Below are 230,686 nucleotides of genomic sequence, written 5' to 3' on the forward strand. Positions count from 1 at the left end.
CCGCTCATTTACAACCTCATTGCTATGCAGGTAGTTTTAATAAGGGATGTCTTCTCCTTATCACTGACGATGCTGTGTGGGCTACTGAGATTCGCTATATTATACCTGAGTTACGGGATTACTTACGGAAAGAAGCCGGCCTTTATCAATTAATCAATATTAATGTACATGTCACACAATCTCAGGATGTGAAAAACACTAGAAAACCTTTAAAAGGTCAACCTATTTCTCCTAAAACGCGTCATACCATTCGAAATATAGGTGATCTATGTCACTATAGTCCGTTAAAAGAAGCGTTATATCGCTTAGCAGATGAGCCTTAGGCTTGTTTATTTAAACCTTAGATTGTTTAAGACTTTTTATTACAGTCACCTATAACTACTACGCTTCAACAGGAATAGTGCTAAATCCAAAAGCGGGCTGATAAATTTCAGCATCAAAATAAGTATATTCCCATGCATCTTGCCGAACCATTAACTCTCGCAATAAGCGATTATTTAATTCGTGCCCTGATTTATAGCCTTCAAAAGCACCAATTAAACCACAGCCAAGCAAGTATAAATCACCAATAGCATCTAATACTTTATGCGCTACAAACTCACTCTCAAAACGTAAACCGTCTTCATTTAAGATGCGATAATTATCTACGACAATAGCATTATCTAAACTACCGCCTTTTGCTAAATCACATTCACGTAATTTTTCATAATCTGAAAGAAATCCAAATGTTCTAGCGCGGCAAACTTCTTTTACATAAGACGTGGTAGAAAAATCAAAATTTGCCATTTGTGGTCTATCATTGAATACGGGATGATCGAAATCAATGGTAAACGAGATCTTATACCCATTATATGGCAAAAATTGCACATGCTTACCTTTGTCTTCTACACGAATGGGTTTTAAAATGCGGATAAACCGCTTAGCAGCACTTTGTTCCCGAATTCCCGCGGCCTGTATTAAAAATACAAAGGGCGCAGCACTTCCATCCATAATAGGAATCTCAGGGCCATTAATATCGATGTAGGCATTATCAATGCCTAAGCCTGCTAAGGCTGAGAGTAAATGCTCAACTGTAGCAACACGAACATTATTATAATGTAGTGACGTGCAAAGCATGGTATCGCTAACATTATCGTAACAGGCTGGGATTTCAACAACGGGATTTAAATCAACACGTCTAAAAACAATACCCGTATTAATTGGGGCAGGTCTTATTTTAAGCTCGGCAGTTTCACCTGAATGTAAACCAACGCCTGTCAGTTGAACCATTTTCTTAGGAGTTCTTTGTTTCATCATTCGGTGATCACCTTATTGATAACCTATTTTTAGGCAACAGACAGTTCCAGAATAGCAAAAATTTATTGGCTAGTCTAATTTCTTGATTGTTAAGAAGCAGCTTGACACTACTTCTTATTCATCAACCCGTTCCTCTTGTCGACGCAAGAAAGCTGGAATATCCAAATAATCGACATCTGGAACAGAGGATTCAGCAGGCTTCTTCGCAACGGGAGCCGCAACTGAGGCTTGTTTGCGCATGACAGCAGGCCTATCTAATTGATGGTAATCAAGCGAACCATCCAAACGCATTGAGTCTGTTATTCTTGCTTTAGAAGTACCTCCTTGTGCTCTTACGCGCTCACTTCCACCTAAGCCTGTAACAATGACTGTTACCCGCATCTCATCCGTCATGTCAGGATCAATCACAGTGCCTACTACAACTGTAGCGTCATCAGAAATAAATTCTTTAACGACATCACCTACTTCTTCAAACTCACCAATTGACATATTTAATCCAGCAGTAATATTGACCAATATGCCTTTTGCACCAGAAAAATTGACATCTTCTAACAGCGGCGAAGCAATTGCTGCTTCAGCAGCTTGGCGGGCGCGTTGTTCGCCTGTAGCGCTACCTGTGCCCATCATGGCCATACCCATTTCAGACATTACCGTTCTTACGTCAGCAAAGTCAACGTTAATTAAACCAGGTCTAGTGATTAGATCGGCAATCCCTTTCACAGCGCCAAGTAACACATTATTCGCTGCTTTAAATGCATTTAAAAGTGTAATATTTTTACCTAAAACACTTAACAGTTTATTATTAGGAATGGTAATTAAAGAATCAACATGCTCTGCTAAGCGCCGGATACCTTCATCTGCCGCTAAGGCACGTTGCTTGCCTTCAAATGAGAAAGGCTTGGTTACTACAGCGACTGTAAGGATATTTAATTCTTTAGCTACTTCAGCAAATACAGGTGCCGCGCCAGTACCTGTGCCTCCGCCCATACCTGCTGTAATAAATACCATGTCTGCGCCTTCAAGAACTTCCCGAATTCTTTCTTTATCCTCTTCCGCAGCTTCACGACCAATTTTAGGATTAGCGCCTGCGCCTAATCCTTTCGTTAATTCTTCACCCAATTGAATATGGATTTTAGCACTTGAATTTTTTAAAGCTTGTGCGTCAGTATTTGCACAAATAAATTCTACACCTTCAATATTTTCACTTACCATGTGCTCAAGAGCGTTACCGCCACCGCCGCCAACGCCTACTACTTTGATAATGGCACTGTTCTCCTGGCATTGCGTCAATTCAAACATTACTGCCTCTCCTCTAAATTCTGTCGATTCGTTAAACCTAATTCGCTAATTTTAGTCAGCATCTATCTTGTAATTTGATATCTAACTTGCGTTAACTAGGTTAGAAATTACCTTGAAACCATTCCCTCATTCGCGACCAAACGCTTTTGCTTGTATCATTTAAAATAGGTGCACTATATCCACCTTCATACTGCTGCTTATAACCATGTAATAACAGACCAACGCCAGTCGCAAGAGCAGGATTAGCTGTCGCTTCAGCTAAACCAGACACATGGTGTGCACAACCATGGCGGACAGGCATTTCAAATGTCATCTCTGCTAGCTCAATGCCTCCTTGTACACTTGCGCCACCCCCAGTCATCACCATACCTGCTGCAATTCTGTCCTCAAAACCACTACGTCGTAATTCATTTCTTACTAAATAAAATAATTCTTCATAACGAGCAGAAACAACATCCGCAAGCGCTTTAGCAGATATTTTACGCCCTGGCCGTTCGTTTACGCTCATTACCTCTATCATGTTATTATCACTTGCTAATTCCGGCATTGCACAAGCATGCCTCACTTTAATGGCTTCTGCAGCCTTTGTGGGGGTACGCAAAGCCATGGCAATATCATTGGTGACCTGATCACCTGCTATTGGAATAACCGCTGTATGTTGGATAGCGCCCGCTGCAAAAACAGCAATATCGGTCGTACCGCCACCAATATCAATTAGGCAAACACCAAGTTCCTTTTCATCATCAGTTAATACGGCATGACTTGAGGCCAGTTGCTCAAGAATAATATCGCTTACCTCTAAGCCACAACGACGCACACATTTTGCAATATTTTGCGCAGCACTCACAGCCCCAGTTACAATATGTACTCTTGCTTCTAAACGCACACCAGCCATGCCAGCTGGTTCACGTATACTGCCTTGGTTATCAATGATAAATTCTTGCGGCAGAATATGTAAAATTTTCTGATCAGCAGGAATAACAACCGCTTTTGCCGCTTCAATAACACGCTCTACGTCTGCCGGCGAAACCTCATGATCACGTATGGCAACAATCCCATGTGAATTGAGGCTACGTATATGACTTCCTGCAATACCCGCATAAACAGTACGTACCTCACAACCTGCCATAAGTTCAGCTTCTTGTACAGCCCGTTGAATTGAATTAACTGTTGCTTCAATATCAACAACAACGCCTCGCTTTAATCCTCGGGAGGGATGACGACCTATACCGATAATTTCAATAGCGCCATCTTGCGTCACTTCACCTATTAGAGCAACAACTTTTGAGGTACCTATATCCAAGCCGGTGATGATATTTCTTTCTGATTTTTTAGCCATTATCTTCCCGTTATTTTTTCCATTGCACCGCCATGCCACGCGGATAACGTAAATCAACGCTTGCCATTTGTTCTGGCTTATCTGATAAAACGCCTGCAAAAACGGCAGGATATGCCTTACAGAATCGATTTATTCTCATTTCAAGATCGCGTTTACCCAATCGCAACTGAATCCCATTAGAAAGTGTGAGGTCCCAAGCACCATTTTCACGCCATTCTAAAGCTGTTGCATATAAATCATAGTTATTTAATATCTTACTCATTTTTTTAAAAACTTGTAAGACTTGTTGATACTGATTCGCAGGTCCTTTTAATTGCGGCAATAATGGGTCAACTAGTTCAGTTCCGCCATCAAATATTTCGCCCTCGTCAGTAAGCATTGCATTATTCCAAATTGCAATGGGTTTTTTTTCTATTAATTTAATTTTTAAAGTATCTGGCCAAACCCGCTCTATTTGAACATGCTTAATCCAAGCTAAAGAGGAAAAGGCAGCATGTAGGCGATTAACTGATAATGAAAAAAAACTAGCGTCACCAAATTCTTCTAAAATAGATTCTAATTGCTTATGAGAAATATGATTATAAGCAGCTGCTATTTTAACTGTATTAATGGGAAAACGTTCTGCGTCAGCAATAAATAAATAAATTAATCGAGCAGCAAGGCAAAGTGCACAAAGAACTAAAAAAGTCAGCAAACTTGCATAGCGTAATTGGCCTTTATGCGCACTCATCTCTCTCTTGCCTATTTAATGATATGTATAAAATAATTAATTATATTAAACGAAAAACCACCTAATTATTGATAGCTTGTTACTAAGTTTTTTCGGCAATTTTGATGCACCAACGCTAGATTAATTAATTGATCTAAAAGTGCTGGGTATTCTAATCCACTTGCCTGCCATAACTTAGGATACATGCTAATTGAGGTAAATCCGGGTAACGTATTTATTTCATTGAAATAAATTTTACCTGATTCTTCATTTACAAAAAAATCAATTCGCGCCATGCCCTTACACTTTAAATGAATAAAAATATCAGCAGCTATTTTTTGTAATTGACTTAGCAAATCAGATGTTAAATTCGCTGGTATAAACAATTCTGTTTGGTGACTTTCTAAATATTTAGCAGTGTAAGAATAAAACCCATCTGGGTGATTAACTTTTATTTCACCTGCAATACTTACGTGAGGCGTACTATTTGGCTTTAAATTCTCAAGGGCCGCAAGTTCAATTTCACGTCCGTTAATATATTCCTCCACAAGGATGGTGTCATCATAACGAAATGCATCCTCTATTGCTAAGTACAAAGCGTCTAAATTAGTTACTTTATGAGTACCAACACTTGAGCCTAGAGAACATGGTTTAACAAATAAGGGCCAGCCCAACTCACTACTAACTTGCTGGCAGAATTGCTGCCTTTCAGCATGATTACTATGCCAAGATAAAACCCGGTATTGAGCACAATGGATATCACCATTTACACAGACTAAGCGTCTAGCCATGTCTTTATCCATACCAATTGCTGAAGATAAAACATCGCAACCAACATAGGCAACACCAGCTAATTTTAATAGCCCTTGTAAACAACCATCTTCATACAATGGCCCATGCACAACTGGAAAAACAACGTCAACATCAATGGCTGGATAACCATTTAAAAGAAAATTAGCAAGCGGTTTAGAGCGGGGAGTTACAACCGGTAAACGCTCTTTAAAGGCTAATAAGTCAGTATATTCATTTAAATAAAAACGACCTTCTTTATCCATGCCTATTGGAATAATATTATATTTAGTACTATCAAGTTCAGATAAAACAGATGCTGCAGAAATTAAAGAGATTTCATGCTCGCCTGACTTACCTCCGTATAAGAGGGCTAGGTTAATAAGTTTAGACATTAATGGTCTCCAATGATATGTACTTCACGGATAAGTTCGATTGAGGTTTGCTGGCTGACAGTATCGCGAACCAAAATAATTAGCGCCTCAATATCCTTTGCTGACGCCTGCCCTTCTTGATTAATAATGAAATTTGCATGCTTAGTAGAGACAGTGGCGCCTCCTAGTTGCTTGCCTTTAAGTCCACACGACTCAATAAGAATAGCTGCATAATTGGCAGGAGGGTTTCTAAAGACTGAACCACAATTATATTCATTTGTTGGCTGCGTATTAGCTCGGTGTGCTAACAATTCTTTAATCATTTGCAAGGATTTTTCTTTTTCTCCTTTAACAAGCTTACACGTTGCCGCCACAAACCATTCATCTTCGGCTAAACCGTCAACATGACGATACGCAATGGTAAATTCTTCTGGCTTACGAATACGTCGAATACCTTGGCGATTAATTGTTTCTACCTCAGCAATAAATTGCCAAGTTTCACTGCCAAAACAACCAGCATTCATACGTAAAGCCCCGCCCATGGTGCCTGGTATACCCGCCCAAAATTCACCACCTGAGAGTGAATTACGAGCGCAGAACCTAGCCATGGTTGCACAAGAAACGCCCGCTTCAACACGTATATAATTTTCATTCAAAATAGCTATTTCTTTTAAACACCCTTGAGTTAGGATAACTGTTCCGGCAAAACCGCCATCTCTAATTAGTGAATTACTGCCTAATCCTAACCATAAAATAGGCTCTCCCGGGGGAAGTTGCTTAAGAAATGATGCTAAATCATCAATATTAACTGGTTTATATAGCTGTCGTGCCTTGCCTCCTACACGCCACGTCGTATATGAAGCTAATGATTCATTAAACAGCAACTGGCCTTGATAACCCCTGTTATCTATTGAATTTAAATTATTATTCATGCTGTTTCTCGTAAAGTTTGCAATAGACTTACTGCTAATTGCCCTACATTACCTGCACCTTGCATTAAAATAACATCATTATCTGTCACTAATTCATCTAACGTCTGGCTAAGATTTTTCTCATTAACTAACTGCGCATTTGGACATTTTATGCGTATTTTTGCCAGCAGTGCTTGGCTAGATACCTCAGGAATTGCTGGTTCGCCAGCTGAATAAATATCCATTAATAATAATTGATCTGCTAAACCTAATGCATTAACAAATTGCTCAAACAGAGCCTGCGTTCGGCTATAACGATGGGGTTGGAAAACATGAATTAAGCGTTTATCAGGCCAAACTTGGCGAAATGCTTTAAGTGTTGAGATAATTTCTTTTGGGTGATGCCCGTAATCATCTACAATAATTGCCTTACCTTTTTCAAATTTTCTCTCTCCAAGTATTTGAAAACGGCGGCCGACCCCTTGAAATTTTGCCAAACCTTGGATGATTGAGTTGTCATCCACACCTAACTCAGTTGCTATTGTAATTGCAGCTAAAGCATTTAAAACATTATGCTGACCTGGCCAATGAAATTTAATGGTTAATGGTTGATGCGGGCTTGGCCTTTGTACTGTAAATTCACTTAATAGCCCATTTTGAGTCCAACTCACGGCGCGATAATGCGCTTCTTCACGAAAACCATAGGTCAATGTTGGTCGCTCGATTGCTGGCATGATACGCCTTACTTCTTCATCTTCAAGACATACCACAGCAAGCCCATAAAAAGGTAGGTGATGTAGAAACTCAATAAAAGTATTACGTAAATTATCAAAATTATTATTGTAAGTTCCCATATGATCAGCATCAATGTTAGTAACCACAGCCATCATAGGCTTTAAGTAAAGAAAAGATGCATCACTTTCATCGGCTTCTGCAACTAAATACGCCGACTTACCTAACTGTGCATTTGTACCAGAACTATTTAATTTACCACCAATAATAAAACTGGGATCATAGCCGCCTTCCGCTAGCAAGCTACTGACTAAGCTTGTTGTGGTTGTTTTTCCGTGCGTACCAGCAATCGCAATACCATGACGGAATCGCATTAATTCAGCAAGCATGACAGCGCGAGGAATAACAGGAATAAATTGCTCATGCGCTGCAATAATCTCTGGGTTATCAGTTAAAATTGCTGTAGAACGCACAACAACATCAGCGCCAACAATATTCTCGGCTCGATGACCTATGAAAACAGTAATCCCGAGCGCTTGCAAATGTTGCACAGCACGATTTTCACTGATATCAGAACCCGTAATTCGATAACCATCATTATGTAGAACTTCAGCAATGCCACACATACCGGCACCACCAATTCCTACAAAATGAATTTGTTCTACACGCCCCATCCTTGGCGGAAGAAAATGTCCTAAACTTTCCACAACATTCCCCTTTTATAAAGTCGGCGATCGCAATCCAAGTGATTGCCAACGATTCTCGTGATCAATGCGTAATAATAAAGCAATAACCACACAATTGACCACCACACTAGCACCACCATAACTTAACATTGGCAATGTTAAACCCTTTGTTGGTAGTAGCCCAGAATTTACGCCCATATTAATAGCTGCTTGTAACCCTAGCCAAAAGGTCAAACCATAAGCAGTAAAAGCAGAAAAGAAACGATCTTGGCTGTAGGCTGTGTAACCGATTGATAAGCCTCGCAGCACCAGTATACTATACAAAGCAAGAACTAATAGAACACCTAAAAGTCCTAATTCTTCCGCTAAAACTGCGAAGAGAAAATCTGTATGCGCTTCAGGTAAATAAAATAATTTTTGTACGCTATCACCTAATCCTACCCCAAGCCAACCTCCGCGTCCAAAAGCGATTAAAGATTGGGTTAATTGATACCCACTATTAAATTGATCAGCCCACGGATCAAGAAAAGCGGTTAAGCGAGCAACGCGATAGGGCGAAGAGACAGCGAGAATAGCTAAGCAACAGACGACACCTATAAGCAGACCTACATAATAACGTAATTTCACGCCTGCTAAAAATAGCATAGCCATCACTGTTCCAGCAATAACCACGGTCGCACCAAAATCCGGCTCCATTAAAAGTAACACAGCGATTAAGCTTAAAATAATCATAGGCTTAACGAAGCCAAAAATCGATTTTTCAATTGTTTTTTGCTGGCGAACTAAATAACCGGCAATGTAAAAAATCATAATTAATTTCGTTAATTCTGAAACTTGAATACCAATAGGGCCTAATGACAACCATCTGCGGCTGCCATTTACCGTATGACCAATGCCCGGGAGTAGAACGGCCATGAGCATAAGAAAACAAATTAAAAGCAGAGGCATGCTACTTTTTTCCCAAACACTACTGTCTATGCGCATTACAATTAAAGCAAGGAAAAGGCCAACAAAAAGATAGATAAATTGACGAATCAAAAAGTGAAAAGGATTATGATAATATTTTGTCGAAATCATCACAGAACTTGACGCAACCATCATCAGTCCAATAATAATTAATCCAAGTACAGCGCTCATTAACCATTTATCATACAAAGCCAACGGCTTATTTGTTGGTTTACCTCGTTGCGTATAATGACGTGGTTGCATAGTCACAAGTTACCTACTAGGTTCATAAATACTTCTCCACGATGATTAAAATCGCGAAACATATCTTGACTTGCGCAAGCAGGTGATAATAAGACAATATCGCCAGGTTTGGCTTGTAAAGAAGCTATATCAATGGCTTCTTCTAAGCTTGTAGCATGTAATGAAGAAACGCTGCCTTTAATCGCTTGTTCAATTTTATGCGCATCTGCTCCAATCAAAATAACTGCGCGAACAAACTGATTAAGCGCTGGTTTAAGCTCACTGAAATCCGCACCTTTCCCTAAGCCTCCTGCAATCAGAACTATTTTTCCTTGCATGGCACCGCCAATTCCTAAAACGGCGGAAATAGTTGCCCCTATGTTAGTGCCTTTTGAATCATTAATCCAATCAACCCCATTTAACGTTCTAACCCATTGGCAACGATGAGTAAGCCCTGAGAAAGATTTTAAAATGGCTACCATAGCGTCTATTTTTATACCTGCTGTCGATGCCAGTGCACAGGCCGCTAACGCATTCTGCCAATTATGCTTACCTTTTAAGCGCAGCAAATCAACAGCAAGAATAGGTTTATTACCTTGTGCTAAAAAATAAGTGCTATCTTTTTGTATAATACCCCAATTTTCTGCTTCTGGAGCATCTAAACCATAGCTAATTAACTTAGCATCCCTTGCAGCTTCAAGAGGATAAGTTTGCTTATCATCACGGTTATAAATATTTACTTTCGAGCGTAAATAGATACGTTGTTTAGCGGCAATATAAGCGTTAAGGGTAAAATGCCTATCTAGATGATCAGGGGAAATATTTAAAATAGTAGCCGCAACTGGCGCTAATGAGAAAAGTAAATCTAATTGAAAACTAGATAATTCTAACACCCATAAATCATATTGTTCATCATTATCCAATAAATCAAGAACCGGCAACCCAATATTGCCAGCTACGGCAACTTTTAGCCCTGCAGCGCGAGCCATTTCGCCAACCAAGGTCGTTACCGTAGATTTACCATTTGTCCCAGTAATTGCAATAACAGGCGCGCTAACTTCTCTAGCAAAGCATTCTATATCGCCAATAATAGGAATACCTAAACGTCGAGCTTCCATAAAAACAGGTATATCTAAGGCGACACCGGGGCTTGCAATAATTTCTTTTAATTGCGGGTAAACACTGGCAGGCAAATCTTCCAAAAAGACCTCAACCCCAGGAAAATGATGAATAAATTCATCTAAATTACCTACTTCCTTACGAGTATCATAAAAAATAAATGGTAATTGGCGTCTTTGCAAATAACTAGCAATTGAATGGCCTGTCTTGCCTAAACCTACGACTAAATAAATGGACTGACTCATGATTCACCTAACGTAATTTTAAAGTCGCTAAACCACATAAGACAAAAACAACAGTCATAATCCAAAAGCGCACAATCACTTTAGGCTCTGTCCAGCCTTTAAGTTCAAAGTGATGATGTAAGGGCGCCATACGAAATAATCGCTTACCACCTGTATATTTAAAATAACCAACTTGCAAAATCACAGATATGGTTTCAATTACAAATAAACCGCCCATAATCAATAAAACCAATTCTTGCCTGACCATAATCGCTGTCATTCCTAAAGCAGCACCTAAGGCGAGCGAGCCAACATCACCCATAAAAACTTGCGCAGGATAAGTATTATACCAAAGGAAACCTAAACCGGCGCCTACCATTGCTGAGCAAAAAATGGTTAATTCACCAATATTAGGTAAATAAGGAATACTTAAATAATGCGCATAAACAGCATTACTACTAGCATAAGCAAACACACCTAAGGCACCCGCCACCATAACAATAGGAACAATGGCTAAACCATCTAAGCCATCGGTTAAATTAACAGCATTACTGCTGCCAACAATTACAAAATAAGCTAATACAGGAAAAAATGGGCCGAGCGTGACTAACCAATTTTTAAAAAAAGGAATACTTAGCTCTGTTTGCAAAGGCATGCTGGGGCTAAAATATAGGAATAAAATCGCAATGATTGCAATAACTGATTGCCATAAATATTTCCACCGGCCAGGCAATCCTTTACTATTTTTACGCACTACTTTGCGATAATCATCAATCCATCCTACAACCCCAAACCCTAACGTCATTAATAATACTAGCCAAAGCGCAGGCTGCCGTAGATCGCCCCAAAAGAGACAACTTACGGTAATGGCCACCAAGATAAGCACACCGCCCATAGTCGGTGTACCCGCTTTAGATAAATGAGTTTGTGGGCCATCATGACGTACCACCTGCCCCAGTTGTAAATTTCTAAGCCATTTAATCATCACAGGGCCACAAAAAAGCCCTACTAATAACGCAGTTAAAGCAGCTAAAATAGACCGAAAAGTTAAATACTGAAAAACTCGAAACGCATGATACTGTCCTTGTATTAACTGCGTTAACCAATAAAGCATATTTTTTCCTCTTGTAGAATTTAAAGTATTAGTTCAGAGCACGTGTCTTTTTCGTATAAAAATTGGCAAGCATATCACATGCCTAAATTGTTAGCGCACTAATTCATGCACAATTTTTTCCATACCGGCTGAACGAGAGCCCTTTACTAGTACTGTTGTGGTTTTATCAAGCCAAGGAAGTAAATCTTTTGTTAGTTCTTCTTGAGTTGTATAGTGACGAGCTTTACTACCAAATGCTTTACTGGAAAAAACACTATGTTTACCACAAGTCATTAATAAATCTATTCCTTTTTGTTGGGCGGTATAGCCAATTTCTTCATGATGTTGCTCGGTCCAGGCGCCTAATTCGCCCAAATCACCTAAAACTAAAATACGACGTCCTGGCCGTTTAGCTAATACATCAATCGCAGTTAAAACAGAGCGTAAATTTGCATTATAGGTATCGTCAATAACTACCGCCTCATTCTTACCGTTTAAATAAGTAAGCCGTCCCGATACCCCTTGAAAACGCGCTAATCCTTCTGCTATTTCTTTTAAAGAAATGCCAACAGCATAACAACTAGATGCAGCAGCTAAGGCATTGCGTACCATATGCTCACCTGGCACTTGTAAAGTAATTGCCTGCTCGCCTCGTGGGGTTACCAAAGTAAATGAGGCAAATCCCGTATCATTAAATGACACATCTCGCGCGTAAACATCTGCTTTATTTGTTAATGAAAAACGAATAATACGCTTACCTACCAATAACTCATCCCAAAAATGAGCATAATCATCATCATCATTGATAATGGCCGTACCACCAGCGGTAAGCCCTGCATGGATTTCACCTTTAGCTCGCGCCACGCCATCAATTGATTCAAACCCTTCAATATGGGCCGGTGCGATATTATTAATTAAGGTAACTTGTGGCTCTACGATGGCTACGGTGTGTGCGATTTCACCTGGATGATTAGCACCTAATTCAAACACCGCATAACGATGCTCAGGCTTTAACTGCAACACACTTAAGGGGACGCCAATATGGTTGTTTAAATTGCCAGGGGTTGCGTGTGCGGGTTTAGGTAAAATAGAGGCAATCATCTCTTTTACCGATGTCTTGCCATTGCTACCTGTTAACGCGATAATCGGGCAAGTTATGGTGTTGCGATGCAATTTAGCCATCATAGTTAGCGCTTGCAGCGTATTAGCCACCACAAATTGGGGCATAGTACTACTAACTTTTTCTTCACATAACACAGCAATTGCGCCTTTAGCCTGTGCGTCAGCAATAAAGTGATGCCCATCAAATTTTTCGCCACGTAAGGCAATAAATAAATACCCAGGTAAAATTTTTCGGCTGTCAATGGAAACGCCTGTTATTGAGATAGGCTCGTTATATTGACATCCCAATTGTTGCATTATATTTGTAATATTCATCATAGTTTCAAGGAAGGAATTAAATTAAGTGTGGTAATATTCACCTTACACACCAACGTTAGCAAAATGCAATATAAATTCTTTAAACTGATTCATATGCCTTAACTTCTAAATTAGAGCTCTCTGTAATACCTAACAGCTGATGATAATGCGCAAGGCTTTTCTCAGTTAATGGCCTTTTGTAATCATCAAGCAATAAGGTGCCTAGTTCTTCGCTTAATTGTTTTGCTGTATCAAGCATAATATTAAATCTTTCTTTATCAATGGTAGAATTGCCTGAGGAATGCATAAATAAACATAACCCCCTTACTGAAAAACCACCAATATTTTGTAAATCAAACATTCCTGTTGGCGTTGCTGCTGCTAAGCTGCATAAAATTGGCCCCTGCCCATTAGAATATTGATGCCGATGAAACAAATGCCCTTCTCCAAACCTTAAGCCTGCTGCAAGTACTGTTTGCAACAATTCATAACCCGCAAGTTGGCGATTTTCTTTAGCCAGTAAAAACATCATGACTGACGGACCTGCTTCAGCAGAAGCTGCTAACTCTGCTTCCAAAGGCTCATCCTCAAGTACTGGCTTTTTACTTGTTTCCTCATTGGCACTAATTTTTTCATCAGTTAAGTCAGACTCTTCATTCAATAAATTAGAACTCACTTTACGCACAGCAATAATGTCATCAAATGATTTATTTTCTACTTTTCCCAAAGGCGGCTGGTAAGTCGCTAAATTATTCGTTTGTCGCTTTGATTTCATCAAACGCGCTATTGCAATGACAACGCCAATAAGTAATATTATATTGAGTATTAAACTTAAGTTTGCCTGCATATTGACTCCTCAATCATCCGTTGGGTTAATCACTAACCTTTTTTAACGCATTAAAATCAAAAGAAATTTCTTAAGCCTCAGTTATTGCTAAGGCATCTTCAACGTCAACTGTAACAATGCGGGATACACCAGGCTCACGCATTGTTACACCAATTAAATGATTCGCTAATTCCATCGTTACTTTGTTATGCGTGATAAATAAAAATTGCACTACTTGTGACATTTCTTTTACCAAATCACAAAAACGACTCACATTTACATCGTCCAAAGGTGCATCTACTTCATCTAACATGCAGAAAGGTGAAGGGTTTAGCTGAAAAATTGCAAATATCAAAGCAACGGCTGTCATTGCTTTTTCCCCACCAGAGAGCAAATGAATGGTATTATTACGCTTACCTGGCGGCTGAGCCATCACTAAAACACCCGCGTCTAACAAATTATCACCAGTTAACTCTAAATTAGCCCGCCCTCCACCAAATAGACGTGGAAAAAGTGATTGAAATGTCGCATTGATTTCATCAAAGGTCTGCTTAAAACGAGCCCTTGTTTCCTTATCTAATTTTTCAATCGCAGCCTCTAACATGGCTAAAGCATTAGTTAAATCCTCATATTGCCCATCTAAATAGCTTTTTCTTTGGGATTCATTTTCATATTCTTCAATGGCTGCAAGATTAATTGCACCTAGAGTATTTATTTTTTCAACAATTTCTTCAATGCGCTGTTCACGCTCTAAGATGGTTATCCCAGGTGCGATTTTACTAAGTAGTGTTTGCGCTTGAAAACCTTGTTCATTTAATATCTCTAATAGATTACCGATTTGCACTCGAAATGTCTGTAGTTGTAGCTGTAGTTGTTGAATTTTTTCTTGTAAAATTTTAATTTGCTTATCTTCTGCTTTAATTTTGGCTTCTTGTACATCACATTCTTTCTTTAAAACACTTAAGTTTTCCCGCATCATGATTAGATGCTGCTCAAGCTCTTTCTGGTTTGTTAATTTCTTTATTAAATTTTCTTCTAAAGCTGCATTAGGAACTGTAATGACTACTAATTGCTCGTCAATCTCTTTAAGGCGCTTATCTAAAGTACGTAATTTAAGTTCATCACTGAGAATAGTTGCTGCTGTTTGTTTCTGTATTAATTGCTTACGCTCTTTTTCTAATTCTAATTGATGCACTAAAGAGCGCGCTTCATCAAGCTCAATTTGAGCTGCATAAAACGCTGTGTCAAAGTGATGTTTATCGCTAGAAGATTGCTCTTGCTCTTGTTTAAATTGTTGTTTTAGTGATAAAGCCGCCGCAAGGGCTTGCTCCATGATAAAGTGTTGTTCGGCTAGATTAATTAAGTCGCTTTCTAATTGCTCACACTCAGCAAAAACATCCTCTTTTTTAAGAGAGAGTTGACTTAGCGACACCAACATCGCTTCTTCTTGTGCTTTAGCAGCCCGTTCTTCTTCCTGAATACTAGTTAACACATCTCTAGAACGAATAGCCTTATCTTCATACTCTTTTAAATTGACATAAAGCTCATCACGTTTTTGCTGCAACATTATTAGCGCTTCCTGAGCTTGTTTAAGCGCTTTTTCTAATTGACTTAACTCTTCATGCTTACTTATTAAACTAAACGAATCTTCCCGAGCCTTTCCTGCAATCCTTACCCACCCTTTAGCAATCCAACAACCATCGGGTGTAATTATGGATTCATCGTCATTAATATAAGGCAGCCACATGCAAGCCTCTGCCAGGGTCGCCGCCGTAAATATGTGATACAAGTTAGGTAGGAAATAAGGAATTTTACCAGTCATTTTTTCTGCTAAGCATGGATAGGACTTTTTCTTGGAAGAAGATATATCAGAGACTGCAAAACACTGGGGCATATCAAAAGATTGCAAACTAGCGCTTAAAACACTATCGACTGATTCTATAACAGTCGCATGTAGGTAGTCTTTTAAAACCATTTCGCAAGCATATTGCCATTCTTTGTCGACTACTAGCACTTCTAAAAGCCGTGGCTGCATTGTTGTGGAGGCAGGGTAATGTACTTCTAGCGCTGCTGTTAACATGGCTATTAGGGCAGCATGTGCGGTAGTTAATTGTTGCACTTCATCCTGCGCTTTATGTAAATTTGTTTCTGTTTGGGTTAACAATTGCCGTGCTTCATTTAAGTTTAAAAATAACGCTTGATACTCGTTTTCTTGCTGCTCTTTTTTACTTTCTAAAGCAGTTAAATTAGCCACTTGTTGCGATAAATCAATCACTGCCATGTCTTCGTCAAGGGCTATGAGGAGTCCTCTAGCTTTTTCAAGCCGCAATTGCAAGTCTTGCTGCTGACGATTTATATGTTGTTTGTGTACAAGTTGTACTTGTACTTCCTGCTCTGCTTGCGCTAATTTCTGCTGTATTTGAGCAAATTTTGTTTGCCAAAGTGACTTTTCTTGTTGCACCGTTTGATAAGCTTGCTGCTTTAGTAGCGCTTGGTTTTGAGATTTTGCTAAATCAGCCTGAATTTTGCTGACCGTGGACTCATAGTCTCTTAGTAATTCATTATCCTGTTTTAGTTGATTCTCTAGTTCCCACTGCTGGATTTGAATTTGCTGTTTTTCATCTAATAATCGTTGCTTTTCTTGATGTTGCCGTTGAATCTGTTCCTCTAGGCGGGCAATTTCGGCGGTTAATTGATAAAACTGCTCTTGCAATACTTGCAACGTATCTTGGGCTTGTTCCATATGGATGCGGGTCGATGTATTTTGACTAGAGGCCTCGGCGAGACTTGCTTGATGTTGCTCATACTCTAGTAATAAATGATTGAGATGCTGCTCTAATTGCAGCTGCTCTTGATTTAGATGTTGCCATCTAAGTGCCAAGATCTCTGCTTTATAGCTATGCTCTAAACTCTTAAGCTCTTGATAATGTATTGCTGCTTTTGCTTGCTTTTCCAGTCGCTGTAGCTGTTTGGAGAGTTCCTCTCTAATATCAGTTACCCGCACTAAGTTGTCGCGCGCATGATTAATACGCACCACAGTCTCACGCCTTCTTTCTTTATATTTAGAAATCCCTGCTGCTTCCTCTAAATAAGCGCGTAATTCCTCTGGCTGCGCTTCAACTAATTTAGAGACCGTCCCCTGGCCAATAATGGCATAACCACGGGCTCCTGCGCCTGTTCCTAAAAAAAGATCAGTAATATCACGTCGCCTACACCGGGTTCCATTTAAAAAATAAAAAGAATCGCCATCGCGGGTAACCAAACGTTTAATAGCAATTTCTTGATAATGACTATACTGCCCACCCAAACGACCCATTGAGTTATCAAACATTAACTCCACTGAGGCTTGCCCTACTGCTTTGCGGCTAGTTGAACCATTAAAAATAACATCAGTTAAGGATTCGCCACGTAAGTTTTTAGCAGAACTTTCTCCTAGTACCCATTTTACTGCATCAATGATATTTGATTTACCACAACCATTAGGCCCAACGACTGCAACTAATTGGCTAGGAAAAGAAATGGCCGTCGAATCAACAAATGATTTAAATCCAGTTAATTTTAATTGTTTTAAATGCATTAGACATGGAGTAAAAAAAGATTAGGAAATTGTACATTAAGCCTCTTAAGAGGAGAAGCCTAATTCGACGCAAGGCCAGAGGAGCCTTTAGGCCACTAAACAAGCCTTAGCTCATAAAATGCCTATTATTTATACGAAATATAGATTAAAAAAACTAGCTTTTTATAAAAATAAATGACTATTTTTTGTATCAAAATGACATTAGTTAACGAGAATTTGTCACCTACTTTAACTTAATTTGCATCTAAAAAAATAAGTCATGATCTTACCAATTAATTTAAATTATCCTAAATTTTGCTTATTTATTTTATCTAATAATTTTTCAATAAAATCGGTACTTTGCTGGTAGTCGCTAGCAAGATTATTATAGGCTTTTTCCAAGGCGTTATAATCTTTATTAGCTACGCTGCGCGTAGCACTTTGGGAGTGATTTAAATTAATTAGCTTGCGTTGCAATTCCTTTATTTCATTTTTAAGTTTAAATCGTTCTTGCCGTAACTGCCAAAAACGGTGTACTACGAATTGATAATATTTCTTAGCCAAGAAAAGAATGAGTAAGTTATTAACAATAAGCGGAAAAGCCCAAACAGGCCACACTTTAAAAAAGAAATAAAACCCCTTGCCTGAATGAATGACCGGCATACCTTGCTCATGAAATCCGCCCAAAAAATGATCAAGCAAATACTGTTCCCAAAAATAAAAACCACTGGCTAAAAGCATAACTACTACAATTAAAAGTAAATACCCTGTAATTTTATTACTTATTACTTTACGCAATTCTTTTTATCCCGGTGTGAGAAGTTACTTGCCAATGTACCTTAAAACGCGTGAGAATAAAAAGTATTCGTATTGCTTAGGAGATAGGATGACCAACGATACTGAATTAAGTCAACTAATGCAGTCTGTTGCTGAAAAAAGCATGCAACTAATCGCAAGCTTGCAAAATCAACCACCAAGGCTTCCGCTATGGATTAATCGGTTTATTGATCTTACCAGCGATTTTCAAGCGCTCGTTGCCACCATATTTAAAAACCCGGAAAAAATATGGCAAGCACAAATTGCTTATTGGCAAGATGCAGTAGGCCTTGCACAAGAGCAATTTTCATATTGGCTGGAAGGCAAGCCTATGCCAATTGAAGATAAACGATTTAGCAGTGATGAATGGGTTAATAATCCTTTCTTTAATTTATTAAGCCAGCAATATTTATTGGCAAGCGAGCACTTCAATGCTCTTCTTGAGCACCTTGATTATGGTGATAAACAATTAGCAAAACGGGTACAATTTTTTAGCAGGCAGTACTTAGATGCTATATCGCCAGCCAATTTTATTCATACAAATCCGCAATTAATGGCAGAAACATTGCAAAGTCACGGTAAAAACTTATTACGCGGTTTACAGAATTTGCTAACTGATTTGGAATCCGGTTCCTCGCGTTTAATTATTAAAATGACAGACACAGATGCTTTTAAAATCGGTAAAAATATAGCAACAACGCCAGGTAAGGTGATTTTTCGTAATGAAATGATGGAATTAATTCAATATACGCCCAGTACGGAAAAAACGTATACCGTTCCATTAATGATGATTCCACCCTGGATTAACAAATATTACATTCTTGACTTAAGTGAGCATAATTCGCTAATAGGCTGGCTAGTTAAACAAGGTATTACAGTATTTGTTATTTCTTGGGTTAATCCTGATGCAACTTATGCTGATAAAGGAATTTATAGCTATTTAAACGGCGGCCCAATGACGGCCATTGAAGTGATTAAGCAACAATTAAATGTAAAACGGGTTAATACGCTTGGTTTTTGTATAGGCGGTACCCTACTCGCGTGCTTACTTGCTTATTATAAGGCACATAATAAAAATTCTATACGTAGTGCAACATTTCTAGCTTCCATGATTGATTTTAGCGATCCAGGCGATATTTCGGTTTTTATTGATGAACACCAAATCAGGCATCTAGAAGAACAGATGAAATTGAAAGGTTATCTAGATGGCCGATTCATGGCTAACACGTTTAACTCACTACGAGCAAACGATTTAGTATGGTCATTCTTTATAAAAAACTATCTACAAGGTAAAGATCCGGTGCCTTTTGACATCCTTTATTGGAATGCCGATGCAACCAATATGCCGGCTAAAATGCATTCTCAATACTTACGTTGGATGTACTTGCATAATAATTTAATCAAACCTGGAAAAATTAAATTAAACCATACACCGCTAGATGTTAGACAAATTGATCTACCAACCTTTTTTATTTCGACTAAGAAAGATCATATTGCTCCTTGGAAAACCACTTATATTGGCTTTCAAGCGGTAAAAGGGGAAAAGCATTTTTTATTAGGAGGCTCAGGACATATTGCTGGTATCATTAACCCACCTAGTACCGGAAAATACAATTATTATTGGAATCCTAGTACTAATCAATCTGCTGAGGAATGGCTAAACCAGGCCGTTGAACACCCGGGCTCCTGGTGGCCCGTTTGGCTTAAGTGGCTAAAAAAGAAATCTGGCACTAAAAAACCTGTTCCTGCAATTAATAAGCTTCCCTTTAAACCGTTAATGGACGCGCCAGGTACGTATGTTTTTCAAACAACATCACGGCCAGATGTTGAGAAAGAAAAAAAATCTACTAGCAAGTAGCTTAAGAAATCTAAAAGCTCATACCTTAAGTATGAGCTGCAATTGAATCATCGAGGTTGAGCTATTACATTTATTGAATACCAAACCAACCGCCTGTATCGCCGCCAGCCCAACAAGAAGCATTTTGACAAGAGGCAATTTTATGATTGCATAAATCTTTAAAATACTGCTCAGCACTAATTTCTTTATTTAGATACCCATCAGGCTCGCACATTCGGCTATTATTGTTATAGCTACCTTTGACTCGAATTTGTCCCATAACCGAAATTGATGGTGAAACAGCGTAAACCCCGGGTTGGTGAGAATAACAGGCAAGATAGCATCCGGGTGAGCCAGTATAGCTATTATCAGTCGGAAGTAAAACTGCTTGTGCGCCAGGATAAGGGTGGTTAACAACACCGGCATTCGGTATAACATAGACAGGAAAAGGGGATGGCAATAAGTCTTTATCAGGATTAATTGGATTAATAATAGGGGGAGTTGTTGGCGTTTCCTGCCCACTATAAGCCAAGAAAGACCCGGCTAATAAACAACATAACGTGCTTACTATTAACTTTTTCATAACAATTTCCTTTAATAGTTTGCTATTTTTAGTATAGCCACATCCCTACGTACTGCGGGCAAGCCGCGGTACGTAGTATTTTAATTTTTTGAGGCTCTCCCAGGCATAAACTTGGGTACTTAGACGTCCAGAGCTTCTACATGAAGTATGGCTTAGAATTTTGGTTTGTTTTAAAACCAATTACTCTAATTTTTGTTATAATGCCAATTTTTACTTTAAACTGCCTATGCTCGATTCTAATCTAATTACTCAGCAAACCAAAAACTGGATTCTATCTTTTATTATTCCTTTACAAATTTGTCCGTTTGCTAGCTATGTTATTGACAATCAAACGATACAATTTAATGTGAGTAACGCATTAACTTTAGAGGATGCTTTAGCTGATTTAAATCGTGAAATAGATTATTTAAATCATCACCAAGCTATCGAAACCTCGTTGGTTATTTTTCCTAATTTATTTGCAGAATTTTTTACATATTTAGACTTTATTGATCTTGCTGAAGAACAAATCATAGCAGCTAATTATGAAGGAATTTATCAATTCGCTACCTTTCACCCTAATTACTGTTTTGCTGATGCTACAGGCCCAGAAGATGTTGCTAATTATACAAATCGTTCTCCTCACCCCATGGTACATATTTTACGTGAGGATAGTGTAGAAAAAGCCATTGCTTTTTATGGTAATACCGAACAGATACCAGCGAATAATATTGCCCTTTTACATAGTTTAGGTTTAGAAAAAATAAAAGCTCTTCTTTCTAAAGTAATGTGAGCCTAGCCTTTTTCTATTCCTTCCAAACCTCATTTATTCGCTGATCGCGGCCACAACGATAGCGATAAAATTTATAGCGTAAGGGATTATTTTTATAATAATTTTGGTGATATTCTTCGGCAGCATAGAATTGGGTTGAAGGAATAATTTCTGTATAAATAATGGGAAATTTTTTTTGTAGCCTTTGTTTGCTTGCTAATGCAATATTTTTTTGCTCTTCATTTAAATAAAAAATTGCGGTGCGATAGTGGTGCCCTTGATCGCAAAACTGCGCCTCTTTTACCGTTGGGTCAATATGGTGCCAGAAATAATCAACTAATTGCTGATAAGTTAATTTACGTGGGTCATAAATAATTCTTACCGATTCAGTATAGTTTGTTTTACCAGAAGCTACGCTCGCGTAAGTTGGATTAGGCGTTGTCCCACCATCATACCCAGAAATTGTTTCTAATACGCCATCTAATTTTTCAAAATCAGCTTCCATGCACCAAAAACAACCACCTGCAAAAATAGCTTCGGCTGTTTTAGCAAACAAAGGGTTACTATTAATAATTAATAATAAAAGAACAAGGCGCATTACATTAATTCCTTAAAGATTATTAGCTAACTATAAGGCAAATGAAATAAAAAGAATAACCTTATCTTTGAATTAACGCCTATGAGATTTTTGGCCTAAAAAATAATTATTATCTTTTAGGCCTCATTTGGATTATCTGTCGGTTCTATTGTCTGCTTTTTTTACTTCTTGAACGGCTGAAAGCATAGCTTTTTCAAAAATCTCAAATGATTTTTGCATGTAGTCTAAAGCTTTATGGCCATTAGCAACAGCAAGCCCTATTTGCTTTTCTAAAAACTCTTCAGGCTTTTTAATTTTTGCTAATTCTTCTGGCTTTAAATAGTTAATACTTTGTAGAGTCTTAACATTTAATTCAGTCATAGCTTGTATAGGTTCCTGAGCTTTTTTTGCTAACTCAGTCCATCGTTCAAAATATGCGTGGTTCATAAATCGACTCCTATGTTGCATTGCACAATATTAGATTAGCCTGAAGCAAGGTCGTTGTCAATCATTTGAAACTATTTTTTTTGCAGTGCAACATAATAATCCATCTCCTCAAACTTAGCTCATTTTAAGTGATTGAATTAGATGGAAATTATTTTTGCCTCTGTTTTAACTCTTATTTTTAAATAAAGACTGCCATTGATTAAATAACTCACCAAATTGGTGTTGCCACTGTTGTGCCGCTTGTTGATAATCTTGTAAATATGGATTCTTTTCTGAAGAATTTTCAAAAGAAACAAATAACTGCTCTAAAATTTTCTTATAAGCCTGGCTCATTGGATGACGCGCTAATATTATCAATTGCCTTAGCATATCAGCTGAAAGAAACTGGCTAGTAGTCGTTTCCATCTCAACAAGAATTTGTAATAAGGTTGCACTGGTTATATCATTATTTGTACTACTGTCTTCCACTCGAAAAGCAATTCCATTAACAACATAGCCTTGCAGCTCGTCAACGGTAATATATTGACTTTTTTCAGTATCATATAGACGCCGATTTTTGTATTTTTTTATTAATCTCACTATTTACCCTTAAACAGATTAACTGCTTTAGACTTTAATACATGTGTAATCCACCGTTAATACTTAAATTTGCTCCGGTAATGTAGCGACTTTTTTCATTAATTAAAAATTCTACTGCCCAAGCAACTTCTTCAGGCTCTGCTAAGCGTTTAGCAGGAATTAAATTAATAATGGTATCTAAAATATCAGGCCTAATCCCTTGCATTAATCGTGTATTAACATAGCCCGGTGAAATACTATTTACCGTAATATTGCATGCCATTAATTCTTGCGCCAAGCTTTTAGTAAACCCATAAATGCCCGCTTTTGATGCTGCATAATTAGCTTGTGAAAATTGCCCTTTTTGCGCATTTACTGAGGATATATTAACAATACGGCCACTTTTTTGCTCACGCATAGTTTCTACTACTTGCCGTGTTACATTAAACATACCGTCTAAATTAACCCGAAGGACTTCATCCCATTGTTGTTTAGTCATTTTATGGAAAACGGCATCACGCGTAATCCCAGCATTATTAATTAGTACATCTACTCGGCCAAATTCATTAATAATAGTCTTAATTACTTCTTCACATTCAGCAAAATTAGTTACGTCCATATGTTTAAAATGCAAATGGCTAAAACCCTGTTTATTTAATTCTTCCTGCCAAATTTCTCCTTTATTATCAGCAACGACATCAAGCGCAATGATGGAGCCATATAAAGGAGCTAGTTGTTTAGCAATCGCAGTCCCAATATCACCAGTTCCACCAGTAATTAATATAACTTGTTTATTTTGCATTTTGATAACCTTATACATAGCTTACGTAACTAATGCACAGCATTTATCCTAGATTTAGACCAAAACCGGTCACTACAAAAAATTGCGGCTATTTTTTGTATCGGACTGGTATTAACTAGTTTTACATATATTGGCCGCCATTTATATCTAAATTCGCGCCAGTAATAAAACTTGCTTCTGCTGCCGCAAAAAAGGCCACCGCATTCGCAACTTCACTTGGCTTACCTAAGCGGCCAATGGGAATATTCGCTATAATACTTTTTAAAACGTCGTCTTTCATACTCGTTAACATACTGGTTTCAATATAACCAGGTGAAATCGTGTTAACGGTAATGCCTTTGCTTGCAACTTCTAAAGCTAAGCTCTTACTAAATCCGAAGAGCGCTGCTTTTGTTGCTGCATAATTACACTGACCAAATTGCCCTTTACGCCCATTAATAGAAGAAATATTTATAACCCGACCATAATTTTGTTCAATCATATGCGGGATAATATTACGGGTCATATTAAAAACGCTGGTTAAATTTGCATCCACAACTTGTTGCCATTGCTCAGGCGACATTTTTTTAAGGCTGCAATCAACCGTTATCCCTGCATTGTTAACTAAAACATCAATATGCCCATAGCGTTCAATAACCAGAGCAGTTAATTTTTCACAATCTGAAAATTGACAGATATCACCATAAACAATATCGATATTAAACCCAGCTTCTTGCTGAGCTTTTTGCCATTGCTTAGCCTCATCATGCTTGCCATCTTTAAAGTAACAAGCAATGACTTGATAATCTTTTGCCAATCGTTGACAAATTGCTGAGCCAATACCACCTGTACCGCCTGTAACGACAGCTATCCTTCTGTCCATATTAACAAGACCTCTTACTAGTTTAGTGGATATTAATAAAGCAATTTATTAGAAAAAATTACTCTATGCCCAAATACAATATAGACCATCCCATACTGATATCTGATTTAAAGCAAAATAAACGCCAAGTTTATTTAGAATTTATAATAAAAGCGTTCATAGATCGAGTTAAAGCAAAGCTTAAATTAATCCGAAAACGAGTTGCGCAGGGTTTTAAAGTGATAGGTGGGTTGTTTTTATAAAAAAGCCTTAGCTTAAGCTAAGGCTTCATTAAGGGGTTAAACTTTTACAGGTTTTGGTACAAAATTTTTGATTTGCTGAGCAAATTGCTGTAAAACTTCCAAGCCAGATTCTTCAGCTTGTTTACACCATTGCTGTAAAGCGTCTACTAATTCTTTTTGTGAAGAGGCGGTCTTTAGCCAAATATTTTGTAAAGATTGCCTATAAGAGTAAACTACTCGTAAATGCTCTCGTTGTGACAGTAAAGTGTGTAATCTAGCCTTTGCACCTGGCGATAACAAACTATCTTGTAAACGTAGTAGGCGACCGGCGCGCTGAAATAATTTGCGCTTTGCCTTATCATCGGCAACTAATTTTTTCTCCATTTTTAACGTAGGCCGAACAACAAACTTGTAATAAAAAGACATCACCTGAAAGCGATTACTAATAACAGCTTTCACTGTATCTAAATCAACATGCAACTTCCCTTTATCAGTCGCTAATTTTGGTGGCAGTTTCTTAACTTTTGCTAACCCTAGCCAAGATAAGCAACGTATATATAGCCATCCTATATCAAGCTCCCACCATTTGATTGAAAATTTAGCAGATGAAGCAAAGGTGTGATGATTATTATGTAATTCCTCACCGCCTATCCAAAAACCCCATGGAAAAATATTAGTTGCAGCATCTGGGCATTCGAAATTTCGATAACCCCAATAGTGCCCTATCCCATTGACTACCCCCGCAGCATGAAGTGGAATCCACATCATTTGAATAGCCCAAATGGTAATCCCAGGTATACCAAAAAATAGCAAGTCTAACAGCAGCATTAGTAAAATACCTTTGGATGAGTAGCGACTATAAACACGACGCTCTATCCAATCATTTGGGGTACCATGCGCATATTTGGCAACCATTTCTTTATCATTAGCAGCTTGCCGATAAAGCTCAGCACCTTCCCAAAATACTTTTTTAATACCTAAGACTTTAGGACTATGGGGATCACCTTCAACATCCGTCGTAGCATGGTGCTTGCGGTGAATGGCTACCCACTCAGCTGTTACCATCCCAGTCGTTAGCCAGAGCCAAAAGCGAAAAAAATGGCTAACAATTGGATGCAGCGTTAAAGCCCTATGCGTTTGATGCCGGTGCAGATAAATGGTCACACCAGCAATAGTAATTTGGGTTAGTATTATTGTTGCAATAACATAACCCCAAAAGGAAAGATTTAATATTCCAAACATCATAAACTGCTCCTCGCAAAAATTTGATGCAAAATAGATTCAGTATTATGCTGTTAGATACAAATGGAAGCAACTACTGCTAAACTTTTAATATAGAATCTTTTTTTACAGTAAGCATTATTTTAGGATTGCTCTTATTATTATAATACCATAAAACTAGGTTTACTTAGGATCTTTACATGAATAACAGGTTAAATTACTTTTTCCAGACGTTAATTCCCTTTTTAATTATTGGGATAGCTATAGCAATGCTCGTTGGTTTACTTATTATGTTTTCTTATATTCTGGTGTGGGGTATCTTGATTGGCGGTATTCTTTGGCTTGCTTCCATCGTTAAAAACTTTCTTTTTCCCAAGAGAGTTATCTCAAAGACAGATGGAAGAATTATAGAACATAATGAAAAAAAATAATGCCTGAATTACCTGAAGTTGAAACAACAAGATTGGCAATTAGCCCTTATCTTATTGGCCAAACAATTAAAAATGTTACCATTAGACAGTCTAATTTACGTTTACCTGTGTCTCCTGAACTTAAGTATAAGTGTATAGGGCAAAAAATAGAAGCAGTGTCACGGCGCTCTAAATACTTAATCATTCAGCTTGCAACCGGTTACATACTCATTCATTTAGGCATGTCAGGCCACTTACGCTTGGCAAATTCAGAGGCAAATCCTGAAAAACATGATCATATTGATCTTAAGTTAGAAAATGGCCTATTAATGCGCTACTCTGATCCGCGTCGCTTTGGACTTTGGCTTTATTTAGCAGACGATCCTAATCAACATCGGTTATTAAATCATTTAGGTCCTGAACCTTTAACTGAAGCATTTAACGCAGACTATCTGTTTAAACGCGCTCGAGGTAAAAAGCAAAGCATCAAGTCATTTATAATGAATAATGACGTTGTAGTCGGTATCGGCAATATTTATGCAACTGAAAGCCTTTATCTAGCCGGCATTCATCCATTGCAGCCAGCAGGGGCTCTAACTATCAATCAATTAACAATGCTAGTGACATTTAGTAAAGAAGTATTACAGCAAGCGATTAGCTTAGGTGGAACGACGTTGCGTGATTTCTACTCTGTTGATGGCAAGCCAGGTTATTTTGTCAATCAATTACGGGTTTATGGCCGCACAAATCAACCTTGCTCGCGCTGTAATGAGAGAATTAAAGCGGTAAAAATTGCTGGTCGAACATCAACCTTTTGCCCAAAATGTCAACCTTTAGATGCATTGTTGCGTGAATAAATTAAAGCGTGCCTGGGTGCAGGTCCGCAGGACCGAAACCCGGGTTTCACTTCGGTACCCAGGCTACAAGGTTGTTTTGATCACTTATTTTATCCACGCAACAATGCCTTGCCAGTGAAGTAAAGTAGATAAAAGTAGCAGGTTAATTTGATTAGTAGTTAAAATTTAACGAAGATTTTAAATGATTCATAGCCAAAATTCGCGTCTTATAGGATAAAGCTTGCAAGACTAAAAACATGCAGTATTATCAGGTCATTATTTATTATAAGTGATTTCATAGTTATGAAAATTAGTAAATTACGTACTCAATGGATAGCACTGCTTTCGGCATTTTACACAGCTAAGATTTGCGGCCATGCAAGTTTGAAGCGCATGCTAGGTAAAATTAACCGTCCTTGGGTCGATGCTACTATTGATAATTGGGCGACCAAGCTACTTGGCTTTATTAAGGTTGATCTTAAAGTAGTTAACCCTTATGGGGTGGAACCTAAACCCGGAAAAGCAACAATTATCATGTGTAATCATACTAGTCTTTATGATATTCCCCTTAGCTTTAAAGCTTTTCCTAATCACTCAATGAGAATGCTCGCTAAAAAAGAGCTGTCCCGAGTCCCTATTATGGGTAAAGGGATGGCTGCCGCAGAATTTCCTTTTATTGATCGTAAAAATAAACACCAAGCCATCAAAGATTTAGCGTTTGCCCGCCAATTAATGGAAAGTGGTATTGTCATTTGGCTTGCTCCAGAAGGTACCCGTTCTAAAGATGGCATACTTAAAGCGTTTAAAAAAGGCGGTTTTGTAACCGCTATTGAAGCAAAAGCGACTATTATTCCCATTGGCATTCGTGGCGCTTATGACATTTTACCCGCAAAAACATTACGATTTAACTTACACCAAAAAGCCGAGATCCATATTGGAAAACCTATTGATGCATCGCAATATACATTAGAAAATAAAAATGAATTAATAGAAAAAGTACATCAAGCAATTAAAGAGCTAGTCGAAGGAAAAACACCTTCAAATTAGCTCTTGTATCATAGGCATATTTAATCTGGGTGAGCGGATAGGGTTAAACTGTTTTTAGCTTTAATTAAAAGTCTAAACCATAGCCGCCTTGCTTTGAGCTAGCAGCTACTGCTAAACCAATATTCCTAGGGTCGGAAGCAGCTGTTAGTATATTTAACTTTTTATCCCAAGTAATAGCTTGCATATCGCCGTAATATTGCTTTAAAGCCATTAAATGATAACCCATGCTTTTTAATTGATTTTGTAATTCAGGTGAAAACGTTTCTGGTTCAAATTGCAACCAATCGGGTAAGTATTGATGATGAAAGCGCATGCCAGAAACCATGGCAATTGCACCTTGATAGTCGTGGAAAAGCAAGGTACTTAATAAGATCATCGTGGGTATACGGCTACCGCCAGGTGTGCCTAAAATAGCTGCTCGGCCCGGCATTTCCAAAAAAGTGGGTGTCATATTAGACATAGGCCGCTTGCCAGGCTCAATACTATTTATGTCATTGCCAACGAGTCCAAAAACATTTTTTACTCCCTCTTTCGCAGAGAAATCATCCATTTCATCGTTTAATAAAACACCTGTGCCAGGCGCAATAACGCTTGAGCCAAAAATATAATTGATAGTTAATGTTGCTGAAACTCGATTTCCCTCTGCGTCAATGATACTAATATGAGTCGTATTAGCGTGATGATTAGCAGGATAGTTTTTATTTACTTGCAATTTTACACTAGGCAAAGCTTTGTCTTTAGGAATAAGCGTACGTAATTGTTTTGCATTTTCTAACGAAAGTAATTTATTAAGATCAATTTTAGTAAAGCCTGGATCGGCAATGGTTTGATTGCTTTGCCAATAAGCAAGACGCATTGTTTCTACTAAATAATGAATCCATTGCGCTTCGGATAAAGATTTTAATGATAGCCCTTCCAATATATTTAACATGGTTAACAGCATTACACCACCTGCTGAAGGTGGAGGCATCGTAATAATGAGCATGTTATGGTAAGCGCCTTGCAACGGTTCTCTTATCTTGATTTGATAGTTAGCTAAATCAGCTAGAGTCCATATGCCACCAGCTGCACGTACGCCATTTACAAGTTTTTTCGCAATCTCACCGCTGTAAAAACCTGCATGGCCTTTTTGGGCTAATAGTTTTAAGGTTTTAGCTAAATCTGGTTGCTTAAGCAGCTCACCGATTTTGTAAGGTTGATTGTTATGTAAAAATACGGCTGCTGTAGCTGGAAAACGTTGCATCATTTGGTATCGCTCAGTCATTTGCGAATAATGATGCAATTGGGCATCCACTTGAAACCCTTGCTCAGCAAATTTAATGGCTGAGGCTAATGTCTGCGCTAATGGCAAGCGGCCATAATGTTGTGCTATATAAACAAGAGCGGCAGGCTCACCAGGTATAGCAGCAGCTAACCCACCATTAAGTGACAACCCCGGTATAACCTGGCCATTTTGATCTAAAAACATCGTTTTATGTGCTGCTAAAGGCGCTACTTCACGACCATCAATGACTATATTTTTTTTTCTTTTAGCATCATAAAGTAACCAAAAACCGCCGCCACCTAAACCTGAATGGTAAGGCTCTACCACAGCAAGCGTTGCACTTACGGCCACGGCAGCATCGAACGCATTTCCACCAGCAGCCAGAATCTCAAGGCCTGCATTTGTGGCAAGTGGGTGAGCGCTAGCAACCGCATAGCCTGGTGGTGTTTCATTCATTAGGGCAGCTGCTTGCCCTGTAATACTATTTAGCCCAATAGTTAGGCCTAATAAAATATTTGCCTTATTCATTTTTTTTACTTTATTTTTTGGTTAAATGCCGTTACAACTCCTTCGGGTACAAATTGCGACACATCTCCTTTTAATCTCGCTATTTCTCTCACTAAAGTTGATGAAATAAACATGAGATGTTCTGAAGGAGTTAAAAATATTGTTTCAATGTCAGCGCATAGTTGACGATTCATGCCCGCAAGTTGAAATTCATATTCGAAATCATTTACAGCCCTTAAGCCTCGAAGAATAATATTACCTCGCTGTTCCTTTACAAAATCAATTAATAACGTATCAAAACCAACAACGCTTACCCCAGAAATATCTCCTAGTGCCTCTTGTGTTAATTGAATACGCGTTTGTAAAGAGAAAAAAGGGCTCTTTGCTTCATTGCTGGCTACACCAACTATAATTTCAGGGAAAATTTGAGCAGCTCTTTTTATAATATCGATATGCCCATTTGTAATGGGGTCAAAAGTACCAGGATAAATAGCTCGTTGTTTCATGAATGAAATAATTATTTATACATCAAATCAGTCTAGCGTATTGTTTTAAAAAAGACTATTATCATTTTTGACTTAAAAAGTAGATCTCGTATGTAGATGCCTATAGAACCGCGAAGGTACAGTTTTTCATTATTAGTTTTCCTCTACTAAGTTTTAAAACTCATAATCGATTTATTCTTGCTCGCTTTAAAATTTACAAGAAATAAAATCCAGTTATGAAAACCAATAATTACTGATTGCGTGGGTACAGTTTTTGTTATAATTGACGAAATAATATTTAAACTTATATAAATTTGTTTTGTGGTATGTTAATAAAGATCCGTTTGTATAATTCGTGCAAAGTAAGAAAAATTAGTCTATTAATAGCTAATAGCCAAAAAAATGATTGCTTTTAAAACTAACTAATGGATTTAAGTAAAATAAAGGAATAGTCATGAAAGCACTTAAATATTTTAATTTTCTAACACTTGCTCTCTTAACAGCTTGTACATCAACCCGGCCACCTGTAGGTTTTGAACCTATACAACCGCAATATAATGCACCTGCAATTGAAAATGATCAGACAATAACTAGTTCAGAGCCGCAATCTAAAAATTTAGCTCAACTCGATGAAACTAAGGTTATAGGTAAAAATAACGAACAAAATGCTACAGCAACCCTTGAAACAAAATCAACTTCAGGAAAAAAACAACTTGCTGAAAAGCAAATACCGCAAGCATCAAGATCAGCACCCTCTTCTTGGGATTTATCTGGCGCGATGGCTGTACGTAGCCGCAATAAATCGTCAACTGCCTCTGTTAATTGGTATCAACGTGGGCCAGGTTCCTACCAAATTCGCCTCTTTGGCCCTCTAGGCAGTGGTACTATTATGATTGCTAAACGTGGTGGCATTATAACATTAAAAGATGGGCCTAAAACTGCCAGCTCGTCTAATGCTGAACAACTATTGTTGCAACAAACCGGTATTCGCTTACCTGTAAATAATTTATATTACTGGGTAAGAGGCTTACCTGCACCAGGTGGCATACAATCAGCCAAACGTGATACCGGTAATCGTTTACTTTTACTTCGCCAAGGTGGCTATACCATTCAATATCTAGGCTACCGCACGGTCGGAAAAACAGTACTTCCTACCCATATACGATTACAAGGCAATGGTGTCTTTATTAAGCTAGTCATTAATCGTTGGAGTATTTAGCGGTTTAAATATTAGGCCTATCTGCGGTAACCTTACTGGATACCGCGGACAAGCCGCGATAATATGGTTTCTTCTTTTTCTTAAGCCTACCTCTATTTAGCTAAGCTCGAAATACTGTGACTTGCCCGTATCCATAACAATCTACAACAGCGTTGATTAGTTACTTTAGATATTAAACGAGTTAATAGTTTAATACTCAATCAATTTTACTAAAAACTAATTAATTTAAGCAGACAAAGCTAACTGCTTAAATATTTTCAAAGTTGAACGTTGACAATAAACTAATTTCTCTGCAAAATACCCACCGTATTGCAGCGTTTGATGTAATATTTTCAAGGAAGATAGAATCTACAGCTTTTGGGGTGTCGCCAAGCGGTAAGGCACAGGGTTTTGATCCCTGCATACCTAGGTTCGAATCCTAGCACCCCAGCCAATTTTTGTTGGAAACCTAACTCATCAATTTAAACTTTAAGTTAGGCTACATTGAGGCGTAATTTTAATAGCTTCAATTACCTTCAGCAAAAAAACATAATTGAAGGCGCAACATGTCGGTTCAAGTAAACAGACAGCAGAAGATATCTGGAAAGGATGCGTTGCTCAATCGCTCAAATAATAATTATATCTTTTTAGCTGTCTTCTGCTATGTGTTTAAGTGACTGATTAACTGAATCGAAGGCTTCACACATGTCCACAATGATGATCTTTACTGGTAATGCTAACTCAGAGCTTGCGTTTAAAATCGCAACTCACTTGGAAATACCTATGGGCCAAGCGTTAGTTGGAAAATTCAGCGATGGTGAAACCATGGTTGAAATATTGGAAAATGTTCGGGGCAAAGACGTTTTTATAGTGCAATCAACTTGTGCGCCAGCGAATGATAATTTAATGGAATTATTAACGATGTCAGACGCTTTACGGCGTTCTTCTGCTGGTCGGATTACAGCCGTCGTTCCTTATTTTGGTTATGCTAGACAAGATAGGCGTGTTCGCTCAGCACGTGTCCCAATTACTGCTAAAGTAGTTGCGGATATGATGGCTTCTGTAGGTATTTGTCGAGTATTAACGGTAGATTTACACGCCGATCAAATTCAAGGCTTTTTTTATATGCCTGTTGATAATGTATACTCTACTCCTATTCTACTTGAAGATATCAAGCAACAAAATTTATCCCAATTGATGGTCGTGTCGCCAGATGTTGGTGGCGTGGTACGAGCGCGTGCAATGGCTAAACGCCTAAATGATGCAGAACTTTCTATTATCGATAAACGGCGAACAGGTCCAAATAAATCTGAAGTGATGCATATTATCGGTGAACCAGCGGGCAGAAATTGTATTATTATCGATGATATCGTTGATACAGCTGGAACATTATGCTCTGCAGCGCATCAACTCAAACGCAATGGTGCAATGAGCGTACGTGCTTACATTACCCATCCTGTGCTTTCCGGTCCTGCGTTAAACAATATTATTCATTCTGATTTGGATGAGGTTGTTATTACCGATACAATTCCACTTTCCAGTGAAGCAAAACAATGTCGTAAAATTAGAGTTGTTAGCCTTGCCGAAATGCTTGCTCAAGCAATTAAGCGGGTTAATGTTGAAGAATCTGTCAGTTCAATGTTTGCTGAATAATTTGCAATAATACTTATATAGCGTTACCCACTAAGTTTTAGACGAGGCGCAAGTGAAGTGAGGCGAAGGAGTGTACATAAAGGTACATGACTAAGCCGAATGAGCTTGCAACGAAGTATAAAGCTTAGTGAGACATATAGCGTCATCCACTAGGCTTTAGACGAGGCGCAAGTGAAGTGAGGCGAAGGAGTGTACATAAAGGTACATGACTAAGCCGAATGAGCTTGCAACGAAGTATAAAGCTTAGTGGGTGGCGCTATCTAGTTTTGCTTACCAGCTAATTAAATTAATTAACTGATAAGCTGATCTTTATCGACTTAAGCTGAAAATTGAAAACTAGTTAACTCAGATTTGTACAAGCAAGATGAGCTGAGGAGCGAAGTTGAAATTTAACCACACCCCTGCAATGTAGACTTAAAGAAAGATTAGTCACGAGTACCGACATATTTATCATCAAAGTACCGTCGTAGTTTCGTCCTTAAAGTACCTCGGCTTATACCAAGCATAACAGCAGCCCGAGATTGATTATACTTACAATGCTCCATAACAGCACGAAATAAGGGGGTTTCAATCTCTTCTAAGACAAACTGATAAAGATCGACAGGATCAGTTCCCTTCAGCTCGGCGAAATATTTCTGCACAGATTGGGTTACACTAGCTGCTAACGATGATGCAGTATTATCTCCGACTTCATTACTGATTGTTGTCATTCTTCTTAACTCCTCCTTAAAATACAGCATCTTATCGAATTGGGCAATCTCTGACAAGTAAAAGGCCGCTAATTGTTTAAATCAATTAATGCCACTTAGACAGGCTCTGCCCAATTTCAATAACGCTGGTGTTAATAATTTAAAATTTAAGCATTGCAGGATTAAATGGCTTGCCATTTACCTGTAGCTGTCCCTGCTGTAAAGCTACTTCTATAACATAATAATTCCCATCTATATTCAGCATCCCTGACTGCACTAATGAATCTAATTGTGTATTAGTGAGGGCGGTTGCTTGTTGCACTGTATCACCGGTAGGCGCAGCTGCAGTTTGGGTTGTTGCATCATTTGGCTGGGTAGCCTGAGCTCCAGTAGTTGGCTGTGCTGTTTGATTGTTAGCATCACCAGCTTGGCCTGCTGCTGTAGATGTTGTATTAGCATTTTGCTGTGCTGCAGCTGTTTGCTGAGCTACTAGTTTCTGCCGATTTGCTTCATTTAGGACCCGCTTAACTATTTCTATCGGAACCCTTAAATTACCTTTACCTTGTACATTTTGCATAAGCGCTAAAGGATTATTATTTTCGCCTTGCGGTAAGGAAATTTGTAAATTGCCTTCGATTTTCCCTTCAGGCATTACGAAACTTAACTCTGATACTTCAAGCTCAGCTCCTCGGCTAAATAATTTTGGTATTTCAGGCAATATCGCAAATAAAGCTTGTTGTTTTTCTAAATCAGTAGTGCTTTGTTGTATATGATTAGCCTGTTGATTAATACGTCCTAGTGCATTTGCATCAAGGTTACGTATAGCCATTTCTATATTGCCTGGGCCAAACGTTTTACCGTTGGTAATAACTTTATCTAGGGAAGATTTTAAGTGTGAATTAAATAAGCCATTTTCAATATCACTACTGGTTTGCATATTAAAATTATCTAATTCAAATACACGTTGCCCTTGGCTATTTATAATAAACGATGGCAGAGTTACACTAGCATTACCTAGATATAATCCCAATTCAGTGTTATGTAAATTATATTCACTAGTCACTTCACTTAATACAGCAGTATTATTACCTTTTTTAAATTGCATGCCATTAAGGTTGAAATCACCATTTATTTTATCTGCTCTTGAAGTAACATTTACTCGCCCCTTCAATCCCATCCAATCAAATTCACTTTGATCCTGCCGAGTAATTAATTTAAAATTAGGCACAGCTACTTCGATTTGGCTACTATTTAAATAAGTGACAAACATGCTTAAATTTAATTTAGGCTGAGTAGAGCCATTAGTAAAATAGTCATTAAATTGCTGCTGGTATTGATCAGGTAGTAAAATGTCAGTACTGCCATAACCCATACCAAATCTAACAGTGTTGTTAGCAAAAATAATAGGCCCATGATAGATTTTTAAAGGCATATTGAGCGTAATATTTTGGGCAGGGACTGTCTGGACTTGACCATTTGCATCTTTAACTTGACGCTCTGGTATTTGAATTAACCAATGCAGTAGTGCGTTAGACTTAAACCACCCCCGATCATATTTTACTACTTGCGCATTAACACCATTAGTTCTATTAATGGTTGCAATGTTATGCTTTATAGTTCTTTCAGTGACAGCGCCCATCGCATAATAGCCTCCAAGGACTAATATGACTAGCACGACCACTAGTACCACTAATTTTCTCATTATTATCTCCGGGTTAAATTCTTTACTCTGTAACATTGGCAAGATGAGTTTAACAAGAAATATTATGCTAGTTAAAGTACGAGTACTTGGTACTAGCAAAATTTTACAATCTTATCTTTAGCTTAGTTAAATTAGTCTATGACTAATTATTTAAATTACCAAGTTTGTTGTGGTTTAAGCAAGTTAAATGTAATAACTTTACTTTAAGTTTTATTAATCGTTAAATCTGAGTTATAGCAAAATCTCATCATAAGTTTTAAACAAGCTTTTAAAACGTTAAGCAATAGCAAAAAATCCTACCGTTTTTAGAGCTCAAGGTATTAGTAGAGAAAAGATGAGATAACTCAAATATGACATGTATTTAAAAATTAAGCTATATTCAATTAAAAGCCTGCCGAGAAATTTATGCAAAATTTCATTGTCTTTGTATTAAGTAATTTTACTTTAACCTTTTTTATATTGAGCATAATTTCTGCGGCAATTTCATTATTTATAAAAAGAAAGCACCTTAATAAGGCCCTAACGATTGAAGTTATTTTTTCTCACTTCTTACTTTTTAATATTGGCTTTAGCCTTTTATATAATTTTGTGATGCATGTTTTTTTTGGCGATATTACCGCAAAATTTATTGGCTGGGCAGATAGCCCCTTTCAGATTGAATTAGGATTTGCAAGCTTAGGATTTGCTATTTTAGGAATTTTAAGTTTCTGGGCTAGCTCAGGATTTCGAGCTGCTACAATTATAGCACCAGCAATTTTTTTATGGGGCGCCGCAGGGGTACATATTTATAATATGGTAGCCACTCATAATTTTGCCCCAGGAAATGCAGGAGTAATCTTTTGGACAGATATTTTTATTCCTCTTCTTGGATTTATTCTTTTATACTTGCAATATAAAACACCAATTCGCAAAATACCTAAGCGCTAAAGAATTTTAATTGGTTAATGTGCATTTTAGTCGCATGAACACTATTATCTTTTTAGATCGAACTTAGTTTAATTAAGTTTCAGAACCATATCTTTATGTAATATACCGGCATCTAGATAGGCTTCACTGCAGGTACTAAATCCTAATTTTTCATAGAATGGAATTGCATAGCATTGCGAACTTAATTTAATAGCGTTAATTTTTTTATTTTGCTTAAGCTCAATTAATATTGCTTCCATAAGCTGCTTACCTAAGCCCTGCCCTTGATATTCATCTAAGATAGCAACGCGCTCAACTTTTGCTATACGGTCTAAATAACGAACTCGCGCAACACCTACTGCAATGTCGTCATTTACTATTAAAAGATAATGATCACTTGCATCATCTTTGCCATCTAGCTCTTCTGCTAGAGGCACTTGTTGACCCTCAACAAAGACCTTCTTGCGAATTGCTAAACATTTTTGGAAATCCTCTGTGGCAGATACTTTTTTAATAGAAAAACGCATTAAACGTCCTGTCCTAGTTAAGAAAAAGCTGTATTGATCTTCTTAAATAAACTAATTTGAGCTGCCTTGTAATTTAAGTAGAAATTATAAAGAGCAGCTTCAATTTAGTATGGGCTAAGCCTTAAACTTATATGTAGGCTTGCAGTAAGTCTCTTTAACTGTAAAAGCTAGGATTAAAGCGACAAGAGAGCATAAAGGTAAAATCTGTAATCCTGCTTGAAAATCAGAAAGAAGCAATTTTTCTACGTTATAAGCTCTAGCACCAGACACTAAGTCTACTAACCAACCTACTAAAGGTTGCATTAACGCCCCAACAAAAATAGAAATCATATTAGTAAAAGCAATTGAAGTTCCTACTACCGTTCGATCATGCAATTCAGTAGAAACAGCATAAGCAATTGCAACACCAGTGTTAGTTAACCCAAAAGCAAAAAATAAAATATAAGCGATGGGTGTATTAATATGAGGATAAAACACAAAAATGGTTGTTAAAATAACACCGCATACGGATGAAATAATCATTAATGGTTTGCGTCGTCCCATTCTATCTGATAGCCAGCCGGAAATTGGGCCGCTAATTCCCCAACCTATAAAAATTAAGCCCGTTGCAAATGCAGCAGAATGTGCAGCTAAACCACGTCCAAATTGCAAATAAGCAGGTCCTATTGCCTCACCTATTACAGCGGTAGGGCCAAAAAGAAAGCCAGCATACAAAGCATTTAACCAAGTTTGACGATGAGTTAGGATAATACGTAAGCTTTCTAGAATACTTAGACTTTTCTCTTGCCTAATTTCTCTTCTTTTTGTTCCAGGTTTATCTTGTACAAATTGATACAATAAACCAGCTAAAGCGATAAATAGAAAGGCTATAATCAACATGCTATGTCGCCAACCTACATTGGCAACTAGAAAAGAAACTGGCGCTTCTCCGGCAGCAGCACCAAGCATACCTAGCGCTTGCGTTAAGCCAGCTAATAAGCCAAGCATAGCAGGGGGAAACCACGATGTTGCTAAGCGCAAAGCACTGATAAAGGCAAAAGCGGCGCTAAAGCCAATTAACATTCTACCTACAGAAGCCATTAATAGACCATCAGCTAAGCCAAATACGCCACAGCCTAACGCAGTAATCAATGACATGACAGTTAAGATTCCGCGAATACTCAACCTATCTACTGTTAAACCCACAGGTATTTGCATAATAATGTAGGGTACATAAAAGGATGCGGTCAAAATACCAAAGCCAACCTCATTAATACCAAAATCAATTTGTAAGCTGCGGTGCATTACTCCCGGAGCCACCCGCGCCAGATAATCAGAAAAATAAAAGGCGGCTGCCAAACCCCAAACAATCCATGCAAATCCTAGCTGACCTGCGCGCTTTGTTTTTGTAACTTCAGACACTGCTATCCTATTCATAAGTTCACTGTATATTAATAATTATAAAGCCATAATATTAGAAAAGATCCAATACCCTAAATTTATAGATGTATTTAATTAGTTATAAAATGATTTTTACCTAGCATAAAATTTTTATCTTCTTAACACAAATATGCCTGTTGCAAATTTAAAAATATTCTTAAAACAGCATACTGCTCAAAAAAACAACAAGGTTTGAACTACATTATACTGCTCGTAGGCTATATTTCAACTATTCAACTAGCGATGTACACTAATTCCTAGGCAATTGCAAATTAAGTAGCTCATGAACTAGCAAGTTCAATCCTTTAAACACTAAGCACCATTTAATTTCAAGTGGAACTGCCATTTCAATACTGCTGTATAAACCTATCTTTAGGTAATGACATAAAGCTCGAAAAATAATTCATATATTGATGATAATTTTTGCTAAAAAAACTTCTCCTGATGCTAAAAGGCTGTCTCAAGCCAATACTGGTATAAATATTGCAATTATTTACAGGCCGGTAAATCGTAGTTTTGGACAATAAACCATTTAACTAAATTCAATTAAAACGCTTTTATAGCGTTTTAGTTATTTATTTTATTAAAATAAGGAGGTTACTGTGCATCAATTAAAATACATTGTTATTGCCTTTCTTCTCAGCTGCGCTTCATTTGCATTTGCCCAAACTTATCAAGGTGAACTAGAAGTACTTATTGTTGATGATTTTAACAATAATAAGTCAAAAACTATCTATCAACTTCATGAAGCTGGAGATATCTATATTTTAAATCTACCTAATTCCGTTGATAAAAATAAGCTTTTATCCGGCGAGCAAGTTATTATAGAAGGTCAGGAAATTGCAGGATTAAAAGAAAAAACACTTAAAGTTGACGCAGTAACAATACAGAAGAAAATAAGTCTCATAAACTCACCTAAAAACTTTGTTTCTGATAGAAGAAAGTTATTAACATTATTAGTGAATTTTACTAATTTGCAGTCTACCTCCACTGTATCTACAAATGATGTTACCTCTATGTTATATACAAGTCTGCAATCTACACAACGAAATTTTCTCCGAAGCTCTTTTAATCAAGTCAATTTTGTACCAGACACTAATGGTGATGGCAGGCAAGATATTTATGTAGTTAATTTAAACTATGCTGCTAATGACTGTAATTATAATAAATGGGCAACTGATGCTAGGAATGCAGCAGCGCAAGCTGGAATAAATTTATCTTTGTACCGACATCATATGTTCGTTGTCCCGCAAGATGTTAATTGTGGCTGGGGAGGACTAGGTGATTTAGGTTGTGGTGCTACTTGCAGTACCTGGGTAAGAGCCTATAATCCAACTCAAGTTTACTCACAGCTTATTTATACGCATGAGCTTGGCCATAATCTAGGCATGCATCATGCAGCCACAGACATTAATAATGATGGCGTAAATGATTCAGAGTATGGTGATGCAGCTTGTACTATGGGTGTAGGTGATTTTCAATACTATAAAGAAGTTAATGCACCACATCGAGATCAAATGCATTGGTTTGACGCATTACCTGACCGCATTACTACCGCTACCACAGGCAGTTATGTTCTCAACCCGCTTGAAGTAGGATTGAGTACGCCAGGATTAGTGGCAATAAAAGTAAAGAAAAATGCGACAGATACCTATTATGTTTCCTATCGTAGAAACCGAGGACTTTTTGGTCCGGGGGCGCCTTCTTATTTAGATAGAATTAGTATACATTGGACTCGTGCTGGTGATACGCATACTTATTTCGTCAAGACCTTAAATGCGGGCCAGACATTCGTCGATGAGGCTAATAATGTAAGGATTACAGCTGTCATAGTAGGCGGCGCTACGGCAATGGTCACAATTAATTAGTAAATGAACCTAGAAAGCCCTCGTTTAGCGGGCTTTCTACTTTTTAAATGATATTAAATAGCCAAAGATTTGGCATTTTTTATAGCAAACCTGCTATTTTTTATAAAGTTATTTATTTTTAATTATGTACTTTAGTCGTTAAAATAAAGTGTGATTTATAATTTAATGAGCCGTACCACATGAATAGTTTAGAAGAAGCAATTAAAAGAGCACTAGATTTATCTGGAAGCCCGCAAGAAGCAAATAAAGCCTATTTAGAATTTATAAAAGCTAATTTTATTATTCCAATTGATAAGCACTCCACGCCTGATAATCCAGAAGTTCTTTATCTTCAAGAAGACAATCATTATTTTTTGCCGGTATTTACTGATATGCAGTATTTAGATGTCTGGGCAAAAGATATAAGTGATGCGATTAGTATTCTTAAGCTATCTGGCGTTGATTTATTAAAGGGAGTGGGAGAGCAAACAACCGTTTGTCTTAATATTGGCAGCTCCATTTATAAAGAATTTAATCCTGCTGAGCTTGCAAGAATGCGCAGTATAATTTTAAAGCTATTTAAATAGTTAGCGTAAACGCTATAGAAAGATTAAATAAGTACAGCCTCTTTTAGAGGCTGAGCTATTCTCTATTTCCCGTATAAAACGTATTAGTTTATACGGGATTTAAAAATAAGTGGGATGTCAGGCAACTAGATCTAATACCTGATAGCCAACTACAGCCGTTGCCGCTAAGGCACCTGTTATCTTAAGTAGCGTAGATACAAAGCTGCTGTATAAAGGATGATAAGTTTGATCATTGGCTGCTTTTGACCCTGTAATCGCTGGTTTAGCGTCTTCTTGAGCGTTACCCTCACCTATACTTAAGCTAAAGAGCGGCTCTTCCCCGTAAAAACCAGCCCACCAGCCTTCTTGCCATTGCTCATGTGCAGCTGTGCCCTGAGGATACGGGTTTTCTGTTTCCGAAATTTCAGCAGTAGCACATTCATAGCCATAAGCATAGCATTCTTCTAAATCAGGATGATCAATATTAAAACGCAGCTTTATGTGTGGCAACAAAGAATTAATAGTTTCCATGTCAATACCCTCTAAGCGTTTAATTTTGTAAGCAATTAATTTATAAGTAAAATTTAGAACTTAGTGTTTAACTACTTACTTCTAAGTTCTATTTTACGCCTATTCTATTACAAGATTAGCTACAGATAATAACTTTACTAATTTTTCACAATTGCGGTAACTTAAAGACTTTAAGGGGCTAAACGTTGATGCAGCCACTCATTACTACTATCTTTATAATATTGTAGTCGATCATGCAACCTCTTATCACGTCCTTGCCAAAATTCTATTTCATTAGGAATTAAACAATAGCCACCCCAATAGTCAGGCCGCGTAACTTGCTGTTGTTGCTGATAGAGAGATTCGATACGCTTAAAACTTGCCTCAAGGGTCTGCCTGTCTTGAACAGGGCGGCTTTGTGGTGAAGCAATAGCACTTAACTGACTTTCTAATGGCCTAGTCACAAAATAAGCATCTGACTGTGTAGCTGTTGTCTTTTCTACAGCACCACGTATGCGAATTTGGCGAGCCATTTGTGGCCAATAAAAATTAAGAGCGGCATAGGGCATGTATTTTAGCTGCCGCGCTTTATTACTTTCATAATTGGTAAAGAAAATAAACGCACCATTTTCTATTCCTTTTAACAAAACTACCCTTGAATCAGGGTGCCCTTGTGTATCTACTGTAGACAGAACCATAGCAGTAGGATCGCTTTTTTCTACCTTAAGTATTTCCTCAAACCAACTTTTAAATAATATAAAGGGGTCTTGCTCTATGGAATTATCATCTAGATTTAAATTCCCATATTCTCTACGAATACCAGCTATTGTCGGCCAATCAGTCATGTCTTGAACAAGTAAAAAAATAGGCTTTCAGTATAAAGCGAAAGCTAAATGTGGAACAAGCAAATTTATAGTTATTTAGCATACCTTTAAGTCATGTAAAAATGATGAAATTACCTTACTAGCTCGTTTTTTTATAAAACTTAATTTTTTACAGCGGAAAAATGACTTGTATCGAGCTAGCGTATCGATTACACTCTTTCAACTATCAATTTGCTCTTTTTTAAAACAGGACAACCTGAGCTAGATGAAGCAAACGCAATTTGATTAACTAAAGGATATATAAGAAGGATATGCCCAAAGAATATTCTAAGTAATGAATAGGGTGCAACTTAAATTACAAGTAATTGATACAGACTTTAAGAGCTTATGCCATTTAATAATTAGAATTTAGGCCTGCCAATGCTAACTTATTATCTTCAGGTAATTGAATCATTTAAAGAACATCAGCTTTCTATTCTTCTTCGTGACATACGAGAAAAAGTGATAGGTTTCCTTGAAAGTGACTATTTCGACGTCGAAGCAAAAAAACTTTTTGAAGATATAGCCGGTTGCCGATTTTTTTTAATGTCACCGGTGCTTAAAATACCTGACTTTGATGCGTCTACTAAGGCAGCTTACGTCTTAACTACCGATAATAAGCTGTATTATTTTAATAGAGCGCTTGCAGAACCTTTCACCCAGATTAACCTCTCTGCAGAAAGTTATGATGCACTAATAAAAGAGCTTGCTGTATCGCCGCTAATTGAGGGACAAGTTTGTAAAAAAATTACGAATTACCTGACCAAAGCACAATTAGATACCATTAGTAAGCACTCTGGGCACGAGCATATCGCTAACTGTCGCCTTTTCTTCACATCATCTACACCAAAAGCAACTGATTTTGATGAGAATACAAAGAAAGCTTACATTTTAACACCAGATAATAAACTTTATTATTTTAATCGTGCACTGCAAATACCACTTACTGAAATTCCTATTAGTGAGGAAGAGTGCCTAGCTTTAAAAACTAATTTTGCCATAACGCCTCTAGATGAGGGACAAACTTATAAAAAAATTAATCATGCACTAACGCTTGCCCAGTTATCTCTTATTACCAAATACTCAGGACATCAGTATAAGGAAGACGATCAAGAACTTCCCTTTACTAATTTTGAATCTCAGCCAAAACAAATTGTTCAACTTAAAGAAACGATTAATGGCTTGCATCATGGAGAATTAGCTTTTCAGGATTTAGAAGCCGTTAATTTACGCGATGGTAAAAACCGCATACAAGATATTATTACTCTTTGCTTGCATACTATCAGGGAGGGCTATCTGGCAAGTTATCGTTTAACTCATCTTGATATAAATATTCAGCAAATATTTACCCGAGAAATTGGCTTAATATTAACATTACTCGCTAAAGTTCAAAATTACGCAGCGACTTATGAGGATAAAGCGACAAAATTAGCAGAAATGGTACAGTCTTATCCTATAAGCTATACCGCAGGTAATATAGCCGGTATTGCGGTCGATCAAATGCAGCCGTATACAGGGCATATTGATTACAATTTTCTAGCTCATTTTAGCGCCATACTGCCAAGATACATTCAGCAACTCACTGAATATATTCATAAATATACAAATGAACTAACAGAGTTAGAGCCTACTTTAGATAAAGCGAAAATTAATGAGCTAGAAGAGAACGCCATTAAGCTACTCCAGGCAATTAATAATCTCCAAGACAATACGTTTCTTTTTACATTTAAAGGGATTAATTACCTTCATATTATTCAGCATGTCACGATGCTTGCTATGTCGACTCTAGAGCAAATGGGCCACATGAGTGACACCACGCAAGATGCTATCCGTGATAAATTACGCTTATTAAAGTACACCTTACTTGTTCAACTCTTTGCCCTGACCGATAAGGTTGAAGATGAGGCATTATTAGCACCGGGTACTTTGTCAGATCCTCTAATGCAAGCTGTTGTGCCGCTTTACCAAGAAATCATTAGATATGCCTCTAAGCCTGTTGATTTTTCAAAAAAAGGCCAGGAATTATTAACGATAGAAGACCCTAAATTTATTCAGTTACGTATTAAAGAAACCCAGCAAAGAATTAATGCCGCAAAAAAACAACTCTTTAAAGCGCAGGAAATTCAAGATGCATTTAATTCATTTTTCACAATTCTAGAAAGCCAGCGTGGCTTTAACCGCATTATCGATTTGCCTGACTCAGTTAAAAAAGAACTAACAGCAAATTATATTTATATTCATGCTTACTTTGAAAAAATCGACGTAGAATTACATAATGAAATTCTACGCGGCCTACAAAATAGTGCTGGAACCCATCTTGATCAATTACGCAATATTTATTTTCAAGCGCGCGGCCATACAACTGATCATATTAAAAAGTTAGTTGCCTTAAAGCCTTCCTTAATTAGTGCATTAGCAAGTGATGTAGCCACACATAAATTCCACATAGAATCTAATCAGCGATTAATTGAAAGCATTTACAAGCGTGCTGATTTAACAGTATGTCCTATTGAATTTACAGATAATCAAGTTAAAGAAGTACCGCCTGTTGCTTTCCCTGTAGAGCAAGAATCAATTTTAGCTGAGGCTATTGACGCTCTAGCACAAGAATCATCTGAACACGCTGAAGCTAGCGCCCCTTCTCCTATTGTTGCTGCGGGAGAAGCAGTAAATACTACTAGCAAACTTCCTCCTTTATTGCAGATATTAAGCTTTAATGAACCAGCAATTCTTAAGCTAAGCACAGATAAACAAGCTACCTTAGCAACTATTACTAAAGGCAGCGGCACTGTCATTACCAACCCCGACCGCCTGACCACTGAACAAACAATAAATTTATTACAATTTTATCAAGAACAACATGCAAGTATCATTACCGCTAAAAACAAATTTGCCTTATTCTTAAGCGCATTAACTGGTAGTGAGCGCTTAGTTGATAAGAAAAATAAAGAAGAACTTAGACGTTGGTATACCGAATTTCAGCCCTATTTTTTAAGGGTATTTTTAACGAGCCAGGCTATTGATATAGGTTATTTTGATGACGTCATTTGCTCTAATTTAAAAAATAAATTACCTGATGACCCATCAACAACGATTGGTGTTACCAGAAAACATTTTAATCGCCTCAATAATATGTTTAATCAAAAAATGAATGAGGCCCTTACTTTTTGTGAACAAAGAATTGAAATTTACCAAACACTGGCGAAAAGTAAATTTAAAACGGAAACTGAACAAACAGCATTAAAGCCTAATTATACGTATGGTAATCGGGCGCACCACTTAATCAAGCATACTCATTACTCCAAAGCTGTTTCTGAGTTTAGAAAAGCAGTTATTAATTTAACTGGATTATTTTCTGACCCCTTGCAAGTGCGACTGAAAGCAGCAAAATCTGGCCTACCTTTTCCCGAAATAGAAGAACCTAATGGTGCATTAGCACAGAGTCAACAAGTACTCAGTATTAAACAAATTTATAACAGCCTATATCATCTCGAACAGATTTGTGTGCAATTAGAGGCATTAAATAATAAGAGCTCGCAAAGTATCTATGTCATGCATTTGATTAGAGCTTATAGTCATATTGATGAAATCGATAAGGCTGCTAGAGATCTTTATACTAATCCTTATCTAGCGCTGCTTGCGCAAGAATTAATTGCAAAAGCCAGTAAGATACAAGAGGTATTTCTCGCCCAAACTGATGCCTATAGTGTTGATCCCACATCAGTTACACAAGTCCCAGGGCAAGTTAAGCAAAACGCTATCTGGTATGCTTTACAAACATTCTTGTTAGTACCAGCCCATATTAAAGCTTTATCAGAAAAGCGTGACTTATCTGAATATGAGTTAACTCATATTCAAACCCGTACTAAAGACATTACGATTAAAATTGAGCGCATTATTGCAAAGTCTGATTCTCACTTTAAACTTTTACTTGAAGCACCGACAATGTATGAGTTGTTCACAAAGTTAAAGCAGAATTTAGCTGAATTTACCACCATTACGCACGATGCTGTCTTAGATAATATCAGAGAAATAAACACCGTTATTTTCACTGATATTTTAATAGAAACCGATAAGTGGGAAGATCAATTAGGCTTAAAGGCTGGCCTATTATCAGGCCCTATGAAAGAAATAGTAGATGAATTTTATAGAGGGCTTGTAGAGCCTTTAGGTTTTACTTCCGATAATTATTTTGAACTAATAACCGATATTTCTCCCTTTATTAAACGTAAAGAAGCTTGCGAAAAAGTAGCAGTTACTACTCGCCAAAAGCTAACCGATAATAATTTCCAGGCTAACTGCACAGCCCTAAAAGAATTAGATACACACATAGACCACTACATTAACTTTACGACAGGATTTATACCGCCTACCTACCCATTTGTTATTGATTACACGAAAGATCATATCTTACAAGCATGCGCGAAGCTGCAACCTTTTCTTAAAGAGCAACAGAATAATAGCGCTTTAGCAACAAAGCCCGCTATTTTAAGCAAACTAAATGACTGTATTGATATAACAAATGTTGTGCAGTTAATGAAGTTACTTAATGACTATAATACTTACCAAAACTCTAGCAGCGTGGCTACCTTAGATGATACCTTAGCCGACCAAGAAAATAGGAAGTCTATCCCCCTTGAGGATGATTCCATTGAACTAGTTAATTTATCTGCTGACGTAATAAGTACTTCTAATTCTTTAAATACCAATTTAAGCGATATTAATCTAGGTCGTCAGCAAATCATTGATCACTACCACGCAATGACTGCAAGGTTATCTGACAAAAACCAACTGGCTTATGATTTTCCCAAAGAACTCAATGATGAAGAAATCCTTAACCTTAATCCTAACAATCTTTGGCAAACGATAGTTAAACAATTTACAGCAGTAAAAACTATTAGTAGCTACTATCAAGGCATTTATTCTACTTATAAAGTCACTGAAGAAACAGCTGAAAAAAAGCAACAATACATAACAGCCTTACAAGTTGAACAAACACAAATTAATGAGCAACTCAAAGATGACTTTATTCATAATGAAATTAACAAACGCGTACAAACCATCATTAATCAGCAAACTGATTTAATTAATTTAAATAGCGAATACAATAATGCTTTAGAAAAATATTTACTAGATAAAGAATTTCAAGCCGATCTCATCAAAAAAATTTATAATGAAAGTGATATTAAACTGGCAATTAAAGAAAAATTACTTGAGCGTGCGCAACAATTCAAAAAAAATAATTTAGATAAGTATGCTCGATTAGATTACGTTTTGTCAGCTATTACTGACTTTCAAATTTATTTAAGGAAATCAAGTGAGGCTTATAAAAGAGGTTATTCAATATTTGAAGATAATAAGACCATCACTAATAAACAAGCCCAAATTAATATTTTACTCGATCTGACCAAGAAAAATAGCCCCGATGATAGCGTTGAACACCGCTTTAGAAAGGTTCAAAAATATGTAGATAATGATATTTCATTTGGCATTGCAATGGTAACCTATAGAACATTCGATAAACCAAGTTTTAATTGGCTTATCAATTGTATTCTTTCACTTTTAAAAGCGTTACATCTTTATAAACCAACATCCTTAAAATGTTTTGAGCAAGTTAAAGATGCAACCGCTGCTAAACCTAAACACATGCCTCGCTATGGCTTTTTTACTGAGCCAACACGTGAAGCACGTTACGATTTACCATTTAGACTTAATTTAGATGCGCCGGATACAGATATTGAACTTGATGATATGCGCCTTCCAGCACCGCTTACCGTCTAGATATTCCTACATCCCTAAAATTGCTTGGCTGTAAAAAATGGGTAGCAAGCTATTTAAATTAAGCTATAATTTGAATTTTTTTAACTAGTCTTATAATGAAGATTTTTGTTTATATTGCCTCTATTCTTTTAGGATTTACTATGTCACAACTTGCTTTTCCACTTAACATCATTACTGTCGAGCAAGAAGCTAATAAAAAAATACTAACAAGCCAAGCTCAAGATGTGCAATTTCCCCTAGCTCAAGAAGATTTAGAGCTAGTTAAAGCAATGAAGGAAAGATTACTTGCCCTTGAAGGTGTTGGACTCGCCGCTCCCCAGGTAAATCAGGCAAAACGGATTATAGCTATTTATATTCCTGAGAATGCAGCCTTGCTACGCAAGGAAGTAAGACCCTACCCTCTACATATCCTCTTTAATCCGCACTATGAGCCTATAAACGAGCATGAAAAAATAGCTGACTTTGAAGCTTGCTACTCAGTTAGCAGTAAAGCCGGAAAGGTGCCACGTTATAAACAAATTAAGTTAACTTATTTTGATGAATCAGGTGCCCAGCATCAAACAATTGAAGAGGGATTTTATGCGCGCGTATTACAGCATGAAATTGATCACCTTAATGGTACTCTAATTATTGATAGATTAACTGCAGATTGTGTACAAGGCACGCTTGCAGAGATGATGGAGTTACGCCGCAGTGAGTTGTCGGAAGAACAAAAGAAGTTATTCGACGAATTAATGCAAAAAAAAGCGCTAAAAAAGGACAGTTGAGAAAAGTAAATTACTGCACAAATGTCATCACTTACCCTTATAAGTAAAGGATAAGTGATGCATTAATACTTTAAAGTTAAGAAGTGTAAATCTTTGCGCCTGATTCTATTTCACAATTAAATGAAAAACTGTCTGCTACTGGCGTGTAGTTAACTGCATCTAACGCTTGAGTTGTTAAATTAACATAATTTTTATTAGTGATTGTATATCTTACAAATTCATAAATAGGCTTACCAGGGGCCTGTGGGTTATTTAACGTAAAATGGGTTAATGAGGTAGCCATGTAATCAGCAACTACAGCTATGGCATTAGGGGTAAAAACACCAACAATCATTGATTGCGTTAAATCTTTATTAGGCGTTGAACATTTTGAAAAGTCGATAGCTATGTGTATAGTCTTGCCAGTAATTACCGCCGCTTTGATTTCATCAAAATTATGTAATTCATCAGCAAAGCTATTTGCTGCGCTTAGTAATGCCGCAACTAAAATTAGTTTTTTCATAAATAGTCAATCCTTGGTTAAAAACACAACAATTAATGCATGCATTTGCCTGGAGTAAATGTAGCCTGGGTGCAGGCCTAAAGGCCTGCACCCAGGTTTCACACTGCATTTCGCCAGGCTATTTTACTTACAATTGAAGTAAAAACCTTCTTGCAAGTGAACAAAGTAAATTAATCTTACCAACCAGTTACTTCACCAATAGCATCACCCAACTCAGCAGGCGATCTTACAGTCACAACACCAGCTGCTTCAAGTGCTGCAAATTTCTCTGCCGCAGTCCCCTTGCCACCAGAAATAATTGCGCCCGCATGACCCATTCTTTTACCTGGAGGTGCAGTAACGCCTGCAATATAGGAAACGACTGGTTTAGTGACGTGTGATTTAATAAATTCTGCTGCTTCTTCCTCGGCAGAGCCGCCAATTTCACCAACCATAATAATCGCTTCGGTTTGTGGGTCTTTTTCGAATAAAGCTAATGCATCGATAAAACTTGTACCAGGAATAGGATCTCCACCAATACCAATACAAGTACTCTGGCCAAACCCTTTATCGGTTGTTTGTTTTACCGCTTCATAAGTTAGCGTTCCAGAACGGGAAACAATACCGACCTTACCTGGCAAATGAATGGAGCCTGGCATAATACCTATTTTACATTCACCAGGTGTAATAATTCCGGGACAATTAGGCCCAATTAGTCGTGAATGCGTATTATTTTCTAGATAAACTTTAACTTGTAGCATATCTAATACGGGCACGCCTTCGGTAATACAAACAATTAATTTTATACCCGCATCTGCAGCTTCTAAGATTGAATCTTTACAAAACGCAGCTGGAACATAAATAACTGATGCATCTGCACCAGTTTCCTCAACGGCTTCCCGCACTGTATTAAACACAGGTAAACCTAGGTGCTGTTGCCCGCCCTTACCAGGTGTAACCCCACCTACCATTTTGGTACCGTATTCTATCGCTTGTTCAGAATGAAATGTCCCTTGTTTACCTGTAAAGCCCTGACAAATTACTTTTGTATCTTTATTTACTAAAACACTCATTGCTTGCCTCAATTATTTAATAGGTTTGAACCTTTAGAACACTTGTTTAGTTACTGCTTGGCAACTGCTGCCACTATTTTGTTCGCTGCATCAGTTAAACTATTAGCAGCAATGACGTTTAAATCACTTTTATTTAGGATATCAGCCCCAAGTGCTGCATTATTACCTTCTAAACGCACAACCACTGGAATTTTTACATCGACTTCTTTTACCGCAGCAAGTATACCTTCAGCAATAAGATCACACCGGACAATCCCACCAAAAATGTTGACTAATATTCCTTTTACTTTTTCATCAGAGACAATAATTTTAAATGCTTCAGTAACACGCTCTTTAGTAGCACCGCCACCAACATCTAAGAAGTTTGCAGGTTCACCACCATGTAACTTGATGACATCCATAGTAGCCATAGCAAGACCTGCGCCATTTACCATGCAACCGATTTCCCCGTCTAAAGGAATATAATTTAATTCCCAATCAGTAGCCCTGTTTTCACGCTCATCCTCTTGCGAAGGATCACGCATATTTTTTAATTTAGGCTGTCTGTATAAAGCATTACTATCAACATTTATCTTGCCATCTAAGCAAATAAGCTGACCTGTCTTAGTGACCACAAGTGGATTAATTTCTAACAAACTTAAGTCACATTCCACAAACATTTTGCCAAGGCCTATCATTAACTGCGTAAATTGTTTAATTTGATCATTATCCAAACCAAGCTTAAACCCTAAGTCACGACATTGATAAGGCATTACACCAACTAAAGGATCAACTATAACCTTAAAAATCTTTTCAGGTGTTTCATGAGCTACTTTTTCAATCTCAACACCGCCTTCAGTAGACGCCATAATAACAACCCGCTGGCTCGCTCTATCGACTACAGCGCTTAAATACAATTCGCGGTCTATATCGCATGTTTCTTCAATTAAAACCGCATTAATTGGTTGACCTTTTGCATCTGTTTGGTAGGTTACTAAGCGATTGCCCAATAATGATTTAACATAAGCTGCTAACTCATCTTTAGTAGCTACTAGCTTTACGCCACCAGCTTTACCTCGACCACCCGCGTGAACTTGCGCTTTAGCTACCCATTTTGGCGTTGATAAGAGAGAGGCCGCTTGAATTGCATCTTCAACATTATAAGCAACATGACCGTTAGGTGTAGGTAAACCATAACTGGCAAACAATTGCTTCGCTTGATATTCATGTAAATTCATTATTACTACCCTAGTGTTTCTATCTGACTTAAATTAAGTGGCCGAATTTTAACATGGATTTAAGGATACGGACATAGGTGTCTAAAGCTAGCACTTAGTTAGCAATGATTGGGTAAAAACCAAGACATGCCTATGTTTGATCAAACATAGGCATATCGTTTTTATTAAACATCCAGCAATAAACGAGTAGGATCTTCTAACAACTCTTTGACATTGACAAGAAACTGAACTGATTCTCTACCATCTATTAAACGATGATCGTAAGATAAAGCGATATACATCATGGGGCGAATTACAATTTCGCCTTTTTCAACAATAGGCCTGTCTTCGATTTTATGCATACCTAAAATACCAGTCTGCGGCGGATTAATGATAGGGGTTGCTAATAAAGAACCAAAAACGCCACCATTAGTAATGGTAAACGTCCCACCTTGCATTTCTTCCATCGCTAATTTACCTTGGCGCGCTCGAGTTGCTGTATCAATGATGACTTGCTCAATCTCTGCCATGGATAATTGATCAGCATTTCTTATCACTGGTACCACAAGGCCTCTTTCGGTAGAAACAGCAACCCCAATGTCATAATAACCGTGATAAACAATATCTTGACCATCTATCGATGCATTAACGGCAGGAAAACGCTTTAATGCTTCAACGACCGCTTTAGTAAAGAAAGACATGAACCCTAAACGAACACCATGCTTTTTCTCAAAGGAATCTTTATATTGAGCACGTAAATCCATAACCGCTTTAAGATTAACTTCATTAAACGTAGTTAACATAGCAGCATTGTGCTGTGCCTGAACTAAGCGCTCGGCAATTTTAGCGCGTAATCTGGTCATAGGAACGCGACGTTCTTCACGATCACCCGCAGTTGTGCTTTGTTCTCTGGCAACATTAGTGCTTTTAGCAGCTGCTTGAGCCTTAGGTTGAGATGTTGGTTCAGATTTAGATTTTTCGCGATTGGCAGCAATAAATGCCTCCACATCTTCTTTAGTTAGTCGTCCATCTTTGCTAGAACTTGGTACCTCTGCTGCCTGTAAATTATTTTCAGATAAAAGTCTACGTACCGCAGGGCCGGCAACTTTTTCATCCGAACTAGATTGCTCTTCTGTTTTTTGCGTATCCGCGCTAGGAGTAGGTTGTGCTTTTGCATCAGCGCTTGCACCTTCCTCAATACGCGCTAGAAGCTCGCCTGATGTAACAGTATCCCCTTCTTTAAACAGAATTTCCTTAAGAACGCCATCTGCTGGAGCAGGAACTTCCAAGACAACTTTATCCGTTTCTAAATCAAGAAGATTTTCATCTCGGCTCACTTTATCGCCAATTTTTTTATGCCATGTGGCAATGGTTGCATCAGCAACCGACTCTGGCAAATTAGGTACTTTAACTTCAATAGACATGGTTAGACCTTTTTCGATTATATAGTTTAGACAGTTAATCTGCTAATGCTTGGTTTACTAACTCTTGCTGCTGCTCAGCATGTAAAACTGGACTACCAACTGCAGGAGCTGCCGCAAAACCTCGGCCAGCATAACGCAAATGCTGATCAATTTGTAAACAATCTTTAATATTATGTTGTGATGCAAACCACACACCTTGATTTTGTGGCTCTTCCTGACACCAAACAATATCTTTTGCCAAAGAGTACTTGGCTAATATATTAACCAATGACTTTTTAGGAAATGGATATAATTGTTCTATACGCACAATAGCAACATGGTTTAATTGATCATCACGGCGTTTTTGTAAAAGATCATAATATACTTTTCCACAGCATAATACGACTCTTGTCACTTTCATTGGATCTATATCATCAATTTCAGGGATAACATTGTGGAATTTACCCTGTGTCAGATCGATTACTGGCGAAACCGCTAACTTATGACGAAGTAAACTTTTTGGTGTCATCACAATTAAAGGCTTACGGAATTTACGTAAAACCTGTCGGCGCAGCATATGAAAAATTTGAGCAGGCGTTGTTGGTGTACACACTTGAATGTTATGTTGAGCGCATAATTGCATATAACGTTCTAAACGTGCAGACGAATGCTCTGGCCCCTGCCCTTCATAACCATGAGGTAGAAACATAACTAAGCCGCATAAACGCCCCCATTTCTGCTCGCCTGAACTGATAAACTGATCGACAACAACTTGCGCACCATTAGCAAAATCACCAAATTGCGCTTCCCAAATTACTAAGGAATTTGGCGCAGACGCAGCATAACCATATTCAAATGCAAGAACTGCTTCTTCTGATAAAACAGAATCGATGACAACAAAGTGCGTATCTGAGTTATTAACCGTTCTTTCTAAAGGAATATTCACTTCACCGGTCTGAATATCATGTAAAACGGCATGACGATGCGCAAAAGTTCCCCGACCTGAATCTTGTCCTGATAATCTAACACAATAACCTTCGTGTAAAAGGCTAGCATAAGCCATGGTTTCCGCATAACCCCAGTTCATTTGCACATCACCAGTTGTCATTTTTTCCCGCTCATTCAGTAATTTCTTAACTACAGGGTGTACTTCAAAACCTTTGGGTAAATTATGTAGTATTTGAGAGAGTTGATTTAATGTCTCTTCACTAATGGTTGTGTCTACTTTATCTGTCCATTTAGCATGGAGATAAGGTGACCAATCAATTGATATTTTGCCTTCGTAATTGTCATGAACAGTATTAACAACAGGCTGTCCCTTATCTAAGGTATTGCGATAGTTTTCGATGAGCTCATCAACTTTTTCTTTCGTAATTAAACCATCTTTAATCAAATGCTCAGCATACGTTTCTCGCAATGGGCGCATACTTTTAATCTTCTTATACATTGTAGGCTGTGTAATAGAAGGCTCATCTGCTTCATTATGACCATGACGTCGGTAACAAACTAAATCAATGACCACATCCCGTTTAAATTTCATACGAAAATCAAATGCGATTTGAGTTGCAAACACAACTGCCTCTGGATCATCACCATTAACGTGTATAACAGGAGCCTGAACCATTTTAGCAACATCAGTACAATAAAGGGTTGAGCGTGCATCTAAGGGATTACTGGTTGTAAAACCAATTTGGTTGTTGATGACGATGTGGACAGTTCCTCCAGTTGAGTAGCCGCGAGCCTGGGAGAAGTTAAATGTTTCCATGACCACACCCTGACCTGCAAAAGCAGCGTCCCCATGGATAACCACGGGAACCACCGTATTTTTCTGTGCTAAGTCATCACGGCGCTCAAGGCGTATCCTTGCAGAGCCCTCAACCACAGGACCTATAATTTCTAAGTGAGAAGGATTAAAAGCTAGGGCTAAATGCACAATATCGCCACTTTCTGTACGAATATCCGAAGAAAAGCCCAAGTGGTATTTTACATCGCCTGTTCTTTCTGAAACAATTTTGCCTTCAAATTCTTGGAAAAGTTGGTCAGGTGCTTTCCCTAAAACATTAACTAAAACATTTAAGCGGCCCCGATGCGCCATGCCAATAATAATTTCTTTTACTTGTTGTTGGCCACCTTGACGAATAATTTCTTTCATCATGGGAATAAAAGCATCTCCGCCTTCTAATGAAAAGCGCTTTTGTCCTACATAGCGAGTACCTAAATAACGCTCTAAACCATCTGCAGCAATTAAATCATTAAGTATTTCTTTTTTCTTTGCTGTATCAAAATTAGGCCGACCTCGGGCAGTTTCTAACTTTTGCTGCAACCATTGGGTTTCTTCTACATTGGAAATATGCATGTATTCGATACCTATGCTGCCACAATAAGTATCTCTTAATGCCTCTAAAATCTCTTTAAGCGACATATCCTTTGCTTGAAAATAATTTCCAGCAAAAAAATGATGATTTAAATCGTCCTGGGATAAGTTATGATAACTTAACTCAAGGCTTGGGACTTGTACCCGCTCAGTCATACCAAGTGGGTCAAGTTTAGCGACATGGTGCCCATAAGAACGATAGGCATTAATTAAATGAGCAACTTGAAACTGCTTGCTATCTGCAGAAGGCGCACTTACTTGATTAACAACTCTTTTATTTGCATTTTCTAAAAAATAATTGCGTATATCACGATGTGAAATTTCTTTTTTTATTGAGTCTACTTTAGGTAGCGCTTCAAAAGCTAAGCGCCAATCAGTAGGGACAGAATTAGGATCTGCTAAAAAGTCTTCATACAAAGCATCGACATAGGCCATATTGCCGCCTGACAAATAAGAAGAAGCCCATTGTTTTTGCAGATTACTACTCATATTTTTCTCCCAAGGGGTTTGCTGGACATGGCAGCAAACCAGAAAAATTATATTAGGTTTCCTGATTCAACATCTGCAGGCGAATATTACTAATCGCTTGCGCCGGATTGAGTCCCTTCGGGCAAACATTTGCACAATTCATAATTGTACGACAACGAAATACACTGAATGGATCTTTTAATTTATCCAACCGATGTATAGTAGCAGTATCACGGCTATCTGCTAAAAAGCGACGAGCTTGTAAAAGTCCAGCGGGACCAACGAATTTATCTGGATTCCACCAATAGGAGGGACAAGAGCTGGTACAACAAGCGCATAAGATACACTCATATAAACCATCCAGTAACGAACGCTCTGCAGGTGATTGGAGCCGTTCACGTGCTGGCGCCACACCATCATTTTGCAAGTAAGGCTCAATCCGTTCATATTGTTGATAGAATTGCGTCATATCAACAACCAAATCGCGAATGACAGGAAAACCAGGTAAAGGCCTGATCACTATCTTATCGGTGTTAAGTTGGGAGAGCGAAGTAATACAAGCCAGCCCATTGGTACCATTAATATTCATACCGTCAGAGCCACAAACACCTTCTCGGCAAGAGCGCCTATAGGCTAAAGTAACATCTTGCTCTGCTTTAATTTTTTCAAGCAAAGTCAATAGCATTGGATCACTTTTTGCTGGAATTTCTATCACATAATCCTGCATGTAAGGTTTTTCATTGCCTTCAGCTTCAGGGTTATAACGATAAATGGATAAGGTCAATTTTCTATTATCAGCCATAACATATCCTCTTAATAGACGCGTTCTTTGGGCGCCAATGGCTCGACATATCTAGGTGTTGTGTTAACAGGTCGATAATCAACCTGCTCACCCTCTTCAAAATAAAGCGTGTGCTTTATCCAGTTAGCGTCATCTCGCTTAGGGAAATCTTCCCGACTGTGAGCACCTCGGCTTTCTGTGCGAGCAAGTGCTGAGTGGGCCGTAGCATAAGCTGTAGCCATTAAATTATCTAATTCTAAAGCAGCAATACGTTCAGTATTAAAAATTTGGCTTTTGTCACTTAGTTTAGCATGCTTTAGACGTTCACGAAGCGATTGTAATCGATGCAAGCCTTCTTCCATCACTTTTCCAGTACGGAAAACGCCAAAATCTTCTTGCATCACACGCTGCATGGCATCTCGAATTTCAGCAGGACTCTCACCATCGGTTGAGCTTTCCCAACGAAGATACCGAGCTAGTGCTGGCATCAAATCATCATCAGAGACATAAGCCATCTCAGGAAGCTCATTGGCAAGCCATAATTCTTCAACATGAAGACCTGCAGCTCGCCCAAATACAACTAAATCTAAGAGAGAGTTACCGCCTAAACGATTAGCACCATGCACTGAGACACAAGCACATTCACCTACAGCATATAACCCTTCCACAATTTGATCGTCACCATTTTGGTGCGTTAATACTTGCCCATGTATATTAGTAGGAATACCGCCCATACTATAATGACAAGTAGGAACTACGGGTATTGGTTCAACAATGGGATCAACGCCCGCAAACTTTAAAGACAATTCGCGAATACCAGGTAGCCGCGACATAATTAAATCAGCCCCTAAATGATCAAGCTTTAATTTCACGTGATCAACGCCTGTAGGATCAAATCCTCTACCAGCACGAATTTCTAACGCCATCGAACGAGCAACAACGTCTCGCGATGCTAAATCTTTTACGCGAGGCGCATAACGCTCCATAAAACGCTCGCCATCCTTGTTAATCAGGTAACCACCTTCCCCACGGCAACCTTCAGTAACGAGCGTTCCTGCCCCAGCTATGCCTGTAGGGTGAAACTGCCACATTTCCATGTCTTGGAGTGGAATGCCTGCGCGCAATGCCATGCCGAAACCATCGCCTGTATTAATATAAGCATTCGTGGTAGATTGATAAATACGGCCAGCACCACCTGTTGCTAAAATACATACGCGAGTCTGATAAAAAACAATTTCGCCCGTTTCAATCGATAAAGCAGTCACACCAGCAATACGCCCATGCGCATCTTTTACGAAATCAAGCGCATACCATTCACTAAAAACATGCGTTTTTGCTTTTAAGTTTTGTTGATATAACGTATGTAATAAAGCATGTCCCGTTCTATCTGCAGCAGCACAGGTTCGTGCAGCTTGCTCGCCACCAAAATTCTTTGACTGACCACCAAACTGGCGTTGATAGATTCTACCATCATCCATGCGTGAAAAAGGCAATCCCATATGCTCTAATTCATAAACCGCTTCAGGACCCGTTTTACATAAATATTCAATACAATCCTGATCGCCAATGTAGTCTGCACCTTTTACGGTATCATACATATGCCAACGCCAGTCATCTGGGTGAGCATTTCCTAATGCAGATGTAATACCACCTTGTGCAGAAACGGTGTGCGAACGTGTCGGAAAAACTTTAGACAATAGCGCGACTTTTAAACCGGAATTTGCAAGCTGCAATGCAGCACGCATACCTGCGCCACCTGCCCCAATAATCACAGCATCAAATTTATTCCTTGCAATTGGCATACTCATATTATTGCCCCCATACAATCAATAAACCCCAAATAAATTGGGCACTAAGCCAAACTAGAACAACCATTTGCAAGAACAACCGCACAGCAGTAGATTTAACGTAATCAGTCGTCACTGTCCACACACCAATCCACGTATGTAAAGATAAAGCTACTAATGCCATGACTGTTGCGGCTTTAAAAAAAATATTATGAAATAATGCATGCCACTGCCCAAATTGCAATTGTGGATGCGCAAACAAAAAACCGAAGATAAAAAGACAGTAAAGCCCAAAATAAATGGCTGTAGCTCGCTGAATTAGCCAATCTTTTAAGCCGTTTCCTGTTAAACTGGTGACATTACTTACCATAGCCAAAATCCTAGAAGTAGAGTTAAAATAATTGAAGCTACAATGACTGCAATAGCACTCTGGCGCCCTGCACTTAAGTGCTCACCATAGCCTGCATCCATCATTAAATGCCGAATCCCTGCCAATAAGTGGTAAATTAAAGCAGCCCCAAATGCCCAAAGTATTAATTTTGCAGTAATGCCTGATAGGATATGGCGCACATTAATAAATGAATTTGCTGACCCTAGGGACAAATCAAGGTAGTAAAGAATAATTGGGAAAAGAAGAAATAGCGCTAATCCAGAAACGCGATGCAGAATGGATGCAATAGCCATAGGAGGAAATTTTATTGTAGTTAAATCAAGATTTACCGGTCTTTTTTTATTCACTTTTTAATGTATCCTTTTTAATAACAAACAAAATTGTCAATTCATATCTAATTATGATATAGAAAATCTACTTATAAGTATTTTTAATCTAGTTTTTAAAAATAATACTTATCGCTTACGTAACTGTAAGCCACAGCGTTTAATTACCGTAACAAACTATTAATAACTGCTAGTCTGGTGAGCATTTTACATCAAACATCATAAATTAGGCTAATTGCATTATTTTAAAACGAATCGTTGATGCTTGGGCCTCATGGGCATAGCAAGAATTGAAAGTATACCATTCTGTTTTTTTAGCGCAAAGTATATGTGCAAAGAGAAATAGCTAAGGACATTTTATGTTATTTAGATTTGCTTTAGCCACTATATATGATTTATTTATCATACTGGCCTTACTCATGTTAACAACTGCTCTTTGTATGATTGCCAGTCAGCAAACCTCCATTCCACCAGGAAGTAGATGGTATCAAATATTATTGCTGTTAACTATTTTTACCTATTATTTTATTTGTCTTAGGCTAAGCGGCCAAACGGTAGGGTTAAAGACATGGCGCTTACAAGTTATTTCTACTTATGGCCCTTTAACCATTTATAAACTATGTTATTGGCTAATCCTAATACCACTGGCAATTGGGTATGGAATCATTCGTTTTAAAAAGCCTCAATACTTTCTCGGCAAGTGGACAAGTATTAGGCTAATTTATTTAAATTGAAATCCTGTTAACGTGAAGATTTAGGTCCAGAGCTTGTATGCTGTTGGTAAGGTTGTCGGGGAGATTCGGGTGGGTAACCATACCCTTTATCAGCTATTGTTTTAATAACTTTCAAGTAGCGTTCGCCCCAAGCACCAGGATCAAAATTAGTCACAACCACATTATAGTTTAAATTAATAATTGACTCGAATGCCTTACGTTGCGCTTTTTCATGCCCACCGAAAGCAACTTGCACTTCTGTTTCAGAACTAACCCCACCTGATTTTAAACGCTCTATTAACAAGTAAATCATTTTTTCAATAGTAAAATATAACTTACACATAGACATGCCAGCAGTAAACATATCCTGTGCTTTAGACGTGCTTAAGCGGTTACCTCTATCTATAATAGGATAAACAAATTCATATTCACCATTTCCTAAAGGCTCAGGATTAATGATCAAAGGAGGGGAAATGGGATCAATGGTAGGATTAATAACAAAAAGCTCAAAATCAGCCCAATGCCACCACAGCTGATAAATTCGCTCAATTAGCACAATAGGATCATCGAAATTATCAACTACGATTTTTTGCCTAAGCTCTTCGATTTGTTGTGCATATTCCGGATCAGTGATGTCTATATCGACAGCCATTATCACTACCTGTTTTAACCTTAATTGTATCTTAGCCTAAAATTAGCAGCCAAGCATGGGGTTTAATGACTTATTAATAGAAAAAAAAGTGTAAATTACCTAGATTAAGTAGTTTTTTTGTAAAAAAATCCTAAGTTAATTAATTATTTTATAATACACCAAAGGCTGCTTACGACAACTTTTAAGGCAACCTCGCTGACATCTTAGCTCTTCTTGACAACAAGCAACAATCCCCCGTTTTACCCATACCTCTAGCATAGGTTCTAATGCTAGTAAATCTAAATCAAATTCTCGCGCTAATTGCTGGTTACTAGCTACTTTTTCGCGACGTAAATAATTAAGAATTTGTAAGAGCATGCTTAGTTCCTAAATGAAGAGCGCGATAGCGAAGACCAATTATAAATAGCCCAATACTTATTAACATAAGTATAATCCAAACGAGTGACTGCAAAGGGTGCAAATTAAACCGTGCAATCTGATAAAAAATAACAGCAGACGCATAAGCAATTAGAAATGACCAACTAACCGAAAACCACATTAACTTACGACTAGCTTCCTGCCTAATGGCAGCCATAGTAGAAACACAAGGTATGTAAAGTAAAACAAATAATAGATAAGCAAATGCGCCAGCCTGGCCATCAAAACGACGGCTCATTTCCCCATAAACAGATTGCGAAACCTCATTATCAGGCGCACTTGCTAAAATTGGATTTATCAATGCATGACCTAATTCGGATAAATTTTGCGGAATAGACCACAATGCATCGTGCAATGACTGCCATAAATTAAAAGCACCAGCAGCTTGATAGTGACCTAGATGACTTAGTTGCGCGTACAAAGAATTTAAAGAGCCAATGACTACTTCTTTCGCTAACATGCCGGTTAATAAGCCAACAGTCGCAGGCCAATTATTAGCTTCAATACCCATAGGTGAAAATAAAGGTGTAAGCCACTGCCCCAATAGAGATAACATGGATTGCGTGCTTGCCTCAGCAGCACTAAAACCGCCATCAATAGTCAAAGCATTTAAACCACTTAAAATGACACAAACAGGAATAATTAAACGTCCAGCCCGGGTTATAAAATAACGCAAACGCAAAGACATTTCTTTTAATAAGCGCCCTAAAGTTGGCCTATGGTAGGCAGGTAACTCAAGAATTAAAGGTGAAGAATAGCCGCGTAATGTTGTTTTGCGTAGAATAAAACCTGTAGTAACAGCCATCAAAATGCCTATCATATAAAGGCAGAAAACGATATTTTGCCCACCATATGGGAAAAACGCAGCAACAAAGACAGAGTAAATCGCTAAACGAGCGCTGCAAGACATAAAAGGACTCATTACGATAGTTAGCAGGCGCTCTCTATCTGAATCTAGTGTTCTTGCAGCCATAATTGCTGGCACATTACACCCAAAACCAACTATCATCGGTACAAATGCTTTACCAGGTAGACCGAGTAGGCGCATGATTTTATCAACGACAAAAGCAGCACGCGCCATGTAACCTGATACTTCCAGTAACGCTAAGAAAAAAAACATCGCCGCAATCACAGGAATAAATGTCAATGTCGTTGTAATTCCTACACCAACACCATAAGCAAGTAACGCAATTAACCACGGTGGCGTATGCATCGCTTCTAGCAAATACTTTGGCCCTTGCACAAACAAAGCATTAGATGTGATATCAAAAAAATCTTGCAAAGCACCGCCTATGTTAATTGCAAATAAAAACATTAAATACATAACCGCAAAAAAGATTGGCAATGCCAAATAACGATGTAATAGGACGCGATCTAATTTAGCTGTAAAATGCTCACTGGCATCGCTATGCTTTTTCTGTACTAAGCTTATTATCTGATGAATTTTTTGGTAGCGTGCATCGGCCAACAAAATATCATCATCGGAATTTTTTTTAATTAATTGAACGCTATCTTCTCCTACGTGCGTCGCTATTAAAAAATTATCACCCTCTAGACTGCGCATAGCATAATATTGGGCTAACGTGGCTGGTAATTGCCTTATTCTAATTAAATCTTGTTTAAGACTGTTAAGTCGTTTTTGTAAGTCTGAAGGAAATTGTAAATCAAGAGGACCCGGTGTCTTTGCTGTATGAAGAATGGCTTGCTGTAATTCGTTAAGGCCTACTTTCTTGTGTGCTTGAATAGCAATTACTGGACACTGCAATTGTTGCGCTAAACACGTTATATCAATGGCAATACCACGTTGTTTGGCAATATCAATCATATTAAGTGCCAAAATAACAGGCTTGCCTAATTCTAATAATTGGCTGGTTAAATATAAATGACGTTCTAAATGGCAAGCATCTACGACATTGATGATGACATCAGCAGGTACCGTCACTATGGCGTTAGCAGCAATTTGTTCATCCTGACTTGCCACACATGATGAATTTAAAGAGTAAATACCTGGTAAATCAGTAATACTTATTGATTGATTCGTAAGCGTAAAGGCTCCTGTCTTTTTTTCAACAGTAACCCCAGGCCAATTACCTACTTTCTGATTATCACCCGTTAGTGCATTAAATAATGTTGTCTTACCACAATTAGGATTTCCTATTAATAAAACATGGGTCATATAGGCTCCCATTCTAATTCAGCAGCCTCTTCTTTGCGCAAAGTAATTGAAGTTCCTCGTATATCAATCTGGAGTGGGCAGCCAAGTGGCGCTGCTCTAATTATTTCTATCTCAACGCCTCGAGTCACACCAAGCGATAATAGGCGCTGGCGATAGACTAATTTGGTGTTACCAAAGTCAATAAGACGTACGCGGTCACCTTTAACTAAATCAGTTATACGCATTTTTTTCATTATTTTTTAGCTAAGTTTAGGAAAATTGAAATTTCTGGCTTTATTCTAGCACAAATGATAGCGATAATCATTCTCATTATGAGTAAATAGTAGTTAATGTGCCTGGAATCTAATAGATAATGATTGGTTCTAGATAAGGCTGCTCTTTTTAATCTAGATTTCATACACATGTTATGAACTAGCTTTTATATTGAAGACAAATAAGACATGGCCCGCCTTGGATGACGCTTTATATAATCAATGGATTGCATTTCATGGAGACGACTTTGTGTTCTTTTAAATGCTTGGCTCATTTCACCTTGGGTATAAAGTTCATCAATGGGAACTGCGGCTGAAGCAATTAAACGTATACCTTGATCATACATCACATCAATAAAGTGAATAAGTAAGATAGCAAATACCGTGTCTTGTTCCCCTAATTTTGGAATATCGCTTACAAAAACGGTATCAAAACGTTCAGCAATCTCTAAGTAATCCAACTGACTACGAGGTAAATTACAAATCACTTTAAAATCAAACCAAATAGTGCGATTGCCTAACTTAATATAAGGAATCTCTCGCTTTTGTATCGTTACTATGCCATAAGTTTGTGCATTTGGTGCTAAAAAATCAAACTGTTTACTTAATAAATTGTTCGCTGCTTCTCCTAAAGGAGAAATATACGTTTCCAAATTAAGTTCTCGGCCTAGACGATAATCTCTGTTATCCCCTAGATGCACTACCTCGCAATGCTTCTTAATGGCTGCAATCGCTGGAAGAAAGCGGGCACGTTGAACCCCATTACGATATAAACCATCAGGGGCTACATTTGACGTAGCCACTAAGATTACCTTTCTAGCAAATAATGCTTGCATAAGCTCTGCTAAAATCATGGCATAAGCCACATCATCAACCATAAACTCATCAAAACAAAGCAGCTGCGCTTTTTTTGCAATATCATTGGCAATGCGCTGTAAGGGATTGGGTATGCCTTGCAATTGTCGCAATTGCGTATCTATTTGCTGCATAAAATGATGAAAATGAAAACGCAGCTTCTTTTCTACAGGAATTGATTCAAAAAAAAGATCCATAAGGAATGTTTTACCAACACCTACAGGGCCATAAATATAAACACCAAGAAAAGAATCGCGCTTAAGCCAATTAAACCAACTTTTTTTCTGCAATGCAAAATCGTTAATAAGCCTGTCTAAATGAAATAAAACTTGCCTCTGTAGCGGATTATCTTGAATATCGCCACTAGCAATCGTGGCATCATAGTTGGCAATTAAGCTCATGCCCCTAACACCTGGGCCTGAACAATATCCATAAGTTTAGATTTTAATAATAATAAATTTCCATGAAAGAAATGGCCGGTATCAGCAAAGCGAATAACAGGGATTTTAGGATTAGCTTGGTCAGCAAAATCTAAAACCATAGCCAATGGGGAAATGTCATCCTCATCGCCTTGCAAAATATACCAAGGCTTTGGGGCCGTAAATTCTAAATAATTATAATGATGAAAAGGTGGTGCAATAGTGACTAATAATTTTGCCTCACTTTGCGCGGCCGCGCGATAAGCAACAAAAGAACCAAAAGAAAAACCAGAAAATATAAGCTGAGTATTGGGATGATGCTGTTGCCAAAGCTTACTTAAAACTAACATATCCTCACTTTCACCTATACCCGCATCATACTGCCCCACTGACTGGCCTACGCCACGAAAATTAAATCGCACGGATGGTATTTCCAATTCTTTAAAAGCACGCGCCATCGTCGTTACGACTTTATTATTCATTGTGCCACCTTGCAGCGAATGCGGATGGCCTAATATTGCTACGTAATCTGTATTTATTTGGGCAGGTAAAGTTAATATAGCTTCCAGAGGGCCAGCTTTGCCTTGAAAGAAAAAAGCATGCTCACCTGGGTTATTTAAATTCTCTATAGGCAACATAAATTCTTTTACACGTTTTAAATTAAAGTATTAATAATAACCTATCTTGCAATTTGTTGCGCGTCCTTTAAACTTAATTTGCGCTGACGAACTCGCAGCGACTTAAACCGCTATGCTTCAAAAGCAAAAGGTTGCTTATTAACTTTTCTTGGAGGACTTGATCGATGAGACAGGTACCAATATTATTATCCCTATCTTCATTTTATTTCGCTTATGTCTTTAGGAGTGAAATAAATGAAAATTACTGATTTCATTAAGAAAAAGCAAGCAGGACAAAAAATATCCATGCTTACTTGTTATGATTACCCTTCCGCTAAAATTATTGCTGAGTCTAATCTAGACTGTGTTTTAGTAGGCGATAGTGTCGCCATGGTTGTTCATGGCCATAACAGCACCGTTATGGCAACAATAGAGATGATGGTTTTACACACTGCGGCTGTTGCTCGCGGGATAACGCAGCAATTGGTAATTAGTGATTTACCTTTTCTTTGCCATCGTGGATCACAAACCGAAACCGTAGCTCATGTTAGAAAGTTAATACAAGCAGGCGCACAAGCAATCAAAATTGAAGGCGGGGATGATGACACCTGTCGAACGATTGCCTATTTAGTGACTGCTGGGATTCCTATTCTTGGCCACATTGGACTTATGCCGCAATCAATTCATCAATATGGTGGTTACAAGGTTCAAGGAAAGAATGAAGATCAGGCTATACACTTAGTGCAACAAGCAAAAAATCTAGAAAATGCAGGCTGCTCTGCATTAGTTCTTGAATGTATTCCGCAACATTTAGCAAAAAAAATCACGGATAGCTTAGGCATTCCAACGATAGGCATAGGTGCTGGTGCTGTAACAGATGGGCAAGTTTTAGTTTGGCATGACATGTTAGGATTACAACAAGACTTTGTACCTAAATTTGTCAAGCAGTTTGCTGATGTGAAAAGCACGGTGTTAACAGCTATTAATCACTATGTAGAGGACATTCAACACGTTAAATTTCCCAATGACATATACGCCTATTAAAACTTAGTTTTCTATAGAGCTATCTTCTAAAATGGGATAGCTCAATGATTTGATTGGATACTTAGACGATGCAAATTTTTAATGACTTATGCGAGTGGCTGAGCTTTAGAGCAACTATTTCTCCTCATTTAACGCTTGGTTTTGTGCCAACTATGGGCAACTTACATGCAGGCCATGCTTCTTTAATGGAACGAAGTCGTCAGGAAAATGATTTAACCGTTGTTAGTCTCTTTATTAACCCAACTCAATTTAACCGACCTGACGATTACACTCATTATCCACGTACCTTAGAGGCTGATTTAGAATTATTACAAAAAATTGGCGTTGACTACTGCCTACTTCCTACTGAACAAGCCATGTATCTAGATGGCTATCGCTATAAAATTACCGAGAATAACTTGTCTCAGGTCATGGAAGGAACAAGTCGCCCTGGCCACTTTGATGGTGTTCTCACGGTCGTGATGAAACTTTTAAATATAGTGAGACCTAAGCAAGCTTATTTTGGTGAGAAAGATTATCAACAATATTGTTTAATTCGGGATATGGTTAATGCTTTTTTTATGCCTGTTACGATTAATGTTTGTCCCACCATTCGGGAAACGAGCCAATTAGCCTATAGTTCCCGCAATAATCGCTTAACGTTAAATGAACGGCAGTTAGCTGAACGCTTTGCGATGATTTTTCATCAAGATAAAAATTGTGATGATTTGCTACAAGAGCTAAAGGAAAACAAGATAAATGTCGAATACTTAGTAGAGCATGATAATCGGCGCTTCGTTGCAGTCACTATTGGCAGCGTTCGATTAATTGATAATTATGCTATGAAAAACAAAGAATAAGAAATAATTATGCAATCTCAAAATTTAAGACTATTCTTGTAATAGGATAACACTCATGAAAGGGACTATCATTATGTTAAAAAAATACATGCTAAATTCAGCCTTAGGATTAAGTAGCGTTCTTTTCTCATCTTTTCTTATGGCAGCTGCTGCAAGTGATACTACTAGTGGTAGTTCGACAACGTCTACTAGCCCAAGTTCTACCTCTAGCTCACCATCAACAAGCGGTTCACAAAGTCAAGATACGCGCTCTACTTCATCTCAGGAGTTAACCAAAGATGAGTGGTTAGGCAAATTAAGAGCTGCTGTACCTGATCTTATTTGTAAAGGCTTTTTACAAGATGACACCCTTAGCAAACGCTTAACAGAAGTTAACATTAACTATGATAAATGTGTTACTTTAATACCAGCAAGCGTTGATAAATGTGAAAAAGAACTTTACTCGCAAATTCCTGCTACCATTAACCAAGAAAGCGCAGGAAAATGGGGTCATTCTATAGGTGAATGTATTGGAAAAGACTTCGCACTAAAGCATTTATTTAATAACAATAGCAGCAGTAAACAACAATAAGTTTCTTTAAAATAATTAAAAGTCAGTTAGGGTAAAACTCTAACTGACTTTTCTTTTAGAATAGTTCATTTAAATTTCTACTTAAATCTCTGTCATTAATTCTTAGTTAATTATTTAACCTAACTTTAAAATACCACGTATAATTAAGTTATAGGGCGCGTTATTAACTTAACACTGACCTAAATCTAACTATTTAAATTAATGGATTTGATTACATCAGGCATGTAGGGATTGGCTATGAAAGAAAAACATTTTGCTTATAAAATAAAAAGTGATGCTGCAGGTTTAGTATGTACTTATGCTGAAATTGAGAAAAATAAAATGCTCGATCTTTTACAGCTAGTACAAAAGGACCACGAAATCGGGCTTTATTGGGTTTTTAAACAGTTAGATAATCAGCCTAAAGAACCATTATGTATTATAGATTGTAGCCAAAAAAGAGTATATTACCACTATTCGGGCGATGTAGAGGATTTAGACGATACTATAAAAAAATTATCCAAATAAAACCAATTTTTAAACTAGGTATCTATGCAGCATCAATTCAATAAATAGCGACACAACAGCGCTTATTTCAGGGCCTTTGTGTCGCGTCCATATTACGCTGTAATTTTTTTCTCACCAATTTGAGTAGTACGAGAAACAGGCAAACTAGTTGGGTAATTCTTAACAATAAAATCAACTAATTTTTCTCTAACTTCACAACGTAAATCCCAAGCCTCCCCAGGGGTGCGAGCACTTGATAAAACACGTAGCTCCATCACCCTATCTTGTAACTCACTGACTTGAATGCTACATACTTTCCCATCCCAAAGAGATGAAATTTGTAAAACTCGCTTTAATTCATCGCGCAGTTTATCAATAGGCAAAGTAAAGTCTACATACAAATAAACCGTACCAATTAAGTTATTAGTTTCCTCACGACTCCAGTTCTGAAAAGGATGCTCTAAAAAGTAATTAGTTGGCACAACTAAACGTCGCCAATCCCATAATTTAATAATGACATTACGAAAATTGATTTCTTCGATAACACCAAATTCATTTTCAATTACTACCGCATCGCCTATCTTAATAGGTTGTGTTAAGGCAATTTCTAATCCTGAAAATATGCTAGCTAAAGAACGTTGCGCCGTAAATGTTAAGACTAAACCAATTACCCCAGCTGTAGTTAAAACGCTCGCACCTAACGCTCGCACATTATCAAATAACATTAAAATAGCACCAGCTGTTAGGATAGCAATGATTGCCATGGCAATTCGTTTTAAAATCAACGTTTGGGTAAATACTTTTCTAGCTAAAACATCATTTTCAGATTTACTTGTATAATGCTGTAACAGTAATTGCTCAGCAATATGGATTAATTTAAATAAAATCCAAGAAATAGCGCCGATAATCAAACTACTACTCAATTTTTCTAAAAAATATGAAAATTGACTAGGTAGTCCTAAATAAGGAACTAACGCATTAAATACAATTAAGAAGACAATCGTTTTTAATACACTCGAAAAGAAAGGTAATAAAATACGTATTGTCTGATGTGCCGTTAATAACGATGTAGACAATAGATAATGAGTAACCTTATTTATTACTCTGGTAAACAACCAGTAAAAGCTTAAAGCTAAAGAAAAATAATAAGTAAATTGCTCAATAATATTAAGTGTAGGTAAATCAGTTTTATCAACAATAGAATAAATGTATTTTTGATAAAAATAATTACCTAAGGTAGCCAACACTATTATTAAAATAGGCGGTAAAACAACACTTCTAAATTGGGGCGACATCGGTTTGAAATTACCTCCAATAATAGTGGGTTTACTCATTACGCTAGACATATCTTTCTCCTAATTATTATTGACCCCATGTCATCCAATCTATGAAATTTAAAATTAACAATCTAAATGGTAATTATTTGCGTTAATTAATTATCCTGAATTAATTCATTCATAGTTAAAGTTTGCTCATTATTACCATCTCGTAAAGACGTTATAGCAATAGAATTATTGGGCAAAGATACCACATTTACAAAATCGGCACTTTGCTTATAGGTAAGCCATTCTGTATCGTGAGCTAGGATATACTTACAGGCTTCTTCAATGAAGAAGTCTCGCTTATTAATTCCTGCCCATTGACAATATTGTGTAACTTGATCATATATTTTTGCACTCATCCTAATACGAAATTGTGTTTTTTTCTGCGCAGTAGGCTCTCGATTTATAAGCATAATTACCCTCCTATAATCTATAAAATTTTGTGACAAAATAAATTACCTTTATTTTGCCAGATTTTTAAAAATCATACAACTCAATTTTTGTCATAGCCTATTTGACATTAATGTCACAAATTATTTGTTAAGGGTTGTTCAAATACCGGCTAATCTGTTAACCTTAGGTGTGGCGGCTAGGGCCACGCAACAACGCTTTAATCATAACTCATTTTGATTTCCTAATAGTCAAAAAGAATAAAAATTGATGTTACCTATAGTCATTTATTTTTTAGAGGTAAACCTATGGCATTATTAAGACCTACATTCGAGGGGTTAGGATCTGCAAGTGGGGTAGCTTGGCCCATTTTTGGTATGGTTAGCTCAGCTTTGAGCCTTGGTATAGGCGGAGCAGCTACTTTTTTACTAGGTGGCGTATGTGGCACAATATTTTTGTTAGCTAGTCTACCTATCATGTATTTATCCTATAAGAAGTCCAAACAGGAACAGGAGCAATTTAATAAGAAACAAGACCATTATGAAGCGCTCTTACTAAATAATTTAAGTGCACTTTTTGCTAAAACTAAGCAATATAAAGGCTTAGATTCTGCTGCCGACTTTTATGACTTCTTAAATAAGAAAATCAAAGAATTAAACGACGAAAATACAAAAGACAAAAAATTAATTGCTAACTTATTAAATTATTTAAAATTGCAATCAATATATGATTTTTATAAGCACTCAGACTCAGAAACATTTGATGCTGTTTTAAAGGCAAGAATTAATCAATTTTTACTTAATCAACTTAATGAACAAAGCCACCTAGTTAATAACTCTGATAAAGGACAAGCCGCTTTTTTAGGGTTTGTGGGGGCCTTTGGTACTATAGCTGGTGGCTCTGCGGGATTTACTGGACTATTAATAGGTTTAGGCCTCATGGCAAGTTTTAGCGTAATACCCTGGGCAGCGTTTGCAATTATTATTACTGCTGCAATAATTGGGACTTATGTCGCATTAGATGCTGTAGAGTTAACAGAATTCAATGCGGCTAAAATGTATTGGTATAAATCGACTAAGACTTTAGGTAATTTCCTACAAAAGTTAAATGCAGAGATTGAGGCTAAGCCAATTCTAGAAGAGCTGCCAGCTCCGGTAAATTCTATGAATACTGTCACTAACGCTAAATCTCATCCTCATAAAGACCCTAATTTATACTCTAACTCTTGGACTTCGCAAAAGCCTAATGAGGCAATTATCACCAAGGCCTATCCAAAACGATTTTTTAAAGAACAAGATAACTTTACTCAAGATGAGGCGAGCAATTTACCAACTGCGGTATTTACGTATAGTTAGCTCAATAAATTCCACAAAAGCTCATAATTGATTGCGCCACTAGTTAATTAATCTTGTGGGAATAATATTAGAAAAAATAGCCTTTAAGCGAGCTGGGCAAATGATTAAAGCCAACTTAAACACAGTTGGCTTTAATCTTGAGGGATTGTTCTCCAATTAGGAACAATTTAAGTTAACCAATTGCTCACCATTATTCATTAAGCTTAATTTTGAGCGTGCTTCTAATTCAAAATGAATTGTATCACCGAGATGTAGAACAACAGTCATTGCATTTCCTTCTGGAACAATCAACCCATTTATAATTGCTCTCTTTTTCAATGCTGTCATAATAATAGGATTTGCTTCATTGCCCTTAGCGCGTACTTTACAACTTAAGTTACGAGTACTAAACCAATTACCTTCTAAAGTATATTGATCATGAGGGAGCAGATCGTAGCCTTTAGAAAAACCGCTATTTATTGCGCCTTGGCTGGCAAATGTGTTCGCAGCAAATAAGACACTGGAGCCTAGTAAAAATGCACTTATTGTTCTTATTTTCATGATACAACTCCTATTTATATTTGTTCAATGTAGTTTATTTTCTTAAAAGATTGTAGAGGGCAAAACCTACTCCACCAGCAATCAGTAATGCACTTAAAGGCTTCTCTTTAACTTTATTTAGAATTTCATCAGAGTTAACTTGCAGATAATCTTTTGCCTCATTAACAATTTTCTTACTTTCGTTATAAAGCTCACCAGCTGATTCTTTGACCTGATTATAAAAATCTTGGGTTTTCTCCTCACCCTTTTCAACGGCTTCACTTACTTTTTTTTCCCCTTGGCGGTAAGCATCTTCCGCTTTCTGCTTACCTTCTTCATAAAAATGATTTACTTTTTCTTTTCCGTTCTCAAAAGCTACTCTATTATTGTTAGACATTTCATTTTTCCTTAGTTAAATCAAGTTAACGCAATTAAGATTTATGGTCGTTATCTTATTTTCTTACAATAAGATTATTTTGAACTACTCTAACTCCCTCTATTTGGCTAGCCATTTGACCTGCCTTAATTTTCTGCTGATATGTTTTAACAAAACCACTTAGAAGAACTGTACCTTTATCTGTTTCCACATGGATTCGTGAAGCAGGTAGGCCAGAATTATTTACCAGAGCTGCCTTTACTGAAGTAGTAATCGCTGCATCGGAGCTATACTGATTAACACTTCGTTCGCCGGACATAACTTGACAACCTGAAAGCATGAGCAATGAACAGCCTGCTAGTATACCGACAATGTTTTTCTTCATAGAATTACTCCTTTATTTACAACAATGTATTGAGTCAGGTTTATTTCTAAATAAAAGTGACAACTTTAAGTTACACGTTTGAGCAATATATGTCAAATAATTTAAGTCAGAAAGTTAAAATTATTGTTAGATATTTTTTTACATGATATAAGACACTTATTGTCTTTGCATTTGTCACATCAACCTAAGGTATAAATTATGCTTATTGTCCCAGAACCGGCTACACAAAAGAAAATTGCATTTCGTATTCGTATGAATGTCAAAACACATGAAGAAATAATGAAGTACTGCCAATGGGCGGGAATTACTTACCGTGATTTTTTTATTGAAGAAGCATGTAAATATATTTTAGCGAATGACAAAAAGTGGAATGCCTATAAGCAAAGTAAACAAAAAACAATCGAGGATCTAAATTAGCCAGCACAGACAAATCCCTTTGTCGCCACTTCTGTTTTCGATTAAATATATAGCGCAGTATTAATTGATGAATTCAATATAGGACTTAGCATGTCTTGCCATCAAAGCAATGCAATAATGAAAAGACTAGTTTGATATAGAAAATCATAGTTTTTATATCAAACTGAAGTTTAAGCTATTTAATTCATTGCTTTTAAATAAGCCTCGTTTGCTAAGGTTAACTGTTTTTGTAGTTGGCCTAATTCAGCCTGCAGCTTTAATTTTGACTCACCATTTAAATTTTGTGATTGAGCAAGTGTTGCGGCTAAAGCGTCTTTTTGCTGCGTTAATAAAGTAATTTGCTGTTCTAGATTTTGTAGCCATTGTTGGCGAGTTGTTAATCTATCAAGAGTAAAGTCGGCTACTTCTGAGGTCACTTTTTTCTTAGAATGTTGCTGACATACTGAAACTAAAACATTTATCTTCTGATTAATTTGTAACGCTAAATAATGTGCTACACGTAAGTTTGTTTGTTGACTTAGGGTATTGATATCTGTTTTAACTTCCTTACTATAAGCTTGGATGTCATCTTTAGGGTGACAGCGAAACAAACCATTGGGAAATACCCGAGAGTTGAATGATAATTCAAACTTACTTAGTTGCCATTCTAATTCAGGAAGGCGTGCTAAGAGCGTTGTTAATAATAAGTTAACTGACATCCGTTACTCCAATAGGTTTGCAAACGCTTTGAACCAATTGGAAAACCACAATCATAAAGTAGCATCTCAAACTTATAAAATTCATACATCCTACGCGGATATGATTGTCCTGTATCCATTGCGTCTTCTTAAGCAACTTCTAATTGTTTTTTAGAGTTAATTTTACTTTTTTGAAATCTAGTACTGATAAAGGGTGGTAAGCACATTACAACTAAACCAAATACTAAGGTTAATTCATAGCGAGTAATGCTACCAATATCAATAGTATCAGGAGGTATAAAACTAACGACTAAAGTAGCTAATACACCGATAATGCCTATCCCTGATACGATTAACATACCTAATAGCCCGCCCGGTATTTTAAAAAGCCGCGGTTTTTTTGGATGGCTTATCCTAAGCTTAATAGCTGCAACAAACATAATCAAATACATCAACATATATAATTGCGCAGCTAATGCCGTTAACAACCAATAGGAACTATTAACACTGGGCATAAAAAGAAAGAGGGCAGATAGCACGGTAACAATAATTGCTTGAATGATTAGAATAACGATAGGTGCACCATGCTTATTAGATCGTCGAAATATTTCTGGCAAATTTCCTTCCGAAGCTGCGACCATTAATCCTTTTGTTGGTGCGATTATCCAATTACTTACCCCACCTAAACCACCCATAATCAGCATTAACGCAATAATTGGCATCAGCCAAATTAGATGATAACGTCCAAAAAAAGCATTAAATGCCTGCATGATGCCAGCAACTAAGTTAATTTCTTTATTTGGTAAGACAATTGCAATTGCTAACGAGCCCAGAATTAACGTTACTAGAATAATTGCTACTGAAATAACTAAAGCCCGCGGAAATGCATATTGAGGGTTATGAACATCATTTGCATGCACCGTAGCAATTTCGATACCGCAAAAAGACATCATAATTGCTGTTAAGGAAACCCATAATGAGCTTTCATGCCCTTGTGGCAATATGCTATGCAAATTAAATTGAATTTGAGAAGGATTATTGCCTAATAACCATACTATACCTAAGGCAATAATTAATGTCATAGGCACAATTAACCCTGAAATCGCACAGATATTACTAAAAAGAGCTGCTGATTTCATACCACTAATATTAATCCAAGTGACAATCCAAAAAGACGCGGTAATAACTAACCACAGAAAGACAGGGTTGGTAACCAATGAAGGATTAATTAGATAGCCAATTGTACCCGCGACAAAAGATAGGATAGTGGGATACCAAATAACATTTTCAATCCATTGTAGCCAAATAGCTAAAAATCCAGCTTTTTTACCAAAAGCTTCTTTAACCCAAATATAAATTCCACCTTGCTCTGCCCATCCTGAGGCTAATTCTGCAGAAACTAATGCCGTAGGAATTAAGAAAAATAAAGCACCAAGCAGAAAGAAAAAAATCAGTTGGCTGCCAAATAAAGCGGTAGCAGGTAAATTACGGATACTATCAACTGATCCAACAGTAATCATAGTCAGGCTAAAAATACTCAATACATGCTTGTTACTCATTGCATTCCTTCTTGCTCTTGAAAACGCGCTAATACATGATTATACGTGGCTTAGCTTAAGAAAACATTATAATAGAATAAAAAATAGACAAATTTGCTAGTTTACTGCACTCTTATCTTTTTGTAAATTATGAAAACTGCCATAATAATTTATGGTTGTAAATTAATATGTTTCTAAAATTATCTTTTTCTACTGAATTCACTTTACAATAATGTGAATTCGACACAAAAACTATGCCATGGCTTTTGTGTCATTAAATGAATTTTTATCCCGTAAATGTATATTATTCATACGGATTTTAGAAAAAAGCTCAGTTCGATATAATCTAGTTACTATTTATCGAACTCACATTAACTAATAAACGGCGTATTGCTGATGAACAATAATTTATTAACCCATGTTTTTATTTTTCTAGCCGCAGCTGCAGTTATTGTTCCCATTGCTAGTCGTTTTAAATTAAGTTCAGTATTAGGTTATTTGATTATTGGAGTACTAATAGGACCTTTTGGATTTAAGCTATTAGGAAATGCTGAACAAATTATGAGCTTTGCTGAATTCGGTATCGTAATGATGCTTTTCTTAATTGGACTAGAACTTGAACCAAAAATGCTTTGGCGCTTAAGAAAAGCGATTGTGGGTTTAGGCAGTTTACAAGTTATTCTGACAACGACACTGCTTGCAATTCTAGGTATTTTGTTGGGTTATAAGTGGCAAGAAAGCTTAGCAGTAGGTATGGCACTTGCACTTTCCTCAACAGCGCTTGTTTTACAAATGCTTGAAGAAAAGAATTTATTACGCACCGCCGAAGGTGAAACATCATTCGCCGTTTTACTATTTCAAGATATTGCTGTTATTCCTATTTTAATTATCTTGCCCCTGCTTGCGCCTTATAATGTTTCTAACTTTTCTAATTTACCTCCAGAATTTATAGATTTTCCCAGATGGCTTCATGCCTTATTTGTCATTGGCATTATTAGCCTTATTATCTTGATGGGTCATTTTTTATCTCATCGTTTATTTTTTATTCTTGCTAAAACTAACCTGCGCGAGGTTTTTACAGCAGCATCTTTGGCTATTGTGATTGGCATTACCTTGCTCATGCAAATCGTTGGCGCCTCACCTGCGTTAGGCGCCTTTATTGCAGGCGTAGTACTCGCTAACTCTCAATATAAACATACGCTAGAAATGGATATAGAGCCTTTTAAGGGCCTGCTCTTAGGCTTATTTTTTATTTCAGTAGGCATGAGCATGGACTTTAATCTTTTTAGAGAGCAGCCCTTAACCATTATTACTACGGTTTTTACGGTTATTATTATCAAAGCAAGTGTATTAATTATTTTAGGGTATTTATTTAATTTAACTAGCGTCCAACGAATTGGCTTTGCCCTGGCATTATCACAAGCTGGAGAATTTGCTTTTGTCGTGTTTCAATTTGCAGACCATGTTAATGTTATTTCAAAATCAAATGCTCATTTTTTTAATTTTGTCGTAGCCCTTTCTATGGCACTTACACCTTTCTTGATGTTATTTTATCATCGCTTTATCGTTCCTCGATATCTCAGTACTATTCCTTTACGAAACTTCGATACAATTAGGGAAAGAAACTCGATTATCTTAGCTGGCTATGGTCGCTTTGGTCAGATTATCGGCCGTTTTTTGCGAGCCCAAGATGTTCATTTAACGGTCTTAGAGAAAGATCCAGAGCAAATTGAACTGTTACGTAAGTTTGGCTTTCAAGGTTATTTTGGCGATGCTACTCGCCTAGATTTATTACGCAATGCCGGTGCTAATGAAGCTAAAATACTTATTGTCGCCGTAGGAAGCAGCGAGACCTCACTTAAAATTGTTAAAATAGCTAAGCAATATTTTCCTAATTTGAAGATTTATGCACGCGCTCATAATCGGCGCCATGCCTATGAACTTCACAAAGAAGAAGTTAATTATTTTAGACGCGAAACATTTGACTCTTCACTTTTAATGGCACGTGAGGTGATGGTTGGGCTAGGTTATAGTGCTGATAGTATTCGACGCAAAGCAAAGATTTTTGCTGATTTTGACGAAAAATCATTACAAGAATCATTCGAATTTTTTGAGAAAGAGAGTGAGTTAATTCGATTTTTTCGTTATACCAATATCGAGTTAGAGCGAATTTTGCAAAATGATCAGCAAATTGAAAGCCTCTATAGGCGGCGTAAGACATATAAAGCCAAATAAAAAATACCTGAAATCGACACAAACACTATGCGAACGTTTGTGTCGCTAAATGAAGTATTTTTATCTTGAGCTCACATTAATTAAGCAATTTTTCCTGCAAAACGCTCAATACTGGCCATAATTTCTTTATGGGCTGCCTCTATACCATCCCACCCATCAACTTTGACCCACTTCCCTTCTTCTAGATCTTTATAATGCTGAAAGAAATGCTCTATAGAGAGTAACAAATGTTGGGGTAAATCATTATAGGTTTCAACATTAGAATAGATTTTAGTTAATTTATTAATAGGAACTGCGAGTAGTTTTGTGTCCTCACCTGCCTCATCAGTCATATTTAACATGCCAACGACTCGGCAAGCAATGGTTGCACCATTTAATAAGGGTACAGGCGCCACAACTAATACATCAACAGGATCGCCATCCTGGGATAATGTATTAGGAATATAACCATAATTTACTGGGTAAAACATGGCTGTAGACATGAAGCGATCGACACGTAAAGCGCCACTATCTTTATCAACCTCATACTTAACTGGAGCCCCATACATAGGAATCTCAATGATAACATTAATCTCGTTAGGGACATTACGACCACTAGTAATATTCATTAAGCTCACTTTAGTCCATCCAAATTTAAAAACAGCGTATTATGCGCAAAACTGCTTTAAAAGGCAAAATATCTTACTATAAATTTATTGCATCTTAGATAAGATTAGTTAATTTCTCTATCATTTAAACCCTTACACCATCTTAATCCAACGCTTATACGGTAATTTTTTAAATACTCTTTTTTCCTCGTGCTATAAGAGTATAATGCTAATTTAATTAATTGTTCATGGAAGCTTATGGATTGCTTATTTTGTAAAATTGCGCAAGGTGAAATTAAGCCAAATCTTGTTTATGAAGATGCAACGATGATTGCCTTTCATGACATTCACCCACAAGCACCGACACATGTATTAATTATTCCAAAAAAACACATTGCTACAATTAATGATCTAGCAAATGAAGATGAGCAATTAGTAGGTCAAATGATTTTAAAAGCTAAACATATTGCTAAGTCTGAACAACTGAATGAAGACGGTTATCGCTTAGTTTTTAATGTTAATCCCAGTGGTGGGCAAACTGTTTACCACATTCATTTACATTTACTGGGCGGCCGGCAAATGACCTGGCCTCCAGGGTAGGACATTGTTCATGCATGATTTATACAAACAAATTTTAGAGCAAATTGGTGAAGATCCCGAGCGCGAAGGGTTGCGAGACACCCCTCAGCGTGCAGCTACTGCAATGCACTATTTAACGAAAGGGTATAGTGAGAAACTAGAAGATATAATTAACAATGCGCTGTTTATTTCAGACATGAGTGAAATGGTCATTGTAAAAGATGTTGAGTTATATTCACTATGCGAACATCACTTATTACCCTTTATTGGAAAATGCCATATAGGATACATCCCACATGGCAAAGTTTTGGGCTTATCGAAACTTGCCAGGATTGTTGATTATTATGCCAGACGTTTGCAAATCCAAGAACGCTTAACTTCAGAAATTGCTCACTGCATTGAGGATATCACAGGCGCACGTGGCGTTGCTGTTGTTATTGAAGCAAAGCATTTATGCATGATGATGCGTGGTGTTGAAAAACAAAATTCATCGATGGTCACCTCAGTTATGCTAGGCGAAATGCGAGATCACTCCATTAGCCGTAGCGAATTTCTAAAATTAATTCGCTAACTTCTTTTATTATAAGTTAAGAGAAAAATAGAAATATAGGTGGGCTAAACGCCTAAGAGTCAAGGTAGAGGCAGGCAGAGGTAAATTTGCTCCCTTTTTGGACGCGCCGAAACCATCCATGCGGCTCGATGTCGCGCATCCAGGCACAACTTCGTTCCAAAAAGTGCCCAAACTTACCTCTGCTGCGAGACCGTAAGTACGCTAAACATCGTATTTTCTATGGTGCTAAGAGAACTATTTGCTTAGCCTGACGGCTATAGGGTACAGGCCCGAAGGACTAAAACCCCGGTACTTCATCCCCACCCCAGCTACTTTATAATGAGCCCGCTCTGCAAAACGCCTAACTACCTCCTCTATCAGACTAAAGATAAGTACGGATACCGTGGTCAAAGCACGGTATTTCGGACTACGGGATAGTGGTAGGCACAATAAGTAAAAGGAAAAACTGTATGACTGCGGCTTGACCGCGGTATCCAAGGATACAGGAAGATATAGAGCCCATACCAAGGCTTAAGCATTTTATGGGATAACATTCGGTTCGCTTAGCGACATAAACGCCTTCACAGCGTTTATGGTCGACTTAAGCAATGCAGTACCACTAATTTGGAAGTTTATTCCTCGTCTTTCGCGGCAAAAGTTTGTGGCTCAGTACTATTAGTTTGGCCATCTAAATTAGATGTTTTATCTTCCGGAGGATTAGACTCTGCAGCCTCTTTTACTTGGGCAGAATCTGTGCTTCCCTCTGAAGGACTAGGAGTTGCTGCTTGTGGCTTATCTTTCCATTCTAATTTAATTCGATTTTGCTTATCTATTCCAGCAACATAAACTTCAATTTCTTGCCCTTCGCTAAGAACTGACTCTACTTTTTGATTTCTATCACTACAAATTTGAGAAATATGCAGTAAACCATCCTTACCTGGTAATAAATTAATAAATGCACCAAAATCTACAATTTTACTAACCTTACCTTTGTAAGTTTGACCAACTTCAACTTCCGCAATGAGTGCTTTAATTTGACGTTGAGCATTCTCTAGTGCCTCAGCATCTGGTGAAAATAGTTGCACTGTGCCTGAATCATCTATATCGATAGAAACACCTGTTGTTTCTATTAATCCTTTAATAGTCGCACCCCCTTTGCCAATAATGGTACGAATTTTATCTTCTGCAACTTTCATTGTAGTAATACGAGGGGCGTGCTGAGAAAGCTCTTCTCGATGCTCAGAAAGCGAATTATTCATCACACCTAAAATATGAATTCGGCCCGCTAGTGCTTGTTCTAAGGCTTGCTGCATAATTTCTTTGGTAATACCTTTAATTTTTATATCCATTTGTAATGCGGTAACACCTTTTTCAGTACCAGCTACTTTAAAGTCCATATCACCTAGGTGATCCTCATCGCCTAAAATATCAGTAAGCACCGCAAATCGATCACCCTCTTTAATGAGTCCCATAGCAACCCCAGCCACAGGCGCTTTTAAAGGAACACCCGCATCCATTAAAGCTAAACTAGTACCACATACGGTTGCCATTGAACTTGAGCCATTAGATTCAGTTATTTCTGAAACCACACGTAGCACATAGGGAAATTCATTGATGTTCGGTAATACTGCCATGAGACTTCTTTTAGCAAGACGGCCATGACCAATTTCTCGGCGTTTAGGGCTACCGACCATGCCTGTTTCGCCTACAGAATAAGGAGGGAAATTGTAGTGCAGCATAAAGCGATCTTTACTTTCACCTATCAAACTATCTAGTATTTGCGCATCTCGCTCATTTCCTAATGTAGCGGCAACAATAGCCTGGGTTTCGCCACGCGTAAATATGACTGAACCATGAGCTCGCTCTAATAATTTAGTGCGAATTGCAATCGGACGAACCGTTTGATTATCTCTACCATCAATGCGTGGCTCACCATCTAAAATACGGTTTCTTACTACTTTTTTTTCTATTTCGCTTAATAAATCTGCAATAGCAGCTTGATCAATATCGGGCTGCTCAGTAACAAGGTTATTAATAATTTGCTGTTTTATCTCAGATAGCTGTTGGCGTCGCTCTTGCTTATCTTTAATTAAATAAGTCTCTGCAACTACGTCAGTAGCCAGTGCCTCTACACGCCCTTTTAGTTCATCATTACCAACAGGAGGCGTCCAATTCCAGGGCGTTTTATTAACTTCAGCAGCTAATTCTTTAATACCTTGAATGGTACCTTGCAGCATTTCATGGCCAAACAGGACTGCGCCAAGCATGATTTCTTCACTTAGTTCTCGTGCTTCAGACTCAACCATTAAAATAGCATCACTAGTCCCTGCAACGACTAAATCTAATTCAGATTGCTGAACCAACTTATGACTTGGATTAAATAAGTAAATGCCATCTTTATAACCTACCCGAGCAGCACCTATAGGACCTTGAAAAGGAATACCAGATATGGCTAAAGCAGCAGAAGCACCAATCATAGCAATAATATCTGCCGGCACATCTGGATTTAGGGACATGACTGTCGCAATGATTTGCACTTCATTATAAAATCCTTCAGGAAATAAAGGACGTAAGGGGCGATCCATTAGGCGAGAGATTAATGTTTCTGATTCAGATGGACGGCCTTCTCTTTTATTAAACCCACCTGGGATCTTACCTGCAGCATAAGTTTTTTCTTGATAAGTCACTGTTAAAGGCAGAAAATTACCACCACCAGCACTTTCTTTATTCCCTACTACAGTAACTAGAACTTGCGTGCCGCCCATACTTGCGAAGATAGCACCATCAGCTTGACGAGCAATTTCACCTGTTTCTAAGGTCAAAATATGCTCGCCAAATCTTATCTCTTTAACAATTTTATTACTCACGTAACTTACCTCATAAATATTAAAAAAAAGGCGCAGAATACTGCGCCTTTTTAATTAAACAGCAAGGGTCTTGTCCTTAAGTCTCAAGATTAACTTTTAATAAGAATCACGCAGTCCAAGACTTTGAATTAAATCTTGATACCGTGCCTGATCTTTGCTTTTTAAATATTTTAAAAGCTTACGTCTTTTATTAACAAGGGCTTGTAAGCCGCGACGTGAATGAAAATCTTTGCGATTTACTTTAAAGTGTTCAGTTAAATATTTAATACGCTCAGACATTAGCGCAACTTGAACTTCTGGTGATCCGGTATCTTTTTCAGCGCGTTGGTACTGTTGTACAATTTCTGCTTTTTGTCCGCTAGCTAGCGACATAGGCTTACTCCCAAATATAAGCTAAGTATATTTCAATAAAGTCGTGTATTCTAGCAAGGCCTCTGCCAGGACACAAGTACTAGCTGTTAATTATAGTTAATATTTGTTCAATATTAAGATTAGATTTATTCCAATTGCATCTGATAGATTTAAATAACTTAAAATTTAGCAAGTTATTATTGATCAAGCACCTAAAATTGATTGTAAAATTAACTAGCCCCACTATTATTGCTTATATTTGCAACTAAGAGCCGTTTAACCTTAAGCTGTTTCAGCTCCGTAATTTCGCCTAAACCTATAAATTGTTGATTCAGTGTATGCAACCTAACATACTCCTTGCCTATATCTATATCCTGCTTATTGATCACTTTTCCTTGACGTAATTGCTGTTCTTCTTGCTCATTAAGTGTGATTATGGGTAAATAATTAACTGCATACTCACAAGGAATAAGGTAAGACTCTAGAGAAGTTAATTCATTTAATTCAGCAAGTTCATACATGGGCTTATCTTTAAAATGATTGACATATACCCTATGTAATTGGGTCATATGCGCATGCACACCTAACTGCTCACCTATATCCTCCACTAAATTACGTATGTAGGTCCCTTTGCCACAATGGACTTTCACAGTAAATTGCTGGCCATCGAAAGAAAGCAGCTCTATTGAATGGATATTGATTGGCCGGGCCGCACGTTCAATAGTTATACCTGCCCGTGCAAGTTTATAAAGAGGCTGGCCTTTAAATTTTAATGCAGAAAACATGGTAGGTACTTGCATTGTTTGGCCAATAAAATGGCTTATCACTTCCTGCAATGCGTACTTTTCAACCTGAAACTTATCCACTTTAGCAATGATGTTACCTAATACATCGCCTGTATCAGTTTTTACACCTAACATGCCTGTTGCTACATAGGATTTATCATCATTGAGTAAATAATGACAAAATTTGGTCGCTTCACCAAAGCAGATTGGTAGCATACCAGTAGCTAAAGGATCTAAGCTACCCGTGTGTCCAGCCTTTTTAGCCTTAAAAAGGCGCTTTACTTTTTGCAAAGCGCCATTAGAGGTAATTCCTTGCGGCTTATTTAAAAGTAAGATTCCATTTACGTTTGCTTTATGTTCAGTCAGACTCATGATTTTGATCAGGTGATGGATTCACATCATCAATGAGTTTACTTAATCGGCGGCCATACTCTAATGATTCATCATAAACAAAGTGTAACTGAGGGACTGTACGTAAAGTTATTGTCCGTGCTAAAGCTGTTCTTAAATAACTTGCGGCTGTATTTAGAATTTGTGCAGTTTGCTCGATATCACTGTTTAAAACAGTAAAATAAACCTTCGCATGCCCTAAGTCTGCAGAAACTTTTACTGCAGAAATAGTTACAAAAGCAGGCATACGCGGATCTTTAATTTCTTGTTGAATAATTTGTGATAGCTTGCGTTGGATCATTTCTGCTATTCGATCCGTACGCTTGAAATTATTACTCATAAATCTCGCTTAATTTCTACTGTTTCAAATACTTCGATTAAATCGCCAGCTTTAACATCGTTATAGTTTTTAACACCAATACCACATTCAAATCCTTGTTTAACTTCAACCACATCATCTTTAAAACGACGTAAAGATTCTAAGGTGCCCTCATAGATAACTACGTTATTACGTAAAACACGAATAGGATTATTGCGCTTAATTGCTCCTTCAATAACCATACAACCTGCAATAGCACCTAATTTTGGCGAGCGGAACACATCTCTTACTTCTGCAATACCAATAATCTCTTCTTTAAATTGTGGTGCTAACATGCCGGATAGAGCACTTTTAACTTGGTCAACGATATCATAAATAACACTAAAATAGTGTAATGCAACTGATTCTTGCTCAGCTAAACGTTTAGCGCCACCGTCGGCTCGTACATTAAAGCCGACTAAAATTGCATTTGAAGCAATAGCCAGATGCACGTCAGACTCTGTAATTCCACCAACACCGCTTGCGATAATTTGTACCTTTACTTCATCAGTTGATAATTTCACTAAGGCATCAGCAATCGCTTCAACAGAACCCTGTACGTCTGCTTTAAGTACAATGCCCAGGACTTTGGCTTCAGCTAACGCCATATTTTCAAAGATGCCTTCAATACTAGATTTTTGGCGGCGTGCTAACTTCACATCACGGAATTTTCCTTGACGGAATAAAGCGACTTCCCGAGCCTTCTTTTCATCAGCTACAACCACTGCTTCATCACCTGCATGTGGAATCGCAGATAAGCCGAGTACTTCAACGGGAATAGATGGTCCAGCACTTTCAATTTGAGAACCGTTATCACTAACCAATGCTTTAACACGACCGTATTGAAAGCCAGCTAATAGGATATCTCCTTTATGTAAGGTACCATTTTGTACTAATACAGTAGCCACTGGCCCACGACCTTTATCAAGCCTCGATTCAATCACCACACCTCGAGCAGCGCCATCAGTATGAGCTTTTAATTCTAAAACTTCTGCTTGTAATAAAACAGAATCTAGTAACTCATCAACACCCATTCCTGTTTTAGCAGAAATATTGACAAACATGGTGTCACCACCCCAAGGCTCAGGGATAACTTCATAACTAGACAGCTCATTCATGACGCGCTCAGGATCTACGTCAGCTTTATCCATTTTATTAATAGCAACAATGATAGGAACCTTAGCAGCCTTAGCGTGTTGTACTGCTTCAATTGTTTGTGGCTTAACGCCATCGTCGCCAGCTACTATTAAAATTACGATATCAGTTGCCTGTGCTCCCCGAGCTCGCATTGCTGTAAATGCCGCATGCCCAGGTGTATCTAAAAACGTAATATTGCCTTTAGGAGTACTAACATGGTATGCACCTATATGCTGCGTAATACCGCCTGCTTCACCCGCCGCGACCTTGGTTCGTCGAATGTAATCAAGTAATGAGGTTTTACCGTGGTCAACATGGCCCATGATTGTAACAACAGGCGCACGTGGTTCTTGCTTACTGCCTTGCAATAAAGCATTACCTAAATCTTGCTCAATTGCATCCTCTTTAAGAACTTTTGGCCGATGCCCCATTTCTTCTACAACAATGACAGCCGTATCTTGATCAATAACTTGGTTAATGGTTGCCATTGCTCCAAGTCCCATCATAATCTTGATTACTTCCGCAGCTTTAACAGACATACGTTTTGCAAGTTCAGCAACAGTAATTGTTTCCGGTATAACAACATCACGAATTACAGGTGAAGTTGGCATTGCAAACCCATGTGTTAATGCCTCTTCTGCTTCGCGATATTTTTCAGATTTTTCATGACCTTTGCGTTTTTTCGCTTTATTACGCTTAAAGCGAACTTGCATATTTTCATCATCTTCGATTTGAGGAGGTTGATATTTATTTTTCTTTTTAACTTTTTTATCAGGCTTATCACCTTCTTCAAAATCAAAACCTTTCTTCTTAGTAGGTTTCTCTACCACTTCGTCTTTTGTATTACTTAGCGCTGAATCTTTCACAAATAATTTAAGATTCGCATCTTCTTCAACGCCTAATTCATTAGCAGCGATAACTTCGCTAGTTTCATTAGTCATGTCAGGTTCCTGCACCTCTTCACTTATTGGCGTCTTTTCTTCAGTAATAGGTACTTCAGCTACTTGATCACCATCAGTTACGGCAGCTTCTTCATCTGCTTGATTAAGATTAGCTACTTCTGCATCCTCTAAAACCTCTTCCGTAACAGGAGTAACTAAATCACTGTCGGCCGCCAATTCGGTTTCTTTAAGCTGTTGTATATTATCTTCCTCAAGAAAAGGTTGCTCTTGTGGGGCTTGTTCCTGCAATGTAGAGCGTTTTACATAGGTTCTTTTTTTCCTAAATTCAACGTTTACTGTTTTAGCTTTATGAATATCACCAACTGTTACTTGAGTTAGACTTTTACGCTGTAATGTAAACCGCTCAGGAGTAGCACGGGCATCGCGCTTCCCACTATTTTTTAAATGATTTAGCAAGATTCGCTTTTGGTCTTCATTTACTGTTTGGACAGCAGTAGTAAAAGATAGCCCCGCTTCCTGCAACTGGTTCAATAAACGCTCAACTGGAATTCCCACAACTTGCGCCAATTGTTTAACCGTTACATCCGCCATATTCATAATCCTCGTTCAGCAATTATTACATCGCCTTTGTTCATACTCTTTGCATTTTATTATGGCATAAGCCTATAACTTGCTTAAAAAAATAATTTAATCATTCAATTAATGTTTAAAGATAAATCCTTAATCTGTTTATTGTTAGTTTACTTTTAACCTCTAATTAACTATTACTGCTATACAGTAATAATACAACGTTAAGACTGCTAGCCATACTACTTAAATTTGATGACCGTTAAGATTCTTAACTGATAACAAAATGAGGTACCATGCTCATTTAGCTTAAAATTAACTTTGCCTTCATAAACTATATAAGCATAGTTTTTATTTATGTTAGTACATCTTTTAATATTTTAAAGGAACCAAGGTTCACGTGCTTTCATAATTAATGCACCTGCTTTTTCTTCTGACATGTCAGGAATATCTAGCAACTCATCTACAGAAAGCTCAGCTAATTCTTCAATCGTATTAATCCCTTTGCCAGCTAAACTAGCTGCAATTGCATCTGTCATCCCCTCTAAGGTTAATAAATCACTTTCAGTAGACAGATTGCTTTCTGAAGTCAGCGCTTGAGTCAATAAGGTATCATTAGCTCGATTCCTTAATTCTTCAACAATTTCCTCATCAAATTCCTCAATAGCCAACAATTCTTCTTTTGGAACATAAGCAATTTCTTCAAGTGAAGAGAAGCCATTGGCTATTAATAGCATACCTAATTCTTCATCAATATCTAAAGACGAAGTAAATAAATTAACAATTCTAGATGTTTCTTCTTGGCTCTTATTATTAAACTCTTCAATTGTCATAACATTTAGTGTCCAGCCGGTAAGTTGGCTTGCTAGCCTTACATTTTGGCCATTTCGACCAATTGCTTGTGACAATTGTTCTTTTTGTACCGCTAAATCCATAGCATGAGTATCTTCATCTACTACAATTGATGAAATTTCAGCAGGAGCCATTGCATTAATGACCAATTGCGCAGGATTATCATCCCAAAGGATAATATCAACACGCTCACCGCCTAGCTCACTTGAAACAGCTTGTACACGAGCACCACGCATACCAACACAGGCACCTACAGGATCAATGCGACCATCATTGGTCTTAACAGCAATCTTGGCACGAACGCCCGGCTCACGCGCAGCGGCTTTAACTTCAATAATATTTTCACCAATCTCAGGTACTTCAATACGAAATAGCTCAATAAGCATTTCATTACGTACCCGACTTACATAAAGCTGCGGTCCACGAACTTGAGGCGTAATTTCATACAAATAAGCGCGAACCCTATCATTAGGTCTAAACATTTCATTTGGCAACATTTCTTGCCGTGGTAAAAAGGCTTCTGCTTTGCCGCCTAGATCAATGATAATGTTGTCACGTGTAACTTTTTTAACAGTACCATAAATTAGTTGTCCAAGCTTACTATTGAATTGATCAACAACTTGTTGTCTTTCAGCTTCACGAACCTTTTGCGAAATAACTTGGCGTGCAGTTTGCGCAGCAATCCTACCAAACTCAATAGAAGGCATAGGTTCTTCAATTTTATCACCCACTTGAATTGATGGAGAACGTTCTTTAGCATTACTTAATGAGATTTGATTATCAGTCGATTCAACTTCATCATCAGGGACAACATCCCAGTAACGAAATGTTTCATAATCGCCAGTACGCGGATCTAACTTAACCCGAACACCTATATCAGCTGCTGATAATTTTCGGGTTGCGGATTCTAGCGCGGACTGAATAGCTTGTAATACTACCTCTTCGCTTACCCCTTTTTCATTGGATAATGCCTTAGCAATTAATAGCATTTCTTTACTCATTCTTGGCCTCACTCGCCTATCAAATTTGCTTTTACAATCTGGGAAAATTGCACTTCGTATTGCTCATCATTAACCTTTAGGGTAAACGCATCATTAGTTACAGATTGGATAATTCCTTTAATTTTACGCTTACCATTGATAGGCTTATGGAGTTTTAACATCACATCGCTACCTATATATTGTCGATAATGTTCTCTATCAAATAAAGGCCGTGGAATACCAGGCGATGAAATCTCTAAGCTATAATGCCCTTGGATCGGATCTTCAACATCTAAAAGTGCACTTACCTGTCTGCTGACACGCTCACAATCAGTTATGTTAACCCCATTTTCCTTATCAATATAGATTCTTAATAATGAATGCTTACCCTGCAATAAATATTCACAACCCCATAAAACGTAACCCAACTGGTTTACTAAAGGCTCTATCAGCTCCTGAATATCCTTTCTAATCATAACGTACTCAATTTACAAAGTATTTATTGGATAATTTATCCAAAAGTTAAAACTTCGATTAATTCTAAAAATTCAAGGAAGATGGCCTATTGGCTAATTATCAATTATAGAATAGAACTTTTTCTAAACTTTAATTCTTAAGTTGCAATTACCCTAGCAAAGCACTGCTTAAATTAATACTTAAGCAAAGCTAAAAAAGAACTAACTTTTACCCGATGCATCTATCTAACTTATGCATAATAAAAAACCCCATAAATGGGGCTTTCAATAGTGGTAGCGGGGGCAGGATTTGAACCTACGACCTTCGGGTTATGAGCCCGACGAGCTACCAGGCTGCTCCACCCCGCATCAACTGAGGCAATTATAAGCATGCCTCTGAAATATAGCAAGTATTTTTTTATTATTTCCTAACTAGTGAATGCATTAACACAAGCATTAATCAATCCTGATGGAAATATGCCTAAAAATAAGAGAGATAAGCAGTTTGCAGAGTAAAGTAAAGTAGACGACATGGGTAAGGTTACTTCTGAAAACTCAGCTGCATCATCAAAATACATGATTTTAACGATTCGAATATAATAGTAAGCTCCTACCACCGCAAAAATTAATCCTAGTACGGCAACCCATGTCATACCAACATCGATGAGCGCTTTCAAAACTAATAGTTTCGTAAAAAAGCCGACCGTTGGAGGAACGCCAGCCATAGAAAACATGACAATTAACATCATAAAAGCTAACCACGGGTTACGCTTATTTAAGCCCCTTAAATCATTAACTTCCTCAATTTCATAGCCATTTCTGGAAAGTAAAACAATAAAGCCAAATGCCGCAACTGTCATTAATGAATAAACAAGAATATAATAAGTTGCAGCAGCGTACCCTGCCGCGCTACCAGCCAAAATTCCAAATAAAGCATAGCCAACATGCGCAACTGCTGAATAGGCAAGAAGCCGCTTAATATTGGTTTGGTTCACAGCAACAAAATTACCTATCGCTGTTGATAATAACGTCATAGCTAAGAGCAATTGCTGCCACTGCGGCGCAAATTTGATTAAGCCAATCGTCAAAAGCCTTAGCGCCATACCTAGTGCCGCTATTTTAGGTGCCGAACTAATAAATAAAGTTACTGAAGATGGCGCGCCTTGATACACGTCTGGAGCCCACATATGGAAGGGTACCGCGGCGAGTTTAAAGCCAACGCCAACTAAAACAAACACTAAAGCGAAGGATATAAGCATATTTTGCTTATCCCAATTGACTGCAATAGCATTAGCCATATCTGTTAGGTCTAATTTACCTGTAGCTCCATAAAGTAGAGAGAATCCATAAAGCAACATACCAGATGCAATTGCGCCCATGATAAAGTATTTCAATGCCGCCTCTGCAGCATCACTATTAGTTCGTCTTATCGCAGTCATGGCATAAAGAGGCAAGGACAATAATTCTAGGCCTAAATAAATCGTTAACAAAGAATGCGCCGAAACGAGTATCATCATTCCTAAAGTTGAAGATAACCCTAAAATATAATAATCGCCAGAAGGCATTTGACGCTCATCAATATATTCACTTGAGTAAGCAAAGCAGATAAAGGCACTGAGGGTAATAAAAATCTTCATCAATTGCGCAATATCATCACTAATAAATAAACCATTTAAAATAAGGACTTTAAAATTCCCAAGTAACATAAAACTTGTCAGCCCTGCTAGAGCAAGCCCAATTAAGCTTATAGATAAAGTTATGTTTTTATAGTGATGCCTAAAAAATAAATCCGCGAGCAAAGCAATAGTTAATGTAACTAAAAGGATTATTTCTGGAAGAGCAAAACTAAGGTTATCAAGTAATGGGATCATGTAATTAACCTGTTATTATAATTTAGATTTATCAGCTTGCGCTAGCGTATAGCTAACAGATTGATGCACGTAGTCAAGCATTGGTTTTGGGTAGATACCCATCGCCAGAACCATTAATGCCAATAGAACATACGCACTTAATTCAAAACCTGATATATCTTTAAGAGAGGCGACTTTATCATTCGCAATTTTACCAAAGATCACACGTTTATACATCCATAGCGTATAAGCGGCCCCGATAATTAAGGTGGTTGCTGCCCAAAAAGCCACCCAAAAATTAGCCTTCATACTACCAAGAATAATCATAAACTCGCCAACAAAGCCCGAGGTTCCAGGCAAGCCAGCATTTGCCATAGCAAACAGCATAAAGAAGGAGGCAAAGATTGGCATGGTATTAATAATGCCACCAAAATCTTTTAATTGTCGGGTATGCATGCGATCGTAAATATAACCAACACCAGCAAACATAGCGCTTGAAACAAAGGCATGTGAAATCATGACAATGATTGCACCCTCAAGAATTAAACCAGCGTTCGTTAGACCTGAATGATCAGCAATAGCATAAATCGCAAAACATCCTAAGGTTACAAAACCCATATGAGAGATTGAAGAATACGCAATTAAACGCTTCATATCTTGCTGTATAATAGCAACCAGCCCAATATAAACCACCGCGATTAAAGATAAGGCAATCATTAATGGGGCAAAATAACGGCATGCGTCAGGCACTATAGGCAGCGCAAAACGGATAAAACCGTAACCACCTAATTTTAGTAAAATTGCAGCTAAGACAATTGAACCACCCGCAGGTGCTTCAGTATGAGCATCAGGCAGCCAAGTATGGACGGGAAACATAGGAATTTTAATTGCAAAGCCAAAGAAAAAAGCAATAAAAATTAATGTCTGAGCTGTCATAGTTAATTTAGCAGCGTATAACATTTCAATTTTAAACGAGCCTACTTGGAATCCTAAGTAAAGAAACGAGGCTAGCATTAAAACAGAACCTAAAAAGGTATAGAGAAAGAATTTTATTGCAGCATAAACTCGATTATCTGAGCCCCAAATACCAATAATTAGATACATCGGTATCAATGTTGCTTCAAAAAAGATATAAAACACAATGGCATCAGTTGCTGAAAATATTCCAACTAATAAGCCTTGCATAATTAGAAAAGACGCCATGTATTGGCCAATGCGTTTATGGATACTATCCCATGTTGCTAAAACAACTATTAAATTGGTAAAAACACTAAGTACAATTAATAATAAAGATAAGCCATCAATACCTAGACTATAATTAATACCTAATGCCGGCATCCACGCTAGCTCCTCAACATATTGCATACCAGCCAGATTAGGATTAAATCCTAAAACTAAAGGAACACAAATTATTAAAGTTAGCAAAATAGTAAATAGCGCTAAAAAGCGAGAGTTATTTGGGTTTTTATCATCACCAGTCAGAAATACAAATATTCCGCCAATAATAGGTAACCAGATTAATAAATTAAGCAAATGATGCATTTCCCCACCTTCTATTAGCCGAGCAATAACCAGCATAAAAAGACAAACAGACCCAATACCATTACGGTAGCATAATGATAAAGATACCCACTTTGTAACATGCGTCCTTTTCCAGCAACCCAGCGAACCATACGACCAGTTCCGTTAACAAAAAACCCATCAATTAATGCTTGATCGCCTCGACGATAAAGTAGACGTCCTAAGGCCTTAGATCCGCGCACAAAAACTTTATCATTAAAGGTATCAAACCCATATTTATTTAATAAAAGCTTATAAATTCCTGAAAACTTTGTTGCTAGAATGGCAGGAACTTGAGGGAATGCCATATAGCATAGCCAGGCTAAGAAAATACCAGCTAGTGTTACCCAAAAAGTAAGTGATAAAGGCGAATGAAGCGCACTCATGAAGGGTGATGACACTTCATGGGCTAACTCTGCTAATACATTATGCTCAGGTAAAACAAATAATGATTTCGCTAACAGTGAAGGATTTCCAAACAACATAGGCATATATAATATATACCCAATGATAACTGACGGAATAGCTAAGATAACTAAGGGTAGCCAAACAACCGCAGGTGATTCATGTACGTGTGACCAAGTATGCTCATCCATGCGCGGCTTACCATGGAATGTCATAAATAAGGCACGGAAAGTATAGAGAGCGGTGACCATTGCGCCTAAAGCAACACAAAAATAAGCATAGCGCGCGCCTGGAATAGTAGCTAGTTTTGCCGCTTCAATAATTGTGTCCTTAGAATAGAAGCCAGCAAAAGGTGGCACAGCACACAAAGCAAGGCTACCAATAATAAAAGTAACATAAGTGATTGGCATTTTACGCCATAAGCCACCCATTTTACGCATATCTTGCTCATGATGCATGCCAATAATGACAGAGCCTGCACCTAAAAATAATAATGCTTTGAAACAAGCATGAGTTAATAGGTGGAATATGCCAGCACTGTAGGCTGAAGCACCCATAGCCACCATCATATAGCCTAGCTGTGACAAAGTAGAGTAAGCGACAACTCGCTTAATATCATTCATAACTAACGCCAGAATTCCAGTAAACAATGCGCCAGTAGCCCCAATAACTAGAACAAAACTTAGCGCTGTATTCGAGAATTCAATCATTGGTGAAATACGAGCAACCATAAATACCCCTGCTGTCACCATAGTAGCCGCATGGATCAAAGCAGAGATTGGCGTAGGACCTTCCATTGATTCTGGTAACCAAACATGTAAGGGCACCTGTGCTGACTTACCCATAGCACCAATAAATAATAAAATACATATTACGGTTAATAACGACCAACTGTAACCGCTATAAAGCTGAATGGATTGACCTGCTAGAAACTGTGCGCTTCTAAAAACAGTGTCATAATCAAGGCTACCTGTATAAGCAAGAATTAAACCTATTCCTAAAATAAACCCAAAATCGCCTACACGATTGACTAAGAAAGCTTTTAAATTACCTTCAAGTGCTGATTCTTTGGTATACCAAAAACCAATAAGCAAATAAGACACAAGGCCTACGCCCTCCCAACCAAAAAAGAGCTGTAGAAAATTATTAGCTGTCACTAACATTAGCATCATGAAAGTGAAAAGAGAAATGTAGCTAAAAAAACGTTGATACCCATCATCATCAGCCATATAGCCAATACTATAAATATGCACAAGCAACGAAACAAAGGTTACAACAACTAGCATTACCGCGGTTAAGGGGTCAATAAGAAAGCCAATATGAAACGAATAAGGAAAAAGTGTACCTCCACTTGCCCAGGTATATAAATTAACATTTAAATCAGCTGCGTCACCTGTAAAAATGTCTGTCGCTACAATAACCGATAAAACAAAAGACAGCCCTACTAGGGCAATAGTTACACTATGAGCCCCAACCCGACCAATTTGATTACGAAAAAATCCAGAAATAATCGAGCCAATAAGCGGAGCAAGAACAAGTAAAAGACATAGCTGTTGAATATGCACGTTATTAACCTTTTAAATGATTCATTTTATCAACATCAATGTTGCCGCGATTTCGATAGAGCAACACCACAATAGCTAAACCAATTGCAGCCTCAGCAGCAGCAACCGTTAAAATAAAGAAAACAAACACTTGTCCAGTGACTTCACCATAGTAATGTGAAAAAGCGATGAAATTTGTATTAACTGCTAAAAGCATAAGCTCAACACAGACAAGTAATAAAATAATATTCTTTCGATTTAGCATAATGCCGACTAAACTTAGACCGAATAAAAGGGCAGCTAAGATTAGATAGTGATTAACTGGTATCATGAATTTTCCTGGTACTTATTTTTCAGATTTTAGCGAAATAAGACTAACTCTATCTTCACGCCGAGTCATAATTTGTTTTTTAATATCCTGCCTTTTTGAACGTACAATGCCACGGTGTGCCAAAGTAATGGCTGAAATAATGGCGACCAATAACAGTACTGCCGCTAATTCAAAAGCCAAAATATAATCTGTATAAAGAACCATACCTATTTGTTCTGTATTTGAAGGCCGCTTTTCCAATGCTGATACATCCGCTGCATCATGTAAATCAATAACTTGTGGCGTAGCAAGTGCTTGCTCAACGCCTCTCGTAAACCAATTATCAGGTACAGCAACTAACAATAAGCCAACAAGTAACGCCACTAAAATCATGCCAAATGGTAAATACCGAGCAAAATGCGATTTTAAAGACTCTGTATCAATATTCAACATCATAACCACAAATAAAAATAAGGTCATGACAGCACCAACATAAACTAGCACCAAGATTAAAGCTAGAAACTCTGCTCTAAGTAAAATCCAAAGCACAGAGCTTGCGAAAAAAGTAGCTACTAAAAACAAAACACAACGAACCGGGTTGTTTTGCGTAATAACCATAATCGCTGAGAGTAATGCTAACCCCGCAAAAATGTAAAAAATGACCTGAATTAATAAATTACTCATCACAACCCCATTATCGCCAATCTTTATCAGCTTCACGATCAGCTGCTAATCGTTTTTCCATTAAATCGCCCACTGCTAAAAGCTTTTCTTTTGTCATAATATTTTGCCCACGCTCACTAATGTGATAATGCTGTATAGGCGTTAAGACGATTGAATCTACTGGGCAAGATTCTTCACATAAACCACAATAGATACATTTGAAGGCATCTATATCATAGCGAGTTGTACGCCGAGAGCCATCAGCACGCTCTTCAGATTCAATAGTAATAGCAAGTGCTGGGCAAACTGCCTCACATAACTTGCACGCTATACAGCGCTCTTCCCCATTAGGGTAACGTCGCAACGCTAGCATATGACCACGAAAACGAGGCGATACTGGGGTTGCTTCTTCCGGAAATTGAACAGTAACTTTTTTCTTTAAAAAGTGCCTTCCTGTTAATTTTAAGCCTGCCAAAATATCTATTAGGAGAAAGCTTCGCAAATAGTGTCTTATAGTTCGGTATATATTTTTCATTAATTTACTCAGTTACTAATTAAACCACGGTTTTAGCTGTGCCAATACCATTAAAGCAGTAACAATAACCCAAACGATAGTTACCGGAATTAAAACTTTCCAGCCCAAACGCATTAATTGATCATATCGATAGCGAGGAAGCGTGGCACGTATCCATAAATAGGCAAATAAGAAGAAAGAAATTTTTAGTAATAGCCACACAAACCCAGGCACAACAAAGAAAATATCACCCAACACAGGAATACCTTCAAAAGGCGATAACCAACCACCTAAAAATAACAGCGAAATCACAGTTGAAATTAAAACCATGCTTGCATATTCTGATAAGAAAAAGAGCATAAAGCCAATACCAGAATACTCAACATGGAATCCAGCCACAATTTCTGATTCCCCTTCCGCTAAATCGAAAGGTGCACGATTAGTTTCTGCGAGCGCTGCTATCCAAAATATAACAAAAAGAGGAAATAAAGGCACAAACCACCAATGCCAAATGCCTCCCCGCTGCGAGAGGACAATATCCGATAAATTCATACTGCCTGCGGCAAGCAATACACCTACGAATGCGAAACCCATCGCGATTTCATAAGACACTGTTTGGGCGGCACTTCGTAATGAACCAAACATAGCATACTTAGAATTCGATGCCCAACCTGCAATCAATACGCCATAAACAGCCAAAGAACTTAAAGTAAAAATAAGTAAAACACCAGCATTGATATTAGATAAAACAATACCTTGACTAAAAGGTATTACAGCCCATCCAGCAAGTGCGGGTGCCAATGCAAATAAGGGAGCAACAATAAATAAGTATTTATTAGACTTATTTGGGACAATAATTTCTTTATGAAGCAGTTTAATTAAATCCGCAAAGGGTTGTAATAAACCTTTGAAACCAACTCGATTAGGCCCAACTCGCGCTTGGATATAACCAATAACTTTTCGCTCTGCATAAGTTAAATAAGCCACAACAATCAATAGTGGTATTACAATAACTAGGATTTTAATAATAATCCAAAGCAAAATGCTAATATCATGAAGCATAGTTTATTCTTACCTATTTAGCGCTTAATAGTGATTGCTGCAAATGAATGACCTAAATCTGCTGTCTCAGGCATTGCATTTGTGACCCATACTACTTCTAAAGCTATTCGTTCATCGCGTTTAAGTGGCAATGTTATCTCAATATTTCCTTGAGAAACAGTAGCAACATCATCTAATTTCAAACGATTTGCTGTATCGGGGTGCATTCTTATACAAGCAACGTCTGCTGCAGCACATACTTGTAACTCCTCTGCATGACGTACAATAGAATCAATACGGTAAAGTGGCCATTCTCCAACCCTAACTAATTGTTGATTTAACACTGGTAAGGATTCAGGATAATAAGGCTGATACTTTATTTCACTCATCATATTAAATGCTGACTTCACTTCTGTAAGTACTTCCTCAGACGATGTGTATTCAAACTCATCGCAATGCAGTAAATTGCCTAAAACCCGCAATACCTTCCAAGCAGGTCTTGCTTCGGCAAAAGGCTTATAGGAACCTTGCACTGACTGCCATGTGTTATCAATATTGATGTAGGTACCTGATGTTTCGGTATAGGGCGCCACAGGCAGTATAACATTTGCGTAATCTCGCATCGATTCATTATTAAATGCTGACAACATCACAACAAATTCAGCTCCGAGCATAGACTGACGAGCGCCGTAGGAATTTTCAAAATCAAAACTAGGCTCAAGGCCAAGTAAAAAGTACCCCTTAAGCTTATTATCTAAAGCAGACTGAATATCTAGACCAGGATGCTCTATTGACTTACCAGCTGCGCCCCGATGTGGCAACATGCCTGCTAGATGAGCGCCTTTTGCATTGGCACCTGTTGTGAATTGTATGACTTTAACCCCAGTTAATTGCTCTAAATTATAAATTAATGTCCTTATTAATGCTGCATGGGGGTGATTTTCTGCAAGCGCGCCTAATACAATCACTGATTTAGGTTGCTTTAAAGCATCTGCAAGAATCTGTGAACTTTCATCAGGCTCAAGACCTATCAATAAGCGCTTTAACTCATTAGAATGAGACGAAGCCTTAGGTGATACTGCAAGTATTAATTTAGCGATTTGCTGTGGTATTTCTAAAGGTGAAATAACCTCTTTAACTTCAGTATCAAAAGGAAAATCATAATCCACTGGATTAATCGAGTAAACTTTCGCACCATCCTGTTGAGCTTTGTAAATACGAGTTAATGCTAGCGGTACTTCACGATTAACATTGCAGCCTATTAATAATATATGTGCTTGCTTTTCAAGCTCAGCATAGGGCAATGTATTGTTCATCAACACGGGTAATTGCTCTTGGTCGCGAAAATCAGTTTGATGAATTCTGTGATCTAAATTATTAACCCCTAATGCTCGCATTAACTTTTGTAGAAGATAAGCTTCTTCTAAGGTAGCAGAAGGTGATGCAAATGCGGCAAATTGCTCAGCGCCATGTTGCTTTATAATGCGACTAATACCATCGGCGGTAAATTTTAAGGCAGTTGGCCAATCAACCTCTTCCCATTGGCCATTTCTTTTGATTAAAGGCCGAGCTGCGCGATTGGGACTCAGTAATCCTAAATAGCTAAATCGATCCCTATCCGAAATCCACATTTCATTAATTTGCTCATTTTCTTTAGGGACAACCCGCATTAAATGATTATTTCTTACATGTACGTGTACGTTTGAACCTAGACAGTCATGTGGCGCGACACTATCATGTTGAGTTAACTCCCAAGGACGAGCTGTAAAGCGATAGGGTTTAGAAGTTAGAGCACCTACGGGGCACAAATCAATGACATTTCCCGATACTTCAGACGTCATACTATGGTTAATGTAAGTGCCAATTTGCATTTTTTCGCCGCGCCCTAAGGCACCAAGCTCACGAACACCAGCTATCTCAGTACCAAAACGCACACAACGCGTACAATGAATACAACGCGTCATTTCAGTTGCAATTAAAGTACCTAAGTCATCATCAACCACAGCACGTTTACTTTCTTCATACTCTGAATTCGAATAACCAAAGCCTAGTGAAATATCTTGTAGCTCACATTCACCGCCTTGATCGCAAATAGGGCAATCAAGTGGATGATTAATTAACAAAAACTCCATCACCGCCTGCTGCGAACGAACTGCTTCAGGTGATTTAGTAAATACCTTCATGCCATTGGTAATAGGTGTAGCACAAGCCGGAACTGGCTTGCGGCCATTTTCTACTTCAACTAAACACATCCGACAGTTTGCAGCTACTGACAATTTTTTATGGTAGCAAAAACGAGGAATATAAATGCCTGCATCATCGGCAACCTCAATAATCATTTTACCGTTTTCCGCTTCTAGCGTTTTTCCGTCAATTTCAATAGTAGCCATTCTTAAACCTTATCAATTATGCTGCAATGATTGAGCGTTTATGCTTAATGAAGTAATCAAACTCTTGATAAAAATGCTTCACAAAGCTTTGTACAGGCCAAGCCGCTGCTTCACCTAATGCACAAATCGTACGACCTTCAATCTTATCAGCAACATTAACTAATTTCTCGATATCCCCAGGCTCACCATGGCCATGTCGAATCCGATGAATTAAACGAACCATCCAACCAGTCCCTTCTCGACAAGGAGTACACTGGCCACATGATTCATCCATATAAAATTCAGAAATGCGATAGAGGGCATCAACCATGCACGTGGTTTCATCCATAATAATAACAGCGCCTGAACCTAGCCCTGAGCCTGCTTTCTGGATTGAGTCGTAATCCATGTCAAGCCCCATCATAACATCCCCTGGTAATACTTTCATGGATGTGCCGCCAGGAATGACTGCTTTAATGCGATTACCATTAAGCATACCACCTGCTAGCTCTAACAATGTTTGAAAAGGTGTACCTAGTGGAATTTCAAAGTTTCCAGGCTTATTAACATGCCCGCTCACACTAAAGCATTTAGTGCCACCATTATTTGGTTTGCCTAATTTTAAAAACCACTCGCCACCCTTTTCTAAGATAACGGGAACCGAAGCAAATGTTTCGGTATTGTTGATTGTGGTCGGTTTACCATACAAACCATAATTAGCAGGAAAAGGTGGTTTAAAGCGTGGAAAGCCTTTACGGCCTTCAAGCGAATTTAGCAAGGCCGTCTCTTCACCACATATATAAGCGCCAGCACCCAAATGATTATACAAATCAAAATCAACGCCGCTGCCTAGGATATTTTTGCCTAGCAAACCAGCCTCATAGGCTTCTTTTAAAGCAAGCTCACAGTGTTGAAAAGGCAACCAAAATTCGCCGCGAATGTAATTATAACCAACTGTGGCTCCCATGACATAACCTGCAATAGCCATACCTTCGATTAATTGATGCGGGTTATAAAGAAGAATATCTCTATCTTTACAGGTACCTGGCTCACCTTCGTCAGAATTACAAACCACATACTTTTGTATAGGCGCATTGCGGTTCATAAAGCTCCACTTAAGCCCTGTAGGGAATCCTGCACCACCTCGACCTCGCAACGCCGATGTTTTTAATTCATCAATAATTTGTTGAGGCGGAGTTTGCTCAGCTAAGATACGCCTCCAAGCGCTATATCCACCTAAGCTTTCATAGGATTTTAGCGTCCATGGCTCTTTAAGATGAAGCGTTCGGTAACACACTTGATTTAGTTGAATCATAGCTACGACCTCATTCACGAATATTGTTCTAAAACTTGATCAATTTTATCGTTGGTCAAGTTTTCGTGATAATCTTTATTAATTTGCATCATGGGCGCATTTATACAAGCACCTAAGCATTCCACGGAGCGAATAGTAAAGCGTTTATCTGGCGTCACTTGGCCTAAGTTTATGCCAAGCTTTTTTTGCAAATAATCTACAACATCAGCAGAACCCCTTAACTGACAAGAGATATTAGTGCAGACATTAACTATATTGCGTGCAGTAGGCTTATGTTCATACATTGTATAAAACGTAGCAACTTCATAAACTGCAATAGCAGGCATATCTAAATAATCAGCAACAGCATCCATTAACTCCGGCGTCAAATAGCCATGCTGATCTTGCACAATATGTAACGCACTCATCACGGCAGATTGCTTTTCATCAGGAGGATACTTAGCGATCCAACTATCAATTTCTGCTATTCGCTCAGGAGTTAAAAGCTGACAAAGTAATTTTGCTGAATTCTGAGACATACTTTAACCTTAAAAATAGTTAACTTAGTGGTTGGCTACTTAAGCCAATATTAAACACTACAGTTAATTTCCAATTTTTTGTATAAAAAGCTCTTGGCAATTTTCTTATTAAATTCCTTAGTACATAGCTCATATTTAAAAATCAAAATGACTTAACTTATCGAGCTAGCTCGAATCATTTGAGCTGAACACAAACATTAACTATTTAAATGCAAATGCCTTTACTAGAAATTAGTTTTACCTTTCTACTTTTATACTATTAAAACTTAAACTTACAGACTTTAATTATCGATCTATCTCACCAAATACAATATCTTGGCTTGCTAAAATTGCTACGCCGTCTGCTAATAGGTGACCTCTTACCATTTCGTCATAAGCCGACAAATGGGTAAATCCAGGCGCTCGAATTTTTATACGGTAAGGCTTATTAGCCCCATCTGATACTAAATAAACCCCAAACTCGCCCTTAGGTGCTTCCACTGCTGCATAAACTTCGCCCTGAGGCAAACAAAAACCCTCGGTAAAGAGTTTAAAATGGTGAATTAAGGCCTCCATATCATGCTTCATTTCAGCTCGTTTTGGCGGCGTTATCTTGTGATCGTTCACTCGCACAGGGCCTGGGTTTGCTTTTAACCATTCTATGCATTGCCGTATAATACGATTTGATTGGCGAAGCTCTTCAATTCGCACTAAATAACGATCGTAGCAATCGCCCGTTTTACCTATAGGAATATCAAAGTCTACTTTATCATAAGCAGCATACGGTTGTTTTTTACGTAAATCCCAAGCAACGCCTGAACCTCTTAACATTGGGCCAGTAAAACCCCATTGTTTTGCATCCTCAGGAGAAACAATACCTATATCAACTGTGCGTTGCTTCCAAATTCGATTGTCAGTTAATAGTGCTTCATACTCATCTACACGCTTAGGAAAGCGTTCAGTAAAAGCCCATAGGAAGTCTAATAAACTACCTTCCCGTTCCTCATTCATTTTGTCTACTTCTCGTTCACTATGCCAACGAGAAGGCTTATATTTTGGCATTGAATCCGGTAAATCACGAGCAACCCCACCAGGTCGATAGTATTTGGCATGCATACGTGCACCTGATACAGCTTCATAACAATCAAATAAATCTTCTCTTTCACGGAAACAATATAAAAAGACCGACATAGCGCCGATATCTAGTGCATTTGCACCAACCCATAACAAGTGATTTAATATTCTTGTTACCTCGTCATACATAGTGCGAATATATTGTGCCCGTATAGGAGGCTCGACCCCTAGCAATTTTTCAATCGCCAGAATATAACCATGTTCATTACACATCATTGAGACGTAATCTAATCTGTCCATGTAACCAATATTCTGTAAATATGGTTTAGTCTCAGCAAGTTTTTCTGTAGCGCGATGCAATAGACCAATATGCGGGTCAGCACGTACGATAGTTTCACCTTCTAACTCTAAAACCAAACGTAAAACGCCATGCGCAGCAGGATGTTGTGGCCCAAAATTGAGCGTATAATTTTTAAGTTCAATCATTAACCACCCCTTTTACATCATAATAGCGATTATCATTACGTATTACCTTAGGAACAAGAACACGTGGCTCAAGGTCAACAGGCTCATAAATCACTTTTTGCGTATGGGCATCATAACGCATTTGTACATGACCGCTAAGTGGAAAATCTTTTCTAAATGGGTGACCAATAAAACCATAATCAGTAAGGATGCGCCTTAAGTCGGGATGATTTTCAAATAAAATACCATATAAATCATAGGCTTCACGCTCAAACCAATTTGCCCCTTTCCATATATCATGTACTGAAGGAACAACTAAATACTGCTCATCTACAAAAACTTTTAAGCGAACACGATGATTGAGTGATGTTGAAAGTAAATGATAAACCACGGCAAATCTAGGTTTATCCATAATGTATGCTCTTGATTCAAATCGCTCTACACCTCGAGAAAAACCATATTCGGTTGCTTCGTGAGTTTCCCAGTCATATAAGCCATAATGCAGATAGTCCACAGCGCATAGATCCATAAGCTCATCAAATGCAAATAATTCATTTGTTTTTAAGCTGCTTAGGACAAATTTAAGGTTAGCTACATCTGCTTCTAGCGTAATTTCACCAAATTCTAGGGAAATTGAAGCTATTTTATCCTCTAATTCCCTTTTAATATTTTCCGCCAACGTTGCTAATTTTGTCATCTGATTTTACTATCCTAATCTAAACTTCAATTACAGATTTATGCCTAATTTTGTTTTGAAGCTGGATTATGCCATATAAAAGTGCTTCTGCTGTAGGCGGGCATCCGGGTACATAAACATCTACAGGTACAATTCTGTCACAGCCGCGGACAACTGAATAAGAGTAGTGATAGTAACCACCACCATTCGCACAGGAACCCATAGAAATAACCCATCTAGGCTCAGGCATTTGATCATAAACCCTACGCAAAGCTGGCGCCATCTTATTACATAATGTACCAGCAACAATCATTACGTCTGATTGGCGCGGACTAGGTCTGAAAATTATACCAAAACGGTCTAAATCATAGCGAGAAGCACCAACATGCATCATTTCCACAGCACAACAGGCCAGACCAAATGTCATTGGCCACATTGAACCACTACGTGCCCACCCTACTACTTGATCAATCGAAGTAGTGATAAAGCCTTTTTTTTGCAATTCTGCAGCTGCCATAGAAGCCTCTAGAAAAATCTTATTTCGTAATTATGCTCACTCTAAATATGGGTTTCGAAGCCAGTTAATTTAGGTTTAAACTATGCCTCATTTGCATAAATACTGCAATTTATAAGCAGATAAAAGAGGATGCAAATACAATTAACTTAGTATAAAGCCAAAGAAAGGTTTCGAAAGGTGTCTATTCCCACTCAAGAGCACCCCGCTTCCATTCATATATAAAGCCTATTACTAATAAGCCAAGAAAAATCATCATTGCCGAAAAACCAAACCAGCCAATCTTTCTTAAAACTAATGCCCATGGAAAGAAAAAGGCTGTTTCTAAGTCGAATATAATAAATAGTATAGCAACTAAATAAAATCTCACATCAAAAGGTATATGCGAACTTTCAAATGCGTTAAATCCACATTCATAAGGGGCATTTTTAGCTGAGTCTGGGTTGTGCTTAGAAAGCAGCGCACCAACAGAAAATAAGGCCACGCCTAAACCTATTGCAATAACAATAAAAATAAGTATTGGTAAATATTGTGATAGCATAGTTTCATTTCGCTTAAGATTGGTGCCGAAGGCCGGACTCGAACCGGCACAGCTTTACGCCACCGCCCCCTCAAGACGGCGTGTCTACCAATTCCACCACTTCGGCATGTAATTATTGTTTTCCTTTGCTGCTATCAACCGGCACAGGAATTTTAGTTTCCGGTACACTGGTTTGTTGAGGTATTGCTTGTTGCGCCGCTTTTTGATACTGCGTTGAAACAAGGTAAGATAAAGTTAAGCTTGTTATAAAAAAGGTTAGAGCTAATCCACCTGTTAATTTAAATAAAAAGCTTCCTGTGCCTTGGCTTCCAAACACAGTGTTTGAAGCACCAGACCCAAAGGCTGCGCCTATATCGGCACCTTTGCCATGCTGTATTAGTACAAGGCCAATTAGAACAAGTGACACTAATACGTGAATCATTAAGATTAGTTGATACATTTAATAATTTCCACAAACTGCCGTGCATTCAGTGATGCACCGCCAATCAACCCCCCATCAACATCAGGCATAGCGAATAATGCTTCTGCGTTTTTTTCATTCACGCTCCCACCATAAAGAAGCGGGACTGTAGCCGCATCCGCATTGCTAAATTTAGCAATGATAGACCTAATTGTTGTATGTGCCAACTGAGCTTGCTCAGGAGAAGCGGTATGCCCTGTACCAATTGCCCAAACCGGCTCATAAGCGACAACGCAATGACTAAAAGCACGTGCATCTCTTTCTGCTATAGCGCATAATTGCTTAGCTAAGACATGCTCTGTTTCACCTTCTTCACGCTCTTTTAGCGTCTCCCCCACGCATAAGACCGGTATCATACCATGATCTTTTACATGGTGGAATTTATCTGCAACAAATTTTTCATCTTCGTTAAATAGGGTTCGGCGTTCCGAGTGACCAACTAGAATATAATTACATCCATAATCTTTTAACATTGGGCCAGACAACTCACCTGTGTAAGCACCAAAATCTTTGGGATATACATTCTGAGCGCCCCAATGAATAGCACTTTTACTTAAATGAGTGCTGACCAAAGGTAAATAAATAGCCGGTGGCATAATAATACATTCTGCAGTCATTGAGCTTGGCCATAGTTGGAGCAGCTCATTTAGCAGCGCCTCAATCGACGTTAATTGGCCATTCATTTTCCAATTACCAGCTATAATTTTCTGCCTCATTTACACCCCATAATAAACGGCCGCCAATATACCTTAAAGATTAAGCACACGTCAATCATCTGCTTTAATAGATGGAATAAATTTATCTAACTATCCTTTTGAAAGTTAATGAATAAGGTTATTCAGCAATAAGAAACGATTTAAGAAGATGTTAGTCACGTTAACTAAACAATTAAATTAATAATTTAAGTCTATTTGCATAATCTCATCTTTTAATTGCTCAGCATAACGCGTAACCATTTCCTTATCTTCACCTTCAACCATAACGCGTAATAGAGGTTCCGTGCCGGAAGGACGTAACAATACTCTGCCTGTTTGATCTAGCTCTTTTGTTAAGTTATCTACTAAATCAGTGACTTGTTTATTTTTAACTAATGTAATTGCGTTTGGTGTTTTAATATTTAATAAAACCTGCGGAAATAGCTCAACTCCATGCGCTAACTCTTCTAAGGTCTTTCCATGCATGATCATACAAGCTAAGACTTGTAAGGCAGCAATAATACCATCACCCGTGGTTGTTTTGTCTAAACAAACGATATGCCCTGATGTTTCACCACCAATTTGCCAATTCATTGCTTTAAGCGATTCAAGCACATAGCGATCACCTACTTTTGCTCTTTTAAAAGGGATATCTAAAGCAGCCAGCGCCTTTTCAAGCCCATAATTACTCATTAACGTACCAACAATACCGCCTTGCAATATTTGACGCTGCTGTCTGTCTTTGGCAAGAATATAAAGTATTTGATCGCCATCAACTACATTACCGGCAGCATCGACTAAAATAACTCTATCGCCGTCCCCATCTAGTGCAACACCTAAATCAGCGCCGTACCGTAAAACGTGTTGCCTAAGATTTTCAGGAGATGTTGAACCACATTGCTTATTAATATTAAAGCCGTCAGGCTCATCAAAAATAGCAATTACTTCTGCGCCTAATTCGTTAAACACATTAGGTGCAATATGATAAGTAGCGCCATTAGCGCAATCAACCACCAATTTAATGCCTGTTAGGCGGGTTAAAGAGGAGATAGATGATTTGCAAAACTCTATATACCGCCCAGGAGCATCACTAATCCGTTTTGCTTTACCTAAATTTCCAGAAGAAACAATTTTTAGCGGTTTTTCTATTTCATCTTCAATGGCTTGCTCAATATGATCAGGTAATTTGCTACCATCAGAAGAAAAAAACTTAATACCATTGTCTTCAAAAAGATTATGTGAGGCACTGATAACAATACCAGCACTAGCACGTAATGTTTGCGTTAAATAAGCCACAGCCGGCGTAGGCATAGGGCCTAATAAGTTAACATCTACGCCCGCAGCGGATAGGCCTGCTTCTAGTGCTGACTCTAGCATGTATCCTGAAATCCGGGTATCTTTTCCAATGATAACTTTATTTCGATATCCATCAGCAAGTATACGGCCTACCGCCCAACCTAGCTTTAAGACAAATTCAGGATTAATAGTTGATATCCCTACTTGCCCACGAATACCGTCAGTACCAAAATATTTACGTTGGCTCATTCCATAACTACCTTTTTAAAATTATTATTAACTTGCATAATCGCTTTTAGCATAAGTAATGCTTGCTTTGTTTCCTCTACATCGTGGGTTCTGATTATATCGACCCCTTTTAAACTGGCAACTATATTTATTGCAATGCCGCCAATCATTCGCTCATTTACCTCTTTATTTAAGATAGCCCCGATTGTACTTTTTCTTGAGACCCCTAACATTAAGGGTAATTGATGTTGCTTAAACTGCCCTAAATTATTAACAATTTGTAAATTATGCTCAATAGATTTGCCAAAACCAAAACCCGGATCAAGGATAATATGTTCTTTTTTTATTCCTACTTTTAAGCAGCGGGCAATTTGACTTTGAAAAAATTCATTAATTTCTCTAGTTATATCATCATAGCTAATTGGCGCCACTTGCATTGTTTCTGGAATACCTTTCATATGCATCAGGCATACAGGTGTTTGTAACTTAGCAGCAACATGAAGCGCTGCCTCATCTCGTAAGCCACTAATATCATTAATGATATCAGCGCCTGCGTCTATTGCAGCTTCCATAACTGCTGCTTTTGTTGTATCTATGGAGATACAACAATCTGTTTCTTGGCGTAACTGCTCAATTAAAGGGATAACTCTGGCTATCTCCTCATCACTGCTTATAGGCTTTGCGCCGGGCCTAGAGGATTCTCCCCCAATATCAAGAATATCAGCTCCTGCAACAATTAATTGGCGAGCATAAGCTAAGGCCTGCTCACAATTAAGATAACATCCACCATCTGAGAAAGAATCAGGCGTAACATTAATAATTCCCATGATTAAGGGCGAGTGATATAGCACCGATTTTGAATTGATTTGTTGACACCAATTTTTAAACTGTTGACTATTCATGCCCAACCTTATATGTGCGCCTGCGGTATTAGAGTCTGTTGACATTCGGGTTATTCTCTCTATGCCCCGCTCATAAAGCGCGGAGTATAGAGAGCGTTTGGGGTTAATTGTCAAAATACATATTTAATAAAAAATGGTTTAACTAATAGAGCGATAAAATCTGCTCCATTTGCGCAGACAAAGCCTTTTGAGAAAATACTTAATGTTCCTCAGCAGGCCTATCTACAGGTTTACCATTGATTACTTTAGTAGTAGGTTTAGAGTTATTATCTGAATCTAACGATTTAAGGGATTCCCAATCATCTGGAGGAGATGGTGGTTTACCTGACATAATTTCATTGATTTGCTTAGTATCAATTGTCTCATATTTAATTAGTGCTTCTGCCATTAAGTGTAAGATATCCATTTTAGCCACCAAAATATCTTTAGCACGTTGATAATTTCTAGTAATAATTTCATTTACTTCCTCATCAATGAGCTGAGCAGTCTTATCCGAAATTTCTTTATTATGGCTGACGCTGCGACCAAGGAATACTTCGCCTTCCTCTTCGCCAAAGGTCAACGGGCCTAAACCTGATAAGCCCCAGCTTGTTACCATCTTACGCGCAATTTCTGTAGAGCGCATAATATCGTTTGACGCGCCTGTGGTCACATTTTCAGCGCCAAAAATCAACTCCTCAGCAATACGACCACCAAATAGACTTGATAACTGACTTTCTAAACGACGCTTACTATGGCTATAACGATCTTGCTCAGGCAAAAACATAGTCACCCCAAGTGCGCGCCCTCGAGGAATAATAGTCACTTTATATACCGGGTCATGCTCTGGAACAGATAAACCTACAATAGCATGGCCTGCTTCATGATAGGCTGTTAATTTTTTCTCATTTTCATCCATAACCATAGAACGACGCTCAGCGCCCATCATGATTTTATCTTTAGCTTTATCAAGTTCAACTAGGCTAACCTTTCGCTTGTTAGCACGCGCTGCAAATAGGGCAGCTTCATTAACTAAGTTTGCTAAATCTGCTCCTGAGAAACCAGGCGTACCCCGTGCAATAGGCAGTACTTCAACTTGTTTATCAACAGGAACTTTACTTAAATGAACTTTAAGGATCTGCTCTCGGCCGCGAATGTCTGGCAAAGGGACCACTACTTGTCTATCAAAACGTCCTGGGCGCAATAAAGCAGGATCAAGGACATCCGGTCTATTCGTAGCAGCCACTACAATGACGCCGTCATTACCTTCAAAACCATCCATTTCGACTAGCAATTGATTAAGCGTTTGCTCCCGCTCATCATGCCCACCACCAAGGCCGGCACCACGATGTCGCCCTACAGCATCTATTTCATCGATAAAAATAATACAAGGCGCTTGTTTTTTTGCCTGCTCAAACATATCACGCACACGCGAAGCGCCCACGCCAACAAACATTTCCACAAAGTCTGAGCCTGAGATAGTAAAGAAGGGTACTTTCGCTTCACCAGCAACCGCTTTAGCTAATAATGTTTTACCTGTACCTGGAGGCCCTACTAACAATACCCCTCGCGGAATTCTACCGCCTAGGTTTTGGAATTTACTTGGATCGCGTAAGAAATCAACCAGCTCTTTCACTTCCTCTTTTGCTTCATCAACACCCGCCACATCAGCAAACGTTACTTTAACTTGATCTTCACCTAATAATCGTGCTCGTGAACGACCAAATGACATAGCGCCGCGGCCACCGCCACCTTGCATTTGCCGCATAAAGAATATCCAAACGCCGATGAGCAACAGCATTGGGAACCAATTAATAAATAAATGCAGTAAGAAACTTTCTTGGGGTTTTTCCTGCCCGCTCACTTCTACTTTATTTTGCAGTAACTGACCTAGCAAGGCTGTATCCTGCATTGGCATGTAGGTAACAAAGCGCTGATTATTCTTTGTTGTTCCTCTGATAACTTTATTATCTTCAATAGTTACAGAGTTAATCATGCCCTGATCAATTTCTGTTAAAAACTGGCTATAAGGAATTTTTTCTGTAGTACCATGCCGAGGTCCAAAATTACTAAATACAGACACCAGCACGATAGCTATAACAAGCCATAGAAATAAATTTTTTACCATGTCGTTCAAAGCATTAACCTCGATATGTGCGAATTTATACGCTAAGCAATAAAGTTACTATAAATTATAGCCCTTCGCCAGCATATAGGTTTCATGCGAGCGTGAGCGAGATGCCATAGGTTTACGAATTACCACCTTATCAAATCTCTGCCGTGCTAATTTAATAAGGTTATCAAACCCAACACCATGAAAAATCTTTATCAGCATAGCACCTCCTGTTTTAAGCATTGTATCGCCAAAATCGAAAGCTAACTCAGCTAAATACATTGCTTTCGGAATATCAACTATTCTCGATCCACTCATATTTGGGGCCATATCTGATAAAAGCAAGTCTAATCCTCTCTTTGGTATCAAATTTATTAACTGCTGTAGTACATCTTCTTCTCGAAAATCACCTTGTATAAAGTTGACACCTGGTAATTCATCCATTGGCAATAAATCTAAAGCAACAATTGTTCCATTTCCTCTTACTTTTTGCACAACAAATTGAGCCCAGCCGCCAGGCGCGGCTCCTAGATCCACAATTGTCATCCCTGGCTTAATAAGATGCTCTTTTTCATCAATTTCTTTTAACTTGTAAACCGCGCGGCTACGATAACCCTCTGCCTGCGCTTTTTTGACAAAAACATCATCAAAATGTTCCTTTAACCAACGATTACTACTTTTAGAACGAGGCATACCATGTAATAAATATAAACTTATTAATATAATACTCAAATTTACTATCGTTTCCCAGCAAAACGTGCAATAATTTAACATTTAAATGAGATTTTGCTGTGGATAGCACATTTAAACAAGCACTCAAAGCGAGAGCACATCACTTAAAGCCTGTTGTCTTATTAGGCGCTAAAGGCTTAACACCGGCCATTACTGAAGAAACAAACGTTGCCTTAAATGCGCATGAATTAATTAAAGTTAAAATTAATGGCGCAGAAAAAGAAGACCGGCAAAAAATGGCTGCTGACCTTTGCCAGCAAGTAGGCGCTGAGCTTATTCAAATGATTGGTAATACCGTCGTTCTCTATCGCGAAAAAGCTGATTAACCAGCTTTTTCAACCGCGCCACTATTTATCCTAAATTAACTAATTTATTTTCTCTCTTAAATCCTACAAAACCCTCTTTTAATCTAGCCTTACCTATAATTTATATATCTTTACTATTTTTAATATTTTTCTCTTGCAAATGATAATCATTATCATTTATATTGAATATCACTAATTAAGAATGATTATCATTTACTAATTATTTCTATGCGGAGAAGACTATGGCCTTAGCCTACAATCAATTCGAGGAATTAAGTCATCAATTGCGCTTTCTTCTTTTTGAAATTGGCATTGGCTTGCCGTCACATGCAGTCAATAACGTCATCGATAAGGCTCATCAAGATTGTCTGGTACGATTACAACAGGCTGCTTTAAGAGAAAAGTTAATTGAAAAACCCCTTTATAGTTATCATATATCTGATTTTATAGACCAACTCCAATTACGATTAAAAATACTTAAATCAGAGAGCCGATTTTATCGTTGGGATTTACTGCGACAAGAATTAAATGAATCCATTGCTAATGAAGCAATGGCTTTAATTTATCGGCAGCGCTGGCAGAAAGAATTAGCCATGCAATTACAAGGTACCTCTTCTTTCTGGGCCTGGCTTAAACAACAAGATTCAAAAAGCACCCTTCCCTTTCTTGAGCAATGGAGCTGTGTAGGGCATCCTTATCATCCTAATTTTCGGGCTAAGATGGGGCTAAGCCGACGAGAAGTTTTGCAGTATTCACCTGAATTTAATGCCCAAGTGAGTTTACACTGGTGTGCATTACATCAAGAAAAAATACAGGTTAACTCTATTAATCAAACTTATTTAGAATTAATGTCTTGTCTCTTTCCTGCAGAGTATGTGACTTGGCAACATAAGTTACAACTTCAGCAGCTAAATCCTAACGATTTTTACCCTATTCCTGTACATCCTTGGCAATGGCGTAATCAGCTACAGATTCCTTTAGCATCATTGATTGACAGAAAACAATTAATTTTAATTCCACATCATCAACTAACTCAGCCTTCAATGTCCTTAAGGACCATGATACCGATTACGCAACATTTAAATCATTTAAAACTTGCGATGGCAGTACATACCACCTCAGCGACTCGAACAGTTTCACCGGCTTCAGCTCAAAATGGACCTGCTATATCTGCATGGCTCACCCAAATACTAAAGACCCATCAGCATTATAACGACACGCTTTTCTTAGCGCGTGACTTAGCTGGAGCGCATTTACAGGAACCTACGTTAGCATCAGGTTTACATAAACAATTAGCCTTTATTTTACGAGAAAGCCCACTTCAATATGTGCAAGATAACCAGCAACTTATTCCTTTGGCTGGATTATTTGTTAATTCGCCTCTGTCTAATGAACCGCTTTTATTAGACATTATTAGAGCCAGTGGTATTAACCCAGAGCAATACTTTAAGCATTATTGCCACTGTGTCATTAAGGGACAATTACACCTACTCCTTCACTATGGTGTAGCTCTAGAGGCACATCAACAAAATACGCTTATTGTTTTTGAAAATAACCTACCAAAATCGCTTATTATTCGTGATTTGGGTGGGATTTATCTTTGTAATCATGCCGATTTTCAAGATAAAGCACGGCCAAGTTTACACCCTGAATCAACCATCATTACCTCTAATTTGGCAGACACTTGCAATAAATTTATTCATGGAAATTTACAGAGTAATTTAGCTTATTGGATTAATAGCTTAAGTCAATTTAAGGATCTTACACCCGCTAGCCTTTGGCACATTGTGTTTAATACTATTCAAGCAGAATTAAGCAACCTTGCGCCTGCAATTAAACCTTCTGTTTTAGATTGGTATCAACAGCATCTATTGCAAAAGCCTTGGCAACATAAAAGTTTGCTCCTAATGCGACTTGTGCCTAGCAAAAAGCATAATCATTTGACTTTAACTGCTAATCCTTTGAGCTCATTTGATGTCTAAATCATTACAAAGAACGCTTTTATTTAGTCAGTTTCTGATGCTTCTTGCTTTAGAAATGAGCAACCCTTTTTTACCTTTATTTATTGCTAGTCATGGGTTTTCTGGCCATACAGCTATATTGTACAGCGCCTTAGCATTTATCCTACCTATGATTACTAATATTATCATGGCCCCATTATGGGGAATGGCAGCTGACCGCTTTGGCTATAAACCAATGCTGATGCGGGCTGCTTGGACATTAGTTCTTACCCAAGGATTAATGATGATGGCTAATGATATTACCGCTGTTTTAATCATTAGGGTTATTCAGGGTGGGTTTGCTGGATTTATTGCGGCCATGCAAATGTATGTATTATCAATGGATTTAAATGACAATAAGGCAGAGCAATTAGCAAGCTTGCAATTTAGTAAAGCACTAGCTACAAGTACGGCAGGCATAACAGGCGGGGCTTTATTAGGTTGCCTTAACTTTGCCGGTTTATTTTTTATTGCTATGGCGTTATGCTTAATTGCTACATTAATTTTGCAAAAAAAATTACCTGCTACTAAGAAGCCAGCGACTCAAAGCAAGAAAAAGCCTTTAACTGCCAATTCCTTTTTTCACCTAAGCGGCCTAGGTTTATTAATTATATTAACTCAATGTATAAAATTTTTGCCTGAGCCAATTTTTGTACTTTCTGTTAATAGTTTTATGACTGATAATGCTATCTTAATTGGATTACTTTATTCAATGCCAGCTATCGGGCTCTTTCTAAGCTCTAATTATTGTGGTAAACAATTCGACAGGTGCCGTAAAGAGCCCGCTCAAATTAAATCTTATTTATTCTTTTATAGCTTTCTAGGCTGTTTAATGATGCTTGGCCATGCCTTTTTTACAACACATTTTATAGTGCTAGCAAGCATTCGTTTGCTTTGGGGCATTGTTCTAGCAGCATTATTGCCTGCTTTATTTTGCTTAATAAGTGATCGCTATCATCATCAAGGCCTAGCGATAGGGTGGGCTAATGCGTTTGCTAAGATTGGTAATCTTATAGGCATTATCCTTGGAGGATGGTTAGGAAGTTATCTTTCTATACAGAGTTTATTTTGCTGTCTTGCCTGCATTTATGCGGTAATCGCTTTAATATGCCTATGCGGTAATTTTTTTACTGGAAAAAATAGCGAGAATTTAAGAAAAACCTTAAAACCGAGGCAAGCATGTGCTTAATAAGGAATTTTAGATAAACTGCATGATTGATATTAAAAAATATATTTTAATGAAGAAATCGCAGTTTTCGTAAGCCCTAATTTGTCTTTCTGCGCAGGCGGAGATCCATGCTCAGCATTAGCATTATGCCAGTGTTAGGCATGGATTCCCGTCTACACGGGAATGACAGTATTTGTTGAGCAACTAATAGTTAGAATTAAATAGAATTAGCTTAAATAAAACCAGCTTGTCATCTCCGCGCAGGCGGAGATCCATGCTCAACATTAGCATTATGCCGATGTTAGGTATGGATTCCCGTCTACACAGGAATGACAGTATTTAATGGTTATTGAGTAAATAATAATTATCTTTAAATAAATTAATTATGAATAAACGTTCTTATGTCATTATCCTGTTAGCTTGGACATTAGGTAATTTTAGTATTAACTTAATTACGCCTGCTTTGCCTAAATTAGCAGCTGATTTTCATGTTAGTGCACGCATAGCTCAACTTACTATTAGTATTTTTTTGTTAGGTAAAGCACTAAGTATCATTCCCTGGGGTAATATTTCTGAATACATAGGAAGAAAGCCTGTTTTTATCTTAGGCTTGTTGATTTATTCTCTAGCCAATCTATTTACAGCGCTAAGTAGTACAATTTATTTATTCTTAATGGGGCGCTTTTTACAAGGAATAGGTGTAGGGGCCACCGTGCTTATCGGTAGAGCAATGATTAATGATAGCCAAAACGAGCAGCAGGCAACAAAACAATTTGCTTTTTTCTTTTCATTAAGCGGCCTATTTATTTGTTTTCTACCTTTACTTGGTAGTTTTATTAATACTTATTATAATTGGACTGTTGCTTTTTTCGCCATGGCGGGCTATAGCTTCCTATTATTTCTTTGTTGCCATGGTATTACTGAAACTAAACCTAAGGCACACTATCAAAGTAATTTGTTAGACAGCATGTTACTTGTTTTTAAAAATAGACTTTTCGTAAGTTACCTTTTAATTTCTTCACTAATGATGGCGGGAGAATCAGCATTTAACACCAGTGCGCCCTTTATTTTAATTAAAAATGCTCATTACAGTATTACCGCGTTTGGCCACATAAAAACGCTCATGTCTATTTTATACGTGGTAGGCACCTTAATTTGCGGCGTCATGGTAAAATATTGGCGTAGTGATTTTCTTGTCAGTATAGGTATTCGCTTTTTTATAACGACTGCCTGCCTGATGTGGATTCTTTATTATTTTAACGCCACTGTCGAACTGGCTTTTATTTTTCCAATGATGGTTTATTATTTTGGTACAGGCTTCATAGTTGCCTCAGCGACAGCGGCCTCAGTTCGTCCCTTTCCTAAGCAAATGGCTATTGCCTTAGCTTTCTCACTCTTCTGCCAATTTAATATCTCTGCTTTATTTAGTTTGTTAAGCAGTTTATTGGCAATTGAACACATAAAGCCGTTTATGATTTTACTGTCAAGCATCAGCTTTTTAACTTTATTAGTTTGGCATTATCGGCCTATACAATTACAAACTGCTACAAGTACTTAGTTCAATAAGGTGACAGCTTCGATAGTATTGTATACACTTAAATGATTTCTACCGAGTATTGCTTAATACATACGCTAGATAAAGCATTCAAGCTCGCCTTACGCAATTTAAAATACATAATAACTATCGTTATTATATGAGGTGAAATGTTAAATAAATGTACCCAGAAACATGATGCTAAAATATATACCTAATGCACTTACCATTTTTCGCCTACTATTAATAGTACCCTTTTTAACGTTTCTCTATACTCACGATTACGCCATTGCCTTTTATTTATATATAATTGCTGGTGTTACTGATAATTTAGATGGTTGGCTAGCTAGGCATTATAATTGGCAAAGCCTTTTAGGCTCATTTATGGATCCTTTAGCGGATAAACTGTTAATTGCCAGCAGTTTTATTTCACTCGCTTTAATTGGCTCGTTGCCTTGGTGGCTAGTTCTTTTAGTCTTTTTTCGAGATTTAACTATTTCTTTTGGTGTGATAGCGTGGTATTTGTTTATGCCCAAAAAAATTTATTTTCAACCGACTATTCTAAGTAAATTTAATACAATGTTACAACTGATGGTAGTTACGCTGTGTTTGTTTGAATTAGCCTTTCTTAAATTTATACCCACCTATATTTTTGATGGCTTAATTATTTTAACTGCAGTCACCACGGCGATAACTTACTTTGATTACGTTTGGACATGGGGCAGAAAAGCATACTCAATATGCAAATAAACTCTCAATTAGCGCTTGCTATTCAATTAAATCACCAAGCAACCCTCAATAATTTTTGCTGGGATAATAACTTATTTTTACAACAGCAAATCAATTATCTTCTACAAGATAATGGCGAGCGCTTCCTTTATCTATGGGGTGAGAGTGGTTGTGGAAAATCACACCTTCTACAAGCGTGTTGTCATGCCATTAAGCATGATTCGGTTTACCTTCCTTTAAATTTATTAAAAGAGTGGGGGCCAAATAGCATTGAAGGCATGGAAGAACAAAATTTAATTGCGCTTGATGATATCGATGCGGTAATCGCTGATAGAGCCTGGGAGGAAGCTATTTTTCATCTATATAATCGCATCCGTGAAAATGGTAAAACCATTCTCATTGCTGGAAGACAAACACCGACAGCCCTAGGTATTCAATTACCTGATCTACGCTCTCGTCTTGGTTGGGGCTTAGTTATTCAAATTCATGAATTAACTGACGAGTTAAAAATAACAGCGTTAAAACAACATGCCCAACAACGAGGAATCCATTTATCTGATAGCGTTGCCCTTTTCTTGATAAACCGCTGTACCCGTAATATGCATTCTCTTTATAAAATATTGGATCAACTTGATGAAGCATCCCTTGCTGCTCAGCGAAAAATTACTGTTCCTTTTGTTAAATCAGTATTAGAGCTTTAGCTATTATTTAAATGTTAGATACTAACTGCAATATCATCACTAGCTGGCACTTTTTGACTTATCTTTAAACTTTGAGATTTACATCCAGTGGCTGATAAATTATTTAAATTAAAGAATCCGTAACGCTCAACGCCTGATCGGCCACCTTGCACTTGCTCATCCTGTTGCGTACCTTGCAGGTTAAATTCATGGGTATCTTGTTTTTTAACAGTTAAATCTTCATAAGAGTCTGGGCTGAAATGAAATATTTCAGGGGAATCCAAAGGACTTTCTAGCGCAGTGATATAAGAATCATCATCAGACAAGCTAGATGTATTTGTAGCATTTGGCAAAGATTCTCTATCTGTACGCTGGTCAAGTTGAGCTTGCAACTCCTGGCATTGAGTCCTCAGTTCAGTAAGCTCTTGTTGGATTTTCTGTTTTTCTACCAACTCTCCTCGCCTAGCTAAAAGCATTTGTTCAATACTGTTTAATTTTTCATTCTCTTTTTTAATTGCCTCATCATCGCAAAGCTCATCAATTTTTTCTTTATCTAAACCAAACCATTTACCAACTAAGTTCTCAACGCCCGGGCGCTCTACAAACCAATAAACGCTGAAAGCCATAATACCCACAAACACGCTAGCAGCGATAATAGGCCAAAAAGTAGGAACAACAGAGGCACCTATTAAACCTGCTATGGCTAAAGCCACTGTTTGCCCTGCAAAAAAGCCACCACTAAAAAAGATAGAGCCGGTAATGCCCGCTGCAATTACTTTAGCCGCTTTAAGAAATAGGTTATTTTGCGAAGCTTTAAGTTTTTGCCGCTCACCATTTAAATCTTGATACATTTTTTGTAATAGTTGCAGCAGACTGATTTCTTCATCAAGTTCAGCAAGATTTGTTTTCTGCAGCACATCATTTCGTAGGGTTTTAGTAATTGATTTTATGTACTCAGTTTTTTGAAGATAAGCGTCAACTAATTTAGGGGCACTTTTATAATTGACACCAAGGTTTTTTGAAACTTCTAATAAATCAAAGGCATAGAAAACTGCTACCGAAATTAAAGAAAAAGCGACACCAATGGCAAAGGTCGCTATAGCAGGCAAAGACGTCGCACCTAATATAGCAGTAACACCATCAAACCCCTCACAACCAAAGAAAATAGTACCCGCAATAGCTAATAAAATAAATTTTGCTTTTGCAGTCCACGGCGTCTTTTTCTTCGAGTCGTCATCTTTCTTCGCGCCCAATTCCTTATCTAGATCTTTAAGAATTGCAACATAGAGAGATTCTAATAAAAATCGCTGCTTTGCGTCTACTTGACGCTCTCTAGCAAGCCATTCTAACAAGTCACTGCTTGCTACTTTGCCATCTTTAATTGTAGGAAAATCACCTAAATTTAATTGCTCTAAATAGTTTTGAGTAACTTTACTTAGCTCAATTGCGCCTTTCATAAAACACCTCTAAACTCAGAGCTAATCTAGCCCATGATTTGTCATATATGGGCTTATGTTAATGTTCTTTCCTTAACTAAACATTAAGAATAAAGTTAAATTTTGTACTCTTTAAGTAAAGAATGTGTTAATTTAATTTAAAATTAGCCTTATTTTTTAAGGCAATAGGATAGTACTGCTGCCGAGGTATGGATATATAATACCTAGCAGAAATAAGTACTTTCTTTTGCAGGTTTGTTAACTTATTGACTTCAAATGGCAGTAGATAACGTTAAGACAGGCGCTTCATGCATATATTGATTTAACTTCGATGCTACCAGCCACATAATGCCACCAATTACCAAGGTGATTACACCAATATACGCAAATGCATCTGTATAAATTAACAATGACTCTATGCCTGGCTTAACATTTTCTGGTAAAGCGGTCATGGAAGCGACCGTTGCCCCTAAAAAACCGGCTATAGAAGATGTTAAAAACCACATGCCCATCACAAAGCCAACAATATGCGCAGGAACAAGTTCAGCAACCATAGCAACCCCTAAAGCTGATACCAATAACTCGCCTGTACTTTGTAAGAGATAGCTACCAACTAGCCACCAAGATGAAACGATACCAGAACCATCGTGTAAAAAGCGTGCAAAAAATAATAAGCTAAAACTTAATCCACAACAGATCATACCAGCAGCAAATTTATGCGGGATAGGAAAAGCAAAACCACGCTGATTGAGTTTATTGTACAGCAAAGCCAAAAGAGGACTCATTACAATAATCCAAATTGGGTTTAAGGCTTGAAAGCTTTGCGGGTCTAGAGTAATTCCTAGTAATGTGGGTGTGACATTATTAACAGCAAAGAGGGTTAATGAAGTCGGCATCTGCTGATAAAGCGTAAAAAAGACAATGGCCTCGAGCATTAACACAAATGCAACTAACATGCGCATACAGGACTGTTTGCCTTCACGATACATATAAAAGAAATAAACAGCAGTAACAAATGCCGTCACTAGCCAAACAAGTTGTTTAGCAAGCATTACATGCTGCAATAGATAGGCAGATGCATAAGTTACCAATAAAATTCCGCCGATTATTAAAGCCCACTGCCAAATACGAATAGTTGCTAAATCAGCTGGCGTATTAATATCTTTAACATGTTGCCGTTGGAAAATATAATTCACTATCCCTAAAATTAAGCCGATAAAACTTAGAAAATAAGCATAAGAATAACCATAATGACTAGCAACGGCAGGTCCTATAAACAAAGCAAACGTTGAGCCTAAGTTAATAGCCATGTAATACAGGGTAAATGCACTATGTAAGCGCGGATCATTCTCTTCGTAACATTTTGATAATAAACTCGAAGGGTTTGCTTTGAATAAACCATTACCTACACAAACAAGACCTAACGCTAAAAATACCTGCTGAGAATTGGCAAAAGCTAGCGCTAAGTAGCCTAAAGACAGAACAATTAAGCCTAAAACAATCGTACGTTTGGTACCTAAGACCTTATCACCTAAGTAACCACCAAAAGCAATCATGCCATAAACTAAAGCAGAAAAAGCACCGAAGGTGTAATAGGCTTGCGTATCATTAAATCCTAAGGTACGAATAAAATATAAAGTAAAAATACCTTGGACCGTATAAAAACCAAACCGCTCCCAAACTTCTAGCATAAAAATCATACTAAAAGCGCGTGGTTGATCAGAAAACAATCGTCGCATATCTACTCTTTGCTAGTCCTTATCAAATTAACCTATATTACTTTAAAGTAGATTGCAACTAACGTAAATTCGACGCAAATATTATACGAACGTTTATAGCGTTAAAAGAATATTAATTAGGTGCGTTTAGGATGTATTATCTCCCCGTCTCCGTCCCTCTCTTCATCTTCAATAAGAGGCGCTGGCTCTTTCTTCGGTGCCTCTCTTTTACGATAAAGAGAAGGAATATCTGTGGACGTACTTAACTCATCCTCTGCAGACAACTGATTATGGATTTTGTGCTGTTCAGTTTGTTCTGGTGTAACGCCAAGCGCTAACTCCATCAACATTTCTGAATCATCTAATGTAGGTGGTAAGTGATCTAAACGCGGCGCCTTTGTCTCATTAAGTTTTTCCTCTAGTTTGTCTTCATTTTCTGCATAATCAGTTACAGCTTCAGCCTGCTCTTTATTATCTGTTTGTGTAGAGACTTTAAGGCCCGACTGTTTAGATAAAAAAGAGCCTATAAAACGGCCTAATAAATAGGTTCCCCCTGCTGCTGCGCAAGCGATAGAAATAGCAAGGCCTACAGGTGGAAAAAAGATAGCTACAACAAGCCCGCTAAATAGACCTGCGGCGAGAAAGCTAGCAACGAGCTTATCTAAAATGGCAATGTTGTCGCGCTTAGCCAATTTATACTCATACAGCCCTTTCTTATCATATAGCGCTTGTATAGACTGATAGCGACTATCATAAGATTGTTTTAATGCTTCAATCGCTTTAAGTAATTTTACCTTTTCATCATCCTCTGTGGCATGCTTTAAATCTTCTCTCAGCTGATGCGCCTGGCTTCGTAATTGATTTAAATCTTCCATTTCTTCATCTATTTGCTTTGTTATATTTTTTAATTCTTTTTTAATTTGGTAACGCTGATATAAAAGACGTCCCAATGTAAAGAGGGAACTACCTAAAACAACGCCAGATGCTGCTAATATCATAAACGGCGCTATAGGAGGTAGGGCAATCGCAAGAGCAGTTAAAGCTAATAACGTGGTCGCATAAACCCATTGCCCGGTTTTTGACAAAGTAAACGGAACTTTTTGACCAAGCAGAGCAGCTGTTAAAAAAATGGCTGGAATCCGAATAAAGTTAACAATAGCTAAACCTAGCCTAATCCAATGAAATGAAGCCTCGGCTGTATGAGCAGCGCGCGATATATTTTCTTTAAGCTGGATTAACAGACTTATATTTTCTCCTGATTCATCAAATTTACCTACAAACTCTGCTAATCCTGGTATAAGTTTAAACATTTCCAGGAATTTTGATTTTTTAGTTAAAGGCGTAGGTGTAAATGTAACAGGCTTAGCAATACGACTTAATTCCACAACGGCTTTTAAATAGTCAACATCCGGCTCTAAAGCTTTATTACTAGACATAACAATATAACACCTTGAATGATTCTATAAAGAATTAGCTGTCAGCTATGGTTAGAGAAAGCTGATACCTATATACCTCCTCATTGAAAAGACAGGTATATACTCAATCAGTATAGCTTAGAAATATATAAGTTTTCTGAGTTAGCTTTTCAATTAACTGCAAAAAATTGGTTTAAAATTTAATAAGCAAGATTAGAAGATTTCGTACTTGCCACTAATAGGGAAGCGAGCTATATTGTGATTTTAATAAAAAAATTTTTTAATGACTAAAAAAGCACTTTACTTAGCAGGTGGTGGTGCTCGTGGTGCTTATCAAGCTGGTGTTCTTAAAGCCATTAGTACTATTCTCAATGTTAAGAAAATCCCTTTTAATATGGTAAGTGGTGTTAGTGTAGGATGCCTAAATGCAGCTATCCTTGCAGAAAATGCACTTGATTTTCCAGCAGCCACCGAAAAGCTTGAAATGATCTGGAATAATATTTATTGCCAGCAAATTTTTCATGCCAGTAATTATAAAGTGAGCAAGTCGGTGCTACGCAGCTTAAGCCCACTTCTTATAAGACGCAGCCAATCTGGACATTTGTTGGATACTTCTCCTTTACGGGAATTTATTTCTAATACCATTAATTTCAACCAACTCAATGAGAATATTGTAAATAATCATTTAGAAACCATGGAAGTCATTAGCCATTGTTACGAAACACAGCAAACTATTTCATTTTATCAATATCATGATCCTGCCTTCCAAGGTTGGGATTACCCCCGTCATGCCAGTTATCGTACTGATTTACAGATGGAACATATTTTAGCTTCTAGCGCATTGCCTTTATTTTTTCCAGCAGCAAAAATTGAAAGTTCTCATTATGGCGATGGTAGTATGGGATTGGTATCACCTTTACGTGGCGCTATCCGTTTTCAAGTGGATAAAATTTTAATTTTAGGTACTCGCCAATTACCAACTTCTCTTTTTTATGAAGGGACACAAAACGGCAATATTGGATTTGCACGTATTTTAGGAGGGATGTTAAATAGTTTATTTATGGATAACCTAGACAGGGACATTGAAATGGTTAATCGCATGAATGAAATTGCAAGACTATTATCTCTCTGGAAAAAACGTCGTTCTCCGTGGCGGCCTGTCCAAACCATGCATCTCAGGCCAAGCCAAGCGTTTGCACCGATAGCACAAGCACATTACAACAACATGCCTGCTGTCTTACGTTTTATGCTTAATCTTTTAGGAGCTAAAAGTCATTCGGGTGATCTGCTTAGCTTTTTATTGTTTGAAAAAGAATTTACTCGTGAGCTATTTAAATTAGGCTATGAAGATACCCTATTAGCCCGCGACGCAGTCCTTGAATTTTTTGAATAAAAATATGCCCTAAATTAGCGTTGTAAAGCAGTTAACACAGTGTTTGTATCAGGCTTAAACCCATGCCAAATTAGAAATGCCTCTGCTGCTTGCTCTACTAGCATGCCTAAACCATCATCAGCCACACAGCCATGTGCTCTAGCAAAAGCAACAAAAGGGGTTTGCTTGTGCAAATTATAAGCTAGATCATAACAATAGGGTTGGTTTTGTAAAATTTTTGCTGATATCAGCTTATTTTGACTTGCTGTTAAGCTTGCTGAAGTAGCGTTAATAATTAAATCAAATCTAGCTTTAAGCGTGTCTTGGTCAGCAATTTCAATTGCAGGAAAATCATTTTTTAAGATGAATAGCTTTTCTTTAGTGCGGTTTATTAGGGTTAACTTAGTAATACCAGACGCTAATAAAGGCTCAATAATGCCACGCGCAGCACCACCTGCTCCCAATAGCAATACCCTTTTATCTATTAAACTTAAATGATGACTTAAATCTCGTATAAGGCCCGTGCCATCCGTGTTATCAGCGCACAGCTTCTCCTCATTTTTTAACCATAAGGTGTTCGCTGATTTTGCCTTTAAGCAACGCGGCGTTACGTCATCAGCCATAGCAAACGCTCGTTCTTTAAACGGCAATGTTACATTTAAGCCCTTGCCACCCTCTTTAAAAAAGCCTATGACTTGGGTTTCAAAATCCGTATCATGACCTTGAATTTTTTCATATATTAATTTATTACCTGCCTCTTTAGCAAAATACTGGTGAATTAAGGGAGATAAGCTATGTGCAACAGGATTGCCTATAACGGCACAGCGACTAACCATAGTATAAACATCTATTTAAATGGGTTAATTTTATTACTTATTACCACGTTTACCTGGGCTAATTCAAATACCTCCACCGCAATTAATATTTATTTAAAATTAGCGCCAACCAGTAAAATTCAAAAATATAATACTCAATTTGAGCAATTATTAATTTATAAAAAAAGCTTAGCAAATTATCAATTAACGCCTAGTTCTGCAAAACATCCCTTACATATTACTCTCTATTTAACTCAATACCCTGGTAAAAATAAACAACTTATCATTAAACGAATTAAGAAACTAGCTAAAAACTATCACCCATTTTCTATAGCCGCACAGGGTTTAACAACCACGCCAAGCCGCTATGTCATGCTTACTGTGCAGCCGCAAAAATACTTACAACAGCTCAGTAATGCAGTTGTTCTCGCGGTAAATGATTTACGTGACCGTGCAGCAAACATTCCAGCTTGGGCAGCGCACAATCCACAAAAATTAAAGAGCTTTCAAACTTATGGCAGCCCTAATGTGTTTGCTGACTATACGCCTCATATTACTTTCCTTGCACCTCATGTCACTTACTCAGCCCAAGAAGAGCAATCTATTTATCAACACTTACAGCATCTTGTAAACGAATTTAATCAGCGCTACCCAGCTCTGGTAAAAGCCCGGGTAAGCGCGATTGGTATTGGTCTTGCAGATAACCAAGGACAAATTACTAAAGAATTAGCATCCTTTTTACTTTACTAGGCTTGTAAGCTTTTTGAAACTATTTCACGCAAATCACGCGATAAAGGATGAGTCTCTAAACGCTTTAATTGCCCATGCATTAACGCCTGACGGCTGCTATCGTAACGGCGCCAACGCGTAAAGGGTGTTGCTAAGCGAGCTGTGACTTGCGGATTAATTGCATCAAGTTTAATTAACATATCTGTTAGAAATTCATAACCACTGCCATCTAAGGCGTGAAAATGTTTTGGATTAGCCTGCACAAAAGCACCTATGACTGCTCTGACTTTATTTGGATTTTTAAAAGAAAAGGCCGGATGACTTAATAACCCTTTTACTTCCTGTAATGTATCTGGTAATTCACTCGTTGCTTGAATTGCAAACCATTTATCTAAAACTAATTCATCATTAGCCCATTGCTTATAAAACTCATTGACTGCTTTTTGCCGTATGCCATCAATAGCGCAATTATTCAATAAGGTAAAACTCGCTATTTGATCAGACATGGTTTTAGCTTGTATAAATTGCTGCTCGCAATAGGTTATTGCCTCTTGCTCATTCGCTTTCATCATTAGCCATAAACAAGTATTACGCAATTTTCTTTGCCCATACGCTTGAGCATTCATAGCATGTTCTTCTTGAACCCAAAGTGCTTGATACACGGTATAAGCTTGATTGTAGAGAGCACGGCCTAGGGTCTGGCGATAAAAATCACGCGCAGATTCAATAAGGCCGACATCGACAATATCTACTGCCGCAACAACTTCTTCAAAATCCGGTGGCATTAATAACTCAGCGCGCAAAGCCATGTCTAATGTTTCATCTTGTAGCACATAAGTAAAAGCTGCTATTAATTCATTTGATAATTGCCATTCTGCCCTTGGTTTTTTACAAAAATCAGACAAGCAAGACAGCGCTAAACATTGCGCTGCATTCCACTTAGCATAACCATCTGTTTCAAAGCGCAGTAAAGCCAATAGGTCATGTTGACTAAGTTCACTTTGCAACTTAATAGGCGCTGAAAACTCGCGCAGTAGCGAAATAACCGGCTGATTAGTTATGCCTGAAAAGGTAAACGTTTGCTGGCGTTCGCGCAGTTCTATTAAATCATGCTCTAGCGCAAAAGGTTGCCCATTTTCTTTATTAAATAAAGCAAGACGAATGGGAATATGAAAGGGCTGTTTATCAAGACATTCTGCTGTGGGTGGACAGCTTTGAGTTAATGTTAATGTTAATGTGTCCGCTTCATAAGAACTTGTTACATCAACGGTAGGCGTGCCTGCTTGGCTATACCAGCGTTTAAATTGAGTAAAATCGACCTGGTTAGCATCTTCCATAGCCGCCACAAAATCATCAATCGTTACAGCTTGGCCATCATGGCGCTCAAAATAAAGATCCATGCCGCGGCGAAATCCTTCTTTACCCAGCAAGGTATGCTGCATGCGGATTACTTCCGCTCCTTTATTGTAAACAGTAGAGGTGTAGAAATTATTTATTTCCTGGTAAGAATCTGGCCTCACAGGATGCGCCATAGCGCCTGCGTCTTCAGGAAATTGGGTTGTACGTAACACTTTTACATCTAAAATACGATTTACATCGCGTGAATTCATGTCACGAGAAAATTCCTGATCACGAAAAACAGTTAAACCTTCCTTAAGGCTTAATTGGAACCAATCGCGACAAGTGACACGATTACCTGTCCAATTATGAAAATACTCATGCCCAACAACACCTTCAACATCAGCAAAGTCTTGATCAGTGGCTGTATCTGGTCTTGCTAAAATATATTTAGAATTAAAAATATTTAAGCCTTTATTCTCCATAGCGCCCATATTAAAGTCGCTGACTGCGACAATCATAAAGATTGATAAATCATACTCGCGGCCATAAACTTCTTCATCCCAACGCATGCAGCGCTGCAAAGATGCCATTGCATGGGCGCATTTATCTTCATTCCCCGGTTCAACATAAATTCGTAAATCAACTTTTTTACCTGAACACGTAGTAAATTCATCCTTTACACAGGCTAAATTTCCAGCAACCAACGCAAATAAATAAGCAGGCTTTTTAAATGGATCTTGCCAGACGACCCAATGTCGCCCGTTTTCCGCATCCCCTGCATCAATTAAATTACCATTGGAGAGCAAGGTAGGGTATTTTTCTTTATCCGCTGCAATGCGCGTAGTAAAAATAGAAAGCACATCAGGCCTATCAAGATAAAAGGTTATCCGGCGAAAACCTTCTGCTTCACATTGCGTGCAAAATAATTGATTTGAACGATAAAGCCCTGAAAGCTCAGAATTATTTTGTGGATAGATACGGGTGACAATTGTTAAAGTAAATTGCTCAGGGCAATTATCAAGTAGCAAATCACCGTCTTTGAGTTCATACTTATCTTGAGGTAGAAGCTCATTATTTAAGGTGATACTTATTAATTCTAACTCGTCCCCACATAAATGTAATAAGCCTGGGTGGGCTCGTTTAAGCGTCATTTTATTTTCGACTAATGCATAATCGTCATAAAGCTCAAAATTAAGGTAAATGTTTTCTACGATAAAATTTGGGGGCGTATAGTCCTTCAAAAAAATGGTTGTGTCTGGCATGATGAATACTCCGGTTACCGAAAAGCTAGAAAAGGCGCCTAAAATGGATTAACTCTTAGTAATTTTTAAACTTTTTGCTTAATTAGTTCTATACTAACTTTATAAATAGTTTACCAATTTTACCAGTGAATTAATAAAAGAATGAGTGTTTTTCCTCCCGGGAAACGCAATAGAGGATAGCCAAAATGAATACGCATGATTTTCTAACCAGCTACACCAAGCGCTTCGTCGATAATAAGGAAGAGGAGCTCAGTTTAAGCGAATACCTTGAGCTGTGCCGTCAGGATCCTTCGGCTTACGCTAATCCTGCAGAGCGACTATTAATGGCCATTGGGGAACCAGAAGTCATTGATACGCGCCATGATCCGGTTTTATCACGTATTTTTTCTAACAAAATAATACATCGATACCCGGTGTTTAAAGAATTTTTTGGTATGGAAGAACCCATTGAGCAAATTGTTGGCTTTTTAAAACATGCAGCACAAGGCTTAGAAGAAACGAAACAAGTGCTCTATTTGCTTGGCCCTGTTGGCGGCGGTAAGTCTTCTTTAGCTGAAAAATTAAAAGATTTAATGCAAAAAGTACCTTTCTACGCGATTAAGGGCTCGCCTGTTTTCGACTCACCCTTATCCTTATTTAATCCAGAAGAGGATGCTGATCTGCTTGAAGAACGATTTGGCATTCCAAGACGCTATCTTCGTTATGTGATGTCGCCCTGGGCTGTAAAGCGCTTGCATGAATATAATGGTGATATTAGTCAGTTTAAAGTCATTAAAGTGAAGCCTTCGCGCTTAAAACAGATTGCTATCGCTAAAACTGAGCCAGGTGATGATAATAATCAAGATATTTCAGCCTTGGTTGGTAAGGTCGATATTCGTAAGCTAGAAGAATTTTCCCAAGATGATCCTGATGCTTATAGTTATTCTGGTGGCTTATGTCGTGCTAATCGTGGCTTACTTGAATTTGTGGAAATGTTTAAAGCCCCAATTAAAGTACTGCATCCGCTATTAACAGCCACACAAGAAGGCAATTACAATGCAACAGAAGGCTTATCTGCCATTCCTTTTGAAGGCATTATTCTTGCTCACTCCAATGAGTCTGAATGGCAAGCGTTCCGTAATAATAAAAATAATGAAGCATTCATTGATCGAATCAACATTGTAAAAGTACCCTATTGCTTGCGTATTTCTGAAGAAATAAAGATATATGAGAAATTACTTGACAATAGCTCATTAATCAGTGCTCATTGTGCCCCAGGCACACTAGATATGCTGGCACAATTTTCAGTGTTAACCCGCTTAAAAGAACCACAAAATTCAAGCATCTATTCAAAAATGCGCGTTTATAATGGTGAAAGTTTAAAAGACACTGATCCAAAAGCAAAATCTTATCAAGAATACCGAGATTTTGCCGGCGTTGACGAAGGCATGAGCGGTATTTCCACACGCTTTGCCTTTAAAATCCTATCCAAAGTATTTAACTTTGATCACAGTGAAGTAGCGGCCAATCCTGTGCATTTACTTTATGTGCTTGAGCGACAAATTGAACAAGAGCAATTTCCGCAAGAATTACATGAAAAATACTTAACCTTTATTAAAGAGTATTTGTCACCTAAATATGTGGAATTTATTGGTAAAGAAATTCAAACAGCCTATTTAGAATCGTATTCTGAATACGGTCAGAATATTTTTGATAGGTATATTACTTATGCTGACTTCTGGATTCAAGATCAAGATTATCGTGATCCTGACACAGGAGAAATTTTTGATCGCAGTGCCCTAAATTCTGAATTAGAAAAAATTGAAAAACCAGCTGGTATTTCTAATCCAAAAGACTTTCGTAATGAAGTGGTAAATTTCGTGCTTCGTGCTCGTGCTAATTATCATGGCAAAAACCCCATGTGGAATAGTTATGAAAAGCTAAAAACAGTCATTGAGAAGAAGATGTTTACTAATACGGAAGATCTATTGCCAGTTATCTCTTTTAATGCCAAAGCGTCAGAAGATGATAAGAAAAAACATGAAGAATTTATTGCGCGTATGGTAGAGAAAGATTATACCCGTAAGCAAGTAAGATTGCTTTGTGAATGGTATTTGCGGGTACGTAAATCACAATAATGAGACATCATGATATTCCTTCACTAGAAGGAATAAGTGAGGAGAAATACTAAGTCATGTCGCAATTTATTGACCGCAGAGAAAACGCTGGCAAAAAAAGCACTGTCAATAGACAGCGCTTTTTAAGGCGGTATAAAAATCAAATTAAGCGTGCCGTCTCAGATGCTGTAGGCAGACGTAGTATTACCGAAATTGATCAAGGCGAACAAATAAGTATTCCGTCAAGAGATATTTCAGAGCCGCATTTTCGCCGCGGTCAAGGCGGGCATGTGGAGCGGATTTTACCCGGCAATGATCAGTTTATAGCCGGTGATCGCATTAAACGCCCTAGCCAAAAGGGCCAAGGAGGAGGCAGTAAAGCCAGTAAAGATGGTGAAGGCGAAGATGATTTTGTATTTCAACTATCTAGGGAAGAGTTTTTAGAATTGTATTTTGAAGACTTGGAACTTCCAGATTTAATAAAAAAAGATTTAGCTCAAGTAAAAAATTTCAAAATGGTTCGCGCGGGCGTTACGTCCAGTGGGGTACCAACTAATATCAATATTATTCGTTCTATGCGTCAAGCAACCAGTCGTCGTGTGGCACTAGCCGCCCCTTACAAAAGGCGGCTGCGACAAGCAGAAGCAGAGTTAGAACGTTTAGAAGCTCAAGCAAATCCTGAGCGTTTAGATTTACTGCGCCTACAACGAGATATTGAGTTTCTTAAAAAGAAAATTAAAGCAGTTCCTTTTATTGATACCATTGATCTGCGCTATAACAACCGCATTCGTATTCCAGCACCGACCACCCAAGCGGTGATGTTTTGTATTATGGATGTCTCAGGCTCAATGGATGAGGCTAAAAAAGATATTGCTAAGCGCTTTTTTATCCTTTTATATCTCTTTTTAACTAAAAATTATGAAAAAATTGATTTAGTTTTTATTCGGCATCATACATCAGCAAAAGAAGTGAGCGAAGAAGAATTTTTCTACTCAAGAGAAACAGGAGGTACGGTTGTTTCTAGCGCATTAGAGCTATTAAGTACCATTATTGAGGCGCGCTATCCTCCTGTATCGTGGAATATTTATGTAGCCCAAGCATCTGATGGTGATAACTGGAATGCCGATTCACCTTATTGCCAAGAGCTACTGCAAGAAAAAATAATGCCACTTTTGCAATATTTCGCCTATATTGAAATTATGCCTAGGCATCATCAAAGTCTTTGGGAGGTTTATCAGCAAATACGTGAAAAACATGTGAACTTTGCTATGGAAAATATCGATACAGTTGCCGATATTTACCCCGTATTTCGCGAGTTGTTTAAAAGGAAAACGGTATGAAGAAGAGAGAACCTTTATCAACTGGTGCTGATTGGACCTTTGAATTAATCCAAACCTATGATCGAGAAATCAGCCGTCTCGCTCGTGATTTCAAGCTAGACACTTATCCAAATCAAATTGAAATTATTTCTGCTGAACAAATGATGGATGCCTATGCGTCTGTTGGCATGCCTATTGGCTATCATCACTGGTCTTTTGGTAAACATTTTGTTGGCGTTGAAAAAAGCTATCAACGGGGAGAAATGGGTTTAGCTTACGAATTAGTTATTAATTCAAATCCCTGTATTGCTTATTTAATGGAAGAAAACACCATGGCGATGCAAGCCTTAGTAATTGCCCATGCCTGTTATGGTCATAATTCTTTCTTTAAAAATAATTACCTTTTTAAGATGTGGACATCAGCAGATGCCATTATTGATTACTTAGTCTTTGCTAGACACTATGTTAGTGAATGTGAAGAGCGCTATGGGATTGATGAAGTAGAGGCTATTCTTGATGCTTGTCATGCTTTAATGAATTATGGGGTAGATCGCTATAAGCATCCGCCTGCTTTGTCTATTCAAGAAGAGAAAATACGGCAACAGAATCGAGAAATTTATTTACAATCACAGATTAATGAACTGTGGCGTACTATTCCTCATAAACAAGCTAATTTTAATACAGAAAAAAAACGTTTTCCTTCTGAACCTCAAGAAAATATCCTTTATTTCTTAGAAAAAAATGCACCACTATTGCAACCTTGGCAACGTGAAATTATTCGGATTGTACGTAAAATTGCTCAATATTTTTATCCGCAAGGGCAAACTAAAGTGATGAATGAAGGCTGGGCCTGCTTTTGGCATTATACGTTGATTAATGCCCTTTATGATGAAGGCTTAGTAGCCGATGAGTTTATGCTTGAGATTCTACAAAATCACAGTAATGTCATTATGCAACCAACGTTTGATAGCCCTTATTATAGCGGGATTAATCCTTATACCTTGGGTTATCACATGATGCAAGATATTAAGCGTATTTGCCAAAACCCGACTGCCGAAGATAAACATTGGTTTCCCTACTTAGCTAATACCGATTGGCTAACTAGTCTAGATACGGCAATGCGTAACTACAAAGATGAAAGCTTTATTGCCCAATACCTATCACCACACTTAATTCGGGAATTAAAACTTTTTCACATCATTGATGATGATCGAAATGCAGATATTGTGGTTCATGCCATCCACGATGAATCAGGTTATCAAACTATACGAGAAGCATTATCACGCCAATATAATTTAGGTTACCAAGAGCCTGATATTCAAGTTTATTCAGTTGATACCGAAGGTAATCGGTCTTTAACTCTACATCATACTCAACAGCATAATATTCCTTTAGCAGATACAACCAATGAAGTCCTAAAACATCTCTATACGTTATGGAAATTTCCAGTTAAGCTACAGTCTATTGATACTGAGGGCCAGATTACGGCTGAGTATCATTGCCCACCTGGGCCATTTAATAAAGAAGTGCAAGATAGTTGATTAAATTTGAGCGGCAAATAGAGATAGATAGCAGCACCAATCGCCATTTGCAGACACCAGCCAGCGTAGCCTGGGAGTAGGCCCAAAGAGCCGTATCCCAGGTTTTCATTCTACTTCCCTCAAAATAGGCTATCTTACCCAACGCAAGATTACATGGAAGAAAACCTCATGGTTAATTATCGACGAGATAAAACGCTAGGCGGCACCTATTTTTTCACCCTAACGTTAAACGATAGAGCCTCAAAACTCTTACCATTATATAACCCCTCTCGGCTGCTCATTTCGAAAAAACCGCCAAAATAACTTCTTTATTATAAAGCGAATGATTTAATTTTTTGTAATTAATTTAGATTTTTTATAGGTATTTTTCAATTTAATTGATTGATATAAAAAGGAATTATTTATTAATAACTCTGAGTAATAATACCCTTTTAAATTAATATAAAATAAGGCTGTAAACTCTTGTAAAATTATTATTAATTTTTATATTGGCTTATGGTGATTAAGTTTATATAATCCACCCTTTTGTTTTCGCGACCTTATTAAAAACCTTAATATAAGGACAATTTTAGAGAAAATACTTTAATCACTTAGGATTTTTAAGCTTTGTATAGTAATTAACAGTTAAAAAATTAATCTAATTAATTTTCTGCAAGTAGTTCAAAAATTTAAGACTCAAGGAATAAGATTTATTACCATAAATTATAAAACAATGGAGGATATAATGGGAAAATTTTCAACGGGTATGAAAAAATATGGTAAGACATTGAGTGCCAGTTTTTCTTTAGATAAAGAGAAGCGAAAACAAGTACCGAAAGAAAATAAATTAAATCATGCTGAAAAATTAATGCTTACACCTGTTTCGATGATAACCGGACCCTTAATACTCATCCCTATGGGTCTAGGTATGACAGTGGCCGGTTTAGTTGTTACTCCTATTAGTCTTGCGAGTAAAATCTTATTTGGTGAGGGTGGAACTGTGGCAGCTATGGGAGGAGGACTGATAGTTGGCGGGGTAGTGTTAACTGGAATAGGTGCTGTTAGTCCGGTAATTGATGTTGCTTGCATCCCCTATAATAGTTATAAAGCCATTAAACATCGTCACAAACATAAAAATGATTCAATGAATCCTTTAGAAGGGGCAAACGAAGAGCTACCTTCATCTTCTCATGTAAAAGTAAGAGAGATTTTAGTTGAAGAGAATGTTCAAAATTTAGCTGCTACTCAGCCGGTGTCTGTACCTGTACCTCCATCGCATACTACGCAACTGTTTTCTGAGATAACTGCTGTTCAAGTTCAGGAAGAAATACAACCCGCAGTAAATAATGTTGTTAATTTATAAGTAGATTAACTTAGTTGGTTGGTTAAACATAGCGCAGCTTAATGATTGTTTGTTGGGCCGCACTTTGTTTGGCCTAACCTAATAAAACATTTCTATACTTTATGGAAATTTCCAGTTAAGTTACAGTCTATTGATTCGGAAGACCAAATTATGGCTGAGTATCATTATCCCCGGGAGACATTTAGTAAAGAAACTCCGAATCGTAATTAAATTATAATGTTAAATAATTAAAGGATGAAAATGACTGGCTTTTTTTCTTCTCAAGTAGCTAATACGCTCTCTTCTTGGTCTAATTATTATATGGATTGGTCTCGCGTAGGCGAATTGTTACGCGAAGGCACGCATCGCTATAGCTGGCATGAACTCATCCAGCGGGGGACTATTTTAGCGAGTATGGGTGAAGGTTTGTACTTAGGTTATAATTACTCTGATAGTGATTCATGGCTCAACAGAGGCTTATATAGCATGTCTGGTTGCTTTGTTGGCTTTGTCGTTTCTCATCTTGTTGTTATTGCACCGTTGATTTATAAACGTTACCAACTTAGCCAAGACTGTACCGAAGCACAGAAAATGATTCTAAACTCTCTTCAAGATTTAAGAGCTTATCCTAACGACAGCGAGCTCATTGATAGCATTATTGATCTTGTTACAACTCAAGTTAAAGCCATCATGGAGATGAATTTAAGTAACGAAAAGCATTCAAATGCTTCTCTTACTTGGGGTAAAAGACGAACTTTATTAACCAACTTAGCGGCGGAACTTAAACAAGATATTCATGGTCTTAATACAACAAATAACCCTTTCTTTTTAGACGAGCTAGAAAAGCGCTGGTCTCAAAAACTTGCATCCTTTAAAGAAGAATTTAAACACCATTCTGCAAATGGAACAGACCATGAAGATAATAATTCCTCTGTGGACATAAGACAATCCATGTAAATAAAACCGTTGGAATTAGCGGGATAGCGAGGTAGATTGGGCCAAGTATAGCGCGGCCCAACAGATTATTGGGCTGCACTTCGTTTAGCCCATAGCCGTCAGGCTAAGCAAATAGTTCTCTTAGCACCATAGAAAATAATATGTTTAGAGTACTTACGGTCTCGCAGCAGAGGTAAGTTTGGGCACTTTTTGGAACGTGGTTGTGCATGGATGCACAACATCGAGCCGCATGGATGGTTTCGGCGCTTCCAAAAAGGGACTAAATTTACCTCTGCCTGCCTCAATCTTGACTCTTGGGCGCTTAGCCTGACGGCTATGTCGTTTAGCCCAACCTATAGCAGAAAATCCGTTTAATTTAAGCTTAACAACTTAAATTATCATCATAATCCTATTATTTAGCCCTATTTCCTATCAATTTACTGATTATGGCACGATTCATGTATGTTTTATTTATCATTTCTGATTAATTTTTAAGCTAAAATAATGAATAGGGAGGGATTATAGAGTATGAAAATTTATAATTCCATGACAGTGCATGAGCTATTCGAATCGCAAGTTAACTTATATCCTACGAACTTAGCAGTTGTTTATAATAATCAGTCTCTAACTTATGAACAATTTAATAAAAAAGCGAATCAGCTCGCTCATTATTTACAAGCATTAGGCGTCAAACCCGAAAGGCCCGTTGCGCTATGCATGGCGCGTTCTATTGACCTTTTAATTGCTATGTTTGCTATTTTAAAGGCAGGTGGCGGTTATATTCCTTTTGAGCCATTCCATCCCGAACAACGTATAACCAGCATATTAAATGAAAACCAGGTTCCTTTTCTTGTCTTAAGTAGCGATTTAAAAGATAAATTTTTAAATTATGAAGGAGAGGTAATTTTTGTTGATAAGGCACCTACTAGTACCTATCCCGCCACTAATCCAATTTCTACAAGTGGCGCTAATAATTTAGCTTACATTATTTATACCTCTGGCTCTACCGGCAAGCCTAAAGGTGTGCTTATTGAACATAGTAATGTTATTAATTTTAGCCAAGTATTTAATGATTTTTGTGCTTGTTACCCTGGCCAGCGTATTGATTTCTCTTCAAGTCATGCCTTTGATATGGCGATAGCAAACACGCTCCTGCCTTTGATGCTGGGAATGACGATTATCATCTGTGATGATGACACTAAAAAAAGTCCTCATAGTTATTTAGAGTTTCTTAGGAATAATCAGATTAATGTCATTAAATTAACGCCAAGCTATTTTAAAGTATTATTATATGCCGTGCAGGGAAATTTTATTGAACTATCTAATCTTAGGCTTATTATTCTAGGTGGTGAGCTTTTACATACCATCGATTGCTCTTCATGGCTCGCGCGCTATCCACATCATCATTTAGTTAATGAATATGGGCCAACTGAAACCACAGTAGGTGTGTCATTATTTAAATTTAATAAAGCTGGCCTGCATGCGTTACGTCCTGATGTCCCCATCGGTAAACCTGGAAAAAATGTTACATTTTATCTTTTAGATAATGATTTAAAACCTGTTCCGACTGGTGAAATAGGCGAGTTGTATATCGGTGGGAGTAGTCTTGCGCGTGGTTACTTTAATCAGCCAGAAATAACGAATAAAAAATTTATTATCAATCCTTTTAGTAAAAACCCTGATTCGCGCTTATATAAAACGGGCGATTTATGTCGTCAATTAGCAGACGGTAATTATGAATATTTAGGCCGCATTGATCACCAAATTAAAATACGTGGATTTAGAGTTGAATTAGGTGAAATTGAGCGATGCTTAGCTAGCCATCCAGCTATCCAGGAAGCTATTGTTATTGCACGTACTGATCATTTAAATGAAAAACAATTAGTTGCCTATTATATTTTAAAAGATAAAACTATAAATCTCGGCGTCAATCAAATTAAGCAATACCTTAAACAGTATCTAACCGATTACATGATCCCAGCCGCTTTAATTGCTGTGGATTTTTTTCCTTTAAATGCGAATGGAAAATTAGACAGAGATGCATTGCCAGTCCCAGAATTATCATTAAATAGGCATTATTTAGCACCCACAAATGAACTTGAACAAGCCTTAACTGAAATTTGGTCAGAAGAGCTTGGTTTAAATCCCATTGGTACCCATGATAACTTTTTTGAATTAGGCGGCCACTCCCTAGCTGGAGCACGTATTATAACTAAAATTAATCAAATGTTAGGTAAAAATATTACGGTAAAAGAATTATATCAAGCACCCACTATTGCTGAACTAGCAGTACTTATGCGTCATATAAAAACCACCAATAAAAGGCGAGCTAAAAATTCACTAGCAACGTCTGCTTTAATGCCTTTAAGTAATTTTCAGCTCTTACTTTGGCTTTCTAACACTTTTGAACCTAAGGCTAAAAAATTAAATATTATTTCTCAAAAACGTCTACAAGGCGCTTTTAATAAAGAAGCTTTTACTCACGCACTTGCTATGCTTTTGAAAAATCAAGAGGTTTTGTCTTATAAAATTTTTAGATTTAAACCTGGTCAATGTGCACAAAGCAATTTAACAATTATTCCAGAAGAAGTTGATCTGACAACGTTAAATGAGCAAGCTTGTAAAGCCATTCTAGCTAAATCAATTTATGAATTGATAAATTATTATCCTTGGCCGCAAAAAACGCCCCTACTTAGAATAAAAATATTTTATCTAAAAAATAATGTAGTGGAGTTGCAAGCATGTATGCCTCATATGATCGCAGATGGCACTTCAATAAATATACTTTGGGCTGAGCTTTCTAATTATTATCTCGCTTTTAATAAGCTTAAATCTGTCCATGACTTAACTTATGAGAAGCTTTATAGGCGCTATTTAGAAAATGAATTGCTATTGGATACCTATTCTAATAAAGATCATGATTTCTGGCTTAATTATTTAAAGGATGCTTGCTTTTTTAATTTTCCCGCTCAACATGTAATAAAAAACATGGCTGCAGCAAAAGTAACCTATTCTACTTATTTAGAAATACCTAAAAAAGCAACCACGAGTTTACTGCAATTTTGCGCCCATCATCATTTTGGCTTAAACGAGGCACTTTGCGCAGTTTTAGGAGCAGCCCTGGTTAAAACTTGCCCATCAGCGAACCTTACAAAAGAGCCGATTTTTATGAATGTGGTTAAATCAGCGCGCGATAATCCATTATATGACAAAATAATTGGCTGTTTTTTAAAACTTGAACCTATTAAATTAGTCTTAAACCCGCAGTCTACGGTGATGCAACTAGCCCAACAACTACAACAAACAATTCTGGAAGCCGCGCCGTATCAGCAGTGTCCTGGATTGCTTAAGCTTGCTTGTCTTAATTCGAAAATAGTACCAAGAAATAGATTAATTTACTTTTTAGTAAAAATAGCAATGCCCGTATATGCTCGCTTATTTCCATCTCTTAATTTAAATCCTAAACTATTAAGTCAATTAGCTAATCTCGCTTCTATTAGTAAACGCAATAAATTTATGGTTAATGTGAATGTATGGGATAGTTTCGTTGCACTGCATCAAGAGAACAAAGGAGCGCTCCTGTTTAACTTAAAAAGTAAGGCTAGCGAGACACCCCAGTTTGACTTATTAAACATTGATTATTTATTAGATATTTGCTTTATCCGTAGTGCCAATAATAAGCCCTATTTAGTGATTTCTGCTAATTTAGAACCAAAATTCCGCGAATTATTAGGCCAAGAAATAATTAAAATTATGCAAAATGTAGACCTCGTGCAAAATGCGCTGCAGAGAGACAAATGCTAAGCTGAACAGAGCATAAAGCCGTATTGATGGTGAAATTTTTCGACAAAGTAGGGTATTGATTTGCCCGAACATAAGCCTACAATCTTACATTAAAAGTTAAAGCATTGACCTTTACAGACAAAACCTAAAAAACCCTCTGCTTTAGCATCAGGTAAGGTGCCAGGATTATAATGATATAGCCACATTTTCTTTTTAATTTCTGCGGGTAACTGCTTTAATTCTGTGTAATGGGCATGGACACCTGTTTTTAGCGTTTGTGTCTCACAATCATGAAAAATCAAATCAACATGCCTATTGAGTTGCTTTAGCAAGTAAGGATTGTATTGGCTATCAGTAGAAAAAAATATTCGCGTTGAACCCGTAGAAAACAATAAACCATAGCAGGGCATTAATTGATCGTTATTATAAACATGAACTACTTGTATTAATTTAAAGCGTATGTCTTGCCAACTAAAAGGCTGCCCTTCCTGAATGGCATGAACATTGAAATAAGTATCTAGCGATGTTTCCTGTAAAGTTAAGGTATTTAGTCCACCAGACAGTGAATGATCCCATAATTCATCAACAATCCTTTCTGAGATAAATAGCATTGGCTTACCTTGATAAGTCTTATCAAAAAAAGTGGTTAAAGCGAGCCATTCTAAACCGCCAATATGATCGTTGTGTAAGTGGCTTATATAAACATTACGAATATCATGATAACTGCGATTTAATTCAAAAAGAGAAAAGCGTAAATCACTACCAGCATCAAGCAGCAAAGAATCACCATTACTTTCCAAAAGCACATTGGATTGGAAGTTGCCTTCACCTAAGGTAAATGCAGCACCTGTTCCTAAGAAAGTCATCTTTAATGACATAATTCTTCCTGCCACTAGGTTAATTTATCACTTGCTTCCCATTGGTATACTTCTAATTGATCCACAACCTTATCACTATTAACGAAACCTGCAGTATTATCAACCGGCTTAATTGATGTTTTAGAGATAGCAATCGTGCCTGGTTTAGCGTATTTTTGCATATGGCCCGCAATATCAATGACTTGATCAGTCATTTCTTGCATAGGGAGTTGCTCATCATAATAGATAATACCAGCATGAATGCCGCACCGAATTATAAAGTCTCTAGAAATTTTTTTATGATGCTTATTAAACTCCTTTAAATTAATCAATGCATGCTGCGCTGCTTTAATAGCATCATCAACGGTATTAAAACAAGCCATGACACCATCTGGCGTCCAGGCACTTTTTAAACAACCTTGCTTATCAAGATTTTGCTGTATAAGTTTCTTAAATCTTAAAAAATCAACCTGAACCAATGATTTTTCTTCTGAGCTTTTCATGCCTGTTGAATCCACCACATCAATTGCTAAAAAAGCCATGTATCTTGCCATGCTTTCTAATTTTTTCTTTAACTCCATAAATTCCTGATAAAGTTTTTTAGAATCTTTTTCATTTTTACTGGCGTTCATTTCAATTAATTTACTTTCAAGTTCCTGATATAAGCTATTATTTTCAGGAATCTTCTTTTCAATTCGCATTCTTGCCAATGCATCTTTTTGTAAAAGATAATTTAGGTAAAAATTCATCCTAAAAGACACAGATTTCATGACTAAATTTATAAGAATAAATAAGATTATTTTAATAAGATCAACCACACTAGAATCAGAGACAAAGGGTAAAATAGAGGTGATTAAATCATTTATTGGTTGAGAAATATTATCACTTGTTTGTACTAATAAACTAATGTATGGCGCTTGTGCTAATTCAGGAAGCCACAGAACAACATACGATATAATAAACAAAAATAGCAGTAATAATACGATGCCTCTTATTAGCGCTTGTAGAAACGATATTAATTTTAAAAATATAACCATAGTTATCTCTTTTAATTAACTAAATAAGTGTTTATCTCTGCACAGCACCTTTAAACCGTTAAATCATACGTTCTAAATAAAATTTCATCCTTTTCAAACCAAGCTTTAGTAATAGAATACTCAGGCAACTCAATCCACGTTGTTCTATCTGCAGTTAAGGGCTCTGATGCAAAAAGGATATTTTTTCGTCTATCACTACCATGCATTTTATAAACTCCGCTGCTACTGCCATAAATTTCACCAAATGTAGCCCATAAACTGTGATATTCTAAAAAAGCTTTTTGTATACTATTTTCATTATGGCCAAAATCATAAACAAAGCGAGTAACAATTAAATAATTACCATTCGTGAGAAATAAATTAACTGGCGAGGCTCTTTTAATCCCATGTTTCTGTCTAGTATGCCGAATGATTGCCAATGTTTTTATTAAGGCATTCCAAGCTTCATCTAAGCTAATTTCAGCCGTATAATCTGTTAATTGTGATAAAAATAAAGAATATATCCATTCACTATCTGTTGTCCCTTTTATTTGAGCAAAGATAGCGGGCTTAATTTCTTGTTTGAGGGCTTGTTTCATTTCGGGCATATGTGACAAGCTACCATTATGGGCAAAGGTTATTTGAGTTGTTTCTAGCTTAAAAGGATGGATATTTTGCTCCGATATAATTTCATTAATGCTATACTCTACGCCTCTGACATGTGCGAGAAGGCAATTTGCCCAAATTTTTTTTGAAAGACGATATAAATTCTTATCAAAAAAGGGTAGCGATGTTGTTTTATAATAAAAAGGCAACATAGGCTCAGGCGAATCGTAAGACCATGCACAAAAGCCTAAACCAGCCAAGTTCTGAATATGATGCATTAATTTCGGAGCGTAACTCTGGTGCGCAAGAGAATTATCAGGGCCATAGATTAAATCATAAAGCGGCACTTGTTGCTTACCTAAATAAATAAGAACTCTGCACATATTTATCCTTATGATGCTACATTCATATACTCACAATTAATTCTTATAAATTGTCGATTTATTATATAAAATCGACTGACAAACGCTGTATTTATGTAATTATTTACTTTATAAAAAATCTCTTCATCTAAACGCTTTAATTGATAATATTTATTAACATCTAACTCTAAAATTATGCTCTCTTCGCAAGTTACAAACTTGAAAAGAGAGTTTAAGGCTTTAGAAAAAAACTGCTGAAAAAATACCTCACCAATTCCCATAATACCTATGGATTTAACTAAACTATCTTTATTAGCTAAAAAACACATGACTGCCCCTGAAAAAACTAAATTAACTTTACCCAGATTTTGATTTAGTTGATATCCTTTATCATAGGCATAGACACGCATTATCATTAATAGTGTCTTGATTTGAGAATCAGTAAGAACCGTGAAGAATGCTAATTTATCTAAAAGTTGCCTATTTATTGAAGTAATATAGAGTTCTTGGTGTTGAGCCTGAGAAATTGGCAGTTGATGAGTATGGTCTAAATACAATTTATCGCTCGGTTTAGAACATAGAAAATTAACTAATTTTTTGCCATTGAAAATAATTTTTTGCTCGGTTTGCTTAACGAGGACACGTTCAATTTTAAAAGCAATTTTAGGATAAGCAATTCGCAGCGTATTTAATACAGACCGCGTAAGCAAAGTGCAATTAACATACGTTTTAGCGCTCATCGTAGCCGTCGTTAAATCTTGGGCAAGAAATGCAACTTCATCAAAAATTTGTAGCTCAGATAAAACGGCCATTTGTTTTATAGTATCACCAGGTAAAATAACAGAAACAATAACTTCTCCTTGATCAATAATATAGAGACTTTCACTAAAACTGCCTTGAGCAAGAATAAGCTCGCCAGGTTCAAACGATTTTTTAACGATAAAATTAGAAAGAAAAAGCAGCTCATTTTCTGTTAAATCATGAAAGACATGTTTAATAACATTACTTTGGTTAACGGCTCTCATATTAAATAGTCCATTCTGAAATAGGTAATTCTTGCTTTTGATTAGCTAGATAAACTTCCATCATATTATGAAAATCTTTACCATATTTATTTACAAATTGACATTGCCAAGCACTGCCATTCATTTTCATAGCAATACGTTTATCTATATTCCCTAAATATAGCTCAATATCAATCTGACTTATGCCCAATGCTTGTAAGCCTTTGCGTGCTTTAGGAACTAAGTCTTTTAATAAACTAAGCGCCTTGACTTTTTTTCCTAAAAACCACATAAATTGGGCATCAAAGCCATAACGTGCTGCTGCAAAAAAATTTTTTCGTGCTAAACAAAAAGGTAATAAATATTCAATGGGTTCGGGCTGTAACGAAAAATAGCTCAATAATCCATAAAAAAAGGCAGCATTTGCTATCATATCTATAATAGTAGGGCCGGTAGATAAACCTCGGTGCTCAATTCGTAAATGTGGCTGTCCTTTATTATTGAAATCAACCACAGGCCTATTCCAACGGTATATAACGCCATTTTGGCGCCTTACGTGAAACATTTGCTCAGGCGGTGATTGATGGCAAACTTCAGGAATAAGCCTTGGAAAAAAATGGTAATTTTGATCAAATAATTCAAAAAAAGAATTTTTTAAATAACCAACTCCAAATAAACAGCATTTAAAACCAGTAGCCCTATCAAACCGCGGTAAGGTCATTGCTTGTTCAAAAATAAAAATTCGTGTATCAGCCCAAACGTGTTTGCCTAACATAAAAGGGCTATTGCATGCTAGCGTGAGCATAGGGCCTGCGATAGCCTGGGCAATATTATAATATTTAACCGATTGACTTAAGCCAATTTGAATGTGGATTTGAAATGCTGAAATTAGGCCATTAATTGTTAAGGATTGCAGCGGTAATGTGAGATGCTCAGCGCCTGTAAGGTTAATTAAAATGGGTTCGCCCTGGCATTGATCTAACATACACTGATTAATAAGATGATAGCGTTTTTTATCCGTTATGTAGTTTATATTTAGGTGCTCTTTTGTAGCAGTGGGTAAAGAGCCAATTAAGGCTAAATGATAATGATTTTGCTGAGCAATATCACAGCATTCTTGCCAAAATTTTAAGAGATTTTGATGTAATTTATTTAAGCCATCAGGAGATAATTGAACATGGCACGAGTTAATTTCTAAATGAGCCGCGCCTACCTCAGGTACTAAGGCATTATTATTAACTTTTTTAATAAAATCTAAATTCTTAGGCAGAGGATTATACTGATTATTTAGCAAAAATAACTCAATTTCCGAACCAACTTCTAACTCTCTTTCTACAAAAAATTGGTCATTAAACCAGGTTTCCAAAAGATTCGTTTCTTCAAGAAGGCGCTTATCAAAATCTTGATACTGCTTTTTACTAATTTTCAAATTTCCAGCCGTAGACATAGCAGCCTTCTTATTAAGAATGCTAAGCATCCTTAAATTTAAGGTATGATTGAAATTATAGTAAAGTTTTAATAAAGAGCGGATCTCTGAACGTCTAGCAATAAATTAGACTTACAAGTTAAAAGCAACTAACTCATCGTTTAAGAACGTTGCCGCAGTACTTCATACAAGGAAGCGCCTGCTGCAACTGAAATATTTAAGCTCTCTACACTTCCTACCATAGGAAGGGCAAATAAACCATCACAATGTTCGCGGGTTAACCGCCGCATGCCACTTCCTTCAGCACCAAAAACAAGGGCTATTGGCGCTTTAAAATCAAGCGTATAAATAGTTTGCTTTGCTTCACCAGCAGCACCATAAATCCAAATCCCTTCTTGTTTCAATAACTCCATAGCGCGTACTAAATTGGTCACACGAACCAAAGGAATAGTTTCAGCAGCGCCACAAGCTACCTTGCTAACGGCAGGCGTAAGGCTTACGCTTTTATCTTTTGGTAAAATAACAAAATCAACACCAGTTGCATCTGCTGTACGTAAACAAGCGCCTAAATTATGTGGATCAGTGATCCCATCTAAAATTAACAGCAGGGGTGGTTTTTTACTGGTTTGCAATAAGGAAGGTAAATCACTCTCATGATAGGTAGGTAAATCACCAACATACGCAACAACCCCTTGGTGAGTAAATTGTGTAAAACGCTGGTTCATCTGCTCGGCAGTTAATTTTTCAATAGGAATTTGTCGTTGTAGAGCCAGATCAAATAGTGTTTGAATACGCACATCATGGCGATCATTATTAAGCAAGAGCTTTTTAATGGCTCGATTAGAGCGTTTTAATAAGGCAGTGACGGCATGCAGGCCATAGATAACCTGCTCACTCATGGTTAACATCCTCTGCTTCAGCCAATTCAAAATCTATTTTACGCTCATCGAGATCAACTCGAGCGACTAAAACTCTAATTTTATCCCCTAAACGGTAGGTTTGACCGCCACGAGTTCCTCTTAAACGATGCTTGACTGGATCAAATTCATAATAATCATTTTTTAACGAGGTAACATGAACTAACCCTTCAACAAAAATTTCATCCAATTCAACGAAAATACCAAAACCGGTAACAGATGAGATAGTTCCATTAAATGTTTGGCCAAGCTTATCTTGCATGTATTCACATTTTAACCAAGAAATCACTTCTCGCGTTGCTTCATCAGCTCGCCTCTCGGTAGCAGAACATGCCTTACCAAAACGATTCATATCCTCTTCAGTGTAGGTAAATTCATCAACTGGCTGATTATCAATTAAATGACCTATAGCGCGATGAACAAGCAAATCAGGATAACGACGTATCGGCGATGTAAAATGAGCATAGGCTGGATAAGCTAAGCCAAAATGACCATCATTTTTCTCAGCATATTGGGCTTGCTTTAAAGAACGTAGAATCACGGTTTCAATTAAATGCTTTTCCGGCTTATTATCTGCAGAAACAATAGTCGTTTGAAAATCCTTTGGATGTGGTTTTTTACCTCCACCTAAGCGTAACCCCAATTCGCCTAAAAATTGACGTAATGCCGTAATTTTATCTTCATCGGGTGTAGCATGTACTCGATATAGGGCTGGAATGCCTGATCGTTCTAGAAAGCGGGCCGTTGCGACATTCGCAGCTAACATACATTCTTCAATTAAGCGATGAGCATCATTACGGGTGACAGGAATAATACGTTGTATTTTCCTATTCTCATCAAATTCAATTGAGGTCTCTGTGGTATCAAAATCCATTGCGCCACGCTTTTTTCGCGCTTGTAGCAAAATTTTATAAAGACCATATAAATCTTGTAAATTAGACCAAACCGCTTGCCGTTCCGAATCAATCGTATTTTGTTCTAACCAATGTGCAACCTGCGTATAAGTTAGGCGTGCTTGCGATTGGAAAACAGCTCGATAAAATTTAGACCGCGTAATTTTTCCATCAGCACTAATCGCCATTTCGGCAACCATACATAATCTATCAACGTGCGGATTTAAAGAACATATCCCGTTAGACAATGCTTCGGGTAACATAGGAACTACTTTTCCAGGAAAATAAACCGAATTACCACGCCGCGCTGCTTCTTTATCTAAAGGAGAACCAATAGGTACATAATGACTAACATCAGCAATAGCAACATAAAGGTGGTAGCCACCCTTGGCTTTTTTATAACAATAAACGGCATCGTCAAAATCTTTAGCATCCTCGCCATCAATGGTTACAAAAGGGAGATGCCTTAAATCAACACGGCCCACGCATTGCTCAGGCGTCACATGTTGTGCAACGCTTGCCACAGAGCCAAGCACATCTTCAGGCCATTCAGATGGAATACCATGGGCATGAATAGCCACTTCAATTTCCATACCTGGGGCCATGTGCTCACCAAGTATGTGCATGACCTTGCCTATTGCTTGATTACGCTTGCTAGGAAAGGCAATTATCTCAACCAGAACAATTTGGCCTTGCTTAGCACCAATAGCAAATTCTAATGGCACAGAGATATCTTGTGTTAGCCGTTTACTGTCAGGAATAACAAAACCTACCCCTTGCTCGGTAAAAAAACGCCCAACTACGGTAACATTGGCATGCTCAATAACCTCATGAATTTTTCCTTCAGGCCGCCCCCTTCTATCTTGACCACTTTGATAGGCAAGAACTGTATCACCATGCATGACGGTTCGCATTTCTGTGGCCGATAAAACCATGTCGTCACTACCATCATCAGGGATAAAAAAGCCATAACCATCTGGATGACCTTGGATTGTTCCCTTTTTTAAATTGATACGGCCTAATAAGCAAAATCTATTACGCCTATCTTGCATAATTTGCCCATCACGTAACATGGCCTTTAAACGAAAACCTAATGCCTCTTGTTCACTTTCTGAATGAATATCTAAGTTTTTGATTAATTGATTTCGAGACATAGGTCGGCCATATTCTTCTAGCACCTGCATGATTAATTCACGGCTAGGAATAGGGAAACCATACTTTTCTTTTTCTCTTTTGTAATAAGGATCTTTGTTTTTTTTACTCACAAGCACCACATTGTTTTAAATTATTAGTTCTAAGCATAATTAACTTAGTAAATTATTTTACTTCTTACATTTAACTAGTAAGTAGTTTATCACTTATTGTGCAGAAAGTAATTTAAAACCTCTGCCACCTAAATAGGCATTTAAAGCTTGCAAATTCATGTTTTCAGCTGCCCAAAAAGTACCAGTAGTACCTGCAGGGATTTTAAGGGCTGGCCACTTACATATAGAGAGTATCCCGGCACAAGGAATTTGTTGCTCATGACCTGGCTTTGACTCAATACAACTTAATTCGAAAGATTTTTGATCAAGCGCAAAAGCTGACCAGTTATGAGTTTCAAGCCGACTACTCCAACCAGCACTCGCACTCGGCTCAGATACAGGATGAGTAATCCATAAATCATCAGCAGCATTATTATAAATTAAAAATACAACCGGTTGCTTCGTTTTTAATAGAACTGTTTCTCCTTGTACCGAAATAGGATTACAGCCCGTAGGAAATGTAGCTTGGCCATAGGCTAGAGTATTTATAATCAATAGCATGACTGCAGAGTAAAATTTCATAAAATTCTCCATTAGTGTTTCAAATAAGTATAAATACAATAAAGCTACTTTTAAACTTGTTAGAAATGTTGTAAAAGCAAAGTACTTTTTAATTATTATACCGTTTAAGCTAACTATGACCATTACTATACAAATTTCTGAGATGATTCAATTACATCGGGATAGTATTATTTTATGGAAAAAAACCGGTGTTATTTACACCCAGCAAAACTTACTCGCTTTAATCGAAGAAAACCACGCCTTTAACTATAAGCTCTGGCATGCTGAAGATAAAGCCCGCCGTGATGATATGGGTTATGAATTTGTTTATCGAGCAAAGCGAGAAATTGATGACTACAATCAACAACGCAATAATCGCATGGAAGCTATTGATGATTGGTTTTTTACCCACTTAAAACCGGCTGAGCCAAGTTTATGTCCTGTGCACTCAGAAACCCCAGGCATGATTATTGATAGGCTCTCCATTTTAGCGCTAAAAGCCTATCACATGGAGCAACAAACACTGCGCCAAGATGCTGATAATCATCATATTTTACAGTGCCAGCAGAAACTTACCACCTTACTTCAACAACAAAGCCAGCTATATAGTTGCTTAGAGCAATTGCTTAATGAAATAAAAAATAAAACACGTACATTTAAACTTTATCGGCAGTTAAAAATGTATAACGATCCCAACTTAAACCCGCAAATTTATCAACACAAAATTAAGTCTACCTAACCTAAGTTCGCCATAAAGGCAATAAGCTAACCTTTGTGGCGCTAAGCAAACGTTATCTTAGCAGAAAGCTTATGTTTTTAGTTATCTTTAATAGACTACCTCAGGAGTAGTTGCTGTTATAGATGCTACAACAGGCGTTGGGGAACGAGGTAAAAAATCTTTCTGGCCAAATAATGAAAACCGAGATCTACCCAATGTAGAGGGACTTGGCGTTTTTATTAAAAATTCATCCTCTGTATTTTGAATGTTATGCTCACCAAATATTTGCTTATTGCCTTCTGGGTCTAAGGGCTTTTTTGGCAGCCTAGAAGACTTTCCAGACTTCGTTGTTTCACTAGAGCCATAAATAATATGATTAGCTAGTCTAAGTGGAGATAAGCCATAGGCTGGGGCGTCTACTGGTTGAGTTGATTTGTTAGAGTTTTTAGTATTGCTAGTTACAGTGGCTTTATCTACATTTGTTGGATTGGCTTTTTCTTTATGGTTAGGTTTCTTTTTTAGGTGGGGTGGTTGATTAGAATCGATTAAGGTTGTACTAGCTATTGCTATTTTGCTTTCTTCTGACAGACACATTTTCTTTTTACCTGATTTTTTTACTGTCGTGCGTTCAGGTGGCTTTAAATGTTGATTAGGATCATTTATTGACCCAGTTGCCTTGCTGACTGTTGAAATTGGGTCAACTTCGGCCTTATTTTTATCCGTAGCCTTACTCTGAGTAATCGGCGGGCGACCAAAACTTCGCGCATGGGCACGTAACGCCATTGTAAATGCATACAATGCTGAGGCTGCAAAAGACAAGCCTATCATAACAGGGGTTTCATGATAATGCCCATCACTTCCTAATTCTTGTAAAGGATTGAGTGTATAATCTACTGTTTTCGGTCCTTTAGCTAAGCCTGAAAAAAAAGAACGTATGGTTTCAAACCAGCTTTGAAACGTGAATTCAGGTGCACTAGCTACTTGACTACCATCATTTATAATAGTTTTTGCTTCTTCTTTAAAATCCCTTTTCTTTATACCAGGCTCATCTTCAGGTAATTCGTTGGCTGATTTTTGTTGCATTTGCTTAAGATCTCTTAGCATGTCTTGTAACTGCTCATAAGGCTTATCAGCAACAATATCCTCGCTCACGCTATGTTGGTAATGTTTATACATAGAATGAGCAACAAAGCCTGCCAGAAAAACAAGGCCTAAAGAAATAAGGCTAATGATGACAATGGGCGGAAAGGCAAATGATGTAAAGAAAGCCAATGTTGAAATAGCAAATAATATGCTTGAAGCTGCAGTATAAGCAGCTAAGCCATTTTTCATGCCTTCTAAACAGGCGGCAAGAGGTGAGAAGGTGTTTAATGATTTAAGATGATCACGCTTGGCTCTAAAGGCCTCTAGTTTATTTTGTATTTCTGACGCAAGCCTTTCCTGTTCCTCTAAATAATCTGAATTCTTATTTCCAGCTGCTATCAACTCTGATAGTTCTTGTAAACGAGCAAAATCTGCTTGTAGCGAAAGCGTGTGCTCTTTAACAAATAAAGTAAGATCAATCTTAGCCTGAGTGACTTCAAGCTTGCGTTGATTATCATATTCTTCATAAATACGGGTTAAAATACTAATCACTGCAAATGTGATGCAAATAACAGTCATAGCTAATAACAGTGGCCAACTAAATGAACATAAACATAAAATCCCCATGTATGAATAAAAGCTATCAAGCAATCCGCCAGCTGCTGCTGATAGAAACGCGAGCCTATGCTTAATTCTTATTTCTTCGATTTGGCAGTTAATCTTATAGCGGATCTGTCTACATTCTTCCTCTGTTAAAGCGTCTTGCTGCTCAATTGATGCTAATAGGGTGCCATTAGCTTTCATCATATCTTTACGCAAATTCACCACATGGCGATACCAAATACGATTTAACACGGTTAAACCGCTTAAGGCTAAGCCGACAGGAAGCATTAAGAAATTTAAATTAATCCCCCCTCCACCTAGTAAATTGGCTACTTGAATCGTGTTACGTACGCCTTTATAGCTGTTTTTTACGGCTTTAATAGAATCACGTAGATAGGGCCAGAGAATGGCAATGTAACGTTTAAAGAGGTTTTTATCGCTGTCTTTAAAATAATTAGCAAGCATTGAGAAAGCAATTAATGTAATTGATTCTGTTGCTGCTACTAACATTCCTTCAGGAGTTAATGTCCATTCGTGCAAGGCGTCAGAAGCAGATGCTTTGCTATTTGTTAAAAGTACATCAAAGCAGTATTTAAGGGTGCTATAGGAAAGGTTTAAACCGTCAAGTAGGCCATATAGAATATAAATATTCCCGGCTTCATGGAGCTGCTTAGCGAGCAGACGGCTTTGGCTTTGAACATCCAGCCTTCCGGCTATTGAATAGAGATTACTTTCGTTATGAACTGAATAGTCTGTACTCGTATCGGTCGTCATTGGTCTTCAATGCAACAGCTAAGTTGGCTGCATTGTATCTAAATAAGAATTAAATGGCAATATAACTTTCATTTTGCCTTAAAAAATTACAATTTAGTTAGTCCATCAACGATATTAACACAACTAACTAAAAATTAAAGCAGCTTTTTTGGTCAAATTTTGTTTATTTTTTAAGCTAAAAATCATTTTGAGCAAGAAAGACACTTTAATGTAAATGACCTTTTCTTTTATTGCAATCGTTAGAAAATTTTATAAGTTTAAGAAGCCATTATCTTGCTTATATCAAGCTCTTACTCTTTAAAAAATTAAAGCTTGTCAAATGCCTATTAAGAAGCTATTATGGCATATAATTGATCAGGCACTACATTAATGAATAATAAATTATTAACACCATGGCAAAGGCCTATTTCTAGCTACAACTCCTTTCTACATGACTATGTGGTCGGCTAGACCGACTAATACCTCGCCCGCATTTAAATTTTATTTACACTCAACTCCCAAGTTTAGCTAATAAGTTTATAGGAACACCTTCGATGCAGCAGTACAAGTTAACATTAACATATGGCTTCGCAATTTTTGTCATGTTTTTTGGCTCTGGTAATTTAGTATTTCCGTTAGAAATTGGCCATGCCGGCGGTTCACATTGGTTTTTAGGCTTTGTAGGCTTACTCGTAACAGGAATCTTTTTACCTTTGATGGGTTTATTTGTAATCAAACTTTACCATGGCAACTACCTACGTTTTTTCAACGAGGCAGGTAAAGTCGCAGGTGCAGTACTACCATTTCTTACGTTGTCTTTACTAGGCTCGTTTGGTGTCGTGCCACGCTGTATTACCGTTGCTTATGGTAGTGTGAGCTATCTGTTTCCTCATATTTCATTGGTATGGTTTAGCTTAATATTCTGCCTAATAACGTTTATTCTCTGTCTAAATGATCGGCTGATGGTTAGAGCGTTAGGTAAATGGATGAGCCCACTATTATTAACGACACTCGTCATTTTAATTTTTATTGCTGTCATTAAAGCACCTGTTATTCTAAATGAGACAGTTGCCAGCCAGGCTTTGGCCAATGGCTTTTTAACTGGTTATCAAACCATGGATCTTTTTGCAGCTTTTTTCTTTTCAGCGCTTATCTTTAAGCAAATACAAGCTGACTTCCCTCATTCAACTAATCAAGAAATTATCCGCTTTGCTATTAAACCAAGCATCTTAGGTGCAGCCTTATTAGGGCTTATTTATTTAGGCCTTGTTTATCTTGGCGCGCATTATGCACCGCTACTTATGCATGTTAAACCAGAGTTAATATTACCCACCATTGCTGCACATGCTTTAGGTGGTCAAGCAACGTTGTTCATGGCTATTACCATGTTTTTTTCATGCTTAACAACAGCGGTTGCGCTAAATAATTTATTTGCTCGCTACCTTACCTCCACTTTTAAAGTAAACCATGAGAAATTTTTTATTTTCTTAATATTTACTACAAGCTTTGCTTTTATTATATCTCTACTAGATTTCAAAGGGATTGCTGCTTTCTTAAGCCCTATTTTACAACTAACCTATCCTGCCTTAATTGTATTAACTATACTATGTTTGTTTTTACGAGGAGGACAGCGCTTTAAGATGGCAATTTTTTATTTTATTACGGGATTAATTGGCATTACCTCTTTGCATTTAGCAAATTAATATGGCGTTCCCTACTAAATTTTAGGCAGCGAAGTATAAAGCTTAGTGGGTGACGCTATGCTGGTATTATCATGTTAGCATGACAATAAGAAAATATTAGGAAGAGATAACTAGCCATTTCGTAACGATATACATACAATCACTCCTTTAACTTTTAATTCCTAGGCTGCGCTTATTTTTCTATGCTTATTAAGAGCGCTGGGCGCAGCCCAACTAACCTGATAATATTTAGGATCTTTTTAACTAGTGGGAGGAAGAAATGAAGTTGTCTGCTTTGCTCATTTTAGTTTGCACAATACTTTCAGGGTATACTATGGCTGCAGAAAATAAAATTATTTATGGTTATGTGGAAAAAGCAGTCCTTGTTGATAAAAACCTTACGTTATCGGCCAAATTAGACACAGGCGCGAAATCGGCTTCTCTTAGTGCAATTCACATTCAACAAGTTGAAAAAAATGGTAAAACTTATTTAAGCTTCTTAGTTCCTACCAAAGAAAGTGAAGTAGCCTTTGTAGCAGAATACGTAGGTGATGTAAAAATTAAGGTACGAGCTGGTGAAAATATTAAATCTACAAAAGATCCGTTAAATAGGCCGGTTGTGCTCATGCGTATTCGTATCGGCAATATGGAAAGAACTATTCCCGTTAATTTAGCAAATCGTAAACGGTTCTTATATCCTTTACTTCTAGGGCGGGATGCCATTAATTCATTTTCAGGTTTAGTCGATCCAAGTGTTTCTTTTAATGTTAAACCAATCATGTTGAATAATAATGAAGTCAAATAAACACCATATTTATGGTTTAATTATTATCTTGTTTCTTCTGGGTATAGGGTTATTTTTATATCGTCATCTGGTTTTAGATGTTCCACTTACCGATACTGAAACGGTTAACAGCTGGATGGCTGAAGCTAATTTACAATTTATAGCTGAACGTAATACACCTGTTAAAGCAAATTTTATTATTCCATATATGCCACCTTATTTCGCTATTTTAGATGAGTATTTCGTATCTCATAATTATGGCGTTACCACTAATTTAGTTGGGTATAATCGGCAAACAATTTGGTCTTTGCGTCGTGGCGCAGGCAAGCAATCACTTTATTATCGAGCGATATTCCGTGAAACGGATACGAATGAAGCAACCTTACCAAAGCCTCCACCGGTTAAAATGCTGGCGCTGGCCGAAAATCAAAAATCGGCTGTTAATAATATTACTAATTTAGTCCGTCAATCATCAGCAGACATACAAACGTTTGCGCAAGGAACAATTAAAGAGCTCAATAAAAAAGAAGGCAATGCCAAGCTTCTTATTGGTAGTGATTTTTCAGATATTAATATTCTTAATGCCGCGATAGTTGTACTTAATCAAGCTAAAATTTATGCTATGCCAGTTAAAGGAATTTATTTAAGCCAGCAAGCTAAAGCAGAGTTTAAACTATTTATGGCCGTTTATAATGGCAAAGATTGGTTCTATATTAACCCTCGTACAGGTAGTGCAGGTTTGCCTAAAAACTTTCTCGTTTGGCAATATGGCTTTGATCCTCTTTATACCGTAGTTGGTGGCAAAAAAGTTTCTTTTAACTTGACGATATCGCCTACCCCCATTAATGCCTTAACCATTGCTAAAGCACGTGGTTTACAGACTGACTCAGAAATGCTGCGTTTTTCTCTCTTGCAGTTACCAGTCAATACGCAAGAAACTTATAAAATTTTGCTTACTGTACCTATTGGCGCTTTTATTATTTTATTACTGCGTAATTTCATTGGTTTAAAAACCTTTGGTACATTTATGCCTGTATTAATTGCGCTTGCCTTTCGTGAGACTTACATCATTTGGGGCATCACGCTGTTTATACTGATTGTTTCTTTTGGTTTATTAGCCCGTTTTTATCTTGATCAGTTACGCCTCCTATTGGTGCCAAGGTTGGCTGCTATTTTAACCATTGTCATCATGCTTATGATTTTTATTAGTGTAATGAGCCAGAATTTAGGGTTGGAATCAGGTTTATCTGTGGCGTTATTCCCTATGGTTATTTTAACCATGACTATTGAAAGAATGTGTATTACGTGGGATGAGCGCGGTCCTGGAGAGGCAATTAAATCTGGCCTAGGTAGTTTACTTGCAGCTGTTATCGCTTATAGTGCAATGAATTACCCCCCCATGCAGTATTTGATATTTGCCTTTCCCGAATTATTATTAGTTCTGCTAGCATTAATTTTACTCTTTGGCCAATACAGAGGTTATCGTCTTTTTGAACTGTTTCGTTTTAAAGCGTTAGCAGCTGGAGATTCTTAATGTGGCATATTTATCGCAGTTTAAAGCAAAAAGGCATTTTAAGTATTAACCAGCGTAATAGCGATTATGTGCTCCGTTATAATCAACGTAAACGCTACCCACTAGTAGATGATAAGCTACAAACCAAGCGCCTGGCCTTAAAGGCAGGCATTGCGGTTCCGCCTCTTTATGAAATTATAGAAACCGAACATCAAGTTAAAGAAATTGATAAAATTTTGTCACCTTATAAAGATTTCGTTATAAAGCCTGCTCATGGTGCTGGCGGCGATGGGATTATTGTTATCACTGATCGGGTTTTTGGGCGCTATAGACAAATAAATGGCAAATTAATTACCCGCCAAGAGATAAGTTATCATTTATCATCCTTGCTATCAGGTGCTTATAGTTTGGGGGGCCATGCTGATTATGCTATTGTAGAGCATCGCGTTGTCGTTGATCCTGTTTTTAAAGAAGTAAGTTATGAAGGTGTGCCAGATATTCGTATTATTACGTTACTAGGTTATCCTGCCATGGCTATGGTGCGTCTACCAACACGTCTGTCTGGAGGTAAGGCGAATTTACATCAAGGCGCCATAGGCGTTGGTATTAATCTAGCTACAGGTAAAACATTAGGCGGTGTCTTTCACAATGATACGATTGATTACCATCCAGATACCTTAAAGCAAATCAATGATGTTACTGTTCCTCATTGGGACAAAATTCTTGAAATTGCTGCCAGCTGCTATGAACTTACTGGGCTAGGATATTTAGGGGTAGATATCGTTTTAGATAACGATCACGGCCCTTTAATGCTAGAGCTAAATGCTCGGCCAGGTTTAAATATACAAATTGCAAACCGGGAAGGCGCTGTTAAACGCTATAAAATAATTGAAGCTCGTACACAAGAAGCTAACGAGTCGATACTTGAGAGAGTTGCCTTTAGCAAGCAACATTTCGCTCGTTAAACAAACTCTTTACAAAACCGAATTAGTCAAATCAACACTTAAGACCCTATTTCTAAAAATTAAATATTACTTTGCCTTAGACCTTTTGCAAAAGAGATCTATTCTTAAAAATAGGGCATTCTAAACTATCTTTTTTAAAATAACCCTCACTAAACTACTTAAGCTTATTTTCTAACAATTAAGTTATTTTGCACACCTTTGACACCAGGTACCCTACTTGCTAGCTCAAGTGCCGTATCACTCTGGCGAATCGTTTTAACATAACCATTTAGTTCAACTATACCATTTGCAGTCTGTACTTCAATTGGAATACTGGCTAGTTGACTGTCATTACCAAGAGTAGCTCTCACTGAGTCTGTAATTGAAGCATCAGAGTTCATGGTAAAAGGCATGTTATTGCTGGAAAGCAAGCTACTTTGGCACCCAAACAACAACATCATTAGCGTTGCTAAAGCTACTACTTTAAAGCAATTTTTCATGGGTTCTCCTGAGTTAATTTGACTGTTTGACCTTACCATGAACTATGCTCTCTTAACAACTTCTCATTAGTTAATTGAATTAAATGAATGTTTGATTATAATTATTTGCTTGTTTTATGTGTTAAAGAGAAAGAGAGAAAAGAAAATGCTTATTTCGCAAGAACCTGCTGCTGAGAAAAAAACCCAATTCCGCATTAGAATAAGTAAAGCAGTGTATGACGAAATAACAGAATACTGTGAGCATGCTGGTATCCGCTATAGAGATTTCTTTATTGAGCATGCCTGTCGTTATATTTTTGCCCATGATGAGGATTGGCAGGCTTTTAAAGCCAGTCAAGGCAATGAATCCTAATATTCTAGATAACTAGTTATCTTTGTATTAATAATTTAACAAGTACCAATACGGTTAAATGTAATGGGTAATAAATCCAGAATACATAACGCAGTCTAGGTACGTTGATAGTTACAATTGTCGCTCCTAAAATAATAGGTATCGTTGCCATAGCCCAGTTATTACCATTAACTGGGCCTAGTAGCACATAAGATATTAAAACAAGGCAAGCAAATACTAATGTGGGGTTACGCAAATATAGCCAAAATGAAACACACAAGGCTACACCAGGCCAACTAAACTCAACAAGCAAGCTACCAAGAAAAAATATACAAAATGCAAAAAGCTGCCCTCCTTTTTGAGAGTAGAAAAAAATCGTGGTTGCTGCTATTAGCAGTGTAAACATAATGTTTAGCGGAATAATGCGGACTAAATGTAACATTTGCATATAAGCAGGCGTTGCTAACGCACCAAATAAAAGAAGCCTTCTAGCTGTTTTAAAATAAATCGCCGGAGTAAGGCTCTGTGACCGCGCTAAATTGTACGCAAAAATAAATGCAAACAAAGGCATTGCTAAGCGGCCAATACAAAAAGCAGCATAATAACTGCCATTAAAAAAGACACGATTGACATGATCAATGGTCATAAATAATAGTGCTAGCCATTTAATGGCTTCAACAGTGCCGTTTTGTATCTTTATTACAGGAAATTTATACACAAGAATATTTTTCTGGGAATGTTAAATACATAGTATCAGTAAACGCTTGTTAGTTAATTATTTTTTTAATTTACTATATTTTAAATTTTGGACAATGATTTAAAATCAAGCGTATATAATCTATAATATGGCCCTAGAAGGCTAAAGCGCTTAGGCAAACTTTTTATTAAAGGTGATACTATGGGATTAGCAAAAAAGAAAGTAGGCATTTTAATTGAAAATGACTACCAGGAATTAGAATTTTGGTATCCTTACTTGCGTTTACAAGAGGAAGGAATAGAGCCTTTAATTATCGGAAAAGAAATTAAGAGCTATAAAAGCAAATTAGGCTATGAAGCTAAAGCTGATGTGACTGCTGAGGAAGCCAGTAGTATGCGGTTTGATGCGGTTATTATACCCGGTGGGTATGCACCTGATAAAATGCGTACTCAACAACCTATGGTGCAAATAATTAAAAATACTTACACGCAAGGCGGTGTAGTAGCTGCAATTTGTCATGCTGGTTGGGTTTTAATTTCAGCTAAAATTTTAGATGGAAAAAAAGTAACAGGTGTTAAATCCATTAAAGATGATCTGATTAATGCAGGCGCTCAGTACCTTGATGAGCAAGTAGTTGTAGATGGTAATTTAATTACTTCCAGAACACCGGTTGATTTACCTTTTTTCTGCCAGCAAATTATTGCGAAACTACAATAGATATTATTGGCGCTTCTCTTGCATGTAATAGGGTAATCCTATTACCAAATGGCTGCATCTGGCTCAGATTATGTCAAGGCTCAGTTGCACTAAAGATTAAAAGTTAATACCTTCGTCAAATTACGCTTAACCTGTTAACAAGCGCTCTATATCTTTACGAATTTTATCAAAAGAGGTGATCGGTAAATACTGCTTAACAACATTACCCTGACTATCAACTAAGATTTTTGTAAAATTCCAAGGTACAAACTTTAATGGCTTTTTTCTAATATGCTTAGATAAATAATGATAAATTAAGGCTTGTTTTTCACCTTTAACATCTATTTTCGCAAATAAAGGAAACGTAACTTGATAGCAGTTTGTAGCAAAGGCCTTAATTTGCGCATCACTGCCAGGCTCTTGCGCTAGAAATTGATTACAAGGAAAACCTAAAAGATTAAACCCCTTAGCATGATAATCTCGATATAATGATTCTAGCTGCGTATATTGAGAAGTAAAGCCACAACGACTAGCAACATTAACAATTAATAATACTTGTCCCTTATAGCCCTGCAGTGTTATTTCTTGCCCATCCATACACTTAATGGGCACATCATAGATTGACGCATTAGAAAAAGTTGTCACTTCTTACATCCTTCTTTAAGGTTTTGAACTAATTTGCATGTTCGCTTATTGTTGTCTATTCTCAATATAAGCTTTTTACTATTAAGAATAGTAAATTTTATTTAAAATATTGAAATTATTCATGGATATTACATCTACAGAAATACATTGTCTTTTAATTTACTTTATATTTTAAAGCTAAATAACGAACAAAATAATTTATAAAAGTGATAACTAACGAATTAGCTAAATATTCAACCGTAGAGAGAAAGGTATGGATTTGGTAGGTCGATGGAAAGCAATAGTTGTTTTCTTGTGCTGCACGCTGATGCAACCTGCCATTCATTATAGTCTTGCACAAACAATTAGTAATACTTCACCAACTTCGCCAGAAGCGACAAATAATAAAGCGATGGAATATTATGACCAATCTATTTTAACATCCATTCGTACAGCTTTGGGAAACAATGCAAAAAAAATTACCATTCATGTTGATAATGGGCTCGCTTATTTATCTGGCCAACTAAATTCTTATGCCGAGTATGAGCAGATTGTTATGTTAGTTGAATCAACGTTGGGCGTTGTGGACGTTAATGCTGAAAATTTAACGGTGGTAGGTAATCAAGCACCACTGCGAGACACCCTGTTAAGGGCTAAAATAAAAGGAATTCTTTTACAATCAGGAAGATTAGGAAAAGAAGTATCCACTTGGCCTGTACAAATTGAAGTAAACGATGGGCAAGTTTCTTTAATAGGCAAAGTAGCTTCTTTACAAGAAAAGCAATTTATTATAGACACAGTGAAATCATTTGAAGATGTGGAAACAATAAACGATCGAATTGAAGTTACTAATGCCTTGCCAGTAAATTAACGTGCGTTTACTATAAATACCAAGCACGTGTGCCAGGGCCGAATCAAAAAAAATAAAGCACAACGTTAAAAGGACATGTCAGCAAAACATGAGGATTTAAGCATTATACTAACAACACCATTGTTCTGCCAAAAGAGGGTTTATAAAAGGTTTAGTAAGACTGATGCATTAACACAGTCGTTTAAACAAGGAGGTAGTGATGGACATGTACGTAGTAAGTGCCGAGGATGTCATCGGGGTTGATGTAAAAAATCCAAAAGGTGAGAATTTAGGCACGATTGAAGCATTAATGCTTGATAAATTACAAGGTCAAGTTGCCTATGTGGTATTATCTCATGGCGGCTTTATGGGAATGGGACATAAATTATTTGCCCTCCCTTGGGGTATGTTTACGTATGACTCTAAAAAGGAATGCTTCATTATTCCAATTGATAAAAAAATATTAGTAAAATCGCCTGGTTTTAATAAGGATAATTGGCCGGATATGTCTAGCCAAACCTGGAAAAAAACAATGACTGATTATTACGGTAGCTATATATCTCATCCTAATCAACATTAGTCTTCTGGCATAACCGGTAGATTTTGCTTTAATGCAAAGCATCAATATTTCAAGGAGCAGAATTAAGGCACCGCACTAAGACAAAGATGGCGGTTATGTGAGAGCGCTGTTAATCACATTAATGCTAAAGGTACCTTTGGTGTAGTTTTACAAGTTCCAAATTAAATAAAATTACAAGGAGATTGTATGAAAAAATTACTCTCTATGTTGGGAGCAACCCTCGCAGTAATACCTTTGTTAACTTATGCTGATTTACAGCCACCTACTACTACCCCAACTCAAAATGACACCTTAACAAAACCAATTACACCCAAAGCAGGGATTAAATCGCCTGAAGCCGATGAGAAGTCTCAAAAAGAAGATGAGTCAGTCACTGGTGAAGCGGCTAGCAATGATGATGCGCCGGTAAATCCTATTATACCACCCACTAATAATTTAAATGACTCACCTGGGCCCTAGAAAAATTGCAAACGCCGCCAAATAATCAATGACTTGGCGGCAGAAAACTAGGGCAGGCTGACAAATTATCAATAGCCTGCTCTAACGTCACTTAAAGATAGTAGGAAATGGGATGATGGTTGGAATGAGCTGGAAAAATTGCAGAATATAAATAAGCAAAAGAATAAAAACTAGAAAATTTAATAAATTTTTTATTAATGGTGCCATGGGAATAAACGCATTAATTCCCCATAAAATAACACCGACTAGCACAATTAAAATAATCAAATGTAAAAGAGTCATAGATAATTCCTTTTTAGCAATAGCTATAGACACTCTACCCAACCTTTACCAAAAACTCAATTAAAACAATAGTTAACTTTAAATTATCTTTTATAGGCGTAACCCACCATTGTTTGCTAAAACAATGCAATTTAATCTTTCCAAAAATCAACTAGATAATAGCCAAGTTATAATTTTTTAAGTGCTCTAAGTTGCGCTTTAATTTTTGTCCTTCAGTCTTTACTGATAAACTAGTAACTAGTTTAATAGTTAAAAATCAGTTATAGCAGATGAGGCTCGCATGAAACAATTCAGTATACTTGATCAGATCATTAATGAAATTGACGTAGCCTTACGAGCAATTATCCCTCCACAACAACGAGTTAGCAAAAGGCCATCACCTGCTGATAAGATAAATACAACTCATTTAACTACAAATCAAAAAAAGCATGTCGCAGGTCTTATGCGAGTCAACCATTCAGGCGAGGTCTGTGCGCAAGCACTTTACCAAGGTCAAGCACTCACAGCGCGCCTAACCCATGTAAAAAAACAAATGGCAAATGCTGCTTTAGAAGAGATTGATCATTTATCTTGGTGTGAACAACGCTTATATGAATTAAATAGCCAGCCTAGCTTATTAAATCCACTGTGGTATATTGGCTCATTTACCATAGGGGCTTTTGCAGGATTAATTGGCGACCAATTTAGTTTAGGTTTTTTAGCAGAAACAGAAACGCAAGTGAGCGCTCATCTGCAAAAACATTTGCAAAAATTACCACCCGAAGATAAAAAAACCGAACTTATTCTAAAACAAATGCAAGAAGATGAGGCACAACATGCTGAAGCTGCAAAGCAAGCTGGCGCTATGGAATTACCGCGAGCCCTAAAAAATTTAATGAACACAACATCCAAAATAATGACTAAAACGAGTTATTATATTTAATTATGTTTAATATTATACTTATAATAGTTGCCTTCATTCTTGTCCTCCTTAATGCCTTTTTCGTAGCAGCAGAATTTGCTATGGTTAAACTACGATCAACACGTGTGGCTGTTATTGCCTCACAATACCCATGGCGTGGTGTTATCTTAGCTAAGGTTCACAGTCAATTAGATGCTTATTTATCCGCTTGTCAGCTCGGTATTACCCTAGCCTCACTAGGCCTAGGCTGGGTGGGTGAGCCTGCTTTCGCTGATTTAATAGCTCCCTTACTAGAACGATGGGGTTTAACAGCGCCTGGGGTAGTTGAATTTATTAGTTTTACTTTTGCCTTTACTTTCTTATCTTTTCTTCACATTGTCATTGGTGAATTATTACCTAAATCATGGGCCATTAGACAAAGCGAACAAATATCCTTGTGGACAGCCGTGCCCTTGTATGTCTTTTACTGGCTCATGTACCCTATTATTTGGGTACTTAATTCCTGTTCTAACTTTTTTTTAAAAAAATTGCATCTGGATGAAGTTCATCCAGGCGAAGAATCGCATTCAACCGCTGAATTAAAACTTATCCTGCAATCTAGCCAATTACACGGCGAGTTAACTTCACAAGAAAGTAGCATTTTAGCCCATACCCTTGAGCTTGCTGAGTTACGAGCTGTTGATGTTATGTGCCCATACCATGATATGGTTATGTTAAATAATCATATTACAAAAAAGGAATTACTCGATACGCTAAATCATTACCGCTATAGCCGTTATCCTATTTATAGCCTAGAAGAAAAAAAGATAATTGGCTTGTTGCATGTCAAAGATTTACAACCTCTACTACATGGAAAAAGTAATGAACAAGAACTAGATTTACACGCTTTGGCCAGGCCTATTCCTAAAGTTTCACACCGTTTACCCGCTTTAAATCTATTGCGCCAATTCCAAGGAGGGATGCCTCATTTTGCCTTAGTTTATAATCGCCGAGGCGATATAGCTGGTTTCGTGACGCTTGATAATTTATTACACTTAGTTATTGGCGTCATTAAAGATGAATTTCATAAGACACGAGATGCTTGGGTGAGCCATCCAGATGGCAGCTTAACAGTGAGAGAAAATTGCCCGGTGTTTGCGCTAGAACGCGCATTACAAAAAACCTTAACCTTGACTGCCGAGCAAGAAGAAATTACCACGGTAGGTGGCTTAATTTTACATCAACTAGGCTCGGTGCCTATAGTAGGGCAACAAATTGAGTTTATAGACTTCTCAGCTATTATTGAAAAAATGCAAGGAACACGGATTACTCAGATTAGAATCCTGCCTAAAAATAATTTTCTTAACAACAAAGAAGGATAATGATGGCTTCTGCCACTTTTTTTATATTACTAGTTATCTTAATAGCCTTTGTTTTTGATTTTATTAATGGCTTCCATGATGCAGCTAATTCGATTGCGACTATCGTGACTACCGGTGTTTTAACACCACGACAAGCGGTAATATGGGCTGCTTTTTTTAACTTTATTGCTTTTTTAATTTTTAACCTAACTGTTGCAAAAACTATTGGCAGCGGATTGATTGATACTGATATTGTTGATTCTGTTTTAATCTTTTCTGCTTTAATTGGCGCTATTTTTTGGAATTTAGTCACTTGGTATTACGGTATTCCATCAAGCTCATCACATGCCTTAATTGGCGGGCTTGCGGGCGCTGCTTTAGCCAAAGTTGGTATAAGTGCACTTAAGCCCTTAGGTTTTCTTAAAGTAGCTGCAGGTATCTTTATTTCGCCTTTAGCAGGTTTACTGTTGGGATTTTTTTTAACGACAGTTATCCGTAATCTTACACAGCAGCAAAATGAACAAATTCTGCAGAAAACATTTCAGGGATTTCAGCTCATTTCATCCGCTTTTTTAAGCTTAACTCATGGGGGTAATGACGCACAAAAAACCATGGGGATTATTGCTGTACTTCTATTTTCATCTTCGTGGCTTGGCGATACCTTTTATGTTCCTTTTTGGGTAGTAGTCAGCTGTCATTTAGTCATTAGTTTAGGCACGCTCGCTGGAGGTTGGCGGATTATACATACCATGGGTACTAAAATCACTGAGTTAAATCCTCTTCGTGGATGTGCTGCTGAAACAGGTGCCGCCATCATGATTTTTATGGCTACCGAGTATGGGATTCCAGTATCAACAACTCATACTGTAACTGGTGCTATTGCTGGCACAGGCGTAAGCCGTAACTTAGAACATCTGCATCTACCTATCTTAAAGCGAATCTTTTTTTCATGGCTACTGACAATACCTGGCGCCGGAATTGTAGCTGGTATTATGATGTTATTCCTTAATGCGCATTCAATATAAAAAATGATCGTTTAGTTAAACAAAGCCTCAACTAGGCTCGTAATAAATACACCATATAAAATAGCACCTAAGTAAGCTATTGTTAGGCATAGCCCATCTTCACCAGTTAATCCTAAGCCAAATAAAATAATCAGTCCTGCAAAAATAAAATTACTCATAGGAATGGGAAGTAATAAAAGTAAACTTAAAAGCAGTAACACAACACCATGCACCCTTTCCATGATAGGAGAGGTTAAAAAAGACCAACGCGGCTTAAGTAATTTTTCAATAGATATTAAATAAGGTAAGGTTTTTTTAATCACTTTAACCAATTTCTCTTTATTAACTTCCCGCTTAGCTAAAAAGGTTGGTAACCAAATACGATGTCTGCCACCAATAATTTGCAGCGCAACAAAAACGATGGGTAAACCAAAAATAAAAGAAAAACCAGGGACCGCAGAAATGGGTAAAGCACTAGGCAGAGCAAAAAGAACAATAATAAGCCCAAACCCCTGATCACCTAAGCAATCGACAATGCTGCCATAAGTCATTTTATCTTCTTTAGCGGCGTTATCTGCTAGCTGTTTCAAAGCCCGCGACATAGGGCAGCCCTTTATTTCCTTTTTGTTAGTCAAAGTAAGTCCTTGTGGCTGACTTATTGTTGAACCCTTTGGTTTAATACACTATGAAAACGACTATAAGCAAAATAAATAATTAAACCAATAACCATCCAGATAATAAATCGCAATATGGTAACCCAAGGTAAATGAATAATCAGATAACTGCAACTAAGCACGCCTAAAATAGGAACCAGAGGCATTAAAGGTGTTTTAAAGGGCCTGGGTAATTCTGGATGCCTGTAACGCAAAATAATCACGCCTATGCATACGGTAATAAAGGCAAATAAAGTACCAATATTGACGAGCTCTGCTAAGTCACTTATAGGTATAAGGCCTGCTAGTAGAGCCATGATAACTCCACAAAGCAGAATAATACGTACTGGCGTTTTTGTGTAAGCGCTTGTCTCTGCGAAGAATTTAGGCAGCAATCCATCCCTTGCCATGGCAAGAAAAACACGAGTAAGCCCATAAAATAAAACAAGCATCACGGTAGTAAGGCCCGCAATAGCACCGACACCAATTAACCCGGCAGCAATTTTATGGCCCAATAAAAGCATCGCATGGCTAATAGGCGAGGGTTCATTTAGGCTGGAATAGGGAACAATGCCTGTTAATAAACCTGATACGATGATATATAAAACGGTACACACAACTAAAGAGCCTATTATACCTATGGGTAAGTCGCGTTGAGGATTAACTGCCTCTTCAGCCGCGGTGGATACAGCATCAAAACCAATGTAAGCAAAAAAGATTAAAGATGCACCCTCCATAACACCTCGCCACCCAAAAGGCGCAAAAGGCGACCAGTTGGCGGAGTTCACATGAAAGCTTGCGATAACAATAAATAATAAAATAACAGCTAATTTAATAAAGACCATCAGGTTATTAAAGCGAGTACTGCTTTTTACACCCCAGATTAATAAACCTGTAAGCAATAAAATAATAAAAAATGCAGATATATTTATCCACCCGCCCATCAGGGGGCCTTTTAATAAATAGGTTGGCAAATCAAGATGCAGCGTTTTTAATAAATCATTAAAATAACCACTCCAACCTGCTGATACGGCCGGTACAGAGATAGAGTATTCTAAAATAAGATCCCATCCCACAATCCAGGCGATGAATTCACCAAACCCCGCATAAGCATAGCCATACGCACTTCCGCACCCACCTACTAATGCGGCTAATTCAGCATAAGATAGCGCTGAAAAAGCGCAAGCAAGACCTGCCATAACATAAGAAAAAACAATAGCTGGTCCCGCTTGTGTTGCAGCAACGATACCTGTCAAAACAAAAATACCAGCTCCAATAATTGCCCCAACACCTAAAAATACCAAATCAAAAGCAGATAAACATTTCGCCAGCTGACCATGTGAATGATTCTCGCCGAGAATCGCTTTTCTACGAAACAAGTCCATGTTATGTTGTCTTTCCATACCTAGCAGTGGATTCAATTGATAGTGTGTTAAAGTCACTTTATCACTAAATTTTATGTCTGGGAATTACATAACAATTTAATTTTAATACTATGAATCAAACAATTATCGCTGTAATTTTTTTAATTTGCTGTTTAACAACGAGTTATGCTGAAGCGGTAGAACACTGTGTAAACTGGCCCTATTGGTTTAAAGGCGCCTGTCAACGTCTATATCAAACCTGGGAAGAAGGGAATACTGAACTCTATCTTTCAGGATATGCCTGGCATAATCGTTATACCTACAGTTCTAAAAAAATTAAAACGTATAATGAGCAAGCTTGGGGTGGTGGGTTAGGGAAAGGATTTTATGATGAGGATGGGGATTGGCATGGCCTATCTGCTATTGCTTTTTTAGATTCTCATAAAAACCTTGAACCGGTTGTCGGTTATGTTTTTTTAAAAATGGCACATTTTAATGAAAATTTGCGTTTTGGGGTTGGCTATACTGTCTTGGTTACAGCGCGCCCTGATCTATTTCATAACATTCCGTTTCCAGGAATATTGCCCTGGAGTTCGCTATCCTATTACCGTTTAACCCTATCAGCCACTTACATACCTGGGGCTAGCGGTGCTGGTAATGTGCTTTACCTTATAGGAAAATGGACTTTTGATAAAATTTAAAACTTAAAGATGTGATTATATTTCCTGTAAAAGCAGCGACGTATCCTGGGTGAATGACGTGAAACCCGGGTTCAGCCCTGCGGGCCTACACCCAGGCTACATTTTAAATAGACTTCGTATTTTATGAGATAAAAGGTAATGGAGAAAAAGACGAATTACCGCGGCTCGACCGCGGTATCCAATAATCTTACTTAAAACATCCTAGGTAAACTAAAAAGCGAATCTAGCTACGAGGACCATGACCATGACCATGAGTATGATGACTGCCTTCACTGGGGTGATGGTGTTCATTTGGCCTATTGTTATTCCATAACGTATAGTGTGAATGAGAATGTGGCGGTACAACTCGTTGTACGGGAACTTGTTGGACTGGAACAACAACCTGCTGTGTTGGTTGATGGTGATGGTGATGATGATTGTTATTATTTGAGGTCACAACCGTAGGCGCACCCCTTAAGCTAGTTAGGATGAAGTTTGTTGTTGGTCGATCGTCATTCATTTTTTATTCCTCCATTGATCAAAGGAAAACTATATAATTAATTTCAAGACCATGCAATCTATAAGCAAAACTAGCAAATAAGAAACAGCCTTGCCAATTAAACAATCTTTTAAGACAATACCTACTCAAAATTAATTAATTTGTATTTAAATGCTTAATCGTAAAACAATGATGAATACGCTTATTACGTTTAAAATCAACATCAATCGTTTCCGCAGTAATATTTTTGACCTCATATTTTTCAGTAAGCGCTGCTGATAATTTAAATTGCCGGAAATTAGTTGAAAAATACAAAATTCCCCTAGGCTTTAGCAAACGTATCGCACTATCAATTAAGTTCTCTTGATCGCGCTGCACATCCAGCGTGGTAGCCATTCTCTTGGAATTAGAGAAACTAGGCGGGTCTAGGAAAATTACATCAAACTTATCACGAGAAATTTTTAGCCAATCTAGGCAATCTGCCTGAATAAAGCGATGCTTCGCTAAGTTTAAATGATTAAGTTTAAAATTATCCTCTGCCCAATTTAAATAGGTTTTCGACAGATCAATATTGGTTGTTGTAGCGCCTGCTAAAGCAGCGTGTACACTTGCGCTTGCGGTATAACAAAAGCAATTTAAGAAATGGATGCCAGTAGGCAAGTTAGCAAATTTTAAGCGCAATGGCCGATGATCTAAAAATAAACCCGTGTCTAAGTAATCATAGAGATTTACCTTTAATTTTGCTTGGCCTTCTTGCACAACGATAGTGCGCTTCGTTTGATTTATTTTTTGATATTGGTTTGACCCTTTTTGTGGCTTTCTTTGTTTAACTACTAATTTATCTGGCGCAATATCTAGAGCCTTCGGAACAGCTTGGATCACTTCAAGGCTGCGCTTTTCTGCTTTATACACACTAATTGTAGAAGGGGCGGCGTATTCTTGTAGCACCGCATAATCATTGTATATATCAATGGCATAAGCATATTCAGGAATATCTGCGTCATAAACGCGATAACAACTGATCTGCTCTCGTTTTGCCCATTTTTTTAAATGCTGGTAATTCTTTTGTAAACGATTAACAAGCATTTGAGCACCGCTTGAGAGCGAATCGGTACTGGCATTATTTTTTAAGCGATTTTCCTTATTTATAGCAAGACAATACAACTTGCACTCTAAGGGGCCATTAAAAAATGTATATTGTTTGGTAGCTCGTAATCCTACGGCTTTAGCAAGCATGGGGTTAGACGTTAAGAAAGCGACTTGCCAGCCTTGAAAGGCTTTATGAGCCGTTGTACCTAATTGCTGATACAAAGGAATAAGCTGGGTGGCATCTGCTAGACGCTCACCATACGGGGGATTACAAATAAGTAAACCCTGCTCACTTTCCGCATGGCAATCTTTTAGTGCTTGGTGCGTAAACGTTACTAAAGGCAACACCCCTGCGCGCTCAGCGTTTGCGCGGGCATTAGCAATAAGTTTGACATTGGTGTCTGTTCCTTTAAGTTTTACTTTAGTTGGTTTAACTTGTGTTAATGCATGCGCACGCAATTTTTCCCAAAGTGTTGGCTGATGCTTTACCCAATGAATTAAGGATTGGTCTTGCCGTAATAACCCAGGCGCAATATGCGCCGCCATCATTGCAGCTTCAATAACTAACGTTCCTGAGCCGCAAAAAGGATCGTGAAACGCATAACCTTTCTCAGCCAGTTGCGGCCAGTTAGCCCGTATTAATAAAGCCGCGGCTAATGTTTCTTTTAATGGCGCCTCACCTGCCTGTAAGCGATAACCACGTTGGTGCAAGCTATACCCTGTTAGGTCAAAACTAACCGTTAAAATATCGTTTTTCAAATGAGCATGTAAGCGAATTTGCGGCTTATCTTTATCTACTGAGGGGCGCTGGCCGCTTAATTTGCGGAAATGATCAACAATAGCATCCTTAATTACCTGTGCGCCGTACATAGAGTTACGAATATGCGTTGAGGAGCCATGAAACTCAATCGCTAAGGTTTTATCTGCTGTAAAAACCGTTTGCCAAGGAAATTGATGGCAAAGCTTATATAAGCTTTGTTCCTCAACCACTTGGCCACTAAATAATAGCAATTGAATTCGATTGGCAAGACGAGTCCACAGACACAATTGGTAAATTGCGGCTTCATTCGCCTCTCCATATACCCCTTGCGGGCTAACACGTGTAACGTGCAATCCTATTGTTTTTAATTCCGTCTCAAGTAAGTATTCCAGTCCCTTAGCACAGCTGATGAATAAAGAATAATTCATTGTAAATAAGACCTTAACAAACGAAATAATGCTCGGCTTGCACCCTTATCTTGACCACTTACTTTCTCAGCAATCGCTTTTTTAAGCATCTGCCGGAGCGCTTGTACATCAACATGAGGATACTGATTTATAAATTCAGTAAGAGCTGTCTTGCCCTCAGTAATTAAGCGCTCTCGCCACAATTCTACATCATGAAACGCTGCTGTTTTTGCACTTTCTTCTGCTTTCATTTCTGAATAAGCAGTAATAATGGTTTCACTGTCTATGGAGCGCATTATCTTACCAATAAGTTGCATTTGCCGCTTTAAAGCACCGTGGCTTTTAATTGCTTTTGCAGCAATTATCGCTTGTTGTAAATTATCTGGCAATGACAAAACAGCTAACTTAGCTGCTGGCAGAGCTACTAATTCTTCACCAACTTTCTGCAGTGCATGCGCTTCCCGTTTTTTTTGGGATTTGCTAATAAAATCATCTTCCATCAATAAGCCTTCTTTGGGGTGATAAGTCATCAGGTAATACAGCTTGCAGGCCAGCCTCATTAATCAATGCTTTCACTTGCTCAGCAATTATTTTATGAACTGCTGTTGTTGGATGAACTTGATCCCAAAAGACATAATTTTCGCATTGCATTGGCTCAGCTTGCTCGCTTGCCGGCAATAGATTAAACATATAACTCGCTAACGCTGCTTCATGCAATTGGGGATTATCCTTAATTATTAACCATTCCTTTTCAGTTAGTTTAGGAAAACGAGCTTTCAAATTTTCAAAAAGTGCTTGATCATCTGGCTTTAAAGTGTGTAATAAACCTCGATAACTACCCAGATAACAAGGTTCCTCCGTATTTATAACTTCAGACTCTCCAGCTTGCTCCATGGATTGATTGAAAAAATGATAAGCATCAAAATAAATAAATAAAATGTCTGGGTATTTTGTTTTTAATGTCGCAATTTGGTCGCTTAATTTACGATTATGAGCTTCTGTTAAAGCAGTTAGTAGCCATTTTCGAGGTGAATTTTTAGCATGCGGTAAACGTGCTAAATCAGGCAGATTAATTAGTAAAAATTTATTGCCACCCCTACCAATGATACGCTCAATGACATTACCTATGGCATTAACAACACCTGTCGTTAATTCTTCTACATTGGTTGGCTCATTAATATAATTATTAGCACCAATCCAAATCGTATATAAGCTTGTATCTTTCCTACCGTAAGTATGCCAATAAAGATAGTTATTTAGCTCAGCTGTGAGTGTAAATGGTAAATTCTCTTTATAGGATAATACAGCACCCGCACCACCTACAGCATAATCTTGAAAGCCTTCAGTATAGGTTTCAGGAAATAAGTCTGCATAGAGGTATTCAGTCCAGACTGGCCCATCAGTAAAACGCCCTAAATAATAAGGCGGCGATGTAGGAAGAAAATGCCATAAGTAACTATACAAATTACCATTATCAGATAAACTATCCCCAAAAATGACCATAGTATCGAAACGATTATTAAATGCATACCCATGCACGGTTAATAGCAAACTTAAGCAAAACATTATTATTTTTTTCATGAATTATCCTTAATATCACTAACGCACTTAATTAAACCCGCTACCTGTCCCTAGAGTGAAAAGAAATAACTTTTTCTAGGCGCTAGATTAGTTTAAGAATTTTGCACTTTAACTAAGCAACTTACAAAAACGATAAAATTTTTTACCTTGTAGGTCAATATATCTTTAAAAATTAATCAATTGCAGCAATAGATGCTATTGATTTAGGCGTCGTGTGTAAGGATTTATTATAAAAATAAGCTCTACTAATTGCATATAAATTATAAATCATAATAACTAATAAGAGCGAATGTAACCAAGTCACTGTGAGATGCGTAAAGATTTGTAAAGTTATTAACACCCCAAGGCAACCTGCAAAACTTAATATCAGTGTTTTCTTTAAAGGAATTTTATTTTGTTGGAGAAAAACCAACGTCGTTAAAGGCTGCTGCATAGCGCCTGCGGTAGTCATAATAGGGAAAGCAATAAGTGGCGATACATTTAATAGAAATAAAATACCTTGCACCATGACAAATAAACCGATGCCAACAGAGGTTAGGCCACCACAAATTATCATGGCGATAAAACCTACCGTTAACTTCCAACCATGCAGGGCAAGCAAATCACCGCCAATAGGCATTAAGCGCAATTGATGACAAATAAGCAAGCCAATAATCACCATAAAACAACACATCATACCTAAGCGTATTGCTTGCTTACTTAATCGACTCACTATCGTGCCGCCAATTAATCCACCAATACATGCACCAATCACTAATGTTAATAAGGTCGTTAAATCAACATCAATTAATTTCATAAAGAAAAATGATTCAATTACGCCCGGAATAACTTGAGCGCCATTGTTCACGGCGGGTAATTCATCATCAGGAAACGTATTTAATAACTTAGCTAAAGCAACATTAACCGCAAAACTACCAATCCCTAAGGTATCAGCAATAAAAGCGATTATGCCACTGCCACTTAATTTTAAATAATCTAAAAGCGATAAAGGCACAGGAGGTTGTTGCCTAAGTTTATAAAGCATGCCTCCAACACAAACTAAGCTTAACAACAAAATGATATACAATATTAATGTGATCGCCATGACGCCCCGAAATTTATAAGTTGATGATGATTAGCAGCTCTGTATGCGCATGGATTATACATTAATTACTTGGCAGGGCCAATAAAACTTAAACTAAAAATTATACTTTAAGTTTATTTTTAAATCAGACAGCCGTTTTAATTATATTAACTAATACATTTAAAACAAATTAAAAACGTTGATTACGAAAATCCTCGACTGCTTGAATGATTTCCTCTTGTGTATTCATCACAAAAGGGCCTAAGCGTGCAATAGGCTCATGTAATTTTTTAGCCGCAATCAGTAAACAGCGCGAATTCTCTGCTGCAGCTATAGTTAAGTTTTCACCTTTACTTAATACAGCTAACTGGCCTTTTTTAATCGTTCTATCATTAATAGACACGAGCCCACTTAGAATAAATAAAATGGCTTGGTGCGTAGGGGCAATGGTGTAGCTAAAACTTACCTCTGCGGGCAGTTGAATATCTAGAAACACAGGTTCGGTAACGATGCCTTTAATCGGGGATTCCGTACCTTGTAATATTTTACCAGCAATCACTTTAACAATCGTACCATTATCATGGTGTTCAATAGGCAACTGGCTTGCAGTATATTCCTGATAACGGGGCTGTGACATTTTATTAGCTGCCGGTAAATTTAACCACAATTGCAATCCTGTTAAAGCCCCTTCGGTTTGAACAGGCATTTCAGAATGAATAACCCCTTTTCCAGCAGTCATCCATTGCACATCACCAGGGCCAATTAAGCCTTGGCGCCCTTGGTTATCTTCATGTAGTATTTTACCCTGCAATAAATAGGTAATTGTTTCAAAGCCGCGATGTGGGTGTGCCGGAAAACCGCCCAAATAATCAAGAGGCTCTGTACTATCAAAAAAATCAAATAATAAAATAGGCTCGTAATCATTTGTTCTGTCAGCACCAATATAGCGATGTAATTTGACGCCCGCACCTTCCCGCATTAATACGCCATCTAGACATTGACTGACTTCTATGTTTGACATGATTAATTCCTAATGTATTAAACATCCTAAGAAGGGTACTTCTCTAAACATAGCTAATGAATTTATTAGAAGCAATTTCTGCATTAGCATGCAAAAAAACTGGCCTTTATCCGTTAATGGCTGCCTTTAATGAATTGAGGGTTTGGCTACCATAAAGTGCTTTACTGAAATTTCCTTCTGGATCAAACACAAAGGTAGCAGGAACACCACGTAAATCCCCTAAATTTAATGCTGCCCGCGGATCTGCAGCTAAACTCGGGTAATTTATTCTTAATTCTTTAGCTAATTGCGCTTGCTTAGGCCTAGATAAGTCATCAAAATTAACAGCAAATAAATAAATTTTATCATTATTCATTTTATAAAAATGATTAAGTTCTTTAATTTCATCCAGACAAGGCTTACACCAGCTCGCCCAGTAATTAATTAAAACCCATTTTCCTTTTAAGTTGGTAAAAGGAATTTTCTCACCTGTAAGGGTAGTTAAGATAACATTGGCATAACTTGCGGTAAGCGTAATACTTAGTAAAAAAGCAATTAATAATTTTAAGCGCATATTTTCTAACCTCTAAATAGATATGAATCAAACTAGGTTGCTATCTTTAAGTTAAGATAACTTTTTATCATGAAATAAGGTATATTTCTGCGCGCGTGTTAATTTGGCAGTGACATACCAACCGTCTTCCTCGTCATTGATTTTCTCATTTAATATTGCATCTAGTTCATACAATTGAGCACGCAACCTGGCCTGGCTTGAAGGAATAAAAAATTCTTCTTCTAAGGCTACTCCTTGTATTTGGACTGCAATAGCATCCAGTAATAAATTAATGCCTGCGCCTGTTTTAGCCGACAACCACACTTTACAATTGTTTTTCTGCAAGTCAACCTTAGGCTCCCAGCCCTCTTGCTTGTCAATTTTATTAAAAACTTGAATCACTGGAATATCTTCTGTACCAATTTCTGTTAATACTTGCTCAACAGCAGTCACTGTATCGCGCCAATTTGGATCAGCAATGTCAATAACATGCAATAATAAATCAGCTTGCTGTGTTTCTTCCAAGGTTGCTCGAAACGCTTCCACTAATTGATGGGGTAAATCGCGTATAAACCCTACAGTGTCTGCAAGAATAACTGAAGCCGAACCTGAAAGCTGCACTTTACGCATGGTTGGATCGAGCGTTGCAAAAAGTTGATTAGCAGCGTAAATATTCTCGCCTGTTAACGTGTTAAACAGGGTTGATTTTCCAGCATTCGTATAACCTACTAACGATACGGTTGGCATCGCTGCTTTTTTACGCGCGCGTCGATTTTGGTCGCGGTTTTTACGCACTTTTTCAAGGCGCTTATTAATGGTCTTAATGCGTTCACGCAATAAACGTCTATCCGTTTCAAGTTGCGTCTCTCCAGGGCCTCGTAAACCAATACCCCCTTTTTGACGCTCAAGGTGAGTCCAGCCACGAATCAAGCGCGTTGATAAATGCTGTAATTGCGCTAATTCAACCTGCAATTTGCCCTCAAAGGTTTGTGCACGTTGGGCAAAAATATCGAGAATAAGCCCGCTGCGACTAACCACTCGACATTGTAATAAACGTTCAAGATTACGCTCTTGGGAAGGGGATAAATCATGATTAATTAAAACAAGTTCAGCTTGATGGGCAAGAATTTGCTCATGAATTTCTTCTGCTTTACCTAATCCTACATAATATTTAGCTTCAGGTGTATGGCGTGCTCCTTGTACGCAAGCAACAACATCCGCTTGCGCCGAAAGGGCTAATTCTTTAAATTCTTCTAATGCTTGCACTGGGTCAAGTCCTGGTAAAGCCAATTGCACTAAAACTGCACGCTCACCACCTTGGGGACGCTCAAACAATACTATTCCTCACTACTTTTACTAACAGTACTTTAAGATTGCCTATGTAAGACAATTTAATAGCTAGGCTCGAGGTTTTTAAACCATAGAACCGACTTAGCCTTATTGACTAACATAGCATACTTTTATCATACAGAATAATAGGGTAATTATTCTATACCTTCGTTTTGTTCCGGCTCATTTTCTTCATTAAATGGTAATTTAATAAGCTTTGAAGGCACCACAGTTGAAATGGCATGCTTATAAACCATTTGGGTCACTGAATTCTTAAGCATAACTACATATTGATCAAATGCATCAACAATACCATGCAACTTAATACCATTTACTAAAAAAATAGATACCGGTACCTTTTCTTTACGCAGTTCGTTAAGAAAAGAATCTTGCAAAAGATTAATTTTAGACATTGCCCGCTCCTTTTTATTATTGTTGAGGCAACAACACTCCTAGATATAATCGTCATCTTAAGTCAAAACTTAAGTGATCTTGGCATAAATTGTTTAAATCCTACCTTGCATCTCTAAGTGATTTGGTTACTATAATAACTTCTTTTTAAAGAAGAAGTGGCTAAAGACTGGCCATAAAAAGGTATGAAAGTAGAGCAATCAATGTCGTGTTTAGCAAAAAGGATATTAATTTAACTCTACGACATACTGTATTTATTTAGCAGGATACCCTAAAAGGAGCGTTAGATGCCTACATACAAACCAGAAGAGCTAAAAACTTTGCAATACCCATACGGCGGTTTATTAGACGATAGTGATGCGCTTGTCGAAAACCGGGCAACGCTAGATAACCTTAGTTACTCAGATAAAATTGAGTTAGCTACTAATATGATTACAGCCTGCCCTACTGAAGAATTACGTGCGTTTAGCGCAAGAGCAGAATCGCTACGTCATCATGAAGAATCGGCAGAGTCTTTCCATAGCGTATTAAGCCGCGGCTTAGAAGTACGTCAACGTATCCAAGCCATAGCTAATCCAAATAATCCCCACCCACAAAATGATTTACTTGGCCGTGAATTTAATGCGGATTTATTTAATGAGTTTTCGGATTTAAAAACTAAGTTAGTTGCTGATAACCTAGATGAGTTAGTCTTTAATTTAGCGACTAAAACGACTGACGAGCAAGCACGTGAGTTAAATAAAAATATTCGAACCGGCTTATCTGAAACAGAGCTTGCGCCAACTTTACGTAATGCATTCTTAGTAAAAAGGTTATTAGCGTCATTAACCAGTTCTAATCCGCAAGAAGCATTTACTAGTCCTGAGTTTAATCCTGGTTTATTCCATGAATACCCACGCTTAGTTAAATTCTATTTAGCAGGCCATGAAGCTGAAATTGCCCAAAAACTGGCTTTAAGTAGTGAGAAAAATCAAATTGGTAGGCAATTAGAAGCGCTAAAAGTTAGCGCGATTGATGGCGCAAGCCCATTAGACAATCTTTATGCCGCTTTTCAGAAAGCCGTCGCTGAAGATTTCTGCTCCACGCCAGTCGTAATGCCAGTTGCAGAATTAACTGCCTCCCAGCTGCCGACCAATGCTCAGGGTGGATTTTCTGATGATAGCCCTGATTTCTGTAGTACACCAAGTATCGAAAATAATGAAGCGCTAAAAGATGCTCAGGTACCTACCATCGTTTGTGAAGAACCCCCTAAACAAGACCCTGATGACTTATGTGGCTCACGGATTATCCTGGGTGACGATAATTCACGCTCGCCAATCATTGCTCGTGAATTCCCAGATGAAAACCCACAGGTTATTGCTACAACCAGTAGGACCACCAGTATCAATTCTACGCCCCCTAAAGTAAGCAATCATCATAATGGCTTTTTTAATAGTATTTGTCGGAACAAAAAAGAGCCTGAGGCTAAACAAGTTTCTCACTGCAAACCACCTTGCACTATTATTTAATTGCTAAGCTTCCTCAGTTAGATGCCCAGTTTAGGGCATCTAACATCTAAATTCTTTCATTACTATTCCTGCCTAAAACTGTGTATAATTAACTCTTTTGTTGCTCAATTTTTAGCTCATGAATCTTAAAAAAACATATGACATCATTGTTATTGGCGGCGGTCATGCCGGTACTGAAGCAGCCCTTGCAGCAGCAAGGCTTGGGGCTGATACGCTTCTTCTTACTCATAATCTCGATTTATTAGGCCAAATGTCCTGTAACCCTGCGATTGGTGGCATAGGGAAAGGACATTTAGTTAAAGAAATTGATGCATTAGATGGGGTCATGGCACTAGCCGCTGACGAAGCAGGTATTCAATTTAGAATCCTTAATGCCTCTAAGGGGCCAGCTGTGCGAGCGACGCGTGCACAGGCCGATCGCGTGCTTTATCGACAAGCCATTCGCCAATTTTTACAAACCGAGCGTAATCTCACACTATTTCAGCAAGCAGTTGACGATTTAATTATCACGGGTGAAAAAGTAACTGGCGTTATCACCCAAATGGGCTTAACGTTGCATGCCGAGGCTGTTATCTTAACTGTCGGAACATTCTTAGGCGGTAAAATTCATGTAGGCATGGGCCAATATGCAGGCGGGCGTGCAGGGGATCCGCCAGCAATTACCTTAGCACATAAATTACGTGATTTAAATTTACCCGTAGGACGCTTAAAAACAGGCACTCCGCCTCGAATTGATGGCCGTTCATTAGATTACTCAAAAATGACTGTGCAACCAGGCGATACGCCTACTCCTGTCTTTTCCTATTTAGGCAATGTGACTTTACACCCGCCACAGGTTCCCTGTTATATTACGCAAACTACGCAAGAAACACACGAAATCATTCAAGCCAATTTACACCAATCACCAATGTATGCTGGGGTCATTGAAGGTGTAGGCCCGCGTTATTGCCCCTCTATTGAAGATAAAGTGGTGCGCTTTGCTGATAAACTTTCCCATCAAATTTTTGTTGAGCCAGAAGGATTAACCACAACAGAAATTTATCCTAATGGCATTTCAACAAGTCTACCTTTTGATGTTCAGTTGCAATTTGTACGTACCATTAAGGGCTTTGAAAATGCTCATATTACCCGCCCTGGTTACGCTATTGAATATGATTACTTTGATCCACGCGGTTTAACGACGTTTCTGCAAACGAAACCTCTAAAAAATCTATTTTTTGCTGGCCAAATCAATGGCACTACGGGCTATGAAGAGGCAGCAGCACAAGGAATTATTGCAGGTATAAATGCAGCCTTATTAGTACAAGAAAAACCATTATGGTGCCCACGACGTGATGAGGCTTACATTGGTGTATTAATTGACGATTTAATTACTTGTGGCACACAAGAACCTTATCGCATGTTTACTTCAAGAGCTGAGTATCGCTTATTATTACGCGAAGATAATGCTGATCAACGGTTAACAGCCAAAGGTTACGAGCTAGGCGTTGTAGGTGAAGCGCGCTGGCAAGCATTCGCCATCAAGCAAGAAGCCCTTAAAACAGCGAAAGACAAATTACACACGACCTGGGCCAGAGTAAATGATAACGCCGTGTTAACGCCTATTCTTAGCACCCCTCTACAACATGACTGTCGTCTCTCTGATTTAATTAAACGACCTGAAGTTAATTACCAAACATTGCAAGCGATTGAAAATTTTCAATTGCCCGGATTAGCTGATGAAGTCGCGGAACAACTAGATATTCAAAGCAAGTATGCAGGTTATATTGAACGACAGCAAATGGATATTGAACGTTTGCGCAAACACGAGGAAACTCAAATTCCTAATGATTTTAATTATGCTGACGTGTCTGGCTTATCCAATGAAATCATCCAAAAACTAAGCCATATTAAACCAATCACTATCGCGCAAGCCGGCCGCATTTCAGGGGTTACACCTGCTGCTTTATCCTTATTACTTATTTATCTTAAAAAGTATAAGGCACGAGCATGATGAATGAAATTAAGGCCAAACAGCTATTACAAACTGGCTTACAACAATTAGGGCTAGCAGTTGAACCTCATCTATTTATGCAATACCTTGCACTTTTAGCAAAGTGGAATCGCACTTATAATTTAACAGCGATACGCGATGTTAATGAAATGGTCACTAAACACTTATTAGATAGTCTGGCTATCTTACCTTGGATTCAAGGCAGCAGGGTAATTGACATAGGGGCTGGAGCAGGCTTACCTGGGATTCCATTAGCTATTGCTAATCCCAATTTAGATATTGTTCTTCTAGATAGCAATGGTAAAAAAGTTAGCTTTATGCAAGAAGCTAAGCGCGTATTACAACTTGATAATATAAAAGTAGAGCAATCTCGGGTTGAAACCTATCGCCCCGAACATAGTTTTGATACAGTCATGAGCCGGGCTTTTAGTAATCTAGCCCAAATGATAAACTGGACAAAACAGCTTATTATACCTTCTGGAACATGGCTAGCCATGAAAGGCCGTTATCCAGAAGCCGAATTACAAACAATTAACCTTCCTTATCAGGTTAAAACTTATAGCGTACCAGGCTTAACCGGTGAGCGCTGCTGCGTAATTATTAAAAATAATAAAACCAAGGAATAAAAAACATGGCGAAAGTCATAGCAATTGCCAATCAAAAAGGTGGTGTAGGTAAAACCACGACCGCTATCAACTTAGCTGCCTCTATTGCTGCAAGCCAACAGCAAGTATTGCTTGTTGATTTAGATCCACAAGGAAATGCAACCATGGGTGCTGGTGTTGATAAAAATGCATTAGTGCATACGTGTAATGATGTTATTTTACGTGACTGTCTAGCAGAGCAAGCGTGCCTAACTACAACTTGTGGCTTTGATCTTATTCCAGCTAATGGTGATTTGACAGTCGCAGAAGTAAGTTTAATGGAAAGAAGTCATCGTGAGACATTTCTTTTTAAAGCCCTACAATCTATACAAAGTACTTATGATTTTATATTCATTGACTGCCCACCTGCTTTAAATACATTAACAATTAATGCGCTAGTTGCATCAGATTCGGTAATCATTCCCATGCAGTGCGAGTATTATGCATTAGAAGGCCTAGCAGCACTATTATCAACCATTGAACAAGTTAAAGAATCGGTAAACCCACGCTTGCAATTAGAAGGTATTCTACGAACCATGCATGATGCTAGAAATCGTTTGTGTTCAGAAGTATCGAAACAATTACTTCAGCATTTTAATAATAAAGTTTATCGAACAGTCATTCCACGTAACGTCCGTTTAGCAGAAGCGCCTAGCCATGGTATGTCAGCAATGCAATATGATAGAACGTCAACCGGGGCTGCTGCTTATATGGTATTGGCAGCTGAATTAATAAAAAAACAATCTGTAACAAGTTGAGGTAATTTATGTCTATAAAACGAGGCGGTTTGGGGCGTAACTTATCAGCATTACTTAGTACATCTGTGCCTAAACTTATTTCCAATACGTCAATTAATGAGATAACTAAACTAGCAGTTAATTATCTACAACCTGGCAAATACCAACCACGTTCAGCAATCGATGATTTAACGTTGCATGAATTAGCCAGCTCGATTAAGCAGCAAGGCTTATTACAGCCTATTCTTGCGCGGGCTCTTGATAGCGGTAAGTATGAAATTATTGCAGGTGAGCGTCGCTGGCGAGCTTGTCAATTAGCAGGTTTAACTGAAGTTCCAGTTATTATTAAACAGGTAGACGATGAAACTGCTATAGCAATGGCCTTAGTAGAAAATTTACAACGTGAAGATTTAAGCCCTTTAGATCAAGCCCGTGCTATGGCGAGACTTATCGAAGAGTTTGACTTAACTCATCAGCAAATCGCAGATTTATTATCTAAATCACGTACTGCAATTAGCAATTTTTTACGACTATTAGCGCTTTCACCTGAGGTCATGAAACTATTAGACAATGGCGATTTAGACATGGGACATGCTCGTGCTTTGCTCGTTTTAGATGAAGAAAAGCAAGTACAAGTGGCTACTATTATTATTGCTAAGAATCTTTCCGTAAGGGAAACAGAACAATTAGTTAATCGTTTAAAAGAGACTAAATTGCCTGAACCAAATAGCCGTGAATCACTACCCCAATTTTCATTAATTTACTCCCACCTCGAAAAGTTGAAAGAGCACCTAAATGCTCAAGTTAATGTTAAACACAGTAAAGCAGGCAAGGGTTCGTTAGTTATTCACTATAATTCTTTACAAGAACTAGAAACAGTGATTGAGCAGATTATTAATTAACTGACTTTTTAATCTAGGTTTATCTGTTAAGTAAAAGTGACTCTGAGAAATATAGCAATCTCATTCTAGCGACAACATCTATGGATACCGCGGTCAAGCCGCGGTAATTCGTTTGTTTTTTAATATTTTTTTCTTTACTACTGCCTATATCTTGCCTCGAAATATTGTGGCTTGACTACAGTATCTATACTCAGATTTTATTAAGTTGGGCTAAACGAAGTGCAGCCCGGCAGATAATCGTTGGGCTGCGCTCTGCTTAACCCAATCTACCTTAGCTCGAAATACTGACTTGACCACGGTATCCATAATGAAATTTTAGCAACGTAGGTTGGACTAAACGAAGTGCAGCCAACACAAATAATCCTTGGACTTCGCTATGCTTAACCCTACCTTTAAATCAATTTAACTAAAAGGTATTATTATAACGCGTGTATTCCTCTATAAAGGGATCGTTTAAATCACGCATATCTAAAACAGCGCCATTAAACGCCATAAAATCAGTTTTCATATCAGGTATTTCATAGAAATAAATATCACTTGCGTCTGTCGCTAAGGTATGCTGTCGTTTAATAGCCACTAACTCTGCTACTGAGCGCTGATGTGTTTTAGCGAACAAGCGATCGGCACGCAAATAGCGACCTTTAAAACGGGCATGATCCCACAATTCTAAATCCAATTTATTAACAATACCTGCTAACTCGATAACCGAGTGACCAGAACCCCGAACTGTTAGCCAATTACTTTTTATCCAATATAAACTTAACTTAGCATCGCCCCTTAAATTAAGATTAGAGATATTCACCATTCCACTTAATTGGATGGTGGGATTGCCTTTAACAGCTAATTGTAAATTTGATGATTTAATACCTTGAATAGCGACGTAGCCTGAGCCATTCACTTCTAGGCGGCCTAAATTAATATTGCCCCCTAAATTAGTTTGTCCTGGATTGGTAATAAATAAATCTAATAAACCCGAATTTAAACGTCGGCCGTCAATTATGCCTGAACCTTTGTAAGAAAAGGTATTCAGATGGCGTGTGCGAACTTCTATATTTACCGCGCCATGCTGAGGATAACCCTTTAATAGCAAGATTAACAACCTGCCGTTATTTACCGAAAGGTTTACTTGCGCTAAATCGCGAGGATCCCCGCGCAAAATAACTTTAGGCTCTGCATACCCTGTGTGTAAGCTGACATTAATTCTTCCTTGAATAAAAACATCATTAAAGGAAGGCATAACTCTTGTTTGGGTAGCTCTATTTATTGCAATCGGCATTGCCCCGGAAGTAGCTATCAATGTTCGAGAGCACCCTCCAAGAAATAATATTAGAACAAATAATATTAATGAGCGCCTTAGCATAAGTTCATCCAGTTAAAATTATCCTCCTACATTAGACGAACTTACTTAAGCGCGCAAGGTTAATACTTAAATCTCACTCGTAATTATTTAAATCAAAAAGCCGAAACGTTTTTTTAGAAAAATTTGAAATACCAACCAAAGCAGGACATCCATCATAACGACTTAGTGGTTTTGATTTTTTTACTAACGAATCAAGCGACTCTGTAAAAGGAATAAGCGCTGGCAACTGAATAAAAATATCTACTAGATAACCGTTCTTACATCCTAAATAAACTTTATATATAGCCTGCTCACCAAAAGATTGCGCAATTGCTTCTCGCAGTTCGGCCAAGGGCACTCGCTGCCCTACGTGGTCATGTAAATAACTGCCAAACGATGTAGCTTGTGCTTCTTGTGTCAGGCGCAATGCGAGAGAAAAATAATCATTGCTAGACAGTACTTGGCAACTACCGTGTTTATACCATTCATGTCTTTCTAAACAACTTCCTACAGCAAAACTCGGCATTAGCACCCGCATTAAAGCAGCCACTTGGTCATCAAACGCCAGAGCTGGGTAGTCACAATGGTTATTTTGTGGCGTTATGCCGCAAAAACCATAAGATTGCCCGCATTCTTGCTGATTTGGCCATAAGCCATGAAGTACCATATGGCTAGCTTGATAACTATCAGAAGCAAGTTGTAAACATTCAGGTTTTCCTGCTTCATAACCATAGGTTTGACAAAAACCTGGCTGCCAACTTAAGGCGAATATATAGGCATCAGCCATACCTGGGTTTTTATCGCACGTTGCTTGTTGTTGGAGTACAAAATTAGCCTGGCCACAATTCGCCTCTACCCAACGCTCTGGATATTGCCAATTTCCTGGGACTTCAATTCGCAACCAATCAGGATTAAGCGGGCGATTAATTTCTTTGATCTCATACTGTTGATTTGGCAAAATCATCAACCCATCAGGGTTAGTTTTTTTATTTTTAGAGACGTAAGCGGCGCAATTTTTTGTTACTTGCAAAGACCCTGTAACGGGTACAGCTGCTAGTAGGTGGGAGGAGAAAATAAATACAAAAAGGCTAATCCAATATTTCATATACGCATCCTAGCGATAATACTGTAATTTATTATACAGTTTTATTGAAAGGATACGAGTATTAATAAATAAGCTGCTAAAGCCTATCACTTATGTAACAGGTTTATACAAACTTAATTTTCAACCAATAGATATTCTTTTTCTAAGGAAACTTAAGACAAAAAATACAGGAGGTATTTAGATTTCAAAAACTTATATCATCTAACCCTGCTAATATCAGATAGGCAGCTATAAGCAGGGTGATGAAAAAAACTGCAGGTTAGACAGCAGTTACATCTTCTGCTTGCAGACCTTTGGGGCCTTTACTTACAGTAAACTGTACTTTTTGCCCTTCGAGTAGCGTTTTACGGCCAGCAGCACTACTCACAATTGAGCGGAAGTGAACAAAAACATCATCTTGACCATTATCACGACTAATAAAGCCGTAACCTTTATCATCATTAAACCACTTAACGTGGCCAGTTTCTATAGCAGACATTTATACTTTCCAATTTAAATTAAACACACACTTGCCCCTTCAAGCCCATGAAAGCATCGTAGAAATCTATTGCGCGATAAGTATGCCACTTTGAAATACAAAGGAAGGATGTTATGCACTGGTAGTAACAATGTTTCATTTAGGAATGGTGGAATGCAAGTAATTTCATTATAACCTATAAACATTAAAATTGCACCATAAGCGCTTATATTTGTTGTGTTAAGGTAAAATATATTAAAAGTGTACATTAATTTAAAGCTAAATTTAATTTACAATTAGAGCATAAAGAGCAATATTTTTACAGCTGCTAGTCACCATAAACGAGTTACAAAATAGAATAAGTTTATATTTTGGCTGATCGTAAAATTCTTAAATAACCATATACTTAAGCCATAAATTTTTTATCGTAGCTGGCTCTAATTTATAGTGGATTAAGCGGCTTAAGAGGCCTAACTTTACTTTTACTCGTTGGATCATTAGCTTTATAGTTGGAGATTATTTTCCATAACCTTTCGCCCTGCCATGTGTGCTGATTGATATGGTAAAGTACTTTAGACAGTTCATTAATTTCATGTTTCAAAGCCCTATCATTAACTAGTCTATTTACATCAGCCAAAGTCAGAAATACTCTATTAGGCCATTGCAAATGCGCCCAGTTAAGTAAGGCAATTCGAGCTAATTCAGGTTGATTAGTTAAACAAGCTTGTTTTAATTGCGCGATTATTTTCTTTCTTCGTGTAGCCTTCACAAAGGGTAGCTGACTGCCTTGTTTCCACCATAAGAGTAAAGTGATAAGCCATGCTAGAGCAAACCCACTGGCTAGCCACCAAGCTATATTATTAGTGACCTTAGATTTCAAAGTGACTAGAGGCGGCTTTATATCACTGGCATGATTTGAATTTTTTGTTATAGAAGCAACTTCTTGGCTAGTATCATTATTTTGATCTACTTTTTTATTAGCGGTTATATTGGCATTCGTAGAAGTATTATTAGTGCTAGCAATAACGTTTAAGGTTAATGCCGGCAATGTCGCCACCTCTTCTTTATTAGTTACTATATTAAACCAAGGAATCTGGATAGCAGGAATAGTGACTTTTCCTGGTTTGTTTAATATATAAGTAATATTAAATGTGGTAGTACCAATAAGCTCAAATTGGCGAAAACTATTTTTTTCAATCGGTTTTTCTGGGTAAACACTAAATTTATCATTACTTGTGAACGTCAAATTGGGTAGTAATTGTGCCGGTGTCCCTATTGCTTGCAACGTTACTGTACGTCTTAATGTATTTCCTTGTTCTATCGAGGTTAAGGTTTGATCATATTTTTCAGCTAAATTAACTTGTTTAGCAGGTAACCAATTTTTTCCTTGGAAATTTAGAGGTACCGATTTTACCTTTAATTGACTAGCAGCTGCTTGGATATGAACAGGCTCTGGCATAGAATCATAAATTAATGCATTAAATGAGGGTGGCGTAATTTTTATTTCACCACTTTTTTGCGGAAAAATAGCATATTGCTGCTCTTCAACAGCGTAAATTCGGCCATTTTCAGCGGCTTGATAACGCCTTCCATCCCCTAACGGAATAAGCAGCGCATCATCAACCTGCGGGCCTTGATAATTAACATCTAATAAGCGACGGCTATTATATAATTTGACTGTGTAGATAACTTGCTCATTTACATAAGGCGTATTATTACTAAGCTCAGCTTTTAGGATAACATCTTGCTGTTTAACAGCGTCTGTACTCGTGGCATTAGTTTGGCTTTTCGTAACCTCAATTGTTTTAGCTGGTGTATGCTCTTGTCCTACTTGTATTGCAGGTATAGTTAAGTTGCCCGTTTTTTTTGGTAGTAGTGCGATTATCCATTGATTACTAGACGTCGCTTTACCATTAATAACACTATAATTTGTACTTCTTTGCGTACCCACAATGGTAAAATTAGTTTGCAGAGGTGTTAAATCAGGAATACCTGTAGTCGCACTGTCGTTAGTGATAATGAGATGAAATGTTTCTCCTTTCTGCACGTTTGTTGCGTCAACTTGCACACTTAATTCAGCTTGTATGATGCTACTATATAGGACGATAATGGCCGCAAAAATTAGTTTTTTCATTGATACCACCCATGTTGTCTGCGAATGTAATCACGAAGAAATTTCTCTCTTAACAACCCACCTGGATCGTCTGGAATTAAGCGCAACCATTGTTCTTTAGCCTGTTTTTTCTCGCGATCAGTAGACGTTTCGGCCTGTGTTTGTTTAGCTGATTGCGTTTTATTAGGGGATTGCTTATCTTTTTCTGTTGTTTGCTGTTTATTATCTTGTTTTTGTTGATTTTGCTTAGTCTGTTTATCCGTCTCTTGCTCTTGATTATCTGGCGAATTCTGTTGTGTTGATTGGTTTTGCTGATTATTAGCTTGTTGGTTTTGCTGATTTTTATCAGAATTATCCTTCTGCTCATCCGTTTTATTAGATTGCTGTTGCTCAGATTTTTCCTTGTTCTGTGCAGAGGATTGCTTATCCTGCTGATCTTGCTTATTTTTCGGGTCGCTCGCTTGTTGCTTTTTATTTTGCTCTGAATTGGCTTCTTTTTCTTTTTGTTTTTTTAATAATTCCTCTAGCAAGTGACGATTATACTGAGCGTCCTTATTAGCAGCATTTAATGATAGCGCTTTATTGTAAGCATTTATTGCTTCTTCATACTTACCTAAATGAGCAAGAGCATTACCTTGATTATAATAACCTTGTTCGGTTTGTAAGGTACCAAATGTTTGTGCTGCTTTTTGATAATCCCCAGCACGATAAGCAGCACTAGCGCGCCAAGCAGGCTCATTAAACACAGATTGGGCTTGCTTAAATTGGCCCTTTCTCATTAACTCATGACCTTGCTGATCTTTCGTTGCCCAAAGATCGCCCCAAGTAAACGCATAGCTATTACAGGCAATCAAAAGTAATAAAAGCCTTATTAACATCATGAATCAATCCTTTGCAGCCAACCTCGTCTAAATAGAGGCAGTAATAAAAAAAGAGCCGGCAATAAAAACCACCGCCCCTCATCACGCCAAACTGGAATATTTTTATACTCACTCTGCGTAAATTGCTGCTTTTTATTGGTCGTGCGCAACCACTGCGCTAACTCTGTGGGTGTATCGGTTATAGATAAAACGGTGCCCTGCCCTGCTGTAGCAAGCGGCTTAAATAAAGGCATTAATGCTTGGTCAGCAACCATTGGCATCACAGAGGTCGCAATCCCTTGAGTTGCTAATTTCTTAGCCACGCTGACAGAATCAGCATTGGGCGGTGATGCGGTTAATAACAATAATTGCCCTTCATTAAACCCAGCCTGCCTTATTAATTGGGCGCTTTCTTCAAGGGCACTACTTAGTTGTTGACCGCCGATAGGCATAATTTCTGGTGTTAAAGAAGACAATAAGGCATCGATCGTTTTTGCATCTTCTGTTAAAGGAGAAACAACAAAGGGCTCGCTGGTAAAAACAATTAAACCTAATTGACCTGTTTCTGCTTGAGTAAACAAATCATGTAGCTTAAATTTAGCTCGAGTTAACCTATCCGGCGTCAAATCATTATCTAGCATATCTTCTGACATATCCAACACAATGACACGCGGTTGTATCGCCTGAAAAGCCGGAACAGGCAAGCGAGACCAGCTAGGGCCCGCCAAACTAATAATTAATAAAATACCAATTATCAATAAAAGCAAAATACTACTACGCCGCTTACTTGTCCCATTAGATTTTATTAAATGCGCAAGTAAATGACTGTCGCAAACAGCGCTCCAGGCTTGTAATCGTGAATTCTGGCGTGCCAATTGCCAACCTAATAAGAGTAATGGCAACAAGCTTACTAACCACCACGGACGGAGAAAGTGAAAATCAGCTATCATTCGGTAACTCCGCGTATAGAACGACTCCACGGTAAAGGAAATCGCCGTAATAATCCTATCTTTTCAAGCAACCAATAGAAAAATAAAAACAAGGCCATGGCTAGAGGCCACGGGTAATACTCTTTTTGCGGCCGCACTGTTGCCTGCTCTTGTGAAGTCGTTTCTAATTTATTAATTGTATTATATATAGTCTCTAGTGATTGAGTATCTGTTGCACGAAAATAACGCCCACCGGTAAGCTTAGCTATTTCCTGCAGGGTATTTTCATCTAAGTCTGCACCGGCATTAAAACTAAAAAATGGATCATTAGGGATTTGTAATTCGGCTTCTGATCCTAGGCCAATAGTATAAACTTTAATTTTGTCTTCTTTGGCTAACTCTGCTGCTTTCAAAGGCGCTAACACCCCTGAATTATTTGCTCCATCGGTTAATAAAATAATAACTCGGCTTTCAGGGGGCACATTTTGTAGCCGCTTTACAGCCAGTCCCAACGCATCACCAATAGAAGTCGTTTTACCCGCTAAACCAACTGTAGCATCCTCAATGCGCATTAATACACTATGCCTATCAAAGGTTAGGGGTGTTTGTAAGTAAGCTTGAGTACCAAATAAAATTAACCCAATCCTATCTCCTATCCGGGCACGCACAAATTCTTCGGCGGCCTTCTTCACTACAGTTAAACGGCTAACTGGTTGGCCATTAAGTAACATATCACTTAGTTCCATACTACCTGATAAGTCAAGTGCTAACATAATATTACGCCCTTCACGCGCCAGCGGAATAGGCTCACCAATCCAACGTGGCCCTGCTGCCGCCAAAACAACTAATGTCCAAATGATAAAAAATAGGCCAATTCGGCTGGAGCTTGCAAGTGTTGATTTTTCTTTAGCAATGATTGCTTGTAAGGCTTTATAAAATGGCAGCTTTAAGGCCGCAGGCAAAACTAAGGTGGTAGGAGGCAAAAAAAACCAAAGCAGTGGCGGAACTACAATAAGTATTAAAAACCATGGCATTGCTAGTTCGAACATGGGATACCTCGTTGTTTTATCCAGGCATGAGCTCGAGTAAACAAAGGTTTTAGGTTCATTGATTGTACCTGATTTTGATAAGGCAACTCTAATAAGCAATGACGAACTGCTTTAAAATTAATACCCTTAGACGTCTTATTTAAAAAGCTAATCCAATCATCACCCTGCAGGCTTGCCACATCTTGTCTCGGAAAATAGACTAAAGCAACCCGCCGCAATAACTCAGAAATCTTTGCACAAGTCACAGCTGTGTTTCCTTCACTATCGTATTCATGCTCATAATCAGCAAGCATTTTGCAAGCTTGTCGTTTTGCTAACCCGTGCACATAATGTCGATAAACAAGCGTAATAATTATGCCAGTAATGAGAAGTATGACGCCGATTAAAATATACCAACCGGGTGCTAAGGGCCACCACCCTATTGGTGCAGGTAAATGGATATCATGTAATTTAGCTAAATGCTGTGAATCAACCACGTCGCCTCCGTGGGAAAGTCTGATTAACTAACTGTGATAAATCCATTTCAGCCGTTACTTGCGAATATTGGATTTGTAAGCGTTTTAAACAAGTCTGGATTTTAAGCTGTTGGTGGTTACACCAATCCTTATAGTTCTTATCTAAGGTAGAGCAGGTCGTATCTAGTAGCAATTCCTGTCTACCATTGGTAATGGCATAGAGGGCAGGCTTAGGCGGAGATAACTCTAATGCATCGCAAACATGATAAGCGAGCACATCATTATTCATCTTTAACCGACTAAGGTATTTTTCACATTCTTCATTTAGTTCATAAAAATCGCTAATCAAGACAATAACGCTGCCTGGCCTAGTGACGTGATTTAACTTCATTAAGATATGATTTAAAGGGACGGCAGTATCTTCTAGTTGCAATTGCTGAAACTGCTGCGTGTAAGAACTAAGCGCAGCTAATATCGGTAAAGCCCCTGCTTGACGTGATTTTGGCATAAATTCACTGTGCTCTTTAGGTGAAAATAAAAGAGCACCAATTCGGTCTTCTTGGTTTATTGCAGCCCAGGCAATTAATGCAGCCAGGCGCGCGGCAACCACGGATTTAAATGCATGCCGGGTACCAAAAAACATAGACGGATTAAAATCAACAAGCAGTATGACAGGCCTTTCTCGCTCCTCTTGATATACCTTAATGTGTGGCCGCCCAGTACGCGCTGTTACCCGCCACTCCATATGGCGTATCTCATCACCCGCTTGATAGTTTCTAACTTCAGCAAAATCCATACCGCGTCCACGTATGCGCGATAAATGACTGCCAGCTCTTGCTGCTCTCCCGTTTATTGGCGCGCGCTTTCGGTTAACGAGGCGCCTTAAAGCAATTAATTCATTAAGTTCTGTAATAAGCCCGTAAGTCATGCTTTTCCTAAGGAATTGCCACTAAGCGTAATAAGGAATCAATAAAATCATCACTCGTAATACCATCAGCTTCTGCTTCATAACTTAATAAGATACGATGCCTGAGCACGTCATGAGCTACAGCATGAATGTCATCGGGCGTTACGAAATCTCGCCCAGCAAGCCATGCATGTGCTTTAGAGCAGCGGTCAAGAGCAATGGTTGCCCGCGGGCTTGCCCCAAAACGTACCCATTGACTTAATTCACTACTATAGGCAGATGGATTACGAGTCGCAACCACAAGCTGTACTAGGTAACTTTCTAAGGCCTCACTCATATGCACTCGTAAAACATGTTGACGTGCGGCAAAAAGTGTCCTTTGATCTAAAGGGCGAATGGTCACCTCTTGTTGATTAGTATAAATACCAGCCGCCTCACGCCTAGCTAATTTTAAAATATCATGTTCAACTGCAGCATCAGGATAATCAATTCTTACATACATTAAGAAACGATCCAGCTGCGCCTCAGGTAAAGGATAGGTACCTTCTTGCTCAATTGGGTTTTGTGTTGCCATCACTAAAAATAGCTCTGGCAAAGGATAGGTTTTGCCACCAATAGTGACTTGCCGCTCAGCCATTGCCTCAAGTAAGGCAGCCTGTACTTTCGCCGGCGCGCGATTGATTTCATCAGCTAATAAAAGATGATGGAAAACTGGCCCTGGTTGAAAGACAAAGGAACCGTCTTGTGGGTGAAAAACATCCGTACCCGTTAAATCACCAGGTAGTAAATCGGGTGTAAATTGTATACGATGGAATTTACCTTCAACAACAGAAGACAACTCTTTTACAGCACGTGTTTTAGCTAACCCAGGTGCGCCTTCAACAAGTAAATGGCCATCAGCAAGCAAGGCAATTAATAAACGTGAGATTAACCCCTTCTGCCCAAGAATACGTTGATTAAGATGATCATTTAATTGCAAAATTTGCTGTTGTATCATTTCTATCTTGCTAAGGTCTAACTGCTCCATTTCTTTTACCCGGTGCAAAAAGGATAATCCTATCTTGAAATTTAATGGATGCCAAGTCGAATAGCTAAAAACTGCAATTCTCGCGATTTCGATAGATAGCGGCAGTAAAAGCTATAAGAGACTCGTAACCTTGGGTCTTTTAAAATTTATTTAACCTATAGCTGATTAGCTTTAAGGAGGTAACTATGAAATCATTGCTTAATAAAAGAAATTTAATTTCCGCCCTATTTACATTAACTGGTTTAGCGTTAAATGTCGCTCTGCATGCAACCTCATGCCAGCTGCTTTTTGACGAACCCATTAAAGTTAAGTCTGAGCTAGGGCCGATTAGCTTAAAAGATATCACCAGTCACTCTATTATTCCTGAATTAACAAGCAATGTTTTATTTTATCCTGATGAACTATACGGACTTTCTAATGGCAAAAAACAATGGTTTTTTCGCGTGAATGAACGTGGCCCTGTTTTACAAACAAACTATTCTATTTATCTTACCGACTGGGCTAACAACGTAGTACCACCAGCAGGTACCTATGCTATAGCAACTTATGAAACAACACGTAAGCCTAAATTTAAACAAACGATAGATACAATAGGTGACAGCATCACCTGGGTTAGAGATGGACGATATTTGCGTTGCTTACTGCGCGATCAGGGCTTACGCTACGATTTTAAAGGCAGCCACACAGATACGTTCGGCTTTGAGCATGATGGCGAAGGGGGCGATACAACACAGGCTGTCTTAAATCGCATCAATAAAATACCTACAACAGATGCTTATTTCTTACTGATTGGCACCAATGATCGCACGGCGCCAGAAAATACAGCCACTAATATTATTAAGATAGCGAAACAACTTAGTGCTAAAAATAGTAAGGCAACCATCTACATAAGCACCCTTCTGCCGCGCAATGATACTTATTTAGAGCGGAATTTAGCCACTAACAAATTACTCTTGCAAACTAAATCTATTTGCCCTAACTGTAAAGTAATTGATGTGGGTGGTGAGCTCTATGCGCTAAAGAATTGGCAGCAGTATTTTCCTGATCAAATACACCCAAATTATAAGGGTTATGTCGAACTTACAAAAATAATAACCAAACAAATGGCTCGCGCAAACATAGGAACACGTTAGAACACTTATAAGATTAGAGGATGATGATTACACATTGTGCTAACTCATCCCTAGCCCATTATATTAAATTCTATTGATGGTAGTCCGCTTGCAATTCAAGGGGCATCATGGTTTGTAATCGCTCATATAAATCGACTATTTGATGACAAAAAATTAAGAATTGTTGTCTGTCTTTCCAAAGTTCATAATCAATGCCTTTGCGAAAAGCATACTGCCGCGATAGAGATTTTAGCAGCTGCTGCTCTTGATAAGAAAAGACTAAGTCACGATTTAATTCAATTAGTTCAGATAAGCTTTTAAACTGCTTTACTGGGCGATGATCATGCAATAGATACGCTCTGAGCGTTAAATCAAAGGCAATATACATTAATGAAATAATAGCTAATAAACAATCTTGATGCTCATCTAAGCCTGGTGCATGCAATTCTAATGTTCTACCTAATAAAGTATCCGCACAATTAGCATGTTGCGTTGCAATTTGCATCAATTCCGTGGGCGAGTAATAACGTCTTTCCATCATTTAAACTACTTAATTTAATCTCTCTTCATCATAATGTATCTCATTTGTTTTCGCCATGACTCTGCAATTTTAAATTACTATTAGCTTAAATTATGCGAAAATAAAGGCTATGACTAATTTTTTAAATACACCGTTTTCTTTAAATTCTCTCACGCTACCTAATCGCTTAATTCAAGGCCCTTTAGCAGGATACAGCTGCGCGCCTTTTAGAGAATTATTTTCCCTCTTTAGTGCACCCGCTTACTGTGTATCTGAAATGCTTTCAGCACAAGATGTGTTACATAAACATAAAAATAACGAGCGTTATCTTTTTCGCTCGCCAAACGAGAATTTGCTTTGTTATCAAATTGCCGGCAATGAGCCAACAACCATGGCCGCCGCCGCTCACAAGCTCGCATCCCTAGGCGCTAATATTATTGATATTAATTGTGGTTGTCCTAAACATAAAATCCGTAAAAAGGGAGCCGGAAGTGCGCTACTTGAGCAACCAGAGCAGCTAATTAAAATCATTAGCGCCGTTCGTTTGTCAATAAATATCCCTTTGACGGTCAAAATTCGTCTACAGGAAGAAGAGACAGTCAATATTGAGTTAGCCAAGAAAATCGCAGACGCAGGTGCTGACGCGCTCATTGTTCACGGAAGAAGATGGTATGACGCCTATGACATACCTTGCAATTTAAAGCAGATTAGAGCAATTAAACAAGCCGTTACTATACCTATTATTGTTAATGGTGACTTAAAAAACAACCAAACTGTGCTTGCGGCTGTTCATGAGACTGGCTGCGATGCCTTTATGATAGCTCGAGCGGGCTCTGGCAAGCCATGGCTATTTCAAGAAATATTAACTAACAATGTTACCAAGTTAGAAAAAAATCAATTAATAGAATTATTTATGCTGCATTTAAACGGTCTATTTAAGCTTGAAAATGAATACAAAGCCGTTTTACAAAGTCGCTCTTTAGTACGCTATTATTTTAAAAATACCCTGCCCAGCCAACATTTACCAGCATTCTATGAGTTAACCAAATTAGATGACATTGCAGCATTTTTAAAGAACAGCTTATAAATTTGGCCTGGCTACAAATCTTGACATACCGGCTTGAAATTGATTTAATTTAAGTCAAGAAAGTTTTAGGGTTCGGTACTCTCTAAGTCATCCTGACTGAACCTAGGATTAAACTTTTGGTGATGGCTTTTATTGTATATACAATAGGAGCGATTACTATGTCTAAACACGATAACTCCCCGTTCATTTTAAGTCTAAAAGAAGGCGATAATTTATTTGAAAGCATAATAAATTATGCTGCATATGCTGATCTAAAATCAGCAATCATCAGTGGAATTGGCGCTTTATCCAATATTACAATCAGTTATTATCATCGTAATACAAAACAGCAGTTTAAAAAATTATTTCAAGACACCTATGAGATTGCATCGTTGACTGGCAATATAACCTTAGTTGATAGTGGTTGGTTTATACACATTCATGCCGCTTTAGGAGATGCCAATTTTCAGCTTTTTGGTGGCCATCTTATTAGTGCACAAGCGAGTGCATCTACAGAAATAGCAATTACCCCATTAAATTACACCATCATGCGAAAAAAACACCCTGATCTAGATATAAAAGTTATCTGCCCATTTGTAGCTATTTAAAAAAGGACTGCAAATGAAGACTACTACCACAAGTAATTTAAAAAAATATAGCTTTAATGATTTGCAGTCTAATTTGTATCAAGCAATCAATAATTACAATCAAAATGGCATTATTATTCTTAAAGATTATATTAATCAAGTGATGTTAACTAGATTAATGAATGAAATTGAAATTATTGAACAAGATGCAGAATTAGATATTGCACAAAATTGGAATAATGAAATCATTTGCTTTTACTCAAAAAATCCATTGCAACCGCATTTAGATTCGAAAGAATATGTCACTGAACCTTATTTCCAATTATCTAGCTGTAAAGCACATATATTTTACGAAGTATTAAATAACAAAAAAGTTGTTAATCGGATTGGACATGGTATGCATCTCATAGAAAAATACACAACGATGCAACAAATAGTTTACCGTCACCCAATGCTATTAACAATGTTACGGGGGATAGGATTTAAAAGACCAATTTGTCATTTAAGCGTTTACATTCCTAAGTATCCTCATGGTGCAGGCAGTGAAGTCAGGCCGCACCAAGAATCAACCTTTGCTTATACAGAGCCTACTTCAGTTGTTGTTTTATGGCTAGCCCTAGAGGATGCTTGTATAGAAAATGCGTGTATGTATGGCATTATAGGTAGTAATAATTGGCCTTTAAAGTGGGTTTCCCGAGTTAATCTCCATGCTAAGACAAGACAATTTGAGCAACTTAATGAGGTTTATATACCTGATTTTGAAGCAGAAAATGATTATTATACTCCGTTAGAAGTTAAAGCAGGAGATGCATTATTATTTCATGGTAATTTTATTCATTGCAGCCCAGTAAATCATTCAAACTACTCCCGCAAAGCCTTGTCTTTTCAATTTATTGAAACATTTGAAACGCATTATCCTGTTAGTAATTGGTTGCAGTTTCCCAATCATTTTTATTTATATTAAATTTAAATTCTAGGAAAATAAAATGGTAATGTACGATAGCAACGAATTTTTTAAAACCTATTTTAATAATGCAAGTGAAAAATCTCTTCTTATTGAGTTAATGTATACTCGTTTTTTCCCACCTAAACATACTCTAGATATTTTGGATTTAGGTTGCCACGATGGCGCATTAATTAAAAAAATAATTGCCGCTTATGAAGATAGAATGCCACCAAAAGTTACTTTAACTGGCGTAGAGCCAAGTCTAGAGGCTTCAATAAGGTATGCAGAAAATCACTTTAATATCCCTGTTCAAACTCATACCTTTATTGGTACTGCTGAGAATTATTTTACTCAAAATACTGACGGAAAATATTTTGATTGGGTAATCGCTTCGCAATGCCTTTATTGGTCTTCGGATTTACTCTATATAATTAAACAAATAGCCGATTGTGGCGAATCAGGTTTAATTGTATTTAGAGGGCATCGTGGCATTTATGAAATTCAATCGCGTTTCAAATTTTATATAGGAAACCCAAATGAACAATTTTATACCGCAGATAATATAGAAGCAGCATTAATTAGCCTAACTATTCCTTATGAAAAGCAAGTTGAAACGACCTCTATCCAATTGCCGCCGCAAGGTAGTCTAGAAATGAAATGGTTAATTGCTTTTTTTCTACAACAAAATGATAAGGATATGGATAATAATATTTGTCAGGAAGTTGAGGCTTGGATTTTGGCAAAAAATTCAGAAAAAATAATTCATGAAGTCTGTTTTTTTTGGTTGGGTAAAGCAAGAGACAAGATTAATACTAAATCATGTGCTGTTACGAAAGTCTTCTTGTGAGTTACACTTATCCTATTTTTAAAGCAACAGGCTTTATGAGTGATTTAACTTCTTATCGAAACTCAAGCTCAAGGTAAATAAAAAGGGCCACATACTTCTGTATGACTGAATCGTTAGCAAAATATCGTGCCTAATAAATAAGAATTTAATTTAGGCACGATAGAGAATTGCTAATTATTTTTAGAAGGCCGGAAAATATAAGACGCCACCACTATTAACTAATCCTTGACAATCTTTAATAGCAGGCCAAGTTAAGCTCTCGCCTTTAAGCGTCACGGGGCATCTACGTATTATCTTCGTTGTGCCTGTAATTTCTATTGTGGTAACACCCTGCGCTAGCTGGACTGTTTTATTAGGGGAATCCCACCTAATAACTTGGTTATTAATAGTTACCGACATCCCTCTAGGAATGCCTAAAATATACGAAGTTGAAGGCTTATCACCAAGGTATCGAATGCTTTTAGCGGTATTATCAAATGCTAACTTAGAACATAAATCACCACTTGCACCTGAGGCTTGCTGTTGCGTATTAACATTGACATTACAAAATGAATTAGGAGTACCTGTTAAAGAAATGGTAGAACCATTTTTAATTAACACGACTTGATTATTACTGACTAATTTGCCATCTACTTGTAGGCTAACCCCAGTTGGAATAAACATAGTCATTGAAACAGAAGGCACGGTAGGATTGGAATTAGGACAAAAAACGACTTCAAATTGAGTCTGGGCACCACATCGAGCTAACCCTTTTGCATCATCATAAGCATAAGTATAAGCATCGCATTGCTGCTTTGTATGCACCGAGATTGAATATGCGCTATTAGGGGCTACTCCTGCACTACAAGCTTCAGAAGATACAGGCGGGGTTGGGCAACAATACATTTGAGCTTGTGGTGACGGCGGCGTTAACCCACCAAGAATATCGCTCCATCCACCAGCCCGATTACCATTTTCACTACCTTGGGCAGTTGTCATTTTTGCACATGGACTAAAGCAACCAATAGGTGCTTGCGTCACTCTATCAACCCACTGTAAATTGACATGGGTTACATCAATACCGTTAATCGTATTAAACCTACCATTGGTTGACAGATTTTCATCTCTTGGGCAAAAATCGACAGATAATTTACTACAATTAACCCCGGGATTTGTTATGACTTGGCCTGTCACTATATCCTTACAAGAAGACTCGTCCTTTTTTACAACAATGTTGTAAGGTAATGTATAACCATCAACAGCAGACCCATTCCACCACGTCTCGGTATTAAGGTGGGTAGAAGGGGCACTTGGGTTAGTAGCACATAAATTCGGATTTTTATCAAAAATTGCTTGTAAACAACCCCATGTTGCTTCAAATTTACTGTTAATATCTGGGGCAAAGGGGCCGTGCTGAATACCCCTTGCTATCGCATCAGGGACAGCAGTAGACTCGCCTAATCGGCAATCATAACCATATTGATTACAATTAACTTTTGGCCAAAATCGGGTGGCAGCAAGCCCAATATCGGGAATAGTATAATCATAAGCTTGCCCTTGCGGGATTTGAACAACGATAGGATCTTGAGTGGTATGAATATAATCTTGTTGTATCCAGATAGGATTATTACATTGATTAGTAATCCTTAATCTACTCGTTTGCTCTGAAGTGGGTGGAACGACGCCGGCAAAAGCTGCTTTTGTAAAAAAGATTAGTCCTAACAACAATATTTTTTTTATTGTCATATCTTACCCCATTTTTATTATTAGTGTGCTTTTAATATATAGCACTATCTTAACAAAACCGCATAGGAGGTAGTCCACTTACTTCTATGATTATAATAAAGTTTGTCTAATAGCAGAAAGCTTTGTAAAATAATTTTGTATTTTAATAAAAGGTGATATTCATATGAGATCAAAAATTGAAGAAGAGCTAAGTAAAGCAAAAGAAAGATATGAAGCATACCAAGAAGAGGCAAAAGGTTATGACGGCAGAGATCCAGCTGAGCGCTATTTATTTTTTATGGGAGTAAACCAATTAATTGATGGTACATCTCAAGAGATATGTCGATTAGAAAATGAGCTAAAACAATGCGATAACACAAATTCTACTAATACACCATAATATTCCTTATAAAATATACTAAATGTAAACTAAGCCTCAGTGAAACTATATCTGTAATTGAGCTAGCTAAAAAAAATCACAGACATTGATGCTCTCATCATTCAGGGAAGAAGATGATATAATTCTTAGGACAGCTATTACTTCACCCCAAAAAGGTGTTTTCTCACTTAACTCGCTGATAACTTGAGGACGTTTTTCCTGCAAGTAAACCATGAGATTACAGAGGGTTTAAATGAGCTTAGTATTAGAGGCTAAATCATTTGGCTCTGCTTGCGCTCTATCTTCAGAAGACCTTAACTCACTAGATTGTAGTTTAATCGCTTTAAATTTTTGTATTTGTTCATCTAACTGCCCCATTCCCTTTACAATAGTATATCCTTTATGTCGAAGCGGAGCAGCAGGGGCTTGATGCAAGAATGCTGGCGTCAATAAATTAACTAAGTTTAATACATAGCGTTTAATTTGACTTGATAAGCTGCCTGTGTCTTTTTTGAGGATGTCAAAGCCACTACCATAAAGATCATAAGTCTGTTCTAGGGACTTTTTTAAAGCTGTCATTTTACTTGTGTAACATATTACTTTATCGCTCCCAGAGCTGTTAACGTGTTCTGCTGCCCGTAAGGCTGAATTAACGACATTGGCTTGTAAAATAACGTTGTTTATCTCTTCAGTGGCATTGTATGTATCTGAAGAAAACAAGCATCTCCTATTTCCTTGTCTTATGGCGCTCACGACTTCTCTTTTATCAGCTTGAGTAATACAATCTTGTTTATCGCCAAAAAATGAATCGGTGTCTTTTTTTTCTGCACGCTTAGCTAGAGTTTGTCTATATTTTTTTAATACCCCAACTTGCTCTTGATACATTGCTTCTATTTTTTCGCCAACGGCTTGATATAGTTCAGGATTTTTTTTTAATAATTCTTGCAAGTCCCTTCTTCCTGAAAGAATTTGTCCTACGAAATAGTTAACCGTATTTTCTTGCTGGTCTTTTTTTAAGTTAGAATAATTTGCTATAGCGTGTTGTATTGGAGCCCGTTTCTTTAAATCATTTTCAACCATGGAAAATCTTAAAAAGAGCTGCTGTTTAGCTTCTGGATATTTATCTGGATTATCAGCAATTTTTTCAACCATTTTGCGTAAAACATCTTGATAAGTATATTCTTGCTCGCCTATTTTAATTTTTTTATTACTATGGATAGCCGCTTCTAAGTGAATTCTATCCCAAATAAAATGACCTAGATCTTTATCTAAAACTAAGTTAGGGTCAACGAGAAAGCGTTCACAAAAATTATCTAAATTAGCTGGAATTCCCTCTTCATTTAGTTTTTCATTAACTTTTAAACTTAAATTTTGAAAACCTGCATCAGCTTGCAAAACTAACGGACCTTTTTTATTTATACCGGCTTGAATGAGCTCTTCAATTTGTTGAGGATTTTGACTTACTATATTAATGGTAGAGACGATGACTTCAAACTGTTCTTTTAATGGCGTTTCATAGAGTTTAGATTCATTGTCAGCTTCAATATCCGCCTTTGTAGTATTTGTAGCTTGCGCAATACTATTAACAATTCTAAGCGTGTTTTCTTGATAAGATTGTTGATTATCCTTAGATTTTTGTACGCTATCGACACCAGGCAGCTCATTATTGGGTAGTAACTTAATGGCTAGTAAGCCATGATTAAATCCATAGTAAATAACATCTTTAATAAAGCTTGAAGTGCCATCGTTTCGATAAGTTTTTTCGTTATCGGTTGGATTTTTTTGTGTAAAAAGGTAGCGAATAACATCAGGCGTCAATAAATCAGCAACTCTTGCATCAAGAAGAATCATACGATTAAGAGCGTCTGCACCATGCCATTTTTTATTAGAGTAGTCTTCATCGCAAATTGTTACAATTTGGTCAATTTTGCTTTTTATATCTGGTGTTAAAAGTATAGGCGGAAGTTTTTTTAATTGATCAAGAATTTCAGTAATTTGCATAGATACAACCTAAAATGATTGATAATTGGATTAAATTACTACCATTATAAACCATTAAGTTCTATTTATGTTATATTTTAACAAAAATTAATCTATTTGATTATTTTATAATTATTATAAAGCCATTTTATAAAGCCGAGCTCAGGTATGTTATTTCTTTAATGTTCTAATCAGCCAGTATTTATCAGCATTCTATGAATTAACTAGATTAGTTAACCTTGAAACTTTCTTAAAGAAAAGTTTATAGATTAATGTAAAATATAGTTTTTATGCTTCTGCAAGGCGAGGTACTTAGAGTAGTTATTCCTAATAAAACCATTAAAATCAGTGAAGCCCTGAAAATTATGTATAATCATCGTGCCTTCAAAAACCCAGATTGATTTCATACAATCAGCCATTAAAGTACCATTATTTAAACGCTCTATGCTTTCAGGAGGTAAAATCACTAATTATCGCAATAACAGCTTGGAGGCTGAAAACAGCTTTTACCATGCTAGAACCTATTTTTGCGCTCTTGATAATTTTTTGCAATCAAGCCTTTTTATAATAATTATTTGCAATGCATACACAAATAGTTAAGGGTATTATTGGAAATAAATTAGGGACGGGAGGTGCCTATACCGCAGAAGAATTAATAAAAAATAAAAAAATGGCTTTTGATGATATAACCGATTTAATTACCTTACTTATCCCTAAACAAGCGATTTAAGATTTTCACTTATGTTAAATAGCAATCCATTCAAAACATTCCATCACTTTTTTGAAGAAAAAGTTCATGCCTATCCCCATCATTTAGCTGTTGTTGATGCTGATGGCACTCTCATTAGCTACCATGATCTTAATATTAAAATTAATCAGCTAGCCCAGTATCTTTTGAAAAAAAAATTACCTAAAGAAGCAAGAATAGGGGTCTTTCTAAATAATTCTATTGATTTTATTGTCAGTATTTTAGCTATTTTGAAATCAGGTCTGGCTTATGTGCCGTTAGATCCTAACTTGCCACTCCAAAGACTAAACTATTTTATAGAAAACAGCCAAACACAGCACATCATCACAAACTATCAATTACACCATCAACTTGCTGATCAAGGCCATATTGATGTAATTAATTTAGACAAAATAAGGGAGGGGTTATATTCGCTTGCTGCAGAAAATTTAAATTTACCTATTGATCGCAACCAATTAGCCTACATCATTTACACATCTGGCTCTACAGGTCTACCTAAAGGTGTCGCAATTGAGCACAAAGGATTGCCTTATTGTATGCTAGCAGCACATAAATTCTTAGAAGTGACTACCCAAGATAGAATAGCTCTTTATGCACCAATTAGTTTTGATGCAAATCTTTGGCAAATTATGCTGGCTTTGGGACGCGGTGCCACATTATACGTAATACCCCACGAAATACGCCTAAACCCTCAGGCATTAGGTCATTATTATAATATCAATAGCTTATCTATAGCGGTATTTACGCCATCATTACTCAATAAATTAGATCCAGCATGCTTTTACTCTTTGCGAGTAATCTTAACGACAGGCGAGCATGTTTCTAAGCATATTTTAAACAAATGGCATCAGCCTACTAAATTAATTATTAATGGATATGGGCCTACAGAAGTCACGATAGCCACGTCCCTAGGAATCTATGATCCGAAATCAGTCGTTCATGTGGGAAAAGCGCATGAAGGCTTGGAGGCATTTATTTTAGATACTTGTTTAAACCCAGTGGAGATAGGTTGTATAGGTGAATTATACTTAGCAGGAGAAGGCTTAGCTCGTGGATATTGGGGTTTAGAACTAGAATCTTTAAATAATGAGAAATTTTTAACCATAAAACATCCCGATCATGATAATAATACCGTTAGGGTATTTAGAACACATGATTTAGCAAAATTTTTGCCCAATAAAAATATAGTAATTAAAGGAAGAGTAGATCGGCAAGTAAAGGTTCACGGCCAATTAGTTAGCCCTGAAGAAATAGAAAAAATAGTACACGATTTTTCTGAAGAAATAACAGAAGTGTATGTCGATATTGTTTTTGCAGCTAATCAGTTAACACGAATAAATGCCTATCTTTGTGTCACAAACTTTTCTTTATCGTTAATTGCACTAGATCATTACTTAAAGAAAAAACTCCCCCACTACATGATTCCAAGTGGTTTTGGTTTACTGGCATCATTTCCTATAACGCATCATGGTAAAATTGATTTTACAACCTTACGAGCTACAGTACTGAAACGAATCCACAGAGAAGACATTATTACGCCAAGAAATGAGGCAGAAAAGTTTTTATTTTCCATTTGGCAGCAGGTTTTAAACACTAACGACTTCGGTATTAATACCCATTTTGATAACTTAGGTGGAACCTCTCTAGCGTTTCTTACTTTATTGACGCAAGTCGCAAAGAAATATTCAGACAAGCTAAGCGCTATGTCATTTTCTGAGTTTCAACTAAAGCCTACAATTGCTGCATTAGCTAGAAAAATAAACAGGTTATCTGATGATAATAATCCTTTAGTAGAAATACAGCCTGGTAAAAAAACCAAACAAGCTATTTTTTTCATTCACGATGTCACAGGAAATATTCAAGTAAATGACTTAAAATTTCATTTAGGTCCTAATTTTCCTATTTATGGTCTCAAAGCACGTGGCTTAAAAAATTTGCTGGATATGGACGAGACCATAGAGGAAATGGCATTAGATTATATGAAATTAATTAGAGAAAAGCAGGATGAGGGACCTTATTTCATTGCGGGTTGGTCAGCTGGAGGCATTATTGCCTATGAAATAACAAATAGGTTTTTGTTGCAAGGTGAACAAGTAACACTTTGCATGATAGACTCCATTGCCCCCCATTATTTACAAAACCTGCCGCCTGAATTGTATACGCAAGAAACGAAAGCCTTGATACAAGCTTTAACAAAAATTTTGGGCCTCGCAACAGAAAGTCATTTTCTTGAAAAGCTCTCTACCTTATACAAAGAAGAGCAAATTGATTATGCGTTTAATGAAATACTAGAATTAGTTAACATCCAAGAGAAGCAATTAAATGTTCCAGCGCATGATGCAAGAACTTGGTTATCAATTGCCCAAAAAATTTATTTGGCTATTAATAGGTATGCAAGCCAGCTTATTTTAAATAATAACATCACCCTTCTTGTTGCGTCGCAAACCGCGAAACGTATTGGCCATCCTTCTTTAGGATGGGCATTTGAATCTAAAAATATTTATACGCTAGATACAGATCATTTCGGCATCATAAGACATAAAACCATGGCACAGTATTTAAGCAGCCTTTATAAGCTCTAGTAGGAGTTCCTCCAGCTGTCTGGGCTACACAAAGACTTTTAGGGCCCTACTAATGAAAGGCCATCATCAATTTCAGTACTGATTTTATTAAAAGACACGTTATGCAGCAACAAGATTATAATAATTTAATTTTAGGTTAATATATTTCTCTTTATAAAAAAAGTAGGCTAATAATGAAAGCTAAAGAAGATTCTCAATTTACGGATTTACATACCAATGACTCATTAATGCACTTTAATAAGTGGATGTATAGTTGGGTTAATAATTTAGAGCGCTCAGCTTTTGAAGGTATAATTAAAAAAGCATTAAAGCAGTATGAACCTTGCACATGGAATTTATTCAGTAAAAGAGGCCGCAGTAAAGAAATAAATCAGATTCTAAAAGATAGAAACAGTTCCAACGCAGATTGCCTTGCTAATATCTTTGCTCGCGGTGGAATGGAGAGGAACTCCTTTAATGGTATTTTATTTAATTTATTGTTGGAAACAATACAAGTAACTCTCTCGTTTAGTGGGAGGCTTAACACAGACGCTCAATTAATTATGCAAATTGTTAGAGATGAGGCGCATATAAAAGGTTATTTACAGTCATTTGCAGATTATGTAAAAGTTATGGCTAAAATTTTTTACGATAAGGTTACGGATTTTCATAACAAGCAACTAGCCAGACTTATCCAAACGCCAGAAACGAGCCCACTTTATCGTTTTTTTAATTATACCAATGAAAATCGAGAGCGAGCCTTAGGTCACCTTCCTTTAGAAATAGTTCTACATATCAATGAACAGCTAGGTCCTAATAACCCTTATTATCAAAAAGCAAAAGCTTTAATCGCGCTCGAAGCTTGGCCCAAAAACGAAAACGAATTCAAAGCCCATGAGCTGCGTGTCGTAGAGATAGTTAATGATTGTATTAATAAGGCCTTTGAATTAACAACTAAAGCCCAAATAGATGAGACACAGAAAGATACCAGCACTTGTAGAACTGCCTCTTACGGGTCTTAACTTGGTCGCAAAGCGGTATAAAAACCGCTAAAAATTCAAAAAATATTTCGAAGTTAAATTGTAAACTCCACTTTGTCTAAACAAGAAAGAATAATACTACATAGAGGTTTAACTGGATGATTACTATTAATAATTTAGTATCTTTCTAAACTAATTAGGCCATTCTTATTAATCAATATTAATACTAATTGTTCAAAATTTTAGTAAATGCTATAATGCTATTGGAAAAATTAAGCAGGACTATGTAATGAATTTTCAAAATATCTATAATGCCGCTATAAAAAAAGACGATTCAGTTTTACGAGGAATGATGGAGTTAGTACCCATTAATGATCATAAAAAAGATGGTCCTTATTGTTGGACAGCCATTTCGCAATTAGCTTTTGAAGGCAAGTTCGAAGAAGCAGAATTTTTATTAAATTATGGCGCAGATATCAATTTATTAATTTATGGTGCCGCCTTGGGTAAGCATATAGATTATGTACAGAATTTGCTACTAAACGTAAGGGAAGGCGTTAATATAAATTTTGCAATCCGGGGAGCAGCTCAAGCTGGATCACCTGAAGCTATGAACTTTGTTGAAACATTATTGACCCAAGGCGGCGATGTTGATGTTAAAGAGGCTATCAAATTTGCAGCAATGAGCGGTAATAAAGAGAATGTTGCTACATTAACTCTCATGTTTGCTTCAAATGACATTACAGAATTCTCTGAAGAAACTATTATAGGTGCCGCTGCAGGTGGACATAAACAATATGTAGAAGAGTTGTTAGAAATAACACCTTGGCTTCGTTCTATTGCTGTTTATGGAGCTGCCTTAGGTGGTCATAAAAGTTATGTAGAAGAATTATTAGAAGATAGTAAAGAAGAAACTGACCTCTCCTTAATGATGGCAGTCACGGGAGCCGCTGAAAGAAATGATACGGATTATGTAGAGAACCTGTTAGGCCGAGGCGCTGATCCTTCTGCAGCGGTAATTGGGGCAAAAAATGGTAAATACATCTCGAGTGATCCTAAGCAGCAACTGATTTGGCTATCCTCATTTTCTGAAAAATACATTATGATTTTTATCGAGCAACTTAAATTAGCCAAGCCTTCAATTCATGTTGATGAGGATTGCGTAAACAAAGCAATAGCAATATCCCAGCTACGTCGAGGTAGCGATAATAACAACTCTAGGCTTGAAACTATTACGGCAAACAACACAAATAGTGATCGCCGTGAAAATTTTGAGAGCCAGGAAGGTGAAACAACTGATGTAGCTAAAGAAGATGAGCCAATTGCTAAAGTTAGCAAAGATAATAAAATAGACAAAGAAGAAGTAGCAAGTGTAACTAATAGCAGTATGTTTTGGAAAGATTCGAAAAGAAAGGGGCAAGAAGAACACGAAGAGGAAGAGCAAAGGGATAACAAATATAGTAAAAAAACAAATTAAGATACAGTGCCGATATTTCTATCAATGATTTTGCTTACCGTTAATAGTTAACCCGCTAATTAGCTTAATAAAATATTTCTGCTAAAGAAATCGCGCCATAGCCTTTCTATCAGCCTTGGCGCAACATTAAGTGATTAAGCAAATTGCCAAGTCAGGCGTGCGGCCACCCCATTATCAGTGACCTGATTGCTATATTGGCCAATATAAGAGACCGATAAATGCAGGTTATTGCTGAGCCTTGCCACATTGAGGCCTGCATCAATTAAAAGCGCATTTTGCGCGATAGGTACGCCACCAATGAAGAATGGCACGCTGCCTGCGGCAAAATTAAAGGTGGCCTTAGGCGTTAAGTTATCATAGGCATGGCGCCAACCTAAGAATACATGGTGATTAAGCGCATACATGTCAGTCTGATAAAGTAACCCTTTCTCTTGTACACCCAGGGTTGAGAGCAATACGCTTTGACTGGCTTTGTGCGCACGTAAGCGGGCATCGCCGCCTTGCTCTGTTAAGTTGTCGGCCTTCACATCCACATAAGCCACATTGACAAGTGGCTTCATGTCTAAGTAATTAACGGCTAATTCATAGCCTAATTCACCAACTACTTGTGCGGTGTGTGCGTCACCGGTGCTGTTTAACAGGTTGGTAAAACCTGGGAAGGCAATCGTGCGATGCGTGCTTAACGTATGCCAGCTGTAAGCCGCGCCCGCACTGGCCACCAGGTGATTAAACGCCAAGCGGCCATAAGCTCCCAAATGTGCGTTATCACTTTCACTATAAGAATGACGGCTATCGACATCAAAAGTCGACTGACTGTACCCACCTACTACGCCAAAGCGACCCGTCCCGCCAAATGCTTGGTCAGCGCCAATAAAAAAGCCTTGGGTTGAGCGGTCAAGTTTGGCGGCATTGCCATTGCCCTCTAATTGTCCTGCGGCCCCAAAACCGTGCGCCCAGAAAGCAAGGCCGCTGGGTGTTTTGGCTTCGGCTAATGTGTCATTGCTGTCTAGACGCGAACGCATGGCATCACGAACATAGCGGCTTTCTTCCATTAAAGCACTTAAGGTGGACGCATAGATTTCACCGCTTAAATCGTTTAAAGCCGTTTGAATGGTTTGTGGGTTATCTAAATTAACAAACGCATCGTATAACCGATTGCCGCCACCTAAACTTTCAACGCCCATGGCGGTTTCCGCTTGATTGGGTGTGACTGCAAACGAATTAAACGGCCGGTCATTGCGCGCGATGTCTAAATAAACATGGTTCGTATCATAATTTAACAGCAACTCGAGAAACGGTAAGTTTTGCGACAGGTTGCTGTAGGTGCCAACGACACCATTTTCGGCAGCCAAAATCGTGTAACGGGTGCCTGGCGTATACAGTCCTGCTGTTTTTAGCACCGATACCCCAGCGCCTGGCTGTAACGTGGCACGCCCACTGATATTGATTAAATCCGACGCCCCAGCAGGATTAATCTCAACGTCATAAACAGAGCCTGCGGTTTGTACGTAATTACCTGCAACGGTTAAGGTGCCAATCGAATTACCTGGCGCAATCGTACCTGCGACTGTCGTGTTACCGACGGTGCCAGAACCACTTAACCGACCTGCAGCACTGACCCTTAAATCACCCCCTAATAAGCCATTGACCCTAAGCTCACCTGAATTAACCCGCGTGGTGCCCGTATAATTGGCTGACTGGCCCGTGAGAATGAGTCTACCCTGCCCTTGTTTGGTAACATTACCTTGGCCTACTAATTCACCCGCAAAGGTTGTATTACTTCGTTGATTGACAGTTAAGGCGGCTGTGCCAAGAGCTACCTCACCACCCGTGCCAGACAGTAAGGACATGGTTAAGTCAAAGCCATTTAAGTCAAGCGTACCTCCATTAACCTGATAAGCGGTATTCACAGCGAACGCTGTGGCACTGCCTGCGCGAAGGATACCGGCTGTCACCGTAGTCCCCCCTTTATAACGGTTTAGGCCATCCAAAATGACAAGCCCAGCACCTGTTTTATTTAGGCCACCACTGCCGGTCAAATTACCTCTTAGTGTAAATTGGTCATCTGCTGATAAGGCGGCTAAGGCAACTTTACCGGCTAAGGTAATATCATTAGCCGCACTTAAACGTAAGACTGAGGTAATACCACCCACAGGCTCGCCTCGGTCAGTGCTATTGCCACCGCGAATGAGGCTGCCCTCTTGTAAGACAATGCTGCCTTCCGTACTTATGGCATTGTCGCCACTAGCAACTAAGGTAGCACCTGTGCCTAAAGTAAAACTTGACTCACTCCCTAAAAGGCTAATACGACCTGCAGTGACTAAGGCAGACGGATCAATCGCATTACCATTAGCAACCTCGCCGTCTGCGTATAAATACAACTGCCCTTCGTTCACAGTGAAATTTGTACTTCCCGTATTATCAGCAGAAGTAAAGGTATTTGCGCCGCCTAGACGCCAGGTCCCTTGACCAGTTTGGCTAATAGCAATCTCACCTGCATTATCCGTACTGTCCATTGGGTCACGCATGTCGAGCACGCCACCTGCTTCAATGAATATATCAAGGGAGCTGAGAATGCCATCACCTACAGTAAAATTAATAGATGAAGCTCGCTCATTAACAATGTTTCCAGTAAATAAAGCGTTATTATTTGCTGTTACTAATAATGATATTGCAGCACTATCATTAAAAATTGCCCCGCCCCTCTCATTGGCTATATTACCAGCAAATGTCGAATTAGTGAGGCTAAGTGTGCTCCCGAAACCGTTGTAAATTGCACCACCAGCGCCATTAGTTATATTATTGTTTAAGGTTGAATTAATGAGATTTAATTCACCCCCATCATTAAAAATTGCTCCGCCTCTCTCATTGGCTATATTATTGCTTAGGGTTGAATTATTAAGGTTAAGTACGCCAAACAAATTATAAATTGCTCCGCCGGTATTAGCTGTATTATTAGCAAAGGTGGAATTATTAACAGTAGTTGTGTTATTTGCGCTGTAAAGTACTCCGCCTTCACTGGCTGTATTATTACTAAAAGTGGAATTAAAAAGGCCAAGCGCACTGTCCCCGCTAAAAATCACTCCGCCATTGAATTCAGCTGTATTATTAGCAAAGGTGGAATCATTAATGCTAATTGTGCTATTTGCGCTAAAAAGTGCTCCACCTGCAGCAGCTGCATTATTAATAAAAATAGAACTATTAAGGATAAGGGTACTGTTATTACTATAAATCGCTCCGCCACTAAATTCAGCCGTATTATTCACAAAGGTTGTATTACTAAGGCTAAGTGTGCTGTTATCGCTATAAATTACGCCGCCTTCACCCCCTGTATTATTAGTAAATATAACTTGTGCACCTGTTTCTGCATTAATATCAAGTATTGCTCCACTACTTAGCAAAATAGCGCTGCCACTATTCCCAACATGATTTAAAATTGTCAAGCTTGTGTTGTCACCAGTGGCATGAATGAAGGCAGCCTGATCATTAAGAGTAAAAGAATTAGCGCTGCTGTTATTACCATTAATGGTGTCTTGATTACCACCACTCACGGTCAAGGTGGCAGTGGGATTATCCGTGCGCGCAGCAACAATGGCCTGGTTATAAGTGGCTTGCGCTTGTGCTAACGCTTGCGCATTAGCAGGTGTAGGATCTGCAATATAAGTTGTCATTGCAGTGTTTAGGTTAGCCGCAGCAGTAGCTAACGGAGAGGGCGTAGCAATAGGTACAGGCCAATTTACTTCTGCTGCAAAACTCATTGTCATAGACCACGTCATACTAATTGTAATAGAGGTAATGAGCCAAACCGGTTGAACGAGTCGCATACGTTATCCTTAACTTACTGACTAAGTATTGATTTACAATGAATGACATATTCACCCATTGTTTCAGCCAACAAAGATTATTATCCTCTAATGTCATTAATAAGCGCATTATAGTCACTAGGCGTACCTACAAGAACCTGAGTTTTATCAGCATTATCTTTATAAACTATGGTTGGCACACCAATAATGCCGGTATAACGCAAATAAAATTGTTCATTTATATTAAGGGCTTGTACAGCGGATGGTGAAGGATTAGTAATTGCAGGTATGCCGCCACCGCCAATATTTTCGGGCGCATTTACGTTAAAATTATCTTCATTATACATCCAGGCGCCAAGTGCAGTAGGTGGATAACCAGAACCAACTGGGACACGGCCATCTAAAATTGCCCATGCCTTGCCTTGTGAACTATCGCTTATAAAATGAGTCAAAATCCAGTAGATAGTAATTTGGTTACTATCTATATATGGTTTTATATTTTGGTAAAATTCGTGACAAATAGGGCAGTTAGGTTCAACAAAAACATAAGCTGTTTTGGTTGCGGTCCCTTGTACGAATGAGCCTAGCGACCCTAAGAGGTCATAAGAAAAGTTCGCAGGAAATTGACCAAGGCTACCATAACTAGTGCTGGGCAAATTCATGCTATAAACACTAAAAGTACTTTGAAAATCGGGTATTAAAGCAATAGTTTGTCCACCTACAACTGCATAGCGAAGGTTTTTATCAATAAAGATAATTTGATGATTGGCTGTTTGGTACGCTAACAAGTTAGCAATATCGTTTGAAACAGATGAATCAGTTGAGCTAAATGGAATTCTAATTGAATTACTAAGAAGTCTGTTAATTTTATTGACATCCGTTACAACTGTGCCGCCAAGAATTATAAAATCACCTCTATCGCTAACTAAACCTGTTTGTAGTGGAAGCGTCGAATTTAAGGGGAAAGTTGCTGCATATCGTTGTAAATTAAACAGATAAGGCTTGATATTTACTTGTGGTAAAGTATGAAAAATACCACCAAAATACAAAAAAACCCCAGACGCTGCCGCATTTAAGGGCGTTATGTGAAGTAGATTTTTATTAAGTGGCCGCGAGCAGAGAAAAGGGTCAGGCGCATTATTACCCGCACCAGCCGTTTTACAAATAACAGGACCACCATGGATACCGCTCGGACGTAAATTACTGCCATTAATCTGTAGGGATAAAGTGCATGATTGTCCTGCAGCAAGTGTAAAAGGCTTAGAACAATTTCCTGCTTCTACGTTTTGTTTTACGCCCTCAATAGGCACCATAGTTAGCGTTCGAGTTATTTTGGTATTATTAGTTACTTGATAATTAACTCTGAATGTAAAATCTAATGGTGCTTGCAAAGTTGTAGGGGTACTAGGAGTTATCCTAAAAGTTGGTTTAGAGCCAGCGTGCAAAAATATACTATGCATAGCTAGGGGTAACGCTGCGATTAAGATAATAAACTTCTGAATAAAATTCTTCATGAATCCTGTCCTTAGGCAATATAACTTAATGAAAATTGTAATTGATGAATATAGATATTATTAACTTGTAAGCCTGTTCCAACTGTTTGCTCTAAAGTAGGGCTTAATTTACCTCTTCCCCAATCGGCAAACTCATAACCAAGGCCAACTCGCCAATTAGTATCAATAACCTTTTGCACGCCTGTGCCTAACGTATAAGCAAAAGAAGGTTCACGATGAGAGTTAAACCCAGGTGGAGTAAGTTGAGTACTAATTTTAGGAGTTAAAGAAAAACTTCTTGCATGATTATAACTAATACCAATGCTACCGCTTAGATAAGGCTGAAAAAATGAGATATCTGTTAATAACAACTTTGTTTTTACGGCAGCACGAGTATTATATATACTATATTTGTACTTAAAGTTGTTAAACTCTGGATCGGCATCATCCCATACATCACCCTTTAATCTAACATCAGAGCTTGCAGAAAATGCAATACCCAGCTGCCCATCAAATCTAAAATTTAAAGCACGTTGTACGCCTATAAAAAATTCACCATTACCTAATGTTGAAGTCTTTTTACGACCAACATAGGCTTTTACTAAATCAGGCTCCAAATTAATAATTTGAGTATGTCTATTATTAGACCAAGCAGGTCCTCCACTGAGGGTTACCACGTAATGATTAGATTCCTTGCTTTGTAGGCTATCTAAAGGCAAATGACCAATGGATGAAAATGCTGGTGATGCCGCGCTAATTATAATGCTTAACACAAATCCTTTGCTAATATAATTCATGAGTAGTTCCTTTACATGAAACACGCTTAAGCAATAATTGCCTAACTAATTTTGTTTCGTTTAACTGGCTAGCAACTAATCATTATTAGCTAAAATAAATATTGAAGCAATTTAAATTTGCTGTTGATTTTAATATAGAAATTATTAGCCCTATGGCATAGGTCTATCATCACAATAGCGATTAATTGAACAGATGGCGATTAACTAAAAATAACGCGAGTATATAGCTAAGTAAGTACCATCATTTTCCATAGCTTGTAATGCATCGTTAATTTGAGAAATGAGCACTTCTTCATTAAGATTAGCCATAATTCCATAACCTAGACCAAATGCAATAGCATTACCAACAAATTTAAACTTACCTTGACTATTGTTCACCCAATACGATGCTCCAATAAAATCAAACATAATCAAATCAAGTTTATGATCAACTAAATCCTGTAACATATCTTGTTGGTTAGCATATTCAATGATAGATATATTATCATACATACTCATTAAAATAGACTTAAATACTGTACCCGCTTCTATACCAATTTTCTTACCTGTATTTATATTTGTATTATTAATATTCGAATCAGTCGCTGTAAATAACTGGGCTTGAGTTTGTAAATAAGGTAAGCTAAATAAATAAGAATTTAATCTTTCTTTTGTAATAAAAAAACCATCTATACCTAAATTAATTTTTCCTAATAAAACAGCATCCATTATTTCTTTAAATGTCATGCCCTTATAAATACAATTGGCTTTAATTCGACGGCAAACTTCATTAAGAAGATCAATTTCAAATCCTGTAAATACACCATCTTTTGTTGCTTGGGCTTCCATAGGGGGGTTAAAATAAGAAGCACCAATGATGAGATTTTGAGCATATAAGTTTAAAGATAATAAATTAACAAAAAGTAAGCGTAAGAATATAGTTATCACTTTAACTCCTTTTATTATACACAGCCTATTTTTAAGCATGGCGACTATTACTCTAACTTGTAAAAGTTGGTCGTCCTAGTTAGCTTGCGCATAAATCAGTAATCTTAGTACTTTTAGAGCAAATCTCTGCTCCTACCCTACAATAGACCAACTCATTAATTAATACTTCTACCGCCGTCAACATTTAATATTTGTCCGGTAATAAACGGATTATCTGCTAAAGCAATGACCGCTTGAGCGATATAGCTTGGATCGCCATGGCGTTTTAATAAGGTGTTGGCAACAATGTCTTCTCGTACTTTAAGATTTAAGGTATTTTCTTTTTCTGGCCAAATGATAGCGCCTGGTGCTATTGCATTAACCCGTACTGTAGGGGCAAATTCTTTGGCTAGCGATTTAGTTTGCATCACTAAAGCAGCCTTTGTTTGGCAGTACACAGAGTAACCCCGTAGCGGTTTATCCGCATGGATATCGGTAATATTTATAATGCTACCTTGCTGTAGTGTTAAATGCGGGTAGGCAGCAAGGCTTAATAAAAATGGCGCTTGTACATTAACAGCAAATAGTGCTTGCCAATCATCCAAATCAGTAGCATTCATAGAGGTGCGCTTAAATATTGACGCATTATTAATTAATAAGTCTAATTTTCCGCTCCATTGTATAACGTGTTTAATTAAATCCTGATATTCATTTGGCTGGCTTAAATCCGCTTGTAAAATACAAGCACTGTCTGACCTAATATCATTTAAGAATTTGACTAAAAGTTGTGCTTCTATGATAGAATGATGACAATGAATAGCTACCTTAAAGCCAATTTGATGCAGTTGCTGAACAATGGCAGCCCCAATCCGCCTAGCTGCACCTGTTACTAAAGCAACCCGATTATTGGCTTGTTTGTTATCATGAATCAAGGTATGTTTCCTCGTTTTAATTACACACACTAACAATGAATTTATCGAGCTTACTTTATAAGTATTTACGACAGCAGAAAGAAATTCCATTTGCTGATTTTATGCAATTCGCCTTATATCATCCTGGCGCTGGTTATTATAGTGCTGGACTAGAAAAATTTGGTGCTGAAGGTGATTTTATTACCGCGCCAGAATTAACGCCGCTATACGGGCAAGCCTTAGCTAATCAATGTCAACAGCTCCTTCCTTTATTATCCGAGCCTATTCTTTTCGAATTTGGGGCAGGTTCTGGTCGCTTATGTGTTGATTTGCTTAAACGCTTGGAGCAACTAGGCTGCTTGCCAACAGGCTATCATATTTTAGAAGTAAGTAGCTCGTTACAGGTGAGGCAACAAGCCTTAATTAATGAAGAAATCAGCCATCTTGCTCACTTAGTACACTGGCTTGATCGCTGGCCAGAAAAATCTTTTAATGGTGTTGTTATTGCTAATGAAGTATTAGATGCTATGCCTGTGCACCGCTTTTTAAAAACTGATGAAGGACTTTTAGAAAGCTATATTAGTGTTAATGAGCAGACGAACGAATTAAGTGAAACATTTAAATCTGTCGTCAATCCGCGTCTACTGGCCTATTTAGATAAAATCTTACCTACCTTACCCGTGCCCTATCAGTCGGAAGTCAATTTATTTATTGAAGGTTGGATAAAACAGGTTGCAGCCATGCTTGACCAAGGTGCTATTATTTTAATTGATTATGGTTTTCCTAGGCATGAATACTATCATCCTGATCGTTGCCATGGAACATTAATGTGTCATTATAAACACCAAGCACACACTAATTTTCTCACTAATCTAGGCGAACAAGACATTACAGCCCATGTTGACTTTACTCAGGTTGCAGAGGCAGCCGTTGCTGCCAAGTTGCATGTTGCAGGTTATACTAATCAAGCTGCTTTTTTGCTTGCCAATGATTTGTTAGGTTTACTTGAGGGAATAAAAGATGAACGAGCATATATGCAAGCAACTCAAGCTGTCAAAAAATTAACCTTACCTAATGAAATGGGTGAGTTATTTAAAGTCATGGGATTAACTAAGAATTTGGATGTGTTTTTAACCGGTTTTCAACTACAAGATAAACGAGCAAGCTTATAAATGACTAAATATTTAACAACTGTTGAGCTGCAAAAAGAATCAATGAAGTTTTCTGCAGGCCATACTACCATTTTTTCTGCGACCGAGCGCGAGCCGCTACACGGGCATATGTATGCTGTTTATCTGGCCCTTACTACCTGGGTAGAAGAAAATGGCATGACGTTTGATTATCGTTATTATAAAGAGCGTATCCATACGTTATGTCGTTTTTTAAATCAGACTTTTTTAATGCCGCAATACTCGCCGTTTTTAACGATGAGTGAAGACGAAACCTATTATTATTTTACGTTTAATCATAAAAAAATACCTTTTTTGAAAGAAGATGTGACTTTATTGCCTTTAACTAATATCACTGTTGAAGAATTATCTCGCTGGTTTGTCAGTGAATTGATTAAAGATCGTGAAGAATTAGTTAGGCATCGTATAGAAAAAGTGGTGGTTAAAGTCTTTTCTGCACCTGGTCAGTCAGCAAGCCATGAGTGGTCTCGACAAAAATAAATAAAAGGAACGACTTGTGATTACCCTATTCCAAGTATGTATACCTCATACCAATCATGATTATTTTGATTACTTGGCTGGCGAGCACTCCCCGGGTGTTGGTGCCAGAGTTTGGGTTCCCTTCCGCCAACAACGACGCTTAGGATTCGTGGTTGGCATAGTAACTTGCTCACAGTTAGATATCCCGCTTAAGACCATTGACGAACTCATTGATAAGCAGCCACTCTTAACCCAGGACACGTTGGCTTTGTGTCAATGGATTAGCACTTATTATCAATCTCCCCTATCTGAAGTCTTACCTTTAGCGGTGCCTAAAAAATTACGTCAAGGCTATTCGACCGAACTGCCTTTAATTGACTTTTTTGAACTCGCGATAGCAATCAATGAAGCCCATGCTTTAATAAGCAAAAAAGCGCACAAACTACATGCCTTAATTGATTTCTTAAACGAGCAACAACAAGCCATTAATAGCAATGAATTAATACAAGCGGGGTTTAAGAAAACGCAATTTGCTAAGCTCATTGAATTAAATATTATTCGAAGCTCTAAAAAACTAGCTCTGCCTGCACTTAAATGCTTAAAAACAGCACCTTTATCTCTCAATGATGAACAAGCTATCGCGGTTAGCACGATTAAGCAAAGTCTAGACAATTATCGCTGTTTTCTTTTACAAGGTATAACAGGCAGTGGTAAAACAGAAGTCTATTTACAAGTGATTGCTGAAGTGCTTGCTCGTGGGTGCCAAGTACTCATTTTAGTGCCAGAAATTGGCTTAACGCCGCAATTATTAAAACGGTTTAGCGCACGGTTTGATAAAGATATTGTGACGCTTCATTCAAGTCTTAATGAAACTGAACGACTGACTGCCTGGTATGCAGCAAGCCATAACCTAGCGCAATTGGTTATTGGTACGCGAGCCGCAGTTTTTACGCCTATGCCCAAACTAGGACTCATTGTCATTGATGAAGAACATGATAGTTCCTTAAAGCAAATGGATAATGTCCGCTACTCTGCCCGTGATACAGCCTTAATGCGTGCTTATCAAGCCAATATACCTATTATTTTAGGCTCAGCGACCCCAAGCTTAGAAAGCCTACATAATTGCAACCAGCAAAAATACACTTTGCTCCAACTTAACCACAAAGCACTTACTAATAACCCGTTGCACTACCAATTAGTTGATTTACGCGCGAGTACCATGCACCACGGTTTAGCTGATAAAACATTAACCATAATCGCAGAGCATTTAAGCAAGCAAAATCAGGTGTTGGTATTTATTAATCGTCGTGGTTTTGCACCTATTTTACTGTGTCATGCCTGTGGATGGATGGTTGATTGCCGCGCTTGTGATAGCCATCTAACATTACATCGACATCGCCTTATTTGTCATCACTGTGGTTTAACGCAACCTATTCCTGCACGGTGTAAACAATGCGAAAACCCTGAATTAATTCCAATTGGCACAGGCACACAGCGGCTTTATGAGTATCTTGCCAACAAATTTCCTGATATTAATAGCTTGCGTATTGATAGGGATGAAGTCCGCAAAAAACATGAGCTGCAGGCGCGCATTGAATTAATTAATAATGAGCAGGCACAATTGCTTATTGGTACGCAAATGTTAGCAAAAGGCCATCATTTTCCGAAGTTAACGCTCGTTGTTGTGGTGGATGCAGACTGGGGATTTTATAATCAAGATTTTCGTGCTATCGAGCAACTCGGTCAGTTGCTTACTCAAGTTGCTGGGCGTGCTGGGCGCGCAGAGCAACCAGGGCAGGTTATTATTCAAACGCATATACCACAGCATCCCTTATTAAATTTACTAATTCAAAAAGGTTATAATGAATTTGCCAAATTCTTATTAACCACGCGTAAACAAGCGGCTTTACCACCTTACCATTACCTAGCGGTTATTCGCGCCCAACATAAGCAACATCAACGTATTGAGCATTTTTTAAAAACCATTAAAAACTATTTAAATAACCAGGCTATCCAAGTTCTGGGGCCAGCGCCTGCACCTTTGGCGCGCAAAGCCAATTTATTTCGCATGCAGCTATTAATAAAAGCAGCGTCTCGTAAGCAGTTGCATACTATATTGACGGCCATGCGCGAGTGGATAAAAATAACCAAACAATCACAAGATATACGTTGGAATATTGACGTTGACCCACAGGACTTATCATGACGCAACAAAAAATTACAATTCATCAAAAAACCTTTGCTATCGCTTGGGGCGATATGGACGCCTTAGGTCATGTCAATAATGCTCGTTACTTTGATTACTTTCAAGAAGCACGCATCGAATGGTTAGCAAGCTTAAATTTTGATCTACAGCAACCAACTGGCCCTGTCGTTATTCATGTAGCCTGCACCTTCCTTAAGCCTGTTGTTTACCCAGCAACGTTGACTATTACTAGCAGTGTTCATAGTGTTGGCCATTCTAGTTTTATTATTGATCATGACTTATTCCAAGAAGAAACTTTAATGGCGCAAGGCATCAGTAAAATTGTTTGGGTTGATTATAAACTTAATAAATCGGTTGCTTTACCCGATAACATTCGTAATTTATTTCGCTAAAACTTATTTGCATAATAGGTTAAGTTTCAATACTATAGAAATTAAAAGCCAAGCAACCTTTTTATTAAGGCCTTGTTTTTTAAAATTTTTTAAATTAAAAATAAGGAATCATTATGAATAAAGATATTTTTGAAGGTAACTGGGAAGAGCTCAAAGGTAAAATGAAGCAAGCTTGGGGTAAATTAACTGATGATGATTTCCGTGAACTAGAAGGCAATCAACAAGAAATTTACGGCAAGTTACAAAAACATTATGGTTATACTCGCGATGAGGCTGAAAAAGCTATTAGAGACTTCCGTAACAAAGAATAATCCCAACATCTAAATAAGGCTGGCTTCTTAGAAGCTAGCTTCCTTCCATTACCCTTCTCTTGAATAAAATCTTTTTGTCTATAATTTTATAAATAAGAATTGACTATTTATTTAGTCTTATATATTGACATGTCTGTCACACAGATGTTAACTTTGATAGTCACAATTAGTTACCAATATAATTAGACAGAAGTTTCAATAATAAATTGACCAATTATTTAATATGGGACAGGACAGTTCTATAAAACATGAGGAGTGACTATGTTTAAACAATCTTTACTATGCGGTATTTTTGCATTAACTACGATGTCTCCGCTGACCATTGAAGCTGCCGTTCATAAAAATAGCCTTGCTAAAAGCCCTATCACAGACACAGCGATTACCGCAAAGATTAAAGCACTTTATGCAAAGTCTGCGCTTGTTCCCGTATCAGCTATTTCAGTAACTACAACAAATCACCAAGTTACCTTAGCAGGTAAAGTGGCAACCGATTTACAGTATGAGAAAGCCGTTGCTTTGGCTGAATCAGTCAGAGATGTTAATAGTGTCAATGCTGAAAATTTACAGGTCGCTAATAGTAAAGCCCCCTTAACCGATACATTGATCACTGCCAAAGTAAAAGGCGCTATTTTAAAAGAAAAATTATTTGGCAAAAAAGATGTGGAATATTGGCCGATTAAGGTAGAAACAAAAAATAGAGTTGTTTACCTAACAGGTGAAGTTGAGACAGATAGAGAACGCGTTAATATTACAAATTTAGCTAAAAATATTCGTGGCATAAGAGCTGTTCGCTCAGCAATTGCTGTGAAATAAATGAAGATTATCCCGTAAAATGCAACGCATTTATACGGGATTTAGATTAACGATTTCGACCACTAAGGAGATCACGATGAGTACTAATCATGTTGTCAATGCAAACGATGTCATTGGGGTTAAAGTTGAAAATATGCAAGAAGAAGGTTTAGGAAAAATTGAAGCTTTAATGCTTGATAAATTAAGTGGTAAAGTGAACTATGTTGTTTTAAGTTATGGCGGGTTTTTAGGTATGGGCAATAAACTTTTTGCTATGCCCTGGAGTATTTTTTCATACAATAAAGACCGAGATTGTTTTCAAATTCCCTTAAATGAAGAGCAATTAAAGAACTCTCCAGGATTTGACAAGGATAACTGGCCAAATATGTCAGATAAAATGTGGAGTGATTCTATTACCCGTTATTATAACACAGCGATGTCTAGCCAAACTGGTGATCGCAGCGGCCAACTTTAATTTTAAAACGGAGCGCAGTAATTTTGCTTACTGCGCGAAGCTATTAATTAGCGCGTTACTTAACTTTTCTGCATGGCTTGTTGATGAGCACAATCCTCACATAAATTATTAATATCTTCTACCGCGTCATCTTCATGTGGCAATGCATCATGAATAGGTTCTAGGTTATCCATATCTTCAATTTCAATTTTTGCGCCACATTTTTGACATATTTTCATCGTTGACATAATTTTTTCATCCTGGAATAGTTATTTTATCGTTGTAATTTATACAATAAACAAAAATTTTAATTAGAACTTAGCTAGGTTGATCAGGTTTAAGCTACATGGTATATAACCTAATCAGTGAATGGCATTAAAGAAAACATGCTATTAAACATCACTTTTACACTGGCAACACTTTTATTAATTTTAGGCAGTCTTCATAAAATGTCCACTGCAGTTAACTGGTTAAAATAGATTTATGAATTTAAAAAATCCTGAAAATTTAATTATAAATAATGATTTTAATGTGCAACAAGCCATTATTTATCAACGACAGTGGTCTAAAGAAATCCAAATACAGCCACTCCCAAACTCGATAAAATATATTGCCGGTATTGATATTGGCTATGACTATCCAAGTAATAGAGCATTTACAGTTGCTATTACTTTAGACGCAGAATCACTGCAGGTGGTTGAAGTAACTAAAGCTATTACGCCTATTGAAATTCCCTATCAACCGGGATTTTTATCTTTTCGTGAAGTACCAGCACTTTGCAAGGCACTGGATAAGCTCAGCATTAAGCCTGATTTAATTGTGTGTGACGGCCAAGGGATTGCTCACCCTCGCCGCTTTGGATTAGCCTGTCATATAGGGCTAGCCTATGATATCCCTACTATCGGCTGTGGTAAAAGTAAACTTTATGGCCAAGCTGAAGAACCTGGCACTAGTAAAGGCAGTTACTCTTATCTTTATGATAGAAAAGGTCAAATTATCGGTGCAGTTTTAAGGACTAAATTGAAGGTGAAGCCTGTGTATATTTCAATCGGCCACAAAGCAGAGTTGGCAGGCGCACTAGAATGGATTTTAAAGTTAACGAAAGGTTACCGCTTGCCTGAGCCAACGCGATTAGCTGATAAGCTTGCCCATGAGCATAAATTAGCGAGTCTCGCACTACCTACTTAAATTTAAAGAAAATAACTAATAAAATTCAACTCACTACAAGTTGCTGTTACACTGTTTATATTCTTTAACTAGGGATATGAATATGGATGACGATAACAAAGATGTTAACCCAACCGGTGTAGACTTACAGGAAGTACAAATTGAGGATCAGGTGCTTTATTGTGGCCAAGGTGGCGATATGCATCAATTAGCTGACGCTAACACGGCGCTTTTAACAACTCAACAAGGTGCACCTATTGCCGATGATCATAATTCATTAAAAATTGGCACGCCCGGCCCTACTCTCTTAGAAGATTTTATTTTTCGCGATAAAATATTTCATTTTGATCATGAACGTATACCTGAGCGTGTCGTACATGCCCGCGGATTTGGAGCACATGGTTATTTTGAAAATTACGAGTCATTAAGCGACCTTACTCGCGCTCATTTATTTCAGAAAAAAGGGGAAAAAACCCCAGCATTTGTACGTTTTTCAACAGTAGCAGGCAATAAAGGTTCGCCTGATTTAGCACGTGATGTAAGAGGTTTTGCTGTTAAACTTTATACCCAAGAAGGTAATTGGGATATTGTCGGTAATAATATTCCCGTTTTCTTTATTCAAGATGCAATTAAATTTCCTGATGTCGTTCATGCAGCTAAAGATGAACCTGATCGCGGTTTTCCCCAAGCGCAAACAGCGCATGACAACTTTTGGGACTTTATTTCACTAACGCCAGAATCCATGCATATGGTGATGTGGATCATGTCAGACAGAACCATCCCTCGTTCTTTTCGCTTCATGGAAGGCTTTGGTGTACATACCTTTCGCTTAGTCAATCAGCAGGGTAAATCCACGTTTGTAAAATTCCATTGGAAGCCTAAACTTGGTTTACAATCGGTGACCTGGGATGAAGCCGTTAAAATTAATGGTGCTGATCCTGATTATCATCGTCGTGATTTATGGAATGCTATTCAAACAGGTAATTTTCCCGAGTGGGAACTTGGCATCCAAATATTTGATGAAGCCTTTGCTGAGCGTTTTCCTTTTGATGTACTCGATGCAACTAAAATTATTCCTGAAGAAGACATTCCTATTAAGCCCATAGGGCGCTTAGTGCTTGACCGATGTGTTGATAACTTTTTTGCAGAAACCGAGCAGGTTGCCTTCTGTACGCAGAATATCGTTCCGGGCATTGATTTCTCTAACGATCCTTTATTACAGGGGCGTAATTTTTCTTATTTGGATACGCAGTTAAAGCGTTTAGGTAGCCCTAATTTTACCCATTTACCTATTAATGCGCCTAAATGTCCTTTTGCTCATTTCCAACAAGATGGCCATATGGCGTTTATTAATCCTAAGGGTAGAGCCAATTATAACCCTAATTCGTGGGGAGAAGGGCCGCGAGAAGACCGCCAACGTGGTTTTAGTAGTTATCCGCAGCATGAGGAAGGGCCTAAGTTAAGAGCCCGGCCTGAAAAGTTTGCCGACCATTATAGCCAAGCCAGGCAATTTTATTTAAGCCAAACGGCTATTGAGCAAAAACACTTAAGTGATGCGTTAGTATTTGAATTAAGTAAAGTTGAAACTGCAAATATTCGCGTGCGTATGATGACTCACTTATTAAATATTGACCAAAATTTAGCTCATACAGTTGCTAAAGGCTTAGGAATTGAGCAATTACCAAATCCTGCGCCTGCTGCTAAACCGCCTATCTTAAGTTTAAAACCTTCTGATAAATTAAGTATTTTAAAAAACTCACCAACAAGCTTTGCTGGCCGAACGGTGGGGATTTTACTTTCAGATGGTGCTGATGCTGCTATTTATTCAAGTCTTGTTGATGCAATTATGGCTGAAAAGGCGCTACCTTTTGTTATTGCACCTCATATTTCCGGCGTTACATTAAGTGATGGCAGCAAAGTTAAGGTGAATGAAAAAATTGGCGGCGGACCTTCTGTACTTTATGATGCAGTTGCCTTACTCATTGCTAATGACCATACCACTGAACTATTTAACTTACCTAAGGTGCAAGAATTCATTAACGATGCTTATTTACATTGTAAGTTTATAGGTTATGCCAAGCACTTACAGCCCTTATTAACTAAAGTAGGCGCTATTAACCAGTTAGACGATGGCTTTGTTGAATTAGCCGATGAAAAAGCTTGTTCACAGTTTATTAAAACCTGTCGAAACGTGCGTTATTGGCTGCGCCCAGTCTAATAAAAATTAATTTACTTTAACAGACCTTTGGCATAAGCGATTATGACAGAGGTCTGTTAAACATTGTCTAATTTCATGGCGGGTAGCTCATTCATTAATTGAAATTTAACTTCTTTACTATCCATCTTTGCTAATTTTTGCTTAGCTAATTTGGCACCATGACGCCTAAAAGGCTGCTCTATGAGCTGATAAGAAAGCTCTGCTAAGAAGCAGGTTAAAAAAATAGCCGTAACAATTAACGCTGGAATATAGGTGCCGCTAATTTCTTCATGATGAAGATGAGCATATCTTGTCCACGCTTCCATTGTTATGCGATAAGCCGGCATATGTATTAAATACAAACTGTAAGAACGAGCGCCAAACCATTCCATAATAGGAGATAAAATAGGAACAAAAGGAATATAGCCTGCTTGATAAGAAGCAAGCCATACTAAAAAAGCACTCGTCATCGCAATTAAACCAACTGCTATAGGCAGTGCTGTTAATTGCGCTGGAATAGCGCCCAGTAAATAAAGTAAAAAAATAACAATGATTGCTTTTTTAAGAAATGAGTTCTTTAAAAAAGTAGGATTAAATAAATGATACAGATTTGCTTGTGAAAACAGATAAATTAAAACACCCCAGAGCATAGCATCCAGCCTAAAGCACCATGCTAGCTCTTTTGGAAGTCTAAGAATAAAGAATTGCACCATGATACCAGCAAGAAGTATTTTCCAACGTGCATTTTTTACTGTAAAAAATAAAAATAACGGAAAAATAAGATAAAATTGCTCTTCCAGTGCTAAGCTCCAATAGACAGGATGAGGCTCGAGTATGCCTTTTACATTGGCTAAATTTGCCCAAAAAGTCATAACTGCTGTCATACTACGTATATTCTCATAAATACTTCCAAATACATGAGTAGAGTTAAAACAACAAGCTAGAACTAAATGAATTAATAACCACAACCAAGCTACCGGAATTAAGCGATACGCCCTCTTTAACCAAAAGACTTGAAAACTTTCCCAAAAACAAGAATTGCGATAACGATCGAAAAAATCCATATAACTCTTACTAATGACGTAGCCTGAAATACAAAAAAATAAATCAACGCCTGTCCAAGGGCTATAAATAAGGAACAACTTGACGAAATAGTCACTATAGATTACGGCTGGAAAATGACAAAGTAACGTCATTAAGATAGCAACTGCACGTAAATATTCAATTTCTAGGTTTTTTTTATGTAAGTCCAATTTCAATCTCTGAAAATTTTCAAGTAACATCATCCCTCTAAAACCTCTTTGACACTTTTCTGCACTACTTATTTCTATACTGATTAAACCTGAAGGTATTGATTTTTCACGACTTACTTTTTTTTACTAGTGAATGCTAAAAATTGCGTAATAGCAAGAGCTGCTATAAATTTTTTAAATATTCATTAAAGAAAAAAAGCAATAGTAAAAATCCCTCTACCTTCAGGTTCAATGCCATAGACTATACTAACTTAAGTGATGATTTTTTTATGCACTTATATGCAAGTAAATACTTTATAAAAATTCATTTAACCCATCTATAAAAACTCTTTAAAAGGAATTAATTATGAAAGCACTATGTTGGCATGGAAAGCATGATGTCAGAGTTGATACCGTTGAGGATCCTAAAATTCTTCATGAACGCGATGCAATCATTCGAGTGACCGCTACAGCAATTTGTGGCTCTGATTTGCATCTTTACAATGGCTTAGTCCCTACCATGGAATCAGGCGATATTTTAGGCCACGAGTTTATGGGCGAAGTGGTTGAAGTTGGCTCTGCCAATAAAAAATTAAAGGTAGGCGATCGCGTCGTTGTACCTTTTGCAATTGCTTGCGGTGAATGTTTTTTTTGTAAAAAGAATTTATTCTCTTTGTGTGAAAACTCAAATCCTAATGCTGAGATTGCTAAAGAACGCATGGGGCATTCACCAGCAGGGTTATTTGGTTATTCTCATATGATGGGCGGTTTTGATGGTGGCCAGGCAGAGTATACACGAGTTCCCTATGCTGACTTCGGCCCTATGGTTATTCCTGAAGGCTACAGTGATGAACAGGTTTTATTCTTAACTGATATCTTCCCTACAGGTTACATGGCCGCTGAAAATTGCAATATTCAACCAGGTGATACCATTGCCATTTGGGGTTGCGGGCCTGTAGGCCAATTTGCTATCCAAAGCGCTTGGATGTTAGGCGCAGGACGTGTCATTGCTATTGACTGTGTCCCAGAGCGCTTAAAACTAGCTGAAGAATGGGGCAAAGCTGAAACGATTAATTTTAAAGAAAAAGATGTTTATGAAGAATTAATGAACATGACAAAAGGTATGGGGCCAGATGGCTGTATTGATGCCGTAGGAACTGAAGCACATGCTGGGCCAAAATTTGATGCCATGCTTGATAAAGCAAAACAAGTATTGCACTTAACTTCCGATAGACCACGCTGCTTGAGAGAGGCAATCATGTGCTGTCGAAAAGGCGGTACTATTTCTATTCCAGGTGTTTATCTTGGTTTTGCCGATAATATTCCTTTTGGTGCTGCTATGAACAAAGGATTAACCTTTAAAATGGGCCAAACGCATGTTCAACGCTATCTGCCTTTATTATTAGCAAAAATAATGGACGGCAAAATTGATCCTACGCGCGTTATTTCGCATCGAATAACCTTAGATGAAGCACCAACAGCTTATGAAAAATTCTGCGAAAAAGAAGATGGCTGTATTAAGGTCGTCATGACACCTAGTTATCATTAATAATATTTGATGATACCCCTTCGTCGCCCTTCTCTTTTTAAAGAGAGGGGCTTTTCAATAACTAATTTAGCTTAAGCCATTTAATCCCTTCCTAGGCCGAGTTATACTTAACTATTAAGCAATTAAACACCGTATCTTAATGATTAACTTTATTAAAGGGATGAGTTACCTATCTTTAGGCATGGTGCACCTGCCAACCAAAGGCTTAAAAAGATTTGTCATTTTACCTATTATCTTTAATCTGTTTGTCTTTATCGGGCTTTTTTATCTTATTTATCATTACCTTTTCCCGCTTTCTAATTATTATATTAACCAATTACCATCGTGGTTGAGTTTCTTAAGTGGTGTTTTTGTATTTTTTTTCATCGTCAGCTGTTTTCTCTTTTTTCTTGCTACCTTTACGGTGTTATTTAATTTAGTTGCCGCTCCTTTTAATGGGCTTTTAGCAGAGCGGGCGCAATATTTATTACGTAATCAAATGATTCCTGAGCTAACCTTTGCTGAAATTACGGTGCGCACCATTAAGCGGCAAATGCAATTTATTCGCTATTTTTTCCCCCGCTTTTTAGGGATGTGTGTTCTATTTTTTATACCGTTTATTCATCCTTTTTTTCCTTTTCTCTGGTTTGCATTTAACTCTTGGATTTTAAGCATGCAATACCAAGATTATGCAATGGATAATAACTTAGTTGATTTTAAAACCATGCGCCAATTAATGAAGCAGAACAAAGATGAATCGCTGGGTTTTGGTCTATTTATTAATTTTATTAGTTTTATACCCATTTTAAACATCATTAGCATGCCTGCAGGTGTTATAGGTGGTGTTTTAATGTTTTGTGATAGACACAGCCAAAGATTGCCACCTATTCTGATTAGAAAGCAGTAGGCGGTTGCGGTAAGAAAAATTTAGGAGAGAAGTCGCGTAGAATTAAATTATTCTGACTAAATTTAATAACCATTCATGCTTAATTGCGAATAATACTTAGCGAAGAGAATTATGGAATATAAAGATTATTATAAAATAATGGGACTCGAGCGCGATGTAAACCAGGAAGAAATCAAACGAGCTTATCGAAAATTAGCACGTAAATACCACCCTGATGTAAGCAAAGAGCCTAATGCTGAAAATAAATTTAAAGAATTAGGTGAAGCGTATGACGTATTAAAAGATCCTGAAAAAAGAGCAAAATACGATCAATATGGCCAATACTGGCAGAACCCTCCTGGCTCAGCACATGGCGCACACGGCGCACAATCGGATAGCTATCAATATAGCCAACATTTTGATGATACAAGCGCTACTGATTTTGAAGATTTCCTAAATAATATTTTCAAGCAACGTTACCAACAAGAGCAGGAAGATTATTTTGCAGAATCCTTAGATATTCATGCCAAACTCACCATTAATTTAGAAGATAGTTTTCATGGGACTGAAAAGACATTGCAATTACAAAAGCCTGTAATGGGCCCGCAGGGCGTACCTACCTATGAAACTCGCGCTATTAAAGTAAAAATTCCTAAGGGCGTCACTGATAAACAACAGATTCGCTTAAAAGGCCAGGGTAATCAAGGACGAAAACACCAAAAAGGGGATTTATACATTGAAATTAATATTGCCCCTCACCCTTGGTATAAATTAGAAAAAAAAGACATTCATTTAGAATTACCTATTACACCTTGGGAAGCGACATTAGGCGCGGCCATTCAAGTGCCAACGCTTGGCGGGCCCGTAAAGCTTAAAATTCCTAAGCTATCCCAAACCGGCAAACAGATGCGGCTTAAAGGACGTGGCTTACCAGGACAACCACCGGGCGATCAAATTATTACCTTAAAAATTGTTATATCAACTACCGATAATGCTGAAGTGAATAAGTTATATGAGCAAATTGCCAGCGCAACCACGTTTAATCCACGCAAAAATTTAGGAGTAAGTGATGAATAAAAATCACAATGATTCTCAACCAACTGAGTGTGAAGAGCAATTTTATTTATCTTTACAAGAAATCACTTATTCTTTTAGCGTCTCACAAACCACCATTCTCGATATCATTGATGAAGGCATTATTTCTGCAAACAAAAATGAACAAGATGAATGGCAATTTGACAATGAAGCATTTCGGCGCATTCGCATGGTTTTACAGTTAACGCGCGATCTAGGCGTTAATTTAGCTGGTGCCGGCCTAGCCATTGAACTATTAAATGAAATTGAGCGCTTACAAAGGCTTATTGATCATAAATGATATTTTTAGTTTTAATTATTTAGAGATATTTATGTCAATTTTAAAAAAACCGGGATTAATTTCTCATAATGAAGCAACTTCTTCCCTTAAAGACGCTGCCTCACAGGCTAGAGAACGTATTTTGCAGGCAGGCGATCAACCTCATGCAACCGTTGCAGCCCAATTAGATTTATTAGAAGCACTACAGGAATTTGATTTCGGTCGCTTTTTATTACAAAACCAAGGCATCAATGGCTACTGGACGCATTATATGCTAACGCACCCGATGGTAGGGCGACAAACCGGTAAAAATAATCAGGGGCAGCCCTTTACCTCATTAGAAAAATTTCTTTTAGATGAAGCACCAACCATGCTTGCCACACAACAACGTTTTAATATTTTCCTGCAAGAAAGCCAAGAAATGGTTAAAGAAGGGGCCGTATTAGCATCCATCCCTTGTGGCCTTCTGGCAGAACTACTTTATCTTGATTTTAGTCAAGTGAGCCATTGCCGACTTATTGGTATTGATTTTGACCAGCAAACACTTAAAGATGCAGAAACTATAGCAACTGAGAAAAAACTAACGCAATTTACTAAATACCATCAAGAAAATGCTTGGTCACTTAAAGCCGTAGCAGAATATGATTTAATTACTAGCAATGGCTTAACTATTTATGAGCCTGACGATGAGCAGGTTGCGAAATTATATAAGCTTTTTTATCAAGCCCTTAAACCAGGCGGTAAATTAGTAACTAGTTTTTTAACCCCGCCACCTGGTTTAACCGCAGAATGCGAATGGAACATGGCGGCCCTTAATAAAGAGCATTTATTATTACAACAAACGCTTTTTGCTAATATTATTAATGCTAAATTTCGCTGTTTCCGCAGCTCAGATTTAACTAAACAGCTGTTGATGCAGACAGGCTTTCATAATATTAAATTTATATACGATAAGGCCCATTTATTTCCAACGGTCGTAGCCTATAAAGAGCCTTAAAACAGAGGAAGTAATCTCGTGAAAACTTTTCTAGCTTTGATTTGCTCACTTTTTATAAATAATTTAAGTGCGGCTACCACGCTTAAGCAAGCGCTTAGCGATTATTGTAATGAATCGGGTGGACAGGTAGAAACCATGCCTGCGCAATTTGGCACAAGTGCTGGCTTAGTAGAAGGCTTTAGCAAAAATTTCTGTACATTTAAAATAGATAACGGCTTCATTGCCGTTGGTTTAACTACCTTTGCTTCATCAAAACCTAATATTGCGGCTACCTTGATTAAGCAATTACCCCCTATTGCGCCTGATTCGCCGCTATTGAAAGGCAAATACAACAATCCTTCGCTTAATTTTTGTAAAAATTTAGGAGGCTCAAGTATTTCCTTTTTAGTCGCTAGCGGTGGTTTTAGTAACGCATTAGGTCAAACAGATATCTGTGTTTTTGGCGATGGCTCTATGGTCAGTGGTTGGTCATTACTTTATATTGCCAATGGTAGAACTGGGTATCATGTAGTAAGAGAGAAAATAAAAGCAGACCCACTAACCATTCAAATCCCAAACCAAAAATGATTAAAAGCTTAGCTAAAACGCTAAGCTTTTAAAAAGATTAACGCTCGTCACAAACGGTATAAAAGCCATGGCGATAAGGGTTACTGCGCGCTCTAAACACATAGTCACGGCAATATTGGCCGCGCTCATCTCTATAACGTTTATCCAGGCGAAAAGCAAAGTCATTAAAATTCATATCCTGTTGCCATTCCTGCTGCTGTCTTGCCCTATCCTCGGCATCCATTTTATTAAAATATTTACTAAGTTTACTGGCATAACTAATGGATACAAATAATGTCGCTAAAAAAGCCATTAGGAAAACAATTTTTTTAGTCATAGTAGCTCTAATTAATTCAACAAGAGCAATATTAAAACATAAAAAGACAGAACAGACAAATTAGGCTTCTTTAATGACTTAATTAAATAAGTAAATTTTTACCAAGATTTTAATAGTTTCTTAATATTCATTGCATACATTAATCACTAACTTAGTATGTAATGAATAAACATCATCAGGCACTTCTTAGCAAATCGCCACATTCTTACTAAGATTTCATCCAAAAACTTAGGAATTATTATGCAGATTAAATCAGAGGTTAATACAAACTATTCTACGTGGCGAGACGAATATATTACGAAATTAGAGGCCAATAGCACTGGTCGACATGGCTTTCAAAATGGTTTTTATGGAAAATTGCTTATTGAAACATTTGAGAAAAAACACCCCGAACTATTGCCTTTAATTAAAGTAAATGAACAATTTATAAAACTGATACAGAAGTACACTGATGAGCTACGACGGGCTTATGCTTACGAATGGGACAAAGCAAAATCAGAGGCAAGTGATAATAAACTCATATTAGATTTCACAAATGAATTACATACGCAGGGTTTTTTATCTAAGGAAATAAAAAAAGTAGCCCCACCTCTTACGCAAGAAAATAGGTCAACTGCCTTAGGTTTGTTCAAAAGCTTGCCCAATAAAATAGAGAACCACCTCAAACCACAGCTAAATTTTGCCGAAGCACATGAGAAAATGGATGAAGAACTTGCAGAATTAATTTTCTCTTTTAATAAAGATGAGATTGGCTTTACTTCTACTGAAGGAGCACATGTATCTTTAACCAGTTATGAGCCTTTTAAAAAGTGGTTTGATAGTTTGCCA

General features: G+C 37.6%; 210 protein-coding genes, 3 tRNA genes and 2 pseudogenes (2 of these 215 only partly in view). 83 read left to right on the plus strand and 132 right to left on the minus strand.

Annotated features, from left to right (window positions below; genetic code table 11):
* Nucleotides 1-323, plus strand: the 3' portion of a protein-coding gene (locus DYE47_RS12755; protein ID WP_115303714.1) for a DciA family protein. Its footprint begins 100 nt before the window's first position; 323 of the gene's 423 nt are visible here — the last part of the coding sequence; its start codon lies off the left edge, out of view; its stop codon occupies nucleotides 321-323.
* A gap of 58 nt (nucleotides 324-381) precedes the next feature.
* On the opposite strand, the gene lpxC is transcribed toward DYE47_RS12755, so the two are convergent.
* From lpxC to DYE47_RS12825, 14 genes are all read right to left on the minus strand, one after another.
* Entirely contained in the window at nucleotides 382-1,296 is a 915-nt protein-coding gene (gene lpxC / locus DYE47_RS12760) for a UDP-3-O-acyl-N-acetylglucosamine deacetylase (RefSeq protein ID WP_115303716.1), read from the minus strand.
* 114 nt (nucleotides 1,297-1,410) lie between these two features.
* Complete coding sequence (gene ftsZ, locus DYE47_RS12765) at nucleotides 1,411-2,595, minus strand: cell division protein FtsZ (protein ID WP_115303718.1); 1,185 nt, start codon at nucleotides 2,593-2,595, stop codon at nucleotides 1,411-1,413.
* Nucleotides 2,596-2,695: 100 nt separating this feature from the next.
* Complete coding sequence (gene ftsA, locus DYE47_RS12770) at nucleotides 2,696-3,934, minus strand: cell division protein FtsA (protein WP_115303720.1); 1,239 nt, start codon at nucleotides 3,932-3,934, stop codon at nucleotides 2,696-2,698.
* Nucleotides 3,935-3,944: 10 nt separating this feature from the next.
* The gene (locus DYE47_RS12775; protein ID WP_115303721.1) at nucleotides 3,945-4,664 is read right to left on the minus strand and encodes a cell division protein FtsQ/DivIB; all 720 of its coding nucleotides are present in this window, start codon (nucleotides 4,662-4,664) and stop codon (nucleotides 3,945-3,947) included.
* Nucleotides 4,665-4,729: 65 nt separating this feature from the next.
* Nucleotides 4,730-5,827 (minus strand): D-alanine--D-alanine ligase family protein, encoded by a 1,098-nt coding sequence (locus DYE47_RS12780; RefSeq protein ID WP_115303723.1) that lies wholly within the window; start codon nucleotides 5,825-5,827, stop codon nucleotides 4,730-4,732.
* Nucleotides 5,827-6,738 (minus strand): UDP-N-acetylmuramate dehydrogenase, encoded by a 912-nt coding sequence (murB, locus tag DYE47_RS12785; protein ID WP_115303726.1) that lies wholly within the window; start codon nucleotides 6,736-6,738, stop codon nucleotides 5,827-5,829. The genes DYE47_RS12780 and murB overlap by 1 nt, the downstream gene beginning before the upstream one ends.
* On the minus strand, nucleotides 6,735-8,123 hold the full coding sequence (gene murC, locus DYE47_RS12790; protein ID WP_115304092.1) for a UDP-N-acetylmuramate--L-alanine ligase: 1,389 nt from the start codon (nucleotides 8,121-8,123) through the stop codon (nucleotides 6,735-6,737). Before murC ends, murB begins: the two co-directional genes overlap by 4 nt.
* 45 nt (nucleotides 8,124-8,168) lie before the next feature.
* Complete coding sequence (gene ftsW / locus DYE47_RS12795) at nucleotides 8,169-9,344, minus strand: putative lipid II flippase FtsW (protein ID WP_115303728.1); 1,176 nt, start codon at nucleotides 9,342-9,344, stop codon at nucleotides 8,169-8,171.
* A gap of 2 nt (nucleotides 9,345-9,346) precedes the next feature.
* A complete protein-coding gene (gene murD / locus DYE47_RS12800) occupies nucleotides 9,347-10,687 on the minus strand; it encodes a UDP-N-acetylmuramoyl-L-alanine--D-glutamate ligase (protein ID WP_115303729.1) in 1,341 nt (446 codons plus the stop codon).
* 7 nt (nucleotides 10,688-10,694) lie between these two features.
* On the minus strand, nucleotides 10,695-11,780 hold the full coding sequence (gene mraY, locus DYE47_RS12805; protein ID WP_115303732.1) for a phospho-N-acetylmuramoyl-pentapeptide-transferase: 1,086 nt from the start codon (nucleotides 11,778-11,780) through the stop codon (nucleotides 10,695-10,697).
* Nucleotides 11,781-11,870: 90 nt separating this feature from the next.
* The gene (locus DYE47_RS12810) at nucleotides 11,871-13,196 is read right to left on the minus strand and encodes a UDP-N-acetylmuramoyl-tripeptide--D-alanyl-D-alanine ligase (protein ID WP_115303733.1); all 1,326 of its coding nucleotides are present in this window, start codon (nucleotides 13,194-13,196) and stop codon (nucleotides 11,871-11,873) included.
* Nucleotides 13,197-13,278: 82 nt separating this feature from the next.
* On the minus strand, nucleotides 13,279-14,025 hold the full coding sequence (locus DYE47_RS12815; RefSeq protein WP_115303734.1) for a cell division protein ZipA C-terminal FtsZ-binding domain-containing protein: 747 nt from the start codon (nucleotides 14,023-14,025) through the stop codon (nucleotides 13,279-13,281).
* 70 nt (nucleotides 14,026-14,095) lie between these two features.
* A complete protein-coding gene (smc, locus tag DYE47_RS12820; protein WP_115303735.1) occupies nucleotides 14,096-17,581 on the minus strand; it encodes a chromosome segregation protein SMC in 3,486 nt (1,161 codons plus the stop codon).
* A 282-nt stretch (nucleotides 17,582-17,863) separates the two neighbouring features.
* Nucleotides 17,864-18,358 (minus strand): OmpH family outer membrane protein, encoded by a 495-nt coding sequence (locus DYE47_RS12825; RefSeq protein ID WP_131750087.1) that lies wholly within the window; start codon nucleotides 18,356-18,358, stop codon nucleotides 17,864-17,866.
* A gap of 88 nt (nucleotides 18,359-18,446) precedes the next feature.
* Here DYE47_RS12825 and DYE47_RS12830 point away from each other — a divergent pair, with 88 nt between their 5' ends.
* The gene (locus DYE47_RS12830) at nucleotides 18,447-20,234 is read left to right on the plus strand and encodes a PHA/PHB synthase family protein (RefSeq protein ID WP_115303737.1); all 1,788 of its coding nucleotides are present in this window, start codon (nucleotides 18,447-18,449) and stop codon (nucleotides 20,232-20,234) included.
* Nucleotides 20,235-20,304: 70 nt separating this feature from the next.
* Here the strand turns inward: DYE47_RS12830 and DYE47_RS12835 are convergent, their stop codons facing one another.
* A complete protein-coding gene (locus DYE47_RS12835; RefSeq protein WP_115303738.1) occupies nucleotides 20,305-20,796 on the minus strand; it encodes a hypothetical protein in 492 nt (163 codons plus the stop codon).
* Nucleotides 20,797-21,022: 226 nt separating this feature from the next.
* Between DYE47_RS12835 and DYE47_RS12840 the strand changes: the two genes are divergently transcribed.
* Nucleotides 21,023-21,568, plus strand: coding sequence for a DUF1415 domain-containing protein (locus DYE47_RS12840; protein ID WP_115304093.1), 546 nt, complete (start codon nucleotides 21,023-21,025; stop codon nucleotides 21,566-21,568).
* 13 nt (nucleotides 21,569-21,581) lie between these two features.
* Here DYE47_RS12840 and msrA read toward each other — a convergent pair whose 3' ends face one another.
* From msrA to DYE47_RS12870, 6 genes are all read right to left on the minus strand, one after another.
* Nucleotides 21,582-22,145 carry a peptide-methionine (S)-S-oxide reductase MsrA gene (gene msrA / locus DYE47_RS12845; RefSeq protein ID WP_115303739.1) on the minus strand — a complete coding sequence of 188 codons (564 nt, stop codon included), beginning with the start codon at nucleotides 22,143-22,145 and terminating at the stop codon, nucleotides 21,582-21,584.
* 132 nt (nucleotides 22,146-22,277) lie between these two features.
* A complete protein-coding gene (locus DYE47_RS12850) occupies nucleotides 22,278-22,571 on the minus strand; it encodes a phasin family protein (protein ID WP_165482057.1) in 294 nt (97 codons plus the stop codon).
* 165 nt (nucleotides 22,572-22,736) lie between these two features.
* Nucleotides 22,737-23,153 carry a polyhydroxyalkanoate synthesis regulator DNA-binding domain-containing protein gene (locus DYE47_RS12855; protein ID WP_115303741.1) on the minus strand — a complete coding sequence of 139 codons (417 nt, stop codon included), beginning with the start codon at nucleotides 23,151-23,153 and terminating at the stop codon, nucleotides 22,737-22,739.
* Nucleotides 23,154-23,184: 31 nt separating this feature from the next.
* The gene (gene phbB, locus DYE47_RS12860; RefSeq protein WP_115303742.1) at nucleotides 23,185-23,931 is read right to left on the minus strand and encodes an acetoacetyl-CoA reductase; all 747 of its coding nucleotides are present in this window, start codon (nucleotides 23,929-23,931) and stop codon (nucleotides 23,185-23,187) included.
* Between the two features lie 121 nt (nucleotides 23,932-24,052).
* On the minus strand, nucleotides 24,053-24,793 hold the full coding sequence (gene phbB, locus DYE47_RS12865) for an acetoacetyl-CoA reductase (RefSeq protein WP_115303743.1): 741 nt from the start codon (nucleotides 24,791-24,793) through the stop codon (nucleotides 24,053-24,055).
* A 278-nt stretch (nucleotides 24,794-25,071) separates the two neighbouring features.
* Nucleotides 25,072-26,259: a DesA family fatty acid desaturase gene (locus DYE47_RS12870; protein WP_115303744.1), complete on the minus strand. Its 1,188-nt coding sequence runs from the start codon at nucleotides 26,257-26,259 to the stop codon at nucleotides 25,072-25,074.
* 176 nt (nucleotides 26,260-26,435) lie between these two features.
* Between DYE47_RS12870 and DYE47_RS12875 the strand changes: the two genes are divergently transcribed.
* The 3 genes from DYE47_RS12875 (at nucleotide 26,436) to DYE47_RS12885 (ending at nucleotide 28,528) form a co-directional block, all read left to right on the plus strand.
* Nucleotides 26,436-26,666, plus strand: coding sequence for a hypothetical protein (locus DYE47_RS12875; protein ID WP_115303745.1), 231 nt, complete (start codon nucleotides 26,436-26,438; stop codon nucleotides 26,664-26,666).
* Nucleotides 26,666-27,502, plus strand: coding sequence for a bifunctional DNA-formamidopyrimidine glycosylase/DNA-(apurinic or apyrimidinic site) lyase (gene mutM, locus DYE47_RS12880; RefSeq protein WP_115303746.1), 837 nt, complete (start codon nucleotides 26,666-26,668; stop codon nucleotides 27,500-27,502). Before DYE47_RS12875 ends, mutM begins: the two co-directional genes overlap by 1 nt.
* 372 nt (nucleotides 27,503-27,874) lie before the next feature.
* Nucleotides 27,875-28,528 (plus strand): lysophospholipid acyltransferase family protein, encoded by a 654-nt coding sequence (locus tag DYE47_RS12885; RefSeq protein ID WP_423202376.1) that lies wholly within the window; start codon nucleotides 27,875-27,877, stop codon nucleotides 28,526-28,528.
* 64 nt (nucleotides 28,529-28,592) lie between these two features.
* Here the strand turns inward: DYE47_RS12885 and ggt are convergent, their stop codons facing one another.
* The gene (ggt, locus tag DYE47_RS12890) at nucleotides 28,593-30,320 is read right to left on the minus strand and encodes a gamma-glutamyltransferase (protein WP_115303748.1); all 1,728 of its coding nucleotides are present in this window, start codon (nucleotides 30,318-30,320) and stop codon (nucleotides 28,593-28,595) included.
* A 5-nt stretch (nucleotides 30,321-30,325) separates the two neighbouring features.
* Complete coding sequence (gene coaD / locus DYE47_RS12895) at nucleotides 30,326-30,805, minus strand: pantetheine-phosphate adenylyltransferase (RefSeq protein WP_115303749.1); 480 nt, start codon at nucleotides 30,803-30,805, stop codon at nucleotides 30,326-30,328.
* A gap of 433 nt (nucleotides 30,806-31,238) precedes the next feature.
* Between coaD and lolB the strand changes: the two genes are divergently transcribed.
* The 3 genes from lolB (at nucleotide 31,239) to DYE47_RS12910 (ending at nucleotide 33,635) form a co-directional block, all read left to right on the plus strand.
* The gene (lolB, locus tag DYE47_RS12900; protein WP_115303750.1) at nucleotides 31,239-32,003 is read left to right on the plus strand and encodes a lipoprotein insertase outer membrane protein LolB; all 765 of its coding nucleotides are present in this window, start codon (nucleotides 31,239-31,241) and stop codon (nucleotides 32,001-32,003) included.
* Between the two features lie 358 nt (nucleotides 32,004-32,361).
* Nucleotides 32,362-32,436, plus strand: a tRNA-Gln gene (locus DYE47_RS12905).
* 251 nt (nucleotides 32,437-32,687) lie between these two features.
* Entirely contained in the window at nucleotides 32,688-33,635 is a 948-nt protein-coding gene (locus tag DYE47_RS12910; protein ID WP_115303751.1) for a ribose-phosphate pyrophosphokinase, read from the plus strand.
* 425 nt (nucleotides 33,636-34,060) lie between these two features.
* Here the strand turns inward: DYE47_RS12910 and DYE47_RS12915 are convergent, their stop codons facing one another.
* Entirely contained in the window at nucleotides 34,061-34,345 is a 285-nt protein-coding gene (locus DYE47_RS12915; RefSeq protein WP_115303752.1) for a helix-turn-helix domain-containing protein, read from the minus strand.
* A gap of 139 nt (nucleotides 34,346-34,484) precedes the next feature.
* Nucleotides 34,485-36,026, minus strand: a complete 1,542-nt coding sequence (locus tag DYE47_RS12920; protein WP_160149904.1) for a YdgA family protein — start codon at nucleotides 36,024-36,026, stop codon at nucleotides 34,485-34,487.
* Nucleotides 36,027-36,431: 405 nt separating this feature from the next.
* Here DYE47_RS12920 and DYE47_RS12925 point away from each other — a divergent pair, with 405 nt between their 5' ends.
* Complete coding sequence (locus DYE47_RS12925; protein WP_115303754.1) at nucleotides 36,432-36,953, plus strand: DUF6790 family protein; 522 nt, start codon at nucleotides 36,432-36,434, stop codon at nucleotides 36,951-36,953.
* Nucleotides 36,954-37,021: 68 nt separating this feature from the next.
* Here DYE47_RS12925 and DYE47_RS12930 read toward each other — a convergent pair whose 3' ends face one another.
* Complete coding sequence (locus tag DYE47_RS12930) at nucleotides 37,022-37,459, minus strand: GNAT family N-acetyltransferase (RefSeq protein WP_115303755.1); 438 nt, start codon at nucleotides 37,457-37,459, stop codon at nucleotides 37,022-37,024.
* A 114-nt stretch (nucleotides 37,460-37,573) separates the two neighbouring features.
* Entirely contained in the window at nucleotides 37,574-38,875 is a 1,302-nt protein-coding gene (locus DYE47_RS12935; protein ID WP_115303756.1) for an MFS transporter, read from the minus strand.
* Nucleotides 38,876-39,480: 605 nt separating this feature from the next.
* Here DYE47_RS12935 and DYE47_RS12940 point away from each other — a divergent pair.
* Together DYE47_RS12940 and DYE47_RS12945 are read left to right on the plus strand one after the other, a co-directional pair.
* Nucleotides 39,481-40,746: a metallopeptidase domain-containing protein gene (locus DYE47_RS12940; RefSeq protein WP_115303757.1), complete on the plus strand. Its 1,266-nt coding sequence runs from the start codon at nucleotides 39,481-39,483 to the stop codon at nucleotides 40,744-40,746.
* Between the two features lie 179 nt (nucleotides 40,747-40,925).
* Entirely contained in the window at nucleotides 40,926-41,312 is a 387-nt protein-coding gene (locus DYE47_RS12945) for an SseB family protein (RefSeq protein WP_115303758.1), read from the plus strand.
* Between the two features lie 117 nt (nucleotides 41,313-41,429).
* Here the strand turns inward: DYE47_RS12945 and DYE47_RS12950 are convergent, their stop codons facing one another.
* Nucleotides 41,430-41,822, minus strand: coding sequence for a transmission trait enhancer LetE (locus tag DYE47_RS12950; RefSeq protein ID WP_115303759.1), 393 nt, complete (start codon nucleotides 41,820-41,822; stop codon nucleotides 41,430-41,432).
* A 170-nt stretch (nucleotides 41,823-41,992) separates the two neighbouring features.
* Complete coding sequence (gene pdxH / locus DYE47_RS12955; protein ID WP_115303760.1) at nucleotides 41,993-42,646, minus strand: pyridoxamine 5'-phosphate oxidase; 654 nt, start codon at nucleotides 42,644-42,646, stop codon at nucleotides 41,993-41,995.
* A 399-nt stretch (nucleotides 42,647-43,045) separates the two neighbouring features.
* Between pdxH and DYE47_RS12960 the strand changes: the two genes are divergently transcribed.
* The gene (locus DYE47_RS12960) at nucleotides 43,046-48,445 is read left to right on the plus strand and encodes a hypothetical protein (protein WP_115303761.1); all 5,400 of its coding nucleotides are present in this window, start codon (nucleotides 43,046-43,048) and stop codon (nucleotides 48,443-48,445) included.
* A gap of 140 nt (nucleotides 48,446-48,585) precedes the next feature.
* Nucleotides 48,586-49,212 (plus strand): peptide deformylase, encoded by a 627-nt coding sequence (locus tag DYE47_RS12965; RefSeq protein ID WP_242604233.1) that lies wholly within the window; start codon nucleotides 48,586-48,588, stop codon nucleotides 49,210-49,212.
* A 76-nt stretch (nucleotides 49,213-49,288) separates the two neighbouring features.
* On the opposite strand, the gene DYE47_RS12970 is transcribed toward DYE47_RS12965, so the two are convergent.
* The 9 genes from DYE47_RS12970 to sdhC form a co-directional block, all read right to left on the minus strand.
* Nucleotides 49,289-49,714 (minus strand): VirK family protein, encoded by a 426-nt coding sequence (locus tag DYE47_RS12970; RefSeq protein WP_115303763.1) that lies wholly within the window; start codon nucleotides 49,712-49,714, stop codon nucleotides 49,289-49,291.
* A 176-nt stretch (nucleotides 49,715-49,890) separates the two neighbouring features.
* Complete coding sequence (sucD, locus tag DYE47_RS12975) at nucleotides 49,891-50,766, minus strand: succinate--CoA ligase subunit alpha (protein WP_115303764.1); 876 nt, start codon at nucleotides 50,764-50,766, stop codon at nucleotides 49,891-49,893.
* Nucleotides 50,767-50,816: 50 nt separating this feature from the next.
* Nucleotides 50,817-51,983: an ADP-forming succinate--CoA ligase subunit beta gene (gene sucC, locus DYE47_RS12980; RefSeq protein ID WP_115303765.1), complete on the minus strand. Its 1,167-nt coding sequence runs from the start codon at nucleotides 51,981-51,983 to the stop codon at nucleotides 50,817-50,819.
* Nucleotides 51,984-52,147: 164 nt separating this feature from the next.
* On the minus strand, nucleotides 52,148-53,386 hold the full coding sequence (gene odhB / locus DYE47_RS12985; RefSeq protein WP_115303766.1) for a 2-oxoglutarate dehydrogenase complex dihydrolipoyllysine-residue succinyltransferase: 1,239 nt from the start codon (nucleotides 53,384-53,386) through the stop codon (nucleotides 52,148-52,150).
* 34 nt (nucleotides 53,387-53,420) lie between these two features.
* Nucleotides 53,421-56,228, minus strand: coding sequence for a 2-oxoglutarate dehydrogenase E1 component (locus DYE47_RS12990; RefSeq protein WP_115303767.1), 2,808 nt, complete (start codon nucleotides 56,226-56,228; stop codon nucleotides 53,421-53,423).
* Nucleotides 56,229-56,280: 52 nt separating this feature from the next.
* Nucleotides 56,281-57,009, minus strand: coding sequence for a succinate dehydrogenase iron-sulfur subunit (locus DYE47_RS12995; protein ID WP_115303768.1), 729 nt, complete (start codon nucleotides 57,007-57,009; stop codon nucleotides 56,281-56,283).
* Nucleotides 57,010-57,020: 11 nt separating this feature from the next.
* A complete protein-coding gene (gene sdhA, locus DYE47_RS13000) occupies nucleotides 57,021-58,790 on the minus strand; it encodes a succinate dehydrogenase flavoprotein subunit (protein WP_115304094.1) in 1,770 nt (589 codons plus the stop codon).
* 7 nt (nucleotides 58,791-58,797) lie between these two features.
* The gene (gene sdhD / locus DYE47_RS13005) at nucleotides 58,798-59,145 is read right to left on the minus strand and encodes a succinate dehydrogenase, hydrophobic membrane anchor protein (RefSeq protein ID WP_115303769.1); all 348 of its coding nucleotides are present in this window, start codon (nucleotides 59,143-59,145) and stop codon (nucleotides 58,798-58,800) included.
* Nucleotides 59,139-59,513, minus strand: coding sequence for a succinate dehydrogenase, cytochrome b556 subunit (gene sdhC / locus DYE47_RS13010; RefSeq protein ID WP_115303770.1), 375 nt, complete (start codon nucleotides 59,511-59,513; stop codon nucleotides 59,139-59,141). The genes sdhD and sdhC overlap by 7 nt, the downstream gene beginning before the upstream one ends.
* 338 nt (nucleotides 59,514-59,851) lie before the next feature.
* Here sdhC and DYE47_RS13015 point away from each other — a divergent pair, with 338 nt between their 5' ends.
* Nucleotides 59,852-60,226 carry an RDD family protein gene (locus DYE47_RS13015; RefSeq protein WP_115303771.1) on the plus strand — a complete coding sequence of 125 codons (375 nt, stop codon included), beginning with the start codon at nucleotides 59,852-59,854 and terminating at the stop codon, nucleotides 60,224-60,226.
* Between the two features lie 7 nt (nucleotides 60,227-60,233).
* On the opposite strand, the gene DYE47_RS13020 is transcribed toward DYE47_RS13015, so the two are convergent.
* From DYE47_RS13020 to DYE47_RS13045, 6 genes are all read right to left on the minus strand, one after another.
* Nucleotides 60,234-60,857 carry a virulence factor gene (locus tag DYE47_RS13020; protein WP_115303772.1) on the minus strand — a complete coding sequence of 208 codons (624 nt, stop codon included), beginning with the start codon at nucleotides 60,855-60,857 and terminating at the stop codon, nucleotides 60,234-60,236.
* A 135-nt stretch (nucleotides 60,858-60,992) separates the two neighbouring features.
* The gene (locus DYE47_RS13025; RefSeq protein WP_115303773.1) at nucleotides 60,993-61,214 is read right to left on the minus strand and encodes a FeoC-like transcriptional regulator; all 222 of its coding nucleotides are present in this window, start codon (nucleotides 61,212-61,214) and stop codon (nucleotides 60,993-60,995) included.
* The gene (gene feoB / locus DYE47_RS13030; protein ID WP_115303774.1) at nucleotides 61,195-63,450 is read right to left on the minus strand and encodes a Fe(2+) transporter permease subunit FeoB; all 2,256 of its coding nucleotides are present in this window, start codon (nucleotides 63,448-63,450) and stop codon (nucleotides 61,195-61,197) included. The genes DYE47_RS13025 and feoB overlap by 20 nt, the downstream gene beginning before the upstream one ends.
* Nucleotides 63,447-63,674 (minus strand): FeoA family protein, encoded by a 228-nt coding sequence (locus DYE47_RS13035; protein WP_115304095.1) that lies wholly within the window; start codon nucleotides 63,672-63,674, stop codon nucleotides 63,447-63,449. The genes feoB and DYE47_RS13035 overlap by 4 nt, the downstream gene beginning before the upstream one ends.
* A 194-nt stretch (nucleotides 63,675-63,868) precedes the next feature.
* Complete coding sequence (zapE, locus tag DYE47_RS13040) at nucleotides 63,869-64,957, minus strand: cell division protein ZapE (RefSeq protein ID WP_115303775.1); 1,089 nt, start codon at nucleotides 64,955-64,957, stop codon at nucleotides 63,869-63,871.
* Nucleotides 64,954-65,613: an alpha/beta hydrolase gene (locus DYE47_RS13045; protein WP_115303776.1), complete on the minus strand. Its 660-nt coding sequence runs from the start codon at nucleotides 65,611-65,613 to the stop codon at nucleotides 64,954-64,956. Before DYE47_RS13045 ends, zapE begins: the two co-directional genes overlap by 4 nt.
* A gap of 234 nt (nucleotides 65,614-65,847) precedes the next feature.
* Between DYE47_RS13045 and panB the strand changes: the two genes are divergently transcribed.
* From panB to DYE47_RS13065, 4 genes are all read left to right on the plus strand, one after another.
* Complete coding sequence (gene panB, locus DYE47_RS13050) at nucleotides 65,848-66,636, plus strand: 3-methyl-2-oxobutanoate hydroxymethyltransferase (protein WP_115303777.1); 789 nt, start codon at nucleotides 65,848-65,850, stop codon at nucleotides 66,634-66,636.
* 68 nt (nucleotides 66,637-66,704) lie between these two features.
* Nucleotides 66,705-67,475, plus strand: coding sequence for a pantoate--beta-alanine ligase (panC, locus tag DYE47_RS13055; RefSeq protein ID WP_115303778.1), 771 nt, complete (start codon nucleotides 66,705-66,707; stop codon nucleotides 67,473-67,475).
* A 55-nt stretch (nucleotides 67,476-67,530) separates the two neighbouring features.
* Nucleotides 67,531-68,046 carry a hypothetical protein gene (locus DYE47_RS13060; protein ID WP_115303779.1) on the plus strand — a complete coding sequence of 172 codons (516 nt, stop codon included), beginning with the start codon at nucleotides 67,531-67,533 and terminating at the stop codon, nucleotides 68,044-68,046.
* A 237-nt stretch (nucleotides 68,047-68,283) separates the two neighbouring features.
* On the plus strand, nucleotides 68,284-68,553 hold the full coding sequence (locus tag DYE47_RS13065; RefSeq protein WP_115303780.1) for a hypothetical protein: 270 nt from the start codon (nucleotides 68,284-68,286) through the stop codon (nucleotides 68,551-68,553).
* A 92-nt stretch (nucleotides 68,554-68,645) separates the two neighbouring features.
* Here the strand turns inward: DYE47_RS13065 and DYE47_RS13070 are convergent, their stop codons facing one another.
* Nucleotides 68,646-69,878, minus strand: coding sequence for a mechanosensitive ion channel family protein (locus DYE47_RS13070; RefSeq protein WP_115303781.1), 1,233 nt, complete (start codon nucleotides 69,876-69,878; stop codon nucleotides 68,646-68,648).
* An 86-nt stretch (nucleotides 69,879-69,964) separates the two neighbouring features.
* A complete protein-coding gene (locus tag DYE47_RS16235; protein WP_176579715.1) occupies nucleotides 69,965-70,267 on the minus strand; it encodes a hypothetical protein in 303 nt (100 codons plus the stop codon).
* A gap of 285 nt (nucleotides 70,268-70,552) precedes the next feature.
* On the opposite strand from DYE47_RS16235, the gene DYE47_RS13085 reads away from it, so the two are divergent.
* A complete protein-coding gene (locus DYE47_RS13085; protein ID WP_131750089.1) occupies nucleotides 70,553-71,599 on the plus strand; it encodes a hypothetical protein in 1,047 nt (348 codons plus the stop codon).
* 156 nt (nucleotides 71,600-71,755) lie between these two features.
* Here the strand turns inward: DYE47_RS13085 and DYE47_RS13090 are convergent, their stop codons facing one another.
* Genes DYE47_RS13090 through DYE47_RS13100 form a run of 3 tightly spaced genes read right to left on the minus strand, consistent with a single transcriptional unit; the run spans nucleotide 71,756 to nucleotide 72,879 of the window.
* Nucleotides 71,756-72,139 (minus strand): hypothetical protein, encoded by a 384-nt coding sequence (locus tag DYE47_RS13090; RefSeq protein WP_115303784.1) that lies wholly within the window; start codon nucleotides 72,137-72,139, stop codon nucleotides 71,756-71,758.
* A gap of 34 nt (nucleotides 72,140-72,173) precedes the next feature.
* Nucleotides 72,174-72,515, minus strand: a complete 342-nt coding sequence (locus tag DYE47_RS13095) for a hypothetical protein (protein ID WP_115303785.1) — start codon at nucleotides 72,513-72,515, stop codon at nucleotides 72,174-72,176.
* A gap of 55 nt (nucleotides 72,516-72,570) precedes the next feature.
* On the minus strand, nucleotides 72,571-72,879 hold the full coding sequence (locus DYE47_RS13100) for a BON domain-containing protein (protein ID WP_115303786.1): 309 nt from the start codon (nucleotides 72,877-72,879) through the stop codon (nucleotides 72,571-72,573).
* Between the two features lie 198 nt (nucleotides 72,880-73,077).
* On the opposite strand from DYE47_RS13100, the gene DYE47_RS13105 reads away from it, so the two are divergent.
* Nucleotides 73,078-73,296 carry a hypothetical protein gene (locus tag DYE47_RS13105; protein ID WP_115303787.1) on the plus strand — a complete coding sequence of 73 codons (219 nt, stop codon included), beginning with the start codon at nucleotides 73,078-73,080 and terminating at the stop codon, nucleotides 73,294-73,296.
* A 179-nt stretch (nucleotides 73,297-73,475) separates the two neighbouring features.
* Here the strand turns inward: DYE47_RS13105 and DYE47_RS13110 are convergent, their stop codons facing one another.
* Entirely contained in the window at nucleotides 73,476-73,994 is a 519-nt protein-coding gene (locus DYE47_RS13110; RefSeq protein ID WP_115303788.1) for a hypothetical protein, read from the minus strand.
* A gap of 128 nt (nucleotides 73,995-74,122) precedes the next feature.
* Nucleotides 74,123-75,532 (minus strand): APC family permease, encoded by a 1,410-nt coding sequence (locus tag DYE47_RS13115; protein ID WP_115303789.1) that lies wholly within the window; start codon nucleotides 75,530-75,532, stop codon nucleotides 74,123-74,125.
* Nucleotides 75,533-75,907: 375 nt separating this feature from the next.
* Here DYE47_RS13115 and DYE47_RS13120 point away from each other — a divergent pair, with 375 nt between their 5' ends.
* The gene (locus DYE47_RS13120; protein WP_115303790.1) at nucleotides 75,908-77,746 is read left to right on the plus strand and encodes a monovalent cation:proton antiporter-2 (CPA2) family protein; all 1,839 of its coding nucleotides are present in this window, start codon (nucleotides 75,908-75,910) and stop codon (nucleotides 77,744-77,746) included.
* An 80-nt stretch (nucleotides 77,747-77,826) separates the two neighbouring features.
* Here the strand turns inward: DYE47_RS13120 and ppa are convergent, their stop codons facing one another.
* Nucleotides 77,827-78,363 (minus strand): inorganic diphosphatase, encoded by a 537-nt coding sequence (gene ppa, locus DYE47_RS13125; RefSeq protein WP_115303791.1) that lies wholly within the window; start codon nucleotides 78,361-78,363, stop codon nucleotides 77,827-77,829.
* Between the two features lie 228 nt (nucleotides 78,364-78,591).
* Here ppa and DYE47_RS13130 point away from each other — a divergent pair, with 228 nt between their 5' ends.
* Nucleotides 78,592-78,933 (plus strand): histidine triad nucleotide-binding protein, encoded by a 342-nt coding sequence (locus DYE47_RS13130; RefSeq protein ID WP_115303792.1) that lies wholly within the window; start codon nucleotides 78,592-78,594, stop codon nucleotides 78,931-78,933.
* Nucleotides 78,934-78,943: 10 nt separating this feature from the next.
* The gene (folE, locus tag DYE47_RS13135) at nucleotides 78,944-79,483 is read left to right on the plus strand and encodes a GTP cyclohydrolase I FolE (RefSeq protein WP_115303793.1); all 540 of its coding nucleotides are present in this window, start codon (nucleotides 78,944-78,946) and stop codon (nucleotides 79,481-79,483) included.
* 611 nt (nucleotides 79,484-80,094) lie between these two features.
* Here the strand turns inward: folE and pnp are convergent.
* The 30 genes and pseudogenes from pnp to rlmE form a co-directional block, all read right to left on the minus strand.
* On the minus strand, nucleotides 80,095-82,329 hold the full coding sequence (gene pnp, locus DYE47_RS13140; RefSeq protein WP_115303794.1) for a polyribonucleotide nucleotidyltransferase: 2,235 nt from the start codon (nucleotides 82,327-82,329) through the stop codon (nucleotides 80,095-80,097).
* Nucleotides 82,330-82,425: 96 nt separating this feature from the next.
* Nucleotides 82,426-82,701, minus strand: a complete 276-nt coding sequence (gene rpsO, locus DYE47_RS13145) for a 30S ribosomal protein S15 (protein WP_115303795.1) — start codon at nucleotides 82,699-82,701, stop codon at nucleotides 82,426-82,428.
* Nucleotides 82,702-82,910: 209 nt separating this feature from the next.
* A complete protein-coding gene (gene truB, locus DYE47_RS13150) occupies nucleotides 82,911-83,837 on the minus strand; it encodes a tRNA pseudouridine(55) synthase TruB (RefSeq protein ID WP_115303796.1) in 927 nt (308 codons plus the stop codon).
* Nucleotides 83,824-84,195, minus strand: coding sequence for a 30S ribosome-binding factor RbfA (rbfA, locus tag DYE47_RS13155; protein WP_115303797.1), 372 nt, complete (start codon nucleotides 84,193-84,195; stop codon nucleotides 83,824-83,826). The genes truB and rbfA overlap by 14 nt, the downstream gene beginning before the upstream one ends.
* Nucleotides 84,192-86,189 (minus strand): annotated as a pseudogene (infB, locus tag DYE47_RS13160) (translation initiation factor IF-2); the annotation flags it as partial. The gene rbfA and the pseudogene infB, both read right to left, overlap by 4 nt.
* A 236-nt stretch (nucleotides 86,190-86,425) precedes the next feature.
* Nucleotides 86,426-86,843 (minus strand): annotated as a pseudogene (locus DYE47_RS16630) (translation initiation factor IF-2 associated domain-containing protein); the annotation flags it as partial.
* Nucleotides 86,844-87,199: 356 nt separating this feature from the next.
* On the minus strand, nucleotides 87,200-88,672 hold the full coding sequence (gene nusA, locus DYE47_RS13165; protein ID WP_115303799.1) for a transcription termination factor NusA: 1,473 nt from the start codon (nucleotides 88,670-88,672) through the stop codon (nucleotides 87,200-87,202).
* Nucleotides 88,673-88,680: 8 nt separating this feature from the next.
* Nucleotides 88,681-89,127: a ribosome maturation factor RimP gene (gene rimP, locus DYE47_RS13170; RefSeq protein WP_115303800.1), complete on the minus strand. Its 447-nt coding sequence runs from the start codon at nucleotides 89,125-89,127 to the stop codon at nucleotides 88,681-88,683.
* A gap of 271 nt (nucleotides 89,128-89,398) precedes the next feature.
* Nucleotides 89,399-89,475: transfer RNA gene (locus tag DYE47_RS13175), tRNA-Met, on the minus strand.
* A 59-nt stretch (nucleotides 89,476-89,534) separates the two neighbouring features.
* Nucleotides 89,535-90,977: an NADH-quinone oxidoreductase subunit NuoN gene (nuoN, locus tag DYE47_RS13180; protein WP_115303801.1), complete on the minus strand. Its 1,443-nt coding sequence runs from the start codon at nucleotides 90,975-90,977 to the stop codon at nucleotides 89,535-89,537.
* Between the two features lie 15 nt (nucleotides 90,978-90,992).
* Nucleotides 90,993-92,498: an NADH-quinone oxidoreductase subunit M gene (locus DYE47_RS13185; protein WP_115303802.1), complete on the minus strand. Its 1,506-nt coding sequence runs from the start codon at nucleotides 92,496-92,498 to the stop codon at nucleotides 90,993-90,995.
* Nucleotides 92,499-92,512: 14 nt separating this feature from the next.
* Nucleotides 92,513-94,486, minus strand: a complete 1,974-nt coding sequence (gene nuoL, locus DYE47_RS13190) for an NADH-quinone oxidoreductase subunit L (RefSeq protein WP_115303803.1) — start codon at nucleotides 94,484-94,486, stop codon at nucleotides 92,513-92,515.
* Nucleotides 94,487-94,490: 4 nt separating this feature from the next.
* Complete coding sequence (gene nuoK, locus DYE47_RS13195; protein ID WP_115303804.1) at nucleotides 94,491-94,796, minus strand: NADH-quinone oxidoreductase subunit NuoK; 306 nt, start codon at nucleotides 94,794-94,796, stop codon at nucleotides 94,491-94,493.
* A gap of 15 nt (nucleotides 94,797-94,811) precedes the next feature.
* Nucleotides 94,812-95,459 carry an NADH-quinone oxidoreductase subunit J gene (locus DYE47_RS13200; RefSeq protein ID WP_115303805.1) on the minus strand — a complete coding sequence of 216 codons (648 nt, stop codon included), beginning with the start codon at nucleotides 95,457-95,459 and terminating at the stop codon, nucleotides 94,812-94,814.
* Nucleotides 95,460-95,469: 10 nt separating this feature from the next.
* The gene (nuoI, locus tag DYE47_RS13205) at nucleotides 95,470-95,973 is read right to left on the minus strand and encodes an NADH-quinone oxidoreductase subunit NuoI (protein WP_115303806.1); all 504 of its coding nucleotides are present in this window, start codon (nucleotides 95,971-95,973) and stop codon (nucleotides 95,470-95,472) included.
* A gap of 15 nt (nucleotides 95,974-95,988) precedes the next feature.
* Nucleotides 95,989-97,014 carry an NADH-quinone oxidoreductase subunit NuoH gene (gene nuoH / locus DYE47_RS13210; protein ID WP_115303807.1) on the minus strand — a complete coding sequence of 342 codons (1,026 nt, stop codon included), beginning with the start codon at nucleotides 97,012-97,014 and terminating at the stop codon, nucleotides 95,989-95,991.
* 17 nt (nucleotides 97,015-97,031) lie between these two features.
* A complete protein-coding gene (gene nuoG, locus DYE47_RS13215) occupies nucleotides 97,032-99,383 on the minus strand; it encodes an NADH-quinone oxidoreductase subunit NuoG (RefSeq protein WP_115303808.1) in 2,352 nt (783 codons plus the stop codon).
* A 16-nt stretch (nucleotides 99,384-99,399) separates the two neighbouring features.
* Nucleotides 99,400-100,677, minus strand: coding sequence for an NADH-quinone oxidoreductase subunit NuoF (gene nuoF, locus DYE47_RS13220; protein WP_115303809.1), 1,278 nt, complete (start codon nucleotides 100,675-100,677; stop codon nucleotides 99,400-99,402).
* Between the two features lie 14 nt (nucleotides 100,678-100,691).
* Nucleotides 100,692-101,195: an NADH-quinone oxidoreductase subunit NuoE gene (nuoE, locus tag DYE47_RS13225; protein ID WP_115303810.1), complete on the minus strand. Its 504-nt coding sequence runs from the start codon at nucleotides 101,193-101,195 to the stop codon at nucleotides 100,692-100,694.
* A 285-nt stretch (nucleotides 101,196-101,480) separates the two neighbouring features.
* Complete coding sequence (locus DYE47_RS13230; protein WP_115303811.1) at nucleotides 101,481-102,734, minus strand: NADH-quinone oxidoreductase subunit D; 1,254 nt, start codon at nucleotides 102,732-102,734, stop codon at nucleotides 101,481-101,483.
* Complete coding sequence (locus DYE47_RS13235) at nucleotides 102,727-103,410, minus strand: NADH-quinone oxidoreductase subunit C (protein WP_115303812.1); 684 nt, start codon at nucleotides 103,408-103,410, stop codon at nucleotides 102,727-102,729. The genes DYE47_RS13230 and DYE47_RS13235 overlap by 8 nt, the downstream gene beginning before the upstream one ends.
* Nucleotides 103,411-103,429: 19 nt before the next feature.
* Nucleotides 103,430-103,906 carry a NuoB/complex I 20 kDa subunit family protein gene (locus tag DYE47_RS13240; RefSeq protein ID WP_115303813.1) on the minus strand — a complete coding sequence of 159 codons (477 nt, stop codon included), beginning with the start codon at nucleotides 103,904-103,906 and terminating at the stop codon, nucleotides 103,430-103,432.
* 181 nt (nucleotides 103,907-104,087) lie between these two features.
* Complete coding sequence (locus tag DYE47_RS13245) at nucleotides 104,088-104,444, minus strand: NADH-quinone oxidoreductase subunit A (RefSeq protein WP_115303814.1); 357 nt, start codon at nucleotides 104,442-104,444, stop codon at nucleotides 104,088-104,090.
* 20 nt (nucleotides 104,445-104,464) lie between these two features.
* Nucleotides 104,465-104,550 (minus strand) — tRNA-Leu (locus DYE47_RS13250).
* Nucleotides 104,551-104,556: 6 nt separating this feature from the next.
* Nucleotides 104,557-104,883, minus strand: coding sequence for a preprotein translocase subunit SecG (secG, locus tag DYE47_RS13255; protein WP_115303815.1), 327 nt, complete (start codon nucleotides 104,881-104,883; stop codon nucleotides 104,557-104,559).
* Nucleotides 104,871-105,620: a triose-phosphate isomerase gene (gene tpiA / locus DYE47_RS13260; RefSeq protein ID WP_115303816.1), complete on the minus strand. Its 750-nt coding sequence runs from the start codon at nucleotides 105,618-105,620 to the stop codon at nucleotides 104,871-104,873. Before tpiA ends, secG begins: the two co-directional genes overlap by 13 nt.
* A gap of 177 nt (nucleotides 105,621-105,797) precedes the next feature.
* Nucleotides 105,798-107,144, minus strand: a complete 1,347-nt coding sequence (gene glmM / locus DYE47_RS13265) for a phosphoglucosamine mutase (RefSeq protein WP_115303817.1) — start codon at nucleotides 107,142-107,144, stop codon at nucleotides 105,798-105,800.
* Nucleotides 107,141-108,025 carry a dihydropteroate synthase gene (gene folP / locus DYE47_RS13270; RefSeq protein WP_115303818.1) on the minus strand — a complete coding sequence of 295 codons (885 nt, stop codon included), beginning with the start codon at nucleotides 108,023-108,025 and terminating at the stop codon, nucleotides 107,141-107,143. The genes glmM and folP overlap by 4 nt, the downstream gene beginning before the upstream one ends.
* A gap of 199 nt (nucleotides 108,026-108,224) precedes the next feature.
* A complete protein-coding gene (ftsH, locus tag DYE47_RS13275; RefSeq protein WP_165482061.1) occupies nucleotides 108,225-110,132 on the minus strand; it encodes an ATP-dependent zinc metalloprotease FtsH in 1,908 nt (635 codons plus the stop codon).
* A gap of 57 nt (nucleotides 110,133-110,189) precedes the next feature.
* Entirely contained in the window at nucleotides 110,190-110,810 is a 621-nt protein-coding gene (gene rlmE, locus DYE47_RS13280) for a 23S rRNA (uridine(2552)-2'-O)-methyltransferase RlmE (protein WP_115304096.1), read from the minus strand.
* Between the two features lie 98 nt (nucleotides 110,811-110,908).
* Between rlmE and yhbY the strand changes: the two genes are divergently transcribed.
* The 6 genes from yhbY to hda all read left to right on the plus strand — a co-directional run bounded on the left by yhbY (nucleotide 110,909) and on the right by hda (nucleotide 117,286).
* Nucleotides 110,909-111,175, plus strand: a complete 267-nt coding sequence (gene yhbY / locus DYE47_RS13285; protein ID WP_115303820.1) for a ribosome assembly RNA-binding protein YhbY — start codon at nucleotides 110,909-110,911, stop codon at nucleotides 111,173-111,175.
* A gap of 221 nt (nucleotides 111,176-111,396) precedes the next feature.
* On the plus strand, nucleotides 111,397-113,136 hold the full coding sequence (locus tag DYE47_RS13290) for an IucA/IucC family protein (protein ID WP_115303821.1): 1,740 nt from the start codon (nucleotides 111,397-111,399) through the stop codon (nucleotides 113,134-113,136).
* Nucleotides 113,129-114,343: an MFS transporter gene (locus tag DYE47_RS13295; protein ID WP_115303822.1), complete on the plus strand. Its 1,215-nt coding sequence runs from the start codon at nucleotides 113,129-113,131 to the stop codon at nucleotides 114,341-114,343. Before DYE47_RS13290 ends, DYE47_RS13295 begins: the two co-directional genes overlap by 8 nt.
* A 364-nt stretch (nucleotides 114,344-114,707) precedes the next feature.
* Nucleotides 114,708-115,880 carry an MFS transporter gene (locus DYE47_RS13300; protein ID WP_115303823.1) on the plus strand — a complete coding sequence of 391 codons (1,173 nt, stop codon included), beginning with the start codon at nucleotides 114,708-114,710 and terminating at the stop codon, nucleotides 115,878-115,880.
* Nucleotides 115,881-116,051: 171 nt separating this feature from the next.
* Nucleotides 116,052-116,606, plus strand: coding sequence for a CDP-alcohol phosphatidyltransferase family protein (locus DYE47_RS13305; RefSeq protein WP_115303824.1), 555 nt, complete (start codon nucleotides 116,052-116,054; stop codon nucleotides 116,604-116,606).
* Nucleotides 116,603-117,286 (plus strand): DnaA regulatory inactivator Hda, encoded by a 684-nt coding sequence (gene hda / locus DYE47_RS13310; protein WP_165482062.1) that lies wholly within the window; start codon nucleotides 116,603-116,605, stop codon nucleotides 117,284-117,286. Before DYE47_RS13305 ends, hda begins: the two co-directional genes overlap by 4 nt.
* A 14-nt stretch (nucleotides 117,287-117,300) precedes the next feature.
* Here hda and DYE47_RS13315 read toward each other — a convergent pair whose 3' ends face one another.
* From DYE47_RS13315 to DYE47_RS13325, 3 genes are all read right to left on the minus strand, one after another.
* Complete coding sequence (locus DYE47_RS13315; protein WP_115303826.1) at nucleotides 117,301-118,722, minus strand: hypothetical protein; 1,422 nt, start codon at nucleotides 118,720-118,722, stop codon at nucleotides 117,301-117,303.
* A 251-nt stretch (nucleotides 118,723-118,973) separates the two neighbouring features.
* A complete protein-coding gene (locus DYE47_RS13320; RefSeq protein ID WP_115303827.1) occupies nucleotides 118,974-120,440 on the minus strand; it encodes an oligopeptide:H+ symporter in 1,467 nt (488 codons plus the stop codon).
* A 116-nt stretch (nucleotides 120,441-120,556) separates the two neighbouring features.
* Nucleotides 120,557-121,855 carry a hypothetical protein gene (locus tag DYE47_RS13325; RefSeq protein ID WP_115303828.1) on the minus strand — a complete coding sequence of 433 codons (1,299 nt, stop codon included), beginning with the start codon at nucleotides 121,853-121,855 and terminating at the stop codon, nucleotides 120,557-120,559.
* Between the two features lie 262 nt (nucleotides 121,856-122,117).
* On the opposite strand from DYE47_RS13325, the gene DYE47_RS13330 reads away from it, so the two are divergent.
* Entirely contained in the window at nucleotides 122,118-123,227 is a 1,110-nt protein-coding gene (locus DYE47_RS13330; RefSeq protein WP_115303829.1) for a patatin-like phospholipase family protein, read from the plus strand.
* A gap of 14 nt (nucleotides 123,228-123,241) precedes the next feature.
* On the opposite strand, the gene aroE is transcribed toward DYE47_RS13330, so the two are convergent.
* Complete coding sequence (gene aroE, locus DYE47_RS13335; RefSeq protein WP_115303830.1) at nucleotides 123,242-124,042, minus strand: shikimate dehydrogenase; 801 nt, start codon at nucleotides 124,040-124,042, stop codon at nucleotides 123,242-123,244.
* Here aroE and DYE47_RS13340 point away from each other — a divergent pair.
* Entirely contained in the window at nucleotides 124,001-124,771 is a 771-nt protein-coding gene (locus DYE47_RS13340; protein WP_115303831.1) for a 2'-5' RNA ligase family protein, read from the plus strand. The genes aroE and DYE47_RS13340 overlap by 42 nt on opposite strands.
* On the opposite strand, the gene pepN is transcribed toward DYE47_RS13340, so the two are convergent.
* The gene (gene pepN, locus DYE47_RS13345; RefSeq protein WP_115303832.1) at nucleotides 124,768-127,353 is read right to left on the minus strand and encodes an aminopeptidase N; all 2,586 of its coding nucleotides are present in this window, start codon (nucleotides 127,351-127,353) and stop codon (nucleotides 124,768-124,770) included. The two genes, DYE47_RS13340 and pepN, sit on opposite strands and share 4 nt — an antisense overlap.
* Nucleotides 127,354-127,538: 185 nt before the next feature.
* Here pepN and DYE47_RS13350 point away from each other — a divergent pair, with 185 nt between their 5' ends.
* The 6 genes from DYE47_RS13350 to DYE47_RS13375 all read left to right on the plus strand — a co-directional run bounded on the left by DYE47_RS13350 (nucleotide 127,539) and on the right by DYE47_RS13375 (nucleotide 138,370).
* Nucleotides 127,539-129,470 (plus strand): PrkA family serine protein kinase, encoded by a 1,932-nt coding sequence (locus tag DYE47_RS13350; RefSeq protein ID WP_115303833.1) that lies wholly within the window; start codon nucleotides 127,539-127,541, stop codon nucleotides 129,468-129,470.
* 56 nt (nucleotides 129,471-129,526) lie between these two features.
* A complete protein-coding gene (locus DYE47_RS13355; protein ID WP_115303834.1) occupies nucleotides 129,527-130,789 on the plus strand; it encodes a YeaH/YhbH family protein in 1,263 nt (420 codons plus the stop codon).
* Nucleotides 130,786-132,309: a SpoVR family protein gene (locus DYE47_RS13360; protein WP_115303835.1), complete on the plus strand. Its 1,524-nt coding sequence runs from the start codon at nucleotides 130,786-130,788 to the stop codon at nucleotides 132,307-132,309. Before DYE47_RS13355 ends, DYE47_RS13360 begins: the two co-directional genes overlap by 4 nt.
* Nucleotides 132,310-133,033: 724 nt before the next feature.
* Nucleotides 133,034-133,651 (plus strand): hypothetical protein, encoded by a 618-nt coding sequence (locus DYE47_RS13365; RefSeq protein WP_131750090.1) that lies wholly within the window; start codon nucleotides 133,034-133,036, stop codon nucleotides 133,649-133,651.
* Nucleotides 133,652-133,891: 240 nt separating this feature from the next.
* On the plus strand, nucleotides 133,892-134,587 hold the full coding sequence (locus tag DYE47_RS13370) for a hypothetical protein (protein ID WP_115303837.1): 696 nt from the start codon (nucleotides 133,892-133,894) through the stop codon (nucleotides 134,585-134,587).
* 507 nt (nucleotides 134,588-135,094) lie between these two features.
* The gene (locus DYE47_RS13375; protein ID WP_115303838.1) at nucleotides 135,095-138,370 is read left to right on the plus strand and encodes an amino acid adenylation domain-containing protein; all 3,276 of its coding nucleotides are present in this window, start codon (nucleotides 135,095-135,097) and stop codon (nucleotides 138,368-138,370) included.
* 89 nt (nucleotides 138,371-138,459) lie between these two features.
* On the opposite strand, the gene DYE47_RS13380 is transcribed toward DYE47_RS13375, so the two are convergent.
* The 8 genes from DYE47_RS13380 to DYE47_RS13415 form a co-directional block, all read right to left on the minus strand.
* The gene (locus DYE47_RS13380) at nucleotides 138,460-139,227 is read right to left on the minus strand and encodes an MBL fold metallo-hydrolase (protein ID WP_115303839.1); all 768 of its coding nucleotides are present in this window, start codon (nucleotides 139,225-139,227) and stop codon (nucleotides 138,460-138,462) included.
* A 14-nt stretch (nucleotides 139,228-139,241) separates the two neighbouring features.
* Nucleotides 139,242-140,243: a hypothetical protein gene (locus tag DYE47_RS13385; RefSeq protein ID WP_115303840.1), complete on the minus strand. Its 1,002-nt coding sequence runs from the start codon at nucleotides 140,241-140,243 to the stop codon at nucleotides 139,242-139,244.
* A 50-nt stretch (nucleotides 140,244-140,293) separates the two neighbouring features.
* Nucleotides 140,294-141,211 carry a class II glutamine amidotransferase gene (locus DYE47_RS13390; protein WP_115303841.1) on the minus strand — a complete coding sequence of 306 codons (918 nt, stop codon included), beginning with the start codon at nucleotides 141,209-141,211 and terminating at the stop codon, nucleotides 140,294-140,296.
* A gap of 8 nt (nucleotides 141,212-141,219) precedes the next feature.
* Nucleotides 141,220-142,215: a cyclic nucleotide-binding domain-containing protein gene (locus DYE47_RS13395; protein ID WP_115303842.1), complete on the minus strand. Its 996-nt coding sequence runs from the start codon at nucleotides 142,213-142,215 to the stop codon at nucleotides 141,220-141,222.
* 1 nt (nucleotide 142,216) lies between these two features.
* Nucleotides 142,217-143,641 (minus strand): glutamate-cysteine ligase family protein, encoded by a 1,425-nt coding sequence (locus DYE47_RS13400; protein WP_115303843.1) that lies wholly within the window; start codon nucleotides 143,639-143,641, stop codon nucleotides 142,217-142,219.
* Nucleotides 143,642-143,781: 140 nt separating this feature from the next.
* The gene (gene rlmB, locus DYE47_RS13405; protein WP_115303844.1) at nucleotides 143,782-144,519 is read right to left on the minus strand and encodes a 23S rRNA (guanosine(2251)-2'-O)-methyltransferase RlmB; all 738 of its coding nucleotides are present in this window, start codon (nucleotides 144,517-144,519) and stop codon (nucleotides 143,782-143,784) included.
* A complete protein-coding gene (gene rnr, locus DYE47_RS13410; RefSeq protein WP_115303845.1) occupies nucleotides 144,512-146,695 on the minus strand; it encodes a ribonuclease R in 2,184 nt (727 codons plus the stop codon). The genes rlmB and rnr overlap by 8 nt, the downstream gene beginning before the upstream one ends.
* A 93-nt stretch (nucleotides 146,696-146,788) precedes the next feature.
* Nucleotides 146,789-147,256 (minus strand): hypothetical protein, encoded by a 468-nt coding sequence (locus DYE47_RS13415; protein ID WP_115303846.1) that lies wholly within the window; start codon nucleotides 147,254-147,256, stop codon nucleotides 146,789-146,791.
* A gap of 115 nt (nucleotides 147,257-147,371) precedes the next feature.
* Between DYE47_RS13415 and DYE47_RS13420 the strand changes: the two genes are divergently transcribed.
* Nucleotides 147,372-147,974, plus strand: coding sequence for a DUF4254 domain-containing protein (locus DYE47_RS13420; protein ID WP_115303847.1), 603 nt, complete (start codon nucleotides 147,372-147,374; stop codon nucleotides 147,972-147,974).
* Nucleotides 147,975-148,061: 87 nt separating this feature from the next.
* Here DYE47_RS13420 and DYE47_RS13425 read toward each other — a convergent pair whose 3' ends face one another.
* A complete protein-coding gene (locus tag DYE47_RS13425) occupies nucleotides 148,062-150,413 on the minus strand; it encodes a hypothetical protein (RefSeq protein WP_115303848.1) in 2,352 nt (783 codons plus the stop codon).
* 533 nt (nucleotides 150,414-150,946) lie between these two features.
* Between DYE47_RS13425 and DYE47_RS13430 the strand changes: the two genes are divergently transcribed.
* The 4 genes from DYE47_RS13430 to DYE47_RS13445 all read left to right on the plus strand — a co-directional run bounded on the left by DYE47_RS13430 (nucleotide 150,947) and on the right by DYE47_RS13445 (nucleotide 155,336).
* The gene (locus tag DYE47_RS13430) at nucleotides 150,947-152,095 is read left to right on the plus strand and encodes a branched-chain amino acid transport system II carrier protein (RefSeq protein ID WP_115303849.1); all 1,149 of its coding nucleotides are present in this window, start codon (nucleotides 150,947-150,949) and stop codon (nucleotides 152,093-152,095) included.
* A gap of 259 nt (nucleotides 152,096-152,354) precedes the next feature.
* Nucleotides 152,355-152,879, plus strand: coding sequence for an ATP-dependent zinc protease family protein (locus tag DYE47_RS13435; protein ID WP_115303850.1), 525 nt, complete (start codon nucleotides 152,355-152,357; stop codon nucleotides 152,877-152,879).
* Entirely contained in the window at nucleotides 152,866-154,392 is a 1,527-nt protein-coding gene (locus DYE47_RS13440) for an inactive transglutaminase family protein (RefSeq protein WP_115303851.1), read from the plus strand. The genes DYE47_RS13435 and DYE47_RS13440 overlap by 14 nt, the downstream gene beginning before the upstream one ends.
* Nucleotides 154,392-155,336 carry an alpha-L-glutamate ligase-like protein gene (locus tag DYE47_RS13445; protein ID WP_115303852.1) on the plus strand — a complete coding sequence of 315 codons (945 nt, stop codon included), beginning with the start codon at nucleotides 154,392-154,394 and terminating at the stop codon, nucleotides 155,334-155,336. The genes DYE47_RS13440 and DYE47_RS13445 overlap by 1 nt, the downstream gene beginning before the upstream one ends.
* Before the next feature lie 164 nt (nucleotides 155,337-155,500).
* On the opposite strand, the gene DYE47_RS13450 is transcribed toward DYE47_RS13445, so the two are convergent.
* Complete coding sequence (locus DYE47_RS13450; RefSeq protein ID WP_176579716.1) at nucleotides 155,501-155,854, minus strand: BON domain-containing protein; 354 nt, start codon at nucleotides 155,852-155,854, stop codon at nucleotides 155,501-155,503.
* A gap of 106 nt (nucleotides 155,855-155,960) precedes the next feature.
* Between DYE47_RS13450 and DYE47_RS13455 the strand changes: the two genes are divergently transcribed.
* On the plus strand, nucleotides 155,961-156,167 hold the full coding sequence (locus tag DYE47_RS13455) for a hypothetical protein (RefSeq protein WP_115303854.1): 207 nt from the start codon (nucleotides 155,961-155,963) through the stop codon (nucleotides 156,165-156,167).
* Nucleotides 156,168-156,183: 16 nt separating this feature from the next.
* Here the strand turns inward: DYE47_RS13455 and DYE47_RS13460 are convergent, their stop codons facing one another.
* On the minus strand, nucleotides 156,184-156,864 hold the full coding sequence (locus DYE47_RS13460; protein ID WP_115303855.1) for a TraX family protein: 681 nt from the start codon (nucleotides 156,862-156,864) through the stop codon (nucleotides 156,184-156,186).
* A 180-nt stretch (nucleotides 156,865-157,044) separates the two neighbouring features.
* Here DYE47_RS13460 and DYE47_RS13465 point away from each other — a divergent pair, with 180 nt between their 5' ends.
* Nucleotides 157,045-157,560, plus strand: coding sequence for a type 1 glutamine amidotransferase domain-containing protein (locus DYE47_RS13465; protein ID WP_115303856.1), 516 nt, complete (start codon nucleotides 157,045-157,047; stop codon nucleotides 157,558-157,560).
* Between the two features lie 126 nt (nucleotides 157,561-157,686).
* Here the strand turns inward: DYE47_RS13465 and DYE47_RS13470 are convergent, their stop codons facing one another.
* On the minus strand, nucleotides 157,687-158,184 hold the full coding sequence (locus DYE47_RS13470; protein WP_207385195.1) for a glutathione peroxidase: 498 nt from the start codon (nucleotides 158,182-158,184) through the stop codon (nucleotides 157,687-157,689).
* 253 nt (nucleotides 158,185-158,437) lie between these two features.
* On the opposite strand from DYE47_RS13470, the gene DYE47_RS13475 reads away from it, so the two are divergent.
* From DYE47_RS13475 to DYE47_RS13485, 3 genes are all read left to right on the plus strand, one after another.
* On the plus strand, nucleotides 158,438-159,034 hold the full coding sequence (locus tag DYE47_RS13475; RefSeq protein ID WP_115303857.1) for a BON domain-containing protein: 597 nt from the start codon (nucleotides 158,438-158,440) through the stop codon (nucleotides 159,032-159,034).
* Between the two features lie 199 nt (nucleotides 159,035-159,233).
* Nucleotides 159,234-159,593, plus strand: coding sequence for a PRC-barrel domain-containing protein (locus DYE47_RS13480; RefSeq protein ID WP_115303858.1), 360 nt, complete (start codon nucleotides 159,234-159,236; stop codon nucleotides 159,591-159,593).
* Nucleotides 159,594-159,779: 186 nt separating this feature from the next.
* A complete protein-coding gene (locus DYE47_RS13485) occupies nucleotides 159,780-160,052 on the plus strand; it encodes a hypothetical protein (RefSeq protein WP_115303859.1) in 273 nt (90 codons plus the stop codon).
* Nucleotides 160,053-160,139: 87 nt separating this feature from the next.
* On the opposite strand, the gene DYE47_RS13490 is transcribed toward DYE47_RS13485, so the two are convergent.
* On the minus strand, nucleotides 160,140-160,334 hold the full coding sequence (locus tag DYE47_RS13490) for a Thivi_2564 family membrane protein (protein WP_115303860.1): 195 nt from the start codon (nucleotides 160,332-160,334) through the stop codon (nucleotides 160,140-160,142).
* 280 nt (nucleotides 160,335-160,614) lie between these two features.
* Here DYE47_RS13490 and coq7 point away from each other — a divergent pair, with 280 nt between their 5' ends.
* From coq7 to DYE47_RS13505, 3 genes are read left to right on the plus strand one after another with little or no spacing between them, the layout of a single operon-like run.
* A complete protein-coding gene (gene coq7 / locus DYE47_RS13495) occupies nucleotides 160,615-161,256 on the plus strand; it encodes a 2-polyprenyl-3-methyl-6-methoxy-1,4-benzoquinone monooxygenase (protein WP_115303861.1) in 642 nt (213 codons plus the stop codon).
* A gap of 2 nt (nucleotides 161,257-161,258) precedes the next feature.
* Complete coding sequence (locus tag DYE47_RS13500; RefSeq protein WP_115303862.1) at nucleotides 161,259-162,596, plus strand: hemolysin family protein; 1,338 nt, start codon at nucleotides 161,259-161,261, stop codon at nucleotides 162,594-162,596.
* 2 nt (nucleotides 162,597-162,598) lie between these two features.
* A complete protein-coding gene (locus DYE47_RS13505) occupies nucleotides 162,599-163,600 on the plus strand; it encodes an inorganic phosphate transporter (protein WP_115303863.1) in 1,002 nt (333 codons plus the stop codon).
* Nucleotides 163,601-163,611: 11 nt separating this feature from the next.
* On the opposite strand, the gene DYE47_RS13510 is transcribed toward DYE47_RS13505, so the two are convergent.
* Nucleotides 163,612-164,214 carry an exopolysaccharide biosynthesis protein gene (locus DYE47_RS13510; protein WP_242604235.1) on the minus strand — a complete coding sequence of 201 codons (603 nt, stop codon included), beginning with the start codon at nucleotides 164,212-164,214 and terminating at the stop codon, nucleotides 163,612-163,614.
* 20 nt (nucleotides 164,215-164,234) lie between these two features.
* Complete coding sequence (locus DYE47_RS13515; protein WP_115303865.1) at nucleotides 164,235-165,617, minus strand: amino acid permease; 1,383 nt, start codon at nucleotides 165,615-165,617, stop codon at nucleotides 164,235-164,237.
* A 110-nt stretch (nucleotides 165,618-165,727) separates the two neighbouring features.
* Here DYE47_RS13515 and pagP point away from each other — a divergent pair, with 110 nt between their 5' ends.
* Nucleotides 165,728-166,297 carry a lipid IV(A) palmitoyltransferase PagP gene (gene pagP / locus DYE47_RS13520; RefSeq protein WP_115303866.1) on the plus strand — a complete coding sequence of 190 codons (570 nt, stop codon included), beginning with the start codon at nucleotides 165,728-165,730 and terminating at the stop codon, nucleotides 166,295-166,297.
* A 223-nt stretch (nucleotides 166,298-166,520) separates the two neighbouring features.
* Here the strand turns inward: pagP and DYE47_RS13525 are convergent, their stop codons facing one another.
* From DYE47_RS13525 to hfq, 9 genes are all read right to left on the minus strand, one after another.
* Nucleotides 166,521-166,796, minus strand: a complete 276-nt coding sequence (locus DYE47_RS13525; RefSeq protein WP_115303867.1) for a hypothetical protein — start codon at nucleotides 166,794-166,796, stop codon at nucleotides 166,521-166,523.
* A gap of 135 nt (nucleotides 166,797-166,931) precedes the next feature.
* Nucleotides 166,932-169,052 carry a bifunctional 23S rRNA (guanine(2069)-N(7))-methyltransferase RlmK/23S rRNA (guanine(2445)-N(2))-methyltransferase RlmL gene (gene rlmKL, locus DYE47_RS13530; protein ID WP_115303868.1) on the minus strand — a complete coding sequence of 707 codons (2,121 nt, stop codon included), beginning with the start codon at nucleotides 169,050-169,052 and terminating at the stop codon, nucleotides 166,932-166,934.
* Nucleotides 169,049-169,531 (minus strand): ribosome biogenesis factor YjgA, encoded by a 483-nt coding sequence (gene yjgA / locus DYE47_RS13535; protein WP_115303869.1) that lies wholly within the window; start codon nucleotides 169,529-169,531, stop codon nucleotides 169,049-169,051. The genes rlmKL and yjgA overlap by 4 nt, the downstream gene beginning before the upstream one ends.
* A complete protein-coding gene (locus DYE47_RS13540; RefSeq protein WP_115303870.1) occupies nucleotides 169,521-170,612 on the minus strand; it encodes an SGNH/GDSL hydrolase family protein in 1,092 nt (363 codons plus the stop codon). Before DYE47_RS13540 ends, yjgA begins: the two co-directional genes overlap by 11 nt.
* 172 nt (nucleotides 170,613-170,784) lie before the next feature.
* Nucleotides 170,785-171,696, minus strand: a complete 912-nt coding sequence (locus DYE47_RS13545) for a sulfite exporter TauE/SafE family protein (RefSeq protein ID WP_115303871.1) — start codon at nucleotides 171,694-171,696, stop codon at nucleotides 170,785-170,787.
* 169 nt (nucleotides 171,697-171,865) lie between these two features.
* Entirely contained in the window at nucleotides 171,866-172,696 is an 831-nt protein-coding gene (locus DYE47_RS13550) for a pirin family protein (protein ID WP_115303872.1), read from the minus strand.
* 106 nt (nucleotides 172,697-172,802) lie between these two features.
* Nucleotides 172,803-173,249: a TlpA family protein disulfide reductase gene (locus DYE47_RS13555; protein WP_115303873.1), complete on the minus strand. Its 447-nt coding sequence runs from the start codon at nucleotides 173,247-173,249 to the stop codon at nucleotides 172,803-172,805.
* A 51-nt stretch (nucleotides 173,250-173,300) separates the two neighbouring features.
* A complete protein-coding gene (gene hflX, locus DYE47_RS13560; protein WP_115303874.1) occupies nucleotides 173,301-174,563 on the minus strand; it encodes a ribosome rescue GTPase HflX in 1,263 nt (420 codons plus the stop codon).
* Between the two features lie 149 nt (nucleotides 174,564-174,712).
* On the minus strand, nucleotides 174,713-174,970 hold the full coding sequence (gene hfq, locus DYE47_RS13565; RefSeq protein WP_115303875.1) for an RNA chaperone Hfq: 258 nt from the start codon (nucleotides 174,968-174,970) through the stop codon (nucleotides 174,713-174,715).
* 285 nt (nucleotides 174,971-175,255) lie between these two features.
* On the opposite strand from hfq, the gene DYE47_RS13570 reads away from it, so the two are divergent.
* The 5 genes from DYE47_RS13570 to DYE47_RS13590 all read left to right on the plus strand — a co-directional run bounded on the left by DYE47_RS13570 (nucleotide 175,256) and on the right by DYE47_RS13590 (nucleotide 180,752).
* Entirely contained in the window at nucleotides 175,256-176,476 is a 1,221-nt protein-coding gene (locus DYE47_RS13570) for a lpg0008 family Dot/Icm T4SS effector (RefSeq protein ID WP_115303876.1), read from the plus strand.
* A 118-nt stretch (nucleotides 176,477-176,594) separates the two neighbouring features.
* Nucleotides 176,595-178,469, plus strand: a complete 1,875-nt coding sequence (gene mnmG, locus DYE47_RS13575) for a tRNA uridine-5-carboxymethylaminomethyl(34) synthesis enzyme MnmG (RefSeq protein WP_115303877.1) — start codon at nucleotides 176,595-176,597, stop codon at nucleotides 178,467-178,469.
* Nucleotides 178,466-179,095, plus strand: coding sequence for a 16S rRNA (guanine(527)-N(7))-methyltransferase RsmG (gene rsmG, locus DYE47_RS13580; RefSeq protein ID WP_115303878.1), 630 nt, complete (start codon nucleotides 178,466-178,468; stop codon nucleotides 179,093-179,095). Before mnmG ends, rsmG begins: the two co-directional genes overlap by 4 nt.
* A gap of 5 nt (nucleotides 179,096-179,100) precedes the next feature.
* Entirely contained in the window at nucleotides 179,101-179,871 is a 771-nt protein-coding gene (locus DYE47_RS13585) for a ParA family protein (RefSeq protein WP_115303879.1), read from the plus strand.
* A gap of 8 nt (nucleotides 179,872-179,879) precedes the next feature.
* The gene (locus DYE47_RS13590) at nucleotides 179,880-180,752 is read left to right on the plus strand and encodes a ParB/RepB/Spo0J family partition protein (protein ID WP_115303880.1); all 873 of its coding nucleotides are present in this window, start codon (nucleotides 179,880-179,882) and stop codon (nucleotides 180,750-180,752) included.
* Between the two features lie 406 nt (nucleotides 180,753-181,158).
* Here DYE47_RS13590 and DYE47_RS13595 read toward each other — a convergent pair whose 3' ends face one another.
* The 10 genes from DYE47_RS13595 to DYE47_RS13640 all read right to left on the minus strand — a co-directional run bounded on the left by DYE47_RS13595 (nucleotide 181,159) and on the right by DYE47_RS13640 (nucleotide 190,993).
* Nucleotides 181,159-182,049: a GIN domain-containing protein gene (locus DYE47_RS13595; protein WP_242604236.1), complete on the minus strand. Its 891-nt coding sequence runs from the start codon at nucleotides 182,047-182,049 to the stop codon at nucleotides 181,159-181,161.
* Nucleotides 182,050-182,185: 136 nt separating this feature from the next.
* Nucleotides 182,186-183,196 (minus strand): ribonuclease T2 family protein, encoded by a 1,011-nt coding sequence (locus tag DYE47_RS13600; protein ID WP_115303882.1) that lies wholly within the window; start codon nucleotides 183,194-183,196, stop codon nucleotides 182,186-182,188.
* A 259-nt stretch (nucleotides 183,197-183,455) separates the two neighbouring features.
* Complete coding sequence (locus DYE47_RS13605; protein ID WP_115303883.1) at nucleotides 183,456-183,674, minus strand: cold-shock protein; 219 nt, start codon at nucleotides 183,672-183,674, stop codon at nucleotides 183,456-183,458.
* Between the two features lie 421 nt (nucleotides 183,675-184,095).
* Nucleotides 184,096-185,787 carry a BatD family protein gene (locus DYE47_RS13610; RefSeq protein WP_115303884.1) on the minus strand — a complete coding sequence of 564 codons (1,692 nt, stop codon included), beginning with the start codon at nucleotides 185,785-185,787 and terminating at the stop codon, nucleotides 184,096-184,098.
* The gene (locus DYE47_RS13615) at nucleotides 185,784-186,647 is read right to left on the minus strand and encodes a tetratricopeptide repeat protein (protein WP_341273402.1); all 864 of its coding nucleotides are present in this window, start codon (nucleotides 186,645-186,647) and stop codon (nucleotides 185,784-185,786) included. Before DYE47_RS13615 ends, DYE47_RS13610 begins: the two co-directional genes overlap by 4 nt.
* Nucleotides 186,644-187,576, minus strand: a complete 933-nt coding sequence (locus tag DYE47_RS13620; protein WP_115303885.1) for a vWA domain-containing protein — start codon at nucleotides 187,574-187,576, stop codon at nucleotides 186,644-186,646. The genes DYE47_RS13615 and DYE47_RS13620 overlap by 4 nt, the downstream gene beginning before the upstream one ends.
* Entirely contained in the window at nucleotides 187,573-188,604 is a 1,032-nt protein-coding gene (locus DYE47_RS13625) for a vWA domain-containing protein (protein WP_115303886.1), read from the minus strand. The genes DYE47_RS13620 and DYE47_RS13625 overlap by 4 nt, the downstream gene beginning before the upstream one ends.
* Complete coding sequence (locus tag DYE47_RS13630; protein WP_115303887.1) at nucleotides 188,592-189,080, minus strand: DUF4381 domain-containing protein; 489 nt, start codon at nucleotides 189,078-189,080, stop codon at nucleotides 188,592-188,594. The genes DYE47_RS13625 and DYE47_RS13630 overlap by 13 nt, the downstream gene beginning before the upstream one ends.
* Complete coding sequence (locus tag DYE47_RS13635; RefSeq protein WP_115303888.1) at nucleotides 189,073-189,987, minus strand: DUF58 domain-containing protein; 915 nt, start codon at nucleotides 189,985-189,987, stop codon at nucleotides 189,073-189,075. The genes DYE47_RS13630 and DYE47_RS13635 overlap by 8 nt, the downstream gene beginning before the upstream one ends.
* Nucleotides 189,988-189,994: 7 nt before the next feature.
* Entirely contained in the window at nucleotides 189,995-190,993 is a 999-nt protein-coding gene (locus DYE47_RS13640; protein ID WP_115303889.1) for an AAA family ATPase, read from the minus strand.
* 185 nt (nucleotides 190,994-191,178) lie between these two features.
* On the opposite strand from DYE47_RS13640, the gene DYE47_RS13645 reads away from it, so the two are divergent.
* Complete coding sequence (locus DYE47_RS13645; RefSeq protein WP_115303890.1) at nucleotides 191,179-192,126, plus strand: SGNH/GDSL hydrolase family protein; 948 nt, start codon at nucleotides 191,179-191,181, stop codon at nucleotides 192,124-192,126.
* A gap of 70 nt (nucleotides 192,127-192,196) precedes the next feature.
* On the opposite strand, the gene DYE47_RS13650 is transcribed toward DYE47_RS13645, so the two are convergent.
* A complete protein-coding gene (locus tag DYE47_RS13650; protein WP_341273403.1) occupies nucleotides 192,197-192,646 on the minus strand; it encodes a hypothetical protein in 450 nt (149 codons plus the stop codon).
* A 109-nt stretch (nucleotides 192,647-192,755) separates the two neighbouring features.
* Here DYE47_RS13650 and DYE47_RS13655 point away from each other — a divergent pair, with 109 nt between their 5' ends.
* From DYE47_RS13655 to DYE47_RS13670, 4 genes are all read left to right on the plus strand, one after another.
* Nucleotides 192,756-193,712 carry a tRNA dihydrouridine synthase gene (locus DYE47_RS13655; RefSeq protein WP_115303892.1) on the plus strand — a complete coding sequence of 319 codons (957 nt, stop codon included), beginning with the start codon at nucleotides 192,756-192,758 and terminating at the stop codon, nucleotides 193,710-193,712.
* 158 nt (nucleotides 193,713-193,870) lie between these two features.
* Nucleotides 193,871-194,299 carry a PPC domain-containing DNA-binding protein gene (locus tag DYE47_RS13660; RefSeq protein ID WP_115303893.1) on the plus strand — a complete coding sequence of 143 codons (429 nt, stop codon included), beginning with the start codon at nucleotides 193,871-193,873 and terminating at the stop codon, nucleotides 194,297-194,299.
* A 13-nt stretch (nucleotides 194,300-194,312) separates the two neighbouring features.
* Nucleotides 194,313-195,242 carry a phytanoyl-CoA dioxygenase family protein gene (locus DYE47_RS13665; RefSeq protein ID WP_115303894.1) on the plus strand — a complete coding sequence of 310 codons (930 nt, stop codon included), beginning with the start codon at nucleotides 194,313-194,315 and terminating at the stop codon, nucleotides 195,240-195,242.
* Between the two features lie 22 nt (nucleotides 195,243-195,264).
* Nucleotides 195,265-196,071 (plus strand): class I SAM-dependent methyltransferase, encoded by an 807-nt coding sequence (locus DYE47_RS13670; protein ID WP_115303895.1) that lies wholly within the window; start codon nucleotides 195,265-195,267, stop codon nucleotides 196,069-196,071.
* A gap of 180 nt (nucleotides 196,072-196,251) precedes the next feature.
* Here DYE47_RS13670 and DYE47_RS13675 read toward each other — a convergent pair whose 3' ends face one another.
* Nucleotides 196,252-197,796 carry a glycoside hydrolase 64/thaumatin family protein gene (locus DYE47_RS13675; protein WP_115303896.1) on the minus strand — a complete coding sequence of 515 codons (1,545 nt, stop codon included), beginning with the start codon at nucleotides 197,794-197,796 and terminating at the stop codon, nucleotides 196,252-196,254.
* Nucleotides 197,797-197,959: 163 nt separating this feature from the next.
* On the opposite strand from DYE47_RS13675, the gene DYE47_RS13680 reads away from it, so the two are divergent.
* On the plus strand, nucleotides 197,960-198,175 hold the full coding sequence (locus tag DYE47_RS13680; RefSeq protein ID WP_115303897.1) for a hypothetical protein: 216 nt from the start codon (nucleotides 197,960-197,962) through the stop codon (nucleotides 198,173-198,175).
* A gap of 228 nt (nucleotides 198,176-198,403) precedes the next feature.
* On the opposite strand, the gene DYE47_RS13685 is transcribed toward DYE47_RS13680, so the two are convergent.
* Complete coding sequence (locus tag DYE47_RS13685) at nucleotides 198,404-200,155, minus strand: hypothetical protein (RefSeq protein WP_115303898.1); 1,752 nt, start codon at nucleotides 200,153-200,155, stop codon at nucleotides 198,404-198,406.
* 559 nt (nucleotides 200,156-200,714) lie between these two features.
* On the opposite strand from DYE47_RS13685, the gene DYE47_RS16080 reads away from it, so the two are divergent.
* The 4 genes from DYE47_RS16080 (at nucleotide 200,715) to DYE47_RS13705 (ending at nucleotide 205,900) form a co-directional block, all read left to right on the plus strand.
* Nucleotides 200,715-200,864, plus strand: a complete 150-nt coding sequence (locus DYE47_RS16080) for a hypothetical protein (protein ID WP_160149905.1) — start codon at nucleotides 200,715-200,717, stop codon at nucleotides 200,862-200,864.
* Between the two features lie 11 nt (nucleotides 200,865-200,875).
* The gene (locus tag DYE47_RS13695; protein ID WP_115303900.1) at nucleotides 200,876-203,464 is read left to right on the plus strand and encodes a non-ribosomal peptide synthetase family protein; all 2,589 of its coding nucleotides are present in this window, start codon (nucleotides 200,876-200,878) and stop codon (nucleotides 203,462-203,464) included.
* A 173-nt stretch (nucleotides 203,465-203,637) separates the two neighbouring features.
* Nucleotides 203,638-204,465 carry a hypothetical protein gene (locus DYE47_RS13700; RefSeq protein ID WP_115303901.1) on the plus strand — a complete coding sequence of 276 codons (828 nt, stop codon included), beginning with the start codon at nucleotides 203,638-203,640 and terminating at the stop codon, nucleotides 204,463-204,465.
* Between the two features lie 247 nt (nucleotides 204,466-204,712).
* Nucleotides 204,713-205,900 (plus strand): ankyrin repeat domain-containing protein, encoded by a 1,188-nt coding sequence (locus DYE47_RS13705; RefSeq protein WP_115303902.1) that lies wholly within the window; start codon nucleotides 204,713-204,715, stop codon nucleotides 205,898-205,900.
* 134 nt (nucleotides 205,901-206,034) lie between these two features.
* On the opposite strand, the gene DYE47_RS13710 is transcribed toward DYE47_RS13705, so the two are convergent.
* From DYE47_RS13710 to DYE47_RS13730, 5 genes are all read right to left on the minus strand, one after another.
* Nucleotides 206,035-209,724: an autotransporter domain-containing protein gene (locus DYE47_RS13710; protein ID WP_115303903.1), complete on the minus strand. Its 3,690-nt coding sequence runs from the start codon at nucleotides 209,722-209,724 to the stop codon at nucleotides 206,035-206,037.
* An 80-nt stretch (nucleotides 209,725-209,804) separates the two neighbouring features.
* Nucleotides 209,805-211,217 carry a thioredoxin fold domain-containing protein gene (locus DYE47_RS13715; protein ID WP_115303904.1) on the minus strand — a complete coding sequence of 471 codons (1,413 nt, stop codon included), beginning with the start codon at nucleotides 211,215-211,217 and terminating at the stop codon, nucleotides 209,805-209,807.
* 11 nt (nucleotides 211,218-211,228) lie between these two features.
* Nucleotides 211,229-211,993, minus strand: a complete 765-nt coding sequence (locus DYE47_RS13720) for an outer membrane protein (RefSeq protein WP_115303905.1) — start codon at nucleotides 211,991-211,993, stop codon at nucleotides 211,229-211,231.
* Nucleotides 211,994-212,197: 204 nt separating this feature from the next.
* Entirely contained in the window at nucleotides 212,198-212,920 is a 723-nt protein-coding gene (locus tag DYE47_RS13725; protein WP_242604207.1) for a transporter substrate-binding domain-containing protein, read from the minus strand.
* A gap of 155 nt (nucleotides 212,921-213,075) precedes the next feature.
* Nucleotides 213,076-213,828, minus strand: a complete 753-nt coding sequence (locus DYE47_RS13730) for a pteridine reductase (RefSeq protein WP_242604213.1) — start codon at nucleotides 213,826-213,828, stop codon at nucleotides 213,076-213,078.
* Nucleotides 213,829-213,866: 38 nt separating this feature from the next.
* On the opposite strand from DYE47_RS13730, the gene DYE47_RS13735 reads away from it, so the two are divergent.
* The 7 genes from DYE47_RS13735 (at nucleotide 213,867) to DYE47_RS13765 (ending at nucleotide 219,635) form a co-directional block, all read left to right on the plus strand.
* Nucleotides 213,867-214,982 carry a class I SAM-dependent methyltransferase gene (locus DYE47_RS13735; RefSeq protein ID WP_115303908.1) on the plus strand — a complete coding sequence of 372 codons (1,116 nt, stop codon included), beginning with the start codon at nucleotides 213,867-213,869 and terminating at the stop codon, nucleotides 214,980-214,982.
* A complete protein-coding gene (locus DYE47_RS13740; protein ID WP_115303909.1) occupies nucleotides 214,983-215,480 on the plus strand; it encodes a 6-pyruvoyl trahydropterin synthase family protein in 498 nt (165 codons plus the stop codon). It abuts the gene before it with no gap.
* A 16-nt stretch (nucleotides 215,481-215,496) separates the two neighbouring features.
* A complete protein-coding gene (locus DYE47_RS13745; RefSeq protein ID WP_115303910.1) occupies nucleotides 215,497-217,665 on the plus strand; it encodes a primosomal protein N' in 2,169 nt (722 codons plus the stop codon).
* On the plus strand, nucleotides 217,662-218,057 hold the full coding sequence (locus tag DYE47_RS13750) for an acyl-CoA thioesterase (RefSeq protein ID WP_115303911.1): 396 nt from the start codon (nucleotides 217,662-217,664) through the stop codon (nucleotides 218,055-218,057). Before DYE47_RS13745 ends, DYE47_RS13750 begins: the two co-directional genes overlap by 4 nt.
* Nucleotides 218,058-218,170: 113 nt before the next feature.
* Nucleotides 218,171-218,368 (plus strand): CsbD family protein, encoded by a 198-nt coding sequence (locus DYE47_RS13755; RefSeq protein ID WP_115303912.1) that lies wholly within the window; start codon nucleotides 218,171-218,173, stop codon nucleotides 218,366-218,368.
* A 261-nt stretch (nucleotides 218,369-218,629) separates the two neighbouring features.
* The gene (locus DYE47_RS13760) at nucleotides 218,630-219,181 is read left to right on the plus strand and encodes a BON domain-containing protein (RefSeq protein ID WP_115303913.1); all 552 of its coding nucleotides are present in this window, start codon (nucleotides 218,630-218,632) and stop codon (nucleotides 219,179-219,181) included.
* 76 nt (nucleotides 219,182-219,257) lie between these two features.
* Nucleotides 219,258-219,635 (plus strand): PRC-barrel domain-containing protein, encoded by a 378-nt coding sequence (locus tag DYE47_RS13765; protein ID WP_115303914.1) that lies wholly within the window; start codon nucleotides 219,258-219,260, stop codon nucleotides 219,633-219,635.
* A 59-nt stretch (nucleotides 219,636-219,694) separates the two neighbouring features.
* Here DYE47_RS13765 and DYE47_RS16085 read toward each other — a convergent pair whose 3' ends face one another.
* The gene (locus DYE47_RS16085; protein ID WP_160149906.1) at nucleotides 219,695-219,862 is read right to left on the minus strand and encodes a hypothetical protein; all 168 of its coding nucleotides are present in this window, start codon (nucleotides 219,860-219,862) and stop codon (nucleotides 219,695-219,697) included.
* Between the two features lie 235 nt (nucleotides 219,863-220,097).
* Here DYE47_RS16085 and nfi point away from each other — a divergent pair, with 235 nt between their 5' ends.
* Together nfi and DYE47_RS13775 are read left to right on the plus strand one after the other, a co-directional pair.
* Nucleotides 220,098-220,802, plus strand: a complete 705-nt coding sequence (gene nfi, locus DYE47_RS13770) for a deoxyribonuclease V (RefSeq protein ID WP_115303915.1) — start codon at nucleotides 220,098-220,100, stop codon at nucleotides 220,800-220,802.
* 82 nt (nucleotides 220,803-220,884) lie between these two features.
* Nucleotides 220,885-222,999, plus strand: a complete 2,115-nt coding sequence (locus DYE47_RS13775) for a catalase (RefSeq protein WP_115303916.1) — start codon at nucleotides 220,885-220,887, stop codon at nucleotides 222,997-222,999.
* 56 nt (nucleotides 223,000-223,055) lie between these two features.
* Here the strand turns inward: DYE47_RS13775 and DYE47_RS13780 are convergent, their stop codons facing one another.
* On the minus strand, nucleotides 223,056-224,264 hold the full coding sequence (locus DYE47_RS13780; protein ID WP_115303917.1) for an acyltransferase family protein: 1,209 nt from the start codon (nucleotides 224,262-224,264) through the stop codon (nucleotides 223,056-223,058).
* A gap of 313 nt (nucleotides 224,265-224,577) precedes the next feature.
* On the opposite strand from DYE47_RS13780, the gene DYE47_RS13785 reads away from it, so the two are divergent.
* The 6 genes from DYE47_RS13785 (at nucleotide 224,578) to DYE47_RS13810 (ending at nucleotide 229,542) form a co-directional block, all read left to right on the plus strand.
* Nucleotides 224,578-225,759, plus strand: coding sequence for a zinc-dependent alcohol dehydrogenase (locus tag DYE47_RS13785; protein ID WP_115303918.1), 1,182 nt, complete (start codon nucleotides 224,578-224,580; stop codon nucleotides 225,757-225,759).
* A 160-nt stretch (nucleotides 225,760-225,919) separates the two neighbouring features.
* Complete coding sequence (gene cysZ / locus DYE47_RS13790) at nucleotides 225,920-226,645, plus strand: sulfate transporter CysZ (protein WP_242604208.1); 726 nt, start codon at nucleotides 225,920-225,922, stop codon at nucleotides 226,643-226,645.
* Nucleotides 226,646-226,756: 111 nt separating this feature from the next.
* A complete protein-coding gene (locus DYE47_RS13795; RefSeq protein ID WP_115303920.1) occupies nucleotides 226,757-227,701 on the plus strand; it encodes a DnaJ C-terminal domain-containing protein in 945 nt (314 codons plus the stop codon).
* Nucleotides 227,694-227,999: a chaperone modulator CbpM gene (locus tag DYE47_RS13800; RefSeq protein ID WP_115303921.1), complete on the plus strand. Its 306-nt coding sequence runs from the start codon at nucleotides 227,694-227,696 to the stop codon at nucleotides 227,997-227,999. Before DYE47_RS13795 ends, DYE47_RS13800 begins: the two co-directional genes overlap by 8 nt.
* Nucleotides 228,000-228,030: 31 nt before the next feature.
* Nucleotides 228,031-228,975, plus strand: a complete 945-nt coding sequence (locus tag DYE47_RS13805; RefSeq protein ID WP_242604209.1) for a class I SAM-dependent methyltransferase — start codon at nucleotides 228,031-228,033, stop codon at nucleotides 228,973-228,975.
* 18 nt (nucleotides 228,976-228,993) lie between these two features.
* On the plus strand, nucleotides 228,994-229,542 hold the full coding sequence (locus DYE47_RS13810) for a hypothetical protein (RefSeq protein WP_115303922.1): 549 nt from the start codon (nucleotides 228,994-228,996) through the stop codon (nucleotides 229,540-229,542).
* A 37-nt stretch (nucleotides 229,543-229,579) separates the two neighbouring features.
* On the opposite strand, the gene DYE47_RS13815 is transcribed toward DYE47_RS13810, so the two are convergent.
* Complete coding sequence (locus tag DYE47_RS13815; RefSeq protein WP_115303923.1) at nucleotides 229,580-229,858, minus strand: hypothetical protein; 279 nt, start codon at nucleotides 229,856-229,858, stop codon at nucleotides 229,580-229,582.
* 240 nt (nucleotides 229,859-230,098) lie between these two features.
* Here DYE47_RS13815 and DYE47_RS13820 point away from each other — a divergent pair, with 240 nt between their 5' ends.
* A protein-coding gene (locus DYE47_RS13820) for a hypothetical protein (RefSeq protein ID WP_115303924.1) crosses the window boundary here: on the plus strand, nucleotides 230,099-230,686 show its 5' portion. Its footprint extends 291 nt past the window's final position; the window shows 588 of its 879 coding nt (coding positions 1-588); the start codon lies at nucleotides 230,099-230,101; its stop codon lies off the right edge, out of view.

This window comes from Legionella beliardensis (assembly GCF_900452395.1).
Classification (GTDB): domain Bacteria; phylum Pseudomonadota; class Gammaproteobacteria; order Legionellales; family Legionellaceae; genus Legionella_C; species Legionella_C beliardensis.

Bases quoted from the DNA above. Each gene is read 5' to 3' on its own strand.
- lpxC (WP_115303716.1), bottom strand. From the start codon at position 1,296: ATGATGAAACAAAGAACTCCTAAGAAAATGGTTCAACTGACAGGCGTT.
- ftsZ (WP_115303718.1), bottom strand. From the start codon at position 2,595: ATGTTTGAATTGACGCAATGCCAGGAGAACAGTGCCATTATCAAAGTA.
- ftsA (WP_115303720.1), bottom strand. From the start codon at position 3,934: ATGGCTAAAAAATCAGAAAGAAATATCATCACCGGCTTGGATATAGGT.
- DYE47_RS12775 (WP_115303721.1), bottom strand. From the start codon at position 4,664: ATGAGTGCGCATAAAGGCCAATTACGCTATGCAAGTTTGCTGACTTTT.
- DYE47_RS12780 (WP_115303723.1), bottom strand. From the start codon at position 5,827: ATGTCTAAACTTATTAACCTAGCCCTCTTATACGGAGGTAAGTCAGGC.
- murB (WP_115303726.1), bottom strand. From the start codon at position 6,738: ATGAATAATAATTTAAATTCAATAGATAACAGGGGTTATCAAGGCCAG.
- murC (WP_115304092.1), bottom strand. From the start codon at position 8,123: ATGGGGCGTGTAGAACAAATTCATTTTGTAGGAATTGGTGGTGCCGGT.
- ftsW (WP_115303728.1), bottom strand. From the start codon at position 9,344: ATGCAACCACGTCATTATACGCAACGAGGTAAACCAACAAATAAGCCG.
- murD (WP_115303729.1), bottom strand. From the start codon at position 10,687: ATGAGTCAGTCCATTTATTTAGTCGTAGGTTTAGGCAAGACAGGCCAT.
- mraY (WP_115303732.1), bottom strand. From the start codon at position 11,780: ATGCTTTATTGGTTAACGCAGTTAATACAAGGACAGTATCATGCGTTT.
- DYE47_RS12810 (WP_115303733.1), bottom strand. From the start codon at position 13,196: ATGAATATTACAAATATAATGCAACAATTGGGATGTCAATATAACGAG.
- DYE47_RS12815 (WP_115303734.1), bottom strand. From the start codon at position 14,025: ATGCAGGCAAACTTAAGTTTAATACTCAATATAATATTACTTATTGGC.
- smc (WP_115303735.1), bottom strand. From the start codon at position 17,581: ATGCATTTAAAACAATTAAAATTAACTGGATTTAAATCATTTGTTGAT.
- DYE47_RS12830 (WP_115303737.1), top strand. From the start codon at position 18,447: ATGACCAACGATACTGAATTAAGTCAACTAATGCAGTCTGTTGCTGAA.
- DYE47_RS12835 (WP_115303738.1), bottom strand. From the start codon at position 20,796: ATGAAAAAGTTAATAGTAAGCACGTTATGTTGTTTATTAGCCGGGTCT.
- DYE47_RS12840 (WP_115304093.1), top strand. From the start codon at position 21,023: ATGCTCGATTCTAATCTAATTACTCAGCAAACCAAAAACTGGATTCTA.
- msrA (WP_115303739.1), bottom strand. From the start codon at position 22,145: ATGCGCCTTGTTCTTTTATTATTAATTATTAATAGTAACCCTTTGTTT.
- DYE47_RS12850 (WP_165482057.1), bottom strand. From the start codon at position 22,571: ATGAACCACGCATATTTTGAACGATGGACTGAGTTAGCAAAAAAAGCT.
- phbB (WP_115303742.1), bottom strand. From the start codon at position 23,931: ATGCAAAATAAACAAGTTATATTAATTACTGGTGGAACTGGTGATATT.
- phbB (WP_115303743.1), bottom strand. From the start codon at position 24,793: ATGGACAGAAGGATAGCTGTCGTTACAGGCGGTACAGGTGGTATTGGC.
- DYE47_RS12870 (WP_115303744.1), bottom strand. From the start codon at position 26,259: ATGATGTTTGGAATATTAAATCTTTCCTTTTGGGGTTATGTTATTGCA.
- DYE47_RS12875 (WP_115303745.1), top strand. From the start codon at position 26,436: ATGAATAACAGGTTAAATTACTTTTTCCAGACGTTAATTCCCTTTTTA.
- mutM (WP_115303746.1), top strand. From the start codon at position 26,666: ATGCCTGAATTACCTGAAGTTGAAACAACAAGATTGGCAATTAGCCCT.
- DYE47_RS12885 (WP_423202376.1), top strand. From the start codon at position 27,875: ATGCTAGGTAAAATTAACCGTCCTTGGGTCGATGCTACTATTGATAAT.
- ggt (WP_115303748.1), bottom strand. From the start codon at position 30,320: ATGAATAAGGCAAATATTTTATTAGGCCTAACTATTGGGCTAAATAGT.
- coaD (WP_115303749.1), bottom strand. From the start codon at position 30,805: ATGAAACAACGAGCTATTTATCCTGGTACTTTTGACCCCATTACAAAT.
- lolB (WP_115303750.1), top strand. From the start codon at position 31,239: ATGAAAGCACTTAAATATTTTAATTTTCTAACACTTGCTCTCTTAACA.
- DYE47_RS12910 (WP_115303751.1), top strand. From the start codon at position 32,688: ATGTCCACAATGATGATCTTTACTGGTAATGCTAACTCAGAGCTTGCG.
- DYE47_RS12915 (WP_115303752.1), bottom strand. From the start codon at position 34,345: ATGACAACAATCAGTAATGAAGTCGGAGATAATACTGCATCATCGTTA.
- DYE47_RS12920 (WP_160149904.1), bottom strand. From the start codon at position 36,026: ATGAGAAAATTAGTGGTACTAGTGGTCGTGCTAGTCATATTAGTCCTT.
- DYE47_RS12925 (WP_115303754.1), top strand. From the start codon at position 36,432: ATGCAAAATTTCATTGTCTTTGTATTAAGTAATTTTACTTTAACCTTT.
- DYE47_RS12930 (WP_115303755.1), bottom strand. From the start codon at position 37,459: ATGCGTTTTTCTATTAAAAAAGTATCTGCCACAGAGGATTTCCAAAAA.
- DYE47_RS12935 (WP_115303756.1), bottom strand. From the start codon at position 38,875: ATGAATAGGATAGCAGTGTCTGAAGTTACAAAAACAAAGCGCGCAGGT.
- DYE47_RS12945 (WP_115303758.1), top strand. From the start codon at position 40,926: ATGAATAGTTTAGAAGAAGCAATTAAAAGAGCACTAGATTTATCTGGA.
- DYE47_RS12950 (WP_115303759.1), bottom strand. From the start codon at position 41,822: ATGGAAACTATTAATTCTTTGTTGCCACACATAAAGCTGCGTTTTAAT.
- pdxH (WP_115303760.1), bottom strand. From the start codon at position 42,646: ATGACTGATTGGCCGACAATAGCTGGTATTCGTAGAGAATATGGGAAT.
- DYE47_RS12960 (WP_115303761.1), top strand. From the start codon at position 43,046: ATGCTAACTTATTATCTTCAGGTAATTGAATCATTTAAAGAACATCAG.
- DYE47_RS12965 (WP_242604233.1), top strand. From the start codon at position 48,586: ATGTCACAACTTGCTTTTCCACTTAACATCATTACTGTCGAGCAAGAA.
- DYE47_RS12970 (WP_115303763.1), bottom strand. From the start codon at position 49,714: ATGAAAAAACTAATTTTAGTTGCGGCATTACTAAGCGCAGCAAATAGC.
- sucD (WP_115303764.1), bottom strand. From the start codon at position 50,766: ATGAGTGTTTTAGTAAATAAAGATACAAAAGTAATTTGTCAGGGCTTT.
- sucC (WP_115303765.1), bottom strand. From the start codon at position 51,983: ATGAATTTACATGAATATCAAGCGAAGCAATTGTTTGCCAGTTATGGT.
- odhB (WP_115303766.1), bottom strand. From the start codon at position 53,386: ATGTCTATTGAAGTTAAAGTACCTAATTTGCCAGAGTCGGTTGCTGAT.
- DYE47_RS12990 (WP_115303767.1), bottom strand. From the start codon at position 56,228: ATGAGTAGTAATCTGCAAAAACAATGGGCTTCTTCTTATTTGTCAGGC.
- DYE47_RS12995 (WP_115303768.1), bottom strand. From the start codon at position 57,009: ATGGCTGATAATAGAAAATTGACCTTATCCATTTATCGTTATAACCCT.
- sdhA (WP_115304094.1), bottom strand. From the start codon at position 58,790: ATGCCAATTGCAAGGAATAAATTTGATGCTGTGATTATTGGGGCAGGT.
- sdhD (WP_115303769.1), bottom strand. From the start codon at position 59,145: ATGGTAAGTAATGTCACCAGTTTAACAGGAAACGGCTTAAAAGATTGG.
- DYE47_RS13015 (WP_115303771.1), top strand. From the start codon at position 59,852: ATGTTATTTAGATTTGCTTTAGCCACTATATATGATTTATTTATCATA.
- DYE47_RS13020 (WP_115303772.1), bottom strand. From the start codon at position 60,857: ATGGCTGTCGATATAGACATCACTGATCCGGAATATGCACAACAAATC.
- DYE47_RS13025 (WP_115303773.1), bottom strand. From the start codon at position 61,214: ATGCTCTTACAAATTCTTAATTATTTACGTCGCGAAAAAGTAGCTAGT.
- feoB (WP_115303774.1), bottom strand. From the start codon at position 63,450: ATGACCCATGTTTTATTAATAGGAAATCCTAATTGTGGTAAGACAACA.
- DYE47_RS13035 (WP_115304095.1), bottom strand. From the start codon at position 63,674: ATGCGTATAACTGATTTAGTTAAAGGTGACCGCGTACGTCTTATTGAC.
- zapE (WP_115303775.1), bottom strand. From the start codon at position 64,957: ATGAGCTTAATTGCCAACTATGATGCCACGATTGCTAGTGGCGATATT.
- DYE47_RS13045 (WP_115303776.1), bottom strand. From the start codon at position 65,613: ATGTTGCCTATAGAGAATTTAAATAACCCAGGTGAGCATGCTTTTTTC.
- panB (WP_115303777.1), top strand. From the start codon at position 65,848: ATGAAAATTACTGATTTCATTAAGAAAAAGCAAGCAGGACAAAAAATA.
- panC (WP_115303778.1), top strand. From the start codon at position 66,705: ATGCAAATTTTTAATGACTTATGCGAGTGGCTGAGCTTTAGAGCAACT.
- DYE47_RS13060 (WP_115303779.1), top strand. From the start codon at position 67,531: ATGAAAGGGACTATCATTATGTTAAAAAAATACATGCTAAATTCAGCC.
- DYE47_RS13065 (WP_115303780.1), top strand. From the start codon at position 68,284: ATGAAAGAAAAACATTTTGCTTATAAAATAAAAAGTGATGCTGCAGGT.
- DYE47_RS13070 (WP_115303781.1), bottom strand. From the start codon at position 69,878: ATGTCTAGCGTAATGAGTAAACCCACTATTATTGGAGGTAATTTCAAA.
- DYE47_RS16235 (WP_176579715.1), bottom strand. From the start codon at position 70,267: ATGCTTATAAATCGAGAGCCTACTGCGCAGAAAAAAACACAATTTCGT.
- DYE47_RS13085 (WP_131750089.1), top strand. From the start codon at position 70,553: ATGGCATTATTAAGACCTACATTCGAGGGGTTAGGATCTGCAAGTGGG.
- DYE47_RS13090 (WP_115303784.1), bottom strand. From the start codon at position 72,139: ATGAAAATAAGAACAATAAGTGCATTTTTACTAGGCTCCAGTGTCTTA.
- DYE47_RS13095 (WP_115303785.1), bottom strand. From the start codon at position 72,515: ATGTCTAACAATAATAGAGTAGCTTTTGAGAACGGAAAAGAAAAAGTA.
- DYE47_RS13100 (WP_115303786.1), bottom strand. From the start codon at position 72,879: ATGAAGAAAAACATTGTCGGTATACTAGCAGGCTGTTCATTGCTCATG.
- DYE47_RS13105 (WP_115303787.1), top strand. From the start codon at position 73,078: ATGCTTATTGTCCCAGAACCGGCTACACAAAAGAAAATTGCATTTCGT.
- DYE47_RS13110 (WP_115303788.1), bottom strand. From the start codon at position 73,994: ATGTCAGTTAACTTATTATTAACAACGCTCTTAGCACGCCTTCCTGAA.
- DYE47_RS13115 (WP_115303789.1), bottom strand. From the start codon at position 75,532: ATGAGTAACAAGCATGTATTGAGTATTTTTAGCCTGACTATGATTACT.
- DYE47_RS13120 (WP_115303790.1), top strand. From the start codon at position 75,908: ATGAACAATAATTTATTAACCCATGTTTTTATTTTTCTAGCCGCAGCT.
- DYE47_RS13130 (WP_115303792.1), top strand. From the start codon at position 78,592: ATGGATTGCTTATTTTGTAAAATTGCGCAAGGTGAAATTAAGCCAAAT.
- folE (WP_115303793.1), top strand. From the start codon at position 78,944: ATGCATGATTTATACAAACAAATTTTAGAGCAAATTGGTGAAGATCCC.
- rpsO (WP_115303795.1), bottom strand. From the start codon at position 82,701: ATGTCGCTAGCTAGCGGACAAAAAGCAGAAATTGTACAACAGTACCAA.
- truB (WP_115303796.1), bottom strand. From the start codon at position 83,837: ATGAGTCTGACTGAACATAAAGCAAACGTAAATGGAATCTTACTTTTA.
- rbfA (WP_115303797.1), bottom strand. From the start codon at position 84,195: ATGAGTAATAATTTCAAGCGTACGGATCGAATAGCAGAAATGATCCAA.
- nusA (WP_115303799.1), bottom strand. From the start codon at position 88,672: ATGAGTAAAGAAATGCTATTAATTGCTAAGGCATTATCCAATGAAAAA.
- rimP (WP_115303800.1), bottom strand. From the start codon at position 89,127: ATGATTAGAAAGGATATTCAGGAGCTGATAGAGCCTTTAGTAAACCAG.
- nuoN (WP_115303801.1), bottom strand. From the start codon at position 90,977: ATGATCCCATTACTTGATAACCTTAGTTTTGCTCTTCCAGAAATAATC.
- DYE47_RS13185 (WP_115303802.1), bottom strand. From the start codon at position 92,498: ATGCATCATTTGCTTAATTTATTAATCTGGTTACCTATTATTGGCGGA.
- nuoK (WP_115303804.1), bottom strand. From the start codon at position 94,796: ATGATACCAGTTAATCACTATCTAATCTTAGCTGCCCTTTTATTCGGT.
- DYE47_RS13200 (WP_115303805.1), bottom strand. From the start codon at position 95,459: ATGAGTAATTTATTAATTCAGGTCATTTTTTACATTTTTGCGGGGTTA.
- nuoI (WP_115303806.1), bottom strand. From the start codon at position 95,973: ATGAAAAATATATACCGAACTATAAGACACTATTTGCGAAGCTTTCTC.
- nuoH (WP_115303807.1), bottom strand. From the start codon at position 97,014: ATGCTTCATGATATTAGCATTTTGCTTTGGATTATTATTAAAATCCTA.
- nuoG (WP_115303808.1), bottom strand. From the start codon at position 99,383: ATGGCTACTATTGAAATTGACGGAAAAACGCTAGAAGCGGAAAACGGT.
- nuoF (WP_115303809.1), bottom strand. From the start codon at position 100,677: ATGATTCAACTAAATCAAGTGTGTTACCGAACGCTTCATCTTAAAGAG.
- nuoE (WP_115303810.1), bottom strand. From the start codon at position 101,195: ATGTCTCAGAATTCAGCAAAATTACTTTGTCAGCTTTTAACTCCTGAG.
- DYE47_RS13230 (WP_115303811.1), bottom strand. From the start codon at position 102,734: ATGATTGAACTTAAAAATTATACGCTCAATTTTGGGCCACAACATCCT.
- DYE47_RS13235 (WP_115303812.1), bottom strand. From the start codon at position 103,410: ATGACAAAATTAGCAACGTTGGCGGAAAATATTAAAAGGGAATTAGAG.
- DYE47_RS13240 (WP_115303813.1), bottom strand. From the start codon at position 103,906: ATGGCAGCTGCAGAATTGCAAAAAAAAGGCTTTATCACTACTTCGATT.
- DYE47_RS13245 (WP_115303814.1), bottom strand. From the start codon at position 104,444: ATGCTATCACAATATTTACCAATACTTATTTTTATTGTTATTGCAATA.
- secG (WP_115303815.1), bottom strand. From the start codon at position 104,883: ATGTATCAACTAATCTTAATGATTCACGTATTAGTGTCACTTGTTCTA.
- tpiA (WP_115303816.1), bottom strand. From the start codon at position 105,620: ATGAGGCAGAAAATTATAGCTGGTAATTGGAAAATGAATGGCCAATTA.
- glmM (WP_115303817.1), bottom strand. From the start codon at position 107,144: ATGAGCCAACGTAAATATTTTGGTACTGACGGTATTCGTGGGCAAGTA.
- folP (WP_115303818.1), bottom strand. From the start codon at position 108,025: ATGAATAGTCAACAGTTTAAAAATTGGTGTCAACAAATCAATTCAAAA.
- ftsH (WP_165482061.1), bottom strand. From the start codon at position 110,132: ATGGTAAAAAATTTATTTCTATGGCTTGTTATAGCTATCGTGCTGGTG.
- rlmE (WP_115304096.1), bottom strand. From the start codon at position 110,810: ATGCCTCGTTCTAAAAGTAGTAATCGTTGGTTAAAGGAACATTTTGAT.
- DYE47_RS13290 (WP_115303821.1), top strand. From the start codon at position 111,397: ATGGCCTTAGCCTACAATCAATTCGAGGAATTAAGTCATCAATTGCGC.
- DYE47_RS13295 (WP_115303822.1), top strand. From the start codon at position 113,129: ATGTCTAAATCATTACAAAGAACGCTTTTATTTAGTCAGTTTCTGATG.
- DYE47_RS13300 (WP_115303823.1), top strand. From the start codon at position 114,708: ATGAATAAACGTTCTTATGTCATTATCCTGTTAGCTTGGACATTAGGT.
- DYE47_RS13305 (WP_115303824.1), top strand. From the start codon at position 116,052: ATGATGCTAAAATATATACCTAATGCACTTACCATTTTTCGCCTACTA.
- DYE47_RS13315 (WP_115303826.1), bottom strand. From the start codon at position 118,722: ATGAAAGGCGCAATTGAGCTAAGTAAAGTTACTCAAAACTATTTAGAG.
- DYE47_RS13320 (WP_115303827.1), bottom strand. From the start codon at position 120,440: ATGCGACGATTGTTTTCTGATCAACCACGCGCTTTTAGTATGATTTTT.
- DYE47_RS13325 (WP_115303828.1), bottom strand. From the start codon at position 121,855: ATGTCTAGTAATAAAGCTTTAGAGCCGGATGTTGACTATTTAAAAGCC.
- DYE47_RS13330 (WP_115303829.1), top strand. From the start codon at position 122,118: ATGACTAAAAAAGCACTTTACTTAGCAGGTGGTGGTGCTCGTGGTGCT.
- DYE47_RS13340 (WP_115303831.1), top strand. From the start codon at position 124,001: ATGTGCAACAGGATTGCCTATAACGGCACAGCGACTAACCATAGTATA.
- aroE (WP_115303830.1), bottom strand. From the start codon at position 124,042: ATGGTTAGTCGCTGTGCCGTTATAGGCAATCCTGTTGCACATAGCTTA.
- pepN (WP_115303832.1), bottom strand. From the start codon at position 127,353: ATGCCAGACACAACCATTTTTTTGAAGGACTATACGCCCCCAAATTTT.
- DYE47_RS13350 (WP_115303833.1), top strand. From the start codon at position 127,539: ATGAATACGCATGATTTTCTAACCAGCTACACCAAGCGCTTCGTCGAT.
- DYE47_RS13355 (WP_115303834.1), top strand. From the start codon at position 129,527: ATGTCGCAATTTATTGACCGCAGAGAAAACGCTGGCAAAAAAAGCACT.
- DYE47_RS13360 (WP_115303835.1), top strand. From the start codon at position 130,786: ATGAAGAAGAGAGAACCTTTATCAACTGGTGCTGATTGGACCTTTGAA.
- DYE47_RS13365 (WP_131750090.1), top strand. From the start codon at position 133,034: ATGGGAAAATTTTCAACGGGTATGAAAAAATATGGTAAGACATTGAGT.
- DYE47_RS13370 (WP_115303837.1), top strand. From the start codon at position 133,892: ATGACTGGCTTTTTTTCTTCTCAAGTAGCTAATACGCTCTCTTCTTGG.
- DYE47_RS13375 (WP_115303838.1), top strand. From the start codon at position 135,095: ATGAAAATTTATAATTCCATGACAGTGCATGAGCTATTCGAATCGCAA.
- DYE47_RS13380 (WP_115303839.1), bottom strand. From the start codon at position 139,227: ATGTCATTAAAGATGACTTTCTTAGGAACAGGTGCTGCATTTACCTTA.
- DYE47_RS13385 (WP_115303840.1), bottom strand. From the start codon at position 140,243: ATGGTTATATTTTTAAAATTAATATCGTTTCTACAAGCGCTAATAAGA.
- DYE47_RS13390 (WP_115303841.1), bottom strand. From the start codon at position 141,211: ATGTGCAGAGTTCTTATTTATTTAGGTAAGCAACAAGTGCCGCTTTAT.
- DYE47_RS13395 (WP_115303842.1), bottom strand. From the start codon at position 142,215: ATGAGAGCCGTTAACCAAAGTAATGTTATTAAACATGTCTTTCATGAT.
- DYE47_RS13400 (WP_115303843.1), bottom strand. From the start codon at position 143,641: ATGTCTACGGCTGGAAATTTGAAAATTAGTAAAAAGCAGTATCAAGAT.
- rlmB (WP_115303844.1), bottom strand. From the start codon at position 144,519: ATGAGTGAGCAGGTTATCTATGGCCTGCATGCCGTCACTGCCTTATTA.
- DYE47_RS13415 (WP_115303846.1), bottom strand. From the start codon at position 147,256: ATGAAATTTTACTCTGCAGTCATGCTATTGATTATAAATACTCTAGCC.
- DYE47_RS13420 (WP_115303847.1), top strand. From the start codon at position 147,372: ATGACCATTACTATACAAATTTCTGAGATGATTCAATTACATCGGGAT.
- DYE47_RS13425 (WP_115303848.1), bottom strand. From the start codon at position 150,413: ATGACGACCGATACGAGTACAGACTATTCAGTTCATAACGAAAGTAAT.
- DYE47_RS13430 (WP_115303849.1), top strand. From the start codon at position 150,947: ATGCAGCAGTACAAGTTAACATTAACATATGGCTTCGCAATTTTTGTC.
- DYE47_RS13435 (WP_115303850.1), top strand. From the start codon at position 152,355: ATGAAGTTGTCTGCTTTGCTCATTTTAGTTTGCACAATACTTTCAGGG.
- DYE47_RS13440 (WP_115303851.1), top strand. From the start codon at position 152,866: ATGAAGTCAAATAAACACCATATTTATGGTTTAATTATTATCTTGTTT.
- DYE47_RS13445 (WP_115303852.1), top strand. From the start codon at position 154,392: ATGTGGCATATTTATCGCAGTTTAAAGCAAAAAGGCATTTTAAGTATT.
- DYE47_RS13450 (WP_176579716.1), bottom strand. From the start codon at position 155,854: ATGGTAAGGTCAAACAGTCAAATTAACTCAGGAGAACCCATGAAAAAT.
- DYE47_RS13455 (WP_115303854.1), top strand. From the start codon at position 155,961: ATGCTTATTTCGCAAGAACCTGCTGCTGAGAAAAAAACCCAATTCCGC.
- DYE47_RS13465 (WP_115303856.1), top strand. From the start codon at position 157,045: ATGGGATTAGCAAAAAAGAAAGTAGGCATTTTAATTGAAAATGACTAC.
- DYE47_RS13475 (WP_115303857.1), top strand. From the start codon at position 158,438: ATGGATTTGGTAGGTCGATGGAAAGCAATAGTTGTTTTCTTGTGCTGC.
- DYE47_RS13480 (WP_115303858.1), top strand. From the start codon at position 159,234: ATGGACATGTACGTAGTAAGTGCCGAGGATGTCATCGGGGTTGATGTA.
- DYE47_RS13485 (WP_115303859.1), top strand. From the start codon at position 159,780: ATGAAAAAATTACTCTCTATGTTGGGAGCAACCCTCGCAGTAATACCT.
- DYE47_RS13490 (WP_115303860.1), bottom strand. From the start codon at position 160,334: ATGACTCTTTTACATTTGATTATTTTAATTGTGCTAGTCGGTGTTATT.
- coq7 (WP_115303861.1), top strand. From the start codon at position 160,615: ATGAAACAATTCAGTATACTTGATCAGATCATTAATGAAATTGACGTA.
- DYE47_RS13500 (WP_115303862.1), top strand. From the start codon at position 161,259: ATGTTTAATATTATACTTATAATAGTTGCCTTCATTCTTGTCCTCCTT.
- DYE47_RS13505 (WP_115303863.1), top strand. From the start codon at position 162,599: ATGGCTTCTGCCACTTTTTTTATATTACTAGTTATCTTAATAGCCTTT.
- DYE47_RS13515 (WP_115303865.1), bottom strand. From the start codon at position 165,617: ATGGACTTGTTTCGTAGAAAAGCGATTCTCGGCGAGAATCATTCACAT.
- pagP (WP_115303866.1), top strand. From the start codon at position 165,728: ATGAATCAAACAATTATCGCTGTAATTTTTTTAATTTGCTGTTTAACA.
- DYE47_RS13525 (WP_115303867.1), bottom strand. From the start codon at position 166,796: ATGAATGACGATCGACCAACAACAAACTTCATCCTAACTAGCTTAAGG.
- rlmKL (WP_115303868.1), bottom strand. From the start codon at position 169,052: ATGAATTATTCTTTATTCATCAGCTGTGCTAAGGGACTGGAATACTTA.
- yjgA (WP_115303869.1), bottom strand. From the start codon at position 169,531: ATGGAAGATGATTTTATTAGCAAATCCCAAAAAAAACGGGAAGCGCAT.
- DYE47_RS13540 (WP_115303870.1), bottom strand. From the start codon at position 170,612: ATGAAAAAAATAATAATGTTTTGCTTAAGTTTGCTATTAACCGTGCAT.
- DYE47_RS13545 (WP_115303871.1), bottom strand. From the start codon at position 171,696: ATGGCGATCACATTAATATTGTATATCATTTTGTTGTTAAGCTTAGTT.
- DYE47_RS13550 (WP_115303872.1), bottom strand. From the start codon at position 172,696: ATGTCAAACATAGAAGTCAGTCAATGTCTAGATGGCGTATTAATGCGG.
- DYE47_RS13555 (WP_115303873.1), bottom strand. From the start codon at position 173,249: ATGCGCTTAAAATTATTAATTGCTTTTTTACTAAGTATTACGCTTACC.
- hfq (WP_115303875.1), bottom strand. From the start codon at position 174,970: ATGTCTAAAATTAATCTTTTGCAAGATTCTTTTCTTAACGAACTGCGT.
- DYE47_RS13570 (WP_115303876.1), top strand. From the start codon at position 175,256: ATGCCTACATACAAACCAGAAGAGCTAAAAACTTTGCAATACCCATAC.
- mnmG (WP_115303877.1), top strand. From the start codon at position 176,595: ATGAATCTTAAAAAAACATATGACATCATTGTTATTGGCGGCGGTCAT.
- rsmG (WP_115303878.1), top strand. From the start codon at position 178,466: ATGATGAATGAAATTAAGGCCAAACAGCTATTACAAACTGGCTTACAA.
- DYE47_RS13585 (WP_115303879.1), top strand. From the start codon at position 179,101: ATGGCGAAAGTCATAGCAATTGCCAATCAAAAAGGTGGTGTAGGTAAA.
- DYE47_RS13590 (WP_115303880.1), top strand. From the start codon at position 179,880: ATGTCTATAAAACGAGGCGGTTTGGGGCGTAACTTATCAGCATTACTT.
- DYE47_RS13600 (WP_115303882.1), bottom strand. From the start codon at position 183,196: ATGAAATATTGGATTAGCCTTTTTGTATTTATTTTCTCCTCCCACCTA.
- DYE47_RS13605 (WP_115303883.1), bottom strand. From the start codon at position 183,674: ATGTCTGCTATAGAAACTGGCCACGTTAAGTGGTTTAATGATGATAAA.
- DYE47_RS13610 (WP_115303884.1), bottom strand. From the start codon at position 185,787: ATGAAAAAACTAATTTTTGCGGCCATTATCGTCCTATATAGTAGCATC.
- DYE47_RS13615 (WP_341273402.1), bottom strand. From the start codon at position 186,647: ATGATGTTAATAAGGCTTTTATTACTTTTGATTGCCTGTAATAGCTAT.
- DYE47_RS13620 (WP_115303885.1), bottom strand. From the start codon at position 187,576: ATGATAGCTGATTTTCACTTTCTCCGTCCGTGGTGGTTAGTAAGCTTG.
- DYE47_RS13625 (WP_115303886.1), bottom strand. From the start codon at position 188,604: ATGTTCGAACTAGCAATGCCATGGTTTTTAATACTTATTGTAGTTCCG.
- DYE47_RS13635 (WP_115303888.1), bottom strand. From the start codon at position 189,987: ATGACTTACGGGCTTATTACAGAACTTAATGAATTAATTGCTTTAAGG.
- DYE47_RS13640 (WP_115303889.1), bottom strand. From the start codon at position 190,993: ATGGAGCAGTTAGACCTTAGCAAGATAGAAATGATACAACAGCAAATT.
- DYE47_RS13645 (WP_115303890.1), top strand. From the start codon at position 191,179: ATGAAATCATTGCTTAATAAAAGAAATTTAATTTCCGCCCTATTTACA.
- DYE47_RS13650 (WP_341273403.1), bottom strand. From the start codon at position 192,646: ATGATGGAAAGACGTTATTACTCGCCCACGGAATTGATGCAAATTGCA.
- DYE47_RS13655 (WP_115303892.1), top strand. From the start codon at position 192,756: ATGACTAATTTTTTAAATACACCGTTTTCTTTAAATTCTCTCACGCTA.
- DYE47_RS13660 (WP_115303893.1), top strand. From the start codon at position 193,871: ATGTCTAAACACGATAACTCCCCGTTCATTTTAAGTCTAAAAGAAGGC.
- DYE47_RS13665 (WP_115303894.1), top strand. From the start codon at position 194,313: ATGAAGACTACTACCACAAGTAATTTAAAAAAATATAGCTTTAATGAT.
- DYE47_RS13670 (WP_115303895.1), top strand. From the start codon at position 195,265: ATGGTAATGTACGATAGCAACGAATTTTTTAAAACCTATTTTAATAAT.
- DYE47_RS13675 (WP_115303896.1), bottom strand. From the start codon at position 197,796: ATGACAATAAAAAAAATATTGTTGTTAGGACTAATCTTTTTTACAAAA.
- DYE47_RS13680 (WP_115303897.1), top strand. From the start codon at position 197,960: ATGAGATCAAAAATTGAAGAAGAGCTAAGTAAAGCAAAAGAAAGATAT.
- DYE47_RS13685 (WP_115303898.1), bottom strand. From the start codon at position 200,155: ATGCAAATTACTGAAATTCTTGATCAATTAAAAAAACTTCCGCCTATA.
- DYE47_RS16080 (WP_160149905.1), top strand. From the start codon at position 200,715: ATGCATACACAAATAGTTAAGGGTATTATTGGAAATAAATTAGGGACG.
- DYE47_RS13695 (WP_115303900.1), top strand. From the start codon at position 200,876: ATGTTAAATAGCAATCCATTCAAAACATTCCATCACTTTTTTGAAGAA.
- DYE47_RS13700 (WP_115303901.1), top strand. From the start codon at position 203,638: ATGAAAGCTAAAGAAGATTCTCAATTTACGGATTTACATACCAATGAC.
- DYE47_RS13705 (WP_115303902.1), top strand. From the start codon at position 204,713: ATGAATTTTCAAAATATCTATAATGCCGCTATAAAAAAAGACGATTCA.
- DYE47_RS13710 (WP_115303903.1), bottom strand. From the start codon at position 209,724: ATGCGACTCGTTCAACCGGTTTGGCTCATTACCTCTATTACAATTAGT.
- DYE47_RS13715 (WP_115303904.1), bottom strand. From the start codon at position 211,217: ATGAAGAATTTTATTCAGAAGTTTATTATCTTAATCGCAGCGTTACCC.
- DYE47_RS13720 (WP_115303905.1), bottom strand. From the start codon at position 211,993: ATGAATTATATTAGCAAAGGATTTGTGTTAAGCATTATAATTAGCGCG.
- DYE47_RS13735 (WP_115303908.1), top strand. From the start codon at position 213,867: ATGAATTTATCGAGCTTACTTTATAAGTATTTACGACAGCAGAAAGAA.
- DYE47_RS13740 (WP_115303909.1), top strand. From the start codon at position 214,983: ATGACTAAATATTTAACAACTGTTGAGCTGCAAAAAGAATCAATGAAG.
- DYE47_RS13750 (WP_115303911.1), top strand. From the start codon at position 217,662: ATGACGCAACAAAAAATTACAATTCATCAAAAAACCTTTGCTATCGCT.
- DYE47_RS13755 (WP_115303912.1), top strand. From the start codon at position 218,171: ATGAATAAAGATATTTTTGAAGGTAACTGGGAAGAGCTCAAAGGTAAA.
- DYE47_RS13760 (WP_115303913.1), top strand. From the start codon at position 218,630: ATGTTTAAACAATCTTTACTATGCGGTATTTTTGCATTAACTACGATG.
- DYE47_RS13765 (WP_115303914.1), top strand. From the start codon at position 219,258: ATGAGTACTAATCATGTTGTCAATGCAAACGATGTCATTGGGGTTAAA.
- DYE47_RS16085 (WP_160149906.1), bottom strand. From the start codon at position 219,862: ATGTCAACGATGAAAATATGTCAAAAATGTGGCGCAAAAATTGAAATT.
- nfi (WP_115303915.1), top strand. From the start codon at position 220,098: ATGAATTTAAAAAATCCTGAAAATTTAATTATAAATAATGATTTTAAT.
- DYE47_RS13775 (WP_115303916.1), top strand. From the start codon at position 220,885: ATGGATGACGATAACAAAGATGTTAACCCAACCGGTGTAGACTTACAG.
- DYE47_RS13780 (WP_115303917.1), bottom strand. From the start codon at position 224,264: ATGATGTTACTTGAAAATTTTCAGAGATTGAAATTGGACTTACATAAA.
- DYE47_RS13785 (WP_115303918.1), top strand. From the start codon at position 224,578: ATGAAAGCACTATGTTGGCATGGAAAGCATGATGTCAGAGTTGATACC.
- cysZ (WP_242604208.1), top strand. From the start codon at position 225,920: ATGAGTTACCTATCTTTAGGCATGGTGCACCTGCCAACCAAAGGCTTA.
- DYE47_RS13795 (WP_115303920.1), top strand. From the start codon at position 226,757: ATGGAATATAAAGATTATTATAAAATAATGGGACTCGAGCGCGATGTA.
- DYE47_RS13800 (WP_115303921.1), top strand. From the start codon at position 227,694: ATGAATAAAAATCACAATGATTCTCAACCAACTGAGTGTGAAGAGCAA.
- DYE47_RS13805 (WP_242604209.1), top strand. From the start codon at position 228,031: ATGTCAATTTTAAAAAAACCGGGATTAATTTCTCATAATGAAGCAACT.
- DYE47_RS13815 (WP_115303923.1), bottom strand. From the start codon at position 229,858: ATGACTAAAAAAATTGTTTTCCTAATGGCTTTTTTAGCGACATTATTT.